General features: G+C 61.4%; 201 protein-coding genes, 3 tRNA genes, 1 pseudogene and 1 riboswitch (2 of these 206 only partly in view). Of the genes and pseudogenes, 101 read left to right on the forward strand and 104 right to left on the reverse strand.

Features of this window, described 5'->3' with window-relative positions; translation table 11 throughout:
* Positions 1 to 92, forward strand: the 3' end of a protein-coding gene (locus R1W01_RS07645; protein ID WP_297754669.1) for a heme biosynthesis protein HemY. Its footprint begins 1,444 nt before the window's first position; only the last 92 of its 1,536 coding nucleotides appear in the window; the start codon falls outside the window, past its left edge; the stop codon is at positions 90 to 92.
* A gap of 44 nt (positions 93 to 136) precedes the next feature.
* Positions 137 to 212 (forward strand) — tRNA-Thr (locus R1W01_RS07650).
* Positions 213 to 284: 72 nt separating this feature from the next.
* Here R1W01_RS07650 and R1W01_RS07655 read toward each other — a convergent pair.
* From R1W01_RS07655 to R1W01_RS07675, 5 genes are read right to left on the reverse strand one after another with little or no spacing between them, the layout of a single operon-like run.
* The gene (locus tag R1W01_RS07655; protein WP_297754615.1) at positions 285 to 1,094 is read right to left on the reverse strand and encodes a carbohydrate ABC transporter permease; all 810 of its coding nucleotides are present in this window, start codon (positions 1,092 to 1,094) and stop codon (positions 285 to 287) included.
* Positions 1,091 to 1,963: a carbohydrate ABC transporter permease gene (locus tag R1W01_RS07660; RefSeq protein ID WP_243611647.1), complete on the reverse strand. Its 873-nt coding sequence runs from the start codon at positions 1,961 to 1,963 to the stop codon at positions 1,091 to 1,093. The genes R1W01_RS07655 and R1W01_RS07660 overlap by 4 nt, the downstream gene beginning before the upstream one ends.
* A gap of 50 nt (positions 1,964 to 2,013) precedes the next feature.
* Positions 2,014 to 3,306, reverse strand: coding sequence for an ABC transporter substrate-binding protein (locus R1W01_RS07665; protein ID WP_411028152.1), 1,293 nt, complete (start codon positions 3,304 to 3,306; stop codon positions 2,014 to 2,016).
* Between the two features lie 2 nt (positions 3,307 to 3,308).
* Positions 3,309 to 4,448: an ABC transporter ATP-binding protein gene (locus R1W01_RS07670; protein ID WP_297754611.1), complete on the reverse strand. Its 1,140-nt coding sequence runs from the start codon at positions 4,446 to 4,448 to the stop codon at positions 3,309 to 3,311.
* Positions 4,445 to 5,227, reverse strand: a complete 783-nt coding sequence (locus tag R1W01_RS07675) for a DeoR/GlpR family DNA-binding transcription regulator (protein WP_297754608.1) — start codon at positions 5,225 to 5,227, stop codon at positions 4,445 to 4,447. Before R1W01_RS07675 ends, R1W01_RS07670 begins: the two co-directional genes overlap by 4 nt.
* Positions 5,228 to 5,602: 375 nt before the next feature.
* Here R1W01_RS07675 and R1W01_RS07680 point away from each other — a divergent pair, with 375 nt between their 5' ends.
* The 7 genes from R1W01_RS07680 to R1W01_RS07710 all read left to right on the forward strand — a co-directional run bounded on the left by R1W01_RS07680 (position 5,603) and on the right by R1W01_RS07710 (position 13,072).
* Positions 5,603 to 6,904, forward strand: coding sequence for an extracellular solute-binding protein (locus R1W01_RS07680; RefSeq protein WP_297754606.1), 1,302 nt, complete (start codon positions 5,603 to 5,605; stop codon positions 6,902 to 6,904).
* Positions 6,905 to 6,976: 72 nt separating this feature from the next.
* Positions 6,977 to 7,858 (forward strand): ABC transporter permease subunit, encoded by an 882-nt coding sequence (locus tag R1W01_RS07685; RefSeq protein ID WP_297754603.1) that lies wholly within the window; start codon positions 6,977 to 6,979, stop codon positions 7,856 to 7,858.
* An 8-nt stretch (positions 7,859 to 7,866) separates the two neighbouring features.
* The gene (ugpE, locus tag R1W01_RS07690; protein WP_411028153.1) at positions 7,867 to 8,775 is read left to right on the forward strand and encodes a sn-glycerol-3-phosphate ABC transporter permease UgpE; all 909 of its coding nucleotides are present in this window, start codon (positions 7,867 to 7,869) and stop codon (positions 8,773 to 8,775) included.
* 10 nt (positions 8,776 to 8,785) lie between these two features.
* On the forward strand, positions 8,786 to 9,826 hold the full coding sequence (locus tag R1W01_RS07695) for an ABC transporter ATP-binding protein (protein ID WP_297754600.1): 1,041 nt from the start codon (positions 8,786 to 8,788) through the stop codon (positions 9,824 to 9,826).
* An 85-nt stretch (positions 9,827 to 9,911) separates the two neighbouring features.
* Complete coding sequence (locus R1W01_RS07700) at positions 9,912 to 10,676, forward strand: hypothetical protein (RefSeq protein WP_297754597.1); 765 nt, start codon at positions 9,912 to 9,914, stop codon at positions 10,674 to 10,676.
* 10 nt (positions 10,677 to 10,686) lie between these two features.
* A complete protein-coding gene (locus R1W01_RS07705; RefSeq protein WP_297754594.1) occupies positions 10,687 to 11,634 on the forward strand; it encodes a hypothetical protein in 948 nt (315 codons plus the stop codon).
* Between the two features lie 109 nt (positions 11,635 to 11,743).
* Positions 11,744 to 13,072, forward strand: coding sequence for a DUF2793 domain-containing protein (locus tag R1W01_RS07710; RefSeq protein WP_297754591.1), 1,329 nt, complete (start codon positions 11,744 to 11,746; stop codon positions 13,070 to 13,072).
* Positions 13,073 to 13,079: 7 nt separating this feature from the next.
* Here the strand turns inward: R1W01_RS07710 and R1W01_RS07715 are convergent, their stop codons facing one another.
* The 5 genes from R1W01_RS07715 to R1W01_RS07735 all read right to left on the reverse strand — a co-directional run bounded on the left by R1W01_RS07715 (position 13,080) and on the right by R1W01_RS07735 (position 20,434).
* Positions 13,080 to 14,537 carry a mannose-1-phosphate guanylyltransferase/mannose-6-phosphate isomerase gene (locus R1W01_RS07715; protein ID WP_297754588.1) on the reverse strand — a complete coding sequence of 486 codons (1,458 nt, stop codon included), beginning with the start codon at positions 14,535 to 14,537 and terminating at the stop codon, positions 13,080 to 13,082.
* 21 nt (positions 14,538 to 14,558) lie between these two features.
* Positions 14,559 to 15,704: a UDP-galactopyranose mutase gene (gene glf, locus R1W01_RS07720; protein ID WP_297754585.1), complete on the reverse strand. Its 1,146-nt coding sequence runs from the start codon at positions 15,702 to 15,704 to the stop codon at positions 14,559 to 14,561.
* Between the two features lie 119 nt (positions 15,705 to 15,823).
* A complete protein-coding gene (locus R1W01_RS07725; protein WP_297754582.1) occupies positions 15,824 to 18,304 on the reverse strand; it encodes a calcium-binding protein in 2,481 nt (826 codons plus the stop codon).
* 124 nt (positions 18,305 to 18,428) lie between these two features.
* Positions 18,429 to 19,085, reverse strand: a complete 657-nt coding sequence (locus tag R1W01_RS07730; RefSeq protein ID WP_243611659.1) for an ABC transporter ATP-binding protein — start codon at positions 19,083 to 19,085, stop codon at positions 18,429 to 18,431.
* A gap of 17 nt (positions 19,086 to 19,102) precedes the next feature.
* Positions 19,103 to 20,434, reverse strand: coding sequence for a sugar transporter (locus tag R1W01_RS07735; RefSeq protein ID WP_243611660.1), 1,332 nt, complete (start codon positions 20,432 to 20,434; stop codon positions 19,103 to 19,105).
* 91 nt (positions 20,435 to 20,525) lie between these two features.
* Between R1W01_RS07735 and R1W01_RS07740 the strand changes: the two genes are divergently transcribed.
* Positions 20,526 to 21,329: an ABC transporter permease gene (locus R1W01_RS07740; protein WP_297754577.1), complete on the forward strand. Its 804-nt coding sequence runs from the start codon at positions 20,526 to 20,528 to the stop codon at positions 21,327 to 21,329.
* On the opposite strand, the gene R1W01_RS07745 is transcribed toward R1W01_RS07740, so the two are convergent.
* Positions 21,319 to 22,302, reverse strand: coding sequence for a glycosyltransferase (locus tag R1W01_RS07745; RefSeq protein ID WP_297754575.1), 984 nt, complete (start codon positions 22,300 to 22,302; stop codon positions 21,319 to 21,321). The two genes, R1W01_RS07740 and R1W01_RS07745, sit on opposite strands and share 11 nt — an antisense overlap.
* Before the next feature lie 299 nt (positions 22,303 to 22,601).
* Here R1W01_RS07745 and R1W01_RS07750 point away from each other — a divergent pair, with 299 nt between their 5' ends.
* The 3 genes from R1W01_RS07750 (at position 22,602) to R1W01_RS07760 (ending at position 26,990) form a co-directional block, all read left to right on the forward strand.
* Complete coding sequence (locus R1W01_RS07750; protein ID WP_297754572.1) at positions 22,602 to 23,924, forward strand: UDP-glucose dehydrogenase family protein; 1,323 nt, start codon at positions 22,602 to 22,604, stop codon at positions 23,922 to 23,924.
* Between the two features lie 12 nt (positions 23,925 to 23,936).
* Entirely contained in the window at positions 23,937 to 24,560 is a 624-nt protein-coding gene (locus R1W01_RS07755) for a sugar transferase (protein ID WP_297754569.1), read from the forward strand.
* A gap of 216 nt (positions 24,561 to 24,776) precedes the next feature.
* Complete coding sequence (locus tag R1W01_RS07760) at positions 24,777 to 26,990, forward strand: NADP-dependent isocitrate dehydrogenase (protein ID WP_297755163.1); 2,214 nt, start codon at positions 24,777 to 24,779, stop codon at positions 26,988 to 26,990.
* A 179-nt stretch (positions 26,991 to 27,169) separates the two neighbouring features.
* Here the strand turns inward: R1W01_RS07760 and R1W01_RS07765 are convergent, their stop codons facing one another.
* The 3 genes from R1W01_RS07765 to R1W01_RS07775 form a co-directional block, all read right to left on the reverse strand.
* A complete protein-coding gene (locus R1W01_RS07765) occupies positions 27,170 to 27,706 on the reverse strand; it encodes a hypothetical protein (protein ID WP_297754567.1) in 537 nt (178 codons plus the stop codon).
* A gap of 166 nt (positions 27,707 to 27,872) precedes the next feature.
* Complete coding sequence (locus R1W01_RS07770; RefSeq protein ID WP_297754564.1) at positions 27,873 to 31,283, reverse strand: translocation/assembly module TamB domain-containing protein; 3,411 nt, start codon at positions 31,281 to 31,283, stop codon at positions 27,873 to 27,875.
* Positions 31,283 to 33,082, reverse strand: a complete 1,800-nt coding sequence (locus R1W01_RS07775; protein ID WP_297754560.1) for an autotransporter assembly complex protein TamA — start codon at positions 33,080 to 33,082, stop codon at positions 31,283 to 31,285. The genes R1W01_RS07770 and R1W01_RS07775 overlap by 1 nt, the downstream gene beginning before the upstream one ends.
* Before the next feature lie 194 nt (positions 33,083 to 33,276).
* Between R1W01_RS07775 and R1W01_RS07780 the strand changes: the two genes are divergently transcribed.
* Both R1W01_RS07780 and R1W01_RS07785 read left to right on the forward strand, forming a co-directional pair.
* Positions 33,277 to 34,002, forward strand: a complete 726-nt coding sequence (locus tag R1W01_RS07780) for a lysophospholipid acyltransferase family protein (RefSeq protein WP_297754557.1) — start codon at positions 33,277 to 33,279, stop codon at positions 34,000 to 34,002.
* Between the two features lie 57 nt (positions 34,003 to 34,059).
* Positions 34,060 to 34,158 (forward strand): annotated as a pseudogene (locus R1W01_RS07785) (chemotaxis protein MotB); the annotation flags it as partial.
* 214 nt (positions 34,159 to 34,372) lie between these two features.
* Here R1W01_RS07785 and R1W01_RS07790 read toward each other — a convergent pair.
* Both R1W01_RS07790 and R1W01_RS07795 read right to left on the reverse strand, forming a co-directional pair.
* Complete coding sequence (locus tag R1W01_RS07790) at positions 34,373 to 34,732, reverse strand: flagellar biosynthesis protein FlgN (protein ID WP_297754555.1); 360 nt, start codon at positions 34,730 to 34,732, stop codon at positions 34,373 to 34,375.
* Positions 34,725 to 35,006: a rod-binding protein gene (locus R1W01_RS07795; protein WP_297754552.1), complete on the reverse strand. Its 282-nt coding sequence runs from the start codon at positions 35,004 to 35,006 to the stop codon at positions 34,725 to 34,727. Before R1W01_RS07795 ends, R1W01_RS07790 begins: the two co-directional genes overlap by 8 nt.
* Positions 35,007 to 36,179: 1,173 nt before the next feature.
* On the opposite strand from R1W01_RS07795, the gene R1W01_RS07800 reads away from it, so the two are divergent.
* Both R1W01_RS07800 and R1W01_RS07805 read left to right on the forward strand, forming a co-directional pair.
* Positions 36,180 to 36,620, forward strand: a complete 441-nt coding sequence (locus R1W01_RS07800; protein ID WP_297754549.1) for a flagellar hook-length control protein FliK — start codon at positions 36,180 to 36,182, stop codon at positions 36,618 to 36,620.
* Positions 36,621 to 36,628: 8 nt separating this feature from the next.
* Positions 36,629 to 37,294 (forward strand): flagellar hook capping FlgD N-terminal domain-containing protein, encoded by a 666-nt coding sequence (locus R1W01_RS07805; protein WP_297754546.1) that lies wholly within the window; start codon positions 36,629 to 36,631, stop codon positions 37,292 to 37,294.
* Positions 37,295 to 37,307: 13 nt separating this feature from the next.
* Here the strand turns inward: R1W01_RS07805 and R1W01_RS07810 are convergent, their stop codons facing one another.
* From R1W01_RS07810 to R1W01_RS07830, 5 genes are all read right to left on the reverse strand, one after another.
* Positions 37,308 to 38,633, reverse strand: coding sequence for an NAD(P)/FAD-dependent oxidoreductase (locus R1W01_RS07810; protein ID WP_297754543.1), 1,326 nt, complete (start codon positions 38,631 to 38,633; stop codon positions 37,308 to 37,310).
* Entirely contained in the window at positions 38,630 to 39,454 is an 825-nt protein-coding gene (locus R1W01_RS07815) for an ABC transporter permease (protein ID WP_297754541.1), read from the reverse strand. The genes R1W01_RS07810 and R1W01_RS07815 overlap by 4 nt, the downstream gene beginning before the upstream one ends.
* Positions 39,451 to 40,341 (reverse strand): ABC transporter permease subunit, encoded by an 891-nt coding sequence (locus R1W01_RS07820; protein WP_297754538.1) that lies wholly within the window; start codon positions 40,339 to 40,341, stop codon positions 39,451 to 39,453. The genes R1W01_RS07815 and R1W01_RS07820 overlap by 4 nt, the downstream gene beginning before the upstream one ends.
* A 1-nt stretch (position 40,342) precedes the next feature.
* Positions 40,343 to 41,467 carry an ABC transporter ATP-binding protein gene (locus tag R1W01_RS07825; RefSeq protein ID WP_243611676.1) on the reverse strand — a complete coding sequence of 375 codons (1,125 nt, stop codon included), beginning with the start codon at positions 41,465 to 41,467 and terminating at the stop codon, positions 40,343 to 40,345.
* A 67-nt stretch (positions 41,468 to 41,534) separates the two neighbouring features.
* Positions 41,535 to 42,620: a polyamine ABC transporter substrate-binding protein gene (locus tag R1W01_RS07830; protein ID WP_297754535.1), complete on the reverse strand. Its 1,086-nt coding sequence runs from the start codon at positions 42,618 to 42,620 to the stop codon at positions 41,535 to 41,537.
* 150 nt (positions 42,621 to 42,770) lie between these two features.
* Between R1W01_RS07830 and R1W01_RS07835 the strand changes: the two genes are divergently transcribed.
* The 6 genes from R1W01_RS07835 (at position 42,771) to R1W01_RS07860 (ending at position 50,197) form a co-directional block, all read left to right on the forward strand.
* Entirely contained in the window at positions 42,771 to 43,490 is a 720-nt protein-coding gene (locus R1W01_RS07835; RefSeq protein ID WP_243611678.1) for a GntR family transcriptional regulator, read from the forward strand.
* Between the two features lie 74 nt (positions 43,491 to 43,564).
* On the forward strand, positions 43,565 to 44,953 hold the full coding sequence (locus tag R1W01_RS07840) for an aspartate aminotransferase family protein (protein ID WP_243611679.1): 1,389 nt from the start codon (positions 43,565 to 43,567) through the stop codon (positions 44,951 to 44,953).
* Between the two features lie 384 nt (positions 44,954 to 45,337).
* Positions 45,338 to 46,441, forward strand: a complete 1,104-nt coding sequence (locus R1W01_RS07845) for an ABC transporter ATP-binding protein (protein WP_243611680.1) — start codon at positions 45,338 to 45,340, stop codon at positions 46,439 to 46,441.
* Positions 46,442 to 46,518: 77 nt separating this feature from the next.
* Positions 46,519 to 47,622 carry an extracellular solute-binding protein gene (locus tag R1W01_RS07850; protein WP_297754530.1) on the forward strand — a complete coding sequence of 368 codons (1,104 nt, stop codon included), beginning with the start codon at positions 46,519 to 46,521 and terminating at the stop codon, positions 47,620 to 47,622.
* Between the two features lie 122 nt (positions 47,623 to 47,744).
* The gene (locus tag R1W01_RS07855; RefSeq protein ID WP_297754527.1) at positions 47,745 to 49,016 is read left to right on the forward strand and encodes an ABC transporter permease; all 1,272 of its coding nucleotides are present in this window, start codon (positions 47,745 to 47,747) and stop codon (positions 49,014 to 49,016) included.
* 5 nt (positions 49,017 to 49,021) lie between these two features.
* The gene (locus R1W01_RS07860) at positions 49,022 to 50,197 is read left to right on the forward strand and encodes an ABC transporter permease (protein ID WP_243611683.1); all 1,176 of its coding nucleotides are present in this window, start codon (positions 49,022 to 49,024) and stop codon (positions 50,195 to 50,197) included.
* A gap of 52 nt (positions 50,198 to 50,249) precedes the next feature.
* Here the strand turns inward: R1W01_RS07860 and R1W01_RS07865 are convergent, their stop codons facing one another.
* The 4 genes from R1W01_RS07865 to dapE form a co-directional block, all read right to left on the reverse strand.
* Positions 50,250 to 51,629, reverse strand: a complete 1,380-nt coding sequence (locus R1W01_RS07865) for a lytic murein transglycosylase (protein WP_297754523.1) — start codon at positions 51,627 to 51,629, stop codon at positions 50,250 to 50,252.
* A gap of 247 nt (positions 51,630 to 51,876) precedes the next feature.
* Positions 51,877 to 54,129, reverse strand: coding sequence for a ribonuclease R (gene rnr, locus R1W01_RS07870; RefSeq protein ID WP_317275182.1), 2,253 nt, complete (start codon positions 54,127 to 54,129; stop codon positions 51,877 to 51,879).
* A 98-nt stretch (positions 54,130 to 54,227) separates the two neighbouring features.
* A complete protein-coding gene (locus tag R1W01_RS07875; RefSeq protein WP_297754517.1) occupies positions 54,228 to 54,812 on the reverse strand; it encodes a TIGR04282 family arsenosugar biosynthesis glycosyltransferase in 585 nt (194 codons plus the stop codon).
* A 2-nt stretch (positions 54,813 to 54,814) separates the two neighbouring features.
* Positions 54,815 to 55,960, reverse strand: coding sequence for a succinyl-diaminopimelate desuccinylase (dapE, locus tag R1W01_RS07880; protein WP_297754514.1), 1,146 nt, complete (start codon positions 55,958 to 55,960; stop codon positions 54,815 to 54,817).
* A gap of 274 nt (positions 55,961 to 56,234) precedes the next feature.
* On the opposite strand from dapE, the gene R1W01_RS07885 reads away from it, so the two are divergent.
* Together R1W01_RS07885 and R1W01_RS07890 are read left to right on the forward strand one after the other, a co-directional pair.
* Positions 56,235 to 57,842: a Hint domain-containing protein gene (locus R1W01_RS07885; protein ID WP_297754511.1), complete on the forward strand. Its 1,608-nt coding sequence runs from the start codon at positions 56,235 to 56,237 to the stop codon at positions 57,840 to 57,842.
* A gap of 10 nt (positions 57,843 to 57,852) precedes the next feature.
* Positions 57,853 to 58,956 carry a Hint domain-containing protein gene (locus R1W01_RS07890; protein WP_243611689.1) on the forward strand — a complete coding sequence of 368 codons (1,104 nt, stop codon included), beginning with the start codon at positions 57,853 to 57,855 and terminating at the stop codon, positions 58,954 to 58,956.
* A 17-nt stretch (positions 58,957 to 58,973) separates the two neighbouring features.
* On the opposite strand, the gene R1W01_RS07895 is transcribed toward R1W01_RS07890, so the two are convergent.
* Together R1W01_RS07895 and R1W01_RS07900 are read right to left on the reverse strand one after the other, a co-directional pair.
* Positions 58,974 to 59,342: a hypothetical protein gene (locus tag R1W01_RS07895; protein WP_243611690.1), complete on the reverse strand. Its 369-nt coding sequence runs from the start codon at positions 59,340 to 59,342 to the stop codon at positions 58,974 to 58,976.
* A gap of 39 nt (positions 59,343 to 59,381) precedes the next feature.
* Positions 59,382 to 60,971 carry a calcium-binding protein gene (locus R1W01_RS07900; RefSeq protein WP_317275183.1) on the reverse strand — a complete coding sequence of 530 codons (1,590 nt, stop codon included), beginning with the start codon at positions 60,969 to 60,971 and terminating at the stop codon, positions 59,382 to 59,384.
* A 534-nt stretch (positions 60,972 to 61,505) separates the two neighbouring features.
* On the opposite strand from R1W01_RS07900, the gene R1W01_RS07905 reads away from it, so the two are divergent.
* Both R1W01_RS07905 and R1W01_RS07910 read left to right on the forward strand, forming a co-directional pair.
* Complete coding sequence (locus R1W01_RS07905) at positions 61,506 to 63,080, forward strand: choice-of-anchor L domain-containing protein (protein WP_243611692.1); 1,575 nt, start codon at positions 61,506 to 61,508, stop codon at positions 63,078 to 63,080.
* Between the two features lie 116 nt (positions 63,081 to 63,196).
* Positions 63,197 to 64,291: a transporter substrate-binding domain-containing protein gene (locus R1W01_RS07910; RefSeq protein ID WP_317275184.1), complete on the forward strand. Its 1,095-nt coding sequence runs from the start codon at positions 63,197 to 63,199 to the stop codon at positions 64,289 to 64,291.
* Between the two features lie 63 nt (positions 64,292 to 64,354).
* On the opposite strand, the gene dapD is transcribed toward R1W01_RS07910, so the two are convergent.
* Positions 64,355 to 65,182: a 2,3,4,5-tetrahydropyridine-2,6-dicarboxylate N-succinyltransferase gene (gene dapD, locus R1W01_RS07915; protein ID WP_297754501.1), complete on the reverse strand. Its 828-nt coding sequence runs from the start codon at positions 65,180 to 65,182 to the stop codon at positions 64,355 to 64,357.
* 171 nt (positions 65,183 to 65,353) lie between these two features.
* Between dapD and R1W01_RS07920 the strand changes: the two genes are divergently transcribed.
* The gene (locus R1W01_RS07920; protein ID WP_243611695.1) at positions 65,354 to 66,196 is read left to right on the forward strand and encodes a TIGR00730 family Rossman fold protein; all 843 of its coding nucleotides are present in this window, start codon (positions 65,354 to 65,356) and stop codon (positions 66,194 to 66,196) included.
* A 44-nt stretch (positions 66,197 to 66,240) separates the two neighbouring features.
* Here R1W01_RS07920 and R1W01_RS07925 read toward each other — a convergent pair whose 3' ends face one another.
* The 4 genes from R1W01_RS07925 to R1W01_RS07940 form a co-directional block, all read right to left on the reverse strand.
* A complete protein-coding gene (locus R1W01_RS07925) occupies positions 66,241 to 66,450 on the reverse strand; it encodes a hypothetical protein (RefSeq protein ID WP_243611696.1) in 210 nt (69 codons plus the stop codon).
* A 304-nt stretch (positions 66,451 to 66,754) separates the two neighbouring features.
* Positions 66,755 to 67,942: a 23S rRNA (adenine(2503)-C(2))-methyltransferase RlmN gene (gene rlmN / locus R1W01_RS07930; RefSeq protein ID WP_297754496.1), complete on the reverse strand. Its 1,188-nt coding sequence runs from the start codon at positions 67,940 to 67,942 to the stop codon at positions 66,755 to 66,757.
* A gap of 85 nt (positions 67,943 to 68,027) precedes the next feature.
* Positions 68,028 to 68,675, reverse strand: a complete 648-nt coding sequence (locus R1W01_RS07935; protein ID WP_297754493.1) for a Hint domain-containing protein — start codon at positions 68,673 to 68,675, stop codon at positions 68,028 to 68,030.
* Positions 68,676 to 68,778: 103 nt separating this feature from the next.
* Positions 68,779 to 69,318: an invasion associated locus B family protein gene (locus R1W01_RS07940; RefSeq protein ID WP_243611699.1), complete on the reverse strand. Its 540-nt coding sequence runs from the start codon at positions 69,316 to 69,318 to the stop codon at positions 68,779 to 68,781.
* A gap of 166 nt (positions 69,319 to 69,484) precedes the next feature.
* On the opposite strand from R1W01_RS07940, the gene R1W01_RS07945 reads away from it, so the two are divergent.
* Positions 69,485 to 70,489, forward strand: coding sequence for an asparaginase (locus tag R1W01_RS07945; RefSeq protein WP_297754490.1), 1,005 nt, complete (start codon positions 69,485 to 69,487; stop codon positions 70,487 to 70,489).
* Positions 70,490 to 70,639: 150 nt separating this feature from the next.
* Here the strand turns inward: R1W01_RS07945 and serB are convergent, their stop codons facing one another.
* Positions 70,640 to 71,515, reverse strand: a complete 876-nt coding sequence (serB, locus tag R1W01_RS07950; protein WP_297754487.1) for a phosphoserine phosphatase SerB — start codon at positions 71,513 to 71,515, stop codon at positions 70,640 to 70,642.
* A gap of 234 nt (positions 71,516 to 71,749) precedes the next feature.
* On the opposite strand from serB, the gene R1W01_RS07955 reads away from it, so the two are divergent.
* The 4 genes from R1W01_RS07955 to R1W01_RS07970 all read left to right on the forward strand — a co-directional run bounded on the left by R1W01_RS07955 (position 71,750) and on the right by R1W01_RS07970 (position 76,700).
* A complete protein-coding gene (locus tag R1W01_RS07955; protein ID WP_243611702.1) occupies positions 71,750 to 72,895 on the forward strand; it encodes a phosphoserine transaminase in 1,146 nt (381 codons plus the stop codon).
* 96 nt (positions 72,896 to 72,991) lie between these two features.
* Entirely contained in the window at positions 72,992 to 74,587 is a 1,596-nt protein-coding gene (gene serA / locus R1W01_RS07960; RefSeq protein ID WP_297754484.1) for a phosphoglycerate dehydrogenase, read from the forward strand.
* A gap of 91 nt (positions 74,588 to 74,678) precedes the next feature.
* Positions 74,679 to 75,407 carry a metallophosphoesterase family protein gene (locus tag R1W01_RS07965; protein ID WP_243611704.1) on the forward strand — a complete coding sequence of 243 codons (729 nt, stop codon included), beginning with the start codon at positions 74,679 to 74,681 and terminating at the stop codon, positions 75,405 to 75,407.
* 117 nt (positions 75,408 to 75,524) lie between these two features.
* Positions 75,525 to 76,700 carry an acetyl-CoA C-acyltransferase family protein gene (locus tag R1W01_RS07970; RefSeq protein WP_243611705.1) on the forward strand — a complete coding sequence of 392 codons (1,176 nt, stop codon included), beginning with the start codon at positions 75,525 to 75,527 and terminating at the stop codon, positions 76,698 to 76,700.
* A 100-nt stretch (positions 76,701 to 76,800) separates the two neighbouring features.
* On the opposite strand, the gene pbpC is transcribed toward R1W01_RS07970, so the two are convergent.
* Both pbpC and R1W01_RS07980 read right to left on the reverse strand, forming a co-directional pair.
* Positions 76,801 to 78,840, reverse strand: coding sequence for a penicillin-binding protein 1C (pbpC, locus tag R1W01_RS07975; RefSeq protein WP_317275185.1), 2,040 nt, complete (start codon positions 78,838 to 78,840; stop codon positions 76,801 to 76,803).
* Positions 78,837 to 84,266, reverse strand: coding sequence for an alpha-2-macroglobulin family protein (locus R1W01_RS07980; protein WP_297754477.1), 5,430 nt, complete (start codon positions 84,264 to 84,266; stop codon positions 78,837 to 78,839). Before R1W01_RS07980 ends, pbpC begins: the two co-directional genes overlap by 4 nt.
* A 140-nt stretch (positions 84,267 to 84,406) precedes the next feature.
* Here R1W01_RS07980 and R1W01_RS07985 point away from each other — a divergent pair, with 140 nt between their 5' ends.
* Complete coding sequence (locus tag R1W01_RS07985) at positions 84,407 to 86,593, forward strand: response regulator (protein ID WP_297754474.1); 2,187 nt, start codon at positions 84,407 to 84,409, stop codon at positions 86,591 to 86,593.
* On the opposite strand, the gene yaaA is transcribed toward R1W01_RS07985, so the two are convergent.
* From yaaA to R1W01_RS08000, 3 genes are all read right to left on the reverse strand, one after another.
* Positions 86,590 to 87,363: a peroxide stress protein YaaA gene (gene yaaA / locus R1W01_RS07990; RefSeq protein WP_297754471.1), complete on the reverse strand. Its 774-nt coding sequence runs from the start codon at positions 87,361 to 87,363 to the stop codon at positions 86,590 to 86,592. The genes R1W01_RS07985 and yaaA overlap by 4 nt on opposite strands.
* A 31-nt stretch (positions 87,364 to 87,394) precedes the next feature.
* On the reverse strand, positions 87,395 to 89,431 hold the full coding sequence (gene recQ / locus R1W01_RS07995) for a DNA helicase RecQ (RefSeq protein WP_297754468.1): 2,037 nt from the start codon (positions 89,429 to 89,431) through the stop codon (positions 87,395 to 87,397).
* Between the two features lie 85 nt (positions 89,432 to 89,516).
* Positions 89,517 to 89,798: a YggT family protein gene (locus R1W01_RS08000; protein ID WP_317275186.1), complete on the reverse strand. Its 282-nt coding sequence runs from the start codon at positions 89,796 to 89,798 to the stop codon at positions 89,517 to 89,519.
* Between the two features lie 126 nt (positions 89,799 to 89,924).
* Between R1W01_RS08000 and R1W01_RS08005 the strand changes: the two genes are divergently transcribed.
* From R1W01_RS08005 to R1W01_RS08040, 8 genes are all read left to right on the forward strand, one after another.
* Entirely contained in the window at positions 89,925 to 90,461 is a 537-nt protein-coding gene (locus tag R1W01_RS08005; RefSeq protein WP_297754464.1) for an acyl-CoA thioesterase, read from the forward strand.
* A 56-nt stretch (positions 90,462 to 90,517) separates the two neighbouring features.
* On the forward strand, positions 90,518 to 91,909 hold the full coding sequence (locus R1W01_RS08010) for an MFS transporter (RefSeq protein ID WP_243611713.1): 1,392 nt from the start codon (positions 90,518 to 90,520) through the stop codon (positions 91,907 to 91,909).
* Positions 91,885 to 92,799 (forward strand): penicillin-insensitive murein endopeptidase, encoded by a 915-nt coding sequence (gene mepA / locus R1W01_RS08015; RefSeq protein ID WP_297754461.1) that lies wholly within the window; start codon positions 91,885 to 91,887, stop codon positions 92,797 to 92,799. The genes R1W01_RS08010 and mepA overlap by 25 nt, the downstream gene beginning before the upstream one ends.
* A complete protein-coding gene (locus R1W01_RS08020) occupies positions 92,772 to 93,671 on the forward strand; it encodes an esterase-like activity of phytase family protein (RefSeq protein WP_297754458.1) in 900 nt (299 codons plus the stop codon). Before mepA ends, R1W01_RS08020 begins: the two co-directional genes overlap by 28 nt.
* Before the next feature lie 88 nt (positions 93,672 to 93,759).
* Positions 93,760 to 94,395, forward strand: coding sequence for a queuosine precursor transporter (locus R1W01_RS08025; protein ID WP_243611716.1), 636 nt, complete (start codon positions 93,760 to 93,762; stop codon positions 94,393 to 94,395).
* Between the two features lie 322 nt (positions 94,396 to 94,717).
* Positions 94,718 to 95,140 (forward strand): alternative ribosome rescue aminoacyl-tRNA hydrolase ArfB, encoded by a 423-nt coding sequence (gene arfB, locus R1W01_RS08030; protein ID WP_243611717.1) that lies wholly within the window; start codon positions 94,718 to 94,720, stop codon positions 95,138 to 95,140.
* 85 nt (positions 95,141 to 95,225) lie between these two features.
* Positions 95,226 to 96,494: an aspartate aminotransferase family protein gene (locus R1W01_RS08035; protein WP_297754453.1), complete on the forward strand. Its 1,269-nt coding sequence runs from the start codon at positions 95,226 to 95,228 to the stop codon at positions 96,492 to 96,494.
* Positions 96,491 to 97,453: a phosphotransferase enzyme family protein gene (locus tag R1W01_RS08040; RefSeq protein ID WP_297754451.1), complete on the forward strand. Its 963-nt coding sequence runs from the start codon at positions 96,491 to 96,493 to the stop codon at positions 97,451 to 97,453. Before R1W01_RS08035 ends, R1W01_RS08040 begins: the two co-directional genes overlap by 4 nt.
* On the opposite strand, the gene pncB is transcribed toward R1W01_RS08040, so the two are convergent.
* The 7 genes from pncB to R1W01_RS08075 all read right to left on the reverse strand — a co-directional run bounded on the left by pncB (position 97,443) and on the right by R1W01_RS08075 (position 103,739).
* Positions 97,443 to 98,735 (reverse strand): nicotinate phosphoribosyltransferase, encoded by a 1,293-nt coding sequence (pncB, locus tag R1W01_RS08045; RefSeq protein ID WP_297754449.1) that lies wholly within the window; start codon positions 98,733 to 98,735, stop codon positions 97,443 to 97,445. The genes R1W01_RS08040 and pncB overlap by 11 nt on opposite strands.
* Before the next feature lie 87 nt (positions 98,736 to 98,822).
* Positions 98,823 to 99,419 (reverse strand): bifunctional nicotinamidase/pyrazinamidase, encoded by a 597-nt coding sequence (pncA, locus tag R1W01_RS08050; RefSeq protein ID WP_297754446.1) that lies wholly within the window; start codon positions 99,417 to 99,419, stop codon positions 98,823 to 98,825.
* Between the two features lie 140 nt (positions 99,420 to 99,559).
* Positions 99,560 to 100,354: a cytochrome c1 gene (locus tag R1W01_RS08055; RefSeq protein ID WP_243611722.1), complete on the reverse strand. Its 795-nt coding sequence runs from the start codon at positions 100,352 to 100,354 to the stop codon at positions 99,560 to 99,562.
* A gap of 15 nt (positions 100,355 to 100,369) precedes the next feature.
* Positions 100,370 to 101,683, reverse strand: a complete 1,314-nt coding sequence (gene petB / locus R1W01_RS08060) for a cytochrome b (protein WP_243611723.1) — start codon at positions 101,681 to 101,683, stop codon at positions 100,370 to 100,372.
* A 12-nt stretch (positions 101,684 to 101,695) separates the two neighbouring features.
* Positions 101,696 to 102,256, reverse strand: a complete 561-nt coding sequence (gene petA, locus R1W01_RS08065; RefSeq protein WP_243611724.1) for a ubiquinol-cytochrome c reductase iron-sulfur subunit — start codon at positions 102,254 to 102,256, stop codon at positions 101,696 to 101,698.
* Positions 102,257 to 102,504: 248 nt separating this feature from the next.
* The gene (locus R1W01_RS08070) at positions 102,505 to 103,110 is read right to left on the reverse strand and encodes a glutathione S-transferase N-terminal domain-containing protein (protein WP_317275187.1); all 606 of its coding nucleotides are present in this window, start codon (positions 103,108 to 103,110) and stop codon (positions 102,505 to 102,507) included.
* Positions 103,107 to 103,739, reverse strand: coding sequence for an FMN-binding negative transcriptional regulator (locus R1W01_RS08075; protein ID WP_243611726.1), 633 nt, complete (start codon positions 103,737 to 103,739; stop codon positions 103,107 to 103,109). Before R1W01_RS08075 ends, R1W01_RS08070 begins: the two co-directional genes overlap by 4 nt.
* Positions 103,740 to 103,799: 60 nt before the next feature.
* Positions 103,800 to 103,949: riboswitch (FMN riboswitch) on the forward strand.
* 72 nt (positions 103,950 to 104,021) lie between these two features.
* On the opposite strand from R1W01_RS08075, the gene R1W01_RS08080 reads away from it, so the two are divergent.
* Positions 104,022 to 104,474: a 6,7-dimethyl-8-ribityllumazine synthase gene (locus R1W01_RS08080; protein ID WP_297755160.1), complete on the forward strand. Its 453-nt coding sequence runs from the start codon at positions 104,022 to 104,024 to the stop codon at positions 104,472 to 104,474.
* 86 nt (positions 104,475 to 104,560) lie between these two features.
* On the opposite strand, the gene R1W01_RS08085 is transcribed toward R1W01_RS08080, so the two are convergent.
* The 3 genes from R1W01_RS08085 to dapF are packed head-to-tail and all read right to left on the reverse strand — an operon-like array spanning position 104,561 to position 107,291.
* Entirely contained in the window at positions 104,561 to 105,193 is a 633-nt protein-coding gene (locus tag R1W01_RS08085; protein ID WP_297754437.1) for a glutathione S-transferase, read from the reverse strand.
* On the reverse strand, positions 105,190 to 106,449 hold the full coding sequence (gene mtaB, locus R1W01_RS08090; protein WP_317275188.1) for a tRNA (N(6)-L-threonylcarbamoyladenosine(37)-C(2))-methylthiotransferase MtaB: 1,260 nt from the start codon (positions 106,447 to 106,449) through the stop codon (positions 105,190 to 105,192). The genes R1W01_RS08085 and mtaB overlap by 4 nt, the downstream gene beginning before the upstream one ends.
* Positions 106,446 to 107,291: a diaminopimelate epimerase gene (dapF, locus tag R1W01_RS08095; RefSeq protein ID WP_297754433.1), complete on the reverse strand. Its 846-nt coding sequence runs from the start codon at positions 107,289 to 107,291 to the stop codon at positions 106,446 to 106,448. The genes mtaB and dapF overlap by 4 nt, the downstream gene beginning before the upstream one ends.
* 98 nt (positions 107,292 to 107,389) lie before the next feature.
* Between dapF and R1W01_RS08100 the strand changes: the two genes are divergently transcribed.
* From R1W01_RS08100 to R1W01_RS08110, 3 genes are all read left to right on the forward strand, one after another.
* A tRNA-Lys gene (locus R1W01_RS08100) sits at positions 107,390 to 107,465 on the forward strand.
* 159 nt (positions 107,466 to 107,624) lie between these two features.
* The gene (locus tag R1W01_RS08105; protein WP_297754431.1) at positions 107,625 to 109,133 is read left to right on the forward strand and encodes a class I adenylate-forming enzyme family protein; all 1,509 of its coding nucleotides are present in this window, start codon (positions 107,625 to 107,627) and stop codon (positions 109,131 to 109,133) included.
* 116 nt (positions 109,134 to 109,249) lie between these two features.
* Positions 109,250 to 110,491 (forward strand): serine hydrolase domain-containing protein, encoded by a 1,242-nt coding sequence (locus R1W01_RS08110; protein WP_243611732.1) that lies wholly within the window; start codon positions 109,250 to 109,252, stop codon positions 110,489 to 110,491.
* A gap of 154 nt (positions 110,492 to 110,645) precedes the next feature.
* Here R1W01_RS08110 and R1W01_RS08115 read toward each other — a convergent pair whose 3' ends face one another.
* Genes R1W01_RS08115 through R1W01_RS08125 form a run of 3 tightly spaced genes read right to left on the reverse strand, consistent with a single transcriptional unit; the run spans position 110,646 to position 112,659 of the window.
* Positions 110,646 to 111,437: an iron chelate uptake ABC transporter family permease subunit gene (locus tag R1W01_RS08115; protein ID WP_243611733.1), complete on the reverse strand. Its 792-nt coding sequence runs from the start codon at positions 111,435 to 111,437 to the stop codon at positions 110,646 to 110,648.
* Complete coding sequence (locus R1W01_RS08120) at positions 111,430 to 112,185, reverse strand: metal ABC transporter ATP-binding protein (RefSeq protein WP_243611734.1); 756 nt, start codon at positions 112,183 to 112,185, stop codon at positions 111,430 to 111,432. Before R1W01_RS08120 ends, R1W01_RS08115 begins: the two co-directional genes overlap by 8 nt.
* A 3-nt stretch (positions 112,186 to 112,188) precedes the next feature.
* Positions 112,189 to 112,659, reverse strand: coding sequence for a transcriptional repressor (locus R1W01_RS08125; protein WP_243611735.1), 471 nt, complete (start codon positions 112,657 to 112,659; stop codon positions 112,189 to 112,191).
* 101 nt (positions 112,660 to 112,760) lie between these two features.
* On the opposite strand from R1W01_RS08125, the gene R1W01_RS08130 reads away from it, so the two are divergent.
* Both R1W01_RS08130 and R1W01_RS08135 read left to right on the forward strand, forming a co-directional pair.
* Positions 112,761 to 113,861 carry a zinc ABC transporter substrate-binding protein gene (locus R1W01_RS08130; RefSeq protein WP_297754426.1) on the forward strand — a complete coding sequence of 367 codons (1,101 nt, stop codon included), beginning with the start codon at positions 112,761 to 112,763 and terminating at the stop codon, positions 113,859 to 113,861.
* A 224-nt stretch (positions 113,862 to 114,085) separates the two neighbouring features.
* On the forward strand, positions 114,086 to 114,667 hold the full coding sequence (locus R1W01_RS08135) for a hypothetical protein (protein ID WP_297754424.1): 582 nt from the start codon (positions 114,086 to 114,088) through the stop codon (positions 114,665 to 114,667).
* A gap of 26 nt (positions 114,668 to 114,693) precedes the next feature.
* Here R1W01_RS08135 and R1W01_RS08140 read toward each other — a convergent pair whose 3' ends face one another.
* The 6 genes from R1W01_RS08140 to R1W01_RS08165 form a co-directional block, all read right to left on the reverse strand.
* Positions 114,694 to 115,176 carry a DUF2165 family protein gene (locus R1W01_RS08140; RefSeq protein WP_243611738.1) on the reverse strand — a complete coding sequence of 161 codons (483 nt, stop codon included), beginning with the start codon at positions 115,174 to 115,176 and terminating at the stop codon, positions 114,694 to 114,696.
* A gap of 82 nt (positions 115,177 to 115,258) precedes the next feature.
* A complete protein-coding gene (locus R1W01_RS08145; protein WP_243611739.1) occupies positions 115,259 to 116,917 on the reverse strand; it encodes an ABC transporter substrate-binding protein in 1,659 nt (552 codons plus the stop codon).
* Positions 116,918 to 117,407: 490 nt separating this feature from the next.
* Positions 117,408 to 118,283: a TauD/TfdA dioxygenase family protein gene (locus R1W01_RS08150; RefSeq protein WP_297754416.1), complete on the reverse strand. Its 876-nt coding sequence runs from the start codon at positions 118,281 to 118,283 to the stop codon at positions 117,408 to 117,410.
* Position 118,284: 1 nt separating this feature from the next.
* Positions 118,285 to 119,703, reverse strand: coding sequence for an FAD-binding oxidoreductase (locus R1W01_RS08155; RefSeq protein ID WP_297754413.1), 1,419 nt, complete (start codon positions 119,701 to 119,703; stop codon positions 118,285 to 118,287).
* 32 nt (positions 119,704 to 119,735) lie between these two features.
* Positions 119,736 to 120,932 (reverse strand): amidohydrolase family protein, encoded by a 1,197-nt coding sequence (locus R1W01_RS08160; RefSeq protein WP_297754410.1) that lies wholly within the window; start codon positions 120,930 to 120,932, stop codon positions 119,736 to 119,738.
* A gap of 2 nt (positions 120,933 to 120,934) precedes the next feature.
* Positions 120,935 to 121,720 carry a creatininase family protein gene (locus R1W01_RS08165; protein ID WP_297754407.1) on the reverse strand — a complete coding sequence of 262 codons (786 nt, stop codon included), beginning with the start codon at positions 121,718 to 121,720 and terminating at the stop codon, positions 120,935 to 120,937.
* A gap of 240 nt (positions 121,721 to 121,960) precedes the next feature.
* On the opposite strand from R1W01_RS08165, the gene R1W01_RS08170 reads away from it, so the two are divergent.
* The 5 genes from R1W01_RS08170 to R1W01_RS08190 all read left to right on the forward strand — a co-directional run bounded on the left by R1W01_RS08170 (position 121,961) and on the right by R1W01_RS08190 (position 128,073).
* Positions 121,961 to 123,007 carry a glycosyltransferase family 2 protein gene (locus R1W01_RS08170; RefSeq protein WP_317275189.1) on the forward strand — a complete coding sequence of 349 codons (1,047 nt, stop codon included), beginning with the start codon at positions 121,961 to 121,963 and terminating at the stop codon, positions 123,005 to 123,007.
* A 41-nt stretch (positions 123,008 to 123,048) separates the two neighbouring features.
* On the forward strand, positions 123,049 to 125,292 hold the full coding sequence (locus R1W01_RS08175; protein ID WP_297754403.1) for a glycosyltransferase family 2 protein: 2,244 nt from the start codon (positions 123,049 to 123,051) through the stop codon (positions 125,290 to 125,292).
* A gap of 88 nt (positions 125,293 to 125,380) precedes the next feature.
* A complete protein-coding gene (locus R1W01_RS08180; RefSeq protein WP_297754401.1) occupies positions 125,381 to 126,385 on the forward strand; it encodes a hypothetical protein in 1,005 nt (334 codons plus the stop codon).
* A gap of 3 nt (positions 126,386 to 126,388) precedes the next feature.
* Positions 126,389 to 127,150 (forward strand): sulfotransferase family 2 domain-containing protein, encoded by a 762-nt coding sequence (locus R1W01_RS08185; protein ID WP_297754399.1) that lies wholly within the window; start codon positions 126,389 to 126,391, stop codon positions 127,148 to 127,150.
* Positions 127,150 to 128,073 (forward strand): phosphoadenosine phosphosulfate reductase, encoded by a 924-nt coding sequence (locus R1W01_RS08190; RefSeq protein ID WP_297754396.1) that lies wholly within the window; start codon positions 127,150 to 127,152, stop codon positions 128,071 to 128,073. The genes R1W01_RS08185 and R1W01_RS08190 overlap by 1 nt, the downstream gene beginning before the upstream one ends.
* 6 nt (positions 128,074 to 128,079) lie before the next feature.
* Here R1W01_RS08190 and R1W01_RS08195 read toward each other — a convergent pair whose 3' ends face one another.
* Positions 128,080 to 129,099 (reverse strand): LacI family DNA-binding transcriptional regulator, encoded by a 1,020-nt coding sequence (locus R1W01_RS08195; protein ID WP_297754394.1) that lies wholly within the window; start codon positions 129,097 to 129,099, stop codon positions 128,080 to 128,082.
* Positions 129,100 to 129,221: 122 nt separating this feature from the next.
* On the opposite strand from R1W01_RS08195, the gene R1W01_RS08200 reads away from it, so the two are divergent.
* Positions 129,222 to 129,298: transfer RNA gene (locus tag R1W01_RS08200), tRNA-Arg, on the forward strand.
* A 133-nt stretch (positions 129,299 to 129,431) separates the two neighbouring features.
* Positions 129,432 to 130,328, forward strand: coding sequence for an SDR family oxidoreductase (locus tag R1W01_RS08205; protein ID WP_317275190.1), 897 nt, complete (start codon positions 129,432 to 129,434; stop codon positions 130,326 to 130,328).
* 7 nt (positions 130,329 to 130,335) lie between these two features.
* Here R1W01_RS08205 and R1W01_RS08210 read toward each other — a convergent pair whose 3' ends face one another.
* The 5 genes from R1W01_RS08210 to R1W01_RS08230 form a co-directional block, all read right to left on the reverse strand.
* Positions 130,336 to 130,941 (reverse strand): cytochrome b/b6 domain-containing protein, encoded by a 606-nt coding sequence (locus tag R1W01_RS08210; protein WP_243611773.1) that lies wholly within the window; start codon positions 130,939 to 130,941, stop codon positions 130,336 to 130,338.
* A 9-nt stretch (positions 130,942 to 130,950) separates the two neighbouring features.
* Positions 130,951 to 131,397: a c-type cytochrome gene (locus R1W01_RS08215; RefSeq protein ID WP_297754388.1), complete on the reverse strand. Its 447-nt coding sequence runs from the start codon at positions 131,395 to 131,397 to the stop codon at positions 130,951 to 130,953.
* 164 nt (positions 131,398 to 131,561) lie between these two features.
* On the reverse strand, positions 131,562 to 132,776 hold the full coding sequence (locus R1W01_RS08220; RefSeq protein WP_297754386.1) for a threonine ammonia-lyase: 1,215 nt from the start codon (positions 132,774 to 132,776) through the stop codon (positions 131,562 to 131,564).
* Positions 132,777 to 132,922: 146 nt separating this feature from the next.
* Complete coding sequence (locus R1W01_RS08225; RefSeq protein ID WP_243611776.1) at positions 132,923 to 133,627, reverse strand: transcriptional regulator; 705 nt, start codon at positions 133,625 to 133,627, stop codon at positions 132,923 to 132,925.
* Between the two features lie 23 nt (positions 133,628 to 133,650).
* Positions 133,651 to 133,890, reverse strand: coding sequence for a hypothetical protein (locus tag R1W01_RS08230; protein WP_243611777.1), 240 nt, complete (start codon positions 133,888 to 133,890; stop codon positions 133,651 to 133,653).
* 175 nt (positions 133,891 to 134,065) lie between these two features.
* Between R1W01_RS08230 and R1W01_RS08235 the strand changes: the two genes are divergently transcribed.
* The 3 genes from R1W01_RS08235 (at position 134,066) to R1W01_RS08245 (ending at position 136,486) form a co-directional block, all read left to right on the forward strand.
* Positions 134,066 to 134,524 carry a hypothetical protein gene (locus tag R1W01_RS08235; protein ID WP_297754382.1) on the forward strand — a complete coding sequence of 153 codons (459 nt, stop codon included), beginning with the start codon at positions 134,066 to 134,068 and terminating at the stop codon, positions 134,522 to 134,524.
* Positions 134,525 to 134,647: 123 nt separating this feature from the next.
* Positions 134,648 to 135,265 (forward strand): ribonuclease HII, encoded by a 618-nt coding sequence (locus tag R1W01_RS08240; protein ID WP_297754380.1) that lies wholly within the window; start codon positions 134,648 to 134,650, stop codon positions 135,263 to 135,265.
* A 105-nt stretch (positions 135,266 to 135,370) separates the two neighbouring features.
* Entirely contained in the window at positions 135,371 to 136,486 is a 1,116-nt protein-coding gene (locus R1W01_RS08245; protein ID WP_243611780.1) for a site-specific DNA-methyltransferase, read from the forward strand.
* Positions 136,487 to 136,638: 152 nt separating this feature from the next.
* On the opposite strand, the gene R1W01_RS08250 is transcribed toward R1W01_RS08245, so the two are convergent.
* Together R1W01_RS08250 and mutY are read right to left on the reverse strand one after the other, a co-directional pair.
* On the reverse strand, positions 136,639 to 137,772 hold the full coding sequence (locus R1W01_RS08250; RefSeq protein ID WP_297754375.1) for an alkane 1-monooxygenase: 1,134 nt from the start codon (positions 137,770 to 137,772) through the stop codon (positions 136,639 to 136,641).
* A 66-nt stretch (positions 137,773 to 137,838) separates the two neighbouring features.
* A complete protein-coding gene (mutY, locus tag R1W01_RS08255; protein ID WP_297754373.1) occupies positions 137,839 to 138,891 on the reverse strand; it encodes an A/G-specific adenine glycosylase in 1,053 nt (350 codons plus the stop codon).
* 86 nt (positions 138,892 to 138,977) lie between these two features.
* On the opposite strand from mutY, the gene R1W01_RS08260 reads away from it, so the two are divergent.
* Together R1W01_RS08260 and R1W01_RS08265 are read left to right on the forward strand one after the other, a co-directional pair.
* Positions 138,978 to 139,478, forward strand: a complete 501-nt coding sequence (locus tag R1W01_RS08260; RefSeq protein WP_243611784.1) for a DUF721 domain-containing protein — start codon at positions 138,978 to 138,980, stop codon at positions 139,476 to 139,478.
* Between the two features lie 13 nt (positions 139,479 to 139,491).
* Positions 139,492 to 140,178: a DsbA family protein gene (locus R1W01_RS08265; RefSeq protein WP_243611785.1), complete on the forward strand. Its 687-nt coding sequence runs from the start codon at positions 139,492 to 139,494 to the stop codon at positions 140,176 to 140,178.
* On the opposite strand, the gene lpxK is transcribed toward R1W01_RS08265, so the two are convergent.
* Together lpxK and R1W01_RS08275 are read right to left on the reverse strand one after the other, a co-directional pair.
* Positions 140,175 to 141,185, reverse strand: a complete 1,011-nt coding sequence (gene lpxK / locus R1W01_RS08270) for a tetraacyldisaccharide 4'-kinase (protein ID WP_297754369.1) — start codon at positions 141,183 to 141,185, stop codon at positions 140,175 to 140,177. The two genes, R1W01_RS08265 and lpxK, sit on opposite strands and share 4 nt — an antisense overlap.
* Positions 141,182 to 142,402 carry a 3-deoxy-D-manno-octulosonic acid transferase gene (locus tag R1W01_RS08275; RefSeq protein ID WP_297754365.1) on the reverse strand — a complete coding sequence of 407 codons (1,221 nt, stop codon included), beginning with the start codon at positions 142,400 to 142,402 and terminating at the stop codon, positions 141,182 to 141,184. Before R1W01_RS08275 ends, lpxK begins: the two co-directional genes overlap by 4 nt.
* 227 nt (positions 142,403 to 142,629) lie before the next feature.
* Here R1W01_RS08275 and R1W01_RS08280 point away from each other — a divergent pair, with 227 nt between their 5' ends.
* Positions 142,630 to 143,370 (forward strand): glutamine amidotransferase, encoded by a 741-nt coding sequence (locus R1W01_RS08280; protein ID WP_297754362.1) that lies wholly within the window; start codon positions 142,630 to 142,632, stop codon positions 143,368 to 143,370.
* 41 nt (positions 143,371 to 143,411) lie between these two features.
* Here R1W01_RS08280 and R1W01_RS08285 read toward each other — a convergent pair whose 3' ends face one another.
* Positions 143,412 to 144,209 (reverse strand): 3'(2'),5'-bisphosphate nucleotidase CysQ, encoded by a 798-nt coding sequence (locus R1W01_RS08285; protein ID WP_297754360.1) that lies wholly within the window; start codon positions 144,207 to 144,209, stop codon positions 143,412 to 143,414.
* Positions 144,196 to 145,542, reverse strand: a complete 1,347-nt coding sequence (locus R1W01_RS08290) for a TldD/PmbA family protein (protein ID WP_297754358.1) — start codon at positions 145,540 to 145,542, stop codon at positions 144,196 to 144,198. Before R1W01_RS08290 ends, R1W01_RS08285 begins: the two co-directional genes overlap by 14 nt.
* A 154-nt stretch (positions 145,543 to 145,696) precedes the next feature.
* On the opposite strand from R1W01_RS08290, the gene R1W01_RS08295 reads away from it, so the two are divergent.
* Both R1W01_RS08295 and R1W01_RS08300 read left to right on the forward strand, forming a co-directional pair.
* Entirely contained in the window at positions 145,697 to 146,446 is a 750-nt protein-coding gene (locus R1W01_RS08295; RefSeq protein WP_243611791.1) for an SDR family oxidoreductase, read from the forward strand.
* Complete coding sequence (locus R1W01_RS08300) at positions 146,443 to 147,054, forward strand: enoyl-CoA hydratase/isomerase family protein (RefSeq protein WP_297754356.1); 612 nt, start codon at positions 146,443 to 146,445, stop codon at positions 147,052 to 147,054. Before R1W01_RS08295 ends, R1W01_RS08300 begins: the two co-directional genes overlap by 4 nt.
* Positions 147,055 to 147,132: 78 nt before the next feature.
* Here R1W01_RS08300 and R1W01_RS08305 read toward each other — a convergent pair whose 3' ends face one another.
* The gene (locus tag R1W01_RS08305) at positions 147,133 to 147,426 is read right to left on the reverse strand and encodes an HNH endonuclease (RefSeq protein WP_297754354.1); all 294 of its coding nucleotides are present in this window, start codon (positions 147,424 to 147,426) and stop codon (positions 147,133 to 147,135) included.
* A 76-nt stretch (positions 147,427 to 147,502) separates the two neighbouring features.
* On the opposite strand from R1W01_RS08305, the gene R1W01_RS08310 reads away from it, so the two are divergent.
* Together R1W01_RS08310 and R1W01_RS08315 are read left to right on the forward strand one after the other, a co-directional pair.
* Entirely contained in the window at positions 147,503 to 148,831 is a 1,329-nt protein-coding gene (locus R1W01_RS08310; RefSeq protein WP_297754352.1) for a mechanosensitive ion channel family protein, read from the forward strand.
* Positions 148,828 to 150,018 carry a TIGR03862 family flavoprotein gene (locus R1W01_RS08315; protein ID WP_297754349.1) on the forward strand — a complete coding sequence of 397 codons (1,191 nt, stop codon included), beginning with the start codon at positions 148,828 to 148,830 and terminating at the stop codon, positions 150,016 to 150,018. The genes R1W01_RS08310 and R1W01_RS08315 overlap by 4 nt, the downstream gene beginning before the upstream one ends.
* 12 nt (positions 150,019 to 150,030) lie before the next feature.
* On the opposite strand, the gene R1W01_RS08320 is transcribed toward R1W01_RS08315, so the two are convergent.
* From R1W01_RS08320 to leuS, 4 genes are all read right to left on the reverse strand, one after another.
* On the reverse strand, positions 150,031 to 150,615 hold the full coding sequence (locus R1W01_RS08320) for a glutathione S-transferase family protein (RefSeq protein ID WP_297754347.1): 585 nt from the start codon (positions 150,613 to 150,615) through the stop codon (positions 150,031 to 150,033).
* Between the two features lie 114 nt (positions 150,616 to 150,729).
* Positions 150,730 to 151,755 (reverse strand): DNA polymerase III subunit delta, encoded by a 1,026-nt coding sequence (gene holA, locus R1W01_RS08325; RefSeq protein WP_243611797.1) that lies wholly within the window; start codon positions 151,753 to 151,755, stop codon positions 150,730 to 150,732.
* Positions 151,752 to 152,255, reverse strand: a complete 504-nt coding sequence (gene lptE, locus R1W01_RS08330) for an LPS assembly lipoprotein LptE (protein WP_297754343.1) — start codon at positions 152,253 to 152,255, stop codon at positions 151,752 to 151,754. Before lptE ends, holA begins: the two co-directional genes overlap by 4 nt.
* The gene (gene leuS, locus R1W01_RS08335; RefSeq protein ID WP_297754340.1) at positions 152,242 to 154,815 is read right to left on the reverse strand and encodes a leucine--tRNA ligase; all 2,574 of its coding nucleotides are present in this window, start codon (positions 154,813 to 154,815) and stop codon (positions 152,242 to 152,244) included. The genes lptE and leuS overlap by 14 nt, the downstream gene beginning before the upstream one ends.
* A gap of 337 nt (positions 154,816 to 155,152) precedes the next feature.
* On the opposite strand from leuS, the gene R1W01_RS08340 reads away from it, so the two are divergent.
* Positions 155,153 to 156,412: a glycosyltransferase family 4 protein gene (locus R1W01_RS08340; protein ID WP_297754337.1), complete on the forward strand. Its 1,260-nt coding sequence runs from the start codon at positions 155,153 to 155,155 to the stop codon at positions 156,410 to 156,412.
* Positions 156,413 to 156,433: 21 nt separating this feature from the next.
* On the opposite strand, the gene R1W01_RS08345 is transcribed toward R1W01_RS08340, so the two are convergent.
* Positions 156,434 to 156,943 (reverse strand): DUF3576 domain-containing protein, encoded by a 510-nt coding sequence (locus tag R1W01_RS08345; RefSeq protein ID WP_243611801.1) that lies wholly within the window; start codon positions 156,941 to 156,943, stop codon positions 156,434 to 156,436.
* Positions 156,944 to 157,204: 261 nt separating this feature from the next.
* Here R1W01_RS08345 and R1W01_RS08350 point away from each other — a divergent pair, with 261 nt between their 5' ends.
* Both R1W01_RS08350 and R1W01_RS08355 read left to right on the forward strand, forming a co-directional pair.
* Positions 157,205 to 158,197, forward strand: coding sequence for a porin (locus R1W01_RS08350; protein WP_243611802.1), 993 nt, complete (start codon positions 157,205 to 157,207; stop codon positions 158,195 to 158,197).
* Positions 158,198 to 158,307: 110 nt separating this feature from the next.
* A complete protein-coding gene (locus R1W01_RS08355; protein WP_297754333.1) occupies positions 158,308 to 158,961 on the forward strand; it encodes a YggS family pyridoxal phosphate-dependent enzyme in 654 nt (217 codons plus the stop codon).
* Positions 158,962 to 158,989: 28 nt separating this feature from the next.
* Here the strand turns inward: R1W01_RS08355 and R1W01_RS08360 are convergent, their stop codons facing one another.
* Both R1W01_RS08360 and ribA read right to left on the reverse strand, forming a co-directional pair.
* The gene (locus tag R1W01_RS08360) at positions 158,990 to 159,484 is read right to left on the reverse strand and encodes a L,D-transpeptidase (protein ID WP_297754330.1); all 495 of its coding nucleotides are present in this window, start codon (positions 159,482 to 159,484) and stop codon (positions 158,990 to 158,992) included.
* A complete protein-coding gene (gene ribA, locus R1W01_RS08365; protein WP_297754327.1) occupies positions 159,481 to 160,572 on the reverse strand; it encodes a GTP cyclohydrolase II in 1,092 nt (363 codons plus the stop codon). Before ribA ends, R1W01_RS08360 begins: the two co-directional genes overlap by 4 nt.
* A 175-nt stretch (positions 160,573 to 160,747) precedes the next feature.
* Here ribA and R1W01_RS08370 point away from each other — a divergent pair, with 175 nt between their 5' ends.
* Positions 160,748 to 161,434 (forward strand): response regulator transcription factor, encoded by a 687-nt coding sequence (locus R1W01_RS08370; RefSeq protein WP_243611806.1) that lies wholly within the window; start codon positions 160,748 to 160,750, stop codon positions 161,432 to 161,434.
* 195 nt (positions 161,435 to 161,629) lie between these two features.
* Here R1W01_RS08370 and R1W01_RS08375 read toward each other — a convergent pair whose 3' ends face one another.
* Positions 161,630 to 162,259, reverse strand: coding sequence for a glutathione S-transferase family protein (locus R1W01_RS08375; protein ID WP_297754325.1), 630 nt, complete (start codon positions 162,257 to 162,259; stop codon positions 161,630 to 161,632).
* Positions 162,260 to 162,436: 177 nt separating this feature from the next.
* Here R1W01_RS08375 and R1W01_RS08380 point away from each other — a divergent pair, with 177 nt between their 5' ends.
* The 5 genes from R1W01_RS08380 (at position 162,437) to R1W01_RS08400 (ending at position 165,512) form a co-directional block, all read left to right on the forward strand.
* Positions 162,437 to 163,225, forward strand: coding sequence for an exodeoxyribonuclease III (locus R1W01_RS08380; RefSeq protein ID WP_297754323.1), 789 nt, complete (start codon positions 162,437 to 162,439; stop codon positions 163,223 to 163,225).
* Positions 163,226 to 163,357: 132 nt separating this feature from the next.
* Positions 163,358 to 164,272 carry a thioredoxin family protein gene (locus R1W01_RS08385; RefSeq protein ID WP_297754320.1) on the forward strand — a complete coding sequence of 305 codons (915 nt, stop codon included), beginning with the start codon at positions 163,358 to 163,360 and terminating at the stop codon, positions 164,270 to 164,272.
* A gap of 27 nt (positions 164,273 to 164,299) precedes the next feature.
* On the forward strand, positions 164,300 to 164,944 hold the full coding sequence (locus R1W01_RS08390; RefSeq protein ID WP_243611810.1) for an LON peptidase substrate-binding domain-containing protein: 645 nt from the start codon (positions 164,300 to 164,302) through the stop codon (positions 164,942 to 164,944).
* Positions 164,941 to 165,126, forward strand: coding sequence for a Trm112 family protein (locus R1W01_RS08395; RefSeq protein ID WP_243611811.1), 186 nt, complete (start codon positions 164,941 to 164,943; stop codon positions 165,124 to 165,126). Before R1W01_RS08390 ends, R1W01_RS08395 begins: the two co-directional genes overlap by 4 nt.
* An 89-nt stretch (positions 165,127 to 165,215) precedes the next feature.
* Entirely contained in the window at positions 165,216 to 165,512 is a 297-nt protein-coding gene (locus tag R1W01_RS08400; RefSeq protein WP_243611812.1) for a hypothetical protein, read from the forward strand.
* Here the strand turns inward: R1W01_RS08400 and R1W01_RS08405 are convergent.
* Positions 165,502 to 166,716, reverse strand: coding sequence for a UbiH/UbiF/VisC/COQ6 family ubiquinone biosynthesis hydroxylase (locus R1W01_RS08405; RefSeq protein WP_297754315.1), 1,215 nt, complete (start codon positions 166,714 to 166,716; stop codon positions 165,502 to 165,504). The genes R1W01_RS08400 and R1W01_RS08405 overlap by 11 nt on opposite strands.
* Before the next feature lie 87 nt (positions 166,717 to 166,803).
* Between R1W01_RS08405 and R1W01_RS08410 the strand changes: the two genes are divergently transcribed.
* From R1W01_RS08410 to R1W01_RS08425, 4 genes are all read left to right on the forward strand, one after another.
* Positions 166,804 to 168,138 (forward strand): amidase, encoded by a 1,335-nt coding sequence (locus R1W01_RS08410; protein WP_297754312.1) that lies wholly within the window; start codon positions 166,804 to 166,806, stop codon positions 168,136 to 168,138.
* Positions 168,139 to 168,267: 129 nt separating this feature from the next.
* A complete protein-coding gene (locus R1W01_RS08415; RefSeq protein WP_317275191.1) occupies positions 168,268 to 169,443 on the forward strand; it encodes an aminotransferase class I/II-fold pyridoxal phosphate-dependent enzyme in 1,176 nt (391 codons plus the stop codon).
* Between the two features lie 19 nt (positions 169,444 to 169,462).
* The gene (locus R1W01_RS08420) at positions 169,463 to 172,336 is read left to right on the forward strand and encodes a DNA translocase FtsK (RefSeq protein ID WP_297754306.1); all 2,874 of its coding nucleotides are present in this window, start codon (positions 169,463 to 169,465) and stop codon (positions 172,334 to 172,336) included.
* A gap of 87 nt (positions 172,337 to 172,423) precedes the next feature.
* On the forward strand, positions 172,424 to 173,023 hold the full coding sequence (locus R1W01_RS08425) for a LolA family protein (RefSeq protein WP_243611817.1): 600 nt from the start codon (positions 172,424 to 172,426) through the stop codon (positions 173,021 to 173,023).
* A gap of 4 nt (positions 173,024 to 173,027) precedes the next feature.
* Here R1W01_RS08425 and R1W01_RS08430 read toward each other — a convergent pair whose 3' ends face one another.
* Positions 173,028 to 173,612, reverse strand: coding sequence for a transglycosylase SLT domain-containing protein (locus tag R1W01_RS08430; RefSeq protein WP_243611818.1), 585 nt, complete (start codon positions 173,610 to 173,612; stop codon positions 173,028 to 173,030).
* Positions 173,613 to 173,714: 102 nt separating this feature from the next.
* Entirely contained in the window at positions 173,715 to 174,596 is an 882-nt protein-coding gene (locus R1W01_RS08435; protein ID WP_317275192.1) for an AEC family transporter, read from the reverse strand.
* Positions 174,597 to 174,680: 84 nt separating this feature from the next.
* Between R1W01_RS08435 and hspQ the strand changes: the two genes are divergently transcribed.
* Positions 174,681 to 175,007: a heat shock protein HspQ gene (hspQ, locus tag R1W01_RS08440; protein ID WP_243611820.1), complete on the forward strand. Its 327-nt coding sequence runs from the start codon at positions 174,681 to 174,683 to the stop codon at positions 175,005 to 175,007.
* A 17-nt stretch (positions 175,008 to 175,024) separates the two neighbouring features.
* Here the strand turns inward: hspQ and R1W01_RS08445 are convergent, their stop codons facing one another.
* The 4 genes from R1W01_RS08445 to R1W01_RS08460 all read right to left on the reverse strand — a co-directional run bounded on the left by R1W01_RS08445 (position 175,025) and on the right by R1W01_RS08460 (position 177,865).
* Complete coding sequence (locus R1W01_RS08445) at positions 175,025 to 175,411, reverse strand: rhodanese-like domain-containing protein (RefSeq protein WP_297754300.1); 387 nt, start codon at positions 175,409 to 175,411, stop codon at positions 175,025 to 175,027.
* 4 nt (positions 175,412 to 175,415) lie between these two features.
* Positions 175,416 to 176,993 carry a gamma-glutamyltransferase family protein gene (locus R1W01_RS08450; protein WP_297754297.1) on the reverse strand — a complete coding sequence of 526 codons (1,578 nt, stop codon included), beginning with the start codon at positions 176,991 to 176,993 and terminating at the stop codon, positions 175,416 to 175,418.
* Positions 176,994 to 177,057: 64 nt separating this feature from the next.
* Entirely contained in the window at positions 177,058 to 177,486 is a 429-nt protein-coding gene (locus R1W01_RS08455) for an ATP-binding protein (RefSeq protein WP_317275193.1), read from the reverse strand.
* A 46-nt stretch (positions 177,487 to 177,532) separates the two neighbouring features.
* Positions 177,533 to 177,865 carry an STAS domain-containing protein gene (locus R1W01_RS08460; RefSeq protein WP_243611824.1) on the reverse strand — a complete coding sequence of 111 codons (333 nt, stop codon included), beginning with the start codon at positions 177,863 to 177,865 and terminating at the stop codon, positions 177,533 to 177,535.
* 188 nt (positions 177,866 to 178,053) lie between these two features.
* Between R1W01_RS08460 and R1W01_RS08465 the strand changes: the two genes are divergently transcribed.
* From R1W01_RS08465 to rarD, 9 genes are all read left to right on the forward strand, one after another.
* A complete protein-coding gene (locus R1W01_RS08465; RefSeq protein ID WP_297754290.1) occupies positions 178,054 to 179,226 on the forward strand; it encodes a thiolase family protein in 1,173 nt (390 codons plus the stop codon).
* 66 nt (positions 179,227 to 179,292) lie between these two features.
* Positions 179,293 to 180,327, forward strand: coding sequence for an alpha/beta hydrolase (locus tag R1W01_RS08470; RefSeq protein ID WP_297754287.1), 1,035 nt, complete (start codon positions 179,293 to 179,295; stop codon positions 180,325 to 180,327).
* A gap of 11 nt (positions 180,328 to 180,338) precedes the next feature.
* Positions 180,339 to 180,797 (forward strand): GAF domain-containing protein, encoded by a 459-nt coding sequence (locus R1W01_RS08475; RefSeq protein ID WP_297754285.1) that lies wholly within the window; start codon positions 180,339 to 180,341, stop codon positions 180,795 to 180,797.
* 86 nt (positions 180,798 to 180,883) lie between these two features.
* Complete coding sequence (locus tag R1W01_RS08480) at positions 180,884 to 181,456, forward strand: helix-turn-helix domain-containing protein (protein WP_243611828.1); 573 nt, start codon at positions 180,884 to 180,886, stop codon at positions 181,454 to 181,456.
* Between the two features lie 10 nt (positions 181,457 to 181,466).
* The gene (locus tag R1W01_RS08485) at positions 181,467 to 181,838 is read left to right on the forward strand and encodes a GFA family protein (RefSeq protein WP_297754282.1); all 372 of its coding nucleotides are present in this window, start codon (positions 181,467 to 181,469) and stop codon (positions 181,836 to 181,838) included.
* A gap of 11 nt (positions 181,839 to 181,849) precedes the next feature.
* Positions 181,850 to 184,294 carry an FAD-dependent oxidoreductase gene (locus R1W01_RS08490; RefSeq protein WP_297754279.1) on the forward strand — a complete coding sequence of 815 codons (2,445 nt, stop codon included), beginning with the start codon at positions 181,850 to 181,852 and terminating at the stop codon, positions 184,292 to 184,294.
* The gene (locus R1W01_RS08495) at positions 184,291 to 185,196 is read left to right on the forward strand and encodes a homocysteine S-methyltransferase family protein (protein ID WP_243611831.1); all 906 of its coding nucleotides are present in this window, start codon (positions 184,291 to 184,293) and stop codon (positions 185,194 to 185,196) included. The genes R1W01_RS08490 and R1W01_RS08495 overlap by 4 nt, the downstream gene beginning before the upstream one ends.
* A gap of 12 nt (positions 185,197 to 185,208) precedes the next feature.
* Positions 185,209 to 187,656: an FAD-dependent oxidoreductase gene (locus R1W01_RS08500; protein WP_297754275.1), complete on the forward strand. Its 2,448-nt coding sequence runs from the start codon at positions 185,209 to 185,211 to the stop codon at positions 187,654 to 187,656.
* A gap of 101 nt (positions 187,657 to 187,757) precedes the next feature.
* The gene (gene rarD, locus R1W01_RS08505; protein ID WP_297754272.1) at positions 187,758 to 188,654 is read left to right on the forward strand and encodes an EamA family transporter RarD; all 897 of its coding nucleotides are present in this window, start codon (positions 187,758 to 187,760) and stop codon (positions 188,652 to 188,654) included.
* Here rarD and R1W01_RS08510 read toward each other — a convergent pair.
* The 3 genes from R1W01_RS08510 to R1W01_RS08520 all read right to left on the reverse strand — a co-directional run bounded on the left by R1W01_RS08510 (position 188,605) and on the right by R1W01_RS08520 (position 191,403).
* Entirely contained in the window at positions 188,605 to 189,351 is a 747-nt protein-coding gene (locus R1W01_RS08510; protein WP_297754269.1) for an SGNH/GDSL hydrolase family protein, read from the reverse strand. The genes rarD and R1W01_RS08510 overlap by 50 nt on opposite strands.
* A 3-nt stretch (positions 189,352 to 189,354) precedes the next feature.
* Positions 189,355 to 190,902, reverse strand: coding sequence for a DUF2125 domain-containing protein (locus tag R1W01_RS08515; RefSeq protein WP_297754265.1), 1,548 nt, complete (start codon positions 190,900 to 190,902; stop codon positions 189,355 to 189,357).
* A gap of 90 nt (positions 190,903 to 190,992) precedes the next feature.
* A complete protein-coding gene (locus R1W01_RS08520) occupies positions 190,993 to 191,403 on the reverse strand; it encodes a nuclear transport factor 2 family protein (protein ID WP_297754262.1) in 411 nt (136 codons plus the stop codon).
* Between the two features lie 96 nt (positions 191,404 to 191,499).
* Between R1W01_RS08520 and R1W01_RS08525 the strand changes: the two genes are divergently transcribed.
* Positions 191,500 to 192,156 carry an RluA family pseudouridine synthase gene (locus R1W01_RS08525; RefSeq protein ID WP_297754259.1) on the forward strand — a complete coding sequence of 219 codons (657 nt, stop codon included), beginning with the start codon at positions 191,500 to 191,502 and terminating at the stop codon, positions 192,154 to 192,156.
* Positions 192,157 to 192,231: 75 nt separating this feature from the next.
* On the opposite strand, the gene R1W01_RS08530 is transcribed toward R1W01_RS08525, so the two are convergent.
* The gene (locus R1W01_RS08530; RefSeq protein WP_297754255.1) at positions 192,232 to 193,083 is read right to left on the reverse strand and encodes an alpha-1,2-fucosyltransferase; all 852 of its coding nucleotides are present in this window, start codon (positions 193,081 to 193,083) and stop codon (positions 192,232 to 192,234) included.
* A 133-nt stretch (positions 193,084 to 193,216) separates the two neighbouring features.
* On the opposite strand from R1W01_RS08530, the gene R1W01_RS08535 reads away from it, so the two are divergent.
* A complete protein-coding gene (locus tag R1W01_RS08535; protein ID WP_317275194.1) occupies positions 193,217 to 193,888 on the forward strand; it encodes an FkbM family methyltransferase in 672 nt (223 codons plus the stop codon).
* Between the two features lie 55 nt (positions 193,889 to 193,943).
* Here R1W01_RS08535 and R1W01_RS08540 read toward each other — a convergent pair whose 3' ends face one another.
* Positions 193,944 to 195,374 (reverse strand): aldehyde dehydrogenase family protein, encoded by a 1,431-nt coding sequence (locus R1W01_RS08540; RefSeq protein ID WP_297754249.1) that lies wholly within the window; start codon positions 195,372 to 195,374, stop codon positions 193,944 to 193,946.
* A 231-nt stretch (positions 195,375 to 195,605) separates the two neighbouring features.
* Here R1W01_RS08540 and R1W01_RS08545 point away from each other — a divergent pair, with 231 nt between their 5' ends.
* Positions 195,606 to 196,259 (forward strand): peroxiredoxin, encoded by a 654-nt coding sequence (locus R1W01_RS08545; protein ID WP_243611841.1) that lies wholly within the window; start codon positions 195,606 to 195,608, stop codon positions 196,257 to 196,259.
* 59 nt (positions 196,260 to 196,318) lie between these two features.
* Here the strand turns inward: R1W01_RS08545 and R1W01_RS08550 are convergent, their stop codons facing one another.
* On the reverse strand, positions 196,319 to 197,038 hold the full coding sequence (locus R1W01_RS08550; protein ID WP_297754244.1) for a glycosyltransferase family 25 protein: 720 nt from the start codon (positions 197,036 to 197,038) through the stop codon (positions 196,319 to 196,321).
* Positions 197,039 to 197,121: 83 nt separating this feature from the next.
* Positions 197,122 to 199,263 carry a polyribonucleotide nucleotidyltransferase gene (pnp, locus tag R1W01_RS08555; RefSeq protein WP_297754241.1) on the reverse strand — a complete coding sequence of 714 codons (2,142 nt, stop codon included), beginning with the start codon at positions 199,261 to 199,263 and terminating at the stop codon, positions 197,122 to 197,124.
* A 323-nt stretch (positions 199,264 to 199,586) separates the two neighbouring features.
* Here pnp and R1W01_RS08560 point away from each other — a divergent pair, with 323 nt between their 5' ends.
* The gene (locus R1W01_RS08560; protein WP_243611844.1) at positions 199,587 to 200,312 is read left to right on the forward strand and encodes an SGNH/GDSL hydrolase family protein; all 726 of its coding nucleotides are present in this window, start codon (positions 199,587 to 199,589) and stop codon (positions 200,310 to 200,312) included.
* Positions 200,313 to 200,388: 76 nt separating this feature from the next.
* Here the strand turns inward: R1W01_RS08560 and rpsO are convergent, their stop codons facing one another.
* From rpsO to rbfA, 5 genes are all read right to left on the reverse strand, one after another.
* Positions 200,389 to 200,658 (reverse strand): 30S ribosomal protein S15, encoded by a 270-nt coding sequence (gene rpsO / locus R1W01_RS08565; protein ID WP_297754235.1) that lies wholly within the window; start codon positions 200,656 to 200,658, stop codon positions 200,389 to 200,391.
* A 169-nt stretch (positions 200,659 to 200,827) separates the two neighbouring features.
* Complete coding sequence (locus R1W01_RS08570) at positions 200,828 to 201,841, reverse strand: calcium-binding protein (RefSeq protein ID WP_297754232.1); 1,014 nt, start codon at positions 201,839 to 201,841, stop codon at positions 200,828 to 200,830.
* A gap of 100 nt (positions 201,842 to 201,941) precedes the next feature.
* Positions 201,942 to 202,454, reverse strand: a complete 513-nt coding sequence (locus R1W01_RS08575) for a DUF1643 domain-containing protein (protein ID WP_297754230.1) — start codon at positions 202,452 to 202,454, stop codon at positions 201,942 to 201,944.
* On the reverse strand, positions 202,451 to 203,356 hold the full coding sequence (gene truB / locus R1W01_RS08580) for a tRNA pseudouridine(55) synthase TruB (protein ID WP_297754227.1): 906 nt from the start codon (positions 203,354 to 203,356) through the stop codon (positions 202,451 to 202,453). Before truB ends, R1W01_RS08575 begins: the two co-directional genes overlap by 4 nt.
* A gap of 113 nt (positions 203,357 to 203,469) precedes the next feature.
* Positions 203,470 to 203,880 (reverse strand): 30S ribosome-binding factor RbfA, encoded by a 411-nt coding sequence (gene rbfA / locus R1W01_RS08585; RefSeq protein WP_243611849.1) that lies wholly within the window; start codon positions 203,878 to 203,880, stop codon positions 203,470 to 203,472.
* A gap of 134 nt (positions 203,881 to 204,014) precedes the next feature.
* Here rbfA and dapB point away from each other — a divergent pair, with 134 nt between their 5' ends.
* Complete coding sequence (gene dapB, locus R1W01_RS08590; RefSeq protein WP_243611850.1) at positions 204,015 to 204,824, forward strand: 4-hydroxy-tetrahydrodipicolinate reductase; 810 nt, start codon at positions 204,015 to 204,017, stop codon at positions 204,822 to 204,824.
* A gap of 7 nt (positions 204,825 to 204,831) precedes the next feature.
* On the opposite strand, the gene R1W01_RS08595 is transcribed toward dapB, so the two are convergent.
* Entirely contained in the window at positions 204,832 to 205,041 is a 210-nt protein-coding gene (locus R1W01_RS08595; RefSeq protein ID WP_297754223.1) for a DUF1674 domain-containing protein, read from the reverse strand.
* A 74-nt stretch (positions 205,042 to 205,115) separates the two neighbouring features.
* Here R1W01_RS08595 and R1W01_RS08600 point away from each other — a divergent pair, with 74 nt between their 5' ends.
* The 7 genes from R1W01_RS08600 to R1W01_RS08630 all read left to right on the forward strand — a co-directional run bounded on the left by R1W01_RS08600 (position 205,116) and on the right by R1W01_RS08630 (position 213,726).
* Positions 205,116 to 206,384, forward strand: a complete 1,269-nt coding sequence (locus tag R1W01_RS08600) for an RsmB/NOP family class I SAM-dependent RNA methyltransferase (RefSeq protein WP_297754220.1) — start codon at positions 205,116 to 205,118, stop codon at positions 206,382 to 206,384.
* Positions 206,385 to 206,484: 100 nt separating this feature from the next.
* Entirely contained in the window at positions 206,485 to 208,230 is a 1,746-nt protein-coding gene (locus R1W01_RS08605; RefSeq protein ID WP_243611853.1) for a heparinase II/III family protein, read from the forward strand.
* 22 nt (positions 208,231 to 208,252) lie between these two features.
* Complete coding sequence (gene purH, locus R1W01_RS08610) at positions 208,253 to 209,842, forward strand: bifunctional phosphoribosylaminoimidazolecarboxamide formyltransferase/IMP cyclohydrolase (RefSeq protein ID WP_297754215.1); 1,590 nt, start codon at positions 208,253 to 208,255, stop codon at positions 209,840 to 209,842.
* A gap of 112 nt (positions 209,843 to 209,954) precedes the next feature.
* Positions 209,955 to 210,425 (forward strand): signal peptidase II, encoded by a 471-nt coding sequence (gene lspA / locus R1W01_RS08615; RefSeq protein ID WP_297754211.1) that lies wholly within the window; start codon positions 209,955 to 209,957, stop codon positions 210,423 to 210,425.
* 51 nt (positions 210,426 to 210,476) lie between these two features.
* Positions 210,477 to 210,989 carry a DUF3035 domain-containing protein gene (locus R1W01_RS08620; RefSeq protein WP_243611856.1) on the forward strand — a complete coding sequence of 171 codons (513 nt, stop codon included), beginning with the start codon at positions 210,477 to 210,479 and terminating at the stop codon, positions 210,987 to 210,989.
* 98 nt (positions 210,990 to 211,087) lie between these two features.
* Positions 211,088 to 212,431 (forward strand): M16 family metallopeptidase, encoded by a 1,344-nt coding sequence (locus tag R1W01_RS08625; protein ID WP_297754208.1) that lies wholly within the window; start codon positions 211,088 to 211,090, stop codon positions 212,429 to 212,431.
* Positions 212,428 to 213,726 (forward strand): M16 family metallopeptidase, encoded by a 1,299-nt coding sequence (locus R1W01_RS08630; protein ID WP_297754204.1) that lies wholly within the window; start codon positions 212,428 to 212,430, stop codon positions 213,724 to 213,726. The genes R1W01_RS08625 and R1W01_RS08630 overlap by 4 nt, the downstream gene beginning before the upstream one ends.
* Positions 213,727 to 213,732: 6 nt before the next feature.
* Here R1W01_RS08630 and R1W01_RS08635 read toward each other — a convergent pair whose 3' ends face one another.
* The 5 genes from R1W01_RS08635 to R1W01_RS08655 all read right to left on the reverse strand — a co-directional run bounded on the left by R1W01_RS08635 (position 213,733) and on the right by R1W01_RS08655 (position 221,158).
* The gene (locus R1W01_RS08635) at positions 213,733 to 216,075 is read right to left on the reverse strand and encodes an aldehyde dehydrogenase family protein (protein ID WP_297754201.1); all 2,343 of its coding nucleotides are present in this window, start codon (positions 216,073 to 216,075) and stop codon (positions 213,733 to 213,735) included.
* Positions 216,076 to 216,095: 20 nt separating this feature from the next.
* On the reverse strand, positions 216,096 to 217,076 hold the full coding sequence (gene deoC, locus R1W01_RS08640; protein ID WP_297754199.1) for a deoxyribose-phosphate aldolase: 981 nt from the start codon (positions 217,074 to 217,076) through the stop codon (positions 216,096 to 216,098).
* Between the two features lie 93 nt (positions 217,077 to 217,169).
* Entirely contained in the window at positions 217,170 to 218,915 is a 1,746-nt protein-coding gene (locus R1W01_RS08645; RefSeq protein ID WP_297754196.1) for a SulP family inorganic anion transporter, read from the reverse strand.
* 327 nt (positions 218,916 to 219,242) lie between these two features.
* A complete protein-coding gene (locus R1W01_RS08650; RefSeq protein WP_297754193.1) occupies positions 219,243 to 220,916 on the reverse strand; it encodes a bifunctional protein tyrosine phosphatase family protein/NAD(P)/FAD-dependent oxidoreductase in 1,674 nt (557 codons plus the stop codon).
* Positions 220,917 to 220,945: 29 nt separating this feature from the next.
* Positions 220,946 to 221,158 carry a DUF2892 domain-containing protein gene (locus R1W01_RS08655; protein WP_243611863.1) on the reverse strand — a complete coding sequence of 71 codons (213 nt, stop codon included), beginning with the start codon at positions 221,156 to 221,158 and terminating at the stop codon, positions 220,946 to 220,948.
* A 171-nt stretch (positions 221,159 to 221,329) separates the two neighbouring features.
* Here R1W01_RS08655 and R1W01_RS08660 point away from each other — a divergent pair, with 171 nt between their 5' ends.
* Entirely contained in the window at positions 221,330 to 224,902 is a 3,573-nt protein-coding gene (locus R1W01_RS08660) for a hydantoinase B/oxoprolinase family protein (RefSeq protein WP_317275195.1), read from the forward strand.
* A gap of 216 nt (positions 224,903 to 225,118) precedes the next feature.
* Here R1W01_RS08660 and R1W01_RS08665 read toward each other — a convergent pair whose 3' ends face one another.
* Positions 225,119 to 225,136: the 3' portion of an aminotransferase class III-fold pyridoxal phosphate-dependent enzyme gene (locus R1W01_RS08665; RefSeq protein WP_297754185.1), read on the reverse strand. 1,335 nt of this gene lie beyond the right edge of the window; the window shows 18 of its 1,353 coding nt (coding positions 1,336-1,353); its start codon lies off the right edge, out of view — the gene reads right to left on this strand; its stop codon occupies positions 225,119 to 225,121.

A 225,136-nucleotide genomic window follows, 5' to 3' on the forward strand; every position in this document is an offset into this window, starting at 1 on the left:
ACGATTTCGCGCCGCGAGAGCCCGACGAGGAAGAGGAAAACTATGCGCCCGAGGCGACGCCCGCGGTGCAGCCGGGCTTTGTCGAAAAATAACGCTTTTCCAGCGCGCGTCGGGGTGCTATGAGCGCCCCGCGTGTGCCGCTGTAGCTCAGCTGGTAGAGCAACGCATTCGTAATGCGTGGGTCGGGGGTTCGAGTCCCTTCAGCGGCACCATTTTCCGAGACACTTCGGAAGCACCTTCTTTCATATGACGTTTTGATCGTGATGCGCCCCAGACGCGGGGCGCTATTTAATTCCTGCGCGCATGAAGCTTTGGACGAATTGGCGCTGGAACAGGAGGAAGGCGATCAACAGCGGCGCGGAGGTCATCAGGGTCGCGGCGTTGATGACAGACCATTCGATGCCAGAGTCTGAGGTTGAGAAGATGCTTAATCCGACAGTGACGGGCCGGGTTTCCTCAGAGTTTGTGACGATCAGCGGCCAGAGGAAATTATTCCAGTGGTGGCTTACCGAGACGAGACCGTAGGCGAGGTAGATCGGCTTGGCGAGGGGCACGTAGACACGCCAGAGGATCGAGAGCGCCCCGGCTCCTTCGATGCGCGCGGCATCGTCAAGTTCGCGGGGCACGGTCATGAAGCTTTGGCGGATCAGGAAGACACCAAAGCCTGAGGCGATATAGGGCAAGGCGATGGCGGAAATCGTATCAACGAGGCCGAGGGACCGGATCATCCTGTAGTTCTCGACGATCAGGATATCGGGCATAACCAGCAATTGTAGCAGGACCAGTGTAAAGAGGATGTCGCGGCCCGGAAAGCGATAGCGGGCAAAGGCGTAGGCCGCGAGGGTGCAGAGGATGAACTGACCGATGAGGATCGTCGTGACGAGGATAAAGGTATTGAGGAAGTAGCGCGCGAAGGGCGCGGCATCCCAAGCTTTCACAAAGTTCTCAAGGCTCAGGGGCGCGGTCAGAACAAAGCGCGCCTCGTAGGCGGCGGGGTGAATCGCGGTCCAGATCGCATAGATCAGGGGAAGCACCCAAAGCAGAGCAAGTAGGATGGCGGCGGCATTGCTTAGCCACCGATCGAGGGAGGTCATTTGTAGTGCACCTTTCGATCGAAGAAAAAGAACTGCCCAATGGCGAGGAGGCAGAGCAGTGCAAGCATGACCACCGTCAGCGTCGCGCCGTAGGCGGTATCCCAGAAACGGAACGAGGTTTCGTAGATGTAGAACAGGAGGAGGGATGAGGCGTTATCCGGTCCGCCGCCTGTCAGGATGAAGATGTGATCGACGAGGCGGAAGGAGTTGATGACCGCGTTGACCGAAACAAAGAGCGTTGTCGGCATCAAGAGCGGGAAAGTGATGCGGCGGAAGATGGTCCAGCCATTTGCGCCCTCGATCCGGGCCGCTTCGGTGAGTTGCGGCGGGATGGTTTGTAGTGCGGCGAGGTAGAAGATCATGAAGAAGCCCGCCTCTTTCCAGATTGTCACAACCATGATCGCGGCAAGGGCGGTGTCCGGTTCGCCAAGGAGATTGGTCTGACCATAGCCGAAGAGGCCGATGACCTGATCTATGAGCCCAAAGCCGGGCGTGTAGAAGAAGAGCCAGATATTAGCGACTGCGATGAGCGGAAGGACAGTCGGCGTGAAATACGCCATGCGGACGAAGCCTCGGCCCATGAATCGACGATTGACGAAGAGCGCCATGGCAATGGCGAGGGCGATTGAGGTTGGGATGGTGCCAAGCGCGAACCAGAGGTTGTTGGTCAGAACCTTCCAGAAGATCGGGTCATTCAGGAGGCGTTCGTAATTGTCGAGGCCGACGAACATGGCTGGGCGACGACCCCGTGGGGTCGAGAAGAAGCTGTTCCAGATCGTGGTTATGGCAGGCAAGTGCGTGAAAAGCACAAGAAACGCCATTGCTGGCAGGACGAGAAGCCAGCCATGTATCCAGTCGCGTCGCGTCATCGAGGCCTCCGGGAGGGGTGGCGGGCCCGCGAACAGGCCCGCCCATGGGGTTATTGGCCCACGCGGTAGGGTTTCAGGATGGCGTCGGCCTGCGCCTGGGCTTCCTGAAGGGCGGTGGCGGGGTCTTTCTGACCGGTGATCGCAGCAGCAAGAGCATCGTTGAAGATGCGGGTGATGCGCTGGTTCTGGTAGGTCGACAGTTCAGCCACAGCGAACTCGAGCTGGTCACGGGCGACGAGGACCGGCGGGAAGTCCTTGGCATAGGCCTTCATGGTGTCAGTGTCCCAAGTTGCCGGACGCGGAGCGACATAGCCGGTTGCCATGGTCCATTTGGCGGATTGTTCCGGCTCGGTGATCCACTTGATGAAGTCGACCGATGCGGAAAGCTGTTCGTCCGACGTGCCTTTGAAGAGGTAGAAGTTGCCGCCGCCGGTCGGGGCGCCACGGCGCTTGTTGGCGGGCAACATGGCGACGCCGAAATCGAACGGAGCGTTCTTGCGCACGTTGGTAAGGTTGCCAGTGGTGGTCCACATCATCGCGGTTTGACCTTCGAAGAAGGCTTTGGGTGTTGCGCCCCATTCAACGATGCCCGGCTCCATGACGCCGTGCTCTTCGCTCAGGGAGACGAGATACTCGAGCGCCTCAACGACTTTGGGGTCGTCGAAGTTGGTCTGGTTGCCGTCCGAATTGGCAAGGATCACGTCATTCTGTGTCGTGAGGCCTTGGAAGAGCCAGTAAGGGAAACCGGAGGTCGGGATGCGCACGCCCCATTGCGAGACGTTGCCGTTCGCGTCGCGCTTGGTCAGGGCTTTGCCCATCTCGACCATCTCGGTCCAGTTGGCGGGGGGCGTGTTCGGATCGAGGCCTGCCGCGGCGAAGGCTTCTTTGTTCCAGTAGAGAACCGGAGTCGAACGCTGGAACGGGATACCGTAGGTCTTGCCGCCCGTCTGACTGTTTTCCATGAAGGCAGGATAGAAGCTATCGAGCCAGGCTTGGTCTTCTTCGGTCTTGATGAAGTCGTCAAAGGGCAGGATCAGGTCTTCGTCGATCAGCGTGAACATATCGACCGACAGAGCCACGGACAGCTGCGGGGCGTTGCCGCCGCGCGAGGCGGTGATCACTTTGGTGATGGTGTCCTGATAAGAACCTGCATAGACGGCGTCGATGTTCACGCCGGGGTTCAGTTCCATGTATTCCTTGGTCAGGCTTTCGATGGTTTCGGCAGCACCGCCGCCTACGGCGACAGGGAAGTAGAATTGCAGGTCGGTGGCTTTGGCGGGGAGAGTCCCGGCAATGGCCATGGCCGCAGTCATTGCGGCGCCTTGGAAGAACTTCGCAAACATGATTAGTGATCCTCGGTCTGAAGGGAAGGCGCCGGGGCGCCGGTTGACCCGGCCGGAAGCCCGACGCGGGAGAGCGAAGACGCCACATCAGGCAGCGCCACGCGCTTGCCTGTCGAGGCGTCAAACAGGTGCAGATCCTGTGCGGCAAAGGCGAGAGGGATCTTGCTACCGACTGTGGGTGGATGCTGGCCGGGGACGCGCAGGATCAGCGGTGCAAGGCCAAGCCGCCCATGGACGAGCGCATCGGCACCGAGATATTCGATCCCCGTGACAGCGAGATGCAGGGGGCTATCTTCGGCGATGTGCAGCGCTTCGGGGCGCAGACCAGCGGTCAGTTCTCGATCCGCGCTGCGTTCAAGCGCAACGCCCGCCTCGCGGAGCTCTTCGGCAGGGAAGAGGTTCATCGGCGGTGTGCCGATAAAGCGCGCGGCAAAGGTCGTGGCGGGCTTTTCATAAAGATCATGCGGGGTCGCGACCTGTTCGACACGGCCCTCGTTCATCAGCACGACCTGATCGGCCATCGTGATTGCCTCGACCTGATCGTGGGTCACGTAGAGCATGGTGAACCCAAGTTCTTTCTGTAGGGCGCGCAGTTCGGTGCGCATGGTTTGGCGAAGCTTGGCGTCGAGATTGGAAAGCGGTTCGTCCATGAGGCAGACAGAGCGTTCCGCAATCACAGCGCGGCCAAGGGCGACGCGCTGTTGTTGGCCACCTGACAGCTGGGCAGGTTTGCGGCTCAGGTAGTCTTCGAGGCCAAGAAGCGCGGTCACGCGGGCCAGCCGATCTTGTCGTTCCCTGCGGGGGACGCGACGTGTCTTGAGGCCGAAGATGATATTCTCGGCCACGTCCAGATGCGGAAAGAGCGCGTAGGATTGGAACACCATCGAGAGATCGCGCTGGTCGGCGGGGGCGATGGTGACGTCTTTGCCACCGATGAGAACCTGTCCGCTGCTCGCGGTCTCAAGCCCGGCGACGATACGCAGCAGGGTCGATTTCCCACAGCCGGACGGCCCGAGAAGGGCGGTGAAACTCCCGGCGGGGATGGTGATATTGATGTCCGAGAGCGCCGTCGTCTTGTCCCAGCGCTTGGAGACCTTGGCGAGATGGATATCGCGTCCGGTTTCTGTTCCATGATGTGTCATTGCGTGGCCTCCGCGATCAGCACGTCGCGCCCCTTGGCGGTTAGGGCGTCAAGGATCGGGGCGGGCGGAGGCGCGTCGCAGATGACCGTATCCACGTCCGCGATATGGCCGCCGCGCACGTGGGCGGGGCGCCCAAATTTGCTCTGGTCGAGAAGGAGAACGGAGCGGCGGGCATTGCGTTTGATGGCAAGGCGGCTGGCGACTTCGCTCTCTGTGAAATCGAGGAGCGTTCCGTCCTCGGCAACGCCGGCGACGCCGAACAGGCCAAAATCAACCTGATACCGGTCGAAGAAAGATTCGGCCTCGGGGCCAAGGATATCGTGATCGCCAGGTCGCACTTGCCCGCTTGGGACCGAGACGGACCAGCCTTCGCGGTCGCAGACGCTCGTCGCGGTGTGCAGGTTGTTGGTCAGGAGCGTGATGTCGGAAAGGTCGGACAACTCGCGCACCGTGATCTCTGGCGTCGTGCCGATGGAGACGGCGAGGCTCTGTCCGCTTGAGATCAGGGCCCCAAAGCGGCGCGCGATGAGGAGTTTGGCGTTCAGGTTGAGAACCCGCCGGGACGTATAGACGAGATTGCCACCGCGGAGCGGTTCGACGCCGCCATGCACGCGGCGGAGTTTGCCCAGCTCGCATAGGAGATTGACGTCCCGCCGGATGGTCTGGGCTGAGACGTTGAAGTGTTTCGACAGGGTTTCAATCGAGCGATGTCCACGCGCTTGGACCTGCGCGAGGATGTCGCCTTGTCGTTCAGTCAGGAGAATGGCCGCTTCGTTCATACCGGTCGCCTCTGGAGTCTTGGCGAAGCTGTGCCGGGTATGTTGCGTTCATTTGAACCTTTGATGGCGTTCAGATGAAACCCGCAGGAGTCCTGACCTTGTTCAGGTGAAATCGAAAGGTGACGTCGAGGCGGCGCGATGCTGTGCTGTCGGGTTTCGTGTTTCTGTCATGAATCTTTTGCCAATCAGTCAAAAAGCACACCTAGAGCGGAGAGAGGTGTTCATTTGAAAGGCTCGTCGGACAATCCGCGATCCTTGGTTTCAAACGCACCAACCTTATTGGGGCAACGACCCCGTCCATCACCCGGCTTTGCGCGACGATTGCAGGGCCATGATCCTTTTCCCCGACAGGGGCCAACGTGAGCGGAGATCACGATGAAACGCGTAACACTTGCGGCGGCTGCCGCATCGCTGCTGTCCGGCGCAGCCTATGCCGAAACCGAAATCACCCTTTGGCACGCCATGGGCGGCGCGCTTGGGGACACCGTCAATGCGATTGCAGAGGATTTCAACGCATCGCAAGACGCCTATACCATCACCCCGGTCTTTAAGGGCACCTACGAAGAGACCCTGACCGCCGGCATCGCAGCCTTCCGCGCTGGCGAACAGCCGAACATTCTTCAGGTGTTCGACGCGGGCGCAGCGACCGTGATCGGCGCCAAGGGCGCGACCGTCCCGGTTCAGGATCTGCTTAGCGACAATGGCGCGGGCTTCGATATCGAGGACTACATCTCGGGCGTGCGTTATTTCTATGCCGATACTGAAGGCAAGATGATCGGTATGCCGTTCAATTCGTCCTCGCCGGTCATGTATTACAACGTCGACGCGCTTGAAGCGGCTGGTGTTACGCCGCCGAAGACCTGGGAAGAGTTCCAGTCGGTCACCGCACCGGCGCTGAAAGAAGCGGGTTATGTGGGCCTGTCGCAGTCGCACCTCCCGTGGATCTTCACCGAGAATTTCATGTCGCGTCACAACCTGCCGTTCGCCACGAACGACAATGGGTATGCAGGTGTCGAAGGCACCAAGATCCTCGTCAACAACGACGCGATCAAGGCGCATTGGACCGCTGTCACCGAATGGCAAGACCAAGGTTATTTTGAGTGGTTTGGCACCGGCTGGGGCGACAACCAGACTCCGTTCGAAGAAGGCAAAGTCGCAATCTGGCTCGGGTCTTCGGGCTCGTTTGGCGGGCTGTCCAAGAAAGACCTGCCGTTCGAGTTCTCCGCGACTTACCTCCCCTACTGGGAAGCCGTAACCAAAGAGCCGAAGCAGACCTTCATCGGCGGGGCATCGCTTTTCGCCATGGCGGGTAAATCGGCCGAGGAAAACAAGGCGACCGCCGCCTTCTTCGAATTCCTGACCAAGCCGGAGACTCAGTTCTTCTGGCACAAGGAAACCGGCTATGTCCCGATCACCGAAGCTGCTTATGAGCTTGCCAAGAAAGAAGGCCACTACGAAGCGATGCCTGCGGCCGAGATTGGCATCAAACAGCTTTCGCTTCCGGCTGGTGAGAACACCAAGGGCTACCGCATGGGCTTTTACGTGCAGATCCGCGACGTGATGAACCGTGAATACGGCCGCATCCTGACAGGTGAGACGGATGTCGAGACAGCATTCGCCAATATCGAGAAAGAGGCCAACGGTCTTCTCGAGCGCTTCGCCAAGACCCAGAAATAAAGATTAACTCCAAGAGCATTGGGGCGGCTGCGGGCAACCGTGGCCGTTCCTGACTTCAAGACAGGGGACGACATGAAACGCGCAGGTTTTGCTACGAGATGGCTGCCGATACTGCTTTTGCTGCCGCAGCTTATCATTATTGCGGTGTTTTTCTATTGGCCTGCGGCGCATGCGGTGCAGTCGTCATTCTACCTTCAGGATCCGTTTGGGTTCGGGTCGAGCTTTGTCGGGTTCGACAACTACACAGACCTTCTCGACAATAGCGAATACCGGCGGATTGCGTGGTTCACCGTCGTGTTCACCGTGCTTGTCACGTTCTTCTCGCTCGCGCTCGCACTGCTTCTTGCGGTGAAGGCGGACAAGGTGATCCGTGGAGCGAAGACCTATCGCACACTGCTCATGTGGGTCTATGCCGTGGCGCCGCCGGTGGCGGGGTTCATTGGTCTCATTATGTTCAACCAGAGTTGGGGGCCGCTTACGCGCCTGTTCGCCGAGATCGGCCACGATTTCACCCTTGGTGTGAACTATAACGACACGGCCTTTGCGATGGTGCTTGTCTCTGTCTGGAAACAGGTGCCGGTCAACTTCATCTTTTTCCTGTCGGGCCTGCAATCTATCCCGAAATCCGTGCGCGAAGCCGCGTTGATCGACAATCGGTCGGCATCGGGGCGGTTCTGGGACGTGACCTTTCCTCTCCTCGCGCCGACGGGGTTCTTTCTTCTTATCATCAATATCACCTACGCCCTTTTCGAAACCTTCGGCGTCATCGACACGCTTGTGAAAGGCGAGCCGGGGAACAATCCGATGACCCTTGTCTACAAGGTCTATGTCGATGGGTTCCGGGGCAATGACCTTGGCGGGTCGTCGGCCCAGTCAGTGATCCTGATGATCCTTGTCCTTGCCTTGACCGTGTTCCAGTTCCGCATGGTCGAGCGGCGCATCCACTATACCTGAGGTCTGACATGTCCGACGCAAATTCAGCGGCGATGGCAGCCGCGACACTCACCCAACCGGCCAAGCGGCGCCGGATCAAGGCCGCGACGCTTTTCGATCACGCGGTGCTCATCCTTGGGGCGCTCTTCATGATCGTACCGCTTGTCATGGTGTTTCAGATGACGACGGTTCCGGATGTCGAAATCATCAAGACGGGGCCGAGTTTCGTCATCGGGGATCAGCTTGACGAGAACTTTCGCAAGGCGATGTTCGAGGCGTCCGGGTTCTCGGGAGAGAACAGCGGCACGAATATGCTCGTCAATTCGTTCATCCTCGGGATCGGGTTTGCCGTTGGCAAGATAGTCATCGGCATGATGGCCGCCTATGCCATCGTCTATTTCCGCCTACGTTTTGCGACCTTGGCGTTTTGGATGATCTTCACCACGCTGCTCCTGCCGCTCGAGGTGCGTATCCTACCCTCCTATGAGGTCGTCCAGAGGCTCGGGATGCTCAACACCTACCAAGGGCTCATCATTCCGCTCATCGCGTCGGCAACGGCGACGTTCTTTTTCCGGCAATATTTCCGGTCAGTTCCGGAAGAGCTTGTCGAGGCGGCGCGGATCGACGGGGCGGGGCCGGTCAAGTTTTTCGTAGATATCCTCGTGCCGCTTTCCAAAACCATGATCGCGGCGATGTTCATCATCATGTTTGTGTATGGCTGGAACCAATATCTCTGGCCCACAATGATCACGACCGAGGAAGACATGTTCACCCTCGTGCGCGGGATCAAGCAGATCACGCAGGTCATGGAGGGTAATCGTATCCCCGAGTATGGCCGCGCCAACCTTCTGGCGATCATCGCGATCATCCCGCCGGTCTTTGTCGTCATTTTCTTCCAGAGTTGGTTCGTCAAGGGCCTGACGGAATCCGATAAGTAAGGAGAGTCTCATGGCTCAAGTGCATCTCAATGGCCTGAACAAGGTCTATCCCAACGGGTTCGAGGCGCTCAAACCCTCAAGCTTTCACATCGAGGACGGAGAGTTCGTTGTCCTCGTGGGGCCATCTGGCTGTGGCAAGTCGACGTTGCTTCGGATGGTGGCCGGTCTTGAGGAGATCACGGCGGGCGAATTGAAGATCGACGACCGCCTTGTGAACGATACGGACCCGGCGGACCGCGATATCGCCATGGTGTTTCAGAATTACGCGCTCTATCCGCATATGAGCGTGCGCAAGAACATCGCCTATGGGTTACAGAACCGAAAGGTGGGCAAGGCCGAGATCGCGCAGAAAGTCGCGGAGGCGGCAGCGATGCTCAACCTCGGGGATTACCTCGACCGCAAACCGTCGCAGCTCTCGGGCGGTCAGCGTCAGCGTGTTGCGATGGGGCGGGCGATCGTGCGTGACCCGGCGCTGTTCCTGTTTGATGAACCACTTTCGAACCTTGATGCCAAGCTGCGCAACCAGATGCGGATCGAGATCAAGGCATTGCAGCGCCGCCTTGGTGTCACGTCGATCTATGTCACCCACGACCAGGTTGAGGCGATGACCATGGCGGATCGGATCATCGTCATGAACGCCGGCCGGATCGAACAGATTGGCACCCCGGAAGACGTCTATCATCGTCCGGCCTCGACCTTTGTTGCGTCGTTCATGGGGGCGCCGCCGATGAATCTTTTGCCAGCCATGGCCAATAAAGGCGTTGTAGAGTTTGCCGGCACGGAGGTGCATCGCCATGAGGCCGTCGAGGGGCCTCTTGTGTTCGGTGTTCGACCCGAAGACATCATACCCGATGCGCTGGGCGAGATGCTTTTGCATGTCGATATTGTCGAGGAACTTGGTGCGCACCGCCTCTTGCATGGCAAGATCGGGGCGGAACAGGTGACGATGCATGTCGGCAAGGACACGGAGATCGCCAGCGGCCCCCTTCCTGTTTCCCTAAAGCCGGACGCAGTTTCGCTTTTTGACAGGGCGACCGGCACGAGACTTTAGCCCGTAGATTGGGTGTGGTCCCTTTACCCGCTGCGCCGCATTGCCCATAGTGCGCGGACCAAGGGACTGAAAAGGTGATAGGGTGATGCCTTCGGATGCGTCTTCTGACCTCGTGAGCGAGCAAGGCGCGGGAGGCGTTGTCCTAGGGCGATGGATCCTCGGCATCGCGATGCTATGCAATGCAGCGGCGATTGCCATCGTGAATTTCTGGATTTACCGGGCGCTCGCCGTCTATGCCCGGAATTTCCCGGAACGTATGGCGGTGCATCCGATCACCGTAAGTCGCGCGATCACGGATCCCGAAGTCTCAGACCCCTTTGCCGCCTGGATCACCTTCTCTGCGCTTATTCTTCCAATTGGCGTCGCGGTTGTCGCCTTGCTTCAGGCGCGCGTCAGCCAAACAGCAATTGGGCGCGGGCTTGCGTGGTCCATGGTGGTGTTTCAGCTCGGTTCTTCGGTTGGCATGGTGCTCTTGTCGCACTACCGGTTTCCCGATCACGACGAAATCCACATGGCGGGCAGCTTTCTCTTCTTCATCAGCCAGACAGCGATGATCCTGGCCTGCGGGCTAAGTGCGCGCCATGTTCTGCGTCACGGCGCAGGTCTTTCCGAGAGCCTTTTGCGCGGAAATCGGCTGCGCGTTCTTGGGGCGATCTGGGTCGCGTGCCTTGCGGCGGCCTACCTCTGTTTGTTCGTTGGGAAGGGCTATGTGTCAGGAAAGGTCTATACTGTGGTCTACAAGGTCTATACCTTGACCGAGCCGGCTCTGATCTCGTCCTTCCTTGCGGTGTTTGCGTTCTATTTCTTCGACCTGATCTATTACTTCCGGCGTGTGAATTCGAACGTCTGAAGGAATAGGAATGGACGATAGCGTCGATGTGGTCCTCACTTGGGTGGATGACAGCTGGCCGGGGTATATGGATGAGCTGATCCGGTTCCATGACGATCCCCGCGACCTCAATCCGAACCGCACCCGCGACAATCTTGGTCTTCTGCGCTATGGGCTGCGGTCGCTCGATATGTACCTCCCGAACCTGCGTCGGGTGTATCTACTTACGAAAAGACCGCAGGTGCCGTCTTGGCTCGATACGGATCGCGACGATGTCCGGGTCGTGCATCACGATGAGATCATCGCGCCAGAGTTCCTGCCCACGTTCAACTCATTCACGATTGTGAGCCATTTGCACTTGTTGCCGGGGCTTGGCGAGCGCGTCATCTATCTTGAAGACGACATGATGCTCGCATCGCCATTGGCCGGTGGATCCTGCTTTGATGCAGCGGGGCAACCATATTCATTTGTCGAGGCAGGCACGCTTCCGCGGCAGGCGGATGTCGACCCGGCGAAGGAAAGCCCGTGGAACCTTGCGCTTGCGCATACGGCAGAGGTTCTTGATCAACGGCATGGCGTACAAGCATGGCAAAGACTGCACCATGGACCGTTGCCGTTCTTTCGGGAGCAGTATGGTGAGGTGATGGAGCGCTATGCCGAGGAAATCGCGGCAACGCGCGCGGAAAGGTTCCGGTCGGGGGCCTGTGTCGCGCCGGAGGTTCTATTCACTCTCGACATGATGGCGCGCGGTCTGCAAGCCCCTGCCCCAGAGATGACGCCGCGCATGAAGGGCTATGCGTCACTCGAGAATATCTGGCTCGTGACGGCGGCGCAGTTGGCGTGGCTTCGGTGGCGCGGATCGCAGACACTTTGCCTCAACGACAGTTTTGGAGATGCGCCAAACCCGCGGGTAGAGCGGCTCGTGCTTGGATGGCTAGAGCGGTGTTTTCCAAAGAAATCCCGGTTTGAGCTTGCTTAGAGACTGAATTCTTTTTGGGTTCGACGCGGCGCACGGTGCGTTAGGAGGGTGTTTTTCTCGCTCGGTCATGGTCCACGGAACTTGACCATTTGCCGGAGGAAGCCCGCTGATGTCCGAAATGTCCCCGATCCTCGGATTGCCCTATCTGCAGCCGTCTCAGGCGCAAAAGCATGTGACCCATAATGAAGCACTGCAACTGCTTGACGTGGTGACGCAGCTTGTCGTGGAGGCCTTTCAGGCCGAAGTGCCGCCGAGTGTTGCCGAGCAAGGCGCGATCTATGCGCTGGGTGGATTGCCGACCGGCGCATGGGCCGGTCATCCCGGAACGCTGGCCATTTGGCGCGCTTCGGCATGGAGTTTCGTGATACCTGCCCCCGGCTGGCGCGCGTGGGGGAAGGCCGAGAGCGATCTGCGGGTCTGGGATGGCTCAGATTGGGCTGTTGTCGAGGCGGCGACGCAGGGTCTCGCCGGACTTGGGGTAAACACCCAGTCAGATGCGCAGAACCGTCTTGCGGTGCGCGCGGACGCAACGCTTTTGACCCATGAAGGGGCCGGGCATCAGGTCAAAGTCAACAAGGCGAGCGCGGGCGATACCGCGTCGCTCTTGTTTCAATCAAACTGGACCGGCTTTGCGGAGATGGGACTTGCGGGGTCTGAGGCGTTCTCGGTCAAGGTTTCACCAGATGGCCAGAGTTGGACCGAGGCGCTTACCTTTGACGGGGCGACGGGACACGTAGGCGGCACGGCAGTGCAAGCGAATTTGCTGGATGAGACGGACGGGCGCTTGATGCCTGTCGGGGCCTTTGGTTTGGGGGCTCAGACACCACCCGAGGCCGCCGATGTTGACGATCCCTCATTGCCGACGGGCCTCTATCGCACCGGTGTCGGAACCGCGCAAATGGGCGCCCTCCCGTCCGCGGAAGGCGTGCTGCTAGTGCAATCCTGGGATGCCACGGCGGTTCACCAGACCTGGACAAGCAATGCCTCAGGCGAGGTCTATAAGCGCGCACATGATGGAAGCGCCTGGACGGGATGGGATCGTCTCTTGGCGGGGGCGGATATTCTCGGGACCGTGGCGTATGCCGGAGGTGTTCCGACAGGGGCAATCCTCGAGCGCGGCTCGAACGGCAATGGAGAGTATGTGCGATTTGCCGACGGATCGCAGATTTGCCATGCGACTGTGGCGGTTGATGTGACGAGCACGGCTGCGCAGATGTTTGGCTTTGCAGCCGATTTCGTAGCAACGCCGTCGGTCTCGTTTGGACATAAGGCGGCTGACCCGAATGCGGCGCTTTTCTTTGCCAACATACAGTCTCTCAGCGGTCAGGCAGGTACGGATCAGCACTGGACCGTGCGACTTGCGGCGGCGGGGGTGTCCGCCGATCCAACGGACGATGCCGAGAAGCTTTGTCTGACGGCGATTGGGCGTTGGTTCTAGGGGTGGTTTAGCCCTTGGCGCCCTGCCCCCGTTTGTAAAGATCTTCGTAGCGAATGATGTCGTCTTCGCCGAGATATGTCCCTGTTTGCACTTCGATCAGGACCATCGGAACCTTGCCGGGGTTCTCCATGCGATGCACGGCGCCGAGCGGGATATAGACAGATTCGTTCTCGCTCACGAGTTGGGTGGTGTCGTCGATGGTGACGCGGGCGGTGCCTTCGACGACGATCCAATGCTCAGAGCGATGCATGTGGCTTTGTAGAGAAAGAGCAGCGCCCGGTTTGACGACGATACGTTTGACCTGAAAACGATCAGAGAGCGCGAGTGTCTCGAAATGTCCCCACGGGCGATGATCGCGAGCAAAGCTCTCTGCTTGTTTTGCGCCTTTGGCTTTGAGTGCGGCCACGGCCTTTTTGACGTCTTGCGCGCGCGACATGTCCGCGACGAGAACGGCGTCAGGCATTGCGACAACTAGTGTGTTCTCAAGGCCAATTCCCACGAGTTCGAGACTGTTGTCTTCTGATCGCAAGAGAGAGTCGTGACAATCGATTGCCGTGGCGGGGCCGGATGTGACCATCCCCTGCCCGTCTGGCTCAGTCTCTCGCATGACGGCTTCCCAGCTGCCAAGATCGGACCATCCACCCGCGAAAGGCACAACGGAAAGCGCGTCGGTCTTCTCCATAACCGCATAGTCGATAGAGATGTCTTCGACCCCGGACCAGCCTTCTGGATCGAGCCGCAAGAAGCCGAGGTCTGCTTCGGCAGCGTCTACCGCGGCCTTGACCGGTGCGATCAAGTCTGGCGCGTGGGCTTCAAAGGCACGCAAGATGTCGGTGACCGCGAACAGGAAAATCCCGGCGTTCCAAAGGTAGTTCCCCTTGGCGAGCATGTCTTGCGCAGTGCTTGCGTCTGGTTTCTCGACAAAGCGTGTCAGGGGAATGGCCACGCCGGATCCATCCGGCGTTTCGGAAAGGTCGAGATAGCCATACCCGGTTTCCGGGCGATCTGGCGTGATGCCGAAGGTGACGAGATGCCCCTTGTCGGCAACGACACGCAGGCCTTCGCGCACGGCCTCGTGGAAGCCAGCGACATCCGGAACCACGTGGTCGGAGGGTGCGACCAGCATGATTGCGTCAGGGTCGTGGCGCTGCAGGTAAAGCGCCGCAGCAAGGATCGCCGGAGCCGTGTTGCGCCCCTCGGGTTCTATAAGCACGGGGCCGGGATCAATTCCGACCTTGAGAAGCTGCTCGGTGACCACGAAACGAAAATCGGGGTTCGTCAGGACCAATGGCGCGGCAAAGAGCTCGCCACTCAGCCGTTCTGCACAGGATTGGAACAGGCTATGTTCACCGGTCAGCTTAGAGAACTGTTTGGGGAAACTCTTGCGGGAAAGCGGCCAGAGGCGGGTGCCAGAGCCCCCGCAGAGAATGACGGGTGTGATGCGGCGGTTCTGATCTGTCGACATGTATTAGTCCTGCCTCAAATACTACGGGCGTTCCTGCACGAAAGCGGGCATAGTTTCGCCCTTTCGCGTAGTTTCAAGGAAAGTCTCTGCTGTGTCCATCGCTTCGCGGATCGTGACGTCCATATCGAGATAGCGGTAGGTTCCAAGACGCCCGACAAATGTCACGCCTTCGCAGGCTTTCGCACGCTCGACATAGGTCTTGAGCGTGGTTTCCTTATCGACGAAGCGGATTGGGTAGTAGGGAATGTCGTCTGGCATGCAGGCACGGGAGAACTCGCGGTAGCAGACCGTTTTTTCGTGTTGCTCCCACGGGGCAAAATGTTTGTGCTCTGTGATCCGGGTATAGGGAACGGAGCGATCGCCGTAGTTCATCACTGCGCATCCCTGATAGTCATCTTCTGCGGTGAACCTCTCGAAGTCGAGGGTTCTGTAGCCAAGGCGACCATGTGCATAGCCGAAGTATCCATCAAGCGGCCCGGACCAGAAGACATGGTCATAGGACTCGGCCATATCGGGAAAGAACCATGTCTCGAGGGTCACATCGATCTTCTCGTGATCGAGAATGCGTTCAATCATCGCGGTGTAGCCCTCTTCCGGGATGCCTTGGAAGGCGTGGAAGAAGTAGTTGTCGTCGTAGTTGAAGCGAACAGGCAAGCGCTTCAGGATCGACGCGGGAAGTTCAGTCGGCGAGCAGCCCCACTGTTTCTCGGTGTAGCCCTTGAGAAATGCTTCGTAGAGATCTGGCCCGACGAACTTTAGGGCTTGCTCCTCGAAGGAGTGCGGCTCGTCGATGGAGTCATCACCAAGAGACGCGATAAATGCGCGTGCCTCATCAGGGCGCATGGTCTTGCCATAGAATTGGTTGATGGTGTGGAGATTGATCGGAAGCGAAAAGACCTGACCCTGCGAGGTTGTCTTGACCCGGTTCTTGTAGGGCATGAACTTGGCGAAGCGGTTGACGTAGTCCCAAACACCTTTGTCATCGGTGTGAAAGATGTGAGGGCCGTACACATGCACCATGACCCCCGTTTCGTCGTCCCGTTCGGTATGGCAGTTGCCGCCGATATGGTCGCGTCCATCGATGATGGTGATGTCGTGTCCGGCCTCTGCGAGGTGGCGGCCAATCACCGCCCCAGACAGGCCAGCGCCCACAAGCAATATTCTCACCGTGAACAACTCCCGAGTATAGAATCCGCGGTGTTGTATCTATAGGTGGCCCATCTCACAACCAACAATCCTTTGCGCCGTGCCAATGACCGGTCGCAGAGGCGCTGATGTTGGTCGCCCTACCCGAGATCGAAGAGGACATCGGATAGGGCGAAATCGTCCTCGCTCAACCCGGTCAGGGTCACGCGTCCACCGGTCCAGCTCAGCAGAAGCCCCTCCGGAGTTTCGCTGAGGACGAAATCACTCATGGGGCGGTCGGAAATCTCGATCCGCAGCAGGTCTTCGGATGGATCGAAGTCCGTGATCTCCCGGCGGCCGGACTCTCCGAGAAATACGAACTCGTCCGCGCCGCTTCCGCCGCTAAGGACATCTCCACCACCGCGGGATTCGATGGTGTCGTTGCCATCTCCGCCATCGACGGTATCACTGCCCTTGAAACCGGTTTGGATGTCATCAATCCAAAGATCGTCACCGTCCCCGAGTTTGGCGGTGTCACGACCGATCCCTCCCTCGACAGTATCGTTGCCGGATGCGCCGAAGAGACGATCCTTGCCTTGATCTCCGCGCAGCATGTCGTCTCCGTTTCCGCCAAAGATCTTGTCGCCGCCCTTGTTGCCAAACAGAAGATCGTTGTCGTCTCCGCCGTAGAGATGGTCTCGTCCCTTGGCACCCCTCAGGACGTCCATGCCGGATCCGCCGTAGATTGTATCGCCACCACCGCCACCCTTGAGTAGGTCGTTTCCGGCATCTCCGAAAAAGGTGTCCTTGCCGCCGCCACCTTCAATCGTGTCGTCTCCGGCTCCTGCTTCAACATAGTCCTGACCGTGAATCTTCGCTTGGGTAGAGTCTATGAAAAGGTCGTCACCGTCGCCCATGAACGCTCTGTCCTGCCCGTTGCCGCCGATCAACGTATCATTGCCTGCGCCGCCAATCAGTGTATCCGCGCCTGCGCCGCCAGAGAGGTGATCGTTGCCGACATCGCCCATCAGATGGTCGCGTCCGTCCAGCCCGTCGAGCGTATCATTGCCCCAAAGGCCGCTCAGGATATCGTTGGCGCCCGTGCCGATCCATTCGCGATCGACAACCATCGGGGGACGATCAGGGCCGGTGATGATCGTCTGGATGATTTCGGACCGCGATAGGCTACCACTTCCTTTGCGTATGATCTCTGTGGTCTCGCCGCGCCAATGGATCAGGGCGCCCGTTGCTGTGCTCTCGATATCGAGCGCATAGGGATCGTAGAGCATGGAGAAGGCGGAAAGGTCGATCCGGTCTTTGGATTTGTCGAAATCTACGATGACATCGACCGCGCCATCCTCGTCCAGAACGAAGATGTCATAACCGCCGCCGCCGTTTAGCGTGTCTTGTCCTGCGCCATCCACAAGCGTGTCGTGCCCGTCGTAGCCGAAGATAGCGTCATTGCCACTGCCTCCGCTGATGAGGTCATCATCCCCGCTTCCCGCAAGTTCGGCATCGAGCGTTCCTCCTTGCAGAGTCAGGCCCTGATCCACCACGGAAAAGGAAAATTGGGTCAAGCCGGGCGTCGTGGAGGTCGCGGCGAGCACTTGCACCTCGTCGCCGACCTGAGTCGCCACAAGCGCAGATAGGTTTTCAAGCGGTGCATCTTCGCTATGGGCAAAGCTATCGAGATGTAGAAGCCGTCCGTTCGGTAGAAGCATGAAAAGCGTCAGACCATCATCTCCGCCGCCAGCAAGGATATAGGTTCGATCCCCGGCGTTGACCGTTGTCAGGGACTGAACCTGGCCAAAGCGCGTCGAAAGCGTATCCAGTAGGTGGTCCGTTGCGATCAGTGAGCCATCCGCACCAATACGCATAACGCTAATGGCGCCTGCGCCGAACTCGGGCGCGGAAGACGCCGTGATGGCGAATGTGTTTCCATAGGCCGACAGCGTCTCAAGCCCAACAATTTCGGGTAGGAGCCCAAGCCCATCCTCGACACCGAGGCTATCGAGAAGTTTGACTTCCCCCGTTTCGGTGTCGAGGCAATAGCTCGTGATACCGCCTTCGCCACGGCTTGCGGCGAGAACAATACGCCCGGCCGCCGTGGTTTCCCCGGCAAGGCACACCACATCGGTCAGGTGGCTGTCATCTGTGTCTTGTAGCGTAGCCGTCTTGGCAAACTGTCCGGGACCCGTCTGGCTATAGACGCCGATTCCGTCGCTGCCATGCTCTGCCATGAAGACAAAACCTGTGGTGCTGTCGTGGAGGGCAGACACCTCGCCATTGGACCCAAGGCCCGGGATCTCGATCAGATCCCCGAAAGTCCCGTCCGAGTTCATGACGTAGCCAAAGGAACCCTCCGCGTTGCTACCGATGACGAGGATGTCCTGACCATCCTGCGAGAGGATTGAGATCTCTCCAGTAAGATTGAGCGCGCCGTCTGGGAGAAAAGCCGTTGTCTCGAGCGTCTGGGCCCCCTGCCCGGTCTCGAGAGAATAGCTCACAAGGCCACCATTGATGCCGGTGGTCGAGATGACCATGGGCCCGTTCTCGGTCTGCACCACATGCAAATCACGAATATCCGCCGACAGCGATTCATCCGGCGTATCGACGCCTTGTACGATTTGGAGTTTCGTCATCACCTACACCCTCACTACCCCCGAAAGGATGCGTCGTGCACCGGTAGGTTTTGCGGGTCAGGATTGCGGCGAAATCGGGGAGGTTCCCTCGGATAAGAGCCGAATTTTCAGAAAATGAACCGTGTTAGCGCGCCATGTGTTCTTCGTGCACGGCGATGGCGCGTTCCAGATCATGAAAGAACTCAATCTTACCATTCTCAAGCACGATCCCAGCATCACAGAACTGGCGCACTTGGCTCATGTCATGCGAGACCATGATGGCACTGCTGGTCTTCATGCGTTCGCGAAAGACGGCGCGGCTCTTGCGTTTGAATTGTGCGTCGCCAACGGCAGTGACCTCATCGACGAGATAGGTATCAAAATGGATCCCCATCGAAGCACCGAAGGCAAGTCGCGAGCGCATTCCGGACGAATAGCTGCGGACAGGCATATGGAAATGCTGACCAAGGTCGGCAAAGTCTTCGACGAAAGCAATCAGGCTATCGGTATCAACGCCATAGATGCGCGCGATGAAACGTACATTCTGGGCGCCGGTGAGTTCGCGGTGAAACGATCCACCAAAGCCGACGGGCCAAGAGAGTGTGCCGGCGCTGATCACCCGTCCGGAATCCGGCGGCATCAATCCCCCGATCATTTGCAAGAGCGTCGATTTCCCCGCTCCATTGCGCCCGAGAAGCGCTAGCGACATGCCACTTGGAAGCTCGGCGGAAAGATCGTCAATCACGACCTTTCGAGTTCCGTCGACCCAGTAGCTCTTGCTGAGGTTCTCGAAGCGGATCATTCCGACGGTCCCCGTGCCTATCTGCGGTCGCGCAGACTGTAGTAGACAAGCGCGCCCATGCCCCAGAGCATTGTGAGCAGAACGGCGGCGAGACCAGAGATGACAAAGCGGCGCGGATACTCCGATGATTGCGACCGCGTCGGTGTGACGTATGTCGCGAGATAGCGGCTTTGGCGGAGGGCGTTCGATTTAGCCACGTCGAAAGCAGTTAGCGCAGCGCGATAGGCTTGTTCGGCGAACTCGAGGTCAACCGTCAGGCTTTCATACTCGGCGATGAGTGTCGGATAGTCTTCTCCAAGCGAGCCGATCTCGTTCTCAGCGGTGGCAAAGGTCTTGCGTTCATGGGCAATCCGCGACCGGATCACTTCTATCTTCTGACGGGTTTGGACGAGACGGGGATCGTTCTCTGTCGTCGTCTGTTGCAGGATATCGGCCTCGACAAGGGCCTCGGCGAGCTGCTGTTGCAGGTTCTGTAGAACACCAAGGCGCGTTTCGATATCCGTCTGCGGGTCAACGATCTGAGTTCGGGTGCGATACCGGGTGAGCGTCTCGCGTGCGTCCTTGATCCGCTGCACTGCCTGTTTGAGATCGGTCTCGGCATAGCGCATCGCGTCTTCGCGGGCCGTCTCATTCAGGGTGTTGATCATCGCCTGGCTCTCGTTGACGATCTCTTGCGCAACACTCTGAGCTTCGATCGGATCAAACCCGAGGACTTCAAGATTGATCAGCCCGCTCGACCCGTCATAGGAGATGCGCACAACGCGTTCCCAATAAGCATGCAGGTCTTCGATGGTGGCATTCGGTCCCAGCGCGAAGATAGGATCGCTTCCCCAATGAGCGGCATACATAGTGCGTAGGTCGAGCTTGTCGTCAATCCTTTGAACAATGTCCTGGCTTTGGATGTATTCGTATAGAATGTCGGCATCTGTCTGCGTCGAGACCTTTGCAAAGCTTGCCAGCCCGCCAAGCAAGTCGGTTGCGCCGCTTGTTTCCTCGGAGCGCACGGTGAAGCCGGTATGAGAACTATATTGATCGTCGGCGATGACCCAAAGGTAGAACATCGTCACCAAGACCGGGAACACGACGCAGGCGGCAAAGCTTGCAGCGATCCCCCAATGGCGTTTGCGCATGGAGGCCACCACGGCGATCGGGCGCACTTCGACCTTCACAGCCTGACGTAGCCGCTTGCGTGCACCGCCTTTTCGTTTCTTGGCGGGGCTGGGCGCGCTGACACTGGTCCTGACTCTGCCAGATTTGAAGGCGGCAGTCTGGTCTGGGCCCCGCGAGGCTCTCTCGCGGCCATCGCGCGGTGCGTTGGAGCGGGTGCCGTTTGTGTTCTTGTCTGGCAAGGGGGTGTCCCGTTGTGAACTGGTTTGCCTCGGTCTGAGACTTTCTACATACTCTGGCACAGAAACACTAGCACGGGATAAATGCGCCCGAATGATCTCTCCTGCGTTGCAACCGAAGAAACCGACGCAAAAGCGCTTCACGGCCGTCAGGGTGATTGCGGCCTTGATCCTGCGCGAAATGGCGACACGCTATGGGCGGTCTCCCGGAGGATATGTCTGGGCCTTCCTCGAGCCGCTCGGTGGGATCATCATCCTTAGCTATGCCTTCTCGCTGCTGCTTCGCACGCCTTCGCTCGGGACGAGTTTTCTCTTGTTCTTTGCAGCGGCTTATCTCCCGCTTCAGGCCTATTCGAATGTCGCGGGGGCAACTCAGCACGCCCTGTCCTACTCCAAGGCGCTCCTCCGGTATCCTGTTGTCTCATGGATCGACGCCATCCTTGCGCGGTTCTTGCTCAACGGTTTGACAAGTTCCCTTGTGACTTATGTCCTTCTGACGGGGATCCTCGCGTTCTCAGAGACACGGAGCGTTCTTGATTTTGTGCCGCTGTTTCAGGCGGTGGGGCTCGCTCTGTTGGTTGGGCTTGGGGTCGGTACGTTCAATAGTGTGATTGAGGGGTTTTTTCCGATCTACCAAAGGATTTGGCAGATCATCAGTCGACCGTTGTTCCTCGCCTCAGGCCTGTTCTACATCTACGAAGAGCTGCCGAAGCTCGCGCAGGATATCCTCTGGTTCAATCCGCTCATGCATATCAGTGGACTGATGCGGACCGGCGTGTTCACGACTTACCACCCCGAGTATATAAGCAAGATCTATGTCCTTGTATTTGGATTATTTTTTGCGTTCTTCGGGTTCTTGCTTTTGCGCCGTTTCCACAGGGATATACTTACGCGGTAAAGCGGCCCTCGGATCGGGCGACCACTTCCGAATGCGGCCGGTTTAGATCGGATGCAAGGCCGTCGCGGATCGCACAGCGCAACAATCCGAGGAATTCGCGCCGGTTGCCCGGATAGTGGAGGGTCTTCGCGATCCAGCGAGGCAGTATGATCATCAGCACGGGCCAGAACCAAACACCGGCAGCGGCGCGATAGACCACGAGTAGATTGCGGTGGTAGTAGTATGTTTTCCACAAGGGGCGCAGTCGTTTCTCGCCGACGCCCTTGGTGCGGTGATCGTGCTCGAACCGGAGCGCAGGATCAAAAAGGATCGTCCCACCCGCCATGCGAAGGGTCAATGTATAGAGGATATCGTCTCCGTAGATGAAGAGATCTCCGCGAGGGTATCCCGCCATCTCAACGGCGCGCCGGGAGACAAAAAGGCCGACGAATGAGGCGCCATCGACCTCTTGCGGAGAGCGGGATTGATAGTCCGACGCATTCAGGTGAAACCCTTCGCGCCCACCACCCAACAGAGTCCTGAAGAAATTCCCCATGTGCCAGAACGGGTTACGCGAGGGGCGATTGATGTCGCAGATGGTGCCGTCAGGGAAATAGACGGCGGTGGCGACGGATTGGTGTGGGGGGGGGGATTGGTGGAAGGCTTTGAGCGTGTCGGGATAGGGGCGGCCATCGTCGTCGGTCAGCAAGAGCCAATCGGGGCTGAACGTCTCCATGGCGAAGCGCATTCCGGCCTCAAAACCGCCCGCGCCACCGATGTTATTCGCGATACGCAGATTGCACAGACGCGGATCGGCGTGATCTGAAAGCCAGGCTTGGGTGCCATCCTCGCTCGCGTTGTCGACGACCAGAACCTTATAAATAAGGTGTTCCGGGCTTTCCAGGAGGCGTTCGACACATGCCTTGAGATGGGAGAGGCGGTTGTGGGTTACGACGACGGCAACCAGACGGCCTGCGTTCTTCTTTTGCTCCAAGCGGTCCTCTTGCCTGTGTCGTAGGTTTCGCCTGACTGCGCATAAAACGATGTGCAAGTCAAATGTGGAACCCGGTTTGTGCGTCCCGAAAGGGTCGAAAACCAACGTCGGTATCACGTCGGTATTGCGTCTGTATTGCGGTGGTGTGGAATTTGGGAGTCGCGTTTCGCGGTATTACGGCGAAATGTCTCAGGCGTGCGCGGACACATATGCTAAGACAGGGCGGGCGCATCCGTTGACAGGCGCGAATGTGCGGCGCATTGACGAGCGAAGAGCAGACTGAGCAGGAGTGGGTTCAGATGAAGATTGCGATGATCGGGACGGGCTATGTAGGTCTTGTCTCGGGTGTGTGTTTCTCGGATTTCGGTCACGAGGTTGTCTGTGTCGACAAGAACCCGGCCAAGATCGAGTCCTTGAACCGCGGCGAGGTGCCGATCTACGAACCCGGCCTTGATACGCTCATGGAGAAGAACGTCAGCGCGGGGCGTCTCAGCTTTACGCTTGATCTCAAGGAGGCGCTTGACGGGGCCGAGGCCGTTTTCATCGCAGTCGGTACTCCGACGCGGCGTGGCGATGGCCATGCAGACCTCAGCTATGTGATGGCGGCAGCGGCAGAGATCGCGGAACACGCAAAGGACTATGTTGTCATCGTCACCAAATCGACCGTGCCCGTCGGGACCAACCGGCAGGTCAAGCAGGCGGTGAAGAAGGCCAATCCCAAGCTAGATTTCGACGTGGCCTCGAACCCCGAGTTCCTTCGGGAAGGCGCGGCCATTGAGGATTTCATGAAGCCGGATCGCGTTGTCGTCGGCGTTCAGAACGAGCGTGCGGCCGACGTCATGGCCGAGATCTATCGCCCGCTCTTCCTCCGGGAGTTCCCGATCGTCACCACCGACCTCGAGAGCGCGGAGATGATCAAATACGCGGCCAACGCGTTTCTGGCGACCAAGATCACCTTCATCAACGAGATTGCGGCGCTTTGTGAACGGGTCGGTGGGGATATCAAGGAAGTGTCCAAGGGGATCGGCCTTGATAACCGCATCGGCAACAAGTTCCTGCATGCCGGGCCGGGCTATGGCGGTTCTTGCTTTCCCAAGGACACCAAGGCGCTTGCCCGGATCGGGCAGGAACATGCGGTGCCAATGCAGATCACCGAGACGGTGATCAAGGTCAACGAAGAGACCAAGCGCCGGATGATTGACAAGCTTATGGACCTTTGCGGCGGGAGCGTGAACGACAAGACCATCGCCGTTCTCGGTGTGACCTTCAAACCGAACACGGACGATATGCGGGATGCGCCGTCGCTGACCATTGTGCCAGCGCTTGTTGGCGGGGGCGCGAAGGTGCGCGTCTGTGATCCGCAAGGAGAACACGAGGGTGCCGCGCTCTTGCATGGGGTGCATTGGATCGAAGACCCCTACAAGGCGGCGCATAATGCTGATCTTGTCGTGATCCTTACAGAATGGAACGAGTTCCGTGCGTTGGATCTCAAGCGGATCGCCAAGAAAATGGCGGTGCCGCACATGGCGGACCTACGCAATATCTATTCGCCGAAAGACGCGAAGCGGGCCGGTTTCACGGCCTATGCCTCGATCGGGAGAGGGCAGTATTTCGAAGACTGAGCGAAATATCACATGAGCCGTAGTGCGGAATTCCTCCTCGCTGGCCTAATGGCGATCATCCTCGTACCGGTGATGGCAATCCTGTCGGTGGTCGTCTTGCTTGTCGACGGGCGCCCTGTGTTCTTTACGCAATCGCGGATGAAATCCCCGACGGAGTCCTTTACGCTCGTCAAGTTCCGCACACTGACCGTTGTCGAGGATGAAGACGGCGTTCTTGGTGGGGATAAGCTCGCCCGGATCACACCGCTTGGGCGTATCCTGCGCAAGAGCCGAATGGACGAGTTGCCGCAGCTCTGGAACATCCTTCGGGGCGATATTGGGTTCGTCGGCCCGAGACCGCCCCTGCGCCGCTATGTTGAACGGTTCCCCGAGATTTATGGCGAGGTTCTGAAAGGGCGGCCCGGTGTGACCGGGCTGGCGACCCTTCTCTATCACGGCAAGGAAGAAGTTCTTATGGCGCAATGCCGGACGGGAGAAGAGGCGGAAGCGGTCTATGAACGGGTCTGTGTCCCGGCCAAGGCGCGGCTCGATCTGCTCTATGCAAAGCACAAGTCCCCCTGTCTTGATCTGCGGATGATTGTCGCCACGCTCTGGCGCCGCCTGCCGCCCGTGCCGCGCCCGCGCCGCAAGTTGTGAATATTTTGTATACAATGGCATACTTTTTGCGAATGTTGCCGATCTGTTCCGTTTGGCGCGATTGAATTCTCTGTGCAGCTGTTCTAAAGCAGCGCCATACGACCCAACGTCATGGGGATGCTAAAGATGATCCCCAAGATGTGACATCGCAAAGGAATGGCGCACTATTCGGTGCCGCCAATTTGGCTTCCAGTCATGCTGAAAGGTACAGAAACCATGGCCGATACCTCGAACCCCGATATCATTTACACGATTGTTGACGAAGCACCGGAACTCGCGAGCGCATCGTTCCTCCCGATTATCCGCAAGTTCGCGGATGCCGCCGATATTACCGTTGGCACCAAGGACATTTCGCTTGCCGGACGTATCCTTGCGACCTTCCCGGAAAACCTCACCGATGCACAGCGTCAAAGCGACGACCTTGCCGCGCTTGGCGAGCTTGTGAAAACGGCGGACGCCAATGTCATCAAGCTTCCGAACATCTCGGCCTCGGTGCCGCAGCTTGTCGCAGCGGTCGAAGAGCTTCAGGCGCAGGGCTATGACATTCCGACCTACCCGGAAGAGCCGAAGACCGACGAAGAGAAAGCTGTGCGCGCGCGCTATGACTCGATCAAAGGGTCGGCTGTGAACCCGGTTCTGCGGGAAGGCAACTCGGACCGTCGTTCGGCCAAGGCCGTGAAGAACTACGCCCAGAACAATCCGCATTCGATGGGCAAGTGGGAAAAGGACAGCAAGACCAAGGTCTCGTCCATGCCGGGCAATGATTTCTACGCCAACGAGAAGGCCGCGACCATCACTGCAGATCAGGCCGGTGCCGCGAAGATCGAATTCGTCGGCAAGGATGGGTCGGTGACGGTTCTCAAGGACGGCTGGCAGCTTGATGAGGGCACCGTGGCAGACGCGACCTTCATGAGCGCCAAGGCGCTTGGTGCGTTCCTCGCCGATGCGATTGAGGACACCAAGAAGGACGGCACCATGTTCTCGCTTCACATGAAAGCGACGATGATGAAAGTGTCGGACCCGATCATCTTTGGCCACGCGGTCAAGGCATGGCTCGCGCCGGTGTTTGAGAAGTATGGCGACAAGCTCGAGGCGCTTGGCGTGAACCCGAATTCGGGCATGGGCGATCTTCTTGAGCGCGTGAAGGACGATGCAGAGATCGTTGCCGCGATCGAAGCCGTGCGCGCAGAGCGCCCCGAGATGTACATGGTTGATAGCGACAAGGGCATCACCAACCTGCACGTGCCGTCGGACGTCATCATCGACGCGTCCATGCCGGCGGTGATCCGCGCGGGCGGCAAGGGCTGGGACTCGCAGGGCAACAAGGGCGACACGAATTGTGTCATCCCGGACAACTGCTATGCGACGGTCTATGATGAGACGATCAACTTCTTCAAAGAGAACGGCGCGCTTGACGTGACCACCGCCGGCTCGGTCGCCAACGTCGGTCTGATGGCGCAGAAGGCCGAGGAATACGGCTCGCACCCGACCACGTTCGAAGCGCCTGCAGACGGCACGATCCGCGTTGTGCTTGCCAATGGCGAGACGCTGCATAGCCACGAGGTTGAGGGCGGCGATATCTGGCGCGCCTGCACGGCGAAGAAAGCACCGATCGAGAACTGGATCGAGCTTGCCATGGATCGTCAGCGCCTGACCGGTTCGGAAGCGATCTTCTGGCTCGACGCGAACCGCGCGCATGATGCGGAGCTTATCAAGTTCGTCACGCCGGTGCTTGAAGCGGCGGGCGTGGCCGACAAGTTCAAGATCATGGCGCCGCGTGAGGCGACCCGCGCCTCGCTCGAGACGATCACCAAGGGCGAGGACAGCATCGCAATCACCGGCAACGTGCTGCGCGACTACCTGACCGACCTGTTCCCGATCCTCGAGCTTGGCACCTCGGCCAAGATGCTTTCGATCGTGAAGCTCATGAACGGTGGCGGCCTCTTCGAGACGGGCGCGGGCGGCTCGGCCCCGAAACACGTGCAACAGCTCGTGGAGCAGAACCACCTGCGTTGGGACTCGATGGGCGAGTTCTGTGCGCTGGGCGAGAGCCTCAAGTTCCTTGCCGACACTCAGGGCAACGCCAAGGCGGGTGTTCTTGGCGAGGCGGCGGAAGTCGCGACGCAAGGCATCCTCGACAACAACCGCAGCCCGAGCCGCAAGGTCGGTGAGCCGGACAACCGCGACAGCCACTACTGGTTCGCGCGCTACTGGGCCGAGGCGCTTGCCGCACAGAGCGACGATGCGGAGCTTGCTGCAGAGTTCGCCCCGGTTGCCAAGGCGCTTGCCGAAGGCGAAGCAGCCATCGTGGCAGAGATTGCCGCGGCACAGGGCGATGCGGCGGATATCGGCGGCTACTATCACCCGTCGGTCGAGAAGAAAGCCGCAGTGATGCGCCCCTCGGCCACGCTCAACGCGATTATCGGCTGATTTCGCCTAGATAGAGACTGAAAGGGCGTCCCTCGGGGCGCCCTTTTGCGTTGGTGGTGTGGGCAAACGGTAAATGGGCGCGGAGCGGACCTTGGTGGAATTTGCAGTGGAGGGTGGGTTTGAGGCCCAAACTGACTGATGCTGCGCAGTGCATGAACGATGGCTGTTGGGTGCTACGCTCAAAGCTCTTCCGGTAAGGTTATATCGTGGACCGACGCTGTGATGGGATGTGAGAAATCCCCTCTGGTCTCTGACACAATTTTCTTGAACCAAGGGAAGACAATTCTAGGAACGTTTAGCTTGTCGAGCGGTTGCTCCAGGGCCACTTGACGCCCCCATTTTGGGTCGTCTTCCCAGATCGTGTATTGATCCAGTTCGTCCTCTGTCACGATAGGCCAAATACGATTTATGGTATCGTTAAACTTCTCAACTGCTTCTGGATCATCTGACCAAACATCGTTTTTTCCTTTGCTAAAGAGCCGAAAAGAAAAAGCGGGATCATCTAGAAATACCTCAATGTGAAGCCCTTTGATGCTATCGGGAAGATCAGCGTCCAGCAGGGTTGCGAACGCATCTCTGACCTCGGGATAAAACTCGTCCATCCGATTGGCGAGAACAACCTTAAACTGCTTTAGCAGCTCATCGTCTTCCACCGTGTCTGTTGAAGAAATTTCCGTCTTTCGCTTTCCAAAAAGAGATTTGACCCAATCGACCATTGCTCACTCCCTCCTTGTTCAAACGGCCACTGTGAGCACCAATAAACAACTTCCATCTGGGTTACGAAAGTAGACATTGATAAGCCTGCTATGAATGCCTGCTCCGTCCCGCATAGCGGACCTCCATCCTGCAGGGCTGCCTAAGATCTTTTCGCGCGCTTTCGCGTTAATAATCCTTTTGGAAGAACAGGCCGAGGCCGCTATTGGCCTCTGAGTCGGCGGTGCCTTTGACGGTCAGGTTGGGGGAGACATCGAGGTTGAGGCTGATCGCGCTTTCGCCGGTGTCGCCGACCTCGACCTCGGTATAGACGTTGTCGGAGATGTATTTCCCGGCTGTGACGCTCGTGTTGCCCTCGGCATCGGTGCGCAGGTCGAGATCGTCGATCCCGGCACCTTCACGGAGAGAGCCAAGGGGATTGAAGGTCGAGCGCCCGGACAGCGTTGCCACGGCACCTGCGAGGCGGGCGGCCTGTAGTGGGGAGATATCGGCCATGGATTCGCCAAAGAGGAGCTGGGCCAGGGCCTCGTCCTCGGGCATGTCAGGCGATGAATTGATCGAGAAGGTGGGCGCGTCGGCAGAGCCTTCGAGGGTCAGGTCAAAGCGTGCGGCGCTTGTTTCGGTTGTCGCGACGAGGCGCAAATCAGGCACGAAATCCCCGCGCAACCGAATGGCCCCCTCGGAGAGATCAAAACGTTTGGTGAGGAACTCCATGCGCCCGCGCACAAGATCGAACCCGCCCGCGGTAACGATATTCGTCGTGTCGCCGCGCAACCGCAGTGCGCCGTTGAATTCGGCATCAAGGCCACGCCCGCGCACGAAAACGCGGTTCGGCGCGGAAATCCCGAGATTGAGACGGTAGGCAGGGCCGGATTGTCCATTGCCTGTTTTGACGGCGCCGGCATTGACGCGCGTTCTAGTCACATTGGAAGGTGCGTTCAGATGCGTGATTTCGGGAAGTGGGGCCGAGGAAGAGGCGACGGAATCGACACGAATTTCAGTTTCATCGAGCAACACGTCGCCGCTGATCGTTGCGCCGCCGGTCAGCGGGCCATTGATGCGGATATCGCCCTGAAGGACTGTCTCGACAAGGCGTTCATAGCGCAGGCGCGCGCTTTTGAGGCGGGTGGTCAGGTCGGCGGAATAGGGCGCGGATAGGGACATGCGCCCCTCGAGATCGAAATCGCCGCCAAGGACAAAGCCTCCATTGCCCGAGATCGCGGCCGAGCCGCTGGAAATACGAACATTCGCGCCAATGTTGTTCAAGGCGACCTGCGGATCGGCAACGGAAAGGCGCGCACCAGAGATATCCACGGTGCCGCTCAGAGAGGAAAGTGCAAGCGGGCCGCGAAGGCCAAGGTTGAAGCGGGTTTGGCCCGTCAGGCGGGCCGCATCGGTCAGGCCGTTGACGAGGGCGAGCGGTGCGCTGCCTTCTGTGCTCAGGTCGGCTCTGGAAAAGTCCTTGGCGACCGTGCCTTGGGCGGACAAGACCGCGCCCGAGAGCCCCGCAGCGTCGAGATCGATCTGCCAGGTCTCGCCTGTGCGCTCCGCGGTCGCGTCGAGGCGCAGGGGGCCGGTCAGGCTCGAGATCCAAGGGGATATCTGGGCAATGTTGAGGTCAATCTCGGCGTTGAGCGGGTCAATGCCTTGGCTCTGGCCGCTCAAGGAGAGCCGCGCATTGCCAGGGCCGGTGCCGTCGAGGGTAAGCTCCCAGAGGCCGTTGACCCCTTTGGCGACGGCGGTGAGGGTCGCCGGGCCAGAGACCGATGGCAGGTAGCGTGACAGCGTATCAAGCGATGCATCAAGAGAGATCGTGCCACCGCCCGTGCGCAGCGCGCCTGCGGTTGTCGCAGACAGGGCCGGCGTTTCAAGCAGACCGTCGCGCCATGTCAGGCCCTCTCCATCGCGTTTGACCTTGATGGCGACCTGCGACAGGCCCGTCTCGGTCAGGGTATCGACCTCGGCCATTCCGGTGCGGAGCCCATCGCTTTCACCCGTCATGGAGAGGTCAAAGGCCCCTGCAAGCGGTTGAATCGTGCCTTGGATCGAGGCGTCGAGCGTGCCGCGCAGGGGGCGCCCGGCCAAAGGGGCGAGTGCGGCGAGATCGCCAAGGTTTGCCGTGGCGCGGGTTGTCACCGTGGGATCGAGCGGCGGGCCGTCGATCTGCGCCGTGGCGTCGAGCGTGCCAGAGGCCGTTGTCAGGGTCAGGCGGTTGATCTGCACGGGGCTCTGGTCCTGCCATGCGAGGCCAAGGTCGAGGTTGGCCTTCTCGCCGAGCGCGCGGGCCACCTCGGGGCGGGCGGCGTCGGTCGGGCGCAGGCCGTTTGCCACAAGGCGCATCTCCGCCGTCAGAAGGCGCGGCGCCTCAGGGCGGATGCGTCCGCCACCACTCAGGGCGATGGTTGCGGTGGTGACGTCCGGGTGGATGAAATCGCGGATTGTGCCCGAGAGGGTCCAGGCGTCGCTCTGCGTCGCGTCATAGCGCGCCTTGAGCGTCGCGGATTGCAGGCTCAGGTCCAGGGAGGCGGGCAAGAGGAGCGCAACTGCGCCTTGCTTGGAGAGGTCGATATCAAGGGCAAAACTCTCGGGAAGATTGCTTGGTGCGATGACGGCCTCGCCCGCGATCCGCATGGCGGCGGTGGAGAGCAGGAGATGGTCTAGGGTCACGCGCCCATCGTCGGATTGGCGGGCCTTGGCGGTCAGGTTGGCCTCGGTGCCGAAGAAGGGGCGAAACTGTGCTTTGACAAGCGGGGAAATATCGCCGTTGATGTCGAGAAAAAAGCTCTGTTGGGCCGGAACAGTCTCTGTTTTTGCTTGGTTTGCGGTTTCAAGAGAGCCGCTTACACGCTGAACGCCATCGGTGGCCAAGGAAAGCTCGGCGCGGAACTCGGAGAGCGGAGCATCGCCTTTGAGGGTGAGGGCGAGGGCAGGGCGGTCCGGAACGTTGAGCAGCGTTGCGACCGCGCCTGCACGGGCTTCCTCGGCGGCGAGGTCAATCAGGAGCCGTCGGGTGGTGTTGTCAAAGGCGGCCTTGAGCGCGAAGGCCCCCTTGATGTCGTCCGTGCGGGTCAGGGTCAGATCGGCATCGCCCGCGCCACCGATGAGAGAGAGCTTGCCGGCGAGTTTCGCGGTGAGAGCTTGGCCAAGGACCGGCGCACCGAGCGCGATTTTATCGGCTTTGATATCGCCGATCTGAACGCTGACGGGCAGGTCGGGTAGGGAGAACGGTGTGGCTTCGGGTGTCGGCGCCGCAGGATCGCTTTCGGGGAGGCGCGAAAGCGTGATCGTCTTGGCGGCCAGGCTGTTGACCGAGAGCGCACCGCTAAAGAGCGCGCTACGGTTCCAATCGAGCGTGACATTCTCGAGGCGGAGCCAGATACCCTTGACGTCGGCAATCGTGAGCGTCTCGACGCTGGCTTTGCTGCTAAGTGCACCGGTGAAGCCGTCCACCGTCACCGTGCGGCCGGCGCCGGAGAGCGAATCTTCGAGGAACCGCGTCAGGCGCCCCTTGTCCTCTTCGGTGTCCGCAAGGGCAGACAAGGGGACGCAGAGGCAAAGCAAGAGAAGCAGGTGTCGCATCAGAAGGCCTGTCCAATCCCGATATAGAGCTGCACACCGTCGGAATTGCTTCCGGAAACCGGACCAGCGAGATCGACCCGGATCGGGCCGATGCCGGTATGATAGCGCAGACCGATCCCGGCCCCGGAATGCCAAGAGCCATTGCCGCCAAAGCTACTTGTTTCGCCAATATAGCCTGCGTCGTAGAACACCACGGTCGAGATACTTTCCCATGCGCGCAGGCGGAGTTCGCCAGAAATGCCAAGGAAAGAGAGGCCGCCGCTTTGCGCGCCGCCGGTGGTGATGAAGTTCGACTGGAACGGTTGGCCCCGCACTGTGCCGCCGCCGCCGGAGAGGAAGAGCATGTCGGGAGGTGTGGTTGCCAGAGAGGGGCCTAGGACGGTCCCGACCTGAAGCCGTGCCGCGGCGGTCAGGCTTTCGCCGAGGGGACGATAGAGGCGCGCGTCGGCGGTCATAGACATGCCCGTTTCCGCAGTGCCACCGCCAAGATAGGGCATCACGGTTGCGTCGATGTAGTACCCGTCGCGGGCATCAAGCGGATCATCCCGGCGGTCGATCGTGTATCCGAACGGCAGGCCGAGAATGTGGAAATCTCGCGTGCCAAAGGAATCACGCACGAAATTGGTTTGGTAATGCAGGCCGAAAGACGCCTTGCGGGTCTGTGACAGGAAGCGGGTAAAGCCTATGTCGAAGGACAGTTTTTCCTGAAAGAATAGCGGATCGTTCTGTCGTTCAGCGGTCAGCGCAAGCCGTAAGTCGGTATCCGCGCCAAGCGTTGCCGGGCGGGTGAACTCGGTCGAGAAGCGATAATCGGTGCCGCCTGACTGGGCCTGAATGCCGGAGACCTCGCCCTCGATCCGAAGCCGTTCTGCGCCACCAAGAAGGTTGCGATGCATCCAGAAAGCCGACGCGGAGATCCCGTCGCGGGACTGCAATTCGGCACCAAAGCCGATGCGGCGGGGTTTGGCGTCTTTCACGTCGACCGCGATATCAAGGCTTTGATCCGGATTGATCGCCTCGGCCTCTCGGATGTTGACCGAGCGAAACACGCCTGTGCGCCGCAAGCGGATCGCGATGGTCTCGAGCGCCTCGGGATCAAAACGTTCACCGGTTGGCAGTGCGATGATCTTGCGCAGGCGGCGCTCTGTAACGGCGCTTTCTCCCGGAAGAGTCAGGTCACCAAAGCGCAACTCGGGGCCGGGGGCGATCTTGAGGTCGGCATCAAGCGTTGCATTGGCATGATTGGCGACAAGAGATTGATCCGCGATGCGGGCCTTGGCGTGCCCGATGGCGCGCCAGCCCGTGATCCCTTCGCGGGCGGCAGCGCGGATGGTTTCCGCCTCTGCCGGTTGGCCCGGTGCAAAGCCCGCGGGCACTTCGGTTTGCGGTGCAAGCGGGGCAATGCGCGCCTTGGCGAATTGAAAGCGCGGCCCGGTCACGACTTCGATCTGTGCTGAGGTGACCGTGTCGATGCGCGCAAAGGGCGGCAGCGATGCGGCCTCGCGTCCGTTGACACGAATACGAATTTCGGGGCCGTAGTAGCCCGCGTTGTAGAGCAGACCGAGCAGGCGCCGATAGTCAGCACGCGCCGCCGCGACGATATCGAGCGGGTTGCGCACGCCGTCTTCTGCGGCATCGATCAAGAGCGAACTTGATTGCAGGGTCTCGATCAAGTCCTCAGAGGCGCCCGGCGCACTCAGGCGCGCGTCGAAGGCTTGCCCGGCATTGGCCCAAAGCAGACCAGCGCAGACTACTGTGCCTGCGAGCCATCTGCTGAATTGTCGGGTCGAAACTGGCATGGTGCCTGTCTCCTGATGCGCGCTGTTCTTCCTAGTGACTTAGCTCACGGGGTAGGCATTGAACATAGCCCGGCCTTGGATTCACCCTTGGAAGGACTGGGATCGGTGGACCTTTGCCGAGACATCCGGTTTTTCGGGCTTTACGGTATGCGCAAACGGCTATCCCATTGGCAGAAACGGGATCAGGAGGCGATATGGGCGCAACGACACGAAATATGCTTTGGATCCGGCTACGCAGTGCGTTGTTCTATGTTCTGTCTGGTCTAGCGTTTGTGCCTTTCCTTCTATTCTGGCCGGTTTTCTTTCTGCCCGAACGGTATCTTCTGGGCGTCGGAGCGGCCTATCTCAGGGTTCAGCTCGTCCTTCTGCGGCTTATCTGTGGCATTCATTATCGCGTCGAGGGGGCGGAGAATCTGCCCGAGGGGCCATGCCTCATTGCGTCTTGGCATGAATCGTCCTGGGAGACGCTTTTCTTTCATCTCTTCCTTGATCAGCCTGTCATGTTCGCAAAGCAGGAGGTGTTCTCGTATCCGGTCGTCGGGCTTGTTGCGCAGAAGGCAGGGCATGTACCGATCGACCGCAAGGGCACGCCGGATCAGATGCGCGACGGGTTCCGGGCCGGTGTTGCGGCGATCAAGCGGGGGCGCAAGCTATTGATCTTTCCGAGCGGAACACGGCAACGCGGCGCGCCGAAACGTATTCAGCGCGGTGTTGGGGTGCTCTATGACCTTGCCAAGGTCGACGCGGTGCCCGTGCAGGTAAAGTCCGGCCATTGCTGGCCTGCGGGGAGTCTCTTGAAATACCCCGGCACGATCACCGTGCGTATTCTGCCACCGATCCCGGCGGGCCTTGAGCGGCGTGCCTTCCTTCAGCAGCTTGCACTTGCGTTCGGCGAAAATCAGGACGATTTGAAACGTTAAGGTGGCGGTAACGCACGGCCTGTTACACCCGGGATTGGGTGAGTAATAGGTGGTGAGATGAGCGCGCAGAAAAATGCGTCTCCGGTCATCATCAAGAGAAAGAAAGTCGTTGCTGGCGACGGGCATCACGGTGGTGCTTGGAAGGTTGCCATGGCATTTTCCTTGTATGCATAGGCGCTTTGCGCCCGTTGGATGTAACCGCGAAGGCGGTCTTGAATGTCGTTCTGACAGGTGCCGAACCGTTCGTCGGCCGGCGCCATCCGGTTGGATGCGGTGTGACTGTGTGGTGGAAAACGCTAATGGAGTGCTAATCCGGCCAATCCAGATACGAGGCTTTTGATGCAAATCTGGCTGTTGTACTGCGGGCAGGTCAGGCGCGTTTCTCAAGACGCCCGGGGCTTGCGAGATAGACGTCGGATTTCTGACCTTTCGCATCGTAGGTCTGTAGGGAATCGCGCACCCGGCGCAGCAAGGACATGCGCTCAGCGACATCCTGAATCCCAGCGAGCGCGCTCTCCATCAAGACCTGATTGCGCCCTGCGGCCACCTGCAGCGCCTGAAGCGGTACGCGATCCTCGGGAGCCAGATCTTCGAGAGCATCGAGCAAACGCGCTTTCTCTGCCCCGATCTCCGCGAGAGAGCCAATATCTCCCTCCAGCAACGCGCGCTTCTCTGCGCTAAGCAAGGCATCGAGAGATGCAAAAAGTGCACTGTGGTTCTGTTTAGGCATCGGCCTTGTCCTTCAAGCTTTGGAAGATCGACTCGGCAAGGCCGATCCCGCCCGCATCGACAATCGCGCGTGCTTGGGTTTCGATCAGAAGGGATGCGAATTGGTCCTCGCCAGCCCCTCCGCCAAAGCTCTCTCGTGGTTTTCCGAGGCCGGCGTGTTTGAGCATTTCTGCAAGAAAGCTCGCCTCAAGATCCTGCGCGACCTCCTTAAGGCGCGATGTGGTTTGCGTTTGGGAGGTTGGCGGTGGCGTGATCGGCAAGACCGGGTCCGTCATATCAATATCTCCAAGTTGAAGCGGTTTTCTTGATTTTGACGATCAGCGGTAAAGAAGTGGTAACCCTGTTGGCGTTCTTATCGGCGTACTGCACCTGTCGCCGGAGGCCCCATGCTGCCTGAACTCTCTCAAGAAACCATACTCCACCATTCCATCGCGCTGCCGCCCAGGACAGGGGCGATGAGGCATGAGGGGAGGATAGATTTCGTCTCTATTCTTGCGGAACTCGACTTGAAAGTGAGTGATGTGGCAGAGGATGGCACGCAGGAGAATACAATTGCCGCCGTGCCGAAAGAGGAGCCAACCAGCGCTGTTGAAGACGTCGAAGGCGAAGAATGGCTTCTCGATGACCTCGAAGCGATGACCAAGGCCGAAGAGGCAGAGGAGTCTCATTCTAAGTCACCAGAGGTCGTCCGATCGCTTCAAGATAAGGACGCTCCTAGTTGGACGGAGGCGGCGAAAGAGGGCTTGGATCCACCCCAAACCGCGGCAGAGCCTGAGTTCGTTCCGTTGCAAAGGGGTTCAGATGCGCAAGCAGAAGGACGCGTCGATCGGCCAGAGACATCTACGTCGAGTTTGCCAGAGCAGCGCGCGTTGGGATCGAACCAGATCTCTGTCCCGCTGAGTGTCGAGACGTCGAAGAGCGCGGCTGTGTCGAAAGAGAGTCTCGTCGCAGCCCAAAGCGCGGATCACTCCAACCGATCCGTAGCAGTCAGACCCGCCTCAATCGAAGGGGGTCTCCTTCAAGCGGCACCAGCTGCGTCAGGAGACCCTTCGAATCCGACCGCAAGGGATTTTCAAACGAACACCACCCCTCTCCGCGATCCACCTGCGCCAGAGAGGCTGGCGGAGAGCCAAGCCCGAGAGGGGCATCCGACCCGAAAGATCCCCATTGCGCCCGAGACAAGAGAAGGCACGCCGCAGGAGTCACGCCGTTCGCCCCACGCCGAACCAAATCGTGCTGATCCGCCCCTGTTTCTTAGTGCGCGACGCGAGGTGGCCCCAACAACCACCTCTCAGGGGACCACGCCCATCCAATCGACGCCTGCTGCGATCGCGCCCGGACCTCTGGCAAAGGCAGAATCGCGCCTGACCTTGCGAGATGGAGGATCTGAATTCTTCGTAGAAGAAGCGGCGCCTATCGCGGACCGGTCTGCAGTGACAGGACGAGATATGTTTCAGTCCGTTCGGGGCGCCGCTCTCGGGCCCCATGCAGAACACCCACAGGCTCTGAGCGTGGTTCGGCAGGTCTCGGAAGCAATTCGGCTCACACCCGGAAACGGCATTGATATCGCACTTCGTCCTGAAGAGCTTGGTTCTGTTCGGCTAAGCCTTTCTGGGCAGGAGGGTCAGATGAGTGTCGTTGTTCAGGCGGAACGGCCAGAGACGCTTGACCTCATGCGGCGCCATATCGACAGCCTGTCTCAGGAATTTCGTGCGATTGGCTACGGGGATGTCTCGTTCTCGTTCCAGTCTGGCGGAGACTCGGCGCGTGATGAGCAAGATGGAGAGCCCGGGACAGTCGCGGTGATCGAAGAAATGCCGTCTGACGACACACGGGGAGAGGCGTCGGGCAGCATTGCGAAGCGCTCGGGCCTCGATATGCGCATCTAGGAGGGATCATGGAAGCAGTTACGACACAGGCTCAGGCGACATTGGGCACGCGCGGCGAGCGAACCTCGTCCGCAATGGCCGAGGGCTCTTCGGATTATGAGACCTTTCTCAAGATGTTGACGGTCCAGATGCAGAACCAAGACCCCCTAAACCCGGTCGAAGCCTCGGACTTCGCGGCGCAGCTCGCGGCGTTCTCGAGCGTAGAGCAACAGGTCTTGACCAATGATCTATTGGCTTCGATCGAAACCCGCTTGGCGACGTCGGACTTCGCGGCGCTGGCGGATTGGGTCGGCATGGATGTGCGCAGCTTGGGCGCTGCGTATTTTGACGGAACCTCAATCGAGACAAGTGGGCAGATAGACACGACGGCGGAGAAAACCGATCTGGTGGTGCGCGATGTAAATGGTCTCGAGATCTATCGCGCGCCCGTTGCGGATTCGGATGGCGGTATCTCATGGATGGGCGAGACGACGGCGGGCCAACGCGCGCCCAATGGCCTTTATTCTCTCTCGCTTGAAGGGTTTTCCTCCGGCGAGAGCCTTGGAGAAATCCCGCTTGAGACCTATGGGCGGGTACGCGAGGCGCGGATGGGGAGCGATGGGCTGAACCTTGTCCTTGAAGGCGGGCAAACTGTTGCCGCCGACGATGTGACGGCGCTGCGAGCGCCTGTCTGAACTTTGGTTGTGACTACAGGTCGCTCAAACCATAGGCGAGATAGGCCGGCCAGAGTGCGAGCCGTCGAAAGCGCCCACCGGGAAACCGGCCTGGCGGGGCCGTAAGAGCCTTTGGACGGCGCAATTGTCTCTGTTCGAGTATCTGTTCGGCCAGAAGCGCACCGCAATAGCTTGCCATTGCGACGCCGTTGCCATGATAGGCGAAGCTGGCAAACAACCCCTCATGCCCGGGCACGGGTCCGGCGAAGGGCGTCAGATTGCGCGCGAAACACACGAACCCGGACCAGTAGTATGGCGTTTCAACGTGACTCCAAGCCGGAAACATCTGCTCAAAATCACGTCTGATCAAACGTCGCACGGCCTGATCCGCGCGATGCGTCGTTCGCAAACCGCCTCGCATGCCGAAAAGGAAACGTCCATCTGGCATAAGACGGAAATAGTGCAGGAGGGCGCGGGTGTCATAGGCCATCTGCGCCGAGGTCCATCCCTGGGCTTCTTGCTCTTCTGAGGAAAGCGGCCGGGTCACAATCACGCTCGACTGTGCGGGCATGTAGCGATTGGCAAGCCAATTTGGAACGGTTTCGCGGCCATACCCGTTGGTGGCGATGATAACCTGCTTTGCGGAGACCGTTCCCTGCGCGGTCTTGAGCCGGAATGCCCCTGATTGACCTGAGATTCGTGTCACCGAAGTCTGACCATGGATCCTCGCGCCTGCTCTTTGCGCCGCACGTGCGAGGCCAAGCGCGTATTTCTTTGGGTTGAGGGCAAACCCAATCGGGATCGTGAGACCACCGTGAAAATCGCCGTTCATGCCTTGGCGCACAAGGTCGTCGCGTGAGAGAAGTTCGGGCGTGACTCCATACAGATCAGAGGTCTCCTTGGCCTTCTTCTCAAGCGAAAGCAGGTCGCGCTTGCGGTGGGCAAGAAGGGTTTCACCCTGAGAGTGGGTATCAGCGTCGATCTCGTGCGTTCCCAAGATATTTTCGACACACGAAACCGCATCACGTTCGGCGAGGAAATAGTCCTGTGCCGCTTTCTGACCTATCCGCTTTGCAAGGGTGGCGGGTTCTATATGGCTCCCACCAAGACAGCAGAACCCTCCATTGCGCCCCGATGCGCCCCAGCTTGGCTGTTGTTCGTCCAGAAGAACGACATCGCGCCCGGCCTCGGCAAGGTGCAGGGCTGCAGACAAACCCGTATAGCCGCCGCCGATGATCGCCACATCCGCCGATACATCGCTGGTCAGCATAGGATAGGACACGGCATCGACCGTTTCATTCCAGAAACATGTCTCAACCGGTCCATCACCATAGACAAAGGGGTCGCAGATCCGTGTCATCCGGCCGAAAGTCGCTCTGCCGCGCGTTCCTCACGTTGTTGCCGCGCAACCTTGCTCTTTGAGATGAGCGAGGCCGAGATGACGCCGATGGTCACAATACCGATCATGATCGTGGACAGGGCGTTGATCTCGGGGCTGACACCAAGGCGGACAGAAGACCAGATCTTCATTGGCAATGTCGTGGCCGATGGCCCGGATGTGAACGATGCGATGACGAGATCGTCGAGCGACAGTGTAAAGGCAAGCAGCCAACCGGAGATCACAGCGGGTGCGATGATCGGCAGTGTGACGAGATGAAAGGCCTGAAACGGCGAACAACCAAGGTCGAGCGCCGCTTCTTCGAGGGAATTGTCAAAGCTCACGAGGCGCGACGATACAACGACCGAGACATAGCACATCGAGAACGTCGTATGCGCGAGAACGATGGTCAGTACCCCTCGATCAAGGCCGATCCCGATGAAAAGCAGGAGCAGAGAGAGGCCTGTGATGACTTCGGGCATGACGAGCGGTGCATAGACCATCCCCGAAAACAGGGTGCGCCCAAAGAACCGCCCGGCGCGGACCATGACAATCGCCGCCATCGTGCCGAGTGCCATGGCGATGGTTGAGCTCAGGACCGCGACCTTGATCGTGACCCAAGCGGCATCAAGGAACGCTTCGTTCTGAAGCAGTTCACCATACCATTTGGTCGAGAACCCGGCCCAGACCGTCACAAGTTTCGACGCGTTGAAGCTATAGATGATGAGGATCACCATCGGCAGGTAGAGGAAGGCAAAGCCAAGCGTAAGCGAGGTTGCGTTGAACCAGCTGAAACGTCTCATCCTTCGGCCTCCCTCTGTTTCTGTTCGTTGCGTTGGAACAAGATGATCGGGATCACGAGGATCAAAAGCAGGATCACCGCCACCGCCGAGGCCACTGGCCAATCGCGATTAGAGAAGAACTCTTCCCAGAGCACCTTGCCGATCATCAGGGTTTGCGACCCGCCGAGAAGCGAGGGGATGACGAATTCGCCGATCGTCGGGATGAAGACGAGGAAACAGCCCGCAATTATCCCTTGTTTCGAAAGCGGTATCGTCACCAACCAGAAGGCGGAAAAGCGCGAACAACCAAGGTCTTCAGCGGCTTCGAGAAGGCTCGCGTCGAGCTTTTCAAGGGCCGAGTAGATCGGCAGGATCATGAACGGCAGATAGGTATAGACGATGCCGATATAGACCGCTGCGTTGGTGTTCAGGATGATGAGCGGCTCGGAAATGAGACCAAGGGACATCAGAAGCTGATTGAGATAGCCCTCCTGGCTGAGGATGCCCATCCATGAATAGACGCGGATCAGGAACGAGGTCCAGAACGGCAGGATCACGAGCATGAGCAGCGTCGGACGCCATTCATCCGGCGCTTTCGCCATGCCATAGGCAATCGGGTAGCCGACGAGCAATGTCAGAAAGGTAGAGATAGCCGCGATCTTGAGGCTCGAGAGGTAGGCTTTCCAGTAGAGATCATCTTCGGTTAGGAAGATGAAGTTCTCAAAATCAAGCCCGGAGAGGAACTCCTTGAACCCTGCCCAGCCTGCCGAGATATCAAGGGTTGGCACATAGGGGGGGATCGCAAGCCACGCATCCGAAAGCGCGATCTTCAGCACAATAATGAAGGGCACGAGGAAAAGCGCCAGCAACCAGAGATAAGGCACCGCGATCAGGAAGAGACGGCGCATATCAGTTCTCCAACAAGACACCGGCGGTGTCCGTCCAGCTTACCCAGACCTTGTCTTCCCAAGTAAAGCCCCGGCGCGAGATGCGTCGGTTGTTGGCGGTTTGGGCCTTGATAATTTGTCCATTGGGAAGCTCGACATGGTAGGTCGAGAGGTTCCCGAGATAGGCGATATCAAGCACCTTGCCCCGGAACGCGGTCGGATTCGTGGGCTTATCATGCGTGATTGCCACCTTCTCAGGACGAATGGCGAAATGCACGGTTTGGCCCTTGTCGAAGCTCGTCTGCGGCGTGCCGATGATATCCGGCAGACCTTCGCCCCATGTGATGGCAAGCTTGTCACCATCCTTCGCGCCAGCCTTGCCTTCGATCAGGTTCACATCGCCGATGAAGTCCGCGACGTAGGTCGAATTCGGGGTCTCATAAATTTCGGCGGGTGTGGCCACCTGCACGATCTTACCATGATCCATGACCGCGACACGGCTCGCGACGGTCATCGCTTCTTCCTGATCGTGGGTCACAATGACAAAGGTCGTGCCGGTCTTTTCCTGAATATCCATCAACTCGAACTGCGTTTCCTGACGTAGTTTCTTGTCGAGAGCGCCAAGCGGTTCATCAAGCAGCAGGAGCTTGGGTGCTTTGGCGAGCGAGCGGGCGAGGGCGACGCGCTGACGCTGACCCCCGGAAATTTGGTGCGGTTTGCGCCGTGCGAATTTCTCGAGCCGCGTCAGGCGGAGCATTTCGCTCACGCGGGCGCCCAGTTCGTCCTTGGGCATCCCATCACGACGCAGGCCAAAGGCGATATTGTCCCAGACGGAAAGATGCGGAAAGAGCGCGTAGGATTGGAACATCATGTTCACGGCGCGTTTGTTGGGCGGTACGGGGGCCATGTCCTGACCCGAGAGGAGAATATGACCCTCGGTCGGTGTTTCGAACCCGGCGAGCATCCGCATCATCGTCGTCTTGCCGCAGCCCGAGGGACCGAGAAGAGCAAAAAACTCGCGTTCGTATATATCAATCGTGAGATCGTCGATGGCTATGAAATCGCCAAAGCGTTTGGTGACGTTCTTAAACTGGATGATTGGTTTCTCATCCGGATCAAGCCAAGGGGCGAAGACGTCCTGAGGCATATGGCCCACTCCCGTAAGAAATGACCCGCACGTCAAGCGAACGCGCGGGCCTGGTTGTTGAGAAAGATCAGGTGCCGGACTTGATCTTGGTCCACATACGGGTCGCTTTACGCTGAACCTTCGGCGGGTAGCCGTCCTTGGTGTAGAGGTTCTCGACGGTTTCCTCGCTCGGATAAATCGACGGATCGCCGATCACGTCTTCCTCGAGGAACTCCTGAGAGGCGAGGTTGCCGTTCGCGTAATAGACATAGTTCGACGCGGCGGCCATGTTCTCGGCATCCATGATGAAGTTCAGGAACTTGTGCGCGCCTTCCGGGTTCGGAGCGTCAACCGGGATCGCCATTTGGTCAAACCACATCAGAGCGCCTTCCTTAGGCGCATAGTATGCGATCTCGACGCCGTTATCCGCCTCGTCTGCGCGGTCACGCGCCTGAAGGATATCGCCGGACCACCCAAAGGCCACACAGATATCACCGTTTGCCAGAGCGTTGATGTATTCCGAGCTGTGGAACTTCTGCACGTAAGGGCGCACACCCATCAGGACCGGTTCGGCCTTGGCGACCACATCCGCGTCCATCGTGTTCGGGTTCTCACCGATATACTTGAGCGCGGCGGGGATCATCTCGTCCGGAGCGTCGAGGAAATGCACGCCGCATTCGCCAAGCTTCTCCATGTTGGCCGGATCGAAGATCAGTGCGAGCGAGTCCATCGGAGCGTCTTCGCCAAGGATCTCTTTGACCTTGCCGACGTTCACGCCAATGCCGGTCGTGCCCCACATGTAGTTGATGGAGTACTCGTTGCCGGGATCGTAGTTCGCGGTGCGGGCTTTGATTTTGTCCCACATGTTCGCTTCGTTGGGCAGCATCGAGAAGTCGAGCTTCTGGAAGGCTCCCGCAGAGATCTGGCGCGCAAGGAACGAACCGGTCGGCACCACGACGTCATAACCGGACCCGCCGGCGAGCATCTTGGTTTCGAGAACTTCGTTGGAGTCGAACACGTCATAGATCAGGTCGATGCCGGTCTCTTCTTCGAACTTGGTCAGAAGTTCTTCGTCGATGTAATCGGACCAGTTGTAGACGCGCACTTCCTCGGCGTTGGCAGCCATCGCGCCGAGAGCTACGGTGGCAGTCAATGTCAGAAGGGTGTGTTTCATTTTTGTCTCCCGTTGGATTGTCGGACATGTGCCCGACCGAAAATCACGAGAAAATTTTTGATCAAGTTTGGGGCATATGGCAACATCGGATTATTCGAGAGCCGCGGAAATCTGCAAGAAACGACGGCGTGATAAGGGAGATTTGCACAAATGGCAGGCGTTGGCACCCCAAGGCAGTTGGATGCCTATCCTGATGAAATTCCACAACGTATTCCCGTTCATCAGCAGGTGTATGAAGATCTGCGGACCCGCATTCTTTTTGGAGAACTCGCACCGGGACAACCGGTCACAATCCAAGGGCTTGTTGAGATTCTCGGCGCTGGAATGACCCCAGTCCGCGAGGCGATTCGCCGTCTCACGTCAGAAGGAGCCTTGGAATTTCAGGGGAATCGGCGTGTTACCGTGCCGACGCCAGACACCGCCTGCATTGAAGAATTGATCTTTGCACGCAAAGCGCTTGAGCCGGAACTCGCGAGAAGAGCGACGAAAAAAGCCACCCCCGCCGAGATCAATGCACTCGAAGAGATCGATACGGCGCTCGACGTCGCGATTTCTCTGGGCGATGTCGGAGCATATCTGCACCTGAATTTTGAATTTCATTCAAAGCTCTACCGGATCGCCGATGCGCCAATCCTGACCTCTATCGTCGAGAGCCTCTGGCTTCGTTTCGGCCCGTCGCTGCGTGTTGTCTGTGGTCGCATGGGAACTCAGAACCTACCGGACAAGCACAAGGAAACGCTCGCAGCGTTGCGGGCAAACGATGGCGAGGCCGCGGCGATCGCCATTCGAGATGACGTTGTGCAGGGCATGGAGCAAGTCCGGGAGGTGCTCATGGAGAACGCTCAGTCAGGCGAGATGATTGACACGTAAAAATTTGATCATATTCTGCGTGTAGCTTTGCCGATGCCGCTGATCGGCTCCTTCCTATCTCAAGAGGCACGCTTATGAGTATGATCACCAATCACATGCCGACGACCGAGCTGCAGGCTCTGGATGCGGCACATCACGTTCATCCCTTCACTGCGCAAGGAGAGCTTGCCGAGAAAGGCGCCCGTGTCATCACCCGCGCCAAGGGCGTGACGCTTGTCGATTCCGAAGGCGAAGAAATCCTGGATGCGATGGCAGGCCTCTGGTGCGTAAATATTGGCTATGGCCGCGAGGAGTTGGCCGAGGTTGCCGCGCGCCAGATGCGTGAACTGCCCTACTACAACACGTTTTTCCAGACGACCCATGTACCCGTGATCGCCCTATCGGCCAAGCTAGCCGAGTTGGCGCCGGGGGATCTCAACCATGTCTTCTATGGCGGCTCTGGCTCCGAGGCGAACGACACCAATCTGCGTCTCGTGCGGACCTATTGGGCAGAGAAGGGCAAACCCGAGAAGAAAGTCGTCATCAGCCGCAAGAACGCCTACCACGGGTCGACCGTCGCAGCGGCAAGCCTTGGCGGCATGAGCGGCATGCATGCCCAAGGTGGTCTCCCGATCCCGGATATCCATCACCTGAACCAACCTGACTGGTATGCCGAAGGTGGCGACATGTCCCCGGAAGAGTTCGGCCTCGCGCGCGCGCGCGAATTGGAAGAAGCTATTATCGAGCTTGGCGAGGATCGGGTCGCGGCCTTTATCGCAGAACCGGTGCAGGGAGCGGGCGGTGTGATCGTGGCACCCGACAGCTATTGGCCCGAGATACAGCGTATCTGCGACAAGTATGAAATCCTTCTGATCGCGGATGAGGTCATTTGTGGCTTTGGTCGAACCGGGCAGTGGTTTGGCTCGCAAACTCTCGGTATCCGTCCCGATATTATGACCATCGCCAAGGGTTTGAGTTCGGGCTACGTGCCGATTGCGGCCTCGATCCTGTCCGACGAGGTGGCGAAAGTCATCGGTGGAACCGAGTTCAATCACGGCTACACTTATTCCGGGCACCCGGTCGCCGCCGCAGTCGCGCTCGAAAACCTGCGGATTCTCGAAGAAGAGCATATTATCGACACGGTGCGTGAAGAGACTGCGCCGTATCTGAAGGAAAAATGGGAAGCTCTCGCGGATCACCCGCTTGTCGGCGAGGCGAAGATCGTTGGCATGATGGGCTCGATTGCCCTGACCCCGAACAAAGCGACCCGCGCAGCTTTCAAGGCGCCTGCCGGCACCGTGGGGTTCAAATGCCGCGAGCATTGCTTTGCCAACAATCTGATCATGCGTCATGTGGGCGATCGCATGGTCATTTCGCCGCCGCTCATCATCTCGAAAGCAGAGATCGACACCCTGATTGAGCGGGCGACTCGGGCACTAGACCTGACCTATTCCCAGCTTCAGAAAGAAGATCTGCTCGCCTAAGTCAGGCCGAAGATGAAATGATTGCGCCCGACATTCACGTGTCGGGCGCTCAATTTTTCCCCACAATCCCTTTTGGATGCTCGCTGTCTGTGCAGCGTCTTGGATAGTCTCAAGAGGGGGCCGCAACCATTGGTTGATGGCCCCTGTTGTAAAGGCGTTTAGCCACGATTTTTTCGAGCATGGTTCCCAGCCTCCGACGGCCCAAACAGGAGGCATATGTCGGAAAAATTGTATGAACCGTCGCAAAACATGCACTGAAACGGGTGACCTCGGCCCTACGGTCGTGTTTTGTATCTGGTGTTGCACTTACCCGATTGGGTGTGCTTACATTTCAAGCAATAGGGCAGAAACAATCTGCCAGATAAACAACACAGGGAGCCAGTTTTGGCCGATTCTGCATCGAACGACGCTTTCGTTGAATTCGAACGCGTCCAGAAAAGCTATGATGGCGAAACGCTCGTCGTAAAAGATCTCAACCTCCAAATGCCGAAAGGCGAGTTTCTCACGATGCTCGGGCCGTCCGGTTCCGGCAAAACAACTTGCCTCATGATGCTTGCTGGTTTTGAAACCGCAACGCATGGTGACATCCGCCTCGACGGCGTCTCCATCAACAACATCCCGCCGCACAAGCGCGGCATCGGCATGGTCTTTCAGAACTACGCCCTTTTCCCCCACATGACGATTGCCGAGAACCTGAGCTTCCCGCTCGAGGTACGCAAGCTTGGCAAATCCGAGCGCGAGGAAAAGATCAAGCGTGCCCTCGACATGGTCGAGATGGGCAGCTTTGGCGGCCGCCGCCCGGCGCAGCTTTCGGGCGGCCAGCAGCAGCGTGTCGCCCTGGCGCGTGCTCTGGTGTTCGAACCTGAGCTTGTTCTGATGGACGAACCGCTCGGCGCGCTGGACAAGCAGCTGCGTGAGAAGATGCAGTTCGAGATCACGCACCTCGCCCACAGCCTCGGTATTACGACGGTCTACGTGACGCACGACCAGACCGAAGCGCTGACCATGTCGGACCGTGTTGCCGTGTTTGACGATGGTCGCATTCAGCAGCTCGCGCCGCCCGATCAGCTTTATGAAGCACCGATCAACAGCTTCGTCGCGCAATTCATTGGCGAGAACAACACGCTTGAGGGCACCGTCAAAGAGATCAAGAACGGCCGCGCGCTGGTTCAGCTCGATGACGGCGAACTGATCGACTGCAACCCCGTGCACGACTCGGTGCAGCCGGGTGCACGCACACGGGTTTCGATCCGCCCCGAGCGCGTCGAATACAATAAAGAGCGCCTCCAAGAAGGGGCGCACACGCTCAAGGCCGAAGTGCTTGAGTTTATCTATATGGGGGACATCTTCCGGACCCGTCTCCGGGTCGCCGGGAATGATGAGTTCATTATCAAGACCCGGAATGCTCCGGACCAGGTTCGCCTGAAGCCGGGCGAGCAGATCGAGATCGGCTGGTTGCCGGAGGATTGCCGCGCACTGGACGCCTAAGTCCAATGCGCCATCGCGTCTCCCGGGCGACCGGGGGAGCAAAACAAAACATTAAAGTTCAACAAGGAGAGAAAACTATGAAGTTTACGAAACTGACCGCACTGGCACTTTCGACCGCTATTTGCGCGCCGATGGCCTTCGCGGCTGACATGGCCGACGAAATGACCATCGTGTCCTGGGGCGGCGCATACTCCAACTCGCAGCAAAAGGCTTATCACGAGCCCTACATGGAAAAGACCGGCGTCTCGATCATCAACGACGAGAGCTCGGCTGAAGCCGTGGCCAAGCTGCGCGCGATGAACGAAGCGGGCAACGTGACCTGGGACGTTGTGGACGTTGTGGCAGCTGACGCAATGCGTCTCTGCGACGAAGGTCTCGCAATGGAGATCGATCCGGACACCCAACTCGCACCGGCGCCCGATGGCACCTCGGCGGCTGATGACTTTGGTGACCTGCTCGTCTCCGAGTGCTTCATCCCGCAGATCGTTTACTCGACCACCTTCGGTTACCGCACCGACCTCGTGGGCGACACCCCGCCGACCAGCGTCTGCGACGTGTTCGATCTCGAAGCCTACCCGGGCAAGCGCGCGCTCGAGAAGCGCCCGATCAACAACATGGAATGGGCTCTGCTTTGTGACGGCGTTCCGAAAGCAGAAGTGTATGACGTTCTCGAGACCGCAGAAGGTCAAGAGCGCGCCCTCGCCAAGCTCGACACCATCAAAGACAGCGTTGTCTGGTGGTCGGCCGGTGCTGACACCCCGCAGCTTCTCGCCGATGGCGAAGTCGTGATGGGTTCGACCTATAACGGTCGTCTGTTCTCGGTCATCGAAGAGCAGGATCAGCCGGTCGCAATGCTCTGGGACGCACAGGTGTTCGACCTTGACGGTTGGATCATTCCGGCAGGCCTGAGCGAAGAGCGCAAGGCACGTGCACTGGACTACATCTACTTCGCGACCGACACTCAGCGTCTCGCGGACCAGGCCAAATACATCTCGTACGGCCCGGCACGTCAGTCCTCGGCACCGCTCGTTGGTAAGCACGAAGAGCTCGGCATCGACATGGCGCCGCACATGCCGACCGACCCGGAAAACGCCAAGAACACGTTCCTCTACAACTACGAGTTCTGGGCTGACTATCGCGACGACATCGACGCGAAATTCCAGGCTTGGCTCGCGAAATAATCGCGTGACCTGAACGACGCGGAGGGGCGATGCACGCCCCTCCGCATCCGATGCAAACCCGCATCAATATGTCCGCACGGACCAAATGAGCGCCGAAAACAGGCGACACAACGGGGAGCCACATGAGCGACACCACCGATACCGGCCCGGTTCTTGCGGCCGACGGCACACCGCTTAAACGTAGCCTTGCGCGCGCGCTGCGGATGCAAAAGCTCCGCGCGCTGATGCTGATCGCGCCTCTGCTTCTATTCGTACTTTTGACATTCATCCTCCCGATCGTGGACATGCTGTTCCGTTCGGTCGAGAACCAGATCGTCTCGGACACGCTGCCAAAGACGGTTGCGGAATTGCAGGAATGGGACGCCAATTCCGGCGAACTGCCGAGCGAAGCGGTCTTTGCCGCGCTGGCTGCAGACATGAAAATCGCGGTCGAGGAGAAGACGCACACGCGCCTTGGCTCTCGACTGAACTATGAAAAGACGGGCCTTTCGTCGCTGTTCCGCAAATCTGGCCGTAAGGTCAAACGTTGGGATCTTGCCGAAGACGCGCCGTTCAAAGAGAAATTCATCGATATCGACAAGGATTGGGGCGATATCGAGGTCTGGCGCACGCTTCAGACCTATAGCCCGAAGCTGACCAATGGCTACTTCCTGAACTCGGTAGACATGCAAAAAGGCGTCGATGGCCCGGAAGCGCGGCCTGAGAACCAGCAGATCTATATGACGCTGTTTGGGCGAACGCTCTTCATGTCGCTCGTCATCACGACAAGCTGTATCCTGCTTGGCTATCCCGTCGCCTGGATCCTCGCGAACCTGCCGTCTCGAACGGCGAACCTGCTGATGATTCTCGTGCTTCTACCCTTCTGGACATCCCTCCTTGTGCGGACTTCCGCATGGAAAGTGATGCTGCAACAGCAGGGGGTGATCAACGATGTGTTGGTCTGGCTGGGCTTGGTTGGCGATGACGCGCGATTGGTCATGATCAACAACCAGTTCGGCACGATTGTCGCCATGACGCACATCCTTCTGCCCTTTATGATCCTGCCGATGTATTCGGTGATGCAGACGATTGCGCCAACCTATCTGCGTGCGGCGAAATCGCTTGGCGCAACGAACTGGACGGCGTTCTGGCGGGTCTATTTCCCGCAGTCGGTGCCGGGCATCGGCGCAGGCTCGATCCTCGTGTTCATCCTCGCCATCGGCTACTACATCACGCCGGAAATCGTAGGCGGCACCAAGGGCGTCTTCATCTCGAACCGGATTGCGTACCACATCTCGAGCTCGCTCAACTGGGGCCTCGCGGCCGCGCTTGGGACGATCCTGCTCGCCGTGGTCCTCATCCTGTACTGGGCCTATGACAAGATCGTCGGCATCGACAACGTGAAACTGGGATAAGAGACATGGCACTAACACCCGTTACTCCACAAACCCCCGGTTTCACCGCAGCGGCCTCTGCCGCGGTTGGTGCCTTCTTCGGGCTTTTCATCGGCACGGCTCAGGGCTCGGGTCTTCTCGGAATCCTGATTGGCGCCGGGCTTCTTGCAGTCCTCGCTTTCGTGTTCAAAACCATCGTGAAGCAGGAGAAACCTGCTCGCCTTGCAATGCTCCTGGGCTTTGGCGCGGTTGGCTTTGCGCTGGGCGGCGTGCCCGGTCTTGTGGTCGGCGCGCTCTTGGGCTGGTTCTTTGGTTGGTATATTTTCTTCGTCGGAGAAAGCCGTTACCGCCAGACGCTTGCGCCCTACCTGACCCCCGGCCAGGTTCTTTGGCACTACACGTTCCGTGTGATCTGTGGGGCGATATTCGTCTTCCTGATCACGCCGATCCTCGTGGTTCTACCGCTCTCGTTCAACGCGGAAGACTTCTTCACCTTCACGCCGGAGATGCTTCAGTTCAAAGCCGAAGGCTATTCGCTCAAGCACTACCGTGACTTCCTGACCAGCAGCGACTGGCAGAACAGCCTGAAGAACTCGGTTCTGATCGCGCCGATGGCGACGATTCTATCGGTGAGCTTCGGGACGCTGGCGGCCATTGGTCTTAGCTCTGAGCATGTGCCGTTCCGGCGCGCGATCATGGCGATCCTGATTTCCCCGATGATCGTTCCGCTTATCATTTCGGCGGCTGGTATGTACTTCTTCTATAGCCGGATCGGCCTTCAAGGCACCTATCTCGGCGTGGTACTGGCGCATGCGGCCCTCGGCATTCCCTTTGTCATCATCACCGTGACGGCAACGCTTGTCGGTTTCGACCGCTCGCTCACGCGTGCGGCGGCGAACATGGGGGCGGACCCGGTCACCACCTTCTTCAAGGTGCAGATGCCGCTCATCCTGCCGGGCGTGATTTCGGGCGGTCTCTTCGCCTTCATCACCTCGTTCGATGAGGTTGTCGTGGTGCTCTTCGTTGGTTCCGCCGGTCAGAAAACCCTGCCATGGCAGATGTTTACAGGCCTGCGCGAACAGATCAGCCCGACCATCCTCGCCGTGGCGACGATCCTCGTCGTGATCTCGATCATGCTACTGACGACCGTTGAAATGCTGCGTCGTCGTTCGGAACGTCTCCGGGGAATGTCGCCGCAGTAAGCGGGTCAAAGGTTAAAGAATTGAAAAGGGGGCGTTCGCGCCCCCTTTTTTGTTACCGCAGAACCTTTGGGGTTTTGCCCCCGCCGCCGCCAGAGCGCCGGAGCTGCTGCAACAAGGTCAGCGAGGCATAGCCATCCGGGGTCAGACCCTTTGCCTCTTGAAAGGCGCGCACGGCGTTGATTGTCAGCGGGCCGATCTTGCCGTCGATCTTCTGTGTGTCAAATCCGGCGCGGGTCAGGCGGCGCTGAAGCTCTTTCCGTTCGCTGAACGTTAGCGCACGGTCGCCATGCGGCCATTTTCCGCGAATGGGCGGCCCGCCCTTGATGCGATCGCTCAGGTGTCCGACGCCGATCACGTAGGCATCCGCAGTGTTGTATTTCTCAATCGCAGAAAAGTTCGAAAAAATCATGAACGCTGCGCCATTGCCGCCAGCCGGAAGCAGGATCGACCCTTGCCCGTTGCTATTCGGCACGGCTCGACCGTTCATGTCTGTGACGCCAAGAGCGGCCCATTGTGCAGGCGATTTCAGGATCTTGCGATTGGCGAGCGTGTAGTTGAACCCAGCCGGCAGGCGCACTTCGACGCCCCAAGGCTTGCCCCGTTGCCAGCCGGACTTGGCAAGGTATGCCGCCGTCGATGCAAGCGCGTCAGTCGGATCATCGGACCAAATATCACGACGGCCATCGCCGGTGAAATCGACGGCAAAGCTCTCGTAGGAGGTTGGAATGAATTGGGTATGGCCCATCGCCCCAGCCCAACTACCGGTCATGCGATGCGCGGGAATGTCGCCGTTCTGGATGATCTTGAGCGCCGCAAGTAGCTGAGCTTCAAAGAACTTTCCGCGCCGCCCGTCATAGGCGAGCGTCGCCAGCGCCTCGATGGTGGGAATGTCACCACGGAAGGTTCCGTAGGCGCTCTCAAGGCCCCAGACGGCGGTCACGACCTCCTTGTCGACGCCATAGCGGCGCTCGATGGCCTCGAGCGTGCGGTTGTGGCGGCGCAGGGCGTCCTTGCCGTTGCGAATCCGAGTGTCGGATGCAGCAGAAGCAAGGTAATCCCAGATGGTCTTGGTGAACTCGGACTGGTTCCGGTCCTTCTTGATGATGCTGCTATTGTAGCGCACACCGCGAAAGGCCTGATCGAATACAGAAGCCCGCACACCAGAGGCCAATGCCCGCGAGCGGAACGACTTGATCCACCGATCAAACCCGGCATCTCCAGCCGTTTCAGTCACTTGCGGGGTGGTTGTCGCGAGGTCTAGGTCGCGCAACTGCGGCCGCAGAGAACGCGCGGGGGCGGCTGCGGCGAGGGTTATTTCAGGCGTTTCGGCAACGCGCGTCATCGGGCGCGGGGATTGCGCCGGGGCGTTGGCGAGTGCCGGGGTGCCAAGGGCGGTGGCACCAAGAAGAAGGCCCAGAATCGGGGATCGCATCGTTTTGCCTCGGTTTGTTTTTTCGCCATTCTAGCGCGATTGTTGCGATCCGAGAAGCAATCCCGAAAAGATCGCGCGGGGATTTGCCGACAAAGGTTAACGCGAAAACCCACGTCGGTATTACGTCGGTATCGCGTCTGTATTGCGTCTGCGAGGGTCTCGGCGTGCCCAGAAACCTTACCCGAACGCGCGGGTTAACGAAGTCTTTCAAAGACTTCGCCCCGATTTCTTCGAAATAAACCGCGCCCTAGCGCCTCTGGCGATTGACCTTGCGTTTGGTCTTGGCGGCCTTCTTCTTGGCCTTGGTCTCTTTTCGCCGAACCGGTTTGCCGCGCCCGCGTTTGGGGCCTTGCCGCACTTTCTTGTCATCGATGGAAAGCAGTTCGAGCGCGATACCGCCCGTCACCGGCGCCGCCTCGGTCAGGCGCACGGTCACGCGCTGGCCAAGGCCGATCGTCAGACCGGTCTCGGAGCCGCGCAGGGTTTCGCTCTCGTGGTCATACTTAAAGTACTCCCGTCCGAGATTGCGCATCGGGATCAACCCGTCCGCACCGGTCTCGTCAAGCTTCACGAAGACACCGAACCGCGCAATGCCGCTAATGCGACCAGTGAACTCGTTGCCGACCCGTTCAGAAAGATAGGACGCGAGATAGCGGTCATTGGTGTCGCGCTCGGCCAGCATGGAGCGGCGCTCGGTGTCGGAGATATGCCCGGCGGTCGTCTCGAGGTTCTCGATCCCTTCCGGCGACAGCCCATCCTCGCCCCAACCATGCGCCGAGATCAGCGCACGGTGCACGATCAGGTCGGCGTAGCGGCGGATCGGCGAGGTGAAATGCGCGTAGGATTGCAGCGCGAGGCCGAAATGGCCGAAATTCGACGGGCTATAGTAGGCCTGGGTCATGGAGCGCAGGGTCGAGAGGTTGATGAGCTCGGCATCCTCCGTCCCGGCGGCCGCATTCAAAAGCGCATTGAGGTGCTGTGTCTTGAGCACCTGCCCTTTGGCGAGGCTGAACCCAGCGGCCTGGGCCGTTTCGCGCAAGGAGTCGAGCTTTTCGGGGTTCGGCTCTTCGTGGACCCGGAACAGGAGAGGCGATTTCTTGGCGATGAGTGTCTCGGCGGCAGCGACATTGGCGAGGATCATGAATTCCTCAATGAGCTTATGCGCGTCGAACCGATCGCGGAACATGACCGAGGCGACCTTGCCCTCGGGCGTCAATTCGACTTTGCGCTCTGGCAGGTCGAGATCGAGCGGCTGGCGCGCGGCACGGGCCTTGGTCAGGGCGGTGTAGGCGGCGTAGAGCGGGTCGATGACCTCTTTCATCAGGGGAGCGCAGCGCGCGTTCGGTGTGCCGTCGCGGGCCTCTTGCACTTCGGCGTAGTTGAGCGAGGCGACAGAGCGCATCATGCCGCGCACGAAACGATGGCTCAGTTTGTGACCCTTGGCGTCGATCTGCATCCGCACGGCGATACAAGCGCGCGGGACGCCTTCGTGAAGCGAGCAGAGATCGCCGGACAGGCGGTCCGGCAGCATCGGCACCACACGGTCAGGGAAATAAGATGAGTTGCCGCGTTTGCGCGCCTCGCGGTCAAGCTCGGAACCGGGGGTAACGTAATGGGCCACATCGGCAATAGCGACCCAGATGACATGGCCGCCCTCGTTCTTGGGGTCGTCGTCTGCATGGGCCCAGCAAGCATCGTCATGGTCGCGCGCATCCGCCGGGTCGATTGTCACGAGGGGCATATCGCGCATGTCCTCGCGTTCCCCGAGGGGGGCGGGCTTGGCGGCGTCGGCCTCGGCGATGACCCCATCGGGAAAGGCATCGGGGATGCCGTGTTGGTGGATCGCGATGAGCGAGACGGCCTTGGGCGCAGAGGGATCCCCGAGGCGTTCCACGACCTTCGCGCGGGGCAGGCCAAGGCGGCCCTTGGGGCCGGTTTGTTGTGCCTCGACCAACTCGCCGTCCTTGGCGCCGTTGATGCCCTCGTTCAGCACCTGCCATTCCTTACCGTCGCCCTTGTCGATGGGGACGATGCGGCCGCTTTCGGCAGTCAGGCGGAAGACGCCGAGCACACGTTTGGGATTGGTGCCGATGCGACGGATGAGGCGGCCCTCATAGCGCCAGGCTTCGCCCTCGATTTCGGTCAGCCGGGCAAGGATGCGATCGCCTTGGCCAAGGGCGGGATCAGAGGCGCGGGGGATCACTAGGATCAGGGGTTCTTCGCTGTCGCCCTCCCATTCAAGCGGGCGGGCGTAGAGATCGCCATCGGAATCCGGGCCGCTGATCTGCAGGACAGAGACGGGCGGCAGGCTGTCGGGGTCGCGGTAGGTTTTCTTGCGTTTCGACAGGTGGCCTTCTTCCTCAAGCTCCTTCAGCAGGCGCTTGAGGTCGATCCGCGCGGCGCCCTTGATCCCGAAGGCTTTGGCGATGTCGCGCTTGGAGGTCAGGGTCGGGTTCTCGGAGATCCAGTCGAGGATCTCGGCTTTGGTCGGTATACGCATGGATTGGGCCTAGCACGGGCCGCGCGGCGCGTCATTGGGAAAAAGGCGGAGGGGCGCTGCCCCTCTTGAGCCTGCGGCTCAATTCACCCCGGGATATTTTAGGCAAGAGGAAGATCGGCGGCGGTGTCGACATCATGGAGCGTCGTCGTCAGGGCGATACGGTGGTGGGGCAGCGTTGCCATCGAGTCGGCGAGGGCGTGCTGTGTGGACCAGCGGACGCCTTGCAGGAATCCGGGGGGCGGCGCGGCGGTGCGTTTGAGGCCGACGAGCCAATAGCCGCCATCCGTTGCGGGGCCGAACACGGCGTCGTTTGATCCAAGCGCGGCAAAGGTCTCGGCAATGTGGTGCCGTCGGATGCCGGGAATGTCAGCACCGATGATACAGGCCGGGCCGGGCGGTTGCGTGCGCAGAAGGCGGGCCATGCGGTCCCCGAGGTCACCGGGGCCTTGCGGCAGGCGCGGCAGATCGGCGGGCCAGACACGAGAGGCGAGCCCTGCGCGATCAGGGGCAACCGCCAATAGCGTGTCCCAGCGCGGGTCAGTGATCCGGCGCAGGAGTGCAGCGCTTTGGTGACGAAACCACCACGCGGCCCGCGTCATTCCGATATCGCGCCCGAGCCGTGTCTTGACCCGACCGGGCCGCGGCTCTTTGACCATGACGATGAGACGTGCGCGATGGGCCATATTCAGGCGAAATAGTCTCGAAGTATGCGGCTATAGATGGTCTTGAGCTGGTGGATTTGTGCGACTGGGACGTTTTCATCCACTTGGTGCATGCTCTTGCCGACGAGGCCGAACTCAACCACCGGGCAATGGTGTTGCACAAAGCGGGCGTCCGAGGTGCCGCCGGTGGTCGACAGGTCGGGCGTGCGGCCGGTTTCGGCCTCGACCGCGGCGGCGACGAGATCGGAGAGCGGGCCGGGGGGCGTGATAAAGCTCTCGCCGGAGATCTTCACCTCCATCCCGATCTCGATCCCGGACTCGGCGGCGACCGCATCGGCAAGGCTCTGCATCCAGTCGGTGAGCGAGGCACCGGAGTGGAGATCGTTGAAGCGGATGTTGACCGTGGCGCGGCACTCGGCGGGGATCACGTTGGTCGCGGGGTTGCCGGTATCCATGGTGACAATGGCCAGCGTCGAGGCGTCAAAATGCTCGGAGCCGTCGTCGAGCGTATGGGAGGCGAAGCGGTCCATCAGGCGCGCCATCGCCGGGAGTGGGTTCTTGGCGCGGTGGGGATAGGCGGAGTGGCCTTGTTTGCCAGTAAAGGTAAACCACGCTGTAAGAGAGCCACGGCGACCGATCTTCATCATCTCGCCCATCTCATTGGGGCAGGTGGGTTCGCCGACAAGGCAGACGGACATCTTCTCGTCCTCGGCGTCCATGTAGTCGAGAAGCGCCGTTGTGCCATCCACGGCGTCGCCTTCTTCATCGCCTGTGATGGTTAGGACGATGGCGCCCTCGGGGGGCGTCTCACGCACGAAATCCACGGCGGCGGCGGCGAAAGCGGCAACCCCTGATTTCATGTCGGTCGCACCGCGGCCATACATGATCCCGTCGCGGAGTTCCGCACCGAAGGGATCGACGGTCCAGGCGGCCTCGTCCCCGACCGGGACCACATCGGTATGACCGTTAAAGCCGAAGGTGCGCGCATGGCCCTTGTCGCCCCAGCGGGCGAAGAGGTTCGACACCCCACCGCGATCCACGCGGGTGCAGGCAAAACCGGCCCCGGAGAGCAGCTCTTCGAGCAGCACGAGCGCACCGCCTTCTTCGGGTGTGACAGAGGGGCAACGGATCAGGGCAGCGGTCAGGTCGGCGGGGTCAATGGCGGGCATCCGGGGCTCCTTTGGAAGGGTTTGGCCCAGAGATACAGCGCCGCCGCGATGGCTTCAATGCAACAGCCGTGCCGGCGCAGTGCCGCGTCTGGCGTGTTTTCTCTTCAAAGGCTTAACAAGGCGGAACAAATCTGGCATGATCGGGCCAATAATAAACCCGAGGCAGGGTATTCGAGCGGGCATTTAGACCCATTATAATTTCGCCCTCGCGACACCGAGTCATAACGGTGAGCGAGACCAAGGCGCTGCCTCGCATAATTTGAGGGCAGGCAGTATGCCTATTGCGCAGGAACTCACCTACGATACAGGTGCGAGCGCCACGGAAATGGCGCAGGAAATCTTTGGCGACGGCGTGACCGTGGTCAATGCGAGCTACAGTGGCTCGAACGGATCATCGGCGATTTACTCCAACGGCGATACCATTTCACCCGAAGCGACCCCCGGCGACACAGGGGTGATCCTGTCGACCGGGAACGTTCGGGATTTTACCAACAGCGGCGGCGGTGGCTGGTGGGGTGGCAGTTCCACCAACACCAACCAATCGAGCAGCACCTCGACCAATACGAGCGGCGAGAACAACAACCCGTTGTTCAACAATATCGTCGGCTCCAATACCTATGATGCGGCCTATCTCGAGGTCCAATTCATCCCGACAGGCGACACGATGACCATGCAGTTCGTGTTCTCGTCGGAGGAATATCCGGAGTATATCAACTCGATCTACAACGACGCCGTGATTGTTATGGTCAACGGCGAGGAGGTCGAGGTTGCGGTCGGGTCGGGCAATGCGAGCATCTCGACGGTGAACACAACCAACAACTCGAACCTCTATCTCGACAACACGGGCGATGCTTATAACACCGAGATGGACGGGTTCACCGTCACCATGACGCTCACCATGGATGTCGATCCGGGTGAGCTCAACGAAATCCTGATCGGTATCGTTGATGTCGGGGACAGCAGTTATGACTCCAACGTGCTGATCGCGGGGGATTCCGTTCAGACGGCGGTCATCGCCAATGCCGATTGGCAGACCATGGGCCTCAACGCGACCAAGACGGTCGATGTGCTCGACAATGACGAAGCTGGCAGCACGCTGACCATCACCCATATCAACGGTCAGCCGGTCGAGCCAGGCGATACCATTGTCCTTTCGACTGGTCAGGTTATCACGCTCAACGCCGATGGCACCTTGGAGGTGACCTCGGACGGGGACGAGGAAGAGGTCAACTTTACCTATACGATCGAGGATGAGAGCGGCACGAGCGATGTCGGCTTTGTCACGATCAATTCGACCGCGGTGCCTTGTTTCGTGAAGGGGACGCTCATCCGCACGCCAGAGGGAGATGTCCCGGTTGAGGATATCGACGTTGGCGATCTTGTCGAAACTTATGAGAACGGCGCGCAGGAAGTGCGCTGGATCGGGTCGCGGACGGTTCCGGCGGAGGGCGCCCTTGCACCGATCCGGATCGAGGCAGAGAGCTTTGGCGATCACGGCACACTTCTCGTATCCCCGCAGCATCGGGTGCTATTACGCGACAGCCGGGCCGAGCTTTTGTTCGATAGTCCAGAGGTTCTGGTGAAGGCGAAAGACCTGATCGACGATCAGCGCGTCACGCGAGAGACCGGCGGAGATGTCACCTATTTCCATATGCTGTTCGATAGCCACCAGATCGTGTTCTCGCAGGGGCTTGAGACCGAGAGTTTCCTACCGGGGCCGGAGATCAGCAACATCTTCGAAGAGGAGATTGTGGAAGAGATCTTTACCCTGTTCCCTGAACTCGATCGCGAGACGGGTGAGGGATATGGCCCGGCGGCGCGGCGGTTGCTCAAGACCTACGAGGCGGCGGTGTTGACCAAGTCCGGCAAGCGGGTGGCGTGAGGGGCGCGCGATGACCTGGATCGCCCTTCGGGACCGCAATGATGCGCTTTTCGCGCCGCAAGGACTCGCCCGCATAAGGCGGGGTGATGCGCCGGAGGCGTTGCAGGATCTCGACCGTCCAATGGCACGGGGGAGCCTTCTTCTCGAGACGCGCTTGTCGCCCTATGAGGCACCGCAGCTTCTTCTTGGGTTCAAACGCGATTTCGATGCAGAGATGAGCCTGATGCTGCGCGCGGTGCCGGGCGGGGGGATATCCCTCGTGCATACGCGCCAGGGCGACATGTGCCACGCGGCGCTCACCCACGATGCAGAGGCACGGCGCACCGATATCTTGCGCATCACCTATAGCTGGGACGTGGCGCATGGTTGGGCGCGGCTTGCGGTCGAGCGACCGGACGTGGCGCATTGCTTTCAGACCGTCGTCGCGACGCCGGTGGCGCTCACGCTGGCGGATGTGCGTGACATGATCCACAATCCCGCGGCCTCGGTGATGGATGAGGATGTCTCTTTCCTTGCCGTATCCGACCGGATCGAACCGATTGGGCCGATGCCGGGGCTGACGGCCTCTCTTCCTGTGGCGACGCCCTATGGAATACGCCCGCTCGGCGATTTGCAACGCGGCGATCTTGTCGAAACGCTTGGGGGCAAGGTTGTGCCGGTGCTTGATGTGCTCCGCCGCACGGTGCCGGCGCGCGGCCTGTTCGAGCCGGTGCGCCTACGTCATCCCTATTTCGGGCTCGAGCGTGATATCGTGGTCAAGCCGGGGCAGCGGGTTCTCGTCGGCGGGTCGCGGGTCGAATATCTTTTCGGACGCGAGCATGTGCTTGTGCCTGCGGGGCATCTGACCGGTGGTGCCGCCGGGGTGCGCGAGCAGGGCCATGCGCTTGTGACCTATACCCAGCTTCTCTTGCCGCAGGCCGAGGCGATCTATGCGGCGGGCACCTATCTTGCGAGTCTCGATATCGGGCGGCTTCGGCGCAAACGCGATCTTCTCGCCGCGAGCCTTCTTGCGGGGCTGCCGCGCAACCACCTGCCAGAGCATATCGCGCGGCCCTATCCGGTGCTTGGTGCGTTTGAGGCCAATACACTCGCGACCCAGCTGAGCGCGGCCTGATCCTCTCCTGAAACGCCTTAGTGCGCGCTCGACTCGTCGGCGGGCAGGGTTTCTTCCCCGTTGTAGAAGGCGGTCATCTGGGCGACGACGACCGAGTTCTCGTCAAGCGCGCGCTGCATCAGCTCTTGCTCATCCTCGGCGATCTCGTGGCCCTGTGCCTCGCGTTCTTCGCGGGTGCCATAGCCGGTCACGTCAAGCGGGGCGAGATCGGCCTGCTTGAGGATCGCCACGGTCTCGCGCACGGCTTCGGCCTCGTCGATGCCGCTCGCATAGATCATGAGGGCGGCGCCGGTGGCGTCATCGGGAAGCCCGTCGCCATCCTTGCGGCCAACCTGAACAAGCAGGGTATAGACCTGCTGGCGCGATGTCTTTTTCGTCTTTTCCATGGCGCGGCCATATCCCGCGTGCAGGAGTGGCGTCAAGCGTCAGAAGATGAAGTTGTCCGCGTCGAGCATGTCGAGGGACACATTCCGCAACTCGATCGAGACATCGGCGACTTCCCATGTGCCGCTATCCCAATAGATCGTCGCGTCGCCGTCTTCGTCCTCGCCCAGCGTCAGGGAAGAGAGCCCAGCGAGTTTCATTTCGGAGAAGTCGAGCGTGTCGAGCAATGGGTCGAAATCGAGAACGATATCATGCGATATGCCGCCGCCGTAGGCACCGAAAGAGCCACCGTCGTTCTCTTTATAGATGAGCGTATCCGCCCCGGCCCCGGTCCAGATGAAGTTGTGCCCGGCATCGCCATAGATGAGGTCGTCGGCATCCGTTCCGACGAGCACTTCGTTCACCGCCCCCGTATAGAGCCCGTTATCATGATCGCGGTCGTCTCCGATATTGCTTACGGCGCCATCAACGAACCAAAAGCGGATCGAACTCCAGTAGCCCGCCCCGAGTTCGAGGTACTCGACAAACCAGCGGTTGGCGTCCTCATGGAACATGTTCTCTACGGTGATCGTGCTGTCGGCGTTGGTGCCGATTTCGATCAGGAGGTCATTGCCGATGCGAGCGAAGTCGAGCATCGCAAAGGCGCCGTCCAAGCCGACCGGAGACGACGGGCCGTAGATGCCGTTGATTTCGATGATGTCGGCATTGAGGTAGGTCGCCTTGTTGCCTGCATCGCGGATACGGTCATGGCCGCTCGCGGCGCCGTCTGTGCCGACGTAGAAGGTATAGAGGTCACCGCCTTTGCCGCCGATGAGCAGGTCGTCGTCTGCGCCGCCGTCGAGATTGTCCTTGCCGTTCTGGCCACGCAGCGTGTCGTTGCCGTCATGGCCGCGCACGAAATCCGCGCCCGCCCCGGCCCAGACCTTGTCGCGCCCGTTTTCGCCATAGATGAAATCGCCGTCCGCACCGCCGCGGATCTTGTCGTTGCCATTGCCGCCAAACATGCGGTCTGTGCCGCTGCCACCGAGCAGGACATCGGCGCGATTGCCCCCAAAGAGCACATCGTCGCCATCGCCCCCGTCGAGGCGATCGCGCCCGCCATTGCCATAGAGGTAGTCGTCGCCCGCATCGCCGTTGAGGCGGCTGCGCTTGTCTCCGCCGGTCAGGATGTCGGCCTCTGTGGTGCCATCGCGGCCAGTGATGAGGTTGTAGAGCGTGCCGCCCGCCGTCATCGTCGTGATGGTTCCGTCGCCCCATTGGTCAGAGATCACGATGTCATAGGATGGCGCGCCGGGATGGCGGAAGTAATAAGGGCGGTGTGGCAGGTGAATGACGAGGTCGCCCCCGACGCGTTCGAAGGTTGCCCAGCCCTGATAGCCAAGATTGGCGGATTGGTAGAGCGCGCCCACGCCGACGATCGTATCAATCGCACCGTCTGTGCCGCTATCGTTGATCAGGAAGTTGTAAATCCCTGCATCGGCCGAGCGCGACAGGTCATAGACATCCGCTCCGTCGCCGCCGTCCAGTTCCTCGAGACCTTGAGGTTCGGTTGTGCCGAGGGGTTTGAGAAGGTCGTCGCCCGCCGTACCGGTCAGCGTGTCGCTGTCCGTCGTACCGATAAAATCCGCCATGTTTTGGACTCTCCGCTGTCCAGAATGAAACGCGCGCTCGGGAAACGTGGCACATATGCTGGACAACCGTCCATAAACCCAAGTCGTATTGCGCAGTTTTGCCCCCGTTCTTTTGGTTTTTTAGGGTCGCGCCTTGGTTGGCGGGGCTTTGTCTCTCGCACCGTGCGAGCGGGGAAGAAGGCGCCTGCGCGCGTGGCACCCTATCCATTCGGATGGGATACGCTTCAAATGCCCCGTGTTTTCCACACTTGCGACAATAAAAAGGCATCGAGAATCGGTTAGATACAGCATCGAGACGTGCCGCGATGATGTGTGTGGGGGGAAGCGACCCTCGTGTTTCCCCGAAGCCACCACCGTCCGTGCAGTTTAAGGCTCTTTGCGACGACCCTGTGCGACAGTGTTTCGTGATGTGCCGCAGACATACGAACGTTTCGTGCGTTTCGCCTTGGCCCTCATCCGGGGCGAGGTCGGGCGCATGAGTGGCGAAGGGCCTTCTCCCGGGCTTTTTGAGTGTTTTTTCTTTGGGGTGATGAAATGGTAACGGCTGCTGAACTTCCGATTGATACGAGTGCCTCCGATATGGAGATGGCCGAGGCGATCTTTGGCTCGGGTGTTTCGATCACGTCGGCGACATACACCGGTGCAAGCCAAGCGTCCGGTATCTATTCGAATGGCGATAGCGTCTCTGACGCGCTGACGCCGTCGGACACAGGCGTGATCCTGTCGACGGGCAAGGCGACCGACATCACCCGCGACAGTGGCGATCCCAACCGCCAGTCTGATGAATCGACCAACTGGTATCGCTCGGGGGATAGTGACCTCGAAGAGATCGCCAACGCAAAGACCTTTGACGCCGCCGTGTTCGAAGCGACCTTTGTGCCCGATGGCAGCGTGTTGACCATGCAGGTCACCTTCTCCTCTGAAGAGTATCTCGAATACGTCAACTCCGGCTTCAACGACGCGGTGGGCGTCTGGGTCAATGGCGTCAAAGCAGAGCTGACGGTGGGTGATGGCGATATCACCATCAACAACATCAACAATACGTCGAACGAGAACCTCTATGTCGACAACCCGCAGAACGCAGAGGTTGCCAACACCGAGATGGACGGGTTCACGCTCACGATGACGCTCAAGGCACCGGTCAATCCCGGGGAAGAGAACGAGATCAAGATCGCCATCGCGGATGGCGGCGACGGAATTTACGATTCCAACCTCTTGATCGCGGGCGATTCTGTGCAATGCGCGCTTGTGGCCGGCGATGATGCCTATGAAATCGGCGTCAACGGATCCTACACGTTCGACCTCACCGAAAACGATGTGAGCTATACCGGCGCCACGCTCAACATCACCCATATCAACGGTCAGGAAGTCACGCCGGGCGAGACCATCACCCTGCCGAGCGGCGAGATGATCACCTTCAACGTCGATGGCACCGTGACGATCGAATCTGACGGCGACATTGGCGAGAACGTCTTTTCCTACACGATCGAGGATTCTGACGGGAACTCGGACGTGGGTTTTGTCACGGTCACCACGGCGCCCTGTTTCGTGGCGGGCACCCGGATCATCACCAACAAGGGCGAGGTGCTGATCGAGGCGCTTGAACCCGGTGACATGGTGCTGACGCGGGACAATGGGTTTCAGCCGCTGCGCTGGATCGGGCAGACGACGCGCCGCGCCGAGGGCAAGGATGCGCCGATCCGCTTTGAGGCCGGGGCACTTGGCGCGCATGAGACGGTCGAGGTTTCACCGAACCATCGCGTGCTTGTCACATCGACGCGGGCGATCCTTCTGTTTGGCGAACCCGAGGTGCTCGTGAAGGCCAAGGATCTCGTCAATGACAGCACGATCCGCCCCCGCGAAGATGGCGCACCGGTGACCTATGTGCACCTGCTCTTTGATCGGCACGAGATCGTGCGCGGCAACGGCCTTGATAGCGAGAGCTATCACCCAGGCCATGAAACGATCGAGAGCTTTGATGCAGAGACCCGCGAAGAGATTCTGCGCCTGTTGCCCAACTGCGATGCGATGATGGGATATGGCTATGGCCCGGCGGCCCGGATTTCTCTTCGCGCCTTTGAGGCCCGCGCCCTGTTCCGGCAAGGCTAAAGCCCTGCCCAATACGTGCGGCTTTTCCGCGATTTGCAACGCCCTTCCGCCGTTGACCGTCCCTTTGGGGCGGGGCATGGTGGTGTCGGGGTTTTGCACGAAAAGGGCATTGGGCTTTGCACGAATTCTTGAATCGCGTCCGCGCATGGGCGTTTGTGTTTCTGGCCCTTCTGGGCGGGACGTGGATCCTGCCGACACCTCTTACAGCGCAGGATACGCTCGTCTTTGCGACGGTGGACCGCCCGCCATTTGCATCCCTCGAGGGGGCGACGCCGCAAGGGTTTAGCATCGACCTCATGCAGGGAATCGCCCTCCGGCTTGATCGCAAGCTACGCTTCGTGCCGAAGGACAAGTTTGCCGATATGCTTGACGCAGTACGGCAGGGCGATGTCGACGGCGCGATTGCCAATATCTCGATCACCGCCGACCGCGAACGCGAGATGGATTTCAGCCAGCCGATCTTTGAAAGCGGGCTGCAAATCCTGCTGCCAAAAGAGGACAGCATGTTCATGCGTCTTCGCGGTGTTCTGAGCGGTGACATCCTGATGATGGGTCTGGCGGCGCTGGGCCTCTTGTTCGGAGGCGGGATGCTCATGTGGGTGTTCGAGCGTGGCCGACAGCCCTATTTCGACCGCCCGCTTGGGGATGCGATGTTCCCGTCTTTCTGGTGGGCGCTGAACCTTGTCGTCAACGGCGGCTTTGAAGAGCGCATGCCGATGTCGCGTGTCGGTCGGGTCTTTGCGGTGATGCTCGTGATTGCGAGCCTGTTTATCGTTTCGATCTTCGTCGCGACGATCACCGCCGCCGTCACCGTCGAAGCGCTTCAGGAGAACGTCGATTCCATCAATGATCTCGATGCGCGTAGCGTGGCGACCGTCGCGGGATCGACGAGCGCGGATTACCTTGCCAAGCGCGATATCGCCTTTGCGGGCTACGCGAGCCCGGATGAAATGCTTGCGGCCTTTGAAAGCGGTGCGGCGGATGCGGCGGTGTTCGATGGGCCGATCCTTGCCTTCCATCTGAACGAGAAACTTGCCGGACAAGCGCGCCTCATCGACCGTGTGTATCGCCCCGAGAACTACGGTATCGCCCTGCCATCGGGCAGCCCGTTGCGCGAAGACATTGACCGCGCCCTACTCGCCATGCGCGAGGACGGCACCTATGGCGCCCTTGTCGACAAGTGGTTCGGCGAAAGCTTTCGATCGGAATGATCCCAAAGAAAAAGGCGCCATCCCCGGAGGGCGGCGCCTTTCATGTGTCTCGTATCGCGCAGATTAGTCGCGCAGAAGCTCGTTAATAGAGGTCTTGGAGCGGGTCTTGGCGTCGACGCGCTTGACGATCACGGCACAGTAGAGGTTCACACCGTTCTTCGACGGCATCGAGCCCGCAACGACAACCGATCCTGCCGGAACTTCGCCATACATGACTTCGCCGGTCTCGCGGTCGACGATCTTGGTCGACTGGCCGATGAAGACACCCATGCCAAGGACCGAGCCTTCGCGCACGATACAGCCTTCGACCACCTCGGAGCGCGCCCCGATAAAGCAGTTGTCTTCGATGATCGTCGGACCGGCCTGCATCGGCTCGAGCACGCCGCCAATCCCAACGCCGCCAGAAAGGTGCACGTTCTTGCCGATCTGGGCACAGGAGCCCACGGTCGCCCAGGTGTCGACCATCGTGCCTTCATCGACATAGGCGCCGAGGTTCACGAAAGACGGCATTAGCACAACGCCCGGTGCGATATAGGCCGATTTGCGCACGATGCAGTTCGGCACGGCGCGAAAGCCCGCGTCTTTCCATTCGCCGTCACCCCAGCCTTTGAATTTGGAATCAACCTTGTCCCACCAGTGGCCGCCCTGCGGCCCGCCGTCTTGCTGTTCCATGTCTTTGAGACGGAAACCAAGGAGCACGGCCTTCTTGGCCCATTGGTTCACGTGCCAATCGCCGCTCTCGAGCTTCTCCGCCACCCGCAGTTTGCCCGAATCGAGCGCGTTCAACGTTGCCTCGATCGCTTCGCGTGTCTCGCCGCCGGTCGACGGCGTGATGGTATCGCGCACGTCCCATGCGGATTCGATGGCTTGTTCCAGTTGGGCATTCGACATGTTCTTTTCGCTCCACTGTTAAGGATTCGAGACTTCATAACGGCAAGCGCCCCTGCCGTCACCCTGCCAAAACGACCTATCAGCGCTGCAAAAGACGTAACAGCCCTGTCACTGGCGTTGTTGCGCCGGACGCGGTAGGGCTTGGGGGAATGTGAACGTAAGGGTTTCCCAATGTCCAAGGACCGCAAGCATCCCCTCTCCGATGCCCATCACGACCGCAGCCGCGCGAGCCACGTCCCCGAGACGCCGCAATCGCGCTCACCTTCCTATCGGCTGGCCTATGACGATTTCGATTTCCTCTGCCGGGACGAATTGCGTCCGGTGCGGCTGCAGCTTGAGCTGCTGAAGCCTGAATTGCTCATGCAGGAATACGGCATCGAATCGACCATCGTCCTCTTCGGTGGCGCCCGTATCCCCGAGCCGTCCAAGAAAGATGAGGCCCGGACCAAGACGCTGGCCGGGTTGTCGCGCTACTACGACGAAGCCCGCGAGTTCGCCCGCCTGATGACCCTCAATGGCGGCGAGAACAGCGCGCGGGAACATGTGATCGTGACGGGCGGTGGGCCCGGTGTGATGGAGGCGGGAAACCGCGGGGCGGCAGATGCTGGCGGTGTCTCGATCGGCCTCAACATCGTTCTGCCGCATGAACAGGCGCCCAACCCCTACGTGACGCCCGACCTCTGCTTTAACTTCCACTATTTCGCCATTCGCAAGATGCACTTCCTCATGCGCGCCGAGGCGCTGGCGATCTTTCCGGGCGGGTTCGGGACGATGGACGAACTCTTCGAGAGCCTCACCCTGATCCAGACCGGGCGCATGAAACAAGTGCCGATCCTGCTTTTCGGGCGGGAATTCTGGAAGTCGATCATCAACTTCGAAGCGCTCGCCGATGCCGGCACCATCAGCGAGGAAGACCTTAGCTTGTTCCGCTATGTCGATACGGCACAGGAAGCGGTCGACATCATCCTCAACTGGGGTGAGGCAACGCGGCGCGGGGATATCCCGGGGCGCTAAAGCGTCACGCCGAAACCTGTGTCTCAGATTCTTGGCGGACCGCTTTAATGGATGTGCGCAGGCAGAACGCCAAGCTCAACGCCTTGCGGAAGTTTGGTGACAACCTGCGCACCCTTCACGTCCTTGATCGCATAGCCATAGCCTGCAAGGCGGAATTTCCATTCCCGCGGTGAAAGCGCCTTGGCGCGTTCGCGGGTAATCAGGTCAAGAATGGGCGTCTCGATCATTGCGCCACCGATATCTGCTCGTGCCATCGTTCAATCCTCCTCGGGATCTTTATTGTTCACGATGAGGAAACTGATTGTTCATCGGGGCGGAAATTCACCGGAAATGGGGAAAGTTTGAGGCAGGCAACGCCCCCTTAACTTTTTTGCAGCGCAATGGGCAGGCGGTACAGGCTGAGGAGCCGATGACCGCCCAAGGAGAAGCCGCCCTGAGGTCCATTTGGGGCCCAGGGCGCATTCGTCTTCTTCTTGGTGGAAATACCTCGGAGCGCGAGGCAGAGCCTCGCATCCGCGCGCCCTTCAGGGCGCGCAATCCCTGTGCGCCTTAGGCGCTCTATTTAAGACCGGCTTCTGCCTCGATCTGCTTGCGTGATTTGCGCGCGCGCTCGGTCGCGGATTTGAGCTGGCCACAGGCTGCCATGATGTCATCGCCGCGCGTCTTGCGGATCGGCGAGGCATAGCCCGCTTGGTACACGATATTGGCGAACGCGCGGATACGGTTGTTCGAGGATCGCTTGTAGGGCGACCCGGGCCATTCGTTGAACGGGATCAGATTGATCTTGGCCGGGATATTGTGCCGCTTGATATGGTCGATGAGGCGATGCGCGTCCTCGTCCGTATCATTCACCCCGTCGAGCATCACGTATTCAAAGGTGATCCGCTCCGAGTTCGATGCCTTGGGATAGGCCGCGAGCGCCTCGAGAAGCGTCTCGATGTTCCAACGCTTGTTGATCGGCACAAGCACATCGCGCACATCGTCGGTTGTCGCATGGAAAGAAATCGCGAGGAGACAGCCGATCTCCTCCGCCGTGCGCGCGATCTCCGGCACGACGCCCGAGGTCGACAGCGTGATCCGGCGGCGCGAAAGCGAAATCCCCTCGGGGTCCATCGCGATCTTCATCGCGTCGCGCACGTTCTCAAAGTTATAAAGCGGCTCGCCCATGCCCATGAGCACGATATTGGACAGAAGCCGCGTCTCATCTTTCGGCGCGCCGCGCTCGGGCCATTCGCCAAGATCGTCTCGGGCCATCATGATCTGGCCGACAATCTCGCCCGCTGTCAGGTTCCGGACGAGTTTCTGCGTGCCAGTGTGGCAGAAGGAACAGGTCAGGGTGCAGCCGACCTGTGAGGAAATGCAGAGCGTGCCGCGATCCTCTTCGGGGATATAGACCACCTCGACCTCGTGTCCGCCCGCAATTCGCACAAGATATTTGCGGGTGCCATCGGTCGAGACCTGTTTGCTCACCACCTCGGGGATCTCGATCGAGAACTTCTCTTCGAGCATGGCGCGATAGGGTTTGGCGAGGTTGGTCATCTCGGCAAAGTCGCGCACGCCCCATTGGTAAATCCATTGCCAGATTTGCCCGGTACGCATCTTGGCCTGCTTCTCGGGCGTGCCTGCCTCGATAAGCGCGTCGCGCATTTGGTCGCGGGTGAGCCCGACAAGGTTTACCTTATCGCTCTCCGGCAGTTTGCGCGGAATGGTCATTACGTCCTGCGTGACGGGGGCGCGGGTGGTCATAGGGTCTCTCGGGTCTCAGGAAATCAGGCGCGGTGCATACACCATTAACAGGCAAATGCAAAGATTCCTAATCTTGCCGCCAGTGTCAGGCGCGCTTTTGCCGGGAAAGCGCCGTGCCTGTCTCGCTTTCACTTAGGGCGCGCCGGGCCGGTGCGCCGCGCCCCGCAAGGCGTTCGAGATCGGGAAAGAGCGAAAACATCGCGTCTCGGCCGGTGCAGGTCAGACCGGAAATCGCGCTCTCTGGGCGGCGGCTTTCGATCTGAAGCCCATCGGCGATGATGATCTCGGGTTGATCGAAAAGGAGCACGGTATAGCTCGGCTCCGGCAGGTAGGTCACTTGCGTGATGCCGCTCCACCCGGCAAGCGCGCGCGCCGGAACAAGCACCTCGTGGCTCGCAAAGAGATCACGGAACTCAGTGCCACGGAGCCAAATGCGCTGATCCGGGGCGAGATAGAGATCGCGCACCGGCAGATTCCGCCCAAGCGCGTGGCGCGGGATGAGGGTCGGGGTATCTTCAGGCGACAGGCGGGTCTCTGCGGTGACTTCCCCACGCCAGCGCAGCGGCACAAGGCCACGATCCCGCGACACAACCTTGTCGCCGGGGCGCAGGGCTTCAACGGCGATTTCGCCGCGTTGGGTTGCGATAAGGGTGCCATTCAATACGGCCTGAAGCCCCGTCAAAGAAACGGAGTCCGAGTCCTGTCTGGCGGCGAGGGTCGCCGGGTCCTGCACTGCTCTGCCTCCCGTTGGCGGTTCGCCCGGCCTTTGGTGGCCGATGTCCCCCGCGGTGGCATATAGGGTGCGCGCCCGTGTTTCCGGGCGTCGCGGTGGTCTCTTACTTGCAGCGTTTCTCGGCGTCTTCGACCGATGCGGTGAAGCCGAGAAGCGAGAAGGTATCGACGGTCTTGGTGCCGCGCGACGAGCGGGCGGTCAGAACGGCCTTGGCGCCGCGTTTCATCGCGGTCACGATCTTGGCGTCCTCGGCGGTCGAGGCGGGCCAGGCCCATTCGCCTTCGGTAAAGAGTTCGAAATCGGTGCCATCGACGTCAAGGTTCACGGTCGAGCCCTTGGCGAAGGGATAGCCCCCGGTAAACCCGACCTGCCCGGAGACATTCACGCTCGGGCGAAAGACGACCATCATCAGGATGTCCGAACGGCGCACCGCGACGACACGACCTTCCTTGGTGTTGACGGTTTCCTTGGCGGTTGAGACGGCCCAGCATTCTTTGGGCTCGTTCTCAACGAAAACGCTCCAGTCGGTGACGGCGTTGACCTGATTGTCGCTGCTTTGTTGCGCCGATGCGATGCCTGCGGTCAGCGCGAATGCGGCAGTGATGCCAGCCTTCATACACGCGTTCACGATACGTGATCCCATAATTCACAGCCTCCAAGCTGTTCTTGCCTCTGTCGTCCCACGGTCCGAATTTGTTTTCGGTATGTGCTGCGGGATATTTTCTTCTCGATCAAGTCACATTAGCCTGATTTGGGCGGCAGGGAAAAGACCTGTCGGCACAAATTTGCCTGAAACAGAGGGGTTTGGCATGGCGGGAGCGGTTCCCTTGGTCGAAATCTGGCGCGGTCCGTTCCTCGAGAGCGTTCATGCCGGTCATGCGGTGGTCTGTAATGCGGGCGGGGAGATCGTCGAGGCCTGGGGCGATCCTGAGGCAGTGGTCCTGCCTCGGTCGTCCTCGAAGATGCTTCAGGCCCTACCGCTGATCGAGAGCGGCGCGGCGGATGCAGTGGGTCTCACACGAGAGCAACTCGCGCTCGCCTGTGCCTCGCATAACGGCGCGGCGATTCATTCCGAACGTGTCACCGCATGGCTTGCCGACCTCGGGTTCAGCGACGCGGATTTCTGCTGTGGCCCGCAAGAGCCGCGCGACCTCGAAGCGCGCGATGAGTTGATCCGTGAGGGCAAACCGGTCTGCCGCTATCACAACAACTGCTCGGGCAAGCACTCCGGGTTTCTGACGCTCACAAAGCATCTCAAGGCGGGGCCCGAGTATGTCGCGCTCGACCATCCGGTGCAGAAAGCGGTCAAGGCGGCCTTCGAGGAGGTCACAGAGGAAGATAGCCCCGGCTATGGCGTCGATGGATGTTCCGCGCCGAACTTTGCCGCGACGATGCATGGCATGGCGCGGGCGATGGCCTTCTTTGCCGCCGCCAACCCAGATGGCGACAGGCGGCAAGCGGCGGCGGTGCGCCTGCGCGAAGCAATGGCGGCCTATCCCGAGCTTGTCGCGGGCGAGGGCCGGGCCTGTACCGAATTGATGCGCGCGATGGATCACAAGGTGGCGGTCAAGACCGGGGCCGAGGGGTATTTCGTCGCCATCATCCCGGAAAAGAAGCTCGGCATCGCGGTCAAGATCGCCGATGGCGCGTCGCGCGGGGCGGAATGTATCACGGCGGCGCTTTTGGTGCGGCACGGGGCGCTCGACCCGGCGCATCCGGTGGCACGGAAATACATCGACGGCACGATCAAGAACTGGGACGGGCTGGTGACCGGGCGGATGCGCCCTGTGGAGGGGGTGCTCCCGCCTCTTTGAGACGCGGCAAAGCCGCATCGCAAAGCGTTGGGCATAGCTGGGGGCGCGGCCCCCAGACCCCCATCTCAATTGGGGGCCAGCCCCCAAACCCAACTTTCGATTGGGGGCCAGCCCCCAAACCCCCGGGATATTTCCGGCAAGAGGAAGAGATCAGGCAGCGAAATCGGGTTTCGCGTAGCCTTGGATATAGAGGAGTGCGGTAAGGTCACCGTGGTTGATGCGGATATCGCATTCGGCAGCGACGGAGGGTTTCGCATGAAGCGCAACGCCCGCGCCCGCGAGGCCGAGCATGCCGAGATCGTTCGCTCCATCGCCGACCGCCATCACATCGGCGTGGGCAAGGCCGAGGCGCGCGGTGATGTCCTTGAGGGCCTGCACCTTGGCTTCGCGTCCTAAGATCGGGCGTCCGACATCGCCGGAGAGTTTGCCATCCGCGGTCAAAAGCGTATTGGCGCGGTTCTCGTCAAAGCCAAGGGTGTCTGCGACCCGCGCGGTAAAGGCGGTGAAGCCGCCAGAGACCAGCGCGGCGTAGGCACCATTGGCTTTCATCGTCGCCAAAAGCGCCTTGCCGCCGGGCATGAAGGTAATGCGGGTGTCGAGCACCTTGCCAATGACTGCTTCGTCCAGACCTTTGAGCAGGCCGACCCGTTCGATCAGCGCGCCTTCGAAGTCCAGTTCCCCATTCATGGCGCGGGCGGTGATGTCCTTGACGAAATCGCCCACGCCGACCTCATCGGCCAGCTCGTCGATGCATTCCTGTTGGATCATCGTGGAATCCATATCCGCGAGGAGCATCTTCTTGCGGCGTCCCTCGGCGGGCAGAACGATGAGGTCGACACCCATGCCCTGAAGTTCAGCCCAAACCTCCCATTGGTTCGCGGGCAAGGTCTCGAGCGGGAATTCGGCGGCTTCGTCCGGGGCGAGCCATGTCGCCTCGCCGCCGCCCCAGGCATTGCGCAGCGAGTCGACCAAGGCCGGGTCGAGCGACGGGGTGGAGGGGGCGGTCAGAAGCGTGGCGATGAACATGGGGGTCTCCCGTGAATGAGTCGCCTTGGGCCTTAGCAAAGGGTTGCGAGCAAGGCCAGCCGTTCACGTGTCGCGGCGGCGAAGTTTCCGATAGGCGTCAGGGCGCGTCGCTTTTTGAGCGCGAACAGTCGCCTTGCGTGCATTTTCCTGTTGTGCGGGCGCAGCATTGGCCCTAAGTCGGTCCGTGGGACACCCCTCCCCAACGAGGGGCGCTTATCTGGAAGGGTAGCACTTATGGCTATGCATCAACCGGCAACGCGGCCGGCAAATCCGCGTTTTTCCTCTGGCCCCTGCGCCAAACCCCCCACATTCACGCTCGATAAACTCGCCGATGCCGCTCTTGGTCGCTCGCACCGTGCCGCTGTTGGCAAGGACAAGCTCAAGGCCGCGATTGAAGGCACACGCGAGATTCTCGGCATTCCTGCGGATTACAAGATCGGCATCGTGCCGGCGTCGGATACTGGCGCTGTCGAGATGGCGATGTGGAGCCTCCTCGGCGCGCGTGGCGTCGAGATGCTGGCCTGGGAATCCTTTGGCTCGGGCTGGGTCACCGATGTGAACAAACAGCTCAAGCTCGACGCCGTGGTGAAAACCGCCGATTACGGCGAGATCGTTGATCTTGCCTCGGTCGATTTCGCCAATGACGTTGTCTTTACTTGGAACGGCACGACCTCGGGCGTGCGGGTGCCGAACGGCGATTGGATTCCGGCGGACCGCGAAGGCCTGACCATCTGTGACGCGACCTCGGCGGCGTTTGCCATGGACCTGCCCTGGGACAAGCTCGATGTGACGACCTTCTCCTGGCAGAAAGTGCTTGGCGGCGAAGCGGCGCACGGGATGCTTATCCTGAGCCCCCGGGCGGTTGAACGCCTTGAGAGCTACACGCCTGCATGGCCGCTTCCGAAGATTTTCCGCCTGACTAAGGGCGGCAAGCTCATCGACGGGATCTTTACCGGCGCGACGATCAACACGCCTTCGATGCTCGCGGTTGAGGATTACCTCTTCGCGCTTGATTGGGCGCGTTCCGAGGGCGGCCTTGAAGGGCTGATCGCGCGGGCCAATGCCAATACCAAGGCCGTGGCCGACTTCGTCGAGATGCATGATTGGGTCGATTTCCTTGCCCATGATCCGGCAACGATGTCGAACACCTCGGTCTGCCTCAAGTTCACCGACGCGCGCATCAAGGACGGTGCCGCCTTTGCCAAGGCCGTGGCCAAGCGCCTCGAGGCGGAAGATATCGCGCTTGATATCGGCGCGTATCGCGATGCGCCTCCGGGTCTACGGATCTGGTGTGGCGGCACGGTCGAGACCTCCGACGTGGCGGCGATGCTGCCCTGGCTCGAATGGGCCTTTGAGGCCGAAATCGAAGCGCAAGCGTAAGCGAGTGCCGGGCCAAAGCCCGGCCTCCGTCATCTATTCCAACATCGTAGTCCGGGCATTTGCCCGGCACCCCGACCCAATCAAAGGACCAAACACATGGCTCCCAAAGTTCTCGTATCCGACAAACTCAGCGAAACCGCCGTGCAGATCTTCCGCGATCGCGGCATCGACGTCGATTTCATGCCCGACCTTGGCAAGGACAAGGACAAGCTCGCCGAGGTGATCGGCCAGTATGACGGTCTTGCGATCCGCTCCGCGACCAAGGTCACGCCGACGATCCTCGAAGCTGCCACGAACCTCAAGGTCGTCGGTCGCGCCGGGATCGGCACCGACAACGTTGATAAGGAAGCGGCGTCGAAAAAGGGTGTGATCGTCATGAACACCCCCTTCGGCAACATGATTACCACCGCCGAGCACGCCATCGCGATGATGTTCGCCGTGGCCCGCCAGATCCCCGAAGCCTCCGCCTCGACCCATGCGGGCAAGTGGGAGAAGTCGAAATTTATGGGTGTTGAGCTTACCAACAAGACCCTTGGCGTCATCGGTGCGGGCAATATCGGCGGTATCGTCTGCGACCGTGCACGCGGTCTCAAGATGAAGGTCATCGCGTATGACCCCTTCCTGGGTCAGGAGAAGGCCGACAAGATGGGCGTCGAGAAGGTCGAGCTTGACGAGCTTCTGAGCCGTGCGGATTTCATCACGCTGCACGTGCCGCTGACCGATACGACCCGCAATATCCTCTCGAAAGAGAACCTCGAGAAAACCAAGAAAGGCGTGCGGATCATCAACTGTGCGCGCGGCGGTCTCGTGGACGAAGCGGCGCTGGCAGAGATGCTTAAGTCGGGTCATGTCGCGGGCGCAGCCTTTGACGTGTTCTCGGAAGAACCGGCCAAGGAGAACCCGCTCTTCAACCTGCCCAACGTGGTCTGCACTCCGCACCTCGGCGCGGCGACCACCGAGGCACAGGAGAACGTGGCGCTTCAGGTCGCGGATCAGATGGCGAACTACCTCCTGACCGGCGCCGTGGAAAACGCGCTCAACATGCCGAGCGTGACCGCGGAAGAAGCCAAGATCATGGGCCCGTGGATCAAGCTTGCCGATCACCTTGGCGCCTTCTCGGGCCAGATGACCGACGAGCCGATCAAGGCGATCAACATCCTCTATGACGGTGTGGTCTCCGAGATGAACCTCGAGGCGCTGAACTGCTCGGTCGTGGCGGGGATCATGAAAAAGGCCAACCCGGACGTGAACATGGTGTCGGCCCCGGTTGTCGCCAAAGAGCGTGGCATCAAGATTTCGACCACGAACCAGGACAAGTCGGGCGCGTTTGATGGCTATATCAAGGTCACTGTTGTGACCGACAAACGCGAGCGTTCCATCGCGGGCACCGTGTTCTCGGATGGCAAGCCGCGCTTTATCCAGATCAAGGGCATCAACATCGACGCCGAGATCGGCGCCAACATGGTCTATACCACCAACGAAGACGTGCCAGGCATTATCGGCACCCTTGGTCAGACCCTTGGCGAGAACGGCGTCAACATCGCGAACTTTACCCTTGGTCGTGCCGATGTCGGCGGCGAAGCCATCGCGCTTCTCTACGTGGACGCGCCGGTGGCGTCTGCGACCCTCGACAAGCTCTGCCAGACCGGCATGTTCGGTCAGGTGAAAGCGCTTCAGTTCGACGTCGAGTAATCACGCGACAACTTCGTGAAATTCTGCGCCGCCCCTGTCCGGGGCGGCGTTTTGCGTTTAGGCAGGAGAGAACAGGACAAGGACCGTTTGCATGACCGCGCCCCTCTACGCCATTGGCGATATTCACGGACAGAAAACCATGCTCGAAGATGCGCTTGCGCGGATCGAGGCGGACGGCGGGCGCGATGCCGAGATCGTCTTTCTTGGCGACCTCGTGGATCGCGGGCCGGAGAGCGCCGGGGTGATTGACCTATTGCAGACGGGCGTGGCCGAGGGGCGCAACTGGACCGTGCTACGCGGCAACCACGACCGGATGTATTCCTGTTTCATGGAGGAATTACCCCGGCCCGATCCCTTTGTCCTGCTTGGGATGGATTGGTTCAGCGAGAGGATCGGTGGGCGCAGCACGCTGGCCTCTTACGGGATCGAGACGGACGACTCGTCACGCTATTTTCAGGTCCACGCCGAGGCGCGGGAGGTGATCCCGCAGGCGCATGTGGATTTCATGGCCGCACTTCCGGCCTATCGTCTCGTCGGGAATCTTCTTTTCGTCCACGCGGGCATTCGCCCCGAGGTCGCCCTTGAGGATCAGAGCGAAGATGATCTCTGCTGGATCCGGCAGGAATTCCTCGACTATCGCGCGCCGCATCCGTGGCTTGTCGTGCATGGACACACGCCGCAGAAGGCTCCGGTGCATGAAGGCAACCGGGTGAACCTCGATTCCGGCGCAGGATATGGACGGCCGATCACGGCGGCGGTTTTCGAAGGCGATCAGGTGCATGTTCTGGAAGAGACCGGACGGCGCGCCCTTCGGCCCTGATCGCGCGGGATTCCGTTACGTCCAACGCGGCTTTGCGAGACTTTCCCGTGTTTCTGCGGGTTTGCCGGAGGCGATGCCGGGCGTAGTGTGTCGCCAACCGAGGAATAGGAGGTTTCCATGACGGATATTGTGATTCTCGACGGTGCACGCACCGCAATCGGCACCTTTGGCGGTTCGCTCGCCGGTACCGCCCCGATCGATCTTGGCGCGACGGCGGCCAAGGCGGCGATGGAGCGGTCTGGCGTCGAAGGCGGCCAGATCGGCCACGTTGTCTTTGGCCATGTCATCAACACCGAGCCGCGCGACATGTATCTCAGCCGCGTGGCTGCGATGAACGCGGGCATTCCCGACACCACGCCGGCGATGAATGTGAACCGCCTTTGCGGCTCCGGCGCACAGGCCATCGTGTCGGCGGCACAGTCGCTCATGCTTGGCGATGCGGATTTTGCGCTTGCAGGCGGTGCAGAGAGCATGAGCCGCGCGCCCTATATCGTCCCGTCCCAGCGTTGGGGCCAGAAGATGGGCGACGTGCAGACCCTCGACATGATGCTCGGCGCGCTCAACTGCCCGTTCGGCACCGGCCATATGGGTGTCACCGCAGAGAACGTCGCGGATGAACATGACGTGAGCCGCGATGACATGGACGCTTTCGCGCTCGAGAGCCAGCAGCGTGCGGCGGCGGCCATCGAAGCCGGTCATTTCAAGAGCCAGATCGTTCCGGTCGAGGTCAAGGTCAAGCGCGACATGGTCGCCTTTGACACGGACGAGCATCCGACGCCCTCGACGACGGAGAGCCTTGGCAAACTGCGCCCTGTGTTCAAGAAAGACGGTCGCGTCACGGCGGGCAACGCCTCGGGGATCAACGATGGTGGCGCGGCGCTCGTGCTGGCGCGGGCCGATGCGGCAGAGAAGGCGGGCCTCAAGCCCAAGGCGCGCATTCTTGGCTATGCCCATGCCGGTGTCCGCCCCGAGGTCATGGGGATTGGTCCGGTGCCGGCGGTCGAGAACCTGCTCGCCAAGACCGGGATGTCGATCACCGATTTTGACGTGATCGAATCCAACGAAGCCTTCGCCGCTCAGGCGATTGCGGTCAACAAAGGGCTTGGTCTCGATACTTCCAAGGTCAACCCGAACGGTGGCGCGATTGCGCTTGGCCATCCGGTTGGCGCGACGGGCTGCATCATCACCGTGAAGGCGCTTTACGAGCTCGAGCGGATCGGCGGCAAACGCGCGCTCATCACCATGTGCATCGGCGGCGGTCAGGGCATCGCCATCGCCATCGAGCGTCTCTGATCAACATGTTTCGGCGCGGGGGAAGACCCTCGCGCCGGATCTTTCGCACCACCGCGATACAGACGCGATACCGACGGAATACCGACGTTGGATTTGGTCCCTATTCCACCCAAATCTCTGCCCGATCCGCGCGCCCCTTGGCGTCGATGATTGTCACCGTTGAGGCCCCCTTTTCGTCGAACGGCAGGGTGATCTCGCGCCGCCGAATGTCGCTGGCCAATGGGCGACCATTGGCAAGGATCGTATAGGGCAAAGCGCCTGCCCGGACTTTCACCGTAAGCCCCCCTTCAAGCCCCACAAGCCTTGCGCCATTGGGCGGAAAGGTCATGCGCGGGGCGTCTGGGCTACGCTCAAAAACGGCATTGCGTCCTTGGAACCGGCGTAGCGGCTCGGGCAGGTCCGCAGAGCCGAGAAGCAGGGTTTCCGGCGGTGGCGGCCCCAGTGGGTCGAGCGCGGGCTTCAGGCGCTGGAAGGCCTCGAACAGCACCGGCGCCGCGACCTCTCCGCCAAATGCGCCCGGCACCGGCGTCCCATCCGGCCGCCCAATCCAAACAGCCCCCACATGCCGCCCGTCATAGCCCACGGCCCAAGCGTCGCGGTGGCCATAGCTTGTCCCGGTCTTGTAGGCGAGGCCGCTTTGCGGCGCGCCGGGTGGCGGGGTGAGGGCAGAGAGGATATGCCCGATTTGCCAAGCGGCAGAGTGGCTTACGACCTGTGAAACAGGCTCTGAAACAAGGGTTTTCGACCAATGTAGCGGCACGGCTTTACCGCCGTTCCCAAGCATCGCATAGAGGCGCAAGAGGTCTTCCATCGTGACGCCGACACCGCCCAACGCCATGGCGAGGCCGGGTTTTCCCGTCGGCAGGCGCGGCGTGCCGCCGGTCTTGCGCAGCGCCGACATCAGCCGAGCAGGGCCGATTTGATCGGTGATGAGGATGACGGGGATATTTAGCGACAGGCGCAGCGCCTCGGCCACCCGCAACTCGCCGCGAAAGGCCCCATCGAAGTTCTGCGGCGCGTAAGAGCCAAAGCGCACGGGCGCATCGTTGATGAGCGTTTCGGGATGAATGAGGCCCTGATCGAAGCCCATCGCGTAGACTAACGGTTTGAGCGTCGAGCCAGGCGAGCGGAGCGCACGGGTCATATCGACAAACCCTTCGCGGCGCGTATCGTCATAGGCGGCAGAACCGACAGAGGCGAGGATTTCTCCGCTTTGGTGGTCAGCGATCATCAGCGCGATAGAGAGCCGATCTCCCGCCTTTTCCATAGTGTCGGCAGCGAGGGATTCCAGCGATGCCTGAAGCGTCGCATCAAGGGTCAGGTCATGGCGTAGGGCGTCCGGAGAGTCGGCAAGCGCCCGGTCAGCCAAATGTGGCGCGAGCGCGGGGAAAGCTCTACGCCTGTTGGGCATGGCATCACGGATGGCGGCCTTGGCGGTCTCGGGATCGAGGGTGCCACCCGTCAGGCGGGTGAGAACCCGATTTCGGGCCGCGCGCGCGGCCAAGGGTGCACGATCTGGACGCCGCGTTTCGGGGCTTTGCGGCAGGGCGATAAGAAAGGCGGCCTCGGCGGGTGTGAGGCGGGTCGGCTCCTTGCCGAACCAAGCCAGCGTTGCCGCCCGGATGCCTTCGAGATTGCCACCGAAGGGCGCGTGGGTCAGGTAGAGCGTCAGGATATCGTCTTTGCTGAGGCGACGCTCTATCGCCATTGCGAGGCGCATTTGACGCAATTTTCCGCGCCAACGCCGGGTTGACCCATCTTCGAGCAGCCGTGCGACCTGCATCGTCAGGGTCGAGCCGCCAGAGATAACGTTTCCGCTTAAGAGGGCCTGCCATGCGGCGCGCGCGAGGGCGATGGGATCAACACCAACGTGCCGGTAGAAGCGTTTGTCCTCGTAGGCAATCAGCATGTCCAGATAACGGCGATCCACACGCCCCGGCGTCGCGCCAAGGCGCCATAGCCCGTCCTCTACAGTATAGGCGCGCAGCAGAGCACCATCGCGGTCGCGGACCTCGGCAGAGGTTGCGCTCAGGAGAGGGGGCATCTCGGTCGCGTCGATCCAGTCGTCAATCGCATCCCGCCCGGCCGCGCCAAAAAGCAGCGCGGCGACAAGTGCAAAGGGGGCGAAGCGGCGGATCATTCGGCCACCGTCACCTCGCCGCTGGCGGTATTGGCGCGGTATTGCGGGCGATACATATCCTCGACCGAAGCGGCTGGATGATGGAACGTCCCCGGCGACACGGCGCGCAGCATGTAGGCGAGGCGGAAGCTCTTGTCCGAGCGCCAATCCACTGCGGCAAGGAAGCGATCCGAGCGGAACTCGGCGTTCTGTGTCGCGGCGGGTTTGAGCCAGTCGAGTTCGCGGATATCGCCGCTTGCCAGAAGGTTGGGATTGTCGATCTCGAACCCGGCGGGAAGCGGGTCGTTGACCATGAGACGCGCGCCGCCTTTCTCGAACGGTGTCACGGTGAGGACAGCGACGAGGCGATCCCCGGATCGGGCGCCGTCGAGCGTTGCCGGTTGGCCATCGGTGGTGAAATAACTGCGCTCGATCGAATAGCCATAGCCCCCCGCCGTGAGCGGGTAGTTCGGCACACCAAGTGACGTCACGGTCAGGTAGGTATCGCGCTCGCCTTGATTGCTGATGAGGAGAGGATCAAAGGCCAGCTCGTTCTCGAAGCTTCGGATGAGCGGGCCGTCCTGTGCCGTGCCGTTGACTGTCAGGGAACCGCTTGCGCTATCTTCGATGAGGGCGTTTGCCGCCATCAGGGACCAAACGGATTCCTGAGTCGAAAGCGACCGATCCGCGTTGCCGATGCGGGCCGAAAGGCGATCGCGGTCGATACGGGCGCTTCCCGCTTCGACGGCGAGGGTCAGGAGGCCCGCTGTGTCGCGCAGGTTGGTGCCATAGTCGACGCGCCAGAGCGGCTTTGACGCATCCTGCATCCGCCCGTCCATCAGGCGCGATGCGATATCGAACATGCGGTCCGCGCGGGTTTGGTCGCCGTAGAAGGCAAGCGCTGCGCCGATCTGAGCGGCGGCGAGCGGCGTGGCGAAGGCCTCGGCCTTGACGTCTGCGTAATAGCGCAGATCGCCCATATTGGCCGCGCCTTCACGCGCCAAGACCATCAGCGCATAGGCAATGTCTTCGCCGCCCTTGTCGAAGTCGGGCGCATAGTTCACCCGGTTGCGCAGGTTGTCGAGCGCGGTGCGAAAGGCGCGATCCGGCACGTCATAGCCTTTGCCGCGTGCACGGCTCAGGAAATCGGACACATAGGCATCGAGCCAGAAATCGCCCGATCCCGCGCGCCAGAGACCGAAGGCGCCGTTGCTTGCTTGCCGGGTGAGAATGACGGAGATGGCGTCGTCGATGCGGGATTGCATCTTCTCTTCTGCGCCCATGCCGAGGGCGTTGCTCACTGATTCAAAATAGAGCAGCGGAAGGGCCTTGGAGGTGATCTGCTCGGTGCAGCCATATGGATAGCGATCCAGCGTGCGCAAGAGGCCCGGCGCATCGAAGCGGGCGATTGGGCCAGCGGAGATCACGGCGGACCCTGTGCCGGGGCGCAGATTGGCAAAGAGGTTCGCGTCGAGCATGAAGCTGTCGCCCGCCGCGAGAGAGAGGCGCTGTGTCGTGCTGATTTCGGGATCATTGGCGCGCACAGGTAGCGTCAGGGACTTCACCAGTTGCTTGCCATCAGGCGTTGTCAGGGCGATGCGTAGAATATGGTCTCCGACTTCCGAGGCCCGAACCGGGATCGAAAGCTGTTCCGTCGCGCCTTTGTCGAGGCTAAGGCCAGAAGGCACGGAGCCTGCGAGCGTCACACCCTCGCCAGAGACATCAAGGCCCATGCGACCGGTTGCGCCTTCGACATGGGTCAGTTCGAGAAGCAGGCGGCTTTCATCACCTGGGGCAAGGAAGCGCGGTAGGCTCGCGGTCACGACGACCGGATCGCGGACGATGGTCTCGGTATCGGCTTGTCCAACGGCGGACGGCGTCCAAGCGATGGCCATGAGGCGGACAGAGCCGTTGAATTCGGGCATGTCGAAGGAAATTGTCGCCGTACCTCCCGAGCCGATTTCGACCGGCCCTTCAAAATAGGCGACGAGTTCTTCGGTCGGGGGCGGGGATTGGAACGAAGCCCCTGCCGCCGCATCACCGCCAGAGCGCAGCGCGCCCATCTCGCCAGAAAGTCCGTCGATCAGGCGGCCATAGATATCGCGGATCTCCATGCCAAGGCGGCGCTGGCCGAAATAGTGATCGGACGGGTCGGGCGATTTGAAACCGGTCATGTTGAGGATACCGACATCCACCGCCGCGAGCGTCACGTAGGCCGTTTCGCCCTCAGCGATACCATCGACACTGACCACGACGTCAAGCGGGCCGCGCGGGGCGGCGATCTCGGGGGCGTCAATCGACACAGCGAGCTTCTTGTCGCCGGGATCAATCGAGGCATGGGCAAGACCAAGGGCGCGGGATGGTGTTTGTTCGGCCTCTGCATCCGCCGGACGCAGCACCGAGGCCGTCACGTAGGCGCCGGTGCCCCAATCGTCGGTGACGGGCACGGGGATGAGGTTCTCGCCCTCATCGACATCCACCGCCTGCTTGGCGATGAGGCGGTTGGACATGACCGAGACGAGCGCCGTCCCGGCAAAGCGCGGCACAACCCGGAGCATCGCGGTCTCACCGGGTTTATAGGCCGGTTTGTCGAGCGATAGTTCAAGCATATCGGGAGTCTTGCTCGTATCGGCGGGGACATACCAACCGGCGTAGAAATCGGTCGAGCTTGCGACATATGGGCCGGAGGTGGTTTCGACGACGAGCTCATATTCGCCCCAGTCTACCCCGGCAGTAACCTCGACGGGGGCATCCCCGAGTGTGATATCACCTCCAGCGATCCGGGTCCGGCGCGTAAGCGGCTCCCAGTCCCAATTTCCATAGCGATGATACCATTGGTAGGTCGTGCGCACGCGGTTGAGTGTCCATTTTACCTGCATCGGTGCTGTGTGGCCGTCGGGGTGCACGGCGGCGAGTTCGAAGCCTGCATCGCTACCTTCGCGCACGACACCCTCGTCAAAGAGCGGTTTGATCCCGATCAGGGGGGTATCAAGGGCGATTGGCGCTGTTTCACGACGTTCGACCGGCCGGCCCGAGCCTTCGAACACACGCGTTGTGATCTGAAGTTCGAGGGGGCGTCCGCTTTGCTCTGTGTCCGGGATCGGCAGGTCCAGGAGGGATTGACCGTTGGCGTCGGTCTCCTTGGCCGAGAAATACTCGGTCCTTGCGTTGAAGCGTTCGTCGTGACGGCCAAAATGGTAACCCTTGTAGCCCTCAAGCGTGTCGCGGGCGCGCAGGGTGGCCTGTCCCTCGACGCGCAAACCAGCTCCCGGCGCGCCGAAGAGATAGCGCGCGTCGAGTGTCGCCGTGGCGGGCTTGGCGCGGGAAAGGGGCGTTTCGGACAGGGTAAGATCAAAGTCGATCCGCTCGGGCAGGAAGTCCTCGACCAGCAGTTTTTCAACCGCCAGCGGCGCCGCTTCGGGGTCGCTCAGGATCGCGAGCTTCCACGTGCCACGCGGCACGGTAGCACCCAATGGGAAGGAAAAGACATGCCCGCCTGCGGCCTCGGCAGAGGAAAGGCGGCGCGCATATTCAACACCATCGGGGCGGGTCAATGTCGCGGTGAGGGGCAGGTCCGTGAGCGCTTTGGCAACTGCATCGCGGGCCAGTGCGGTCGCGTGGATTGTTTCTCCTGCGCGATAGGCGCCGCGATCCGTGGCAAGGAACACATCGACAGGCGGGGCAGGCGGATTACCCTCGACGCCCCGGTCCGAAAGATCAAAGGCCGGATCAGTAAGCGACAGGAAGGAGAAATCCTCGCCGCTCTCCATCAAGAGCATTGCGGGAGCTTGGCTTCCTTTGCCGCGGATCAGACCTGCCTCAAATAGGGCATAGCCGTTGGCATCCGCTTGTGTCGTACCTAGAACGCGATTGCTTCGCGACAGAAGGGTCAGCTTGGTCTCTGACAAGGCAGAGGCGTTCGACAGGGCGCGCAGCATGACGTGAAGCCCGTCCGTCCCCGAAAGCGTGGTTGCACCGATATCGGAGAGGATGAACCATTGCGTCGTCGCGGTTTCGTCATAGCGGTCCGCACCGGGAAGATCCGCCGTCAGGGCATAGAGGCCGGTCGGCAGATCCTTGATGATATCGCCCATGGGAAGGCGGGTCGTCATGTCGATGTTGAGCGTGTTCTCAACCATGCCTTCGCCGGTCCAGACGTCCTCGGCGATGTCGCTGCTGAAGCTGTCCATCTGCCAATGGCGCAGGGGTTGGCCAAAATAGTCGTCTTGCAAGGTCCGCAGAATATTGCGGTCGCTCACGCGTTGAAGACGTAGCGTGATGATGTCGAGGTTGACGGTTTCGATGGGAAGACCTGCTTCTTCTGTGCGCGGTAGAACGTAGGCGCGACCGGGGAAGCGCACCGCCGGAGAGCGATCGCGAACATAGAGCGTCAGTTCGGTATCGCGGGCCAGAGTTTCGCCGCTTTCCGCCGGAAGCCCTTTGCGGAAGGTCAGGCGATAGCGCTCGCCGTGCGACACGCCAGTGACACAGATGCGGCGTTCTTCGGCCTCGACGGCAAGGCGCTGGTCGGGCAGGCGCAGGTAGGTGGCATAGTCGACGCCCGCTTTGACCAGAGGTTCGTTGAACTCGGCACAGATGCGCGGTTCGGCGAGGTCGCTTTCGACGCTATGTTCGCTAATCCGGAAGCCGTATTTGGCGATGGCCTTGTCGAGCGCGGAAATCACATCATCTCGGGGCTGGATCGCTTCGGCGAGGCGCAGAACGTTCAGGCTCTGCCGGCCTTTGCCGGTTTCCTCGAACATCTCGGCCATGACCATGAGAGAGGAGACGCGCGCCGGATCGTTCGGGGCTCGAAGATAGGCGTTGATGCTTCCATAGAGGGCGCGGCGCAGGTAACGGTTCTTGTCTTTCTGGCCGGGCGCGACTTCGCGATTTAGCCGCGCATATTCGAGCCAAAGATCGCTCTTGTCGGTCTTGGCAACCGCCGCTCCGGTCCAGCGCATGGCATTGAGCGTATCGCCATCGGCGCGTCGCTTCTGGGCGGCGTCGAGCAGGGCTTCGACAGTCCACGGGCCACCGGCATGGATGCGACCGATCTGTTCGGCCTGTGACCGGGCCTCGCGCCAATCATATGCGGACAGAAAGGCAAGATCGGGAGCGCGGTTCTGGCCAAGGGCGAGTGTCCGTTGATCTGTTTCGAAGATCTCAGCAGAGATGGCGCCTTCGTAGGGTTGGCGGTCAGAGATATTCTTCTTGGGAAAGCAAGATCCGGCGCGGGAATTGAAGGTAAACGCCTTGCACTCGGAGTTGGCGATGCAGGCTTTGCTACAGGCTTCGAAGGTTGTGTCGAATATATTGGTCAAATCCCCGCCGTAGAAATCCACATCCCGGCTCACAATGGCCCGCCGTTCGGGGATCATATCCTCTTGGGCAAAGGCGAACTGAGCCGTGAGAAGCCCAAGGACGGTCGCGAGAAAAAGGCGCATATCACTCTCCATGAAACAATGCGCGCATGGTGGCATGTGTGCCGCCACCGTGGCAACGATTCCTCCGGTCGGGTTTAAGCCAGTCTTTACCCGTTCACGCCAAATATGAGTCGGCGAAGCGGGGAAGATCGGTGGCGTAGATGACGTTGACGCATAAACTGGCGGAAGAAAGGCGGGCGCGGCTTGCGGCTGAGCGGTTGCTCGACCTCAAGCAGGCAGAGCTATTCGCCGCCAACCGGAAGCTCGGGCTTCATGCCGAGGCGCTTTCGAACGAGATCGTCGAGACACGCGCCGAGGTCGAGACCGTGCGAGACGAAAATCAGCGCGTCAAAACCGATCTTCTTGCGGCGAATGAAAAGATAGAGATCGCGGAGCGGCGGCTCTGGCTCTCGATTGAGACGATACAGGACGGGTTTGCCTTTTTTGATGCGCGCGATCGGATGATCGGGGCGAACCACGCCTACCTCAAAGTGTTCGATGGCGTCGACGAGATCAAACCCGGTGTGTCTTACACTCGGATTCTCGAGGTCATCACCGAAGAAGGGGTCTTTAACATCGGGGATGAACGCCCCGCGGATTGGCGTGCCAAGATGCTGGCGCGGTGGCATCAGCCTGCACCGCCGCCGATGACACTCCGCCTCTGGAATGGGGAGTATATCAAGCTTATCGACCAACGCGGACACGGCGGCGACATCGTGAGCCTTGCGCTCAACATCACGGAAACAGTCGCCTATGAGGCGAAACTCAAGGCGGAACAGGCCCGTGCTGAGGCGGCGAGCCGCGCGAAATCGGCGTTTCTGGCCAATATGAGCCACGAAATTCGGACACCGATGAATGGGATCGTGGGGATGGCGGACCTGTTGAAAGACAGCGCGCTCAGCGACGAACAGGATTTGTTCGTGCAAACCATCAAGAATTCTGCCGAGGCGCTTCTCGTCATCATCAACGATGTGCTCGACTATTCCAAGATCGAGGCCGAGAAGCTTGTTCTGCATGCCGAGAGCTTTGATCTCGAGCGTTGTATCCATGAGGTGATGACGCTCTTGCAGCCAACGGCGCGAGAGAAGGGGCTATCTCTGGTCGTGGACTACGATCTGTTTCTGCCGACCATGTTCGTTGGGGATCCGGGGCGTTTGCGGCAGGTGATGACCAACCTTTTGGGCAACGCGGTCAAGTTCACAGGGGCGGGCCATGTCCTTGTGCGGGTCGTCGGGACAACGGACACAAGCACGGGACATTGCGAATTGCACATCACCGTGGAAGATACCGGGATCGGCATTCCCGAAGACAAGATCGAGCACATCTTTGGCGAATTCAATCAGGTAGATGATGAGCGCAACCGCCAGTTCGAGGGGACCGGGCTTGGTCTGTCGATCACCAAGCGCCTGATCACTCTCATGGGGGGCGAAATCTGGGTCGACTCGGTCGCCGGGGAAGGGGCGAGTTTCGGTATGCGCGTGACCTTGCCCGTGGACGAAGACATGTCCCTCGCCCCGCCGGAGCTGCCACCGGATATCCGCAAGGTGCTTATTGTGGATGATAAGGCGATCAATCGCACCCTGCTTCAGAAACAGATGGAGCAGATGGGGGCGCGGGTCAGCCTGTGCAGCAATGCCGCAGAGGCAGGCGATCTCGTGTCCGGGGCGGATCTTGTCCTTGCCGAGGAGGCAATGCCACGGGTCGGTGGCGCAGCATTGGTCGAAGACTTGCGAACGCAGGGGTGGGGCGGGCCGATTATCCTTCTAAGCGATAATCCGGCTCGGTTCGGTAGCGGCGGCGGCGATGCAAAGGTCGTGCTTCTCAAGACGCCAAGCGTGCGGCGGGCCTTGTTCCAGAAGATACATGATCTATGCCAAGGCGGCCCTTTCACAGACGCAGCGACGGAGGGTGCCGAGGTCGTCTTGGCGCCCGAAGGGCGGCGCATGCGTATTCTGGCGGCGGAGGATAACAAGACGAACCGGCTTGTCCTGAGCAAGTTGCTCAAGTCGCTCGAAATCGACCTCAGCTTTGCGGAGAACGGGATTGAGGCGGTAGAGGCGTTTCAGACAGATCGTCCGGATCTCATCTTTATGGATATCTCAATGCCGAAGATGGACGGCAAGGAGGCAACCCAGCGCATTCGCGAGATCGAAGGCAACAGCCGAGTGCCGATTATTGCGCTCACGGCGCATGCGGTAGAGGGCGACGAGGAAGGTATCCTCGCCGCCGGGCTCGATCACTATTTGACCAAACCGCTGCGTAAGGATCAGATATTCAACGCAATCGCGCTCAATTGTCCGCCGGGGGCGTGCGATCCCTTCCCGGATGTGGCGCGGCCGACGGGTTAGGCTTCGGGCGTGTTGCGCAGAAAGACCCAGCGGTCGCCTTCAGACATGTCGGGCTGATAGGCATAGCCGCCAAGGTCAAAGTCCTTGAGGCCTTCGGGGTCGGTCAGGCGGCGCTGGATGATGAAACGCGCCATAGAGCCGCGGGCTTTCTTGGCGTAGAAGCTCACGATTTTTGGGAGGCCGCCCTTGTCCTCCATAAAGACCGGCGTGATGACACGCAGTTTCAGCGCGTCGAGGTCAACCGCGCCGAAGTACTCTTGGCTGGCGCAGTTGACGAGGACGTGGCTGCCGGTGTCTTTCGCCTGTGCATTGAGTGCGCTGGAGATCTGGCTCCCCCAGAATTCATAGAGGTTCTTGCCGCGCGGGTTCTTGAGGCGGCTGCCCATCTCGAGGCGATAGGGCTGGATCGCGTCAAGCGGACGCAACACGCCGTAAAGCCCTGAGAGAATGCGCAGGTGGTCCTGCGCCCAGGCCATTTCCTCCGCATCAAGCGACGCGGCCTCGAGGCCGGTATAGGTATCGCCTGCAAAGGCACGCACAGCGGGGCGGGTCGCGAAGGCGTCCGGTTCGGCTTCGAAGGCCTTAAACCGATCATAGTTCAACGTTGCGAGATTGGCGCTAAGCGACATGAGCTTTTGCAATTGCTCGACGGAGAGGCCGCGCGCGACCTCTGTCAAGGCGAGGGCCTCGTCCTGAAAATCCGGCGCGGTGGTGCGGGCCTCGACCGGGTTCCAATCGAGCTTTTTGGCGGGCGACACGACGACGAGCATTGACAGAGACTCCTTAGATTTCGAGCGAGACTTAGCTCGCCTCCCGCACGGCGTCCAGAAACGCCGCGCCAAATCGCTGCGCCCGTTTGTCGCCGAGAAGGCGCGTCATGCTGCCTTCGTCTTGGGGACGAGTATTGGCGACCTTCGCAAGAAGCGCGGCGGAACAGGACATGGGCTTGTCGATGCCGTCGGGACCGCGTGCTAGATCGGATTGGACCTCAAGGAGGCGATCGTAAAGCGTCCCGGCATCGCGCCCGGCAAGCTTGCGGCGCGAGGGGTGCAGTGCCTCGGCCTCACCAACGATCACTTCGAGGAAAGCACCGCCATAGGAGGCGAGTTTTTTTGCACCGACGCCGCCGATCCCAGCCATCTCGTCGAGGCTCTGGGGCCGCTTCTCAGCCATTTCAATCAAGGTGCGGTCGTTGAAGATGATATAGGCAGGGACTTTCGCCGCCTCTGCGAGAGCCCGGCGTTTGGCTTTTAGCGCAGACAGGAGCGGCGCATCCTCATCACTGACCAGGGCCTTGGCGGCGGGGCGCGACGGCGCTTTGCGGATCGTATCGCGGCGCAATTCGATCGTGGCCTCGCCCTTGAGGATCGGAAGCGCAGCATCGGTCATGCGGAGGCCGCCGTGACGCTCGGGATCAGGGCGCATGAGGTCATGTCCCATCATCTGTCGAAAGATTGCCTGCCACTGACGCTTGTCATACTCTGTGCCGACACCAAAGGTTGGCAGGCCGTCATGGCCTCGGTCGCGCACCTTGTCGGTTTCGTTGCCGAGGAGCACGTCGATCAGATGGCCCGAGCCAAACCATTCCCCGGTCCGCAGGGCGGCCGAAAGCGCTTTGCGCACGGCGGTGGTGCCGTCAAAGACATCAGCGGGCGTATCGCAGAGATCGCAATTGCCACAGGAGACATCGGTTTCGCCGAAATAGCCAAGAAGCGTTTCACGGCGGCAATGGAGGGCCTCGGCGAGACCAAGGAGGGCGTTGAGGCGGGCATGATCGGCGGCGCGGCGTTCTGGCGGGGCAAGGCCCTCGTCGATTTGCGATCGGCGCAGGCGGATATCGTCTGGACCGTAGAGAGTCAGGGTCTCCGCAGGCGCGCCATCACGCCCGGCGCGGCCGATCTCCTGATAGTAGGCCTCGATGGATTTCGGCAGGTCCGCATGCGCGACCCAGCGGATATCGGGTTTGTCCACGCCCATGCCGAAGGCGACGGTTGCGACGACGATCAATCCGTCCTCGCGTTGAAACCGGGCTTCGGTTTCGCGGCGGGCATCTGGGTCCATGCCGCCATGGTAGTGGAGCGACAGATGACCCGCCTCGCGCAGTGCAGCGGCGAGGCTTTCGGTTTTGGCGCGGGTGCCGCAATAGACGATGCCCGACTGCCCTTTGCGTGCGTCGGCAAAGTCGAGGATCTGGCGACGGGGGCTGTTCTTGGCCTCGAAGGCGAGGTGGATATTGGGCCGGTCAAAGCCGCGTAGGAAGGTTTCCGGCGGCGTGCCGTCAAAGAGTCGGGCGACGATTTCGTCGCGGGTCTCGGCGTCGGCGGTGGCAGTGAACGCGGCAATCGGCACATTCAGGGCGCGGCGTAATTCGCCGATCCGAAGATAGTCTGGGCGGAAGTCATGACCCCATTGGCTTACACAGTGGGCCTCGTCCACGGCGATTAGAGAGACACCGATACGGCGCAACATGCCCATCGCGGCACCGGAGGCGAGCCGTTCCGGGGCGATGTAGAGTAGTTTGAGGCGCCCCGCCTCGAGCGCGTCCCAAACAGCGGCGGTCTCTTCCTCAGTGTTGCCAGAGGTGAGCGCGCCGGCCTCAACGCCCGCTTCGCGCAGAGCGCGAACCTGATCGCGCATGAGGGCGATCAGGGGCGAGATCACGACGGTCACACCATCGCGCACCAATGCCGGAAGTTGAAAGCAAAGAGATTTACCGCCACCCGTGGGCATGATCGCGAGAACATTCTCGCCCCGCACCACGGCATCGACGATGTCCTCCTGGCCGGGACGGAATGACTCGAATCCGAATACGTCACGCAGCAAAGTGGCGGCGGCCATGGAAGTCCTGCTCTTGTTGATCGACTGCTCTTGGGCGGCAGTTTTTCATATTGCCGCGGGCCTCACAACCCGCGGGTCGCGATCCCTAGAGCAAGATCGCCGGAAGGATGTAGTCTCGCAGCGAGATAATGATGATAAAGGCCACGAGCGGCGCAAGGTCGAGCGGGCGCGTGTCGGGCAGGATGTTGCGGATCGGGGTGTAGATCGGCTCGAGCAGGCGGTTGAGGCCATACCAGATCTGGGCCGCGAATTGCTGACCGAGGTTCAGAACCTGAAAGCTGATGAGCCAGCTCATGATGATATGGATGAGCATGATGAAGAAAGCCACATCCAGAATGAGCCGCAGCGGTCCGTAGATAGCCATCATGGCAAGTATCTCCTGTTTTCCTGCCCAAGAGGTAAGCGCGCGGGCGACAAAGGGCAAGCCTCCTGCAGGGTCATGATTGACGTAGCAGGCAGGGGCGTAGAGAACGCGATGCGAAAGGAGCCGCCCATGTACCCTGTCATCCGCATGATCAAAGAGTTGGTCGTGGCCCGTAAGGCGAGCCCGCTGCCGCTTACGGGAACGCATGTCTCACAGCATATCTGCTGGCCGCAGGATATCGACATCTGGATGGAGTTGAACAACGGGCGCACCCTGACGCTCTTGGATCTCGGGCGTATTCCGCTTGCGCATCGCATCGGCCTTATTGGGGTGCTGCGCAAGAAACGCTGGGCGTTGACGATGGCGGGGGGTTCCGTGCGCTATCGCCGTCGCATCCGTACCTTTGAACGGTTCGAGATCAGGAGCCGGGCGGTCTGTTGGGACGACAAATTCGTCTATATCGAGCAATCCATGTGGAAGCGCGACGGCGAATGCGCCAATCATGCGCTCTACCGTGCGGCTGTGACCGATGCGAATGGGATCGTTTCTCCAGACCGCATTCTGGAGGCGCTTGGCTTTGACGAGGCAAGCCCCGAAACCCCGGAATGGATCGCAAATTGGATCGAAGCAGAGGCGACGCGACCTTGGCCGCCAATGCAAGATTAGCTTGCTTGAATGTCATACTCCCTGTCTAAGATTGAAAAAAACGAGGGGAGGACGCGATGGCCGAGGTTTCCAAGCGTAGACGAATCTGGGGCTGGTGGTTTTTCGATTGGGCGAGCCAACCGTATAACACGCTCGTTCTGACTTTTATTTTCGGCCCGTATTTCGCGAAGGTTGTCAGCGAGATCCTTGTCGAAAGCGGCATGGGTGTCCCCGAGGCCAAGGCACAGGCGCAAGCCTACTGGGGCTATGGTCTGACCGTCTCTGGCGTCCTGATCGCGGTTCTCGCACCGATCCTCGGGGCGGTTGCCGACAGCACCGGCAAACGGATGCCTTGGGTCTGGACCTTCTCTGCCATGTATGTGGTTGGCGCCTATGCGCTCTGGTACACGGCGCCGGCGGACTTCGACGTGACCCGCACGCTGATCTTCTTTGGGATTGGTCTGATCGGCATGGAGTTTGCGACGATCTTCACCAATGCCATGCTGCCCTCTCTCGGCGGCAAGGAAGAGATTGGCCGGATTTCCGGCACCGGCTGGGCCTTTGGCTATGTTGGCGGGGTAATCGCCCTCGCGATCATGTTGCTTTTCTTCCAAGCCGGCGAGAGCGGCACGACCATGGCCGGGCTGGCTCCGGTGTTCGGTCTTGATACATCGACCTATGCGGACACGCGGGCCGTTGGGCCACTGACCTCGATCTGGTACGCGGTATTCATGATCCCGTTCTTTCTTTGGGTGAAGGAACAGCCCGATCCGAACCATGAACCCTACAAGGTTGGTAAGGCGCTGAGCGACCTCGGGCGCACATTGCGCGGGCTGCCCATGCATCGCAGCCTTCTGGCCTATCTCACCTCCTCGATGTTTTATCGCGATGCGCTCAACGGCATGTATACGTTCGGCGGCATTTACGCCTTTGGTGTTCTTGAGTGGGGCATCATGCAGGTCGGCATTTTCGGTATTGTCGCAGCCATGACGGGGGCGCTCTTTGCTTGGATCGGGGGCAAGGCGGATACGGCCTTTGGCCCGAAGCCTGTAATCGTGGTCTGCATTACGGCGCTTCTATTCACGGCGGTGTTCATCATCGGTCTGTCGCGCGATGCGGTGTTTGGGATGCCGGTTGCCGAAGGGTCGGCCCTGCCGGATATCCTGTTCTTCGTGGCAGGGGGCATGATTGGGGCCGCAGGTGGCGCGCTTCAATCGGCGAGCCGGACGATGGTCGTGCGCCAGTCGAACCCGGAACGGATGACCGAAGCCTTTGGTCTTTATGCGCTTTCGGGAAAGGCGACGACCTTCCTCGCCCCGGCCTTGATCGCCATCGTGTCGGACATAAGCGGAAGTCAGCGTCTTGGCATCACGCCGATTGCGGCGCTCTTTCTTCTCGGAATGATCCTGCTAGTCTGGGTGAAACCGGAAGGAGATCACACCAAATGGTCCGACGCCTCCTCATCCTGATCGCGCTTGGCGGATTGGCAGCCTGCCAGACGCAAACAGCCGAACGGGCAACCGTCTCGACGCAGGCCGAGATCCCCGTCGCCATGCGCGGGGTCGAGGCGCGGCAGTTGTTTGGGGCGCATGCACATGGCTCGCGTCAAGATCCGGCGCCGCATGGATCCTATTCCAAGGGGTGTCTTGCAGGGGGTGTCGAGCTTGCTGAGACCGGGCCGACATGGCAGGCCATGCGCCTGTCGCGCAACAGGAACTGGGCCTATCCCGAAACCGTCTCCTTCATCCGAGACCTTTCTGCCAAGGCTGCGGCGCAGCCGGGGTGGGCAGGGCTATATGTCGGCGACATGAGCCAGCCGCGTGGCGGGCCGATGCTCACCGGGCACCGTAGTCACCAAAGCGGGCTCGATGTCGATATCTGGATGTTGCCGCCCAAGCGGCTTGATCTGAGCGCGGTGGAGCGGGAGAACCTATCGTCGATCTCGACACGGCGTGCCAAGGGGGCCTACGTCAACGACAACTGGACCCGCGGGCATCACGAGATTCTCAAGGCCGCCGCACAGGATCCGCGCGTGGCGCGTATTTTCGTCTTTCCCGGCGCCAAAGTCAGGATGTGCAATGACGAGACCGGCGACAGGAGCTGGCTTCGCAAGATCCGCCCATGGTGGGGGCATCACTATCATTTCCATGTGCGTCTAAACTGTCCCAAAGGGGCGCGCGGCTGCATCGATCAAGACGCGCCGCCGCCCGGAGACGGGTGCAAGGATGCGGAGAAATGGGTGCAGGATATCCTGAATCCGCCGCCGCCAGATCCGGACGCCCCGAAACCCAAACCACGCCGTCAGCTTCAGATGGCAGATCTCCCCCGGCAATGCGTTTCCGTTCTTCAATCGCAATAGGCGCGTTTTGTCTGCTCGCTGCGGCTTGTGGATGGGCCGAGGGAGGGGATAGCGCCCGTCTGGCCTCTGTTCTTGCATGGGACAGGGACGAGGACTGGTTCGGTGGGTTCTCCGGCATGGAGGTTGCCCCGGACGGCAATACCTTCCTCATGGTGACGGACAGGGGGCGCTTTGTTGAAGGGCGTTTCATGCGTGATGACGATGGCGGCCTAGTCGGGGTCGAAGAGGTGCGGATGGAGCGCGTGAAGACCCGAACCGGAGAGGTGCCGCGCCCGTTCGAACGCAATAGCGAAGGGCTCGCTCAAAGCGCACAGGGCGGGCCGATCTATGTTTGTTTTGAAGGACAGCATAAGGTTGAGGCTTTCGAGTATCCCGGTGCTTCGGCTCAAAGCCTGCCTGCCTTGCCGGGAACCGAGCAGCTTTCGCGCAATGAGGGGCTTGAGGCGCTGGCCGTGGATCAGGTTGGTCGGCTGGTCGTGGTATCAGAGGGGGCACCGGAGGCCGAGGAAGGGTTTCCCATATGGCGGCTTGCCGAAGGCGAATGGCACATCCTCGACAACATCTCGCGTGAGGGCGGGTTTCGACCTGTTGGCGCGGACTTTGGGCCGGATGGGCGTTTCTATCTTCTGGAGCGGAGTTTTAACGTTGTCGGGTTTAGCAACCGCGTGCGCCGCTTCGATGTCGAGAATGACAAACTCGTCAACGGGCAAGAGCTTTTTCGGGCCGCGACGGGCGTTCATGACAATCTCGAAGCCCTGTCGGTCTGGCGCGATACGACGGGAGCGATCCGTCTCACGATGGTGTCGGATGACAATTTCTTTTCGTTTCAGCGCACCGAAGTCGTCGAGTATGTGGTCCAACAAGCCCCTTGATTTCAAGGCGCGGCCTCTATAGACCCCGCCCGTCCCGCATGGGTGCGGGACCAAGTCGCCGCCACCTTGTAAAAACGGATTCAGAGTTATGAAAACGATCCATCTTCCCGGCATTCTTGCCATGGCCGCCATTGTCGTGGCCTCCAACATCCTTGTGCAGTTCCTGTTCGGCCAATGGTTGACCTGGGGTGCCTTTACCTATCCGCTCGCCTTTCTCGTGACCGACGTGATGAATCGCGTCTATGGCGTTGCCGCCGCGCGCCGCGTTGTGGTCGCCGGCTTTGTCGTCGGCGTGATCTGCTCCGCGATCGGCACGCAGATCATGCTCGAGGGCGACGGCTATACCTATCCGGCCGTGACTCTGCGCATCGCGCTTGGCTCGGGCCTCGCGTTCTTGACGGCGCAGCTTCTTGATGTGGCTGTGTTCAACCGGCTGCGTGAAGGGGCGTGGTGGCGGGCGCCTTTGGCGTCGACGTTGATTGGCTCTTCGGTAGATACCGCGATTTTCTTTACGATCGCTTTCTCCGGGGCGCTGACATTCCTCGAGCCGGGCAACGATGTCTCTTGGGCGGGCGAGATGCTTCCGCTTCTGGGCGCCGGGCCTGTCCTGCCGCTTTGGGTTAGCCTTGGACTTGCCGACTGGATGGTCAAACTGTCGCTCGCTTTGCTTGCTCTTGTGCCATTCCGCATCATCGTGGGGGTATTGGTACCGCGCACCACATGATTTTGTTTGACATATCCACAGCCTGTGGCAGGCTGAGGGTACGCGAAACAATCTGAAAGGAGGTGCCCATTGTCTAGAGAAGCTATGGAGAGCAGTGTTGGAACAGTTCGGAGGGAGTATCTCTGAGGCAGCCCTTGGCTGATACAGAACCCGAATTGGTGCTCACCTAACCGACGCACCTCCTACCATCTCGAAGGGCCGCTCTATCGCGAAAGAGCGGCCCTTTTCGTTGGAAAATCGCATATATGTATCACGTCGGTATTACGTCGGTATCGCGGTGGTGCGAGAATGAACCGGGTCAGACAGAGTATGAGGGGCAGCAATGCTCGTGATTGACGAGAACGTCAGCTTGCAGGACTGGGAATTGACGGAGCAGTTCGTCCGTGCCAGCGGGCCAGGCGGACAGAACGTCAACAAGGTCGCGACGGCGGTCGAGTTGCGCTTTGAGGCAGAAAGGTCGCCCTCTCTTGAAGGGCCGGTCAAGGCGCGGCTCAAGCGGTTGGCGGGGCGGCGCTGGACCAAGGATGGTGCGGTTATCATTCAGTGCGACGAGACCCGCAGTCAGGGACGCAACCGCGAGATCGCGCGCGAGCGCCTCGCCGAGTTGATCCGCAAGGCGCTTGTCAAACCGAAGCGCAGGATCAAAACCAAACCGACCTACGGATCGAAGCAACGCCGTCTCAAGGCCAAGAAAGAACGCGGCGAGGTCAAAGCGCTTCGCGGTCAGGTGCGGCGCGAGGACTAGCTCCGACGAGTTTTCGCCGCGTTTGCCATTGCGGTTCTCGCTCAGGTGGTTTGAATGCCCTCGTGTGACGAGGGGAAGCAAGACTATGACAGAAACCATGCTGGAACGCCGCGCGCGCCTTTTGGGGCCGCAGATGACGACCTTTTACCGCGAGCCGGTGCATGTTGTGCGCGGGGAAGGCGCCTATCTTTGGGACAAGGACGGGCGGCGGTATCTCGATTGCTACAACAATGTTCCGCATGTCGGGCATTGCCACCCCCGCGTTGTCGAAGCGATTGCAACGCAGGCGGCGACGCTCAACACCCATACGCGCTATGTGCATGACGCAATCCTTGACTATGGCGAGGCGCTTACGGCCAAGTTCGGGCATAGGCTCGAGAGTCTGGTTATGGTGTGTTCGGGATCCGAGGCCAATGATGTGGCGCTTCGCATGGCCGAAGCCGTGACCGGCAAGACCGGGATTATTGGCACGGACAACACCTATCACGGCAATACAGCGGCGGTTTCACAGCTCAATTCGAAGAAAATACCGGTTGGGGGCTATCGGGATCATGTGCGGCAGGTTCCGGCACCGGACAATATGGCCCCGATTGGCGGATCGCAGGAAGGGCAGGCCGAGGCCTTTGCGCGTGGTGTCGAGGCGGCGATTGCCGAATTGGAAGAGAGCGGCCATGGCGTCGCGGCGATGATCCTTTGCCCCTATTTCGCCAATGAGGGGTTTCCGACGCTTGAGCGCGGTTTCCTTGATCGCGCGATTGAGGCTGTGCGAAAGGCGGGCGGGATCATCATCGCGGATGAGGTGCAGCCCGGTTTCGGGCGCATCGGGAGCCATTGGTGGGGGCATGATCGGCTTGGCTTTGCGCCCGATATCGTGACGCTTGGCAAGCCGATGGCGAACGGGCATCCCGTCGCCGCCGTTGTCACGCGGCCCGAGATCCTCGGCGCGTTTCAGGAGGCGTTCAAATACTTCAATACCTTCGGCGGCAATCCGGTCAGCGCGGCGGCGGCGATGGCGGTCTTGCAGGTCATTGAGGACGAGGCGCTTGTCGAGAACGCGCGCGATGTCGGGGCCTATACGCTGTCGCTCTTGCAGGAGGTACAGGCGCGCCATGATGTGATCGCGGATGTGCGCGGTGCGGGGCTTTTCCTTGGGGCAGAGCTCTGGCGCGATGGAGCACCGGCAACTGCGCTTTGCGCCGAAGTGGTCGAGGACATGCGGGGGCGTGGTGTGTTGCTTCATTCCGTCGGGCGGCGTGACAACACGCTCAAGGTTCGGCCGCCTTGCGTCTTTGGGCGCGCGGAGGCCGAGACACTCGCCGAGGTTATGGACGCGGCATTGGAGGCGGTGACATGAAGGATGCAGAGGCCCGCGCCTATGCAGAGGCGGCCCTGATGCATTGGGGGATTGAGGCGACGCCGCGCCTTATCAAGAACCGTGAGAACGCCGTATTCGAGACTGTTTCGCCTGAATTCGGGCGGGTGGCGTTGCGGCTCCATCGTCCCGGATACCAGAGCGATGCCGCGATCCGATCAGAGCTATGGTGGGCCGAGGCCTTGGTCGCGGCTGGTGTGCAGGTGCCTTTGCCGGTGCGAACCAAGGCCGGGGATGTGATCGCCGATGTGCCCGAGGCGGGGCGGAGGGCGTCGATTGTGACATGGATGGACGGCGCGCCATTGGGCGAGGGGGATGTGCCTCTTGACGGCAGCCCGGCGCGGCAGGCGGCGCTACATCATGCGCTTGGCGCAGAGTTGGCGCGGCTTCATGCGGCGAGCGACGAGGCGACCCTGCCGGAGGCCTTTGAAAGGGGTGTGCTCGATCGCTCGGCCCTCTTGGGGGATGATCCCGCGTGGGGGCGGTTTTGGGAAAATCCGGCGCTATCGGGGGAGGAGCGCGCGGCTCTTCTAGAGGCGCGAGAGCGGCTTTGCGAGGTGATCGGAAGCCACGAAGCGGAGGGCGATTTCGGCCTGATCCACGCGGATGCGCTGCGCGAGAACGTGATGGTGCAGGGCGATGCGGTGCGCCTGATCGACTTTGACGACGGAGTGTTTGGGTTCCGCATGTACGAGCTTGGCGTGGCGATGTCGCAGAACTGGGATCAGCCGAACCGCGCGGATTTGGGTGCTGCGCTTCTCGAGGGGTATGGCACGGTGAGGCCGCTGCCGGGCGATGCGGCGCTCCTTGAGGCGTTCACGGTCATGCGGGGGCTTGCGAGCTGTGGTTGGGTGATCGGGCGTTATGCGCCGGGCGCACCCGAGACCGCCGACTATGCGGCGCGGGCGGTGACGATGGCGCGGGAATGGCTTAGACGATAACCTCGAGCTTTTCCTGCGCGCCGACGCCAAAGACGCGTTTGTAGCGCTCGATCTCATCCGCCGGGCCCATCGCCTTGTTGGGGTTATCGGAGAGCTTGACCGTCGGACTTCCATTGGCCGAGACCGCTTTGCAGACGAGCGAGAAGGGCGCGAGGCCATCGTCAGGGGTCAGGCCGCGGAAATCGTTGGTCAAGAGCGTGCCCCAGCCGAAAGACACCTTGGCGCGGCCTTCGAATTGCGTCGCAAGCTCGACGATCTTGGCCTCGTCGAGACCGTCGGAGAAGATGATGAGCTTCTTGGTCGGATCCTCTCCGCGTTCTTTCCACCAGCGAATGGCCACCTCGGCGGCGGTGGCGGGATCGCCGGAGTCGATGCGAATCCCGGTCCATCCTGCGAGCCAGTCGGGCGCACGTTTGAGGAAGCCCTCAGTGCCGTAGGTGTCGGGCAAGATGATGCGCAGATTCCCGTCATGTTCTTCGTGCCAGTCGGCCAAGACCTGATAGGGGGCTTGCGCGAGTTCTTCGTCGCTCTTGGCGAGGGCGGAATAGACCATCGGAAGTTCATGCGCGTTGGTGCCGATGGCTTCGAGGTCGCGTTTCATGGCGATGTGGCAATTGGAGGTGCCGATGAACTTGTCGCCAAGTCCTTCGCCCATCGCCTGCACGCACCAATCCTGCCAGAGATAGGAATGGCGGCGGCGGGTGCCGAAGTCAGCGATCTTGAGGCCCGGCACATCGCGCATGTGCTGAATCTTTTCCCAGAGCTTGGTCATGGCGCGGGCATAAAGAACCTGAAGCTCGAATTTGCGCATGTCGTTGAGAACGGCGCGACCGCGCAGTTCCATCAGGACAGCGAGCGCAGGGATTTCCCAGAGCATGACCTCGTGCCATTTCCCTTCGAAGGTCAGCTCATACTGACCGTCGCGCTTTTCGAGGTGGTAATCGGGAAGCGACATGTTCTCAAACCACTGCATGAAGTCGGGGCGGAACATCTGGCGTTTGCCGTAGAATGTATTGCCGCGCAGGAAGGTGCTTTCGCCGCGGGTCAGGGAAAGGGAACGGATGTGGTCAAGCTGTTCGCGCAACTCGCCCTCGTCGACCAGTTCGGCAAGACGCACGGAATCGGTACGGTTGATGAGTGAGAAGGTGACATGGGCGTCCGGCTGATTGCGGAACACCGATTGGCACATCAGGAGCTTGTAGAAGTCATTGTCAATCAGCGACCGGACGATCGGATCGATTTTCCATTGCTGGTTCCAGACTCGTGTCGCGATATCGACCATGTTTCAGGCTTTCCTTGCCAGTGTTTCCAAGGTGATAGCGAAAAGAACGCAGGGGGTCCAATCCGATTTGTGCGCCGCTCTTTCGCCTTAGGCGAGATGCACACCGGCCTGCTTCAGTTCTGCAAGCGCCGCCGCGAGCGAACCGTCGAGATCAATCGCGCGGCAGAGGTCTTGGCGCAGGGTCGCTTTGAATCCAAGCTGCGCGGCATCCAACGCGGAATAGGCGACGCAGAAATCGGTGGCGAGACCGACAAAGGTCAGTTCGGTGATGCCAAGGCTTCGTAGCGCGCCATCAAGCCCCGTGGGGGTTTTTCGGTCGTTTTCGAAGAAGGCGGAGTAGCTATCAATTGCCGGGTTCATGCCTTTGCGCTGAATGATCGCGGCGTGGTCGGTGTCGAGGTCGGTGTGAAAGGCGGCACCATGCGAGCCTTGGACACAATGATCTGGCCAGAGCACTTGGGGGCCATAGGGCATCTCGGTCATCTCGAACGGAGTTTTGCCATCATGCGAGGAGGCGAAAGACGAATGGCCTGCCGGGTGCCAGTCCTGTGTCAGGATCACGTGGTCGAAATCGGGCATGAGGGTGTTGATGCCTGCAACAATCTCGTCCCCGCCGGATACAGCAAGCGCGCCACCGGGGCAGAAATCGTTTTGCATGTCGATGACGATCAGGGCGTGGGTCATGGAAGCCTCCTATGCTTGGGCCAAGGCATAGCAAGGTGTAGAGGGGCGGCGCAAATCAATAGGGATATGTGCTGCGCGCAAAGAAAAAGGCCCCGCCGATGTGGCGAGGCCTTCTGGAGAGAGGTGTGTCTGTCCGCGGCTTAGCCGTGGAACTCCTTACCCTTGACCGGAGCCCAGAGCTTTTTGTTCGTGAGGAACAGAAGCGAGGCCAGGAGGGTCAGCATCAGGACACCGATAAAGCCAGCTTGCTTGCGGGCCATCATCTTGGGTTCTGCTGCCCACATCAGGAAGGCCGCCACGTCTTCGGCTTCGTGATGCAGTTCATTGGAGTGACCGTCGGCAAATTCCACGTCCTCACCGTAGAGCGGCGGGGCCATGGCGATCCAGCCGCCGGGGAAGGCGGTGTTCTCGTAGTAGGTCGTGCCGGCTTCTTCTTTTTCCTCACCGGTGTAGCCGGTCAGGATCGAGACGATGTATTCCGGGCCGCCCATACCTTTGAAGAGCTGGTTCATACCGGTGCCGTAAGGACCGTGGAAACCCGCGCGGGCCTTCGCCATGAGCGACAGGTCCGGTGCGTTGGGATCGCCACCTTCCGGGAAGTGGTCGGTCGGCTTGGCCGGACGGAAATCGTCCAGTTCGGCGTCGAACACTTCAAAGGTCTGTTCCGCGTAGGCGCGGACCTGATCTGCGGGCAGGTGCGGGCCGCCTTCGTCCGCAAGGGTGCGGATCGGGACGTAACGCATGCCGTGGCAGGCCGAGCAGACCTCGGTATAGATCTGGAGACCACGCTGAAGCTGGTTCTGGTCGAACTTGCCGAACGGGCCTTCGAAGGAGAAGTCCACATCGTGGATGTGGCTTTCTCCGCCGGCCGCGAGGGCGCCACCTGCCGAAAGGGACAGGGCAGCGATTGCGGCGATGCTAAGTTTCTTAAGCATTATCCTGTTTCCTTCTTATTCAGCAGGTTTGCCGTAGTGGGCGTCAAAGTCTTCCTCGATCGTGGTCGGCGGGGTCGTCGGTTTCTCGATGACACCGAGGATCGGCAGGATCACGAGGAAGTAGCCGAACCAGTAGGCCGAGCCGATGAGGGAGATGGTCGAATAGGGCGGTTCCGCCGGCATCGCGCCACACCACATCAGGACGATGAAGTCGACGATCAGGAGGTAGAACCACCATTTGAACTGCGGGCGGTAACGGCCCGAGCGCACGCGGCTCGTGTCAAGCCACGGCACGATGACCATCACGGCGATTGCGCCGAACATGGCGATCACGCCGAAGAACTTGGCGTCGATGATGCCGCCGGTGATCCAGCTTGCCGCCATCACGACCCAAACATCCGCCGTGAAGGCACGCAGGATCGCGTAGAACGGAAGGAAATACCATTCCGGAACGATGTGCGCGGGCGTCACGAGCGGGTTGGCTTCGATGTAGTTGTCCGGGTGGCCGAAGTAGTTCGGCATGAAGCCGACCACGGCGAAGAAGACAACGAGCACGATGGCGAGGCCAACGAAGTCCTTGATCACGAAGTAGGGCCAGAAGGGCAGGGTGTCCTTGGCGGCTTCTTCCTTGGAGCCACGACGCACCTCAACACCGGTCGGGTTGTTGTTGCCCGTGGTGTGGAAGGCCCAGATGTGAACGATCACAAGTGCGGCGATCACGAAGGGCAGCAGGTAGTGCAGCGAGAAGAAGCGGTTCAGGGTGTAGTTGTCCACTGCCGGGCCGCCGAGAAGCCAGGTCTGCAGCGCTTCGCCGATGAACGGGATGGCGCCGAACAGGCCGGTGATCACGGTTGCGCCCCAGAAGGACATCTGACCCCAAGGCAGAACGTAGCCCATGAAGCCGGTGCCCATCATCATCAGGAAGATCAGCATACCAACGATCCACGTGATCTCGCGGGGCGCCTTGTAGGAGCCGTAGAACAGGCCGCGGAAAATGTGGATGTAGACGGCGAAGAAGAACAGCGAGGCGCCGTTCATGTGGATATAGCGGAGCATATGGCCGCCATTCACGTCACGCATGATGTGTTCGATCGAGGCGAACGCATAATCGACATGCGGCGTGTAGTGCATCACGAGGACGATACCGGTCACGATTTGCAGCACGAGGCAGAAAGCGAGAACGATACCCCAGATCCACCACCAGTTCAGGTTCTTGGGGGTGGGGATCATGATGGTGTCATAGATCAGGCCGACAACGGGCAGGCGGCTGTGGAGCCATTTCTCTGCGCCGGTCTTCGGCTCGTAATGGTCGTGGGGAATACCAGACATTGCGTGCGCTCCTTAACCGAGTTTGATCGTCGAATCGTCGACGAATTCGGCCACGGGCACCCAGAGGTTTTCCGGTGCAGGGCCTTTGCGGATACGACCAGCGGTGTCGTAGTGCGACCCGTGGCAGGGGCAGAACCAGCCGCCGAAATCGCCAGCGCCGTCGCCGATCGGCACACAGCCGAGGTGCGTACAAACACCGATCATCACGAGCCATTCACCTGCCTCATCGAGGGTCCGGTTTTGGTCGGAGGCGTCGAGCGCCATGTCGTTGCGGTTCTGAGCATTCTTGTCGATGAGAGCGTTCAGGTCGACGGCGCGCCCTGCTTCGATCTCATCCTGGGTCCGGCGGCGGATAAAGACGGGCTTGCCGAGCCATTTCACGGTCAGCTGAGTTCCCGGCTCGATGCCAGAAACATCGACCATGATCGAGGCAAGGGCCTGAACGTCTGCCGAGGGATTCATTTGGTTGACCAGAGGCCAGACGGCGGCTCCGGCGGTCACTGCACCTGCGCCAGCGGTGGCGTAGTAGAGGAAGTCTCTGCGGGTGCCTTCGTGATCTTCTGCGTGGGACACGAGGTTCTCTCCATTCTTTCTTGGCCAAGTAACGAGCCAAAACCGTCGAGGCCGCTTCTTGAGCAGCCACTACAGGGCGCTATTTAGCGAAGCCACGCCACACCGTCCAGCGATGTTTCGCCCAAGTTTCACCTTAGCGTCCCTCTGTCGCGCTTGAAACGCATTCATGAAAACCCATGTCTGGCAGTTGTTTGCGCTATCGAGGGCGATTTTGGCGGTGCTTGGGCGAATCGCCGAATAGATCTGCGTTAGTCGCGTGGGGCCGTCGATTGCATGCTCTCGAGGTTCGACACCGTCTCGAACCAGTCGGCTAGCACCGGGCGCCCGTCGCGCCAGTTGCGCGCTGCGTGGCGGAAATCAAGATAGCCAAGCGCACAGTCGAGCGCGAATTGCCCCATGTTGCGCGGTGCGTTCAGGTCGTCGCGCCAATCTTTTTCGATCGCGTCGAGCGCCTGAGTGACCTTGGCCCACTGCGCATCTAGCCAAGTGCTGTCCTGTTGTTCAGGCGCGCGCAGGCGCCCCTCGTAGGTGATCAGGACAGCCGCATCCATGATCCCGTCGGCCATCGCTTCGAGGGTGAGCACGTCCCAGAGGCGGTCCTCGGGATAGAGCCCACCCTTGGCCCGCGCATCGAGGTAGCGGCAAATCACGCGGCTATCGAAAATCGGGCGGCCATCCTCACGGATCAAGGCGGGGATCTTTCCAAGCGGGTTGGCATCGCGCGCATCCGGCGCAGTGGCGACGGGCGAGGTTTTGACCGCGACCATTTCGACATCGTCAGTCTGGCCGGTTTCGTGCAACAGGACGCAGACCTTGCGGACAAAGGGAGAGGCCGAGGCAGAGACGAGTTTCATTTTGGAGCCTTTTCAATGGGGGCCTGCATCAGGCCGGAGAGAAGCGCGAGATCCGAGCCGATGCTTGACCCGGCCACATGAGACGCCGCGCCAAGGCGGGCTGCGTCAGGTTTGTTCTGTGAGAATTTCCAAGTGCCCTGCACGTCGTCGATCTCAAACCGGAAAGGCCGGATCATCCGCAGCAGTCGAGAGAGCGCCTCGGCATCCATCTTGCTGCTTTGCCAGACCGGTTTTGGCAGCAGACGGGTTTCGAAAGCTTCGCTCAATCGGTCAAGTTGATCGCGCAGGGCGGTGTCGGGCAGGGGCACGAGGCGACCGGAAAGATGCACGGCAACGTAGTTCCATGTCGGCACCTGGTCGGGCATGTCATACCAATCCGGCGAAATATACCCGTCCGGCCCGGTCACGGCGAGCGTCGCGGGGCGGGTCTCTTTCGCGGCGCGGGCAGTGGCGCTCGAGCGGGCGAGGTGCAATTCGGCGGCGGTCCCGTCCTCGGAGATGATAAATGGCACATGCGACAGGTGCGGCGCGCCGTCAGAGGACAAGGCCAGCATACCGAAGCCACGTTCGCGGGCAAAGGCGAGGTTCTCGTCGCGGGTTGCGATGTGAAAGGTCGGGTTGGGATGCATGGTCGGTCCTGCTGACGTTTGGGCGGATGTTGCATTGTGGCCCGAGTCTTGGCAAGTTGCCGTTGTTCTCAGGGCGGGGTGCAATTCCCCACCGGCGGTATGCGGGCGATGATCCGTAAGCCCGCGAGCGCCCCTGCCAGCGGCGGGGGGTCAGCAGATCCGGTGAGAGGCCGGAGCCGACGGTGATAGTCCGGATGGAAGAGAACGTGCGCTCAGGCGGACCCTTTGGGGCCGGTCTGTCGTTCGTGATCGCCTTGGGTGACGTGTCTGTTACGAAAGGAGATCACTCAGATGACACACACCCGATATGCATTCATCAAAGCGGCGTGGCACGCCGATATCGTGGACCGCGCCTATGAAGGGTTCTGCGAGCTTATCCCGGAGGCGCAGGTCGATGTCTTCGACGTGCCCGGCGCGTTCGAGATGCCGCTCTTGGCGCGCGATCTTGCGATGACGGGGCGCTACGGCGCCGTGGCCTGTGCGGCTTTTGTCGTCGATGGCGGGATTTACCGGCATGATTTCGTAGCGCAGGCCGTGGTTGACGGGTTGATGCGGGCGGGGATGGACAGCGGGGTGCCGGTCTTGTCGGTCTCGCTCACGCCGCATCAGTATCAGGAAACCGACCATCACAACGCGATTTACCGTGCGCATTTCGTCGAGAAGGGACGCGAGGCCGCGCGGGCGGCACTTGGCGTTCTGAACGTGCGGTCGGCAGCATTGGCCCCGGCGGCCTAGTCAAACGGTGCGCCGCAAGGCGGCGCGCTTGTTTGAGCTCCCGTGCCCCAAGGGGCCCGGGAGCGATTCGCCTCCGGCGGGAGTGTTTACCCAGAGAAGAAGATGGGGGCGTCGCCCTCGTGCCATTGCGGGTATTTCGTCATGATTGCGGCAAAGCGGGGCGAGGCGAGGAAGGTTTCGAGCCAGCGATGCAGATCTGGCCAATCCTGCGCGTCGAACCATGTTTTGTCGGTCATGGCGAATTGCCGGATGAATGGCAGGATCGCGAGATCGGCGAGGCGCGGTGTCGGGCCGAAGAGCCAGTCTTGCCCGGTCAGTTGGGTGTTCAGCGTCTCGAGGTGCGCAGACGCTTTGGCGCGCTCCGCCTCGCGGTCGGCATCGTCATAGCGTGTGTGGTACTTGTAGCGGTCAAGCGCGGTTTTGAACGGGCCGTCGGTCGCGGCGATGAGGGCATGGCCGTCCTGGGGCATGTCGAGCAGGCCTTCAGGGTCGTTCTGCGCCAGTGCCCAGCACATGATGTCGAGGCTTTCGTCGATCACCGAGTCGCCCGCTTTCAGGCAAGGCACCGTCGCACTTGGTGAGGCCGCGAGGAAGGCGGCGGGCTTGTCGCGCAGGACCACTTCGCGCAGTTCGACCCTGAGGTCCGCGCTCGCGAGTCCAAGCCGGGCGCGCATCGCGTAGGGGCAACGACGGAAGCTATAGAGGATCGGCAAGGTCATGCGACGAGTTGGCTATCGCGTGTGCCCTTGATCTCGGTGGTGACAATGCTGCCTTCGGTTTGGGCCGTGTCAAAGTGCACCTCGGTGAATTGTTCGGTGCGGCCCATATGTGGGTTCTCCATCAGGATATGATGCGTCTTGCCGATCTGCGCGGCGAGATGCTTGGCGACCTGCGCCTCTCCGGCGGCGCGCAGGCGGGCGGCGCGCGCCTTGATGGTGTTGCCGTTGACCTGGGACGGGATCTTGGCGGCGGGGGTGCCTTCGCGCTTTGAGTAGGGGAAGACGTGCAGCCAAGTCAGGTCGCAATCCGTCACGAGGCGGAGCGAGTTCTCGAAATGCGCCTCGGTTTCGGTCGGGAAGCCTGCGATGATGTCGGCGCCGAAGGTCATGTCGGGGCGCAGGCGGCGAGCCTCTTTGCAAAAGGCGATGGCGTCGTCGCGCAGGTGGCGCCGGGCCATGCGCTTGAGGATCAGGTCATCGCCATGTTGAAGCGAGAGATGCAGGTGCGGCATGAGACGCGGCTCGGTCGCGATGGCCTGCATGAGCGCGTCATCGGCCTCGATCGAGTCGATGGAGGAAATGCGCAGGCGTGGCAGGTCTGGCACCAGCTTGAGGATACGCATGACAAGATCGCCAAGGCGTGGCGTCATCGGCAGGTCGGCGCCCCAGCTCGTCAGGTCAACCCCGGTCAGCACGACCTCGTTGAAACCCTTGTCGACGAGGCGCTTGATCTGATCCACCACGACGCCAGCCGGCACCGAGCGGGAATTGCCGCGGCCGTAGGGGATGATGCAGAAGGTGCAGCGATGATCGCAGCCGTTCTGAACCTGCACATAGGCGCGGGAGCGGGTGCCGAAGCCGTCAATCAGGTGCCCGGCGGTTTCCGTCACTGACATGATGTCATCAACCATGACCTTCTCGGTCTCGCCGACGAAATCGGCGGCCATGGCTTTCCATGTCTCGGGTTGCATCTTTTCGGTATTGCCGATGACCGTATCGACCTCGTCCATCTTGGCGAAGGTCTCGGGCTCGGTCTGGGCGGCGCAGCCGGTGACGATGATGCGCGCCTCGGGGTTTTCGCGGCGCAGCTTGCGGATTTCCTGCCGCGCCTTGCGGACGGCCTCGGCGGTCACAGCGCAGGTGTTGACGATCACGGCATCGCCCAAGCCCGCCTCTGCCGAAAGCGCTTTCATCGCTTCGGTCTCATAGGCGTTCAGACGACAGCCAAGAGTCGTGAACTTGGGCGGGGTGCTCATTGCGCGTCCTCGAGGAAAGCCTTGGTGAAGGAGCCGGAGAAGACATGCGCTGTCGGACCGGTCATCCAGACGCCATCTTCGGCCCAGCGGACCTGAAGCGTGCCGCCGTCGAGGTCAATGCGGACGTTGCGACCGGTGAGGCCGCGCCGCGCGGCGGCCACGGCGGTGGCGCATGAGGACGACCCGGAGGCCAGTGTGATACCGACGCCGCGTTCCCAGACGCGCATGCGGATGTGATCGGGGGCGATCAGGCTCGCCACCTGGACATTGGTGCGCTCGGGGTAGAGCGGATGATGTTCATGCGCCGCGCCAAACGCGGCGAGATCGACAGATTCGGCGTCCTCGACAAAGAAGGTACAATGCGGGTTACCCATGCCCGTTGCGACCGGCGCGCCCTCGATCGGAAGCTCGAGCGTATCAAGCGGTTCGGCGAGGGGAATCTCTTGCCAGTCGAGCTGAGGCTGACCCATGTTGACCGAGGTCAGCCCGTCGCCCGCATCCCGGGCCAGGAGCGTGCCGCGATCCGTGGTCAAACGCAGGCTTTTAAGCCCCGTCTCGTCCATGATTTTCCGCGCAATACAACGGGTTGCATTCCCACAGGCGGCCGAGGTCGACCCGTCGCTATTGTAGAAGGTCAGGTGCGCATCATGGGCGCCCTTGGAGATCACTGCGAGCTGATCAAAGCCAACGCCGCGATGGCGATCAGCAATGGCCCGCACGAGCGAGTCCGTCAGCGCCAGATCGCGCCCACGCGCATCCAGCACGACAAAGTCATTGCCGAGCCCATGCATCTTTTCAAAGGGCATTTGCCCCGGTTTTTCACGCGTAGTCATGGGCGGCATATACGCCCCTTGGAAAAAGGTTTCCAGTCATCTGCATTTTTCTCACAGATTCGGCTTGACCACCTGCGATAGCCGTCATAGTAAGCGCGCCACAGTGTGGGCCGTTAGCTCAGTTGGTAGAGCAACTGACTTTTAATCAGTGGGTCGTAGGTTCGAATCCTACACGGCTCACCACTGAAATCCTTTTCCTTCAAATCGTTAGAGTCTTGATCGACGCTTTGGCGTGTGACGCCCCGTCATTCGTGGCTTTTTCATTCTCCTACGCTGGATGGCCGTATTAGGCTGTGCATCAGCGCAGCGGGAGGAGACCTTGCGCCTTGGGGAGGAGACAGGATGCAGCGGGTGCATGAGTTGGTCGCGCAGGCGGCGCAGGACAAGCCGGAGGGGCTTGCCTTTATCAACGGGGATGACAGGCGGATAAGCTGGGGCGCATTCCAGAGCGCGGTTGAGGATGCGCGGGACGATCTCGTGCGATTCGGGGTTGGGCCAGGAGATCGGGTTGTCATCGTGCTGGAAAACGCGATCGAGGTCGCGGCCTTCTATTTCGCGGCGAGCCATCTTGATGCGGCGGCGGTCATGGTGAATGCCCGCATGTCGCGGCCCGAGCTTGATCGGATCGTGGCGCATTCGGACCCTAGCGCGGTCATGTTCGCGACGGATGTCTCTGCGTCGGCGGCGGCCCATGCCGAGGCGTTCGGGGCCACACCCTGCACCGGGCGCTATGGCGCGGTCGCGCTCTGGGCGCGGGAGGGCAGTGTGGCTGAGCCGGTCTTTGAGAGCGGCGAGGAGCAGGTCGCGCTCTTGCTTTATACTTCGGGAACGACGGGGCATCCGAAGGCGGCGATGCTCACCCATGCCAATATGATCGCAGCGGGGCGGGCCTCGGCGGATGTGCGGGGGATGCGCGAGGGGGATATGACCTTTCTCGCCCTACCCATGTCGCACATCTTTGGCCTTGTCACGGTGCATGCGATCAGCCTTGCGCAAGGCTCGGCGCGGCTCGAGTCTGTGTTCGACGTGGCGCGGCTCTACACGGCGTTGCAGGAGGATGTGACCCTTCTTCCGGCGGTGCCGCAGATGCATGCGCATCTGTTTCACTATGCGCGTGCGCATGACATGCCGCGCTATGATCGTGGGCTGTTGCGCTATGTCTCTTCGGGCGGGGCGCCGCTTGACCCGGTTTGGAAGCGCGAGGCGGAAGAATTCTACGGGCAGACGCTTCAGAACGGCTATGGGCTGACCGAAAGCGCGGCAGGGATATGTGCGACGCGCAATGCGATGGGCGATCCCGATACCAGCGTCGGCGAAGCCATGCTTGGTGCGACGATCCACATCGACCTCGACGCGCCGGGCGCGACCCCGGCAGAGGGGATCGGCGAAATCCTTGTCGGCGGCCCGCAGATCATGAAGGGCTATTTCCGCGACCCAGAACAGACCGCCGCCACGCTGACCGAAGAGGGCCTGTTGCGGACCGGTGATCTTGGTCGGTTCGACGATCAGGGGCGGCTCCACATCGCGGGGCGCACAAAGGAATTGATCATTCGCTCAGGATTCAATGTCTATCCGGTCGAGGTTGAGGCAGTGTTAACGGAGCATCCGGACGTCATTATCGCCGGTGTTGTGGGCCGTCCTGTGGAAGGCAATGAAGAGGTTTTGGCTTTTGTCAAAGCGGTGCCGGGGAGCGGCCTTACGGAGGATGCGCTCAAGGATTTTCTCCGCGCGCGGCTCACACCATACAAACGGCCCGAACGGATCATTGTCGCGGATGATCTTCCAGCGGCGCCAACCGGCAAAATCCTCAAGGCGAAACTAATCGAGACCTTCCAAGATCGGCTCGGGTAGGACGACCTACGTATTTTTGCGTTCTTGCCCCGCCCCTTGTCCGGGCGGCAAGGTGGCGGAGGAGGAGACGCGCCATGCCCGCAGGGGTGGGCCGCAAAAGGACAGGGGAGACACATATGCACAGGGGGAGCGCCGCAAAGCTTGGATTTGATCCCGAACGGCTTGGTCGGATCGGGGATTGGATGGAATCCTATGTGGCAGAGCGGAAATTTCCCGGTAGCAGTATGCTTATCTCGCGCCATGGCGAAGAGGTTTTCTTCCATGCCGCAGGCCTTCGCGATATCGAGAGCGGCGCCGCGTTCGAGCGCGATACGGTGGCGCGTATCTATTCCATGACCAAGCCGGTTACCTCGGTTGCCCTGATGATGCTCTATGAGCGGGGTCTGTTCACACTCGACACGCCGGTGAGCGAATTTATCCCGTCTTTCAAAGACATGAGCGCGCTTATCCCCGGCGCGATGTCGATTGAAGAGACCGAATCCGCGCCCGCGCCGACGCTTCATCAGTTGCTCACCCATACGGCCGGTCTTAGTTATCCGTTCAATCCCGGTGTGCTTGCTGCGGCGATGGAAGAGGGCGATTTGATCTTCCGCGCCAATCAAGGAAACCTGGCCGATATGGTCGATCGGGTGGCGGCTTTGCCGTTGGCGTTTCAGCCGGGGGCTAGGTGGGAGTACTCGGTGGCGATTGACGTGTTGGGGCGGGTTGTCGAGGTGGTGTCGGGACAGACGCTGGAGGCGTTCTTCGAGACGGAAATCCTTGGTCCGCTTGGGATGGGAGAGACGGCGTTTTCTGTGCCGGAACACGCGGTCGATCGCTTCGCTTCGCTTTATACGCCGCTGGCGGGGGATGCGATGGCGCTCAACGCGGCCCGCACGGGGGAGAACCCGCTGCGCCGGGTCGACCACAAGGACGGCTCTCCCTTCCTCAAGGCGGATATGTTCTCGGGTGGTGGCGGGTTGGTCGGGACGATCGACGACTACATGCGCTTTGCCGAGATGCTTCGGCTTGGCGGGGCGCTTGAAGGCGTGCGTTTGTTGTCGCCGCAAACCGTTGATTTCATGATGCAAAACCACCTGCGGGGCGAGATTTCGGAGATGGGGCCGCAGAGCTTTGCCGAGCAGCCGATGGAAGGCATGGGGTTTGGCCTTGGCGGGGCGGTTGTCCTTGATCCGGCGCGCGCAAGGGTGCCCGGATCGGTGGGCGATTTCTCGTGGGGCGGCATGGCGTCAACCTTCTTCTGGGTCGACCGGGAGACGGGCCTCAGCGTGGTGTTTTTCACCCAGCTTTCGCCCTCGAGCAGCTACCCGGCAAGGGCCGAGATGAAGGCGCTCGTGCATGGGGCGATGGTGGGGTAGGGGCGCTGCCCCTCTTGGCCGCCGACTGGCGGCCAATTCACCCCGGAGTATTTGCCACAGAGAAGAAGAGTCTTAACGACAAATCCAACGTCGGTATTCTGTCGGTATCGTGTCTGTATTGCGTCTGTGGGCAGGTCTTAACGCACCGTTCTGGTTAACGCGGGATGAGACGTGCCGAGAGCGTCGAAATCGCGAAGAGGACGGAGGCGGTGCAGACGATGGTCGGCCCCGAGGGCGTGTCCAGAAGGAAGGACATGCGCAGCCCCCCGACAGCGGCCACGGCCCCGATCAGGGCGGCGGAGAGCGCCATATGTTCCGGCGTGCGCGCCAGCGGGCGGGCGGCGGCGGCGGGGATGATGAGAAGGGCGACGATCAGCAGCGCGCCAACGACCTTGATCGCAACGGCGACGACGATGGCAAGACCGAGGGTCAGGACGAGTTGTTCGCGTTTGGGATCGATGCCAGAGGCATGGGCGAGGTCGGGGTTGAGGGTTGCGGTCAGCAAGGGCGCCCAACGCCATGCGGTCAGGAGCATGACCAGCGCTGCGCCGGTCCAGATCACGGCGAGGTCGGATTTGCTCACCGCGAGGATGTCACCGAAGAGGTAGGCATCGAGGTCGAGGCGGATGCCTTGCAGGAAAGAGACCGCGACCAGACCGAAGGCGAGCGCGGAATGGGCCAGCACGCCAAGCAGCGTATCCATGGCAAAACCGCGCCCGGAGAGCGTTGTCACCGTGAGCGCCATGGCGAGGGCCACGGCGAGCGCGCCGGCGAAGATCGAGGTCGAGAGCGCGAGCGACAGGGCCACGCCGAGAATCGCGGCATGGGCGGTTGCGTCGCCAAAATAGGCCATGCGGCGCCAGACCACGAAACAGCCAAGGGGCGCGGCGGCGATGGCGACGCCGATCCCGGCGAGCGTGGCGCGGATCAGGAAATCATCAAGCATGGTCGCAATCCCCGTGTTCGTGGCTATGGGCCGGGTGGCCATGGTGGTGATGGTCATGATCGTGGCGGTACAGCGCCAGCGCGCCTTGGGTGCCTGAGCCGAAGAGGGCGCGGTATTCCGGCGCGTCGGCAACGATTTCGGGGGTGCCGTGGCAGCAGACGTGGCCGTTGAGACAGACCACGCGGTCCGAGGCGCTCATCACGACGTGCAACTCGTGGCTGACCATGAGGACGGCGCTTCCGAGGTCTTGGCGCAGCTGTTCGATCTGGCGGTAGAGCGCGGCGGAGCCGGGTTGGTCGAGGCCGGTTGTGGGTTCGTCGAGGATCAAGAGGTCGGGTTTGTCGAGAATGGCACGGGCGAGGAGGACGCGTTGGAACTGGCCCCCAGAAAGGGCGGTCATCTGACGATCCATGAGGCCATCGGCCCCGGCGTCTTCGAGAGCGGCTTGCAGGGTCGCCTCGGGGTGGCGGCGGGGCAGACAGAGAAAGCGGCGCACGGTCAGCGGCAAGGTATTGTCGATGGCGAGGCGTTGCGGGACGTATCCGATGCGCAGGCCATCGGCGCGTTCAAGGGTGCCGCGCCGGGGTTTGACGGCGCCGATGATCGTCTTGAGCAGGGTCGTCTTGCCCGAGCCGTTGGGGCCGACCACGGTGACGATCTCGCCCTTGTCGATGTGGAAGTCGACATTGGTCAGGGCCGTATGGCCGCCAAGGCGCACGTCGAGGCCAGTCAGAGTTACGAGGCGCATGGATCAGGCGGCCTCGCGGCAGGCGGGGCAGAGACCCTCGATCTCGAGCACAGTGGTTTCGATCAGGAAGCCGGTGCTCTCGGCGGAGCGGCGCAGGTCGGCGAGAGGCATGGAAGATTCCGCCACAGCGCCACAGGCGCGACAGATCATGAACACGGGCGAATGATCCTCGCCGGGATGGGTGCAGGCGAGGTAGGCGTTGAGCTTTTCGATCTTATGGACGAAGCCGTTGGTCACGAGGAAGTCCAGCGCGCGATAGACCACGGGCGGCTGCGAGCCGATGCCTTCGGATGCAAGGATCGCAAGGATGTCATAGGCCCCCATGGCGCGATGTTCCTCGAGCAGGATTTCGAGGACGCGACGGCGCGTCGGGGTCAGTTGCAGCTTCTCCGCAGCGCAGGTTGTCTCGGCCGAAGCAAGGGCCGAGGCCACGCAGGCGGCGTGGTCATGTTGGGCAAAACCGATATCGTGCAAGGCGGCCTCCTTCGGGTCGGGCCAGAAATTTAGGGTTGATATATTATAACATACCTTCTACGTCGAGGCTAAATAGCTTTGTATCTGTGAAGGAGCGAGACGTGAAGGCTTGGGTTTTGGGCGGCGTGGCCGCAATGGGCGTGACGGCGGGTGCAGCGATGGCGGAGGCGCCGCGCGTGGCGGTTGATATTGCGCCGGTGCATTCCTTGGTCGCGCAGGTGATGCAGGGCGTGGGCGCGCCGGATCTTCTCGTGCCGCAGGGGGTTTCGCCGCATGATTACTCCATGCGTCCGAGCGAGGCGCAGGCCTTGCAGGCGGCGGATGTGGTGTTTTGGGTTGGGCCGATGTTGACCCCCGGCCTTGACGAAACAATCGAGACGCTGGCCGGAGATGCGGTTTCGGTGGAACTTGCCGAGGTCGAAGGGCTTGCGCTTTTGGAGTTCCGCGAGAAGGCCGTTTTCGACGCTCATGAGGGGCATGACCACGAAGAGCATGACGACCATGAGCATGACGACCATGAGCATGATGACCATGGCCATGCGGAAGAAGGTCATGACGATCATGATGATCATGACCACACGGACGAGGGCCATGACGATCACGAGGGTCACGACCACGATGGCCATGACGATCATGATGATCACGCCGCGCATGAGGAGGAGGACGATCACGGCCACCACCATCACGAAGGCGGTATGGATCCGCATGTCTGGCTTGATCCTGAGAACGGGCGCGCGATGCTGAGCGCGATTGCCGAAACGCTGGCTGGGGTGGACCCCGAGAATGCCGAGACCTACCGCGCCAATGCCGAGGCGGCACGTGCGGAGCTGGCGACGCTTATCGCGGATGTGGATGCACAGCTTGCACCGGTGCATGACCATGCCTTTGTCGTGTTCCACGACGCCTATCACTATTTCGAGAACCGGTTTGGCCTGACGGGGGCCGGGGCGCTTCTGCGTGGGGATGCCGAGGCACCGAGCGCGGCGCGACTGCGTGAGATCGAGCACATCATGGAAGAGCGCGGTGTGGTCTGTGTCTTCTCGGAACCGCAGTTTAACGCCAAGATCATCCGCACCATCGCAGGCGACGCAAAGGTGGCCGAGCTTGACCCGATCGGCGTTGCGCAGGACGTTGGACCGTCGCTCTACACGGAGGTGATCGCCACGATGGCAGAGACCTTCGTGGGCTGCCTCAAAGACTAAGGAAGATGAGGTTTTGCGAGACTGATAGGGCTGCCTGCGGGCGGCCCTTTTGTTTTTGATGAGGCATTTCGGTTCTGTTGGAGGCCACGTTTTCTGGACTGGATACCCTTGTTCCGCTAGGGAAATTACTGAACGCTGTTTCGTCCCGCAACGGGCAAAGTCTGAAAAGGGGTTCGTTCAAAGCGATCCATTTGACGGTAGGTGATACGAAAATGAATTCGAAGATGGCAAAGATCGCCCTATTCCTAGTCGTTGTGATCATTTTGGGGCAGATGTTTTTTCCGCTTCTTCAAAAGCGCATGCCTGGCAAGAGCGAGGAGGAAGCAACGGGCGTCGAGACCGCAGAGAGCGTCCTTTTTCGCTTTGTACTCGGGTGTTGGGTTCCGGATGGCGACCTTGCAAGGCGTGCAGATGAAACCTTTGAAATCGACCCCGCCACGCAATCGATTTCCGATGGGATTTTCTCAGCAACCTACCGATTGCCCGGTGGCGCGGGGTCGGTGCAAATCACCCATGATAACAATCTCTCCATGTGTTCCGTGTTCACAGAAATACCTTTTGCCGAATTGGCTACGGCCGCCGAGGCATATTTCATTTCTGACAAGCGTTTGCCGCGCGGCACCTTGTTTGATGTCGAAGATATTGAGGTAGAGACATCTGATGAGCGCTTGAGCTGGACGGTGGACCGGGAGTCTGGGGCGCGGCGCGAAGGGGTCATCGTGCATCGACCGACCACAACCACAGGGAGCCCCGTCACCGCTATGACATGGGCCTATGCGGATCTGACCCTACCAGTTTCCGAATAGGGCAGAAGGGCATCAAGCTGATGGCCTCAAAGACTAAGGAAGATGAGGTTTGCCATGCCCCAGAGCGTCAACTGAAAGTGGGTGTTCTGGGCGCCTTCGTGGCAGAACCAATATGAGAAGTGGTTGCCGACCACGGTAAACATGGCCCAGATCGTCGTGAACATGAGAGCGCCGAGCATCGCGACGGGATGGGCCATGTCGAGCGCGACGAGGTCAAAGAGCGCGGCGGCAAGAAGCCCGACACCGATCCACAGCGTGATGGTTGTCACCAATTCTGCGAAAACCACGAGGTAGAAGGCGGCGCGTTGGGGCGCGCGGTGCTTGATGCTGCGGTGGGAGACGCGGGCGTATTCCTCGGGATAGTCGGCGGCCATGCGTTCCATCGTGAAGACCTGCGCGGTGTAGGTCTCGTTGACGGTTGGATGCAGGATATTGTCGCGCACACCAAGCGTCAGCCATGCCGCGGGCAGGGCGAGGGAAACGGTCTGGGCGAGAAGCGTCATGTCCATGTCGGGCCTCCGGGAAAAGCCAGTTCACCAAGAAAAAGGGCCGCCCGAGAGCGGCCCTTTCCAATTACTGTGTGCGACCGGATCAGGTCCAGTGCATTTCCGCCGGGCGGAATTCGAAGGAGATGTGGTGTGCAGCCCCCTCGAGACCCGCTTTGGTGTGGTTGTAGAGCGACCGCCAGTAGGGCTGGATGGTGACAGCATCGTCCTGGAGGATTTTCTCACCTTGCTCCATCAGCGCGCGGCGCTTCTCGAGATCCGCGGTGGCCAGCGCCTGCTCGAGGATGGCGTCGAACTCGGGGTTCGAGTAGCCGAACTCGTTCCAGGCTTCGCCGGTGCGGTAGGCCAGCGCCCAGATCTGCACGCCGAGCGGACGGTGGTTCCAGTTGGTCGACGAGAACGGATACTTGGTCCAGTCGTTCCAGAAGGTCGAACCGGGCAGGATCGTGCGCTTGACGTTGAAGCCGGCGTCCCGCAGCTGGGCTGCGACGGCGTCGGTCGTGTTCTTGCGCCATGCGTCGTCGATCGAGTGGATTTCCATCTCGAAGTCCGCCATGCCCGCTTCTTTGAGCAGCGCGAGCGCGCCTGCCGGATCATGCTTGGGCATGCCGATGTCGGCATATTCCGGGTGTGCCGGGCCAACGTGGTGGTTCGCAGCGGCGATACCGCGACCGTCATAGCCCAGTTCGAGCAGGACGTTGTTGTCGACCGCCATGTTGATCGCCTGACGCACGCGCTTGTCGGCGTAGGGCTTCTTGCCGTCCACCTCTGCAAGCTGGTTCGGGCGGATGACGATGGTCGCCATGGTCACCACTTCGTTCTCGACGAAATCGAGCGACGAGATGATGTCGATGAATTCGCCGTCAACCGAGTAGGTCGCGTCGATTTCTTCGGATTCAGCCGCGGCAACCCATGCGGCCGGGTCGGTGCCGTAGTCGACATATTCGATCCGGTCGAGCCATGCGCCGTTGCCTTCGTTCCACCAGGTGTGGTCCTCGTTGCGCACGAGCACGCCCTTCACGCCGACTTCGAGCGATTCCGGCAGGTAGGGGCCGGTGCCGATCGGGTTGGTCAGCATGTCAGCCGCGTTGTGCGATGCGTGCACGATGGCTGCCGGGTAGTCGGCCATGCCCGGAATGAGCGAGATGTCCGATTTCGGCAGGTTCAGCTGCACAGTGTGGCTATCAACGACGACGATCGAGCCGTCGATGGCCTTGCCGGTGTTCTCGTCGATGAGGGTCGCGAAGCGGCCAGCCATCGAGTTGCCTTCGACTTCCTTGTCGCACCAGCCAGCGATGTTGCGCGCAACGTCTTCGGCGGTGAAGTCGTCACCGTTGTTCCACTTCACGCCTTTGCGGACGTTCAGGGTATAGGTTTTGGCGTCTTCCGAGATGTCCCAGCTTTCGAGCAGCGAGGGTTGGAACGTACCGTCGTTCTCATAGGTGATGAGATACTCGAGCCAGCCGCGCGAGAAGTTGGCGATCTGCGACCAGTCATAGGTGCGCGGATCTTTGAGGGCACGCACTTCCATCTGGATGCGGACGGTGCCGCCTTGCTTGGCCATGGTTTCGGCCTTGGCCGGGGTGGCCATGCCGAGCATGGAATACGCGGTTGCGGCGGTGGCACCAAAGGCGCTTGCCAGGGCCAGGAATTCGCGGCGGTTTACAGGGTCGTCACCGACCTTGGACGCCTGATCGACGATGCTTTGGGGGAGGGGCTCTCCATTGCGTTTGAAAAAAGTCATCTTCTTCCTCTCTGCTATTGATTGGTTATTGATTGTTGCTTGGGTCACGGCACGGCAGGGCATGACAGGGACGAAACAGCGAACTCACAAACGCAAACGCGCGGCGGGGAGTCGGGGCCGTTGCTTCCCTGATCAATTCCAGTGTCCTCCCGCCATGCGATGATGGCAAATCCCGGTATCGGGCGTGTCGTTTTCTTACCCCGGTGGCGGGGGGGTAAACCCGATGCAGTAGCGCAAGCTTCCACGTCCGGGCCTTTCGATGCAACCGGAAACCACTTGTTTCCGTTGACGATCCCCGGATTCCCGGAGTGAAAGGCACCTGTCGGCGGACCTTGGCTCAGAGGATTGTAGGTCGAGAGGGTGTTGTTGCAACTTGTTCATTTGCGACACGGAGAGGGAAAGATTCGACACGGGCGATTTATCTGCCTCGCCCGCGCCTGATTCGGACGCCCTTATGGGACGCCTTTTTGCGTCGGTGCCACGCAGGCCGTTACAGGCGCATCTCTGACAAGCCGTCGTCGTCGGAGAGCGAGACACAGAGACTCGTCAGTTTGCGCGGCTCGTCATAGGGCCAGGGTGTCCCGCGATGCAGCACCGCGCGCTGGTCCCAGATCAGCACATCGTTCTCGTGCCAGTCGTGGCTATAGACATATCGGTCTTGCGTGCAGAAGGTCATCAGGTCGTCGAGCAACGCCGCGCCCTCGGCCTCATCATAGCCGTCCACGGCATAGGCGTGCGAGGCGATATAGAGCGATTCCTTGCCGTTGACCGGGTTGGTCAGAACCGCCTTCCAATGCTGTGCGGGCCATTTGTGGAACATGGGCAGCTTGGCGAGGTCTTCGGAGATCTTGGCGCGCGAGACCGCATAGTGATGCGAGATGCCACGGCCGCGGATCTTCTCGCGCAGGGCTTCGGGCATTTCGGCCCACGCCGCGCGGGTGCTTGCCAGTTCGGTGGCACCACCGGAAGAGGGCGCGATACGCGAGATCAGGATATTGGTCAGGGCAGGGACCGGCAGGAAGGTGCTATCGGAGTGCCAAAGCATGTTGGTCTTGAGGTTGAGGGTGTGGAGGTCCATCTCGCCCGAGACCGAGCCATCGGCCTGAACGTTCGACACTTCGGGCACCTCGAAGGCCTCACCTTTCTTGCGCTCGTCGGCCTTGCGGTCCTCAATGGTGCCGAAGAGCGTCGCGAGGGCCATGTGCTGTTCGTTGCTTAAGTCCTGGCCGCGCAGGAGAAGGGCGGAATGCTCTTCAAAGAGCGCCCGCAACTCCGGGAACAGATGATCCGCCGTCACGTCGGCGAGTTGCAGGTTGTGGACCTCGACGCCGAATTGCGGGGTCAGGGGGGTGGTTTCAAGTGTCATGTTACGCGTCCTCGGGTGGTGTGAAGGTTTCGATGTCTTCGGGCGAGAGATGCTTGACGCTCTCCCAAGCTCTGGATTTGGCGGAGTTCAGGAGGCCCTTTGGGTCCATCCGTTTCTTCCATGCGAGATGCCGGTAGTCGGCGTTCTTGAGTCCGCCCTTCTCGACCATGCAGGTATGGGCATCGAAGACGGGAAAGCCGTTGGCCTCGTAGGTGGCTTCGATCTCGTGCAGGCGCTCTTCTGTCGTGAACCAGACGATAGGCAGGTCGAAGGTCACGATCTGGCCGCCAAGAAGGGCGAATTCGTGGTGTTGCCAGACATCGTCGCCAAGCTTGGGCCGCAGGGCGTCGATGGCGTCGGGGTCGGGCGGTGTCGGGCAGCCGACCTGTAGATAGGTGGCCGAACGGTCGGCCTTGAGCACCTGAAGCGTGGTGTGGTTGTAGGCGAACTCGAACACATGTGGCAGGCCAGCGGATCTAAGCTCGTCCTCGGACATGGCGAGATCGACGTGACCGCCCTGCGCCGCCATGAGCGCGCGGTAGGCGTCGAGGTCTTCGGCAGGCACGAGCGCGGTCAGGAGGTGTTTCTCGGGGCGCAGATACTCGGCAAGACGGGGAAAATAGGCGCAGATGCGGGCATCGACGGTGGAGGCGAGTTTTGGCGCGATATCGTCCGCAGTCGCGAGGGCGTATCCGGCGGCATAGGCGTCGCGGTAGGTCTCGAATGTCGCCATACAGCCGATCCAGTTGCGATGTGGCACGGTGCGCAGTGTCACCTCTGTGATGACGCCATTCATGCCCCATGCGTGATGAATCTGGTTGATCGCGTCGCCTTCGAAGAGCCGTTCTTCGGGGGTGTCGGTCACTGTCATGGCCTTGAGCGAAATGACGTTGCCCGGATCGCGCAGCATCCCGTGGGCAAGCGAGCCGATACCGGAGGAGCCGCCACCGATGAAACCACCGATCGTGGCGATGTCCTGTGTCGAGGGGAAGATGGCGAGTTCCCAACCTTCGGCGTGAAGTGCGGTGTTGATGTCTTCGATGATGGCCCCGGCCTCGACCCGGACAAAGCCCTCGCCGATCTCGAGGATGCGGTTCATGGCGGTGGTCTCAATGATCAACCCGCCCTCGAGCGGCACGGCCTGACCGTAGTTGCCGGTGCCGCCGCCCCGCAGCGTCACAGGGGCGTCATGGGTATAGGCGGTGCGCAGGCAATGGGCGAGGTCGTCGGCATTGGCTGGGCGGGCGACGAGGTCGCCGAAGCTGCGCCGCAGTTGGGCGTTGAGGATTGGCGAATACCAGAAGAAATCCCGGCTGCGTTTCTTGACGAGAACGGGTTCCGTGATGGTCTCGACGGGGGCGAGTTCGGCGGCGAACGCGTCCCAGTCGAGGGTCGTCTTACCGGAGATGGATTGGGTCATGTCGAGGTCTCCATGCGGGTCTATATTAGTCTCTAATAAAGGGATATTGGCGAAAGCGGCGCACCGGCAAGCAGGTCGGTAAAGTCGCGCGCATCGGCGATTTGAAGCGTATCGAGGGGCGCGCCGTTCAGGAGGCCGGGATCGGCCCCGAGCGCGCGGGCGGCATCGGTTGTGATCATGCGGAGCCAGCGGTCGAGCGGCGGGTCGAGATGCGCCGTCAGGATCGCCAGTTCGAGTGAGCGGATGGGATCGTGACGTCCGATGGGACAGAAGGCGTCGCGCACATTGTCGGCCCCTGTCACGAGCCGCACCCCGGCGGTGGAAAGCTCGCGGGCCAGCGTCACACCACGGGCGATAGGCGTGCCATCGCGGCGCCCCTGAAGGTAGAGGTTCGTCGTCGGCAGGAGGCAGACGAAGATGCCCGCGCGGGCGAGCTTGTCGGCGATGCGGGCGACTTCGGTGGGTGCTCGGGTGGCGAGGCTACAGGCATGGCCGCAGAGGATCGGGCCATCAAAGCCGGTTGCGAGCGCCATGTCGGCGATGGCCTCGAGCCCGTTCAGGGCCGGGTCCAGCCCTTCATCGACATGAAAGTCGAGCGGCAACCCGTGGCGCGCGGCGAGGTCGAATACATGGCGCAGCCCGGTTTCGATCCCGTCATGGCCATAGACGAAACAGCCGAGCGCGTGACCCTCCGGGATGGCGCGGGCGACGGTTTGGGCGAAGGCGGGATCGACCATCTGAGGGATGCTCGTCAGGGCGGAGAGGTGCAGGGCGGGGCCAGAGGGGTCGCTCGCGATCTCAAGGAAGAGGGACCAGGCGCGGGGCGGCTCTGGCGTGTCGCCCCAGTCGACATGGCTCCGCACGAGGCGCGTTCCGGCGGCGGCATACTCGGAAAGGCCACGCAGGGCGCGGGTGCGCAGGTCAGCATCGGTCCAGTTCGCCTTGTCGGCGCGCTGGGCCTCGATCGCGGCGCGCAGGTCACCGCCAGTGTGGCCCATGCGGGCGATGGTGTGGCATTTGTCGAGGTGGCAATGCGGCTCGGTGAACTTTGGCAAGAGGAGCGCGCCGCCCGCATTGGTCGCGGGGGCGGGGATCATGCCCGTCACGCGCCCGTCTTCGACGGTCACGTCACCGCGCAGGAACACGGCGTCCTCGGCCCCGTCAAAGCGGGCGAGATCGCCGATCAGGGCCTTGGGCAGGCGCAGGTCTTGGAGGGTCTGGCGGGTCATGGTCAGTGTGCCGGATCGAAACGCGAGAATTCTTCGAGGAAGGCGGCGAAGTTCTTTGCCGCGCTCTCGATCATGGCCGCGCCCTTGTCGGCGCTGGCTACGGAGGCATCGCCGCAGGCCCCGGAGGGGGACAGATCGTCGATGACCCATCCGGGGCGGGCGGCGTGGCCGGTCAGACCGGTCCAGCGGTTGTTGGCCTGCCAATCGTGGGTCTTGGGCGGGAAATCGTCGGCCTTGTCCATATCGACGAGATTCGGCGCGGCGGCGAGCATGGCGGAGGTCTCGATATCGCCGGCGTGGAGGTCATGGGCGGCGGCCTCGGGCGCGATATGCGGCGAGGTCTCGGCAAAGGCGAACCATGAGGCATGGGCCGTGATGAGGCGATGCGCGATGCGCAACTCGCGGCAGGCGATCTCGAGCACGGCGGTATTGCCGCCATGACCGTTGAGCATCACGAGACGGCGGATACCGGCGCGGGCGACCGATGCGCCGATGTCTTCGATGACGGAAAGCAGCGTGCGCGCGGAAAGGGCGAGGCTCCCGGCGTGCTCGGCGTGTTCGTTGCTTTTGGTGATGGTGAGGGTTGGCAGGATGAGCGCGTTGGTCGCCGCGCTCCAGTGTGGCAGGCTCGCCGCGAGCACGGCGTCGGTCAGGGTCGTATCGACAGACAGAGGCAGGTGCGGCCCGTGTTGTTCGGTCGCGCCGAAGGGTAGGATGGCGACGGTATCGTCGGGCAGGGTCTCGAAATCGGGGGCCTTGAGGGCAGCCCAATAGGCATGGATCGGCATGGCGCTCTCCCAATCTGGGAACGGACATGCGGCATCGGCACGCACAGCCCGTTCCGGTGAAACGGTTGCGTGGCCCTCAGTGTGATCTGTGCCAGAGATAGGTCAAAGGTAGGGGAGGGGGGCGGATTCGGCAAGTGTGCCCTTGGAGACTCACCTTGTAGCGGCGCGTCGATTGACGCTGCATCCGTGGGGATCGGCGTGGTAACAAGGGGCAAAGCAGCACCTGTTCGAGGCCCGCATTTGAGAGTTCTGTCCGTCACATCCATGCGCAACGAGGGGCCGTATCTCCTTGAATGGCTGGCCCATCACAGGGCGGCGGGCGTCACGGATTTCCTCGTCTTTTCAAACGATTGCGAAGATGGCACGGCGGAGATGCTTGACCTGCTCGATGCGGCGGGGGTTCTTAGCCATGTGCCGCAGGAGCGGCAGGGCAAGAAATCGGTTCAGTGGCAGGCGCTTCGTGCAGCATGGAAACACCCGCTTCGCAAGGCGGCGGATTGGGTGCTCGTGTCGGATGTGGATGAGTTTCTCAACATTCGGGGCGGGGATCATACGCTGGACGGGCTGATCGACGGGCTTGCTCCTGAGGTCGATGGGGTGGTGATTCCGTGGCGGCTCTACGGCAATAACGGCGTGGTGGAGGTCTTGGACGCGCCGGTCACAGAACAGTTCACCCGAGCGATTGAACCGGGGGTGCGCTATCCTGCGGCGGCGGGGTTTTTCAAGACCCTGTTTCGCACCAAGGGACCGTTTAACCAGCTTGGCGTGCATCGCCCGCAGCAGAAGGCGCCGGAGCGGGCGGGTTTGCCCGTTTTCGTCGATGGCAGCGGGATGCGTTTGCCGGACTCGCTTGTGGCGACCCCTTCGCGGCTTTCGCTTTTTGGGTTCGATGCAGGGCAGAGCCTTGTCGAGATGAATCATTATTCGATCCGCTCGGCGGCGGGGTTTCTTGTCAAACGCGCGCGGGGGCTGCCGAACCGGAGCCACAAGCCCGTGGACCTTGCCTATTGGGTGGAGCGGAATTTCAACACGGTGGAGGATCGTTCGATCGCGGCGATGCGGCCTGCTACAGAGGCAGCGCTGGCCGAGTTGCGGGAAATCGACGGGATCGCGGCGGCGCATGAGCGGGCGGTTGTGTGGCATCAGGCGCGGTTTGCCGAATTGGTGCGACAGCCAGAGGAGCAGGCGCTTCTTGTCGATATACTCACGGCGGGGTCGTCGCAAACCTTGCCGCGGGAATTGCAGCTGCGGCTTGTTCAGTGGTATCAAGACGCCAATAATAAATAGGATTTCGAGGGCGCCCCCAGGGGTGCAGCAGGTTTGGAGCGATGGCAGGGCCGGAACTCATTCAGCGCGTGATTGCGCATCAGGATATTGGTCGCGGCGTTTTGCTCGACGCGGTGCGGATCGCGAATGGCGAGATACGCGCATTTTTCGCGGTCGGAACCAAGGCCGAGGAAATCACGGCCGGGGACGGCACGGAGATCACAGGTATTCGCAGCGTCGGGGACGGGATGATCGTCACGGCCAAGGCCGAGGGCGCGCCGGTGCTTGCCGTCGATGGCGCGGCGGCGGAGGTGCGCCTTGGCGAGATGGAGCAGGAGTTCTTTGACGGGCTTGATGTGATCTTTGCCACGCGTAATGGCGAGAGCGCGCAGGTGACGCTCGACTGGCTCGCCTTTCATGTCGAGAAGCAGGGGCTTCAGGCGGCGCTGATTCTTGATCGGAGCCAGCCGGGACAGGGCAAGCAATATATCAAGGGGCTGAAGAAGGGTCTGAAGAAGATCAAGGGCCTTGAGCGGGTGGTGCATGTCGTGATGGACGTGCCGCTTGGCGATCCGGGCCTGCCGGAAGAGGCGCATCCGTTCAACGCGCCGGGCGCGCCGGGCAAGGATCGGATGGAGGTGCCGCCGCCGTCGCCGTGGGATTCACCACAGCGGGAACTCCAGCTTTTTGAATGGGCACGGCACCGGTTTCTCGACCGGGCAAGCGGCGTCGCGCTTGTCGATCTGTGCGACCTGATTTTGCCGAATCCGGGCGAGTTAGAGACTGTTTTCGAGACTGCAAGGCAGTCCAAGACCGGAGCCATCGTGCTTGGCGGACGCAATTGTTATCCGTGGCGCGTGCGCAAGGGTGAGGACGCGGGGTTTGGCGATCATATCTGTGTGCAGTTTGACGCAAAGAAATTGCGCCGCCGCTGGTGTGTTGCGCCCGAGAAAGCGGGAGAGAACACGGTCTGGCGGCTTGTGCGGATCGTGGGAACCAATCCCGAGCCGCAGGAATGGCGACCCTTCTACCGTTTCATGGCATTGCGGCATCCGGCGGATACGGTTTCAAAGATCGTGCCGAAGACCTCGCTTGTCGAAGATGATAGGCTTCTTGCACTGGCCGAAGATCGTTTCGAGCACAAGCCGGTGCGCATGCCCGAGATCAAGAAGCCGAAGGTTGATGAAGAGCGCAATCGCACCTGCATCATCACCTGTATGAAGAACGAGGGGCCGTTCATCCTTGAGTGGGTCGCGTATCATCGGGCCATCGGGGTGCAGGATTTCATTGTCTACACGAACGACTGTACCGATGGGACAGATGATTTCCTCGACCTGTTGCAGGCGAAGGGCATTCTTCAGCACCGGGATAACCCATTCAAAGGCACTGGCCTCAAACCGCAGCACGCAGCGCTTCAGGCGGGCGAGAAGGAAGAGATCATCAAGGCCGCCGATTGGGTCATCTCGATGGATGTGGACGAGTTCATCAATGTGAAGGTGGGCAAGGGGACGCTCAAAGACCTCTACGCGGCGACGGGGGAGGCGAACATGATCTCCTGCACCTGGCGGCTTTTTGGGAACTCGGACATCCATGACTACGTGGATGAACCTCTCATCGCGCAATATACGCGTTGCGCCCACGAGATGACGCGCAAGCCGCATCAGGCCTGGGGGTTCAAGACGCTTTTCCGCAATATCGGTCTATTCAAGAAGCTCGGGGTGCATCGGCCCAAGGGCCTCAATCCGCAGCTCTGGGACGAGATCAACTGGGTCAATGGATCGGGGCAGGCGCTTCCGCGAGATATGTATCGCAACGCGTGGCGGTCCACGACGGACACGATCGGCTATGACATGGTGCAGCTCAATCACTATGCGGTGCGGTCGGCCGAGAGCTTTCTCGTGAAGCGCGACAGGGGGCGGGTCAATCACGTGGATCGGGATCAGGGTCTCGCCTATTGGTTCCGCATGAACAATAACGCGACCGAGGACCGGTCGATCCAGCGCATGATCCCGGCGCTTGAGGAAGAGATGGCGCGGCTTCTGAAAGACCCGGAGATCGCCGAGGCGCATGCCTATTGCGTGGATCAACACCGGGCCAAGATCGACGCACTCAAGGCGACGGAGAACTATGCGAAGTTCTTTGCCGACCTAACGAGTGAGCGGATGGAGACGCTTGCGCGAATTCACCATGTTTTCGGCGCCAATGTGTTCCTAGCCGGGCCGGATGTGATCCCGGATGAGGTTGTGCAGCGCGATCCTCCGGAAGGGTTTTTCTTTACCGTCGATAAACAGGAAACAGCGCATTAATGCGGGGGCGGTCGCGGCTGAATTGCAAAGACAATGGGTGCATTTGTGGTAAACTGTGGAAAATACACGAACAAAGAGCAGTGTAACGATGGCTAAACTTCCCGAAATTGCGAGTCTGTGGATCGGTGGTCAACTGACGTGGCTTGAACAGCTTTGTCTCAAGTCCTTTGCGGACGCGGGGCATCACACGACGCTCTATAGCTATGAGCCGATCCCGAATATCCCCGAGGGGGTTCATGCGGGGGACGCGGAAGAGATTTTCCCGTCTGATCCAATGTATCGCCACGCCCGCACCGGAAGCCCTGCGATCCATGCGGACCTATGGCGGCTCAACCTGTTGAAGAAGACCGACAAGATCTGGGTCGATGCGGATATGTATTGCTATCGCCCGTTCAATTTCACCCGCAAGACGGTGTTCGGATGGGAGAAGGAGGGCCTTGTCTGTAACGCGGTGCTTGGCCTGCCGAAGACGTCGAAGGCGCTCGATATGATGCTCGCGTTTTTTGAGGACGAGTATGCCATCGGGCCGTGGCTCAAGCCGTGGCAGCAGAAGGAATTGCAGGCCGAGAAAGACGCGGGCCGTCCGGTGCACATGACCGAGCAGAACTGGGGCTTCACGGGGCCGGCGGCGGTAACGTATTTCCTCCAGCAAAGCGGCGAGATCAAATATGCCGAGCCGGTCGAGGCGTTCTATCCGATCTCCTTCAAGCACCGGAATCACATGATCATGAGCAAGTTCAATATCGAAGAACAGCTCAACGAGACGACCAAGGGGGTGCATTTCTGGGCCCGGCGGATGAAGCCGCGGCTTGAGGAAAAGGAAAACAATCGACCGCGGCGCGGATCGTTCATGGACGGGCTTATTGCGAAGCATGGGATCGATGTGGACGCGGCCCTCATCCCGCCGAAGATCAACAAACCCAAAGCGCCAGTTGAAGATCCGGAGTTTATGGCCAAGCTCGCGATTGAGGCGCTCAAGGGCGAGGCCTCGGTCGAGAAGCTTTCGCGCGACCATCTTGTCGAGCCGCGTTTCATCAAGGAGTGCCGTCGACAGCTTGTCGAGGCGGCACCGGGGATTTTCAAGGCGGGGTAAGGCATGGCGGATCGTGAGGGAATCCTCTCCAACTATATCCACGACCGGCATTTCCTCCAGACGGTGAACATGCCGCGCATGGGCAAGCCGTTCATCTATATGAAGAACCACAAGGCGGCCTGCACCACGGTTCTGGCGACGCTGATGGCGCATCTCCTCGATCTTCAGGGGGAGGGCACGGATGGCATCGACATGGAGACGGTTCACACACCGCCCAAGACCCTCCTGCGGACGGGCACGCGTGGCCTTACGGTGCGCCGCGCGATGCGCGCGCTCGACAACCCGGACGTATTCCGGTTTACCATCGTGCGGGAGCCGGTGGCGCGGACGGTTTCGGCCTATGCCGACAAGATCTACAAGGCAGAGAAGCCGAAACGCATGTTGATGCGCTATCTTGGGCGGCCCGTGGATAGCGAGATGAGCCTGTCCGAATTCCTCGACATTCTTGCCCAAGACGAGGGCGCGCGCGAGGTTGACCGTCATTGGTGGTCCCAGCGCAAAGAGACGAGCTATGACTATATCGATTTCGATTTCATCGGTGATACGCGGGATCTCAAGGCGGCGCTCGATCACGCCATGCGGCAGATCTTTGATGTGGAGGCTTCGAAATTTCAGGACACGCGCAAAACGCTTGGCCACAAGAGCCATAGCCGCGAGTTGATGGAAAGCCTGACGACGCAGGACCGGGCCAATATTGAAACGGTCTTTGGGCCGGATCTCGAAATGTATGAAGAGGTGCGCAAGGCCCTCGAGGAGGTGGCGTGATGGCAGAGGTGATGGACGCCGAGGTTGAGGTCACGCAGGATGACTGGCGCGAAAACCTTCATGCGATCGGCAAAAAGGAAGGCTTTTGCGAAGAGCTTGGGGCGCAGCATACGGCGCTCTTCGTGGAGCGCGGCAAGACGCTCATCATCACGTTTGAGAACCTCGACCACGTTTACGACCGGGCGGCGGACCGAATGCCTTGGGGCTATGGGTTCGTGGAGTCGCGCGGTTGGTCGATGCTTGGCATGATGGCGCATGACTGGACGTGGTATCGCGACGAGGCGGTCTGGGATTTCTTCGACAGGCTACGCGATGAGGGGTTCTTCAAGAAGTTCGACAAAGTGGTGTTCTACGGCGCCTCGATGGGGGCCTACGCGGCGAGTGTTTTTTCGGCGGCGGCACCGGGCGCGACTGTCATCCTGATCTCGCCTCAGGCGACGCTCGACCGCGAGGTTGCGCCGTGGGAAACGCGCTATCGCAAGGCCTGGCGGCGTGATTTCCACACGCGATATGGCTATGGGCCAGAGATGGTTGCGGCGGCGGGGGACGTGCATCTTTTCTACGATCCGCGCAACACGATGGATTCCATGCATGCGGCGCTTTTCCGAAGCGGGAACGTGACGAAATACCGGTGCCGTTTCATGGGGCATCGGATCGCGTCTCTGTGGATTCAGCTTGGTCTTCTGAAGCCGATCGTGGAGGCCTGCGTGGACGGGTCGCTCACGCCCGGAAAATTCTATCACTGGATGCGCGCGCGGCGGGAGAACAAGCGCTATCAGAAGGAATTCATGCAGACGCTTGAACGGGAAGATCGGCCGAAGCTCCTCATCCGTTATTGCGAGGCGGTGCTTGCCCGGCGTGGCGCACCGCATTTCCGCAACGCCATGCGCGCGGCGCAAAAGCGCCTCAAGGGGAAGAAATAGCGGGCCCTAGCGGCGTTTGAGCGTATCGCCGAATGAGATTTTCGGGGTCAACTCGGTGATCATGTCGGCGTCTTCGCCCTTGACGCGGGCGGCGATGATTTCGGCCGCCTTGGCGCCGATCTCGCGACGGCAGGCGTCCATGGTGGCGAGCTGTCGCGGGAGGCCTTGCAGAAGCTCAACACCGTTGAACCCGGCGAGGCCGATGTCGCCGGGAATGTCATAGCCCTTCTCGAGCAGGTAGAGCAGGCCGCCTGCACCAATCATGTCATTGGAATAATATAGGAAATCGAGCTCTGGATTGCGGGCCAGAACCGTCTCGGTCATCTCGCGCCCCTTGGCGAGCGCCGAGCCGCCGGAATAAAATTCCTTCTCGGCGATCTCAACGCCTTTCTTGGCCAGCGCGGCGGTGAAGCCTTCGAAGCGTTTGCGGGCGCGGTGATCGAGGGGCATTTTCGTGCCAAGGAACCCGATATTGCGATACCCTGCCTTGAGGATCGCCTCGGCCATCTCGCGGCCTGCGCGGCGATGCGAGATACCGACCATGGAGTCGACCGCCTTGCCATCCACATCCATGATCTCGACCACGGGAATGCCCGATGCGTTCAGCATGGCGCGCGCGGCCTCGGTATGTTCAAGCCCGGCAAGAATGACGCCAGAGGGGCGCCAGGAAAGCATCTCGTAGAGAACTTTTTCCTCCTTCTCGGGGAGGTAATCCGTCACGCCGACCACTGGCTGAAGGTCGGTTTCCTCAAGCACCTGGCTTATGCCACCGAGGACTTCGGGAAAGACCATATTGGAAAGCGAGGGGATAATGACACCGACAAGATTGACCCGCTGGCTTGCCAATGCCCCGGCGATCTTGTTGGGCACATAGCCCAGGTCCTTGGCGGCGCGCAGCACACGCTCGCGCGTGGCGTTGGAGACATCACCCCGATTGCGCAGCACCCGGCTCACGGTCATTTCGGAAACCCCCGACGCTTCGGAAACATCGCGCAGGGTCAGAGAGCGTTTGGAGTCATTGGTCACGGGGAATTCCTGTCTTCGGTGGGAAAATGTTACCGCGAACACCCCGCCTTGTTCAAGCGCCCTGATCGAGGGCAGTTCACGGATGACAGCACCGGGAAGCCGGGGTAGAACCGGACCCACGCGGCCCCGTGGCTCAACTGGATAGAGCAGCCCCCTCCTAAGGGGCAGGTTGCAGGTTCGAATCCTGCCGGGGTCGCCATCTTCCTATACATATGGCGAATAGCGCGGGCTTTCGGAGGATCGGGCAGGTCTTGGGGAGAATGTGGCAGGTATTTTGAGGTCGTGGTGGGTAAGTTCATCGGGACCAACAGAGACCTTATTGGAGAGTAGCCATGACTATTCAGACACAATTTCCGGACTTTAGTGAACATCACGTGCCGTATGATGCCATCGACCCGACGACGGGGCTCAAGGATAGCGCGCGGGGCAAGGTTGTTCTTGTGGCGGGGGCGTCGCGGGGGATTGGGCAGGCGACGGCGGTGGCCTTTGCCAAGGCCGGCGCCAAGGCGGTGTTCCTGCTGGCGCGCTCGGAGGCGGCGCTTGAGGAGACGAAAGCCCTCGTGACGGAAGCCAACCCGGAGACGGAATGCGCCTATGCGGTTTGTGACGTGACGCAGGCCGGGGAGGTTTCGGCGGCGGTTGAAGCTTGCAAGGCGCGTTTTGGCGCGATTGATGTGGCGGACGCGAATGCCGGTTATCTCGGCCCGTGGGTCAAGATCGGCGAGAGCGACCCGGACGGGTGGTGGCGGAACTGGGAGGTGAATATGCGCGGGGCCTATCATGTGGCGCGCTATTGCCTTGCGCCACTGGCCGAGTCGGCGGCGCGCTGGGCGTCGGAAGGCAAGAGCGGCGGGCACTTGATCTTGCTGTCGTCGATTGGGGCACAATTCGTGATGCCCGGGGCCTCGGACTACCAAACCGCCAAGCACGCCATCAATCGCCTCTGCGAGTTCGTGCAGAACGATCACGAGGCGGACGGGATCAAATGTTTTGCGATCCACCCCGGCGGTGTGGCGACAGAGCTTGGTCACAACATGCCGGAGGGGATGCATCAGTATCTCGTCGATGCGCCGGAGCTTGCGGCGGGGTTTGTGGTCTGGCTCTCGTCTGGTCAGGCGGACTGGGCGCGGGGCCGTTACCTTAGCGCGACCTGGGATGTCGGCGAGATTGAGGCGCGGAAGGAAGACATCCTCGAGAACGACCTGTTCGTGAACAGGATGAGGGCCTGAGGTCGCGTCAGTCGCGGCTTTCGTCGCGGCGCACGGGTTTCCAGCCTGTGATCATCGGAGTCACGAGGTTCTCGCCCTTGAACCGCTTGTAATAGGCGATGGCCGCGATGTGCAGCACGACAAGGGCGAGGATCACCCAGAGCATCCGGTTGTGGATAAAGGTTGCGGTGCGGTTGGCTTCGGAGCTGACATACCCTGCGAGCGGGCCGACATTGATGAAGTCGTCGGGATCGGAAAAGAGACCGGTCCCGACCTGCGCGATCAACGCCGCGAGGATGGCGAATACGGAAAGCGCGCCCATCGGGTTATGACCGGGCCAATAGGAGGGCTTCGGCGTGCCAAGGGTCCGCAAATAGCGCAGCGTGGTGCGCGGGCCGTAAAGAAAAGAGGCAAAGCGCACTGGGGCTGGGCCCACCAGCCCCCAAATCACGCGGAACACCAGAAGCGCGATCACCGCGTAGCCGAAATAGAAATGGAGCGTCATGATGTTGGGGCCGAACTTGCCGAGCCCCCATGCCGCGGCGACGCAGATCACCAAGGCCCAATGGAACAGGCGTGTGCCAATGTCCCAGATTTTCTCTTGGGAGACGTCTTCGGTGATCTGCTTGTTCATGGGGCGGCCTTAGTCTGCGCGGTAGTCGTCGTGGCAGGATTTGCAGGCACCGCCGAGCGTCCCGAGCGCGCCGGCCATCTCGGCCTTGCCGTTGCCAGCAACCGCTTGCATGGCGAGCGCGGCTTTGTTGAGGTTGTCGAACTTGGCCTCTACCCCGGCCATGTCGTCCCAGATGTCGGGCAGGGCGCGGGTATTGTCGAGGTCGAGCGACGACGTGCCTTCCATGAAGAGGTGACCGGTATTGTAGCTCGAAAGAAGCACGACGTTATCCGCGGCGTTTTGTGCGGCCTCGGCGTCATAGTCGATCTGGCCTTTTGCCATGCCCGCAAAGACGCCCATGTTGGCACCGAGAAGAGAGAAGTAGCCCTGCCGGGTTTCGACGGCTTTTTCTTCGGGTGTTTCGGCAATGGTAAGAGTCGGGGCGACGAGGAGAGCTGCGATTAATACGTGGCGCATAGGTCGTGTCCTTGATGATGATTACAACGCAGGGAAGTCTATCAAGGAAATTGTAACTGGATAGCGTCAGCAGCCTCGTGCCTGCGGGTAATCACCTGAATGTGATTGTCCCGCGCCATGGGCGCGCGGCGGATTGCCCGGCAAATGAGCGCTCCTGACCCGGTCTAAACCGGGTCCGCGTCGAGGCGCACGGCAAAGCCTGCGTCGGACAGTTTTGCGAGGATCGCCTGCACATGTTCCTTGTCACGGGCCTCGATCACCACGTCGAGCTCGGCGCGTTTGAGAGAGACGCTCTGCATCATGCGTTGGTGAATGACCTCAATGACGTTGGCGCCAGCATCGCCGATAATGCGCGAGATATTGGAGAGCTGGCCCGGCGTGTCGTCGATCTCGAAGGTGAGGCGCGCGATGCGCCCGTCGCGCATGAGACCGCGCAAGATCAGCGTCGAAAGAAGGCGCGAGTCGATATTGCCACCGCAGATCACGAGGCCGACCTTCTTGCCCTTGAAGCGGTCGCGGTGCTTCTTGATGACGGCAAGGCCCGCCCCGGCCGCGCCTTCGCAGACGAGTTTCTCATCCGAGAGGATGTCAAAGATGGCGTCCTCGATCTCGGCCTCGGACGCACTGTCCACGCGATCCACATAGCGCGAGATGATCGCGAGGTTGGCCTCGGCGGGTTCCTTGACGGCGATGCCCTCGGCAAGGGTCATGGCGCCAAACTCGGTCGGGACTTGGTAGAAGCGCGCGCGCACGGCGTCGAAATTCTCGGCTTGGGCGCCGACGATCTCGATCTCGGGTTTGACGGATTTGGCCGCCATGGCCATGCCCGCGATGAGGCCACCGCCACCAATGGGCACGACGATGGTATCGAGGTCGGGTTCCTGTTCGAGCATCTCGAGGGCGACGGAGCCTTGACCGGCAGCGACCACGGGATCGTCGAAGGGGTGAATGAAGGTCATGCCCTTGTCGCGGGCCATGTCGAGGGTGAACTGCACGCTTTCGTCGAAGCCGCGCCCATGGAGGACGACCTCGGCGCCGAATTCCTCGGTGCGCTTGACCTTGTTGAAGGGGGTGCCCTCGGGCATGACGATGGTCGAGGGGATGCCGAGCCGCGTCGCATGATAGGCGACGCCCTGCGCGTGGTTCCCGGCGGAACAGGCGATCACGCCGGCGGCGCGTTCGGCCTCGGAGAGCGTCAGGAGTTTGGCCAACGCACCGCGGGCCTTGAAGGCGTTGGTGTGCTGGAGGTTCTCGAGCTTGAGGTAAAGGTCGATCCCGAGATGCAGCGAAAGCCGCGCCGCTTTGACAACGGGCGTCCGCGTTGTCGCGGGTTTGATGGCGTCATAGGTCGAGCGGATCAGGTCGGGGGTCAATTCCACGGGAGCACCTTTGGATGGTCTGGGACGTGCAAGATGCACGAGGTGCAAGGCTTTGCCGGAACCGCCGGGATTGTCAAATGTTCGGGAAGAAAGCGATCTGGGAATTGCTTGGGCAAGGCTTTGGGAAAGCCTTGCTTGCGCCGCGCCTAGAGCATGCGGATCACGTCCTTGTCGATCGAGAGCATATAACCCTTGCGGGCGATGTTCTTGACCAGAAGTTCGCTCACCAACTGGTTGCCGAGACTGTCGCGCAGGCGTTTGATACGGGTCGCGCCTGCAGCCTCTTCGCAATCTGCGGCGGGTTTGCCGGAGATCATCGCTTCGATCTCTGCCCCGGTCAGCACATCGTCATCAAGCCGCGCTTCGGCCAGCACCGAGAGGGTTTCCATCGCGGCGTCGGTGAGTTTGAAATCCATGTTGTTGAGATAGACGGCCTTCTCTTCGCGGCTGATGAGGAGGGAATTGACCTGAATGCCCGAGCGTTCGATGGCGGCAAGGCGGCGGTTCATCACCACGAGCATGACAAGGAACACCAGTGCCGCGATGAGCATCGCCGTGGCAAAGGTCAGGAGCACGAAGATCACCATCCGGTAAGAGGAGAGCACTTCGGAGAAGGCGGTGCCCGAGCGGGCGAGGATCTCAAGAAGTTTGATCTCAGCCTCAGAGGTCAGGGTGTCGTTCTCGATGAATATCCGTTCGACGCGCGCATTAAAGGCGTTGGCATCAGGCAAGTTCGAGAACAACAGGATAGCCGCGACGAGCAAGATACCGACAATGGCAATCAGCCCGCCGATCACGATGCGGTTGCCAGAGCGGCGGGACTCGGAAGCGAGAATGGTGTCTTCGGGCAAGGCCCCTCTCCCTGTTCCAGGTATCAGCGTTTGGTGACGGAAATCACCTTGAGAAGGACCAGCCCCTGCGATTTGAGCTGCCGGGCCAGCCTGGCCTTGGCGTCCTGGCGGGTGCAGGGACCGCCCACTGTCGCCACATCATAGATCAAGGCATAGGGCGTGTCGCGCTTGGCTTTGTACTCCACGTAACAGGCCGCCGATGCGGCGGCAGGTGCGAGGCCCAAAGCGGCGATAAGGGAGAGTATGGCAAGTTTCTGTGTCATGCAGGCAATCTGACCGAGGGGCGCATGTTTTTCAATAACAACAGGGTTTTGTGCGGCTGTTATCGGATAACAGGGGGGTGATATTGCCTGTCTTTCGGGGTCTGGGGGAGGGTGGATCATCAACTTCCGGCGCGACGTGTCGGAGACATGCATATCGCAACGAAAGGAAGACCCCATGTTCCGCAACCTGACCAACCGAACCCTTGCTGCCGTTCTTGCGGCAACGATTGCCATGACCGGCTTTGCTGCTGCCCCGGCGCGGGCCGCAGATAGCGGCGACGCGGCGAAGATCGCGGCAGGCCTCGCGGCGCTGTTCATCATTGGCAAAGCGCTTGAAGACAATGACAGGGATTATGTGCACCGTCGTCACGGCGGCTACAATCCGAACCACAACCGCTATCGCAACCCGCATCACGCGCGCAAGAACCTCCCGGCGAAATGCCGCTTTGTGTTCAACACGCGCCACGGTCGCGTGCCGATGATGGGGCAGAATTGTCTCGTGAAGAACTACGGCAAGATCAACCACCTGCCGAACCATTGCCGGATCAACGTGAAAACCAAGAAGGGTCTGATGCGCTATGGTTACAAGCCGCACTGCCTGCGTAACAACGGCTACCGCCTTGTGAACTACTAAGTCGAGCAGGAGGGCGGCTGTCCCTGTCCCTAGAACACGCTGCCCCCATGAGGCCCGGAGGATCCCCAGTTCTCCGGGCCTTTTTCATGTTGCGCCTTCGGGGTGGATCGGGTTTCTGGCGGTATGATGACACCTGATCTTAGTTTTGAAGAAGCCGCCTTTGCGCGTGGACTGGCGCGCGTGGCGGGTGTGGATGAAGTCGGCCGGGGGCCATTGGCCGGGCCTGTGACGGCGGCGGCGGTGGTGCTTGATCCGGGGCGCATTCCGGAGGGGCTCAATGATTCCAAGGCGCTTACGGCGAAACGGCGCGAGGCGCTCTATGATGTGATCCACGAGATGGCCGAGGTCTCTATCGCCCATGCCAGCGTCGAAGAGATCGACGAATTGAACATCCTGCGCGCGAGCCATCTTGCGATGGAGCGGGCGGTTGCGGGATTGCGTGCGCCTGTCGATCACCTTTTGATCGACGGCAATATGATCCCGCGCGGTTTGACCGGATCAAGCGAAGCGGTGGTCAAAGGGGACGCCCGATCCCTGTCGATTTCGGCGGCCTCCATCGTGGCGAAAATCGAACGCGACAGGATCATGTGGGATTTGGCGCAACAGTTTCCCGGCTACGGGTGGGAGACCAATGCCGGATATCCATCAAAAAGCCACAAAGCGGCGCTGCAAAATCTTGGTGTGACCCCACACCATAGACGTTCCTTCAAGCCGGTGCACAATATCTTGTATCAAGGGTAAAATGTAACCCCTTGATTCAAAAAAGAAATTGACGGCGAATCGGGTTTGAATCATCTTTGTCTTAACCAAAGAGCGCGAAAAATCGTGCCGGGTAATGAGGCAGACATGATGACGAAGACCAAAGCAAAGGGCGCGCAAGCGCTCCCTCTAAACACGATTCTGGACGGCGACTGCATCGAAATGATGAACAGTCTGCCGGCAAATTCGATCGACCTGATCTTTGCCGATCCGCCCTACAACCTTCAGCTTCGCGGCGATCTGCATCGCCCGGACAACTCGAAGGTGGACGCGGTCGATGACGAATGGGACCAGTTCGCGAGCTTTGCCGCCTATGACAAGTTCACCCGCGAATGGCTCGCGGCGGCACGCCGCCTTTTGAAGCCGAACGGGGCGATCTGGGTCATTGGCTCCTATCACAACATCTTCCGTCTCGGCGCAGAGTTGCAGAACCAGGGTTTCTGGATCCTCAACGACGTGGTGTGGCGCAAGGCGAACCCGATGCCGAACTTCCGCGGCAAGCGGTTCACCAACGCGCATGAGACGATGATCTGGGCCTCGAAAGAGGAAGGCGCGAAATATACGTTCAACTATGAGGCGCTGAAGTCGCTCAACGAGGGTATTCAGATGCGCTCGGACTGGGTTCTGCCGATCTGCAACGGGCATGAACGCCTGAAGGACGAGAACGGCGACAAGGCGCATCCGACGCAAAAACCCGAGAGCCTGCTGCATCGCGTGCTGGTCGGGTCGACCAATCCCGGCGATGTGGTGCTTGACCCGTTCTTTGGCACCGGCACGACCGGCGCGGTGGCGAAGATGCTTGGCCGCGAATTTATCGGGATCGAGCGCGAGGAAGCCTATCGCAAGGTCGCCGAGAAACGCCTCAAGAAGGTGCGCAAGTTCGACCGCGAGGCGCTTCAGGTGTCGGCGAGCAAACGCGCCGAACCGCGCGTCCCGTTCGGACAGCTCGTGGAGCGCGGCATGCTGCGCCCCGGTGAACAGCTTTACTCGATGAATGGCCGCCACAAGGCCAAGGTGCGCGCCGATGGCACGCTTATCGGCGATGATGTGAAGGGGTCGATCCATCAGGTCGGTGCCCATCTCGAAGGCGCGCCGAGCTGCAACGGCTGGACCTATTGGGGGATCAAGAAGGACGGCAAACAAGTCCCGATCGACATCTTCCGCCAACAGATCCGCGCCGAGATGGCCGAGCGCCCGAACTGATCCTTTCAGAAGAATACCGCCAGTGCCATGTGGTCTGACTTTCACATGGCACGCATACCTATGCCCCGCCCTTGTGGCGGGGTCTTTTTGTTTTGGTTGTATTGGGGGGCTGGCGCTGGCACGGCGCCTACGGCTTGATTCCGTGCCACACCTCACCGCGGCATCGGGGTCTTGGCTTTGTTGTAGGGGTGCCAGTCGGTGATCTCGGGATAATACATCGCGCGCCATTTGCGGACGCGGGGGTTCATCACTTTTTTCCAGAGCGGCGGGATCATCGCGGCGACGCCCATGAGCGGGTAGCCGTAGGGCAGTTGCGGGGCGTCTTCCTCGGTATAGTTCTGAAGCAGTGGAAAGCGGCGGTCGGGTTTGTAATGGTGGTCCGAGTGGCGCTGGAGGTTGATGAGGAGCCAGTTCGTCGCCCGGTGCGCCGCGTTCCAGCTATGGTGCGGTTTGACGTGTTCGTATTTGCCCTCGCCAAGGTGTTTGCGGGTCAGGCCGTAATGTTCGACGTAGTTTACCAGCTCGAGCTGCCAGATGGCGATGTAGGCCTGCCAGAGGAAGAGAAAGAGCCCGGTCCAGCCGCCGATGATCAGCGCGAGGAGGAGCATCGCGGCCTGAAGCGCCCAGTAGCGGAAGAAGGGGTTGGAGAGGTCGGTCCAAGGCAGATCCTTGCGGGCGAGGCGGGCTTTTTCGAGCCGAAAAGCCGAGAGCGGCACCTGCCAGAGGACGCGGGGGAAGTAGCGGTGAAACCCCTCATTATAGCGCGCGGTGACGGGGTCGCGCGGGGTGCCGACATAGACATGGTGACCGTGTAGGTGCTCGGTCCGGAAATGCGAGTAGAGCACCATGGAGAGGAGGATATCGCCAAGCCAACGCTCGCGATTGTTCTTTTGGTGCATCAACTCGTGCGAGTAGTTGATGCCGATCGTGCCGGTGACGATGCCGACGCCGAAGAACAGGCCGATGGTCGCCCCGGTGGAGAGGTGATCGGTATGTGTCACGTAGTAGATCAGCCCGTAGAGCGTCAGGAATTGCAGCGCGGGCCAGATCATCGTGATGGCGCGATACCAAAGGAGATCGTCCTCGGTCGTGTCGAGGTCAGCATTGTCGAGATTGAGGCCGGTGACCGCATCGAGCAGCGCAAAGAGATACCATGTCGTGAGAGGGATCAGCAGGACCCACCACGAGCCAAGGCCCGCGACGATCCAGATCAAAGGGATCAGCAGCAGCGAGAGCCAGAACGGCAGGGCGCTTTGGAATTTGGCGACTTGGGCGGACGGGATCATGGTCTTCTCCGGTGTCTTGCGCGCGCCTGTATTCTGAGCCTCCGAGCGGCGCGGTGCAATGCGATATTATGCGCGTTGGAGAAGGTCGAAGGCCTTGCGCATCACGGTCGGCAGGTCGGAGGGGCGGAAGGCCTCTTTCTCGATGAACTCGCCTGTGCGCGGGGTGCGGTCGAGGGGCACGAGGGCCGTCTTCACCGTCAGGCGTAGATGGAAATGTGTGAACGTATGGCGTGCTTCGGCGGGCAGGGTCTTCCACTCGGCGCGGATCGGGGCGGTATGGGCGGGTGTGTCGCCCTCGATCCAGTCAGAACCGGGCCAACCGAGCATGCCACCGAGAAGCCCCTTGTCTGGGCGGCGTTCGAGAAGGAACGCACCGTCGATGCGCCGCGCGATGTAGACTGTGCCGTGGCGGATCGGCTTGGGCTTGCGCGGGGTCTTTTTCGGCAGGTCCGCCGCCGTGCCATTGAGCCGTCCACGACAGCCATCGCGCCACGGGCAGAGGCCACAGGCAGGGTTGCGCGGGGTGCAGATCGTGGCACCAAGGTCCATCACAGCCTGTGCGTGATCGCCGGGCCGGGTTTCGGGGGTCAGGGCGGCGGCGCGTTCGGTCAGTTCGGCCTTGGCAGTGGGAAGTGGCGTGTGGATATCGAAGAGGCGGGCCATCACGCGCTCGACATTGCCATCCACCACCACGGCGGGGCGGTCAAAGGCGATGGCGGCAATGGCTCCGGCGGTATAGGGGCCGATTCCGGGGAGTTGTTGCAGGGCTTCGACGGTATCGGGAAACACGCCGTCGTGCTCTTGCGCGATCACACGGGCGCATTTGAGCAGATTGCGGGCGCGCGCGTAATAGCCAAGCCCCGCCCATTCGCCCATCACTGTCCCGTCCTCGGCCCCGGCAAGCGCCTCAACTGTGGGCCAAAGCGTTGTAAAGCGGGCAAAATAGTCCTTTACGGCGGCCACGGTGGTCTGTTGCAGCATGATCTCGGAGAGCCAGATACGATAGGGATCGGGGCGCATGCCTGCACAGTGATCCGCCGGGGTGATGCGCCATGGCAGCACGCGAGCATGGCGGTCATACCATTCGAGCAGGGCCTCGGATCGTGGCTCTTCACGCAAGATTTATTCTCCTGACGGTTGGTTTCGCTGGTGCCGCGCGGTGTGGACACTAAAATAGCGCGCACGAAGAACATGCAAGGGATCTCATGCGCCGCGCGACCACCAAAGGCTTTGCCCGCACATCGACGCTATTGCGGGAACGTATCCGCAAGGCGGGCGAGAGCCGGGGATTCGCCGTGACGCGGGTCTTGACGCATTGGCAAGAGATCGTGGGCGAAGACATCGCGGCGATCTGCAGGCCGGTGGATGTCAAGTATGGCCGGCAGGGCCTTGGCGCGACGCTTACCGTTCTGACAACGGGTGCGCAGGCCCCAATGCTTGAGATGCAGAAGGATCGCATTCGGGCCAAGGTCAATGGGATCTACGGCTATAACGCGATCGAACGCCTTCGGATCACGCAGACCGCGGCGACGGGCTTTGCCGAGGGGCAGGCCACCTTCACGCCCAAACCGAAACAGACCGAGACCGCATTGCCCGATGATATCCGTGCCGCAGCGCATGATGTCGCTGCGCCGGTTTCGGATGACGGCCTCCGGGAGGCGCTTGAACGTCTGGCCGGAAACGTATTGAACAAGACAAAACGCTAGGAAAGGTTTCCTGATGAACCGTATCGTCCCCATTCTCCTTGTTGCGCTCGCCGTTGTGGCCGGGGCGGCCTATTGGGTCACCCAAGGCAACACAGAAGACGTCGCCACCACCAACTCCACAACGTTGATCGCGTCGAACGAGACCAGCACTGATGCCGCCCCGGCAGAGGACCGCGGGATTGTCGAGATGGTTCTTGGTCAGGCGGATGCACCCATCGAGTTGATAGAATACGCCTCGTTCACCTGTCCGCATTGCGCGACGTTCCATGAACAAATCCTGAAGCCTCTCAAGGCCGACTATGTCGATACCGGCAAGGTCAAGGTTGTCTTCCGCGATGTGTATTTTGATCAGCTTGGCCTTTGGGCGTCGATGATCGCGCGCTGCGGCGGGGAAGAAAAATTCTTTGGCATCACTGAGCTTCTCATGAAAGGGCAGCGGGATTGGGCGCGGTCTGGTGATCCTGTCGCGATTGTGGACGAGCTCAAGAAGATCGGCCGCATTGCCGGGGTCGATCAAGAGAAGCTTGATGCCTGTATGCGTGACGAAGACAAGGCGCGCGCGCTTGTGGAATGGTCCGAGGCCAATGTGTCGGGTCATGATATCGAAGGCACCCCGACGATGATCATCAACGGCGAGAAGCACTCGAACATGAGCTATGCCGATCTGAAGAAAATCCTCGACGCGAAGCTCGAGGGTTAAGAGCCTTTCGCCAGGACGCGATCCAAGAGCGTGTCTACGGCGGTCCAGTCGGCAATCTCAAGCCGGACGGGCAAGGTCAGAACCTTGGAACGGAAGGACGCCGGCAGTCGCACGGCGTCCTTTTCCGTTGTGACAAGCTGGGCACCGTGGAGAAGCGCGTCGCGTTCGAGCCGCGCCATCAGGGCGGCGGTCAGGGGTTGGTGATCCTCGAGCGCTTCACCATGCACGAGATGCGCGCCGAGGCTACGAAGTGTGGCAAAGAACTTCTCCGGGTGGCCGATGCCCGCGAAGGCGAGATAGGGCGTTTCGCTCCAGTCCATGCCCATTTGCAGCGGTGCCAGCGCGCCGGTGACATGCGGCAGGCTGGAGAGAGAGGCGCCCCAGACGTCGGCGAAACGGGATTGCGCCTCGGAGGGGCCGATAGAAAGGACGAGATCGGCGCGTGAAAGACCTGTGGCGACCGGTTCGCGCAGGGGGCCGGCGGGGATACAGAGGCCGTTGCCAAAGCCCTTTTGTGCGTCGACCACGATCACGGAGGCGTCCTTGGCCAGACTCGGGTTCTGAAACCCGTCATCCATCAGGATCACATCTGCCCCGGCCGTTTCGGCCGCGCGTGCGCCCGCGGCGCGGTCCTTGGCGACCCACGTGGGCGCAAAGGCGGCCAGGAGGAGCGGTTCGTCACCTGTCTCGTCGGCGCGGTGGTTGCGCTCGTCGACCTGCACCGGGCCTTCGAACGTACCGCCATAGCCGCGCGAGACGACATGCGGGGTCAGGCCGCGCGCCTGAAGCCTTTGCAGGAGAGCGATGGTTGTCGGTGTCTTGCCCGTGCCGCCTGCGTTTAGGTTGCCGACACAGATCACCGGAACACCTGTGCGATGGGCGGTGTCCTCCCCGGCGGCGAGGCGTTTGGCGGTTTGATGCGCGTAGAGGCGCCCAAGCGGCGCGAGACAGCGGGCGCGCCAGTCGAGCGCTTCGGGATCGGTATGCCAGAACGCGGGCGCCCTCATGCGTTGACCTCTGAAAGATCAAGCGCCTCTTGCAAGAGCGTGATGATCTGATCCGACACTTCCGCGCCCTCCGATACGATTTCCCAACCTGCATGGGCCATGCGCGCGGTGATGTCCGGAGCGAGGACTTGGCCGAGCGCGCTCACGAGGCTGTCGACATCGCGCACGATACGGGCCGCCCCGGCATCGGCCAAGCGCGAATAGGCCTCGAGATGATTGCGGATGCTGGGGCCATAAAGAACAGCCGAGCCAAGCGCCGCAGGTTCAAGCGGGTTTTGGCCGCCCTGTTTCGGAACGAGGGACGAGCCGAGAAAAGTGACCGGGGCGACGCGATACCAGAGGCCAAGCTCTCGCGGGTCGCCGGACAGGATCACGCGGGTCTTGTCCTCGGGAACGTCGCCGTCGTCCCAATGCGCCACGCGCCAACCGCTTTCGCGACATGCCGTGTAGAACTGATCGGCTTCGGCCGGGTTGGCGGGCACGACGATCAGAAGCAAGCGATGCGACAGGCGTAGCATAGCGCGATGTGCGGCAAGCACAGGAGACAGTTCGGACAGATGAAGCCGCGCCGCGAGCCATGTCGGACGCCCCCCAAGTGCCTGCGAGATATCCTCGAGATCCGTCTCATTGCACGGCAACGCCGGGCATTCCTCAAGCAGTGGCCCACTTTCGAGGAGGCGATCTGTGTCCGGGGCCAGCTTGCGCAGACGCTGCATCGCCTCTCCGTCAGGCACGAGAATGGCCTTGAACAGCGCCAATGTCGGGCGGATCGGGTCAGGGCCGAGGCGCCAGAGGCGGTTTTCGAGCAGCAACTCGCCGGTATCGACAAAGTAGAGGGGCAGGCTGCGGCGCACGGCGGCGTCGATCAGGGCGGGCCGCAGGTATGGGCCGAGCCAAAGACCGGCATCCGGGTGCCAATGGTCAAGAAAACGGCGCACGTCGTCGGGATTTTCGGAGGGGCAGGCCTGCCAGATCACGCTTTCGGGGAGGCCGTTTGGGCGGCGTGTGCCGGGCGATGTCGTAAGCAGGAGCGAAAGGCCGGGGCGTTGTGCCGCGAGGCGCTGGCCAAGGCGTGCGACCGTGCGGGCGTTCTCGGCGCTTGGGCAATGAAGCCAGAGCAGTTCACCTTCGGGACGCGCCGAAGATGGCGGGGCGGACGTCGCCGGAAGGCGGCGGGCAAAGGTCAGGTATGCGGAGAGGCCAAGGGAGCGCGCCATGTGATATCAGCCCTTCAGGACCAGCGGCGCGGCGGCCGTTGGCAAGGCGATAAAGGCGAAGAAGGCAGGCGCATTCGTGGTCCTCGGTGTCATGCGACGCGACCCTAGGCCTTTGCCGAATGGGCTGCAAGATCAGCGCTTGCGTCAATTTTCGACAGGGTGGCGCGCTTGACCTGCTGGCAGGGATGCGGCAGGTGCCAAGCGGACCTTCTTTTGCCGGATTTGCCATGAAGCCCTTTCTCATTCTGCAATTGCGCCCCGAGACCGAAGCCTCGGACGACGAGTTCGCCGCCATCCTGCGCAAGGGGGGGCTCGAGGCCGGGGAGGTTGTGCGTATCCGCCTTGATCAGGCTCCGTTGCCGGATGGGCTCGACCTTGAAGACTATAGCGCGGTCATCGTCGGGGGCGGTCCGGGATGTGTCAGCGATCCGGTGGAAAAGAAATCTCCGGTCGAGAAACAGATCGAGGACGCGGTGATGAGCCTCATGCCCGAGATCACGGCGCGGGATTTTCCCTTTATGGGCTGTTGCTACGGAATCGGCATCCTTGGCCATCACCTCGCTAAGGCTGTGTCGAAGGAGAACTTCTCCGAGGCGGTCGGCACGTCGGATTGCCGACTGACGGAGACCGGGCGGAGCGATCCGCTTCTTCAGGGGATGCCCGAGCGGTTCGAGGCGTTCGTCGGTCACAAGGAGGCCATGCAGAGGCTGCCCGAGGGGTGTGTGCATCTCGTGGAGTCGCCGACCTGCCCCTATCAGATGATCCGCTATGGTGAGAACGTTTATGCGACACAGTTCCACCCAGAGGCTGATAGCGACGGGTTTGAGGTGCGTATCGGGATTTACAAGCACCGGGGCTATTTCCCGCCAGAGGATGCAGAGCGCCTTGTCGCCATGTGCCGAGCGGCGGATGTGCATGCGCCGGAGCGTATCCTGCGCAAGTTCGTCGAGCGGTATCGCCGGGGCTAGGCGCGTGACCAAGGCCTTCCGAAAGGCCTTGATCCCCTGTATCAGAAGCGCGGCACAGCGCCTTTGGGGGCGAGCGCGCCGGTCAGGTTCTCGTGCAGGGCGCGCGGCGCGGCAACCATACCCATCTGGCGCGGATCGGCGTTGTTGAAGCGCAGTCGCGCGCCGTAGCGATCGGAGGTGGCCGCACCTGCCTCGCGCAGGATGAGGTCACCAGCGGCGATATCCCATTCCCACGTTGGCCGTAGTGTCAGCATCGCATCGTAGCGCCCTTCGGCAACGAGCGCGGTGCGGTAGGCGAGAGAGGGGCGATGGCTGCGCTTGATGTCCGGCACGCGGCGCCAGTGTTCTGGCGCAAGGGCGGGACGTGCGGCGAGGATCGACGCGCCGAGAAGGCTATCACGGGAGGATGGTGCGATCGGTTCGCCATTGAGGAACGCACCTGTGCCCTTGGCCGCGCTATAGAGCTTGTCCATCATCGGAAGGTAGATCACGGCGGCCTGCACCTCGCCATGTGCAACGGTGGCAAGGGCATGCGCCCAAGTGCGCGCGCCTTCCATGAAGCTTCGGGTGCCGTCGAGTGGATCAACGATGAAGACCTGCTCGCGCCCGAGACGGTCGGCGTTGTCTTCGGTTTCTTCGCTCAGCCAGCCATAGGAGGGCCGCGCCGCCTGCAGCTCGCGTTCGAGCATGGCGTTGACGGCGAGGTCGGCCTCAGTCACCGGGCCAGCGCCGCCCGGCTTGTCCCAGACACGCGCCTCGGGGCCGGTGTAGCGCAGGGCGATCTTGCCGGCCTCTCGCGCGGCTTCGGTCAGGAGGGTGAGATCATCACTTGCCGGCAAGGGTCATCCCTTCGACAAGCAGCGAGGGCACGACGCGCGACAGGTAGGTCCGGGCGTCATTGGCGGGCACGAGGGCGCGCAGCATGTCATGCAGATTGCCCGCGATGGTGCATTCGTTGACCGGGTAGGCGATCTCGCCATTTTCGACCCAGAAGCCCGACGCCCCACGCGAATAGTCGCCCGTGTTGGGGTTGATCGTTGAGCCAATCAGCGAGGTCACGAGGAGGCCTGTTCCCATGTCGCGCATCAGGTCGTCGCGGGTTCGGTCCGACTGCGTCATCGCGACGTTCCATGTCGAGGGCGAGGGGGGCGAGGAAATCCCCCGCGCGGCGTTGGCTGTCGTCTCGAGGCCGAGTTTGCGCGCGGTGGCGAGATCTAGGGTCCACCCCGTCAGAACACCATTGTCCACGATCTTGCGCGTGCGGGTCGCGAGGCCCTCGGCGTCGAACAGCCGCGAGCCGGGGACGCGCGGACGGTGCGGATCCTCAAAGAGGTCGATCCCGGCAGGCAGAACCTGTTCGCCAAGTCGGTCGCGCAGGAAGGACTGGCCGCGTGCTACGGAGGCGCCGTTGGCGGCGCCAAGAAGATGGCCGATCAGCGTCGAGGAGATGCGCTCATCGAAGAGGACCGGGTAGGCGCCTGTGGGGGGCTGCACCGCACCAAGGCGGGCCACGGTGCGTTCTCCGGCCACGCGGCCAATGTCCTCGGGGCTACGCAGGTCGGCCTGAAAGATGCGGCCCTCGCCGTCATAGTCCCGCTCCATCCCGTCGCCGGTTCCGGCGATGGCGAGGCAGGAGAGGTTGCGGCTTGTGCGGCCGTAGCCACCGGAAAAGCCGTTGGTCGCGGCGAGGAAGACCTCGCTCGCGCTATAGCCGGCGCTCGCGGATTGGACCTGTGTCACGCCGGAGATGGCGAAGGCTGCGGCCTCGGCGGCTTCGGCATCGGCTTGAAGGGTGGCGGGATCGGGCTCGGGTGTCGGATCGGCAAGCTCGAGCGCCGTGGCGTCGGTCTCGTGGGTGATCTCGGACGGGTCGGCGAGGCCGATATAGGGATCTTCCGGTGCTTCCTTCGCCATCGCGACAGCACGTTCGGCGAGCATGGTGAGCGTTGCGGGGGAGGTGTCAGAGGCCGACACATTTGCCTGCCGCTGGCCGATCAACACGCGCAATCCGATATCGACCCCTTCGGAACGTTCGGCCTGTTCCAGGGTGCCGTTGCGCACGTCGATAGAGACGGAGGTGCCGCGCGATGCGATGGCATCGGCGTTTTCGGCCCCGGCGGCGCGGGCCGCAGAGAGCAGCGCTTCGGTCAGCGATTGTAGGTCTTTGCTCATGGGCCCCCCGGAAAGCGTTTCTCTTGAGGTAGACCGGGATAGGTCAAGGCGCAAGTGCGTGGGCGGATCGCAGGGAACAAGAGCGCGGTGACTGGACCTGCGGGGCGGGGCGGTCTACCAAAAGGAGAACCAGCGCGAGAGGGGAAAGACCAAGATGACGATGCAGGGAAAAACAGTGCTCATCACGGGTGCAAGTCGGGGTATCGGCGAGTCGGCGGCGCATATTTTTGCCGAGGCCGGCGCGAATGTCGTGCTCGTGGCGCGCGGCGCGAAAGAAATCGAACGCATCGCGGCAGAGATCGGCGAGAAGGCCATCGCCGTGTCCTGCGACGTGGCCGACTATGCCTCGGTGCAGGCCGCGGTCGATAAAGCCGTCGAGACGTTTGGCGGGCTCGACGTTCTCATCAACAACGCAGGCGTGATCGAGCCGATTTCGCATCTAGACGCCTCGGACCCGGACGGTTGGGGGCAGGTGATCGATATCAACCTCAAGGGCGTTTATCACGGGATGCGCGCGGCGATGCCGGTCATGGAGGCCAATGGCGGCGGGTCGATCCTGACGATTTCCTCGGGCGCGGCGCATGGCCCGGTCGAAGCGTGGAGCCATTACTGCGCCTCCAAGGCGGCGGTGAACATGCTCACGCGCTGTATCGACAAGGAAGCGCGCGACAAGGGCATCCGCGCCATCGGCCTTTCGCCGGGCACCGTGGCGACAGAGATGCAGCGCGAGATCAAGGCAAGCGGTATCAACCCGGTGAGCCAGCTTGACTGGTCCGACCATATCCCGCCGGATTGGCCCGCGAAATGCCTCCTGTGGATGTGCGGACCGGGCGGTGATGACTGGCTCGGGGACGAGATTTCGCTACGCGATGAAAGCATCAGAAAGGCGGTGGGGCTGATATGATCGAGCTTCAGAAAGAAGAAAACGGGCTTTGGATCGCGACGATCAATCGCCCGGATAAGGCCAATTCGCTCACCAGTGCGATGCTCGAGGAGCTGGCCGATATCGCCGAGGCTGCGGTTGAGGCGAAGGTGTTGATCCTGACCGGCAAGGGCAAGGTGTTCTCAGCCGGGGCGGATCTTGATGAGGCGCGTGCGGGGCTTGCGACCTCGCCTGTCTGGGAGCGGCTTTCTGGCAATATCGCGAAGCTTCCCGGCCTCACCATCGCAGCGCTGAACGGGACGCTGGCGGGTGGCGCGATGGGCATGGCGCTTGCCTGTGACCTGCGGCTTGCGGTGCCAGGGGCCAAGTTCTTTTACCCGGTGATGAAGCTCGGGTACTTGCCGCAACCCTCGGATCCGGCGCGCATGGCCGCGCTCGTCGGGCCGAGCCGTGCCAAGCTCATCCTCATGGGCGGGCAGAAGATCATGGTGGATGAGGCGCTTTCCTTCGGTCTCGTGGACCGGATTGTCGCGCCGGATGCCCTCCTCGACGCGGCCCGCGAGATCGCGACGGATACGCTCGCCGCGAATCCGGAGATCGCGCGTGGAATCAAGGGGATGTGTGCCTAACGTGGGGAGGGGCCAGCCCCTCTTGGCCGCAAGCGGCCAATTCACCCCGGGATATTTCCGGCAAGAGGAAGCGCAGGCTTAGCGCTTGCGGCGGGGACCGGGGGTTTCCGAATGAAACCCCGGCGGGCGTTTGGCGATCCAGCGGATGAATTTCGCAAGGCGCGGATGGGCGCGCAGGGCCTCAACCGTGGCATAGTCGCGGGCGAGCTCGGCCTCGCTTAGCGTCGCGTGGATCTCGTTGTGGCAAATCTGGTGCAAGAGCACGGTTGGCCCATGTTTGCCGCCCTTGAGGCGGGGGATCAGATGATGGTGGCTCTGGCGGGCGTCCGGCGGGATCGGGCGGTCGCAGAGCGGGCAAACAGGGTCTGACACAGGGTTTTCCTTGAGTCGATTGAGGCGTCGTGCAAGAGGATGGCGCGCGTATCAGTAGTCTCAAGGGGTTCGCAGAGTGGATCAATCACAACTTTTGGAAACCATCCGTAGCTATGCGCTTCAGGGGGTGGATCTTGCCAAGGGGTGGCTCCTGAGCCCCGCCGCATGGACGCAGTTCGCGCTCCTCCTCGTGGCCTATGTGGCGGCGCTCTACCTGACCAAGCGGTTCCGGCCCCTGATCGAGAAATACCTGTCCCCACCCGAGGGGCAGGAGAGCGCCTTCGCCAAGGCACGGCGGTTCCTTCTGATGTTCGCGCCGCTTCTGCTACCGCTTGTGGCTTATGGGCTGACCGGGATCGGCGAGAGCGTCACGCGGTCGCTTTTTGGATCGGGTGAGGTCATCGCCTTTGGCAAGCGAGTTTTCATGCTTCTTGCTGCGCGGATCCTCGTGCGCGAGATCATCGAGGATCCGCTTCTGCGGGTGCTGGGGCGGTATTTCCTCCTTCCGGTCGCCGCGCTGTATGCGGTGGGGCTTTTGGATGATGTGATGGCGTGGCTTGATGCGACGGTTCTGCCACTTGGCAACCTGTCCTTCTCGCTTTTATTCCTGATCCGCTTTGTCATCGTGGGCGGCGCGATTTTCTGGCTTGGGCGGTGGTCGAATGATCAATCCTCGGCCTTCATCAAGTCGCAGCAAGAGATGCGCCCGGCCATGCGCGAGCTTGCCGCAAAGGCGACGGAGATCGCGATCTTCGGTGTCGCCTTCCTGCTTGTGATGAACATCATGGGGATCTCGCTCACCTCGCTTGCGGTTCTTACGGGGGCGATCGGTGTTGGCCTCGGCTTTGGCCTGCAGAAGATCGCGTCGAACTTTATCTCCGGCATTATCCTCTTGCTCGAAGGGCAGGCGACGGTCGGCGATTATGTCGAGCTTGATGGCGGCGAGGCGGGCACCATCGTCAAGATGACTGCGCGGGCCGCGATTCTTGAGACCTATGACGGCAAATGGATCGTCGTACCGAACGAAGATTTCATCACCACGCGGGTGGTCAACTATTCCGATAGCGGCTCTGCCAACCGCTATGAGGCGCCGTTCTCTGTCAGTTATGACACTGATATCAACCGGGTGCCGGGGATCATCGAAGAGGCGGTTGGCAAGCTCGATTTCGTGCTTTCGGGGGGCGAGGGCGGCGCGCTTGACCCGGATTGCGAATTGCGCGGCTTTGGAGATAGCGGGGTGGATTTTGCAGTCGAGTTCTGGGTCAACGGGATCGACGACGGCAAGAACAAGTTCACGCCCCGGGTTCTCTTCGCGATCTGGAACGCGCTCAAGGCCCATGACATCGAGATTCCCTATCCGCACCGCGTCGTCGAGCTGCGCGACCAGCGCGCGCCGGAGGCATGAGTTTCGCGCTCGTCATAGGGGGTGGTCCGGCGGGGCTCATGGCGGCGGAGGCGCTGTCTGAGGCGGGCGTTCCGGTGGTCGTTGCCGAGGCGAAACCCTCAGTGGCGCGCAAGTTATTGATGGCGGGGAAATCCGGCCTGAACCTGACAAAAGATGAGCCGTTTCAGAAGTTTATCGAGGCCTACGGCACGGCGGCACCGGAGCTTCATCCGATGCTCGAGGCGTTTGGGCCGGCTGAAGCGACGGCTTGGGCCGAGGGGCTTGGGCAGGAGATGTTCACAGGGTCGAGCGGGCGAGTATTCCCCAAGAGCATGAAGGCCTCACCACTCTTGCGGGCGTGGCTTGCGCGGCTTGGGGCGCGGGGCGTGGCGCTTCGCACGCGGTGGCGATGGGTTGGGGTTGAGGACGGTTTCGTGTTCGATACGCCAGAGGGGCGGCAGGTCTTGCGACCGGGGGTCACGGTCTTGGCCTGTGGTGGGGCGAGTTGGGCGCGGCTTGGGTCAGACGGGGCATGGGCCGGGTTTCTCGAGGTAGACACCGCCCCATTCCAGCCCGCCAATATGGGCTTTGTCGTCGATTGGTCGCCGCATATGGAAAAGCACTTTGGCGCGCCGGTGAAATCGGTGCGCCTCAGTGCCGGGGAGACCTCGGTGCGTGGAGAATTTATTGTGTCTTCACAAGGGATTGAGGGCGGCGGAATCTATGCGGTGTCGCGTGAGGTGCGCGACGGCGCAGCCTTGTCGGTCGATCTCTTGCCCGATCTGAGCGAGGCCGAAATCCGCAGCCGTCTTGCCCGGCCACGCGGCAAGGCGAGCCTTGGCAATCACCTGCGCAAGACACTGAAGCTCGACCCGGTGAAGCAAGCGCTCCTGATGGAGTTCGCGCGGCCCTTGCCGGAGGATTTGGCGCCTGTTCTCAAAGAGTTACACATTCCCCATGATGGCCCGCGCCCGATGGACGAAGCGATTTCGACGGCGGGCGGCATCCGGTTTGACGCGCTCGATTCCGCGCTCATGCTACGTCACATGCCAGGGGTGTTTGCCGCCGGAGAGATGCTCGATTGGGAGGCGCCAACGGGTGGATACCTCCTGACGGCGTGCCTTGCGACGGGGCTTTGGGCCGGGCGGGAGGCCGCCCGGTTTGCCGCGAAAACCAACGTCGGTATTACGTCGGTATCGCGTCTGTAACGCGGTGGTGCGCTATTTGCCGGTGAGCTTTTGAAATGCCGGGCGGGCGCGGCAGGCTTTGACATATTCGGCAAAGCGCGCGTTGTCCGATGGGAAGCCGGCGGAGCGCGCCCAAGTCCCACAATGGGCGAGTAGGATGTCGGCGATCGTGAAAGTCTCGCCCATGAGATACGGCCCCTCGAGGCTTTCCATCAGGCGATTGATCGTGCGCTCATATTCCCATTTGAGCGAGTCCTTGATCGCAGGCAGGCGTTTCTCCTCGGGCAGGACAAAGGTATGGCGCGCGGCGGTCCAGAGCACGGCGTCGATCTCGTCGAGGATGCAGTGGGTGAGCGCATCCTGACGCGCACGGTCAAGCGTTCCGGCGGGAAAGGTCAGCGCGCCGTGCTTGTCGGCGAGATAGGTCATGATCGCGGTCGAGTCGGTGATGACATCATTGCCATCCTTGAAGACGGGGATTTTGCCCGACGGGTTGAGCGCCTTTACGGCCTCGGAGCGGGGCTGCTCCTTTTGCACCTTATAGGGCTCGCCCAATTCCTCGAGCATCCACATAACGCGAAAGGCGCGGCTGGTGGGGCTTCCGATGATTTCATACATGTCCTGTCCTCCCTGAAAATCCTCGAGAAGGAAAGTGCCGCCCCAAGAGCGCGACGACAAGTCAGGACGTAGGGTCGCGGGGGCGTTTCTTCTTGGGGGGGATGCGTCGGCAGGTTAGCGGCGCGCCAGCATCGAGAGGCGCAGAAGGGTGCGTTCGACAAGCGCCATAGCGGGTGCGCGTTGCCCGGCAGACCGCAGTTGCAGATCGGTATCCGTCAGGATGGTGAGTGCCTGTTCGAGCTTTGCCGCGCCCCAGCCCTGCGCCTGGCGTAGCATGCGGTCGCGGCGCGGGCCGAAGATTGGCGGACGCATGCGGGCGATGCCTGCGGATGCGCCGCCGGGATCGGAGGCCGCGGTGTAGAGCGCGCGGAAATGGCGAGTCGCCCCGATACAGAGCGTCACCGGGTTCACGCCTTGCGCCTGAAGCTTGCGCAAGACCGGGCCAAGATCGGGCGCGCGGCCTTCGGCGGTGATGTTGAGAACATCATCAAGAACCGCCTCGGTTGAGACGGGGGCCGAGGCCTCGACATCCTCGCTCGACACTGGGGTGGTATCGCCAAGCTTGTAGAGCGCGAGTTTCTCGAGCGTCTGGCGGAAATCGCCGGGTTCGAGTTCGCGCGCGAGGTTGGAGAGGTCTGTCATCGCGTCGGGGGTGATCTCGCGCAGGCCAGAGCGGGCGAGGTCGGCTTCGATTTCTTCGCGGGTGGGGGGATCGTTGTAGAGGCCCACGGCATAGGCGTTTGGATGACCCTCGAAGGCCTTGCGGATTTTCGAGGTGGCCTTGAGTTGGCCTGCGGTCACGATGATCTGGGCATCGCCCGGCGCCCAGTCTTCGAGCGCGGCGAGGATCGACGGCGCGGCAGTGTCGTTGGCGTCCTCGACAAAGGCGACACGGGGGCCGGGGAAGAAGCTCACTTCCTTGATTGCATCGCCAAGGCGTGCCGGGTCTTTGCGCAGATCACCCGCCGGGATGCGCGACAGGCGCATTTCCTCTTCGCCCGCGGGGCCGATCAGCGCGGCGACAAGTTCCTGCCGCTTGAGCGCGATGCGCATTGTATCGGGGCCGTAGATCAGGATTCCGGTACGGTCGGCATCGGGTTTGGAGAAATACCGGCCTGCGTCGCGCGCCGAAAGTTTCATTGCGCGTTTTGGGCCGCGTAGGCGAGAAGGTTGGCGACGATCTGATCCGTGAGGATCACCATCAGGCGTTCTGTGGCGTCTTCGCGGGAGGCAACGGTGGCCACGGTTGAACCGGTCGCGGAATACCCGACATAGTTCTTCGTCTTGCCGGAGGTCAGCACTTCGCCGGTTGCGAGATCCCGTAGTGCAAAGGTCGCCTCGCCGATCATGTTATAGCGCGAGGTGGCGCCAGTGATCGTGCGTCCGGCGCTGTCCTCGAAGGTGCTGAGCGAGATCGAGAGGCCATAGCCACCGTTCAGGTTCCGTCCGAGGCGGTCCTCAAGCTCGCGTGTCAGCAGGTAGCTTCGGTTGTCGGTCGGCGCATCCACCGTGATCTGGTTGAGGAACCGCGAGGCGCTTCCTCCGCTGCCATAGACAGGTTCGAAGCCGCAGCCCGCGAGCGTGAGCCCGCTGGCGGCGGTCAGGGACAGAAGAACAGTGCGACGGTTAAATGACGACATTCACGATCCGGCCGGGGACGACGATGAGTTTCTTGGGCTGGGCCCCATCCAGCGCACGAGTGACAGCTTCGTGTGCGAGCGCAAGTTTTTCAACCTCTTCCTTCGCCATATCCTTGGGAACGCTGATTTCACCGCGGCGTTTGCCGTTGATCTGGATCGGGAGGGTGACGTTCTCCTCGACCAGCATCGATTCGTCAGCTTCGGGCCAAGCCGCGTCGACGATCATGCCGTCTCCGCCGAGCATGCCCCAGATTTCCTCGGAGAGGTGCGGGGTCATGGGCGACATGAGCTGTGCCAGCGCGAGGGCGGCTTTGCGTTTCGCGGACGCGCCGGCCTTGGATTTGGCGAGCGTGTTGGTGAAGGCGTAGAGCTTGGCGATGGAGGCGTTGAAGCCGAAGCTTTCGATGCCGAGGGTCACATCGCGGATCGCTTTGTGCATTTCGCGCAGCAGGTCTTCATCCGCGCCGTTGTCCGCAGCGTCAGAGGCTGCGATCTCGGAGGCGATGCGGTGGACGCGGGCCAAATGCTTGGCCGCGGCTTCGGCGCCGGAGGCTGTCCATTCCACGTCACGCTCGGGCGGCGAATCGGAGAGCACGAACCAACGCGCGGTGTCGGCGCCGTAAGAGGAGATGATGTTGAGCGGGTCCACCACGTTGTTTTTGGACTTCGACATCTTGGCGGAGGGGATGACCTCGACCGCCTCGCCGGTGTCCTTGACGAACACGCCGCCGTCACGCTCCTCGACTTCGGCCGGGTAGTGATAGATCGCGCGGCCGTTCTCGTCGGTGCGCTCGGCGTTCTTATAGATCGCGTGGGTCACCATGCCCTGGGTAAAGAGCGCGTCGAACGGCTCTTTGGACTTCTCCGGCAGGTGGCCGCAGATATGCATGGCGCGGGCGAAGAAGCGCGAGTAGAGCAGGTGCAGAATCGCGTGTTCGATGCCGCCAATATACTGGTCGACGTTCATCCAATACTCGGCCTCGGCCATATCCGTCGGCGTTGTGGCGCGCGGGGCGGTGAAGCGGGCGAAATACCACGAGCTATCGACGAAGGTATCCATGGTGTCGGTCTCGCGCTGTGCCGGGGCGCCGCAGCACGGGCAGGCACAGTCGCGCCATGTCGGGTGCCGGTCGAGCGGGTTGCCGGGCACAGAGAAGTCGATCGGTTTGCCGCCCTCGTCGTAGGGCAGCTCAATCGGCAGGTTTTCTTTCTTCTCGGGCACCACGCCACATTTCTCGCAATGCACGACAGGAATCGGGCAGCCCCAGTAGCGCTGACGCGACAGGCCCCAGTCGCGCAGGCGATATTTGGTGACGCCTTCGCCCCAGCCTTCGGCCTCGGCCTTGTCGATGGTGGCGGCGATGGCCTCTTCGCCGGTGGCCTCGTCGAGACCAGCAAAATGGTCGAGCCATTTCACCTTTTCGGTTTTCGGCGGCACGAAGGCCTCTTTCTCGACGGGTTTGGGATCGTCGAGCGCGAGGAAGGTGTCGATCACCGGCAGGTCATACTTGCGGCAGAAATCGAGGTCGCGCTGGTCGTGGGCGGGGCAGGCGAAGATCGCGCCGGTGCCGTAATCCATCAGGATGAAGTTCGCGATCCAGACCGGGAGTTCCCAGTCGGGGTTCAGCGGGTGACGCACGCGGATACCCGTGTCGTAGCCGAGCTTCTCGCCCGTCTCGATGGCTTCTTCGGTGGTGCCGCCCTTGCGACATTCCGCGACAAAGGCTGCGATCTCGGGGTTTTGGGCCTCGAGATCTTTGGCAATCGGGTGGTCGGGCGAGATGCCGACGAAGGATGCGCCCATGAGCGTGTCGGGGCGGGTCGTATAGACGGTGATCGGGTCGGCATCGTCGGTGCGTTCAAAGGAGAATTGCAGGCCGCGGGATTTGCCGATCCAGTTCTCCTGCATCAGACGGACCTTGGCGGGCCAGTTTTCGAGCCCGTCCAGCGCCGAGAGCAGTTCCTCGGACATGTCGGAGATCTTGAAGAACCATTGCGTCAACTCGCGCCGTTCGACCAGAGCACCAGAGCGCCAGCCGCGGCCGTTTTCGACCTGTTCGTTGGCGAGCACGGTCATGTCGACCGGATCCCAGTTCACCACGGCGTTCTTGCGGTAAACGAGGCCTTCATCGAGGAAATCGAGGAAGAGGGCCTGTTGCTGACCGTAATATTCGGGGTCACAGGTGGCGAACATGCGCGACCAGTCGAGCGAGAGGCCCAAGGGCTTCATCTGATCGACCATCGTGTCGATGTTGGAATAGGTCCAGTCCTTGGGGTGGCCCCCGGACGCCATGGCGGCGTTTTCGGCGGGCATGCCGAAGGCGTCAAACCCCATCGGGTGCAGCACGTTATGGCCGGTCGATATCTTATAGCGCGCGATCACGTCGCCCATCGTGTAGTTGCGCACGTGCCCCATGTGCAATTTTCCCGAGGGGTAGGGGAACATCTCGAGGACGTAGTATTTCGGCTTGGTCTCGTCCCGGACGGCCTTGAAGCTCTCGGCCCCGGCCCAGGCATCCTGCCACTTGGCTTCGATATCGGCGGCGATATAGCGCGACATGGGTGCACCTTTCGTCAGTAATCAGGCGTTTCAGCGTTGCAGAGCGTGATAGGCGCAGGCAGGGCCGGGGTCTAGGCCCAGTGGCGCGAATTTCGCGCGATTTCGCCCGCGAGCGTGGCTTTGGGGCGGTTTTTCAAAGGAGCGCGCCACGGCGCGCGCATTGGGTGCCTGTCCCTGTCCTGCGATGCAGGCCAGGGACAGGCGGGTGCGAGGCGCTGCCTCGCGCTCCGAGGTATTTTCCCCAAGCAGAAGTCAAATGCACGAGATGCGGTGCTGGTCGTGTCGGGGCCGGCGCGTTAGAAGAAGGAGAACTGGCAAGTCGTGAAAGTGCGCCCGTATGAATATCCTTTTCATTCACCAGAATTTTCCCGGTCAATATAAGCATTTGGCGCCTGCGCTGGCGCGGGCGGGGCACAAATGCGTGGCTTTGACCCTGAGGGTTGAGACGCCAACCGATTGGCGCGGTGTCCAACTTGTCCCCTACCGTATTCGGCGCAAACCGGGCGAGGGGCTGCATCCGTGGCTTGTTGATTTTGAATCCAAGCTGCTGCGCGGGGAATCCTGCTATCTCGCGGCGCGGGAAATGAAGGCGCAGGGATTTGAGCCGGACCTGATCGTGGCGCATCCGGGTTGGGGCGAATCGATGTTCCTGCGCGATCTTTGGCCCAATGCACGGATCGGCCTTTATTATGAGCTCTACTATACCACCCACGATGGCGACATGGGGTTCGATCCGGAATTCCCGCAGAAGATGCCGGAGTTGGAGGCGATGCGGCTTCGGGTCAAGAACCTCAACAATATGATGCATCTCGAGGTCGGCGACCTTGGGATCAGCCCGACCGAGTTTCAGGCCAACACCTATCCAGAGGCGTTCCGTGACCGGATCACCGTGATTCATGACGGGATCGACACGGAGATCGTGCGGCCGAACGCGGAGGCGGTTCTTGATCTTGGTGATGGGGTTTCGGTCACGGCGCAGGCTGAGGTCATTACCTTCGTCAACCGCAACCTCGAACCCTATCGCGGCTACCATATCTTTATGCGCGCCTTACCGCAGCTTCTTAAGGAACGCCCCAAGGCGCGGGTTGTTCTTGTTGGGGGCGATGAGGTCTCCTACGGGGCGAAGCCGCCAAAGGGGCGGACATGGAAGCAGATCTACATCGACGAGGTGCGCGGGCGGATCGCGACGCCGGATTGGCAGCGGGTGCATTTCCTGGGCCGGGTGCCCTACGATCAGTTCCTGAGCCTGTTGCAGGTTTCAAGTGCGCATGTCTACCTCACCTATCCGTTCGTCCTGAGCTGGTCGCTCATCGAGGCGATGAGTGCGGGCGTGCCGATTGTGGCAAGCGATACGGCGCCGCTACACGAGGCGATCCATCACGGTGAAACCGGGCGGCTCTTTCCGTTCTTCGCGCCGGATCGGCTTGTCGAGGAGGTGTGTGGGGTTCTTGAGGATCGCGACATGGCGCAGGGCCTGGGGCGGGCTGCGCGAAAAGTTGCGCAGGAAAAATACGATCTACAGACAGTTTGCCTGCCGCAGCAGATGAAATGGATCGACCGGCTCGCGTCGATGGAGCCGGGTCGGATCACGATGTAAGGGCCGAAAGCGGCGTTTGGATCAGAGGCGGCCGTCGGCGATCCGCAATTCGCGGGCGCGTGTCAGGATCGCGTCTTCGACGGCGCGTACCGTGCCAGCCGCGACCGGGCGACCGCCACGGGTCTGCATGGCCACGTGCAGCGAGCGCGCATCCAAGGCGGGGTCGCGGATGTATACGGTCGCGCGGTAGGAACGGCCACCGCCCGGGGGCGTGCCAAAGCCGGTCACGATCACGCCCGAGAACGGGTCAACCGATTGAACCGGCAGGAAATCCAGCACTTCAAGCGAGGCATTCCAGATATACTTGTTCACCCGCACGGTGACGTCGGAGTTGTCGTCCTTAAAGATATCCCAGATGGAAGACCCGTCGGTCGAGCGGTCCGTCGGATTGCCGACATCATCGCGGTTGAGATAGTCACCGGCCGCGGCCTGTTCCTGTGCGTAGGGATCTTGTTTGCGGCCGCCGCAGGCTGCCACGAGAAGAACCAGTGCGGAAACTGTCAGGAATTTAAATGCGCGATTGCGTGTCATGGCCAACGTTGCCCCGTCCAATGCTTTGATACCGTCCTAGCCAAGAGGCGCGCGCGGGGCAAGGAGAGAGTCGCCTTCTTGGTTCGGGAGAGATTGGTCGGCGGGGAACAGACTGTGGCATGTCTGCACCATTTTCGGCGACATTGCATTTCGGCGTGCAGGTTTTCTTGCAAGAGAGGCCGGAAAAGAGTGAAACACCCTTGCAACCCTCGTCGGATTCCCCGGCTTGGGCGCATGAATTGGAAAACCGAGGGAAAAATCATGAAAAAGATTCTCTTCGCAACGACCGCTCTCGTCGCCACCGCTGGCGTCGCAGCAGCAGACGTTTCGTTCGGCGGCTATGCCCGCTTTGGTGTGGACTACAACGACTCGCGCGCAACTGAAGAAGTTCGCATCACGAGCCGTTTCCGTCTCGTCGTGACCGCATCCGCTGAGTCGGACAACGGTCTGTCGTTCGGCGCTCAGATCCGCTACCAGGCCGACGCCAACGAAGACACCTACAAAATCACCTCGCTGACCCCGGTCACCAACGGCACCGGTTCGACCGTTGCTGTGGGTCTCGGCAAAGCCGGCTTCAACACCCCGCGCTTCTGGGTTTCGACCGGTGGTCTGACCGTTTCGGTTGGTCACATCATGGGTGCCTTTGAAAACATGCCGGGTATCTACGCTGGTTCCGTTGGCCTCACCGGCCTCGGCTATGCCAACGTTGTCACCAACTACGGCGTTGACTTCTACACCTCCGGCGCAGCTGGCCGCTTCGGCTTCGACGTTGTGTACTCGGCTGGCGCCTTCGGCGTTCACCTGACCCACACCTTCGACGACGCGTACCTCGCAGCTTCGAACTCCGGCGTTTCGCGCACCGGCATCGTCGCATCCTACTCGATGGGTGACTACACCTTCGCTCTGGGTGTTCAGGACTCCGACGTTGTGACCGACACCGACTGGGCGTTCACCGCTGGCGGTTCGTTCGGCGCATTCGACCTGACCCTTCAGGTTGCTGACAACGGCACCAACGACACCAAATACGGTATCGCAGGTAACTACAACCTCTCCGCAGCAACCTCGCTGCAAGGTTATGTCAACGTCGACACCCGCGCTGCATTTGACGTGCCGGGCGGCGAAGACATGAACATCGGTCTGGGCTTCGTGCACAACATGGGCGGCGGCACCTCGCTCCGCGGTGGTGTTGCATCGCTCGCAGGCGCAGCTGGCAACACTGTCCGCGCCGACCTCGGTCTGCTCTTCTCCTTCTAATCTTAGAAGAAGAATACAGCCTAAGAGAGGGCAGGTCTTCGGACCTGCCCTTTTCTTTTGGCCGGGGATAATGTTTTAAAGCGGTGAGTGTTGAAGACAGGAACCCGCGCATGTCCCTTGCCGATATCAAAGCCCGCATTCACAAGGCCGAAGAGGCCGCCGGTCGCCCGGTTGGCGCGACGAAGCTCATCGCGGTGAGCAAGGTGCAGCCCAATGACCGGGTCGAAGCCGTTCTGGAGGAGGGGCATCGTCTCTTTGGGGAAAACAAAGTGCAGGAAGCAGCGGGCAAATGGCCCGATTTCCGCGCACGCTTTGAGGGTGTCGAGGTGCATCTCCTCGGGCCGCTTCAGACCAACAAGGCACGGCAGGCGATCGAGCTATTCGAGGCGATTCACTCGGTAGACCGGCCCAAACTTGCCAAGACGCTGGCGCGGTTGGCGCAGGAGATGGGGCAGTGTCCCGAATTGTTCATTCAGGTGAACACCGGGGAAGAGCCGCAGAAGGCGGGGGTTTTGCCCGCAGAGGCGGATGCATTCGTCGCGGAGTGCCGGGCGCTTGATCTGCCGGTGAAGGGGCTGATGTGCATTCCGCCGGTGGACGAAGAGCCGAGCCTGCATTTCGCGTTGCTTGGCAAGATCGCAGCGCGCAACGGGCTCGACGGGCTTTCCATGGGGATGAGCGGTGATTTTGAGCGCGCGGTGGCGCTTGGGGCGACGCATGTGCGGGTCGGGTCGGCCATTTTCGGGGCGCGTGACTACGGATAAGGGGCAAAAGCCGTTTCGAAAGCCCTTTTTAGCGGACGATCACGCGCGTGCCCGGCGCGGCATGGGCGGCAATCCAGAGCAGATGATCGCGGCGAAAGGCGATGCAGCCTTCGGTCGGATAGCCCTTGCGGCGATATTGATGCAGGAAAATCGCCGAGCCACCGCCCGGCGTTGCGTCGGGCCAGTTCCAATCCGTCAGCAGAATCACATCATAGAGCGGATCAGCGCGGCGCAGGTGCTCGTGGCTTGGGGTATAAGGCGCGCGCACGAGGGTATTATACGCCGGATCGTCGGGGGCATCTGACCAGAGATCATCTTTGCCGATCGCCATCGCCCAAGGCGCGGGCGCAAGCAGGCGGTCAGCGCGGTAGAGGAGGCCGGTGATCCGGTGGACGCCGCGCGGTGTCGCGCCGTCCCCTTCCCGTTTCTCTGACGTCAGGCCGCCCTTGCCGATGGAGCAGGGAATATAGCGGCCCATGAAGCGCACGCCGCGCGGTGTCAGGACGAGATCAGCAGGTGTCATAGCAAGTGCCCGGATTTCGCCGCCTTGGTGGCGAGATAGGCGCGGTTGTGGGCATTCTCGCCGACCTTGAGCGGTACGCGTTCGGCTACGGAAATCCCATGATCTTCCATCATCGAGACCTTGCGCGGGTTGTTGGTCAGCAGGCGCACCGAGGAAAAACCGAGTTCGCGAAGAATTTTCGCGCCGATGCGGAAATCGCGCTCGTCATCTTCAAAGCCGAGGCGGTGATTGGCCTCGACCGTGTCAAAGCCCTGATCTTGAAGGCTATAGGCGCGCATCTTGTTGGCTAGGCCGATGCCGCGCCCCTCCTGATTGAGGTAGAGGAGGACGCCCGCGCCTTCCTGGCCCATCTGTGTCAAGGCACCGCGCAGTTGCGGGCCACAATCGCATTTGAGACTTCCAAGGACATCGCCGGTAAAGCAGGCAGAATGCAGGCGGGCGAGAACGGGTTCGTCGCGTGGCGGGCGGCCGATCTCGATCGCGTAATGCTCTTCGCCGCCATCCTCGGGGCGGAAGATATGCAGCCGCCCGGCCTCGGCCGCTTCCATGGGCAGGCGGGCATGAACAACCGGGTGCAGGGGGCTTGTCGCTTCGAGATGCGGCGCGGCGAGGTCGGCGGGAATCACCGTCAGGCCATTGGCAAGGGCAAACCCGGCGGGATCCTTTAGGTCGGTCACGACGGCAGCGGGCAAAAGCTGGGCCGATTTCGCCAGCTTGATCGCGGCCCGGTGCAGGCCCGCGTCGCCGCCGCGCTCGGCCAAGAGCGGCCCCTTCATCGGAGAGGCGAGATCATCCGCCGGATCGGCAATATCCCGGACCCACGCAAGGCTCGCGTCCGAGGGCAGGTTGATACGCGCAAGATCGCCGTCATAGGCATGGGCCTTCAGGGTCGTGGCGCGACGGGCCGTAATCGCAAGCACCGGATGCCCCCCGAGGGCGCGCAGATCATCCAAACGCTCTGCCTTGAGTGTTTCCGCAGCGAGGACAAGCACCGCCGCGCCGTTGCCAGTCAGCAAGATCGGCACCCCCATGCGCAGGTCAGCGCGGGCGCGGGCAAGGCGTTCGATAATGTCGGGTGCGAAGCTCATGGGTGGGGCTTGTTATAGTGTTACGGTTTTGAGGGACAGGTGTATCCCCGATTGTCGCATTATGAAACATATCACGGGTGAATTACACGAGGCCGTGAGAGGATTGCAGCAATTCTTGTCGAACGCGTGAGGGCGCGCCACATGTCATGCGACGAAGAGAGAAAGGGAGGTCGAGATGGCCCAGCTCAAGAAGATCCTGCTTGTCGATGATGACGAGGACCTGCGCGAGGCGCTGGCCGAGCAACTCGACATGACCGAGGATTTCGATGTGTTCGAGGCCGGCAACGGCAGCGAAGCCATGGTGAAGGCCAAGGAAGGCCTGTATGACCTGATGATCCTTGACGTGGGCCTGCCGGACACCGACGGGCGCGAGCTTTGCAAGCTGATGCGCAAACAGGGCGTCAAATGCCCGATCCTCATGCTCACGGGGCATGACAGCGACGCCGACACCATCCTTGGCCTTGATGCCGGGGCGAATGACTATGTGCCGAAACCCTTCAAGTTCCCTGTGCTCCTTGCCCGTATCCGCGCGCAGCTGCGCCAGCATGAACAATCGGAAGACGCCGTGTTCCAGCTTGGGCCGTATACGTTCAAACCGGCGATGAAGATGCTCGTGACCGAGGACGATCGGAAAATTCGCCTGACGGAGAAAGAGGCCAATATCCTCAAGTTCCTCTACCGATCGAGCGAGGGCGTGGTGCCGCGCGACGTGCTTTTGCACGAGGTCTGGGGCTATAACGCGGGGGTCACGACCCATACGCTCGAGACCCATATCTACCGCCTGCGTCAGAAGATCGAGCCCGATCCGTCCAACGCACGGTTGCTCATTACGGAGTCTGGTGGGTATCGCCTTGTTGCGTGATGGGGTGCTGCAGCGATGCAATATGCCGTGACGGAATTTTCCGATTTGCGAAAATTTCGTTGATCTGGGTCAAAGTCACGGATTCAATGAATCTTTAGAACATACCCACTATTACGTATCCCTTGCATGTCTGGGTTATGACATGCACCTCCCTGTTGGACTGGGCCCGGATTTGTTCCGGGCCTCTTTTTTTGTTTAGAGAGAGGCGCTTGGGCGCGCAGCGATCCGGTCGTACCAGCGTTTCAGATTGGGGCGGGTGTCATCGACACGCAGTTTGATGACACGGGCGAAATCGACAAAGACAAAGCCCGTGATATCAGCGAAGGAGAACCCGTCAGCGGCGATATAGTCGCGATCTGCGAGGTGCGCGTCGAGCCGGTCAAAAAACAGGGTTGCGCGTTCGAGGCCGCGTTTGGCCAAGGCGGGAATCTGTTCGAAATTGTCCGGGCCGGGCAGGGCGCGACCCTTCATATGTGGGTTGCCGTTGCGCAGGGCTTCGGCGATGGCGAGGCCGAGCTGATGCTCGATCCGGGCGTTCCACATCTGAATCAGGGCCTTTTCTTCGACGGAGGTGCCTAGGAGAGGCGGTTCGGGGTGCGTCTCCTCGAGATAGGTTGCGATGGCGATATTCTCGCTCAGGATCAGGCCGCTTTCGGTCGCCAGCACGGGGACCGTAGCGCCGGGGTGGATCGCTAGGAATTCAGGCGAGAGCTGTTCCCCCTTGGCGAGCGAGACCTCGCGGGTCTCGACCGAAAGCCCTTTCTCGGCGATGAACATGCGGGCGCGGCGGGGGCTTGGCGCGGTGGCGCAATCGTAAAAGATCATGGTGTTTCCTCCTCGGGGCCATGTTGAAGGGCTGCGCCAGAATGTCGAGCGTATCGTGGCGGCGCGGCGGGGATTGAGTATTTAGACAGAGAAGAAGACAGAGGCGGTTTTCGCCGTGGCGGGCCTTGGGGCGAGCGGTTAAGGTGGCGCGACAACGGATAGGAAACGGAGCGGATCATGGCCTTTACCCTTGCCACATGGAACATCAACTCGGTGCGCCTTCGAGAGCCTATCGTCTTGAAATTGCTTGAGGAAGAGGCGCCGGACGTGCTCTGCTTGCAGGAGTGCAAAAGCCCGGTCGAGAAGATTCCGCTCGAGGGGTTCAGGGCGCTTGGATACAACTACATCGTGGCGCGGGGACAGAAGGGATATAACGGCGTTGCAATACTGTCGAAGATCCCGATGGAAGATGCAGGCGACAAGGATTTCGCCGCACTTGGCCATGCGCGCCACGTTGCGGGCCGGCTTGAGAACGGGGTCACGATCCAGAATTTCTATGTCCCTGCGGGCGGCGACAAACCGGACCGTGAGATCAACGAAAAGTTCGGTCAGAAACTCGACTACCTTACCGAGATGCGCGATTGGTTCCACGGGGAGAGACCGGAAAAATCCATTCTTGTCGGGGACTTGAACATCGCCCCGCGAGAGGACGATGTGTGGAATCACAAGCAGCTATTGAAGATCGTCAGCCATACGCCCATCGAGGTCGAGCACCTTGCCGAGACTCAGGATGCGGGCAAATGGGTCGACATCACGCGGCAGGATATTCCCGAAGGTTTGCTCTATAGCTGGTGGTCCTATCGCGCGAAGGATTGGGATGCGGCCGACAAGGGGCGGCGGCTCGACCATGTCTGGGCAACGCCGGATATTTCCAACGCGGGGCATGGCAGCCGGGTCCTGCGCGCGGCGCGCGGATGGGAGAAACCGAGCGACCACGCACCGGTCTTTGCGACCTTCGATCTCTGAGAAACGCAGGTCGGTATTACGTCGGTATTGCGTCTGTAACGCGGTGGTGCCGATTTCGCAGATGTGACGGGTTGGCAGGCTTGGCCACAAGGGCCATATAGGGGCCAACACGACAGATGAGGGGGAAGACCCATGCTCGAACTTGGACAAGGCAACGCGGCACCGGCCGGCGATCTTATCAAGGATGTGACCGAGGCCACTTTCATGGCCGACGTGGTCGAGGCCTCGCAGGAGGTTCCGGTCATCGTCGATTTCTGGGCGCCCTGGTGCGGCCCCTGTAAGCAGCTTGGCCCGGCGCTTGAGGCGGCGGTGACGGCGGCGAAGGGCGCGGTCAAGATGGCCAAGGTCAATGTCGACGAGAACCAGATGATCGCGGGCCAGATGCGGGTGCAATCGATCCCGACCGTCTATGCCTTTTATCAGGGCCAGCCGGTGGACGGGTTCCAAGGGGCGCTTCCGCCGAGCGAGATTGACGCCTTTGTGCAGCGTGTCATCGAGGCGGGCGGCGGTGAAGCCGACAATGGCCTTGCCGATGCCGTCGAGGCCGCCGAGGCGATGCTGGCCGAAGGCGATGCGCAGGGCGCGGGCGAGACATTCGCCGCGATCCTCGAACAGGAGCAGGACAACGCGCCGGCCTTTGGCGGGTTGATCCGGGCCAATATCGCGCTTGGTGCGCTTGATCAGGCCGAGGCGGTTCTGGCGCAATGCCCCGAGGCGATGGCGACAACGCCGGAAGTTGAGGCCGCGAAGGCGCAGCTTGAGCTTGCCCGGCAGGCCGAAAACGCGGGTCCGGTGGCTGAATTGCGTGCGGCGGTCGATGCAGATCCGGACAACCACCAGGCCCGGTACGACCTTGCTCAGGCGCTTCATGCGGCGGGTGAGGCCGAGGCCGCGGTCGAGGAACTTCTCGAGCTTTTCCGGCGCGACCGGGAATGGAATGATGGGGCGGCCAAGGCGCAGCTCTTTACCATTTTCGAGGCGCTCAAACCCAACGATCCGGTGGTGCTTAACGGGCGGCGCAAGCTCAGCTCGATGATATTTGCCTGACGCGCAAAGCGCGCTAAGCTTTCCTGCATGTTCAAAGTTTCCGATCTTCCCGGTACGATCCCGATCTTTCCATTGCCGGGGGCGCTGCTCCTGCCGCGTTCGCGCCTGCCGCTCCATATCTTTGAGCCGCGTTATCTCGCGATGCTCGACGATGCGCTCAAGACGCCGGAGCGGTTGATCGGCATGGTGCAACCCAACGAGGTTCCGGGCCGTGAAGGGCCGGGGCTGCAATCTATCGGCTGTGTCGGGCGCGTGACGCAATTCTCGGAGACCGAGGATGGGCGCTATCTCATCACGCTGTCGGGGGGCTCGCGGTTCCGGGTGCTGCGCGAGGTCGAGGGGTTCACGCCTTATCGGCGCTGTGAGGTAAGTTGGGACGGGTTTGCACAAGATCTTGGTGGGCAGGAACACGACGTCGATTTTGATCGTGCGGCGTTCATGTCGGTCCTCGAGCGGTATTTCGATACCATGGACCTTTCGACCGATTGGGAGACATTGCGCGAGGCAGAGGACGAGTTGCTCATCAATTCGCTCTCCATGCTTCTTGACTTTGCCCCCGAGGACAAGCAGGCGCTTCTTGAGGCGCCGTCGCTGGCCACGCGGCGGGAGACCCTCGTGACGTTGATCGAATTCGCGCTCAGAGGCGGCGCGGGAGAGGATGTGATGCAATGACTGAGAAAGCACCGCTTTTTGACCGTCGGATGCTCGAGGCGCTGATCTGTCCGCAGACGCGCGGCACGCTCGAATATGATGCCGAGGCGCAGGAGCTGATTTCCAAGAGCGCGAACCTTGCCTTTCCGATCCGCAATGGCATTCCCGTGATGCTTGTCGATGAGGCGCGGGTGCTTGACTAGGCCACGGGGTCTTTCGAAAAGACGATTGGCGTTCAGAGGGTATTAACCCCCGACGTGTTTGCATGGGCCGTCACCAGAAGGAGGCGGCCATGTCACGTGTGAGTCCGGCGGATGCGCTTGGGTATATTCGGGAAGAGATAGCAGCCCTGAAACAGAGGGAGGCAGAGCTCAAGGCGCGGTTGATTGCCGAGGGCGAGGTCGAAGGCGATGCCTATGACGTCGAGTTTTGCGAGGTGCGGCGCAAGGTGTTTCGCTATGACCGCCTGCCGCGCGCGATGCTTTGTGATCCGCGATATTGGGATGAACGGGTGTCGGTCGAGCTTCGGGTCCGGGATCGGACTGTCGACTTTGGCGTTGGCAGTGGCGAGGCGCGGCTTAGCGCATGAGCGCGGGCAGCTCTCCGGTCAGGCCGGCCGCCTCGCGGATCATGCCACGGCGCAGCGGCGGGATCGCGTTGACGAGGCCAAGGCCAAGGTCGCGCCCGAGCCGCAGAAGCGGGTTGTCATTCGAAAACAGCTTGTTCGTGAGGTCCGTCGCGGCGATGAGCGCCTGCGTGTCGAAGCGGCGCCATTCTTGGTAGCGTTCGAGAACGGCTTCGGTGCCGATATCTTCGCCGCGCCGGCGGGCCTCGTCGAGCACCTGCACAAGCGCACCGACATCGCGCAACCCGGCATTGAGCCCTTGGCCCGCAATCGGGTGCATCCCATGCGCCGCATCTCCGACAAGCGCCACGCGATCGGCGATGAAAGCGTCGGCGACGGTCAGGTTCAGCGGATAGGTAAAGCGTTTGCCAGCAAGGGAAATCTCGCCCAGAAAGTCGCCGAACCGCGGGCGCAGGGCAGCAAGGTAATCTTCGTCGGAAAGCGATTGGAACCGGGCGGCGGTCTCGTCGGTTTCGCTCCAGACGATGGAAGAGATATTGCCCGGCAAAGGCAGGATCGCGAGGGGGCCGGGGGGCATAAAGAACTGATGCGCGACGCCGTCATGGGGCTTTTCATGGGCGATGGCGCAGACAAGCGCGGTCTGCCCATAGCCCCAGCCGGTGCGGGTAATCCCGGCGCGGCGCTGCACGCCGGATTGCCGACCGTCGCAGCCAACAAGGAGGCGGGCGCGGATCGTCTGGCCGGAAGCAAGCGTCGCGGTGACACCGGCGGTATCGACCTCTTGCTCGACGACCGAATCCTCGGTGATGAGGGTGATGCGGTCATCTTCGTCCATCGCGGCAAGGAAGGCGCGATAAAGAAACCGATCCTCGAGCATATGGCCCATCGGCCCCTCTTCGAGCGCGCCGCGTTCGAAATGCAAAAAGAAGGGCGAGGGGCCTTCGCCCGCGCGTCCGTCCGTAACCTTGATTTCGTTCATCACCTGCGCGTCCGATTTGACGCGCGACCAGACGCCGATCGCATCGAGAAGCCGCGTCGAGGCCAGCGCCAGCGCATAGCCGCGCCCGTCGAAATTGTCCTCGGCCCGCGCAGAGCGGGGGCGAGGATCGACCACGGTCACGGTAAAGCCCGCCTGCGCCAGCCCAAGCGCAAGGGCCGGGCCATTCAGGCCACCACCGGCGATAACGATGTCTCTGTCATAGCTCATAGGCCAAATATGCGCTTGTAATCGGGATTGTCCATGCCGCGCCGGGCGGCTACCGTCGCTTTCGCAGGATTTAGCAAGGGGACAGGCATGTTGGATTGGCTCTCGAAAAGCGCGGCGGAGCTTGGGCGCGGAATTGGTGACGGGGCGATTGATCCTGTGGCGCTCACGCAGGCGTTTCTTGGCGCGATCGACAGCCATGATGCCCGCGACCGGATTTATAGCGTCGTGACCCATGAGCGCGCCTTGGCCGAAGCCGAGGCCGCAGCGGAACGTGCCCGCGCCGGGCTGCGGCTTTCGCTGCTCGACGGGGTGCCGATCAGTTGGAAAGACCTGTTCGATACGGCGGGCGTCGAGACCGAGGCGGGGTCGAAGCTTCTTGAGGGGCGGGTGCCGGGGCGCGATGCGGAGGTGCTTCGCAATGCGACGGCGCTTGGCCTTGTGTGCCTTGGAAAGACACATATGTCCGAGCTTGCTTTTTCCGGGCTTGGTCTCAACCCGATGACGGCGACGCCGCCCTGTATCAATGATCCGGGCGCAGTGCCGGGGGGATCGTCCTCGGGCGCGGCGGCCTCGGTCGCCTTTGGCCTTGCGGCGGCGGGGATCGGTTCGGACACGGGCGGATCGGTGCGAATCCCGTCGGCCTGGAACGATCTCGTCGGTCTCAAGACCACGGCGGGCCGGGTGTCTAGCGAGGGCACGGTGCCGCTTGCGGCAAAATTCGACACGGTGGGGCCGCTTTGCCGCACGGTCGAAGATACGGCGCACTTGCTTGCGGTGCTCGAAGGGCGGCAGCCGATGGACCTGCGCGGCACGTCGCTTCAGGGCAAGCGGTTCGCGCTTTTGCAGACCTCGGCGCTTGACGATGTGCGCGAAACGCCGATGGCGGCCTATGTGCAGACGGTCAACCGGCTTCGTGATCTTGGTGCAGAGCTTGTCCCGCTTGAAGCGCCAGAAGTGGCGGAGGCGCTTGCACTTTCTGCGCCTCTCTTCACGGCAGAGGCCTATGGCACATGGCGTGACGTGATCGAAGCCGCGCCAGAGAAGATGTTCGACCAAATTCTCGAACGTTTCCGGGCCGGAGCACAGTTCGACGGCCCGACCTATGTCGCGGCGTGGCACAAGCTCGACGCCTTGCGCGCGCGCTGGCATGCGCGGGTTGCGGGGTTCGATGCGGTGCTTCTGCCAACCTCGCCGATCTTGCCGCCGAATGTCGCCCGGTTGATGACGGACCAGGACTATTACGTGACCGAGAATCTGCTCGCGTTGCGCAATACGCGGATCGGCAACCTGATGGGGGTGTCGGCAATGTCGCTTCCGACCGGGGTTCCGAGTTGCGGGTTGATGATGCTTGGCGCGCCGATGGGCGAAGAACGCCTGTTGCGGGTTGCGGCGGCAGTCGAGGCGGCGCTTCGCGCCGAGTGACCCGCCCGCCTTGGGCGCAAAAGCCACAACGCGCGGCTTTCAGGGCATTTTTCTGGACGTAGGCAGCCACCTTTTGTAGTCTGGGGGAAACGGGGCGCTAACGATCCCGAACCTTGAGGCAGTCCGAATATGTTTCCCGAGCGGTTTTCGAACCTTCCGGCCTATGCGTTTCCGCGCCTGCGCGCGCTGTTGGACCACCATCAGCCCGGCGGCGATGTCGTGCACATGACCATTGGCGAGCCGAAACATGCGTTTCCGGCCTGGGTCACGGATGTGATTGCCGAACATGCGGAGGGGTTCAATCGCTATCCGCCCAATGATGGCACGCCTGAATTGCTCGACGCGATCTCGGGTTGGATCGGGCGGCGCTATGGCGTCGAGGTTGGCGCGGAACAGATCATGGCGCTCAACGGGACGCGCGAGGGGCTTTACAACGCGCTGATGGCGCTTTGCCCGGAAACCAAGAACGGCCAGACGCCTTTGGTTCTCGTGCCGAACCCGTTTTATCAGGTCTATGCCGTGGCGGCGATCTCGGTCGGGGCAGAGCCTGTCTTTGTCAATGCTGAGGCCGAGACAGGGTTTATGCCGGACTATGCGGGGCTTCAGCCGGAGGTGCTTGACCGGGTGGCGGTCGCCTATATCTGCTCGCCTGCGAATCCGCAGGGCGCGGTGGCGGATCGGGCTTATTGGCGAGAGCTTATTGCGCTGGCAGAGAAGCACGATTTCCGCATCTTCGCGGATGAATGCTACTCCGAGATTTATCGCAACGAGGCCCCGGTCGGGGCGCTTGAGGTGGCGAAAGAGATGGGGGCGGACCCAGAGCGGGTCGTGATCTTCCATTCGCTTTCCAAGCGGTCGAACTTGCCGGGGCTGCGCTCTGGCTTTGTGGCGGGTGGACCGGAGTGCATTCGTCGCATCCGCCAGTTGCGGGCCTATTCGGGCGCGCCGCTGCCGTTGCCGTTGCAGAAGGCGGCAGAGAAGGTCTGGGCCGACGAGGCGCATGTGGTCGAGAACCGCAGGCTCTATGCCGAGAAATTCGCGCTTGCCGACGAGATTTTCGCGGGCGTGCCGGGCTACCAGAGCCCGGAGGCGGGATTCTTCCTTTGGCTTCCGGTTGAGGACGGGGAAGAGGCGGCGCTGAAACTCTGGAAAGAGACGGGGGTGCGGGTTCTGCCGGGCGCCTATCTTAGCCGCGAGACGGCCGCCGGAAACCCCGGCAAAGGATATATTCGGGTCGCCTTGGTGGGCCCAAAATCGCAGGTGCAGGACGCGCTCATCACGTTGCGCGACTGCCTCTACGGATAAAAGAGACGAGGGAACGAGCATGGCATATCAGGCACGCGGGCGCGACCCGCTCCTTGACAGCACCACGCAAGCCGCGATCGAGAAACGCGGCAAGGAATTGATCGGTATCGCGCTACTTGTGCTGGCGGCGATGGCGGCGGCGATGATCGTGTCCTACACGCCGGACGACCCGAGCTGGATCTCGGCGACGGATGCGCCTGTCGAGAACTGGATGGGCCGGATGGGTGCGTCGATTGCGGCGCCGCTTTTCACCATCATCGGTTGGGGCAGTTGGGGTATTGCGCTTGTTCTAGGGGCCTGGGGTGTGCGTTTCGCGCTGCACCGGGGCGAAGAACGCGCGGTCGGTCGGGTGATCTTTGCGCCGATCATGCTCGCGCTTGGGTCGATGTATGCCTCGACCCTCGTGCCGGGTGCCAACTGGACCCATAGTTTCGGGCTTGGGGGGCTTTTCGGAGATACCTTCCTTGGCGCGATCCTCAATATTCTGCCGATTGGCGCGGTCACGGGGATCAAGATCCTGTCGGCGCTTGTCGGGATGGGGTTCCTTGCGTTGTCGCTTTTCGTGCTTGGCTTTACCCGTGTGGAACTGCGTCAGGTGGGGCGGTTCATGCTGGTCGGGATCATCCTTAGCTATGCCTCGCTCATGAGCCTTCTTGGCAAGGGTATGGGTGCCACGGCGCAGGCCGCGCAAAAGGCGCAGGTGCGTCGACAGGAGCGTAAGGCCGAGGCTGACGCCCGTGTCGCCAGCGCCGCGTCGCAAGGCTGGGCGAGTGCGGTTGAGGCCATGCCAGAGCCGAGCGTTACAGCGTCGTTCAAGGCTGAGGAGCCCACCAAGACCGGGCTGCTTGCGAAGATGCCCAGCCTGATCAAACGGCCCGAGCCGATGCCAGAGCCGGAGCTTGTCGAGCAGGAATGCCTTGCCGATGCGGCGAATGCCCCAGAGCCGGACCGTATTCAGGCGCGGATCGCAGAGGCCATCCGCCTGCGCAAAGCGCAAGGTCAACCCGTTTCGCCGCCGGAATTCCCGGAGGATAAGCCGCTGACCAAGGGGCGCGGTCGCCAACCGGATCCGTTGATCGTCGAGCCATATTATCAGGGCGGCCTGCCGCCTGAACCGCCGCTCACGGCGTCGGGTTTTGGCGCCGCAGAGGCACCAATGGCCGAAGTCGGTGAGGAAGACCCCTTCGCGGATGAGGTTCTGATCGAAGGGTTTGACCAGCCGTTGCCGCTCCGGGCGACGCCGGAGCCAAACGCCGCGCCGGTCATCCCGACCGCAGAACCCAAGAAGGTTGTGCAGCCGCGCAGCCAGAAAACCGTGCAGCCCTCGAGCCGCGCGCAGGCCGAAGCACAGCCATCCTTGGCTTTTGACGAGGCCGCGGTCGAGTACGAACTGCCGCCGCTCGGGCTTTTGGCGAACCCGATGGAGATTCAGCGCCATCACCTCAGCGACGAGGCGCTCGAGGAGAACGCCCGGATGCTTGAGGCGGTGCTTGATGACTATGGCGTCAAGGGCGAGATCGTGTCGGTGCGTCCCGGCCCGGTGGTCACGATGTACGAACTCGAACCCGCGCCGGGCCTCAAGGCGAGCCGGGTGATCGGGCTTGCCGATGATATCGCGCGCTCGATGAGCGCCCTTTCCGCGCGTGTTTCGACCGTGCCGGGGCGGAGCGTGATCGGTATCGAACTTCCCAACGAGAACCGCGAGAAGGTCGTCCTTCGGGAAATCCTGTCGGCGCGGGACTTTGGGGATTCGAACATGAAACTGCCGCTGGCGCTCGGCAAGGATATCGGCGGTGATCCGATCGTGGCGAACCTTGCCAAGATGCCTCACCTCTTGATCGCAGGGACCACGGGGTCGGGTAAATCGGTGGCGATCAACACCATGATCCTGTCGCTGCTGTATCGCCTGACCCCGGAAGAGTGCCGCCTCATCATGATCGACCCGAAAATGCTCGAACTGTCGGTCTATGACGGGATTCCGCATCTGCTTAGCCCGGTTGTCACCGATCCGAAAAAGGCGGTTGTCGCCCTCAAATGGGTCGTGGGCGAGATGGAAGAGCGCTATCGCAAGATGTCCAAGATGGGCGTGCGCAACATCGACGGCTATAACAGCCGCGTCGCGGATGCGCTTGGCAAGGGCGAGATGTTCAGCCGCACGGTGCAGACGGGGTTTGACGACGAGACAGGCGAGCCGATCTTCGAGACAGAAGAGTTCGCGCCCGAGAAGATGCCCTATATCGTGGTCGTCGTGGACGAGATGGCGGACCTGATGATGGTTGCGGGCAAAGAAATCGAAGCCTGTATCCAGCGCCTCGCCCAGATGGCGCGGGCCTCTGGCATCCACATCATCATGGCGACGCAGCGCCCGTCGGTCGATGTTATCACCGGCACGATCAAGGCCAACTTCCCAACGCGGATTTCCTTCCAGGTGACCTCGAAGGTCGATAGCCGCACGATCCTTGGCGAGATGGGCGCGGAACAGCTCCTCGGGATGGGCGATATGCTCTATATGGCGGGCGGTGCGAAGATCACCCGCTGTCATGGCCCCTTCGTGAGCGACGAAGAGGTCGAGGAGATCGTGAACCACCTCAAGAGCTTTGGCCCGCCTTCGTATGTCGGCGGCGTGGTCGAGGGGCCGGCTGACGAAAAGGCGGACGGTATCGACGCGGTGCTTGGCCTTGGCGGCAACACGGATTCCGAGGATGCGCTTTATGACACGGCTGTGGCCATCGTTATCAAGGATCGCAAATGCTCGACCTCCTATATCCAGCGCAAGCTCTCCATCGGCTATAACAAGGCGGCACGTCTCGTGGAGCAGATGGAGGAAGAGGGGCTTGTCAGCCCGGCAAACCATGTCGGCAAGCGCGAAATCCTCGTGCCGGAACAGCAATAAGCCGCGCATCGAGCACCTGTGCGCGACAATGTGAGCGCCGCCGGGGGTGCATTCCGGGCGGCGCGCGCTTATTTCTTGGATATGCGTATGAAACGACCCTTGATGGCCCTTGCCTTAACGATCGCCTCGGCGTTGCCGCTTCGGGCGGATATCCTGCCTCTGGCGGATGTCTCGGCCTATCTCAACAACCTGAAGACGGTTGAGGCGGCCTTTACCCAGATCAATGATGATGGCTCGATCTCGACCGGGCGGCTCTTTCTCAAGCGTCCGGGGCGGATCCGGTTTGAATACGATCCGCCGGAAAAGGCGATGGTTCTGGCGAGCGGCAACACGGTCGCGATCTTTGACGGGCGGTCAAACCAGCCGCCCGAGACCTATCCGCTTCAGCGCACACCGCTATCGGTGATCCTTGAGGATCAGGTTGATCTTGGCCGGGCTGATATGGTCACGGCGCATGAGTATGACGGCACGATCACCCGCGTTCGGGCGCAAGACCCGGCGCATCCGGAATATGGCAGCATCGACATGATGTTCACCGGTGATCCGGTCGAGTTGCGCCAGTGGGTCATCAATGATGGCAATGGCGGGCGCACGACCGTGATCCTTGGCGAAATGGAAACAGGCCGCGACTTTGGCAGCAGCCTGTTCAACATTCAGCTTCACACCAAGCAAGAGGGCCTGAAATAGGCCCTTAGCGGACCCGGCAGCTTGCCAGTTGCGCGCGATACATGCGGGCGCGATCGGCAACTTCCTGTGATACTCGCATCAGCCATGCCTTGTTGCGGTAGTTGCCGCGGGCATAGCCGGTGTGGCCTTCGTGATAGGCGAGGTATTGATGCCGCGCATTGGCCAGCGAGACGCCGTTTCTTTCGCGGGTTTCGTTCATGTACCAGCCCATGAAGTCCGATGCGTCGCGGATGTCGTCGCGCTTGGCGCGGCGATTGCCGGTCTCGCGGCGGTATTGGTCCCATGTCGCATCGAGCGCTTGGGCATAGCCGAAGGCGCTACTCTGGCGGCCCATTGGCAGCACGCCGAGGACATAGCGATAGGGCGTGCGCGCATCGCTGTCGAACTTGCTTTCCTGATAGATGATCGCCATCTGCACATCGACGGGAACGCCCCATCGACGTTCCGTGCGGCGGAACGCTTTGTGATAACTCGGACGCTGTTTCAGGATCGAACACGCGTCGTTCAGGTTGCGGGGCGGAGAATCATATCCACCGCCGCAAGCCGCTAGCAGCACCAAAAGGGTCAGGGTGCGAAAGTATCTGCTCATCTGCCTCTCGCTATGTGATTTTTTATATTTCCTGCACAATAACCCAAACCGGCCCTACCGCGCAAATCACAATACGCGCGGGCGGGCGAAAGTTCACAGGCCTCAGAGCACGAGTGCGAGGAGAAGCGGCAGACCGGCGACTGAGATCAGGGTCGAGACCACGACAAACCCCGCGACAGAGTCGCTATCGGCGCCGTATTTCTCGGCGATGAGGTAGGCGGTGACGGCGACGGGGGTCGAGATTTGCAGGACGAGCACACCGAAAGAGATATCGTCGAGGCCAAAGGCCCGCGCCATGCCCCACGCGATCACGGCGCAAATCACCAGTTTCACGAGCGAGAGCCATATCGCCGTGGTGATGCGCGCCGGGGTCAGGCGGGCGACTGCGACGCCGAGCGTCAGCAGCATCAGCGGGATTGCCATCTGGCCGATGAGATCGAGCGTGTTGGTGAGAAAGCGCGGCGTTTCCCATCCCTGCCAGAGGAAGAGCGCGCCAAGGAATGTCGCACCGATCATCGGCTCTTTGAGGATCTTGAGGAAGGACCCGCGCCCGGCGACGAGCCAGATGCCGAGGGTGAAGGAGAGAACCGCGCTCACAGCCAAGAGCACCACCGCGCGTTCAAGGCCCGGTTGGCCAAAGGCGAAAAGTGCCAGAGGGATGCCAAGATTGCCGGTGTTGCCAAAGATGAACGGGGCGAGAAAGGTCTGTTGGTTCAGCCGCAAGAGCAGGAGCAACACCGCGCCAACAACGCCCACCGCAGCATATGAGGCGATGGCGGCCAATGTCAGGTTTGCCAGTGCGGCGAGATCGACCTCTGTTTTCATCAGGGCGGTGAAGATCAGGCATGGCACGGCGAGCGTCATGGCGAGGCGGGTAACGAACTCGATTCGGTATTCAAACCCGGCCCGAACCCACAGGAAACCGATCCCCGCCAGAAGGAACACGGGCGCGACGATCTCCAGAACTGTCAAAGCAAGGTTCACAAACTGTTTCCCTGAATTTTATGCCCGATGGTTGGACAAACACCCCTTGAAAGGCTTAACTTTGGTCGGTAGGGGCTGCAAGTTATGAACACGACACGCGCAAAATACCATCTCGGCCAAGTTGTCCGTCACCGCAAACATCCGTTTCGCGGTGTGGTGTTTGACGTGGACCCGGAATTTGCCAACACAGACGAATGGTATGCGGCGATCCCCGAGGAAAGCCGCCCCGATAAGGAGCAACCGTTCTATCACCTTCTGGCGGAGAACGATCAGTCCTATTACGTCGCCTATGTGTCCGAGCAGAACCTGATTGCCGACTATTCGGGCGAGCCGGTCGACCACCCGGATATCCCCGACATGTTCGGGCCGTTCGAAGACGGGCAATACCCGCTTCATTTTCAGCTCAACTAATCACGCCGCTGGCGCGACTAGGCCTTTTCGATGGCCGCGCCTCGGGCTTTCCACTGGCTGAATCCGCCTTCCATTTCGGCGACGTTCTCAAACCCCATGTTCTGAAGGTCGCGCGTTGCCAGAGCCGAGCGCCATGCGGAGGCGCAGAACAGGATGAGTGTCTTGTCGGTCTCAAAAACCGGCTTGAAATAGGGGCTTTCTGGGTCGACCCAGAACTCGAGCATACCGCGCGGCGCGTGGATCGCGCCGGGGATACGCCCTTCGCGGTCCAGCTCGCGAATGTCACGAATATCGACGAAGAGGGCCTCGCCCGCCTCGACCATCGCCTCGGCACGGTCTTGGGGCAGGGTTACGATTACGTCGCGGGCCTTGGCGACGAGGGTTTTGACAGGTGTGATGGGCATTTCTTCAGTATCCTAGAGCGCAGCCGTCCTTGCGGGCGTCGGATGCCCCTTCAAGGATGCCTTCGGGGTGAATCTGGATGGCTTGTGCACCGCCGATCGGGGTCTCTGGGCGGACGACGGTGTGCCCCTTGTCGGCAAGCGCTCGGGCCACATCCTCGTCATAGCCCTTCTCGAGCTTCAATTCGCCCGCGTCGGAAAACGCGCGGGGGGCGTCGATGGCGGTCTGCGGGTCCATGCCAAAATCGACAAGGTTTGAGACGAAACGTGCGTGACCGTTGGGTTGGTAGGCGCCGCCCATGACGCCGAAGGGCATGGTCACGCGGCCCTCTTTGCGCAGCATGGCGGGGATGATCGTGTGCATGGGCCGCTTGCCGCCCTGCATCTCGTTGGCGTGCCCCGCTTCGAGGGTAAAGCCTGCGCCCCGGTTCTGGAGCAGGATGCCGAATCTCTCCGATGCGATGCCCGAACCAAAGCCGTGGAAAATCGAGTAGATGAGCGAGACCGACATGCGGTCCTTGTCCACGACGGTGATATAGATTGTGTCCTTGTGGACGGCCTCGGAAAGGGGCGCCGCGGCCTCCATCGCGCGGTCCGGATCGATCAGAGCGGCAAGGCGCTGGGCGGTCTCGGGCGAGAGCATGTGATCGAGGCGCGAGACATGATCGGGGTCGGCGAGGAAGCGGTTGCGCGCATCATAGGCGAGCTTGGCGGCCTCGGCCTCGATATGGACGCGTTCAGCGCCAAACGGGTCCATTGCGGCGATGCCAAACTGGTCGAGAATGTTGAGCATCAAGAGCGCTGTTACGCCCTGGCCATTCGGCGGATGTTCGACAAGGTTGGCACCCTTATAGGGGCCGTCAATCGGCGTTGTTGGCATGCCTTGAGCGGCGGCGAAATCCTCGGTGGTGTGGACGCCGCCGAGGGCGGTCAGGGCGGCAACCATGTCCTCGGCGATCTCGCCTTCGTAGAAAGCGGCGCGTCCATCTTTGGCGATACGACGCAAGACTTCGGCCTGACCGGGGGCGCGGAACATCTGGCCGACCTTGGGCACCGCACCATTGACGAGGTAGTGCGTGCGTGCCGCACCTTGCAGGATCTCGGCACCAGCGCCCCAATCGAAGGCGACGCGCGGCGCGACGGGCACACCCGCATCGGCATAGTGGATCGCGGGCTGAAGAAGTGCGTCGAGGCCGAGCTTGCCATGGCTCTCGGAAAGACGACAGAAGGCGTCGATCGCGCCGGGGATCGTCACGGCCTCGGGGCCGTAGGTTGGCACGGTCGAGAGGCCGCGCGCGCGCAGATCGGCGGCGGAGGCCGCGGCGGGCGCGCGACCCGAGCCGTTATAGGCCTCGACCTCATCGCTGTCGGGATGCGAGATCAGGACAAAGCAATCACCGCCGATCCCCGTCATCTGTGGTTCGCAAATGCCAAGCAGGACCGCGCCTGCGATGGCAGCGTCCAGGGCGTTGCCGCCTTGTTTCAGAATGTCGATCGCGGTTGCCGCGGCCAGCGGGTGCGATGTCGCGCAGATGCCGTTCTCGGCATAAACCGCGCTGCGTCCCGGCAAATGAAAATCTCTCATGTGTGTCTCCCCTCGCGCTTTGGGCTGACCCTAGGACGAGACGCGCGCTTTGCCAATCCGGTCGTCAGCTCTCGGGGATCGAGAAGGAGAGATGATTGCACCCGTCCACGCGCACATAAGAGAGTTCGCGGGCGAGCATGTTGACGATGGCCCAGCCGAAACCGCCTTCGGGCAGGTCGCGCAGTGGGCAATCCGGGCTTGGCAGGTCGGGCCGCGGCACGAGACCGCCGGGAATCGGAACACCGGTGTCGCGGATGTCAAAGTGCCAACCTTGCGCGGTATGCGTGGCGCGCAGATGAATTTCGCCCTCTTCCTCGTGCCGGAGCGCGTGTTCGACGACGTTGTTGAGCACCTCGGCCAAGACGATCTCGATCTGGCCGACCGTGTCCGGCCCGCTTCCGCCCTCTTTGGCGCGCCCGCGAATATCGGTCAGCACGTGACGCACCGCCTTGGGGCTTCCGGGGAACTCGAGGGTAAATTGCATGTCGGCCATTGAGGGGCGATCCGGGCTGGTGTGAGAGGGGTCGCGGCGGGCCAGGTTACTGTGCAAGCGCGGCCTCCGGCGTCTCGAAAATGTGGAACACGCTATCCATCCGTGTCAGGCGAAAAACCTTATCGACATTGGGATTGAGCGCGGCGAGATCGAGGCGGCGATCGGGTCCAAGCTGTTTCATGGCTGCGACGATCGCGCCAAGCCCGCTCGAGTCGATGAAATCGACCTGTCCCAGATCGAGCACAATACGGGCGAAGGCCTCGTCGCTCAGATCCCGCATGCGATCCTTGAACTGGATCGCGACGGCGGCGTCGATCCGGGTTTCGTTGACCGAGACGACACAGGCATCCGCCGTCGCCTCATGGCGCGAGAGGTTCATTGTCGGGTTCTCCTTTGGTTTGCCCTGACGCTAGGGGCAAATGCTTATCAAAGGGTTTCTCGCCACCCGTAATAGCACGGGGTGGACTTGCCCCGGGGAGGGGCAGAAGATGCGCGCTGAAATAACCGTGCAAGATTTGTCCGCCAAAGAACCGGGCAAAGGACACCAGTCTCGGGAGGAAATCGAGAATGAAGAACGTAGTGATCGCGGGCGCGGCCCGCACGCCGATGGGCGGGTTTCAGGGCATGTTCGACGGCGTCGAAGCGGCACAGCTTGGCGGGACGGCGATCAAGGCGGCGCTGGCGGATGCAGGCGCCAAGACGGTCGATGAGGTTCTCATGGGCTGTGTCCTGCCTGCCGGTCAGGGCCAAGCCCCGGCGCGCCAGGCGGGTTTCGCGGGTGGTCTTGGCGAAGAGGTTCCGGCGACCACGCTCAACAAGATGTGCGGCTCGGGCATGAAGGCGGCGATGGTGGCGTTTGACCAGATCGCGCTTGGCCATGCCAACACGATGATCGCGGGCGGCATGGAGAGCATGACCAACGCGCCCTATGTCCTTCCCAAGATGCGCAATGGCGCGCGGATTGGCCATCAGGAGGTCAAAGACCACATGTTCCTCGACGGGCTTGAAGATGCCTATGACAAGGGCCGCCTCATGGGTACCTTTGCCGAGGATTGCGCAGAGGCGTTTCAGTTCACCCGCGAAGATCAGGATCAATACGCGATTGCCTCGCTCGACAATGCGCTCGAGGCAGAGCGTTCTGGTGCCTTCGAGGGGGAGATCTGTGCCGTGACGCTTCATACGCGTACTGGCGAAGAGATCATCACCCGCGATGAACAGCCCGCCAAGGCACGCCCCGAGAAGATTCCGATGCTCAAGCCCGCCTTCCGCAAGGATGGCACGGTGACGGCGGCGAACTCCTCGTCGATTTCGGACGGGGCTGCGGCGCTTGTCATGGCGTCAGAAGAGGCGGCAGAGGCGCAGGGCCTCAAGATCCGCGCGCGCGTCCTTGGCCATGCGAGCCACGCACAGGCGCCGTCGTTGTTCCCGACCGCCCCGGTGCCTGCGGCGCGCAAGCTGCTTGAGCGGTTGGGTTGGTCCGTGGGGGATGTGGACCTTTGGGAGGTCAACGAGGCCTTCGCGGTCGTGCCAATGGCCTTCATGAAAGAGATGGGGATTGCCCGCGATATCATCAACGTCAATGGCGGGGCCTGTGCCCTCGGTCATCCGATTGGCGCCTCTGGTACGCGGATCATGGTGACGCTTCTCAACGCGCTCGAAAAGCGCGGATTGAAACGCGGCGTTGCGGCGATCTGTATCGGTGGCGGCGAAGGCACTGCGATCGCGATCGAGCGCGTCTGACGCCCACTTGCACGTCATGGCATTTCGGCCCACCCTTGCGCCACGCGCGAAAGGGAGGGCCACGCCATGTCGAAACTTGCGATTCTTTGGGGATTCCTGCGGCTGAATTTGCCAGAGCCGGTCGTTGCCGCGCTCTACGGCGGGCGACGCGAGGTGGTTGCGGGGCGCAGGATTGACCCCAAGGCCAAGGCGGCGTCAGACCTCGTCGCGCGGCTGCGCGATGGACAGGCGATGCCGAGCGTCGAGGAAAGCCGTCGGCAGCTTGCCGTGATGGCGGCGAAGTTCGAGAAACCCTGCCCGGCGAGCGTGCGGGCCCGCGACATCACTTTGCCCGGCGCAGCGGGCGAGCGGCGGGCGCGGGTCTACCTGCCCGAAGGTATGTCGGAAGAGGGGGCGCCGACCCTTCTCTACCTGCATGGTGGGGGATGGATTCAGGGCGGAATAGAGACACATGACGGTCTCTGTGGCAGGCTTGCCGAGATGGCGGGCATTCGGGTCATTTCCTATGACTACCGCCTTGCACCGGAAGACCCGTTTCCGGCGGCGGTCGATGATGTTCTGGCCTGCTACACGGCGCTTGTCGATGGCACGGCGGAGGTCCAGGCCGATGCAGACCGCCTTGTGGTGGGCGGTGATAGCGCGGGCGGGAACCTGACGGCGTGCCTTATGCATGACATTTGTCGCGGGGGGCTGCCGAAACCGGCGGCACAGGTTTTGCTTTATCCCGGCGTCGATGCGCGGTTGAAAACGGATTCGATGAATGATCTGCGCGACCAACCGCTCCTGCCGGCGTCGCGGATCGACTGGTATCTCGGGATGTATCTTCCCGAGGGACAGGACCGCCATGATCCGCGCGTTTCTCCGATTTTCTCCGACACGCTGGGCGATCAGCCTCCGGCGCTTGTCGTAGCGGGCGGGCATGATCCGCTTTGGGACGACGCACATGCCTATGCCGAGGCGCTACGCGCGGCGGGGGCTGAGGCCGATCTCATCGCCTATCCGGGGCAGATTCATGCCTTCATGTCCTTGACGAAGGTGATCCCGCAGGGTGATGAGGCGCTTCAGGACACGGCGCGCTGGCTACGGGCGCGGTTGGGATAGGAGCGGAAGCCATGCGGGTCGACTACGACGAGTTGGAACAGCGGATCACGGCGGTGGCCGAGGGCGAAACGGATGCGGTCGCTCTTATGGCGACGATGGCCTGCGAGGTGCATCATAGCGATGACCGGTTCGACTGGACCGGGTTCTACCGTGTGGTGGCGCCGGACCTGCTCAAGATCGGGCCGTATCAGGGCGGCCATGGATGCCTTGTCATTCCTTTCTCGCGCGGCGTTTGCGGCGCGGCGGCGCGCACTGGTGAGGTGCAGCTTGTGCCGGATGTTGAAGCGTTCCCCGGCCATATCGCCTGTGCGTCCTCAACGCGTTCGGAGCTTGTCCTCCCGGTCTGGAATGGCGCGGGAGAGGTGATCGCGGTATTCGACCTCGACAGCGATCAACCCGATGCCTTCACCGAAGAAGACGCAGACCGCCTTGCCGTGATCCTTGCCAAGGTGTTCAAGAACGCGATCTGAGTGAGGTCGTGAAATTTTGCTTGGAGATTTCATGATTCTGATGCAGCGTGAAATTTAGGGAAAGAATTTCACGAGACACCCAGGCCATGAAACACGTTCATCCGACCTCTTCCGAGACGCTTGGCGCCGATCTGCGCGCCTTGCGCAAGGCGCGGGGCCTGACGCTTGTCGATATGGCGGAACAGCTTGGCCGGTCGGTCGGATGGCTCAGCCAGGTGGAGCGGGACAAGTCCGAGCCGACGATTTCCGACCTGCGCGAGATCGCTGAGGTTTTGGATGTGTCGATGTCGATGCTGTTCGGTCAGTCCCATGCGCCGATCGAAGAACAGGGTTATGTGGTGCGCGCCGGATCGCGCCGCCGCATGGGCGCGAGCGAGGAAGGCCTGATCGAGGAGCTTCTGTCGCCAGACCTCACCGACGATTTCGAGGTTCTTCATTCGACCTTTGCGCCCAATTCGCAAATGCAAAGCCCAACGCGCCGCGCCACGCAGGAGCTTGGCTATATGGTGTCTGGCCGGATCGAGCTTCGGATCGGCGACAAAACGTTCTCCCTTGGCCCCGGCGACAGTTTCCGGGTGCGTGACGAGGAATACCACTGGACCAACCCCTATGACGAAGCCGCCGTCGCGATCTGGGTGATCGCGCCGCCGGTCTATTGAGGAGACACCAATGATCGAAGGTAGCTGCAATTGTGGGGCCATACGGTTTCGCACGGAAGCCGAGCCGCAAGGGCCGTCGATGTGCCATTGCGGGCAATGCCGCAAGCAATCGGGCGGTGTCTGGTCGTCGGCCTATGTCCCGGTCGAGGCGCTTCGGATCGAGGGCGAGGTGCGTTGGTATGACTCCAGCCCGAACGCGCATCGCGGTTTTTGTCAGACCTGTGGCTGTTTCCTGTTCTGGAAAGCGCATGACGAAGACACGATAAGCTTTGCCCTCGGTGCGGTCGATGGGCCGACGGGGCTCCGACTTGAGAAGCATATCTTCGTGGCGGGCAAGGGGGACTATTACGACATCGTGGACGGTGTCCCGCAAAAGGACTGAGGGAGGATAGGATGGCGGATTTTCCAAACAAGGCCCGCGTGGTCATCATCGGCGGTGGTGTGGTCGGCACGTCGGCGCTCTATCACCTTGCCAAGAAGGGCTGGAGCGATTGCGTCCTGCTTGAGAAGAACGAACTGACCGCAGGCAGCACATGGCATGCGGCGGGCAATGTGCCGACATTCTCGACGTCGTGGTCGATCATGAACATGCAGCGCTATTCTACCGAGCTTTATGCGCGCCTCGGCGACGAGGTGGACTATCCGATGAACTATCACCAGACGGGATCGCTTCGCCTCGCCCATACCAAGGAGAGGGTGCAGGAGTTTGAGCGCGCCTGTTCGATGGGGCGGTATCAGGGGATCGAGATGGAGATGCTTTCGCCCGAGGAGGCGAAAGAGCGCTATCCGTTCCTTGAGACCCATGACCTCAAGGGCGTGCTCTGGGATCCATCGGACGGTGATATTGATCCGGCGCAGGTCACGCAGGCGATGGCCAAGGGCGCGCGGGACATGGGGGCGAAGATCATTCGTTTCTGTCCGGCGACGGGCGTGACTCAGGATGGCGAGGGCTGGATCGTGCACACGGATCAGGGCGATATCGCCTGTGACTACGTGGTGAACGCCGCCGGGTATTACGCGCAGCGCGTGGGCGAATGGTTCAAACCCTATGGCGGACGCACCGTGCCGATGATGGTGATGAGCCACCAATATGTCCTTACCGACGAAATCCCCGAGATCGAGGCCTATTCCAAGGACACGGGCAAGAAGCTCCCTCTCCTGCGCGATGTCGATGTGTCCTATTACTTCCGGCAGGAGAAGCACGGCTTCAACATCGGCCCCTATGAGCCAAATTGCCGGGCGCATTGGGACACGCCCGAGGACGAGATGCCGGAGGATTTCTCGTTTCAGCTCTGGTCGGATGATCTTGAGCGGATCGAGGATATCGTCGCCGACTCCATGGAACGCGTGCCGCTCGCCGCGAGTGCGGGGATTAGCCGGATCATCAACGGCCCCATTCCATACGCCCCTGATGGGTTGCCTCTTATCGGGCCGATGCCGGGCGTGAAGAACGCGTTCGAGGCCTGTGTCTTTACCTTTGGCATCGCGCAGGGCGGCGGCGCGGGCAAAGTCCTTGCGGAGTGGATCGTCGATGGACAGACCGAATGGGACATGTGGTCCTGCGATCCGCGCCGCTACACCGATTACACCGATCACGCCTATTGCGTCGCCAAGGGCATGGAAGTCTATGGCAACGAATACGCCATGCATTTCCCGCATCACGAATGGCCCGCTGGGCGCGACAAGAAGCTCTCGCCTGTGCACGAGAGGGTCAAGGCGTTGGGCGGTCAGATGGGGGCCTATAACGGTTGGGAGCGGGCCAATTGGTTCGCCAAGGAGGGCGACGACACCTCGGAAGCCGCCACCCATACATGGGAGCGCAACGGGCCTTGGGCCGCGCGCGTCAAGGAAGAGTGCGAGGCGGTGCGCGACCATTGCGGGGTACTCGACCTGCCGGGGTTCTCGCGGTTCGTTGTCAAAGGCGCGGGCGCGGCAGAGGCGTTGCGCGGGCTCGTGACCGGCGGTTTGCCCAGGGTGGGGCGGATGAACCTCGTCTATGTCGCGAATGACAAGGGCCGCATCCTGACCGAGATGTCCTGTATGCGTCATGGCGAGGATGAGTTCGTGATGATCACGGCGGCCGCGGCGCAGTGGCACGACCGCGATATCCTTCTTGCGGCGATGCCCGAAGGGGTCACGGTCGAGGACAAGACACGCGACTATGACACGCTGATTGTCACCGGGCCGAAATCGCGGGAGATTCTCGCGGGGCTTACGGATGCGGACCTGTCGCTTGGCTGGCTCAGCCATCAGGCGGCAAGCGTGGCGGGCAAGGCGGCGCATCTGGCGCGGGTGTCCTTCGCGGGTGAGCTTGGTTGGGAAATCCATGCGCTCAATGGCGATATGCCGACGATCTATGACGCGATCCTTGCCGCCGGGGCGAAACCCTTTGGCATGTATGCGCTCAACAGCCTGCGAGTCGAGAAAGGCTATCGCGCGTGGAAGGGCGATCTTTCGACGGATTATAGTCTTCTCGAAGGCGGGTTGGAGCGGTTTGTGAAGCTCGACAAGCCGCAGGATTTCCCGGGCAAGGCGGCGCTTCTCGCCGAGACAGAGGCCGGGGTATCGAAGCGGTTTGTGGCGCTGATCGTTGAGGCGGGCGACGCGGATGCGCCCTATATGTCCTGCATCTGGCATGGCGACGAGATCGTCGGCGAAACCACGAGCGGCGCGTGGGGCTACCGGGTCAACGCCTCGATCGCGCTTGGCATGGTGCGGGCCGATCTGGCCGCGCCGGGCACGGAGCTTGAGGTCGAGATTTACGGCACACGCTACCGCGCAGTGGTGCAGGAAGACCGCCCGCTTTGGGATCCCGAGAACGAAAGGCTACGTGCATGACGCAGATCATCCTCAAGGATGGCGGATCGGGTCAGGAACTCATCCGGCGTTCCTCTATGCCGCCGCATCCCTTGTGGTCCGCGAAGGTCATGATGGAGGAACCGCATCATGTGCAGGCCGTGCATGAGGCGTTCATCCGTGCCGGCGCAAAGCTCATCACGCTCAACACCTATACCGTCACGCCAGAGCGCCTTGAGCGCGAAGGGGTGGCCGAGATGTTCGCCCCGCTTCAGGCGCAGGCGGGCGATCTTGTGCGCCGCGCGATGGATGCGGTGGGGGTTGAGGGCGTGTGCGTCGCGGGATGCCTGCCGCCGTTGCATGGATCCTACCGACCGGACATGACGCGGAGCCACGATGACCTTCTCCCCGCCTATCGCGTGGTGGCAGAGGCGCAGGCGGCGCACGCCGATGTGATGCTTTGCGAAACGCTGTCTTCGATCTCGGAGGCGACGGCGGCGACGCAGGCCGGGGTTGAAACGGGCCTGCCGACCTACGTCGCGATGACGCTCAACGATGATCTGAGCGGCACGTTGCGCTCGGGCGAGCCGCTCGAGGATGCCTTGGATGCGCTTGAGGGGATGGGACAGGCGGGGGTCTTGCTCAACTGTTCCAAGCCCGAAGTCGTAAGCCGGAACATCCATACGCTCTTGGCGCGCGGAGGTGTCGTTGGGGCCTATGCGAACGGGTTTACCGGAATCGAGGCGCTCGAAATCGGCGGCACGGTGTCGGGCCTCAAGGCGCGCACGGATGTGACGCCGGAAATCTATGCCGACTATGCCATGGGCTGGGTCGAGGAAGGCGCGCGTTTCGTGGGCGGCTGTTGCGAGGTCGGCCCGGCGCATATTGCGAAACTGGCGCGGTGTCTGCTGGACGCTGGGCATGAGACTGTTGGAAACCTCTAAGGAGCCTTTGCCATGACACTTCCTGAAAAGGCCCGTGTGGTCATCATTGGCGGCGGCGTGGTGGGCTGTTCCGTGGCCTATCACCTGACGAAACTTGGCTGGAGCGATGTGGTGCTTTTGGAGCGCAAGCAACTCACCAGCGGCACGACATGGCACGCGGCGGGGCTTATTGCTCAGCTTCGCGCGACAGCGAACATGACCAAGCTCGCCAAGTATAGCCAAGAGCTCTATGGCGCGCTGGAAGAGGAAACCGGGGTGGCGACGGGGTTCAAGCGGGTCGGGTCGATCTCGGTCGCGCTCAACGAAGAACGCAAGGAAGAGCTTTTCCGCTCGGCAGCGATGGCGCGGGCCTTTGGCGTCGAGGTTGAAGAGATCAGCCCCGAGGAGGTCAAGGGGCGCTATGAACACCTCAATATCGAGGGGGTGACGGGCGGCGTTTACCTTCCCAAGGACGGGCAGGGCGATCCTGCGAATATCGCGCTCGCGCTTGCCAAGGGGGCGCGGCAACGCGGGGCGGTCGTCAGAGAGCGGATCTGTGTCACAGGTATCGCACGGGACGGTCGCAGGACCACGGGGGTTGATTGGGCCTCGGACGATGGCAAGGTTCAGGGGCATATCGCCTGCGAGCATATCGTGAACTGCGCGGGTATGTGGGGCCGTGAGGTTGGCGAGATGGCGGGGGTGAATGTCCCGCTCCATGCCTGCGAACATTTCTATATCGTCTCGGAGCCGATCAAGGGGCTGACGCAGATGCCGGTCCTGCGGGTGCCGGACGAATGCGCCTATTACAAGGAAGACGCGGGCAAGATCATGCTTGGTGCGTTTGAGCCGAACGCGAAACCTTGGGCTATGGACGGTATCCCGAAGGACTTCGAGTTCGACCAACTGCCTGAGGATTTCGACCATTTCGAACCGATCCTCGAAGCAGCGGTCAAGCGGATGCCGATGCTTGCCGAGGCGGGGATTCATACGTTCTTTAACGGGCCAGAGAGCTTTACGCCGGACGACGCCTATCACCTTGGCCTCGCGCCGGAGATGGACAATGTCTGGGTCGCGGCCGGGTTCAATTCCATCGGTATTCAATCGGCGGGCGGTGCGGGTATGGCGCTTGCGCAGTGGATGGAGGACGGGGCGAAACCGTTCGACCTTGGCGATGTGGACATCTCTCGGATGCAGCCCTTCCAAGGCAACAAGACCTATCTCTATGAACGCTCGAAGGAGACACTCGGTCTGCTTTACGCCGATCACTTCCCCTATCGTCAGAAAGCCACGGCGCGCGGGGTGCGGCGGACGCCGTTCCATCATCACCTCGCCGAGAATGGCGCGGTGTTTGGCGAGTTGGCGGGCTGGGAGCGGGCGAACTGGTTTGCCGAGGACGGGCAAGAGCGGGAGTATCGCTATAGCTGGAAGCGGCAGAACTGGTTCGAGAATGCGGCGCGCGAACACAGGGCGGTGCGCGAGAATGTGGGCATGTATGACATGTCGTCCTTTGGCAAAATCCGGGTCGAAGGGCCGGATGCCGAGGCGTTCCTGAACTACATCGGTGGCGGAGACTATTCGGTGCCGATTGGTAAGATCGTCTATACGCAATTCCTCAACCCGCGTGGCGGGATCGAGGCGGATGTGACCGTGACACGCCTGTCAGAGACGGCCTATCTTGTCGTGACCCCGGCGGCGACGCGGCTTGCGGATCAGACATGGATGGCGCGCCATAAGGGCGATTTCAATGTCGTCCTCACGGACGTCACGGCGGGCGAAGGGGTCTTGGCTGTGATGGGGCCAAACGCGCGGGCCTTGATGCAGCGCGTGTCGCCCAATGATTTCTCAAACGTCGCCAACCCCTTTGGCACGGCGCAGGAGATCGAGCTTGGCATGGGCCTCGCCCGCGCGCATCGGGTCTCATATGTGGGCGAGCTTGGGTGGGAGATTTACGTCTCGTCCGACATGGCGGGCCATGCCTTCGAGACGCTTTGGGACGCGGGGAAGGACATGGGGCTCAGGCTCTGCGGGATGCACATGATGGATAGCTGTCGTATCGAAAAGGGCTTTCGCCATTTCGGCCATGACATCACCTGCGAGGATCATGTGGTGGATGCGGGGCTTGGCTTTGCCGTGAAGACCGACAAGGCCGATTTCATCGGCAAACCGGCGGTTCTTGAGCGGAAGGAAAGCGGGCCGAAAGCGCGGATGGTGCAGTTCCTCCTCGAGGATGGCGAGCCGCTTCTCTATCACAACGAGCCGATCCTGCGCGACGGCGAGATCGTGGGACACCTTTCTTCGGGGAACTACGGCCATACGCTCGGCGCGGCGGTGGGGCTTGGCTATGTGCCTTGTGCCGGAGAAAGCGCGGCGGAGGTTCTGGCCTCGCGCTATGAGATCGACGTGATGGGCGCGCGGGTGCCAGCGAAGGCCTCGCTGCGCCCGATGTATGATCCCAAGTCGGAGCGGGTCAAAGTCTAACACCGTAGGCGATCAAGCCGCGTGATGATGCGGCTCACAGAAAAGCATGGTGTGGTTCGCGAAAAGGCTGGCATAAAGCGCGGACGTAACGAGGACCACCCATGTCACAGCCCACCAACAGCGATACGCCACAAGGCCTTGTCTATGCCATTACGGCCTATGTGCTTTGGGGGTTCCTGCCGCTCTACATGAAGGGCGTGGCGCATGTGCCGTCGGTCGAGATCGTGGCGCACCGGGTGATCTGGTCCGTGCCGGTGGCGGGGGCGCTCTTGATCGCGCTCGGACGGACGCGGGATTTGCGCGAGGCGCTCCAGAGCCCGCGGATGCTTGCCATGGCGTGCCTCACTGCGGCGCTCGTGTCGATGAACTGGGCGATCTATGTCTGGGCGATTGCCTCGGGCCATGCGATCGACGCGGCGCTTGGGTATTACATCAACCCGCTCTTTAGCATCCTTCTTGGCGCAGTGCTTCTTGGCGAGCGCCCCTCACGCGCGCAGATCGTCGCCATTGCGCTTGCTGCGCTGGGCGTGATCGTTCTCATTGTAGAGGCGGGCGAAGTGCCCATCGTGGCGCTTGGATTGATGCTCACATGGGGGTTCTACGCGCTGTTCAAGAAGTCCCTGCCGATTGGCCCGAACCAAGGCTTTCTCCTCGAGGTGCTTATCCTGACGCCCGTGGCACTCGCCTATCTCGGCTGGCTCGGCGCGACGGGGCAGAGCGCCTTTGGCGGCACAACCTATGACACGCTGATGCTCATGGGGGCGGGGATCGTCACGGCGGTGCCGCTTCTGTTTTATGCCAATGGGGCCAAGCAGGTGCGCCTTTCGACCATCGGTATCCTTCAGTATATCGCGCCGACGATGATCTTCCTGACGGCGGTGTTCGTCTTTGGGGAAGAGATCGACCAAGGCCGCGCGATGGCCTTCCCACTGATCTGGGCGGCGCTTGTCATCTATTCCTGGTCGATGTTGCGCCAGATGCGGCGCAGCCGTCTTTGAGGATCTCCGTGGCGAGCATCTCGGACCAGAGCGCGTAGGCCGCCTCTGAAGGATGAAACCCGTCGCGCGCCACGAGATGGGGTTCGAAAGGCAAGGCAAGGGGCAAGTGCGAAACTTCTTCGCGCTCTGAGGCCAGTCGGGCCAGTTCCGCATCAAGCCGCGCCGCCTGTTGACCAAGCACCCAGCGCAGGGGCTGGGGCAGGAGCGGGAAATGCTGCATCGGCGGCACGCCGGAAAGGACAAAGCGCCCGACGCCGTGACGCGCGCGCAAGGCGTCCATGAGGGCGATCTGGCGGGCGCGGAATGTCCTGGGCGCAGTCAGGCGGGTGGTGTCGTTCACGCCATGGATCAGAAGGGCCAGATCAAAAGGCCGGTCGGGCAGCTTCGGACGTTTGGCCAGTGAGGTCTTGGTGGTGGCGCTGGTTTCCCCCTCGAGATGCCAGTCGAGTGTGACATGGGCCGACAGTGCGCGGGCGAGGCAGCCAGAGAGCGCGGTGTCTTGTGTCTCGGCCCCAACACCGGCGGCAGAGCTATCCCCAAGGATCAACAGGCGCAGGGGAGGGCCGGTGCCACGCGTTCCAGAGCGGGGACCGGGTGGCTCGGGAAGACGTTCAGCCCGCAGGCCGACCCAAAGCGCCTGCGCCGCCAGGAGCGGCGCAAGCGGGTATCTCAGGAGGCGGTCAGCCTCAACCGCCATGGATCAGCGCAGCCGCATACCGTTGTTGAGCACCTGACCGTCCGGCGTCACCTCAAGCACCGTGATGCGCGCGTCTTCGCCGCCTTCCGGGTCGCTGGCGCTAAACATGCCGAGCATCATCAGGCCGCCGTTGATCTGATCCTCGGGCATGCCGAGTTTCACAAGCTTCTGCGCCAGAGCGTTGAGTCCCTTGGCGCGCAGGGTTAGCTTGCCTTCGGGGCGCGGCAGGCCGTCAAAGCTCTGAAGGTCGGTAAGGTCAAAGGTAAACGCTCCTTCGCCCGTCACCTCGGCCCCGGCGGCGGAAATGCGCAGTTTGTTAAGCTGGGCGCTTTCGGGTTCGACGGGTAGGCCGGAGAGTGCATCAACCGCCGACTCGACATTGGCGAAGTCGAGCCATTCGACACGGTGACGGATATCTGCGGTGAGCTCGAGGCTCAGATCAGCAGGATCACGCGGCAGGATGCCGGTCGGATCGAACATGCCCCAGAGTGTCTCATCCGGTGAAAGGCCCACGAGGTCGAGCTTGACCTCGGCGGGGGCGAAAGCGTCGTCCATGAGAAGCGGCGCGCGCATGGTGCCGGACACCGAGTCGATGTTGGCGCCAAACATCATGCCGCCCATCGTCGGCATTTCGATCTCGAGGCGCAGATCTTCGGAGGGGCCTTCGATCAGGACGCCCGTGTCATCAAGCGAGAAGGTGGTCGCGTAGGAGGCGGCCGTGACACGCTGGCGGGCGATCACCGCGCCGTCCTTGGCCGAGACCTGATCGGTGCGATACCCGGTCACGTCGGCGGTGCCAATCGCGGACAAACCGGAACGCAGCGCAGAGGCGAGGTTCACGAGGTCGATGCCGCCTGCGGGGATCACCGTCTTGCCTTCGGCGGTCAGGCTATCGCCGCCCGAGCTGCTCTTAACTTCGACGCGACCATCCTCGTCCTCGAGAGACATGGACTGGCTGGCGGTGAACTCATGCGCGCCGATCGAGATACGCGAGTCGGCCTTGAGGCCGGACGCAAGGGTTTGCGCCGAGCTTCCCGTCACATCAGCCAGAAAACCGCTTGCGCTATAGCTCTCGAGGCCTTCGGGCAGGTTCGGCACATCGAGTTCCACGCCGATCCGGTCGGCGGCATAGTCGAACGTGATCTCGCCGGGTTGGCCAGAGGCCGTGCTGACGAAGTCTTCGAGCGTCAGATTGATGTCGCCACCAAAGGTCTCACCCTCTTTCGAGGTGTAGGTTACCTTCACCATCATCTCGGACGGATAGAGGAGTGTCACAGTGCCTCCGGATCCTTCGCGAAACTGCACGGCGCCAAGATCAAGATCAAGCTTGCCCGCGTCAAAGGGCAGGTCGAGGGCGAAATTCATGTCGCTGACGCTCAGGGTATCGCCTTGCTCGGAAGTCGCGCCCTCGAGCGTGCCGCCGTAGAGCGTGGAGACATCCTTGAAATGCTGCCAGACATCCGCCGGGGCGAGATCGGCAAGGGCGGCACCGGGGAGGAGGGTCGCTCCGAGAAGAACGGCGCGCGGCAAAGAGGCGGAGAGGACGGTCATCGGCAGAAATCCTGTAAATCACGAGGGAAACGAATACCCTCAACCTAAGATCAGGCCGGGGCATATGCAACTCTGCGGGGCGGTGCGAAATCAGCCCAGGGCGTCTCGATAGGCGAGGAAACGCGGATCGGTCGAGATGCGCGCCATCATCGCTTCGCGTAGGGCACCGATGGATTTGTAGGGACGCATGACGACCTCGAATATCTCGATCAGCCCGTCCTCGTTCAGGGTGATGAGATCGACGCCAACCGCGTCAAGATCGCCAATGCGGCATTGAAACTCGAGCGCCCAATCGTTGCCCTCGCCCATGACGCGGCGATAGGAGAAATCCTCGAAAATCTGGCCCACATGGCCGAGGATGGCGGCGGTCGGTTCTGCGCCGGTCCATGTCTTGTAATAGGTCGGCGGCATGAAGCGGCAATCGGGTGCGAGAATCTCGATGATCTTGGCGTCATCGCCCGAGGCGACAATCTCTTTCATTCGTTCGATGGTCGGGTGCATGGGGTCTCCTCCTGCCTGTAGTCTGCCCGAGCACCGCGTCTAGGCAAGCCTGACGTCGGGTTGCCGCGCGTCGGTGTAGTCTCTATTGCAGGCGGCATGACGCTTTCTTCGGACTATACCCCGCCACAAGACCCGCTCGACGTGCTCCACGAGGATCACGAGTTGCTCGTGGTGAACAAGCCATCCGGCCTCTTGTCCGTGCCGGGCAAGGGAGAGCATCTTGCCGACTGCCTTCTTGCGCGGGTGCAGGTGGCCTTTCCGACGGCGCTTCTTGTGCATCGGCTTGATCGCGATACGTCAGGTGTCATGGTCTTTGGCCTGACCCCCCATGCGCAGCGTCACCTTGGGCTTCAGTTCGAGAAGCGCATGACCAAGAAAACCTATGTCGCGCGCGTCGATGGGCGGCTCGAGCCGAAGCAAGGCACGGTGGACCTGCCGCTGATCGTCGATTGGGAGCGCCGCCCACGCCAGAGGGTCGATCACGAGAACGGCAAACAGGCGGTCACGGATTGGCGCGTGGTGAAATACGGCGAAGACGAGACCCGCGTGCGACTCATGCCGAAGACCGGGCGCAGCCACCAGCTTCGGGTGCATATGCTTGCAATGGGGCATGTGATCCTCGGCGATCCGCTCTATGCCGAAGGCGAGGCGTTGAGCCGGGTGGACCGTTTGATGTTGCATTCCGAGGAATTGCGCTTGCGCCATCCCGATGGCGGAAATGGCATGCGGTTTCGGGCCAAGGCGCCGTTCTAAGCGGGGCCAGGGGCTTTGCCCCTCTTGGCCGCGGGGCGGCCAATTCACCCCAGGATATTTGCGGCAAGAGGAAGATCACGCCTCGGCGTGGATCGTTTTCCAGGTGGCGGGCAGAATATCGGGATTCTTCATCGACGCGACCGCGAACCACGGCGAGGGCGCGGTGACGATCTTGGCCGGGTTGCCGTTGAGCCACGCGCCCCACCAGCTAAAGGAGCTGTTGGCGATGATGTTGTGGTCGCAAAGGCTCATCAGGCGCAGGTCTTCGTAGTCCGTCGCCGGGCCATTGAGATCGACTACGATCTTTTCGCAAGGCAAAGGCAGGTTCGCCTTGGCCCAGTCGGGATCGTCGGAGAAGACAAACACTGTTGGGGCGTCCTTGAGCCCTGCCGTGATGTGGGCCAATGCGGCGTTGTAATAGGCCTCGGAACAGACCCCATGCGCCCCAAGCGCGAGGTAGTCGCCGCGTCGCACATGCAGCGAAACAGCCGTGGCCGCCGCGATCTTGTCGGCAATGGCGGCGTTTTCCGGTGAAGGCGCGGGCACCGGGCGGAACACGGTGCGGATATGATCCGCGATGGGGGCGAAATAGCGCTCGGACTGCCAATAGCCGTGCAGGTAGGTGCCATCGCCCCATGTCGCGAAACCGGGGTTGTAGCCAAGTCCGTCCTCGCGCTGAAACCGGGGATTGCGCCCGAGCGCCCGCCAGAGGCCATAGCGCAGGGCGCTTTCGTGTTTCGCGGGGGGCAGCGCCTTGGGGGGGGCGAGATCAAGGTCGAACACTTCGGTCAGGCGGCGGGTGCCGCGATGGTCGATCACCCGGAAATCCATCGCCAGATCGGTGCCAAGCCGCGCTGCGAGCGCCTTGCCTGCGGCATATTGGAACATCTGGTTGCCGAGGCCCCCGAAAGCGCGTGCGAAGATCATTGTCAGCCTGCCTTCCTATGGCGTAATACAAGGGCTTGTCGGCGCGTGTCGCGAAAAGCCCGGAGGAACGGGTTTGCACGATCCGCTTTAGCAAAACCCGCCTTGAACAGCGAGGTGGAAAACGGGGGCAGGGATGAGTATTGGCAGCGAGTTGCGGAAAGCCTGGCGGATCCTGACCGATCCGGCCTATCGCGTGTTCCGAGCGGATTACAAAGCGTTCCGGGCGGCGCATGGGCGTGGCACACCGGAGAGCTACACCGGCCTTTTGCCGGGCGATGTCGTGCTCGACGTTGGCGGCTATCATGGCGACTGGGCCGAGGCGATGGCGGCGCGCTATGCCGTCAAGGTCCATGTGTTCGAGCCGCACCCCCGGTTTGCCGAGATGATCGCGGATCGTTTTGCCGGACGTGAGGACGTGGTCGCGCATGGTTTTGCCATTGGCAGCAGCAATTGCGAATTGACCCTGTCGGACGATGAGAACGCCTCTTCCGCTTTTGTCACGGACGGGCCAACTGCCAAGGGCGTCGTGCGCGATGTACGCGAGGTGTTTGACGAGCTTGGGATAGAGCGCGTGGCGGTGGCGAAGATCAACATCGAGGGCGGGGAATACGATCTTCTTCCTGCGCTGATCGACGCCGGTCTGATTGACCGCTTCGACCGTCTCACCGTGCAGTTCCACAAGTTCAGCGAAGGCGACAGGGCGCGGCGCGATGCGATCCGCGAAGATCTCGCCAAGACCCATGATTGCGTTTGGTGCTACCCGTTCATCTGGGAAGAATGGCACCGGCAGGGGCTTGGCGTCTGAGCAAAGAAAAACGCCGGGGAAAGCCCCGGCGTTCTTGTTTTCCTGAAGGGTGGGATCATTCCCACGGACAGCCCGAGATCGCCTTGACCTCGCAGAATTCCTCGATCCCCCAGAGACCGCCTTCGCGCCCATTGCCGGACTGTTTGTAGCCCCCAAAGGGCGAGCCATTCTGACGGCCGACACCGTTGGTCTCGACCATGCCGGAGCGCACGGCGCGGGCCACGCGCAGGCGTTTGGCGTCATCGCCGCTCTGGATGTAGTTGGTCAGGCCATAGACCGTATCATTGGCCATGCTGATCGCCTCTTCCTCGCTGTCGAAGGGCGACATGGCGAGAACCGGGCCAAAGATTTCTTCGCGGTAGATCGTCATGTCCGGGGTCACGTCGGCAAAGACGGTCGGGCGCACGTAATAGCCCTTGTTGACGCCCTCGGGACGGCCAAGGCCTCCTGCAAGAAGGGTCGCGCCTTCCTTGATGCCAACCTCGATCAGGCCTTGGATCTTGTTGAACTGGGCCTCCGAGACGACCGGGCCGATATGGCGGCCGCTTTCGCTTGTCGGGCCGACCTGCGTCGCCTCGGCGGTGGCTTTGGCTTCTTCGACGGCTTGGGCATAGCGGTCCCGTTCGACAAGCATCCGGGTCGGCGCGTTGCAGGACTGGCCCGTGTTGTTCATGCAGTGTTGTACGCCGCGCTTGACCGCCTTCTCGTCGGCATCGGCAAAGACGATATTGGCGCCCTTGCCGCCAAGTTCGAGGCTGACACGCTTGAGCGTATCGGCAGCGGCCTTGGAAATCGCGATCCCGGCGCGGGTCGAGCCGGTGAAGGACACCATATCGACATCCGGGTGCGCGGAGAGCTGTGAGCCGACGCCGACGCCATCGCCGTTGACGAGGTTGAAGACGCCTGCCGGAATGCCCGCGTCATGCACCATCTCGGCAAAAAGAAGCGACGAAAGCGGCGCGATCTCGGACGGCTTGAGAACCACGGTGCAGCCCACGGCCAATGCCGGGAACACCTTGAGCACGACTTGGTTCATCGGCCAGTTCCATGGCGTGATGAGCGCGCAGACGCCGATCGGCTCAAGACGGGTGCGGTCGACCTCTTTATAGGGGGTTTCGGCCTCGAAATCGGCCAGTGCCTCGAGGAAGCCGGCCATGTGCCATGCCCCTGCGCCCCATTGACCATTGGTCGCGAGATCAACCGGCGCGCCCATCTCAAGGCGCATTGCCTCGGCCATGTCGTCGCGGCGCTCTTTGTAGATCTTCGACAGGTTCTTCAGAAGTGCGATCCGTTCGCTCATCTCGAGCGCGGCCCAACCGGGGAAGGCCGTTTTCGCGGCGGCGACGGCGGCGTCGGTATCGGCTTGGTCCCCGAGGGAAATCACCGCGCAGGTGTCTTCGGTTGCGGGGTCAATCACGTCCATATCGCGCGGGGCTGCCGGGTCTACCCAGGCACCATTGATATAGAATTGGCGTTTCTCGATCATCGGGGTCTCTCCATCCATTTGCGCACAGTTTGACAGCGCCCCAAATCGCTCGCAAGGCTTGGTCACGCCGCGTCACAAATATTTTGATCAAATCATTGTGGTGATGCCTTGTTCGCGACATTGTGTCCCGATAAGCGGGAAATAGAACAGGGCGCCTATACATTGCCTGTTTAGAATGTATCTAAACAGGCAAAGGCCACCACGAACTTAACAACTTCAGGAGATCTCCACATGGGTCTGCGCATCAACGACATCGTCCCGAACTTCACCGCGGAAACCGATCACGGGACGATCACGTTCCATGACTGGATCGGCGACAGCTGGGCCATTCTCTTCTCGCACCCGAAAGACTTTACCCCGGTCTGCACGACCGAGTTCGGCGCTGTTGCACAGCTTGCCGACGAATGGGAACAGCGCGGCGCCAAGGTCATTGGTCTCTCGGTCGATAGCGCCGATGAGCACGTGAAATGGAAAGCCGACATTGAAGGCTATGCCGACGCAAAAGCGGGCTTCCCGATCATCGCCGATGAATCGCTCGAAGTGTCCAAAGCGTTCGACATGCTTCCGGCCGAAGCCTACCTTCCCGATGGCCGCACCGCTGCCGACTCTGCCTCGGTGCGTTCGGTGTTCATCATCTCGCCGGATAAGAAAGTTCAGCTCATCATGACCTACCCGATGTCGGTTGGTCGTAACTTTGCCGAAGTGCTGCGCGCCCTTGATGGCCTTCAGCGCACTTGGCAGCAGCCGCTCGCGACCCCGGCGAACTGGACCACTGGTCAGGACGTGATCGTGGCGCTTGGCCTCAACGATGAGGAAGCCAAAGCGAAATACGGTGAATTCGACGCAAAACTGCCGTACCTGCGCTTTGCCAAGAACCCCTCGTAAGTCCGGGTTTCAGGCTTGAATTGAAAGGCGGGGGCTGCGGTCCTCGCCTTTTTCTTTTGTCAGGTGGTTTGTGGACGCTTGGCGATGGCGCGACGATAGCGTGCACGCAGAACCTCAGCGCGAAGTTTTTGACCAAGACTGCGGGATTTGCTCTGCACGGTTGAGCCGGTGCTGGGGAAAACCTTCTCGGAGCAGCCATTGGGCAAGATGGTTTCGATGGTCTGTCCCGACACCCAATGCATTTGCAGGAAGCTATCCACGGGGCGGTCGAGCCGCTCGGTGCAAGACAGCAGCCGTTTCGCCGCTGCGCGCCCGACAAGCTGTGCGGTGGTCTGAAGCCCGATGCGGCGCGGGGTAAAGAGCGTGAGAGAGTCTTCGCGATCCGTCACCTGTGTGACCGGCTCGCGGTCTTTCGGGGGGATGCGGATGAACCGTTCGGGATCGGCGTGCCGCTCAAGTAGGCGCAAGAGGGCGTCGCGCCTCGCAGGGTCGATTTCGAGATCATCCTCTACAATCAAGGCCGCGTCCCAGCCTGCGTCCACAATCCGCTGCCACGCTTTGCGATGGCTCAGGAAACAGCCGATCTCGCCCCCGGCAATCGGAAACGGGTAGCGCGGCTTGAAAAGCGTGCCGGGTCGCACATCGACCGTTGCCTGCACCTCTGGCAGGCGCCCATCCACCGCCTCGAGCACTTCTGCCCCCGGCAGATCGGTCAGCAAACGCTCCACGGTCTCGCGGCGTGCGGTGCTTTCGGACATATGGATGATGAGGCTATGCATGTCTGCGTCTTACTCTTGCCCCGGCCAAAGAAAAAGCCCCGACCGCGTGGGCCGGGGCTTTCCTATCGCTTGGAAGGAGAGGATTAATCCTCTTTCTTCTCGCGTTTTTCCTGAGCGATCTCTTCGCCGGTTTCCTGATCGACGACTTTCATCGACAGGCGGACCTTGCCGCGATCATCAAAGCCAAGCAGCTTCACTTTGACTTCCTGACCTTCCTTGAGAACGTCCGACGGATGGTTCAGGCGGCGGTTCTCGATCTGGCTCACGTGGACGAGGCCGTCCCGCTTGCCGAAGAAGTTCACGAAGGCGCCGAAGTCGACGATCTTCACGACCGTGCCGGTGTAGATCTCACCAACTTCCGGCTCAGCCACGATCGCGTGGATCATGTCATAGGCTTTCTGAATGGCTTCACCGTTCGGCGAGGCGATCTTGATGATGCCTTCGTCGTTGATGTCGACCTTGGCGCCGGACACTTCCACGATCTCGCGGATGACCTTACCGCCCGAGCCGATCACTTCGCGGATCTTGTCGGTCGGGATCTGCATCGTTTCGATACGCGGTGCGTGGACAGAGAAGTCCGCAGCGCCCGAAAGCGCCTTGTTCATCTCGCCAAGGATATGCATCCGGCCGTCTTTCGCCTGGGCGAGGGCCTTCTCCATGATCTCGGGTGTGATGCCTGCGACCTTGATGTCCATCTGCAGCGAGGTGATGCCGTTCTCGGTCCCTGCGACCTTGAAGTCCATGTCGCCGAGGTGATCCTCGTCGCCAAGGATGTCGGTCAGGATCGCGTAGTCGCCGCTCTCCTCGAGGATCAGGCCCATCGCCACACCGGCCACGGCCGATTTGAGCGGCACACCCGCATCCATCATCGACAGCGAGCCGCCACAGACCGACGCCATCGACGACGAGCCGTTGGATTCGGTGATCTCCGACACGATACGGATCGTGTAGGGGAAATCCGTCGCCGCAGGCAGAACCGCCTGAAGCGCGCGCCATGCGAGTTTCCCGTGACCGATCTCACGGCGACCCGGAGGGCCCACGCGACCCGCTTCACCGACCGAGTAGGGCGGGAAGTTGTAGTGCAGCAGGAAGTTCGATTTGAAGTTGCCGTGCAGCGCGTCGATGAACTGTTCGTCGTCGCCGGTGCCGAGCGTGGTCACCACGAGACCCTGGGTCTCGCCACGGGTGAACAGCGCCGAACCGTGGGTCCGCGGCAGCAGGCCGGTTTCGCAGACGATGTCACGCACCTTGTCGAGCGGGCGCCCGTCGATGCGCTTGCCGTCGTTGACGACAGAGCCGCGCAGGATCGAGGACTCGAGCTTTTTCAGCGCGGAGCCAAGGTTGGCATCCTCTTGCTGTTCTTCGCTCAGAGCTTCGATGATGGCTTGCTTGGCAGCAGCAACAGCGGCGGTGCGCTCCTGCTTGTCAAGGATCGCATAGGCGGCCTTCATCTGCTCTTCGCCCGCGGCTTTCACGGCCTCGAACAGATCGGCGTAATCCGGCGGTTGGAAGTCGAACGGCTCTTTCGCGGCTTCTTCGGCGAGCGAGATGATCAGGTCGATGACCGGCTGAATCTGCTCATGTGCGAAGGTCACGGCGCCAAGCATCTCGGCTTCGGTAAGCTCGTAAGCTTCCGATTCAACCATCATGACGGCGTCCTTGGTGCCGGCGACGACGAGGTCGAGACGCTGGTCAGGGTTGTTGCGCAGATCCTGCATGTCGTCCACGGTCGGGTTCAGGACGTACTCGCCATCCTCGAAACCAACGCGGGCACCGGCGATCGGGCCCATGAACGGTGCGCCAGAGATGGTCAGCGCGGCCGAAGCGGCAATCATGGCAACGATGTCAGGATCGTTGACGAGATCGTGGCTCAGCACGGTGCACATCACGAGGACTTCGTTCTTGAAGCCGGGCACGAACAGCGGGCGGATCGGACGGTCGATCAGGCGCGCGGTCAGGGTTTCTTTCTCCGTGGGGCGGGCCTCACGTTTGAAGAAGCCGCCGGGCACCTTGCCGGCAGCATAATATTTTTCCTGGTAGTGGACGGTCAGGGGGAAGAAATCCTGACCCGGTTTCGGCGACTTGGCAAAAGTCACGTTGGCCATGACCGAGGTCTCGCCAAGGGTGGCGATGACCGAGCCATCGGCCTGACGGGCAACCTTGCCCGTTTCCAGCGTGAGCGTTTCTTCGCCCCACTGCATGGTCTTCTTCGTTACGTCAAACATCTAGCGTATCCTAATTGGGAGCACTCCCGGGCGTTCCCGGGTCTCCCGATTTGCATGGCGGCCCCATTGCCGCCGACCCCTTCTATCATTTCCTTCACGGTGCCGGGGTCCGGGCACCACGTCTCAGATAGCGGGGCCATATAGGAAAAAGGCCCCTTTGGAAACAGGTTTTTCCTTGTTGCCATAGTGCGCTTGCCTGTGTGGACACGCGGAAAATGGGGCGAAATTCGTGAACACTGTGTTTGCGCGAAACGGGTGGATTTTCCGCCGGGTTCTGCGGATGATGCGCGCATCGGGCAACGCTCAAGGACCAGAAGACCGCCATGAAACCCATCTATTTCGCCCTCGCTCTCGTGACGTTCGTTCTTGCGGGATGCGCCGAAACGGCCCGCGCGCCCGAGACAAGCGATACTGTGTCGCGCAACGCAAGCCCGCGCATCCTTGCCATGGGGGATAGCCTGATGGCGTGGCACGGGCTTACGGGGCAATCCATCGCCCATTCCGTCGCGCGCGAGCTTGGAGAGCCGGTGCGGAACAATGCGGTGCGTGGCGCGCATGTGCTCTATAACTTGCCGATCTCTGGCGCGATGGGCATGAAAATCGCGCGCCAGTTTGACGAAGGCGATTGGGATTGGGTCGTGTTGACCGGGGGCGGTAATGATCTCTGGCTCGGCTGTGGTTGTCGCAAATGCGAACGCAAGCTCGACAAGCTGATTTCGCGCGATGGGCGCAAGGGTGCTATTCCGGGGATGCTCGCCAAGATCCGACAGAGCGGCGCTCGCATCATCTATGTGGGCTATCTGCGCAGTCCGGGGATTGATTCCGGCGTCGATGAATGTCGCTCGGAGGGGGATGTGCTTGAGGGCCGTATCGCGCGGCTCGCCGACTATGCCGACGGTCTTTATTTCCTATCGCTTCAGGATCTCGTGCCGCATGGCGACCGGAGCTATCACGGCATCGACATGATCCACCCTTCGGTCAAGGCATCGCGCGAGATTGGCCAGCGCGTGGCCGAGTTGATCCGGCAAGAGGACGCGGCGCGCGACTGACACATCGTTGAAAGTGGCGAAACGAAAAACGCCCGCCGGAGGGGCGGGCGTTTGAAAGCTCTGTAAGCCTTGGGGCTTAGCGGCGCAGGCCAAGACGCTTGATGAGGTCTTGGTAGCGGGCTTCTTCCTTGCCCTTGAGATAGTCGAGCAGCTTACGGCGCTGAGCAACCATCTTGAGGAGGCCACGGCGACCGTGGTTGTCCTTCTTGTGGGTCTTGAAGTGCTCGGTCAGGGTCGAGATGCGCGAGGACAGGATGGCAATCTGGACCTCGGGGGAACCGGTGTCGCCCTCCTTGGTCGCGAATTCCTTCATCACGCGGGCTTTTTCATCAGCAGTAATCGACATCGGGGTCTCCTTTAAGATTAAGGGTTAGGGGCACGAGCCGGGATGTCGTCCAGCAAGGTCCATGGAGAAATCCGCCCCGGATTCGGGACAGATGCGGGCGTATAGGCGGAATCGCTGCGAAAGAAAAGGGAAAACACGCCCGCGCCTTTGCCACATGGGGGCGGGAAGATCAGAAACGTAGGAACTCTGCCGCGCCGGGGCTCCCCTGTGGCAAGAGCGTGATATCTGCCGGAACGAGATCGCCGCCGCCATGCACCGTCGCCACAAGCGCGCCGTTGACATAGACCGCGCCAGTGCCGGGGGTGTCTGTGCCGGTGCGGATTTCGACCTCTGGGTCCGTGCCGCCGATATCTTCGTAGAGAAGGACAAGGCTATCTTCCGCGTGGTTATAATCCATGATCGTGGTTTCGGCACTGCCTTCTTCCCATTGCGAGAGTAGGAAGTTGTCCATTCCGTCGCCGCCATCGGCATAGTCGCCAGCACCGGCAAGGATGACATCGTCGCCATCGCCGCCGTTGAGGAAATCGACCGCGCCTTCGTCGCCGGTTCCGTCGACAAGGTCGTTGCCGTCACCGCCAAAGAGCACGTCCGCGCCGGCCCCACCGATGAGCGTGTCGTCCTCTTCGCGCCCATGCAGAACATCATCGCCTGCACCGCCATCAAGCGCGTCTTGGCCGAAACCGCCGATCAGGGAATCCTCTCCCGCGCCGCCATCGAGCAGGTCATCACCGGAATGACCAAAGAGCGTATCCGCGCCATCCTCGCCCTCAAGGTGATCAGTCCCGGCTTCGCCATGAAGGAGGTCGTCGCCGCCGCCGCCCATCAGGCGATCATCGCCCTCGTCGCCATAGAGGTGATCCTCGCCCAACATACCCGCGAGCGTGTCATCACCCTTGTCGCCATTGATCTGATCGTCCCCATCGCCGCCCGTGATCGCCTCGTCGCCCTCCTCTCCGGCGATGATCTGATCCTCGGCAAGCGGATCCTCTTCGGGGAGGTCTGTTTCGATTGGCTCAGACACGGAGTCGAGCAGGCTCGTCTCGTCACCGGGGTCCACCTCGGCGGTGTCCTCTTCGGGGGGCGCGGCCTCATCGGCCTCGTCCCCGCCATCGTCAAAGTCAAATGTCATGATGGCCGCCGTTCCGGCAGCCATGATCCCGATCAGGCCCGCAAGCATAAACATCGCAAAACTCCACACTGCCCCACGCGATTGGGCCAGATTCCGCGCGCTGCGTAAATTACTTTTGAAAACAATGGTTAACGTGCCGTTAACGGGGACACTCTTAGGCGAGATCCCAGGGTGTCGGCTGGGTCGCGTAGGCGATGTAGAGCGGGTGGCGCGGATGTCCTGCCTTGGTCACACCGAGGCAATGGATCGGCCGCCCCGTCGCGCGCAGCACGTCGCGCATTGCTACGCCTTGTCCGAGGTGATCCCCATGCGCCCCCCACCCGGCGACGATCACATCGGCCCAGTCGCAGGCCTCGGCCACCGCGCGGTCGTTCTCTGGGCCTTGCGGCGCAGGATGGGCGCATAGTTTCTTCGGGTCCGTCTCGCGCAGGGCGAAAATATTCACCGCGCGAAAGCCGCCAAAGCCAAGCGCCCGCGCACGGCGCTCGCAGCGTTCGATCGTCGGATCGTTCTGCGCTTCGGTCGCCTTGGAGGGGTTCAGCATGATGAAGGCCACGCGCTTGCCCTCCGGATCCCAGACGCGGGTCAGGTCATAGCGATAGGTCTCGCAGTCCGAATAGCGCGCTTCGGAGGCAGCATCGTCTTTCTGAAAGCGCCGGGTGATCACAGCACGAAAACCCGGCTCGGGTGTAGCTCTCCGGCCTTGAAGATGCCGATGGCGACGGGTGTGCCCTCGAACGAGGCCCAGCATTCTTCGCCATAGTCCACGTCATGCGCGATCACCATGCCGGGGTTGCCGTTGCGCAAACGCACCACGCCTTCCGGGGTGCATTTGACCTCGGGCAGGTCTGTGAGCGCGACCTCAAGCGGGCGGATATAGGGATCGAGGTCGGGCGTCTTGGCCTTGGCGTCGATCTCCTCGATGCTGATCCCGTCGGTGGCCTCAAACGGCCCGGACCAGACCCGGCGCAATTCGCGCACATGGCCGAAACAGCCGAGCGCCGCGCCAAGATCGCGCGCGATGGAGCGCACGTAGCCGCCCTTGCCGCAGGTCAGTTCGAGCGTAACGTGATCGGCATCTTCACGGTCGAGCATCACCAGCGACTCGACCCAGAGCGGGCGGGCGGCGATCTCCACATCCTCGCCATCGCGGGCGAGCTTGTAGGCGCGCTGCCCGTCGATTTTCACCGCGCTGAACTTGGGCGGGACTTGTTCGATATCACCGACGAACTGGCCGAGCGCGGATTTGATCTCGTCATCCGTGGGGCGCGCATCGCTGGTCGCGATCACCTCGCCCTCGGCATCGTCCGTGTTCGTCGCCTGCCCGAGTCGCACGGTGAACTCGTAGCATTTGAGATCGTCAGTGATGTAGGGGACGGTCTTGGTTGCCTCGCCAAGCGCCACGGCCAGAACGCCGGTCGCCTCCGGGTCGAGCGTGCCTGCATGGCCCGCCTTCTTTGCATCGAGCGCCCAGCGCACCTTGTTGACGACAGAGGTCGATGTCATGCCCGCCGGTTTATCGACGACGAGCCAGCCGGAGATATCACGCCCCTTGCGTTTGCGTCCCATGGTCTTTTGTCCCTGAATATGAGGCCGCGGGACTAGCCCAAGCGCTCTACGCTGTCAATTTGTACAGACGCGGCGCTCTGCGAGAGCCCTTATTATTGAACTAAGAGCAGGCGTTACTCTTCCTCGTCCCCATGTTCGACATCGTGGCGCACGCGTGCGTCGTTGAGCATGCGGCGGGTGTCGTCCATCTGGTCGAAGGTCTGGTCGAGTTGGAAGCGCAGGTCCGGCGTGTATTTGAGGCCGGTCTTCTTGCCGATGGCGCGGCGCAGCTCGCCCTTGTTGCGGGCCAGAAGCTTGAGCACCTCGTCTTGCCCCCTACCGCCAAGCGGCAGGACATAGGCCGTCGCGATCTTGAGGTCGGGCGAGGTACGGACCTCGCCGACGGTGATCGACATGCGGTTCAGGTCCGGATCATGCACGTCACCTTGCGCCAGCACCTCTGCAAGGGTGCGGCGGATCAATTCGCCAACGCGAAGCTGACGCTGCGAGGGGCCGGGGCCATCGTGGAACTTGTTCTTTGCCATGCGCCCCACTTATGGGTTTCGCAAGGCTTTGCCAAGCGTCGAACCATTCGCTAAACGGGTCGAAAGAGCGTCAAAAGTCGCACTGATGCGATACAGACGTCATACCGACGCGATACAGACAGAGGAATTTCGCCATGTCAGACCTTCCGGGAATCGTCATCACCGGGGCCTCGGGCCGCATGGGCCAGATGCTTATCCGCACTGTGATCGAGAGCGACAAGGCGCGGCTTGTCGGCGCGGTCGAGCGGGAAGGCCATGAGTGGATCGGTAAAGATATCGGCGAAGCCATGGGCGGCGCAGCGCTTGGCGTGACGGTGACGGATGAGCCGCTCGAGGCCTTTGCCAAGGCGCAGGCGGTGATCGACTTTACCGCGCCTGCGGCGACCCTCGAGTTTGCCAAGCTCGCCGCACAGGCCCGTGCCGTGCATGTCATCGGCACCACCGGCATGACCGACGAAGATATTGCCCAGCTTGCGCCTTGTGCGCGCCACGCGGTGATCGTGCGGGCGGGGAACATGTCTCTTGGGGTCAACCTATTGGTTCAATTGACGAAAAAGGTTGCGGCGGCGCTTGATGAGGATTTCGATATCGAGGTGATCGAGGCGCACCATCACCACAAGGTCGATGCACCTTCGGGCACAGCATTGATGCTTGGCGAGGCAGCGGCGGAGGGGCGTGGTGTCGATCTGGACGAGGTCTCTGACCGGGGTCGCGACGGGATCACCGGCGCGCGCAAGCGGGGTGATATCGGGTTCACGGCTATTCGCGGTGGCGACATCGTGGGCGAGCATGACGTGCTATTCGCGGCGGCGGGCGAGCGGATCACCCTGCGGCACGTGGCGACGGACCGCGCGATCTTTGCCCGTGGCGCGCTCAAGGCGGCGCTTTGGGGGCAGGATCAGAAGCCCGGTGAATACGATATGATGGACGTGCTCGGCCTCTGATCCCCGATCAGAAGTCGATCGCGATTCCCTTTTTCTCCCAGTCGCCATAGCGCACAGGCTCCGGCCCGTCGCGTCCGCCAAGTTCGGTCGGCATGTCCTTGGCCGCGGCATTCTTGCGCCGCTCCTCGGCTTCGGCCAATGCGCGCAGGGCTGCCGGGGGCAGGTCGCGCTTGTCTTCAGTGGGCTCGTCCAGGCGGGTTTCGGGAGACTCGGTCATCGGGGTTCCTTTCGCTCTGCCCCCTTGATATACGCGCCCGTCCCCCATGGACAAGCGACCAAAGGAGCGTCCCCATGTCCCAGACCGGTGTTCAGGCCCGCCGCAGCGCGGTTTACCTTCTCGACAAGGTGATCGGTGAGGGACGACTGATGTCCGAGTTGATTGGCGCGGGCGCGCTCGACAAGCTTGAGCCGGAAGACCGTGCACGGGCACAACGCCTTGCCCTCGAGACACTGCGCGGGATGGAGCGAGCGGACCGTATCCTGCAGAAACACCTGGCGAAATACCCGCCCCTGACCGTGCGCAACGCGCTGCGCCTTGCGACGGTGGAGCTTTGCGCAGGCGGCGCTGCGCATGGCGTCGTGAACGCGGCGGTCGAGATCGTGGGGCGCAACAAACGCACGGCCTCGATGAAGGGGTTGGTGAATGCCGTTCTGCGCAAGGTCGCGGCGGATGGACAGGATATCTGGCCGACGCTGCGTGTGCCGCGGTTGCCGAAATGGCTTCGTGGACCGTTGGTCGAAGCCTACTCGCCCGAGATCGTCGCGGCGATGGAAGCAGCGCATTTCGAAGGCGCGCCGCTTGATCTCACAGCAAAGGGCGATCAGGGCGCGCTGCAACGGTCGCTTGGCGGGGAGCTTTTGCCGACAGGGTCTGTGCGTCTGAGTGAGGCGGGGCAGGTGACGCAACTTCCGGGTTACAAGCGCGGAAGTTGGTGGGTGCAGGATGCGGCGGCGGCCCTTCCGGTGCAGGTTCTTGCGCCGAAAGAGGGCGAGCGCGTGCTCGATCTTTGCGCCGCGCCGGGCGGCAAGACGATGCAGATCGCCGCGAAGGGTGCTGAAGTCACGGCAGTCGATGACTCCGAGGCACGGATGAAACGCCTTCGCGAAAATCTCAAGCGCACGCGCCTCAAGACCGAGACGGTTGTTGGTGATGTGATGGAACAGGAGGGGCAGTGGGACGCTGTGCTTCTTGATGCGCCCTGCTCGGCGACGGGTACGATCCGGCGGCACCCGGACCTTCCCTTTGCCAAGGATGGTAGCGAGATCGGGAGCTTGATCGGGTTGCAGGCCGAGATGCTTGACCATGCGCTTGGGCTTGTGAAGCCGGGTGGGCGGCTTGTCTTCTGCACCTGTTCGCTTTTGCCTGACGAGGGGGAATGCCATATCGACGATATTCTTGCGCAAAGAGACGATGTGACGGTGGACCGGAGCGCGCTTGACCTGCCCGGGATCGACCCGGCTTGGATCACTGAAGAGGGCGGTTTGCGCCTGCGCCCTGACCATTGGGCCGACAAGGGGGGTATGGACGGGTTTTACGTCGCCTGCCTCCGCAAAGGGTAACTGCGCCAAAGCCTGCCCGCGCGGATTCAATCGGTGACTTCCCGCCCCCTTGGCGGTATATTCGCGGAAAACGCCAACAGGCGGGCAGAGGCAGACAAGGATGAGCAATCCCGACGGGTATTCGGCGCGGTGGACGCGTTTCATGCACCGTGTGCATGCGCGAATCAGTGCGCGTGCACGTCCGGCGACCGGCTTTACCTCCATGCCTGAACCGCGCACCATCGGCAGTTTCGCCAAAGGGCGGCAGCTTTCGGCCGGAAATTATCAGTTTGCAGGCCATCTCGCCACGACGCCCGGCACGCCGATCTGGGAAGTCGAGATCAATGATCCGGTGTTTTGGCAGGATGTGCATGGCTGTGCCTGGCTTGACGATCTCGCGGCGGTTGGTGACGCGCCAGCGCGCAAGGCCGCGCAGGAGTGGGTTTGGCTCTGGATCGACCAATATGGGCGTGGCGCTGGACCAGGGTGGACGCCAGACCTGACCGGGCGGCGGCTCATCCGCTGGATCAACCATGCTCTCTTGCTGTTGCGTGGGCAGGAACGGGACGCCTCGGAGTCCTTCTATCGCTCGCTTGGGCAGCAGACGATTTTCCTTTCCCGACGCTGGCATAAGACCCAAGCTGGTCTGCCACGGTTCGAGGCATTGACCGGGATGATCTATGCCGGGTTGGCGCTCGAAGGGATGGAAGAACATGTCGCGCCTGCCTGTCGCGGGCTGGAACGCGAATGCGCGCAGCAGGTCAACGATGAGGGCGGTATTCCAACCCGCAATCCAGAAGAGCTTCTTGAGGTCTTTACGCTTCTGACATGGGCGGCAGCGGCGTTGACCGAGGCGGGGCACACGCCCGGCCCGGCGCATGTTGGTGCCATTGAGCGGATCGCCCCAACACTACGTACCCTGCGCCACACAGATGGCGGTCTGGCGCGGTTTCATGGGGGCGGTCGGGGGCTTGAAGGGCGGCTTGACCATGCTTTGGCCGAGAGCAAGATCCGCACGCGTCAGAATGATGGGCTTGCCATGGGATTTGCCCGCCTGTCCTCGGGTCGCACCAGTATCATCATAGACGCGAGCGTACCGCCGAAGGGCCCGGCATCGGTCAATGCCCATGCCTCGACACTGGCTTTCGAGATGACGAGCGGGCGACGGCCCGTCATTGTCAACTGTGGGTCCGGCGCGAGTTTCGGTGCAGAATGGCGACGGGCCGGCCGGGCCACGCCGTCGCATTCGGCGCTCTCGCTCGATGGGTTCTCAAGCGCGCGGCTTGGTCATGGCGGGCGTGGCGGTTGGCGTGAAGAGCAACTTGTCGACGCGCCGACCGATGTGCCGATCCAGTTGAGTCAGGCACCGGACGGCATTCGGTTTCAAGGTGGGCACAATGGATTCCTTGCCACCCATGGCCTCACTCATGCGCGGACGCTCGAACTTGCCTTTGAGGGGCGCGGCATGGTGGGAGAGGATTTGCTTGTGGCGCTTGAAGATGATGCCAAGCGCGCCTTCGACAACGCGCTCGACGCCCACAGCCTTCAGGGAATCCCCTACCAAATTCGATTTCACCTGCACCCCGAGACGGATTCCACCATCGACATGGGCGGCGCGGCGGTGTCGATCGCTCTCAAGAGTGGCGAGATATGGGTCTTTCGGCACGATGCGGCGGCGAATCTGACCCTCGAACCGAGTGTTTACCTCGAAAAAACACGTCTCAAGCCCCGCGCGACAAAACAAATCGTTCTATCCGGCGTCGCAATGGAGTATGCGACCCGCATCCGGTGGTCGCTGGCCAAGGCGCAGGATTCTGCGGTGGCCATTCGCGATTTGAACCGTGATGAGCTGGATTTGACAAACTGACCCCATAGGGACCCCGAAAAATATGACCGACCTGCACCCCGTCCGCCGTGCCCTCCTTTCTGTTTCCGACAAGACCGGCCTGATCGAGCTTGCCACCGCGCTGGCCGCGCGCGGCGTTGAACTGCTCTCGACCGGCGGCAGCGCCAAGGCGATGCGTGACGCGGGTCTGGTGGTGAAGGATGTGTCAGACGTGACCGGCTTTCCGGAGATGATGGACGGTCGCGTGAAGACGCTGCACCCGAAGGTGCATGGCGGGCTTCTGGCGTTGCGGGACAACGACGCGCACGTGGCGGCCATGGACGCGCACGGTATCGGCGCCATCGACCTTCTTGTGGTGAACCTCTACCCGTTCGAGGAAACCGTCGCCAAAGGCGCGGATTATGACACCTGCATCGAGAACATTGACATTGGCGGCCCGGCTATGATCCGCGCGGCGGCGAAGAACCACGGCTTCGTCAATGTGGTGGTCGATGTTGAGGATTACGACGAACTTCTCTCGGAACTTGAAGCCAATGACGGTCAGACCTCCTATGGGTTCCGTCAGCGCCTGGCACAGATCGCCTATGCGCGCACCGGGGCATATGACGCGGCTGTGTCGACATGGATGGCTGAACAACTCGCGCTTGAAGCACCGCGCCGACGCGCCTTTGCCGGTGAGGTCAAACAGACCCTGCGCTATGGCGAGAACAGCCATCAGAAAGCGGCGTTCTACACGGATGGATCGAACCGTCCGGGGGTGGCCACAGCGGTTCAGCTTCAAGGCAAAGAACTCAGCTACAACAACATCAACGATACCGATGCGGCGTTTGAGCTGGTGGCGGAGTTTGATCCGGCCAATGGTCCTGCCTGTGCGATCATCAAGCACGCGAACCCCTGTGGCGTTGCGGTTGGTGCGACGCTGACCGAAGCCTACCAGAAGGCCTTTGATTGCGACCGCACCTCGGCCTTTGGCGGGATTGTCGCGCTGAACCAACCGCTTGATGCAGAGACCGCGAAGAAGATCGTTGAGATCTTTACCGAGGTCGTCATCGCACCGGGTGCGTCGGAAGACGCCAAAGAGATCTTCTCGGCCAAGAAGAACCTGCGCCTTCTGCTGACCGATGGCCTTCCCGATCCGCGCAAACCGATCACGGCTTATAAACAGGTCGCGGGCGGTCTTCTCGTGCAGGACAAGGATGTTGGCTATGTCGGCATGGACGATCTCAAGGTGGTGACGGAAAAAGCCCCGAGTGAGCAGGAAATGGCCGATCTTCTCTTTGCCTGGAAAGTCGCCAAGCACGTGAAGTCCAACGCCATCGTTTACGTCAAGGACGGTGCGACCGTGGGCGTCGGCGCGGGCCAGATGAGCCGCCTCGACAGTGCCAATGTCGCCGCCGCCAAGGCAGAGCGGATGGCCGCCGAGCTTGGTATGGACGAAAGCCCTGCCAAGGGGTCTGCCGTGGCGTCGGATGCGTTCTTCCCCTTCGCGGATGGACTTCTCGAAGCTGCGGCTGCGGGCGGCAAATGCGTGATTCAGCCGGGTGGCTCGATGCGCGACGATGAGGTCATCAAGGCCGCCAACGAGGCGGGCCTTGCCATGGTGTTCACTGGAATGCGCCACTTCCGCCACTAAGGCGGAGCCATAGAAAGCCCCGCGTTCAGTCTGCGCGATGCGGGGCAGTATCAATCGCCAATGTCTTGAAAGAACAGGACCTTGGCGAAACCGCAGACAAGGAGGGGCAGGGATGCGTCTTGTGTTTTGGGCCGGGTTTTGGGCCTTCATCACGGATCAGGCGAGCAAGTATCTCGTGGTTCACTACCTGAACCTGCGCGACATTCACGTGATCGAAGTCGCGCCTCCTTACCTGCGTTTCGTCATGGGATGGAACGAAGGGGTGAATTTTGGACTGTTTGCAAGTGGTTCGGAGGCGGCACGCTGGCTTCTGATTGCGATCGCGCTCGCAGTGGTGGCCTTTGTGCTTGGCTGGGTGCGACGAGAGCCGCCGGGGCGCGGCGGGCTAGTCGCGGCAGGGTTGCTTGTTGGAGGCGCGTTGGCCAATGTTGTGGACCGTCTGCTCTATGGTGCGGTGGCGGATTTCCTCAACATGTCTTGTTGTGGGATCAACAATCCATTCGCTTTCAATCTCGCCGATGTTTGGATCTTCATGGGGGCTTTCGGTCTCGTGATCCTTGGTGGTACAAAAAAGCCCTCGTGACCTCGCGGCCTGGATGGGCTAAAAGCGGGGCGAAGAAGCAGGAGTAAGACGATGCGCATCATGCGTGTAGCGATGATCGGATGTGTTTTGGCGCTCGCCGCGTGCAGCAGCGACGACGGCGTCCGCGTCCTGAGTTCGAACGGCGATGGCCCTGACGAGTTCCGTATTCTACCTGCCAAACCGCTCAGCGAGCCGAAAAGCTATACTTCGCTCCCCGAGCCAACTCCGGGTGGCAAGAACTTGACGGACGTGGATCCGAAGGGGGATGCGGTGGCTGCGCTTGGCGGACGTCGCAACGCGGTCCATAGCGATACGATCGCGCGCTCGGATTCGGCGCTGGTCAACTACACTGGCCGCAACGGGCGCACCGAAGACATTCGCGGCACGCTTGCCTCTGAGGACGAGGAGTTCCGCAAGCGCCGTGGCCGCTTTGCGAATATCAAGATCGTCAAGCAAGACCGCTACAATGATGTCTATGACCGCTACCAGCTCGACCAATACCAAGAGCAGTATCGCTGGCGTCGTGGTGGTGCGACCACCCCAGCGGCTCCGCCGCGTCAGTAACTTCGCCTGACATCGTGACAAGATCGTGAGCCCCCCTTGAAGCTTTGGAGGGGGAGCGTAACTATCTGCCAGGAATACTCGTTACAGGGAGACATCGAATGATGCGTTTTCTCGCCGGCGTCGCGGCGTGCGCCATGGCTGCATTGCCTCTTCGTGCGGAAGAACAGGTCACCGATTTCCGCCTTGAGAACGGTATGCAGGTTGTCGTGATCGAAGATCACCGCGCGCCGGTTGTGATGCACATGGTCTGGTATCGGGCCGGGGCGGCGGATGAAACGCCGGGCGTATCCGGCGTAGCGCATTTCCTCGAGCACCTTCTCTTCAAAGGAACAGAGACGCTTGAACCAGGCGAGTTTTCGGCCACGGTTGCCGCAAATGGCGGGCGCGACAACGCGTTTACGAGCTATGACTACACTGCCTATTTCCAACGGATCGCCGCTGATCGGCTTGAACTCATGATGAAGATGGAGAGCGACCGGATGGTCAATCTCCAACTGGACGAAGAGGATATCCTGACCGAGCGTGAGGTGATTATCGAAGAGCGCAATCAACGGGTCGAAAATAGCCCTGCCGCCCTCATGAGAGAACAGCTCGACGCGGCGCAGTATCTCAATCACCGCTATGGCGTGCCGATCATCGGCTGGCGTCATGAGATGGAGACCCTCTCGCTCGAGGATGCCCTTGCTTATTACGAGAAGTTCTACGCACCCAATAACGCGATTCTCGTCGTGGCAGGCGATGTTGACCCGGACGAGGTTCATGCGCTGGCCAAGACGTACTATGGCGTCCTGCCACCGAACCCCGACCTCGGAGAGCGGGTGCGCCCCCTTGAACCACCGCAGACCGCCGCCCGGCGGATGGTCTTTGAAGACCCGCGTGTGGCACAAGACTATGTACGCCGCTCTTACCTAGCGCCAGAGCGTGATCCCGGCGCGCAGGAGACGGCCGCGGCGCTGACAATCCTTGCCGAAATCCTTGGCGGCGGCACGACGTCGTTTTTTGCAGAGAAGCTTCAATTTGACGAACAGCTCGCGGTCTATACCGGTGCTTGGTATGGCGGCACGTCACTTGACGATACGACATTCGACCTCATTGTTGTTCCGAAGGATGGTATCGGTCTTGATGAAGCAGAAGAGGCGATGGATCGCACGCTTCGTGACTTCATGGAGACGGGGGTCGACCCCGAACAGCTTGACCGGATCAAGATGCAATTGCGGGCATCGCAGATCTATGCCCGCGATGACGTGGAGAGCATTGCCAACCGCTATGGCCGGGCGCTCACCTCGGGCCTGACGATTGCCGATGTGAAGGCGTGGCCGGAAATTCTTGAAGCGGTGACAGAGGAAGACATCCTGCAAGCCGCGGAAATGGTCTTTGCCCTCGATAACTCGGTGACTGGCTGGTTGCGTGCGCCGCAAGCTGCGATGGAGGTGAACCAATGATTCGTGTGGTTCTGACGTGTGTCCTGTTCTTTGTGGCGCTTCCGTTGCGCGCAGAGGTCGACATCAAGGAAGTGACATCGCCGGGCGGGATCAAGGCTTGGCTTGTCGAGGAACCTTCGATTCCCTTTGTCGCGCTTGAACTGCGCTTTAAGGGCGGGGCGTCATTGGATGCACCCGGCAAGCGCGGTGCGACGAACCTGATGATGGGTCTTCTCGAAGAAGGCGCGGGCGAGCTCGACGCGCGCGGTTTTGCGCGCGCAGCGGAATCTTTGGCCGCGAGCTTTAGCTATACTGCGGGCGATGATGCTGTATCCGTATCCGCGCGGTTCCTCACCGAGAACCGGGACAAGGCGGTTGATCTTCTACGTCTGTCGCTTGTGGACCCCACCTTTCCTGAGCAGGCGGTTGAGCGCGTGCGCGGGCAGGTGCTCTCGGGGCTGCGCAGCGATATGAAAGACCCGAACGCCATTGCAGGCCGGGCCTTCAAGGCGATGGCCTTTGGCGATCATCCTTATGGGACGCCCTATGAAGGCAGTTTGGAGAGCGTGTCTGCCCTGTCGCGCGATGATCTCGTCGCGGCGCACAAGGCGGTTCTTGCACGTGACCGCCTCTATGTCTCTGCGGTGGGTGATATCACCGCTGAAGACCTTGGTATCCTGCTTGATACGTTGCTCGGCGACCTGCCCGAGACGGGCGCGCCCATGCCGGAGCCTGCGGAACTGCGCCTTGAGGGCGGTGTCGAGGTCGTGGAGTTTGATACGCCACAATCTGTCGCCCATTTCGGTCAGAAGGGGCTTGAGCGCGATGATGAAGATTTCTTTGCGGCCTATGTCATGAACGTGATCCTCGGCGGGGGCGGGTTCGAAAGCCGTCTGATGACCGAGGTGCGCGAGAAACGTGGCCTGACCTATGGTGTCTATTCCTACCTCGTCCCGAAAGACCACGCGGCGCTCTATCTCGGGAGCGTAGCCTCGGCCAATGACCGTATCGCCGAGGCGATTTCCGTGATCCGGGCCGAGTGGGAGCGTCTGGTCGAAGAGGGTGTGACGCAGGATGAGCTCGATAAGGCCAAGGCCCTGCTAACCGGGGCTTATCCGCTTCGGTTTGACGGCAATGGTGCGATCGCGCGGATCATGGTGGGCATGCAGCTAGATGATTTGCCCATCGATTACATCAAGACGCGCAACGACAAGGTCAACGCGGTGACGCGTGAGGATGTGAACCGCGTCGCGCGCGAACTGCTCGACCCGGAAGGGCTGCAATTCGTCGTCGCGGGCAAGCCCGAAGGCCTTTGACCCCGCTCATTCGCCGTAGGGGATCCAGATGTTCTTGACCTCGGTCGCGGCCTCGAGGAACGCGCGCGTGTGATCCTCGGACCAGTCCCGCGCTTTGGCATTGTTGACCCATGTGCGCTTGAGGTTGCCCGCGCTTTCGCGCTCGATCTCGGCGGAGAGGTCGCAGGACGAGAAGGACCACACAGCGTCGATATCAAGATGCCCGGCCATCGGCGTGGCAAGGTCTTTGTGCGCGCCAGTGAGGATGTTCACGACACCGCCCGGCACGTCCGAGGTCTCCAGCACCTGATAGAAATCCGTCGCGGCAAGAGGGAACGGCTCGGACGCAGCGAGGATGATACGGTTGCCCATGGCGATGGCGGGGGCCATGACCGAGACGAGGCCGAGAAGCGGCGCCTCGTCAGGGCAGAGCGCGGCGATGACGCCCGTTGGTTCCTTTTGGGCGAGCGCGACACCCCGGATCGGGACGCCATGCACCTGCCCGTCGTATTTGTCGGCCCATGCAGCGGCCGTAAAGAGCCGGCGGATCGCGGTTTCGACCTCTTTGCCTCCAGAACGCCCGCCTGTCATGGCGTTGATACGATGCGCGAATTCGCTTTCCCGGGCCGAGAGGTTTTCGGCGATATAGTAGAGCACCTGCGCGCGCTGATGGCCGGACATGCCGGACCAGGCCTTGGCGCCGCGCGCCGCTTCGACCGCGTTGCGCAGATCCTTGCGGTTGGCAAGCGGTGCTTGGCCCAAGAGATTGCCATTGCGGCCATAGACGGCACGGGAATAGCCGCCATCGGGCCGCGCCTGCTTGCCACCAATGTAGAGCTTCGCCGTGCGGTCGAGCGCATCCTCCGATGCACCCTTGCCCTTGAACCCTTCGACCGGGGCCAAAGGCTTGGTGGTCTTGCCAATGGGTCGTGTATAGGCCGAAAGCCCCTCCCAGCCGCCTTCACGACCATAACCGCTCTCGCGCACACCGCCGAACCCGGCGGCGGCGTCGAACATGTTGCTCCCGTTGATCCAGACCACCCCGGCGGCCAGTTGCGGCGCGACTCCGAGCGCGAGGTTGATATTCTCGCTCCAGACAGACGCGGCAAGGCCATAGCGGGTATTGTTGGCAAGCGCGACAGCCTCAGCAGGCGTTCGGAAGGTTGCGGAGACGAGGACAGGGCCAAAAATCTCTTCCTGCATGAGCGGCGAGGAGGGGGAGAGGCCGGTGATGAGGGTCGGCGGGTAGAAATGCCCCTCGACCGGCATCTCGACCTCGGCGCGGTACGTCTCGCCTTCGCTACACCCCGCGACAAGTTCGGTCACTTTCGCCAGTTGCGTCGCGTCGATCACCGCGCCGACGTCGATGCATTTGTCGAGCGGGTTGCCGAGGCGCAGGCGGTCCATGCGGGCTTTGAGCTTGCGATGAAAGCGGTCCGCGATGCCTTCTTGCACGAGAAGGCGAGACCCGGCGCAGCAGACCTCGCCCTGATTGAACCAGATCGCATCGACAAGCCCCTCGATGGCCGAGTCGATATCAGCGTCGTCAAAGACGATGAAGGGGGATTTGCCGCCAAGCTCGAGCGTGAGCGCCTTGCCGGATCCGGCGGTCGCGGCGCGGATTTTGCGGCCAACCTCGGTCGACCCTGTGAAGGCGATCTTGTCGATCCCGTCATGTGTGACGATCCTTTCGCCCACCACGCCATCGCCGGTGACGATATTGGCAACGCCGGCGGGAAGGCCCGCCTGTTGGCAGATATCGGCAAAGAGAAGCGCGGTCAGGGAGGTTTGCTCGGCTGGTTTCAGGATGACCGTGTTGCCCATTGCGAGAGCCGGGGCGATCTTCCACGCGAGCATCAGGAGCGGGAAGTTCCACGGAATGATCTGACCACAAACGCCAAGCGCTTCGCGCCCGGGCAATTCGCTCTCCATCAGCTCGGCCATGCCCGCGTGATAGTAGAAATGACGTTGGGCAAGCGGCACGTCGATATCGCGGCTCTCGCGGATCGGTTTGCCGTTGTCGAGGGTCTCCAGAACGGCAAAGAGACGGGCATGTTTCTGCAAGAGACGGGCGATGGCATAGAGGTGCCGCGCGCGCCCGTGACCTCCGAGCCCCGCCCATTTGCGCTGTGCCTTACGGGCGGCGGAGACGGCGGCGTCCACATCCTCTGCCGTGGCCTGCGAAAGCCGGGCGAGTGTTTCACCGTTGGCAGGGTTGAGGGAGGGGAAATCGTCTTTTGGTTTGGTCCAGTCGCCATTGATGAAATGGCCGAACCGCGCGCCCTGATCGACGACCCAAGCCAGAGCATCGCCCGCGCTTTCGGGGGCGGGGCCGTAGTCCATGGATTGGAAAATATCTTTGACGGTCATGGTCTTGTCTCCGGTCGCCGTTACCCTATCGGGTGGCGATAGCTGGCCGAGTAGTGGCCGGTGACGTGGTGTTCGAGTTGGCGTTCGATGTCGCCGAGAAGCGAGGACGCGCCGAAGCGGAACAGGTCCGGCTGAAGCCAGCGGTGCCCCAGCTCTTCCTTGATGAGCGACAGGTAGGTGAGTGCGTCCTTAGCCTTGGATATCCCGCCTGCCGGTTTGTAGCCGACACGGTGCCCGGTGTGTTCGTAGTAGTCGCGGATGGCGCGGATCATCACGAGCGAGACGGGCAGCGTCGCGTTGACGCTTTCCTTGCCGGTCGAGGTCTTAATGAAATCCGCCCCGGCCATCATGCAGACCAGCGAGGCGCGCGCGACGTTGCGCAGGGAGCCAAGCTCGCCCGTGGCGAGGATGGCCTTCACATGGGCATCGCCACAGGCCGCGCGGAAGGCGCACATCTCATCATAAAGCGCCTGCCAGTCGCCGGTGAGGACATGGCGGCGAGAGATAACGATGTCGATCTCGGCGGCGCCGGCCTCGACGCTGGCTTCGATCTCTGCAAGGCGGAGGTTGAAGGGCGAAAGCCCGGCGGGAAACCCTGTCGAGACGGCGGCAACGGGGATGCCGGAGCCATGCAGCGCGGCGACGGCCGGGGCGATCATCTCGTGATAGACACAGACCGCGCCGACGGTGAGCCCCTCCATGCCGAGCGCGGCGAGGAGGTCGGGGCGCACGGGTTGGCGGGCCTTGGCAGATAGGCGCGCGACGCGCCCGGGTGTGTCATCCCCGGACAGAGTTGTGAGGTCGATGCAGCTTATCGCCTTGCAGAGCCATGCGGCCTGATACTCTTTCTTGACCGAGCGGCGGCCCGGCAGGGTCGCGACGCGGCGCTCGATGGCGGAGGTATTGGCCTGCGCACGGCGCACCCAGTCGAGATCGAGCGGCATGCCCCCATTGCGCGTCTCGAGCGTTTGGGGGAGCTGATGAATGGTGTCGGAAAGCATGGTGTCCCCTGTTCGGATCGCCGTCAGGGTGTCATGCCATGCGGGGCTTGGCAAGATTGGTCAGGGCTCGTGCAACGCCGGGTAAAGCCCGGATCAGGCGGCGTTTTCGCTCGGGGTCAGGGCCACCATTGCATCATATTGCGAAAGGAAGACCCGGCCCGTCAGGTCATTGATGAAATGGCTGCGCTGGAGGCGATCCATGACCGGGCCTTTGACCTCGGAGAGGTGCAGCGTGATGCCGATTTCGTGCAAGCGGCGGTTGGCTTCTTCGAGGCTTTCAAGAGCGCTCATGTCGATCTCGTTCACGGCGGAGCACATCAGAACCACATGGCGTATGTCGTTGTCTCCGACGACCCGGTCATAGAGATAGTCCTCGAGGTAACGGGCATTGGCGAAATAGAGGCTTTCGTCGATGCGCAGGGTCACAAGCGATGGGTCGGTCTGCACGTCGTGGCGCAGGATATTGCGGAAATGCTGGGTGCCGGGGACGAGGCCGACTTCGGCCACGTGGGGGCGGGAGGTCTTGTAGAGAAAGAGGCCGATGGAGATCAGCACGCCCGCGGAGACCCCGACCTCGACGCCAAAGCCGAGGGTCAGAAGGATCGTGGCGGCGACGGCGGAGAAGTCGACGCGCGAATAGTGCCAGGTGCGTTTGAGGATCGAGAAGTCGACGAGGCTCAGGACGGCGACGATGATCGTGGCGGCGAGGGTGGCCTTGGGCAGGAAGAAGAGAAGCGGCGTCAGCAGAAGCGCGGCAAGCGCGATGCCGACAGCGGTAAAGGCCCCGGCGGCGGGGGTTTCGGCACCTGCGTCGAAGTTCACGACCGAGCGGGCAAAACCGCCTGTCACCGGATAACCTCCTGAAATTGCTGCGGCAATGTTGGCGGTGCCGAGGCCGACGAGTTCCTGATCGGGGATGATGCGCTGGCGCTTCTTGGCGGCGAGCGTTTGGGCGACGGAGACGGATTCGACAAAGCCGATGATCGAGATCAGCAGCGCGGAGACGAAAAGGGAGGACCAGATTTCGCCGGAAAAGCTCGGCAGGGAAAGCGGCGGCAGGCCCATCGGCACCTCGCCAACGATGCGGACGCCGTGGTTTTGGAGGCCAAAGAGCCATGTGACGAGGGTTGTCACGGCGACGGCGCCAACGGGACCTGCCTTGGCGAGGATATCGGCCATGCGGGGCTTGAGGCCAGCGTCGAGCAGGAGCGGCTTGAGCCCCTTGCGCACCCAGAACAGGAAGCCCGTCGCCATGATGCCGATCACCAGCGTGATGAGGTTGGTTTCCGGCAGGTGGGCAAGGATCGAGCCAAGCAGAGTTGGCAGGTTATGGCCATGCGCATCGACACCGAGGAGGTGCTTCAACTGGGACGTGGCGATAAGGACACCAGAGGCCGTGATGAATCCGGCGATCACCGGGTGCGAGAGGAAATTCGCAATAAAACCAAGGCGAAAGACCCCCATGAGTGTGAGCATCAGGCCGGAGATAAAGGCCAGCGTGATGGCGGCGGCGGCGTATTCGGCGGTGCCTTGGAGGGCGAGGTTGCCGACGGCGGCGGCGGTCATCAGGGAGACCACGGCGACCGGCCCGACGGCCAGCGCGCGGGACGTGCCGAAGACGGCGTAGGCGACGAGCGGCAGGATCGAGGCATAGAGGCCCATCTCGGGCGGGAGGCCGGCGAGGAGGGCGTAGGCGAGGGACTGCGGAATGAGCATGATCGTGACGATGACGGCGGCCACGAGATCGGAAGTCAGCGTGTCGCGGTCGTAGCTCTTGCCCCATTGCAGGATCGGCAGGTTGCGCTCGAGCGTGGCACGGGTCGGTCTGGGCAGGCGCATCTCTTGGTCCTTTCGCGTATCCCACTTCATATATTCAAACTGGTGAATAAGTGAAGGGGGTATTACCCCACTGTGCCGGAGGGTTGCCGGAAATCCGCACGAATCGGGCCAAACAAGGTGCAGCGCACTGTGGTTAATGGCGAAAACGCGGGTCGGTATCGCGTCGGTATCACGTCGGTATTGCGTATGTGCCGCGCGCGAAAATCGCAGGTGTGAACGGGGCGCACGATGGTGAATGGAGCGTGCACGGTTAACGAAAGGTGAAGAGCCAAGGGCCTTCGAAAGCCCTTGGAGATGCGGTTTCGAAATCGCGTGGGAAGTGGGCGGTTAGCTTGCCGAGATCTTTTCGGGTTTGGCCATCCATTCCTTGCCGCGCAGCATCGCCTTCCAATAGACGGGCGGCAGGATCTGTTCCTTGAGGATCCAAGCGGCGCGGGTCGGTTTGGTGCCGTCGATCATCCACTTCGGCAGGGTCGGCAGCAGCACGCCACCATAGCCGAATTCCGCCAGAAGGATCTTGCCGCGTTCGACGGTCAGCGGGCAGGAGCCGTAGCCGTTGTAGATCGCGGTGGGCGATTTTCCGTCGATATCATCGACGAGGTTTTCGGCCACGATCGGCGCCTGCATCCTCGCGGCGGCTGCGGTCTTGGCGTTGGGGGCGTTCATCACGTCCCCGAGCGACCAGATATTTTCATACTCTGCATGGCGCAGTGTCGCCTGATCCACATCGACCCAGCCCGCGGCATCGGCCAAGGGCGAGACGCGGATGAAGTCCGGCGCGGTCTGTGGCGGGGTGACGTGCATCATGTCGAATTCGGTCGTGAGGGTTTCCGGCTCGGCATCGGGGCGGTTGATGGTGAAGGTCGCCGTCTTGGCGGACCCGTCCACGGCGGTCAGGTTGTGGAAGTAGTTCACCGTCGCGCCGTAGCGGTCGATGTATTTCTCGAGGGCGGGCACGTAGTCCTTCACCCCGAAGAGGACGCCGCCTGCGTTCATGAATTGCACATCGACAGAGCCGAGGCGGCCCATGCGCTCCCAGTTGTTGGCGGAGAGGTAGAGCGCCTTTTGCGGGGCACCGGCGCATTTGATCGGCATGGGCGGCTGGGTAAAGAGGGCGCGACCACCTTTGAAGCCGCGCACCAGTTCCCAAGTGTAGGGGGCGAGGTCATAGCGGTAGTTCGAGGTCACGCCGTTCTTGCCGAGCGTTTCGACGAGGCCCTCGACGGCGCCCCAGTCGAGCTTCAGCCCCGGGCAGACGACGAGGCGTTTGTACTTCACCACGCGGCAGCCATCGAGGACGACGGCGTTGTCCTTGGGTTCAAACGCGGCGACGGCGGATTTGAGCCAATGCACCCCTTTGGGGATCAGAGAGCCCATGGTCTTGGCTGTGGTCTCGGCGTCGAAGATGCCGCCGCCGACCATGGTCCAGCCGGGTTGGTAGTAATGCGTGCCTGCCGGGTCGATCACGGCGATCTCGAGGCCCGCGCGGCGCGCCTTGAGCGAAGAGGCCACGGCAATGCCCGCCGCGCCGCCGCCAACGATCACCACATCATAGGACGCATCGCCCGTATCGGTCGGGGTCTTGCCGCCATTGACGATGCGGCGCACGACGCCCGCCATGTCATAGCCTGCGGATTTGGTCGCGGCGAGGATGTCGGCGGTCGGTGTGTCGGCGGCCTTGGAGAGCGACCAGAGGGTCGCGCAGCGCGTGCCGGTGCGGCAATAGGCGAGGACAGGACCGGGAAGCTCCATCAGGGCGGTGCCGAAATCGGCGGCATCTGCGTCGGTGACCTTGCCGGAGACGACAGGCAGGTAGCGACAGGTCAGCCCTTCTTCGCGGGCGACGCGCTCGATCTCGTCAAAGGCGGGTTGGTCGGCGCCTTCGCCATCGGGGCGGTTGCAGATGATGGCACGAAAGCCCTTTGCGGCGATGGTGCGCACGTCCTCGGCGGTAATCTGCGGCGCGACCGAGATTTGGTCGGTGATCTTCTTGGCGTCCATGGGGCGGTCCTTCGGTATCGTGAGGGGCGTCAGCGGCGGCAGGTCGAGAGGCCGAGCACCCGGTAGAGCGGGCAGAACTTGAAGGCCGATGTCCCGGCAAGGACGAGGCCGACGAGGGCGAGGCCATATTTTATCATATCGTTTTGCCACAAGGCAGCCTCAAAGGCGAAGGGCAGGATGATGAGCGCCGCGCCGAGGATCAGGCGGATGAGGCGGTCGAGATTGCCGACATTGTGGGTCATGGATGGCTCCGATTCCGGTCTGTGCGTGCCGTGTATTTTGTTCATATATTCAATATCGCGCATTCATGGAAGGATTTACGGGGCGAAGAGACGGAGGCGCGTGGTCGCAGGGCCGTTGACAATCCCTCGTCTCAAGGGTTGGGTCAGGGCCTTGAAGGACAGGAGGGCGCGATGAGTGGGGCTTGGGAATTCTGGATCGACCGGGGCGGCACGTTTACGGATATCGTCGCCCGCAGGCCTGATGGGGGTGTGGCGACGCACAAGCTCTTGTCGGAGAACCCCGAACGCTATCGCGACGCCGCCGTGCAGGGCATCCGCGAGATCATGGGCGTGGACGAGGATTTCCCGGATGGGAGTATCCGCGCGGTGAAGATGGGCACGACCGTGGCGACCAACGCGCTTCTTGAGCGCAAGGGCGAGCGCATTCTTTTGGTCATCACCAAGGGATTCCGCGATCTTCTCGAGATCGGGTATCAGGCGCGGCCAAGGCTCTTTGATCTCGAGATCAAGCGCCCGGACCTCCTTTATGAGCGGGTCGTGGAGATGGATGAGCGGCTCGATGCGGAGGGGGCGGTGTTGCGCTCGCTCGACGAGGCGGCGCTGCGCGCGGAGATGCAGGCCGGGTTTGACGCCGGCATTCGCGCGGTGGCGATTGCCGGGCTGCATGGCTATCTCAACCCGGTGCACGAAGCACGCGCGGCAGAGATCGCCCGCGAGATCGGATTTACGCAGGTCTCGGCCAGTGCCGAGGTCTCGCGGCTGGCGAAGCTCGTGGGGCGCGGCGATACCACGGTGGTTGATGCTTACCTGTCGCCGATCCTGCGCCGCTATGTCGAGCAGGTTGCCGGGGCGCTCGATATGGGGCGGGCCTGTGAGCGGTTGTTGTTCATGCAATCCAACGGCGGGTTGACGGATGCGAGCCTGTTTCACGGGCGCGACGCGATCCTGTCGGGGCCGGCGGGAGGCATTGTCGGCATGGTCAAGACGGCAGAGGCGGCGGGGTTTGACCGCCTTATCGGCTTTGACATGGGCGGCACCTCGACGGATGTCAGCCATTATGCCGGGGAATACGAGCGCAGTTTCGAGACCGAGGTCGCGGGCGTGCGGATGCGCGCACCGATGATGGATATTCACACGGTCGCCGCCGGGGGCGGGTCGATCTGTTCCTTCCGCGATGGGCGCTATCAGGTGGGCCCCGAAAGCGCGGGCGCCGATCCTGGACCGGCTTGCTATCGCCGGGGCGGGCCGCTCACAGTGACCGATTGCAATGTCATGCTTGGCAAGCTCAACCCCGATCACTTCCCGCAGGTCTTTGGCCCCGAGGGGGATCAACCGCTCGACGCAGAGGTCGTGCGGGAGAAGTTCGCAGCCCTTGCGGCAGAGATCGCCGAGGCCACGGGGCAGGAGGCGCAAAGCCCCGAGGCGGTCGCCGAGGGGTTCCTGCGCATTGCGGTCGACAACATGGCCAACGCGATCAAGAAGATTAGCGTGCAGCGCGGCCATGATGTGACGCGCTACACGCTCCAGTGTTTCGGTGGCGCGGGCGGGCAGCATGCTTGTCTCGTGGCGGATGCCTTGGGCATGACACGGGTGTTCGTACATCCGCATGCAGGCGTTCTTTCGGCCTATGGTATGGGGCTTGCCGAAATTCGTGCCATGCGGGAAGTGCAGTTCGAAGCGCCTGTCGCTGACGAGGCGGCGGCCCTGTCGGCCCTTGCGGAGCTTATTGCGGCGGCGGAAGACGAGGTGCGCAGCCAAGGCGTCCGAGAGGTCCGCACCGAGGCCCGGGCGCATCTGCGCTATGAAGGTTCGCACCAAGCGCTTGAAGTGGCGCACGGCAGCGCCGAGGAGATGCGCGCCGCCTTCGAGGCGGCGCACCAACAGCGGTTCGGCTTTGTCTCGCCCGAGCGCGGTTTGATGGTCGAGATGCTCTCGGTCGAAGCGATTGGCGAAACGGGCGAGGCACCGGGCATCGTCGATCATGCGGGCGATGGCCGCGCGATCGCGCATATTCCAGTGCACCTTGAAGAGGCGCGGCGCGATGTGCCGCTCTACGATCGCGCCACGCTTGGCACCGGCGTGAAAGTCGAGGGCCCGGCGGTTATCACCGAGGCCACCGGCACCAACATGATCGAGCCGGGCTGGCGCGCCGAGGTGGACGGTTTTGGCAACCTCATTCTTGAGCGGGTGACGGAGAAGGCGCGCGCAAGGGCGGCGGGGACCGAGGCTGATCCGGTCCTGCTTGAAGTGTTCAACAACCTCTTCATGTCGGTTGCGGACCAGATGGGTGCGACGCTCGCCAATACGTCCTGGTCGGTGAACATCAAGGAACGGCTTGATTTCTCTTGTGCGATTTTCGACACGGCAGGCGATCTTGTCGCCAATGCACCGCATGTGCCGGTGCATCTTGGCTCTATGTCGGATTCCATCCGCACGGTGATGCGCGAGAACCCGGACGTGGCCGAGGGCGACGCCTTCATGCTCAATTCGCCCTATAACGGTGGCACGCATCTGCCGGATGTGACGGTTGTGACGCCGGTGTTCCATGGTGGCGAGGTGGTGTTCTGGCTCGGCTCGCGGGGGCATCATGCGGATATCGGCGGGCGCACGCCGGGATCCGGGCCGCCGGATTCCAAGCATATCGAGGAAGAGGGCGTGTTGATCGACAATGTGCGCCTCGTCGAAGCGGGCCATTTTCAGGAAGCGCGGGCGCGCGAGGTCTTGGCCAGCGGTCGGTATCCGGCGCGCAACCCGGATCAGAACATGGCCGACCTCAAGGCGCAGGTGGCGGCGAACGAGACCGGGCGGCGCGAACTGCTCAAGGTGGTGGGGCAATACGGGCTCGACGTGGTGCAGGCCTATATGGGCCATGTGCAGGACAATGCCGAAGAATCCGTGCGCCGTGTCGTGGACCGGCTTGGTGACGGGGCGTTTTCCTACGAGATGGACAATGGGGCGCAGATCGAGGTGCGGGTGTCCGTGGACCGGGACGCGCGTGAGGCGGTGATCGACTTCACCGGAACCAGCGCACAGCAAGAGGGCAACTATAACGCGCCGCTGTCGATCTGTCGGGCAGTGGTGCTCTATGTGTTCCGCACCATGGTGGGGGCCGAGATTCCGCTCAACGAGGGCTGTCTCAAGCCGCTGCGGATCACCGTGCCGGAAGGGTCGATGCTCAACCCCGGCTATCCGGCGGCGGTCATCGCGGGAAACACGGAGGTCAGCCAGGCGACTTGTAACGCGCTCTATGGGGCGCTTGGGGTGATGGCGTGTAGTCAGGCGACGATGAACAATTTCATCTGGGGCAATGACGACTTTCAGAACTACGAGACCATTGCGGGCGGCACAGGCGCGGGGCCGGGATTCCGGGGCTGCGACGCGGTGCAAAGCCACATGACCAACACGCGGATGACCGACCCGGAAATCCTCGAGAAACGCTTTCCGGTGCGGCTCGAAACCTTCCGAATTCGACCCGAGTCCGGCGGAAAAGGGCAGTGGGATGGCGGCAATGGCGCGCTTCGGACCATGCGCTTCCTCGTGCCGGTGACGGTCACGACGCTGACCTCGCACCGCCGGGTGCCACCGTTTGGCGGCGATGGCGGTGGGGCCGGGGCCGTGGGCGAGAACTGGGCCGAGATGCCGGATGGAACGCGCAAAGATTTGCCGGGCAATGCCGAGATCGACCTGCCCGCGGGCAGCGTCTTTGGCATGGCCACACCGGGCGGCGGCGGTTGGGGGAGGTAAGCGGAGCGCGCCCGAGGGCGCGCGCAGGATGAGCGCCTTGCGGCGCAGATGCGAGGCGCTGCCTCGCGCTCCGGAGTATTTTCACAAAGGTGAAGAAGGGGCGCAGGTCTGTTCTTCCCCTTTGTAGAAATACTCCCGCCGGAGGCACGTCGCTCCCGGGCCCCTATGGGCACGGGAGCATATCATGGGCGCTGCCAAAGGCAGCGCGCCTTTGGATCACGCGGCGGAGAAGCC

The sequence above is a fragment of the Shimia sp. FJ5 genome (assembly GCF_032918335.1).
Classification (GTDB): Bacteria; Pseudomonadota; Alphaproteobacteria; order Rhodobacterales; family Rhodobacteraceae; genus Shimia; species Shimia aestuarii_A.

What these genes read in the sequence shown, in the direction of transcription:
- R1W01_RS07655 (WP_297754615.1), bottom strand. Translation starts at nt 1,094, where the DNA reads ATGACCTCCCTCGATCGGTGGCTAAGCAATGCCGCCGCCATCCTACTT.
- R1W01_RS07660 (WP_243611647.1), bottom strand. Translation starts at nt 1,963, where the DNA reads ATGACGCGACGCGACTGGATACATGGCTGGCTTCTCGTCCTGCCAGCA.
- R1W01_RS07665 (WP_411028152.1), bottom strand. Translation starts at nt 3,306, where the DNA reads ATGTTTGCGAAGTTCTTCCAAGGCGCCGCAATGACTGCGGCCATGGCC.
- R1W01_RS07670 (WP_297754611.1), bottom strand. Translation starts at nt 4,448, where the DNA reads ATGACACATCATGGAACAGAAACCGGACGCGATATCCATCTCGCCAAG.
- R1W01_RS07675 (WP_297754608.1), bottom strand. Translation starts at nt 5,227, where the DNA reads ATGAACGAAGCGGCCATTCTCCTGACTGAACGACAAGGCGACATCCTC.
- R1W01_RS07680 (WP_297754606.1), top strand. Translation starts at nt 5,603, where the DNA reads ATGAAACGCGTAACACTTGCGGCGGCTGCCGCATCGCTGCTGTCCGGC.
- R1W01_RS07685 (WP_297754603.1), top strand. Translation starts at nt 6,977, where the DNA reads ATGAAACGCGCAGGTTTTGCTACGAGATGGCTGCCGATACTGCTTTTG.
- ugpE (WP_411028153.1), top strand. Translation starts at nt 7,867, where the DNA reads ATGTCCGACGCAAATTCAGCGGCGATGGCAGCCGCGACACTCACCCAA.
- R1W01_RS07695 (WP_297754600.1), top strand. Translation starts at nt 8,786, where the DNA reads ATGGCTCAAGTGCATCTCAATGGCCTGAACAAGGTCTATCCCAACGGG.
- R1W01_RS07700 (WP_297754597.1), top strand. Translation starts at nt 9,912, where the DNA reads ATGCCTTCGGATGCGTCTTCTGACCTCGTGAGCGAGCAAGGCGCGGGA.
- R1W01_RS07705 (WP_297754594.1), top strand. Translation starts at nt 10,687, where the DNA reads ATGGACGATAGCGTCGATGTGGTCCTCACTTGGGTGGATGACAGCTGG.
- R1W01_RS07710 (WP_297754591.1), top strand. Translation starts at nt 11,744, where the DNA reads ATGTCCGAAATGTCCCCGATCCTCGGATTGCCCTATCTGCAGCCGTCT.
- R1W01_RS07715 (WP_297754588.1), bottom strand. Translation starts at nt 14,537, where the DNA reads ATGTCGACAGATCAGAACCGCCGCATCACACCCGTCATTCTCTGCGGG.
- R1W01_RS07725 (WP_297754582.1), bottom strand. Translation starts at nt 18,304, where the DNA reads ATGACGAAACTCCAAATCGTACAAGGCGTCGATACGCCGGATGAATCG.
- R1W01_RS07730 (WP_243611659.1), bottom strand. Translation starts at nt 19,085, where the DNA reads ATGATCCGCTTCGAGAACCTCAGCAAGAGCTACTGGGTCGACGGAACT.
- R1W01_RS07740 (WP_297754577.1), top strand. Translation starts at nt 20,526, where the DNA reads ATGATCTCTCCTGCGTTGCAACCGAAGAAACCGACGCAAAAGCGCTTC.
- R1W01_RS07750 (WP_297754572.1), top strand. Translation starts at nt 22,602, where the DNA reads ATGAAGATTGCGATGATCGGGACGGGCTATGTAGGTCTTGTCTCGGGT.
- R1W01_RS07755 (WP_297754569.1), top strand. Translation starts at nt 23,937, where the DNA reads ATGAGCCGTAGTGCGGAATTCCTCCTCGCTGGCCTAATGGCGATCATC.
- R1W01_RS07760 (WP_297755163.1), top strand. Translation starts at nt 24,777, where the DNA reads ATGGCCGATACCTCGAACCCCGATATCATTTACACGATTGTTGACGAA.
- R1W01_RS07765 (WP_297754567.1), bottom strand. Translation starts at nt 27,706, where the DNA reads ATGGTCGATTGGGTCAAATCTCTTTTTGGAAAGCGAAAGACGGAAATT.
- R1W01_RS07770 (WP_297754564.1), bottom strand. Translation starts at nt 31,283, where the DNA reads ATGCGACACCTGCTTCTCTTGCTTTGCCTCTGCGTCCCCTTGTCTGCC.
- R1W01_RS07775 (WP_297754560.1), bottom strand. Translation starts at nt 33,082, where the DNA reads ATGCCAGTTTCGACCCGACAATTCAGCAGATGGCTCGCAGGCACAGTA.
- R1W01_RS07780 (WP_297754557.1), top strand. Translation starts at nt 33,277, where the DNA reads ATGGGCGCAACGACACGAAATATGCTTTGGATCCGGCTACGCAGTGCG.
- R1W01_RS07790 (WP_297754555.1), bottom strand. Translation starts at nt 34,732, where the DNA reads ATGCCTAAACAGAACCACAGTGCACTTTTTGCATCTCTCGATGCCTTG.
- R1W01_RS07795 (WP_297754552.1), bottom strand. Translation starts at nt 35,006, where the DNA reads ATGACGGACCCGGTCTTGCCGATCACGCCACCGCCAACCTCCCAAACG.
- R1W01_RS07800 (WP_297754549.1), top strand. Translation starts at nt 36,180, where the DNA reads ATGTTTCAGTCCGTTCGGGGCGCCGCTCTCGGGCCCCATGCAGAACAC.
- R1W01_RS07805 (WP_297754546.1), top strand. Translation starts at nt 36,629, where the DNA reads ATGGAAGCAGTTACGACACAGGCTCAGGCGACATTGGGCACGCGCGGC.
- R1W01_RS07810 (WP_297754543.1), bottom strand. Translation starts at nt 38,633, where the DNA reads ATGACACGGATCTGCGACCCCTTTGTCTATGGTGATGGACCGGTTGAG.
- R1W01_RS07815 (WP_297754541.1), bottom strand. Translation starts at nt 39,454, where the DNA reads ATGAGACGTTTCAGCTGGTTCAACGCAACCTCGCTTACGCTTGGCTTT.
- R1W01_RS07820 (WP_297754538.1), bottom strand. Translation starts at nt 40,341, where the DNA reads ATGCGCCGTCTCTTCCTGATCGCGGTGCCTTATCTCTGGTTGCTGGCG.
- R1W01_RS07825 (WP_243611676.1), bottom strand. Translation starts at nt 41,467, where the DNA reads ATGCCTCAGGACGTCTTCGCCCCTTGGCTTGATCCGGATGAGAAACCA.
- R1W01_RS07830 (WP_297754535.1), bottom strand. Translation starts at nt 42,620, where the DNA reads ATGAAACACACCCTTCTGACATTGACTGCCACCGTAGCTCTCGGCGCG.
- R1W01_RS07835 (WP_243611678.1), top strand. Translation starts at nt 42,771, where the DNA reads ATGGCAGGCGTTGGCACCCCAAGGCAGTTGGATGCCTATCCTGATGAA.
- R1W01_RS07840 (WP_243611679.1), top strand. Translation starts at nt 43,565, where the DNA reads ATGAGTATGATCACCAATCACATGCCGACGACCGAGCTGCAGGCTCTG.
- R1W01_RS07850 (WP_297754530.1), top strand. Translation starts at nt 46,519, where the DNA reads ATGAAGTTTACGAAACTGACCGCACTGGCACTTTCGACCGCTATTTGC.
- R1W01_RS07855 (WP_297754527.1), top strand. Translation starts at nt 47,745, where the DNA reads ATGAGCGACACCACCGATACCGGCCCGGTTCTTGCGGCCGACGGCACA.
- R1W01_RS07860 (WP_243611683.1), top strand. Translation starts at nt 49,022, where the DNA reads ATGGCACTAACACCCGTTACTCCACAAACCCCCGGTTTCACCGCAGCG.
- R1W01_RS07865 (WP_297754523.1), bottom strand. Translation starts at nt 51,629, where the DNA reads ATGCGATCCCCGATTCTGGGCCTTCTTCTTGGTGCCACCGCCCTTGGC.
- rnr (WP_317275182.1), bottom strand. Translation starts at nt 54,129, where the DNA reads ATGCGTATACCGACCAAAGCCGAGATCCTCGACTGGATCTCCGAGAAC.
- R1W01_RS07875 (WP_297754517.1), bottom strand. Translation starts at nt 54,812, where the DNA reads ATGGCCCATCGCGCACGTCTCATCGTCATGGTCAAAGAGCCGCGGCCC.
- dapE (WP_297754514.1), bottom strand. Translation starts at nt 55,960, where the DNA reads ATGCCCGCCATTGACCCCGCCGACCTGACCGCTGCCCTGATCCGTTGC.
- R1W01_RS07885 (WP_297754511.1), top strand. Translation starts at nt 56,235, where the DNA reads ATGCCTATTGCGCAGGAACTCACCTACGATACAGGTGCGAGCGCCACG.
- R1W01_RS07890 (WP_243611689.1), top strand. Translation starts at nt 57,853, where the DNA reads ATGACCTGGATCGCCCTTCGGGACCGCAATGATGCGCTTTTCGCGCCG.
- R1W01_RS07895 (WP_243611690.1), bottom strand. Translation starts at nt 59,342, where the DNA reads ATGGAAAAGACGAAAAAGACATCGCGCCAGCAGGTCTATACCCTGCTT.
- R1W01_RS07900 (WP_317275183.1), bottom strand. Translation starts at nt 60,971, where the DNA reads ATGGCGGATTTTATCGGTACGACGGACAGCGACACGCTGACCGGTACG.
- R1W01_RS07905 (WP_243611692.1), top strand. Translation starts at nt 61,506, where the DNA reads ATGGTAACGGCTGCTGAACTTCCGATTGATACGAGTGCCTCCGATATG.
- dapD (WP_297754501.1), bottom strand. Translation starts at nt 65,182, where the DNA reads ATGTCGAATGCCCAACTGGAACAAGCCATCGAATCCGCATGGGACGTG.
- R1W01_RS07920 (WP_243611695.1), top strand. Translation starts at nt 65,354, where the DNA reads ATGTCCAAGGACCGCAAGCATCCCCTCTCCGATGCCCATCACGACCGC.
- R1W01_RS07925 (WP_243611696.1), bottom strand. Translation starts at nt 66,450, where the DNA reads ATGGCACGAGCAGATATCGGTGGCGCAATGATCGAGACGCCCATTCTT.
- rlmN (WP_297754496.1), bottom strand. Translation starts at nt 67,942, where the DNA reads ATGACCACCCGCGCCCCCGTCACGCAGGACGTAATGACCATTCCGCGC.
- R1W01_RS07940 (WP_243611699.1), bottom strand. Translation starts at nt 69,318, where the DNA reads ATGGGATCACGTATCGTGAACGCGTGTATGAAGGCTGGCATCACTGCC.
- R1W01_RS07945 (WP_297754490.1), top strand. Translation starts at nt 69,485, where the DNA reads ATGGCGGGAGCGGTTCCCTTGGTCGAAATCTGGCGCGGTCCGTTCCTC.
- serB (WP_297754487.1), bottom strand. Translation starts at nt 71,515, where the DNA reads ATGTTCATCGCCACGCTTCTGACCGCCCCCTCCACCCCGTCGCTCGAC.
- R1W01_RS07955 (WP_243611702.1), top strand. Translation starts at nt 71,750, where the DNA reads ATGGCTATGCATCAACCGGCAACGCGGCCGGCAAATCCGCGTTTTTCC.
- serA (WP_297754484.1), top strand. Translation starts at nt 72,992, where the DNA reads ATGGCTCCCAAAGTTCTCGTATCCGACAAACTCAGCGAAACCGCCGTG.
- R1W01_RS07965 (WP_243611704.1), top strand. Translation starts at nt 74,679, where the DNA reads ATGACCGCGCCCCTCTACGCCATTGGCGATATTCACGGACAGAAAACC.
- R1W01_RS07970 (WP_243611705.1), top strand. Translation starts at nt 75,525, where the DNA reads ATGACGGATATTGTGATTCTCGACGGTGCACGCACCGCAATCGGCACC.
- pbpC (WP_317275185.1), bottom strand. Translation starts at nt 78,840, where the DNA reads ATGATCCGCCGCTTCGCCCCCTTTGCACTTGTCGCCGCGCTGCTTTTT.
- R1W01_RS07980 (WP_297754477.1), bottom strand. Translation starts at nt 84,266, where the DNA reads ATGCGCCTTTTTCTCGCGACCGTCCTTGGGCTTCTCACGGCTCAGTTC.
- R1W01_RS07985 (WP_297754474.1), top strand. Translation starts at nt 84,407, where the DNA reads ATGACGTTGACGCATAAACTGGCGGAAGAAAGGCGGGCGCGGCTTGCG.
- yaaA (WP_297754471.1), bottom strand. Translation starts at nt 87,363, where the DNA reads ATGCTCGTCGTCGTGTCGCCCGCCAAAAAGCTCGATTGGAACCCGGTC.
- recQ (WP_297754468.1), bottom strand. Translation starts at nt 89,431, where the DNA reads ATGGCCGCCGCCACTTTGCTGCGTGACGTATTCGGATTCGAGTCATTC.
- R1W01_RS08000 (WP_317275186.1), bottom strand. Translation starts at nt 89,798, where the DNA reads ATGATGGCTATCTACGGACCGCTGCGGCTCATTCTGGATGTGGCTTTC.
- R1W01_RS08005 (WP_297754464.1), top strand. Translation starts at nt 89,925, where the DNA reads ATGTACCCTGTCATCCGCATGATCAAAGAGTTGGTCGTGGCCCGTAAG.
- R1W01_RS08010 (WP_243611713.1), top strand. Translation starts at nt 90,518, where the DNA reads ATGGCCGAGGTTTCCAAGCGTAGACGAATCTGGGGCTGGTGGTTTTTC.
- mepA (WP_297754461.1), top strand. Translation starts at nt 91,885, where the DNA reads ATGGTCCGACGCCTCCTCATCCTGATCGCGCTTGGCGGATTGGCAGCC.
- R1W01_RS08020 (WP_297754458.1), top strand. Translation starts at nt 92,772, where the DNA reads ATGCGTTTCCGTTCTTCAATCGCAATAGGCGCGTTTTGTCTGCTCGCT.
- R1W01_RS08025 (WP_243611716.1), top strand. Translation starts at nt 93,760, where the DNA reads ATGAAAACGATCCATCTTCCCGGCATTCTTGCCATGGCCGCCATTGTC.
- arfB (WP_243611717.1), top strand. Translation starts at nt 94,718, where the DNA reads ATGCTCGTGATTGACGAGAACGTCAGCTTGCAGGACTGGGAATTGACG.
- R1W01_RS08035 (WP_297754453.1), top strand. Translation starts at nt 95,226, where the DNA reads ATGACAGAAACCATGCTGGAACGCCGCGCGCGCCTTTTGGGGCCGCAG.
- R1W01_RS08040 (WP_297754451.1), top strand. Translation starts at nt 96,491, where the DNA reads ATGAAGGATGCAGAGGCCCGCGCCTATGCAGAGGCGGCCCTGATGCAT.
- pncB (WP_297754449.1), bottom strand. Translation starts at nt 98,735, where the DNA reads ATGGTCGATATCGCGACACGAGTCTGGAACCAGCAATGGAAAATCGAT.
- pncA (WP_297754446.1), bottom strand. Translation starts at nt 99,419, where the DNA reads ATGACCCACGCCCTGATCGTCATCGACATGCAAAACGATTTCTGCCCC.
- R1W01_RS08055 (WP_243611722.1), bottom strand. Translation starts at nt 100,354, where the DNA reads ATGCTTAAGAAACTTAGCATCGCCGCAATCGCTGCCCTGTCCCTTTCG.
- petB (WP_243611723.1), bottom strand. Translation starts at nt 101,683, where the DNA reads ATGTCTGGTATTCCCCACGACCATTACGAGCCGAAGACCGGCGCAGAG.
- R1W01_RS08070 (WP_317275187.1), bottom strand. Translation starts at nt 103,110, where the DNA reads ATGAAACTCGTCTCTGCCTCGGCCTCTCCCTTTGTCCGCAAGGTCTGC.
- R1W01_RS08075 (WP_243611726.1), bottom strand. Translation starts at nt 103,739, where the DNA reads ATGCATCCCAACCCGACCTTTCACATCGCAACCCGCGACGAGAACCTC.
- R1W01_RS08085 (WP_297754437.1), bottom strand. Translation starts at nt 105,193, where the DNA reads ATGACCTTGCCGATCCTCTATAGCTTCCGTCGTTGCCCCTACGCGATG.
- mtaB (WP_317275188.1), bottom strand. Translation starts at nt 106,449, where the DNA reads ATGAGCACCCCGCCCAAGTTCACGACTCTTGGCTGTCGTCTGAACGCC.
- dapF (WP_297754433.1), bottom strand. Translation starts at nt 107,291, where the DNA reads ATGCCGCCCATGACTACGCGTGAAAAACCGGGGCAAATGCCCTTTGAA.
- R1W01_RS08105 (WP_297754431.1), top strand. Translation starts at nt 107,625, where the DNA reads ATGCAGCGGGTGCATGAGTTGGTCGCGCAGGCGGCGCAGGACAAGCCG.
- R1W01_RS08110 (WP_243611732.1), top strand. Translation starts at nt 109,250, where the DNA reads ATGCACAGGGGGAGCGCCGCAAAGCTTGGATTTGATCCCGAACGGCTT.
- R1W01_RS08115 (WP_243611733.1), bottom strand. Translation starts at nt 111,437, where the DNA reads ATGCTTGATGATTTCCTGATCCGCGCCACGCTCGCCGGGATCGGCGTC.
- R1W01_RS08120 (WP_243611734.1), bottom strand. Translation starts at nt 112,185, where the DNA reads ATGCGCCTCGTAACTCTGACTGGCCTCGACGTGCGCCTTGGCGGCCAT.
- R1W01_RS08135 (WP_297754424.1), top strand. Translation starts at nt 114,086, where the DNA reads ATGGCAAAGATCGCCCTATTCCTAGTCGTTGTGATCATTTTGGGGCAG.
- R1W01_RS08140 (WP_243611738.1), bottom strand. Translation starts at nt 115,176, where the DNA reads ATGGACATGACGCTTCTCGCCCAGACCGTTTCCCTCGCCCTGCCCGCG.
- R1W01_RS08145 (WP_243611739.1), bottom strand. Translation starts at nt 116,917, where the DNA reads ATGACTTTTTTCAAACGCAATGGAGAGCCCCTCCCCCAAAGCATCGTC.
- R1W01_RS08150 (WP_297754416.1), bottom strand. Translation starts at nt 118,283, where the DNA reads ATGACACTTGAAACCACCCCCCTGACCCCGCAATTCGGCGTCGAGGTC.
- R1W01_RS08155 (WP_297754413.1), bottom strand. Translation starts at nt 119,703, where the DNA reads ATGACCCAATCCATCTCCGGTAAGACGACCCTCGACTGGGACGCGTTC.
- R1W01_RS08160 (WP_297754410.1), bottom strand. Translation starts at nt 120,932, where the DNA reads ATGACCCGCCAGACCCTCCAAGACCTGCGCCTGCCCAAGGCCCTGATC.
- R1W01_RS08165 (WP_297754407.1), bottom strand. Translation starts at nt 121,720, where the DNA reads ATGCCGATCCATGCCTATTGGGCTGCCCTCAAGGCCCCCGATTTCGAG.
- R1W01_RS08175 (WP_297754403.1), top strand. Translation starts at nt 123,049, where the DNA reads ATGGCAGGGCCGGAACTCATTCAGCGCGTGATTGCGCATCAGGATATT.
- R1W01_RS08180 (WP_297754401.1), top strand. Translation starts at nt 125,381, where the DNA reads ATGGCTAAACTTCCCGAAATTGCGAGTCTGTGGATCGGTGGTCAACTG.
- R1W01_RS08185 (WP_297754399.1), top strand. Translation starts at nt 126,389, where the DNA reads ATGGCGGATCGTGAGGGAATCCTCTCCAACTATATCCACGACCGGCAT.
- R1W01_RS08190 (WP_297754396.1), top strand. Translation starts at nt 127,150, where the DNA reads ATGGCAGAGGTGATGGACGCCGAGGTTGAGGTCACGCAGGATGACTGG.
- R1W01_RS08205 (WP_317275190.1), top strand. Translation starts at nt 129,432, where the DNA reads ATGACTATTCAGACACAATTTCCGGACTTTAGTGAACATCACGTGCCG.
- R1W01_RS08210 (WP_243611773.1), bottom strand. Translation starts at nt 130,941, where the DNA reads ATGAACAAGCAGATCACCGAAGACGTCTCCCAAGAGAAAATCTGGGAC.
- R1W01_RS08215 (WP_297754388.1), bottom strand. Translation starts at nt 131,397, where the DNA reads ATGCGCCACGTATTAATCGCAGCTCTCCTCGTCGCCCCGACTCTTACC.
- R1W01_RS08230 (WP_243611777.1), bottom strand. Translation starts at nt 133,890, where the DNA reads ATGACACAGAAACTTGCCATACTCTCCCTTATCGCCGCTTTGGGCCTC.
- R1W01_RS08235 (WP_297754382.1), top strand. Translation starts at nt 134,066, where the DNA reads ATGTTCCGCAACCTGACCAACCGAACCCTTGCTGCCGTTCTTGCGGCA.
- R1W01_RS08240 (WP_297754380.1), top strand. Translation starts at nt 134,648, where the DNA reads ATGATGACACCTGATCTTAGTTTTGAAGAAGCCGCCTTTGCGCGTGGA.
- R1W01_RS08245 (WP_243611780.1), top strand. Translation starts at nt 135,371, where the DNA reads ATGATGACGAAGACCAAAGCAAAGGGCGCGCAAGCGCTCCCTCTAAAC.
- R1W01_RS08250 (WP_297754375.1), bottom strand. Translation starts at nt 137,772, where the DNA reads ATGATCCCGTCCGCCCAAGTCGCCAAATTCCAAAGCGCCCTGCCGTTC.
- R1W01_RS08260 (WP_243611784.1), top strand. Translation starts at nt 138,978, where the DNA reads ATGCGCCGCGCGACCACCAAAGGCTTTGCCCGCACATCGACGCTATTG.
- R1W01_RS08265 (WP_243611785.1), top strand. Translation starts at nt 139,492, where the DNA reads ATGAACCGTATCGTCCCCATTCTCCTTGTTGCGCTCGCCGTTGTGGCC.
- lpxK (WP_297754369.1), bottom strand. Translation starts at nt 141,185, where the DNA reads ATGAGGGCGCCCGCGTTCTGGCATACCGATCCCGAAGCGCTCGACTGG.
- R1W01_RS08275 (WP_297754365.1), bottom strand. Translation starts at nt 142,402, where the DNA reads ATGGCGCGCTCCCTTGGCCTCTCCGCATACCTGACCTTTGCCCGCCGC.
- R1W01_RS08280 (WP_297754362.1), top strand. Translation starts at nt 142,630, where the DNA reads ATGAAGCCCTTTCTCATTCTGCAATTGCGCCCCGAGACCGAAGCCTCG.
- R1W01_RS08290 (WP_297754358.1), bottom strand. Translation starts at nt 145,542, where the DNA reads ATGAGCAAAGACCTACAATCGCTGACCGAAGCGCTGCTCTCTGCGGCC.
- R1W01_RS08295 (WP_243611791.1), top strand. Translation starts at nt 145,697, where the DNA reads ATGACGATGCAGGGAAAAACAGTGCTCATCACGGGTGCAAGTCGGGGT.
- R1W01_RS08300 (WP_297754356.1), top strand. Translation starts at nt 146,443, where the DNA reads ATGATCGAGCTTCAGAAAGAAGAAAACGGGCTTTGGATCGCGACGATC.
- R1W01_RS08315 (WP_297754349.1), top strand. Translation starts at nt 148,828, where the DNA reads ATGAGTTTCGCGCTCGTCATAGGGGGTGGTCCGGCGGGGCTCATGGCG.
- R1W01_RS08320 (WP_297754347.1), bottom strand. Translation starts at nt 150,615, where the DNA reads ATGTATGAAATCATCGGAAGCCCCACCAGCCGCGCCTTTCGCGTTATG.
- holA (WP_243611797.1), bottom strand. Translation starts at nt 151,755, where the DNA reads ATGAAACTTTCGGCGCGCGACGCAGGCCGGTATTTCTCCAAACCCGAT.
- lptE (WP_297754343.1), bottom strand. Translation starts at nt 152,255, where the DNA reads ATGTCGTCATTTAACCGTCGCACTGTTCTTCTGTCCCTGACCGCCGCC.
- leuS (WP_297754340.1), bottom strand. Translation starts at nt 154,815, where the DNA reads ATGTCGCGCTATATCGCCGCCGATATCGAAGCCAAGTGGCAGGATGCC.
- R1W01_RS08340 (WP_297754337.1), top strand. Translation starts at nt 155,153, where the DNA reads ATGAATATCCTTTTCATTCACCAGAATTTTCCCGGTCAATATAAGCAT.
- R1W01_RS08345 (WP_243611801.1), bottom strand. Translation starts at nt 156,943, where the DNA reads ATGACACGCAATCGCGCATTTAAATTCCTGACAGTTTCCGCACTGGTT.
- R1W01_RS08350 (WP_243611802.1), top strand. Translation starts at nt 157,205, where the DNA reads ATGAAAAAGATTCTCTTCGCAACGACCGCTCTCGTCGCCACCGCTGGC.
- R1W01_RS08355 (WP_297754333.1), top strand. Translation starts at nt 158,308, where the DNA reads ATGTCCCTTGCCGATATCAAAGCCCGCATTCACAAGGCCGAAGAGGCC.
- R1W01_RS08360 (WP_297754330.1), bottom strand. Translation starts at nt 159,484, where the DNA reads ATGACACCTGCTGATCTCGTCCTGACACCGCGCGGCGTGCGCTTCATG.
- ribA (WP_297754327.1), bottom strand. Translation starts at nt 160,572, where the DNA reads ATGAGCTTCGCACCCGACATTATCGAACGCCTTGCCCGCGCCCGCGCT.
- R1W01_RS08370 (WP_243611806.1), top strand. Translation starts at nt 160,748, where the DNA reads ATGGCCCAGCTCAAGAAGATCCTGCTTGTCGATGATGACGAGGACCTG.
- R1W01_RS08375 (WP_297754325.1), bottom strand. Translation starts at nt 162,259, where the DNA reads ATGATCTTTTACGATTGCGCCACCGCGCCAAGCCCCCGCCGCGCCCGC.
- R1W01_RS08380 (WP_297754323.1), top strand. Translation starts at nt 162,437, where the DNA reads ATGGCCTTTACCCTTGCCACATGGAACATCAACTCGGTGCGCCTTCGA.
- R1W01_RS08385 (WP_297754320.1), top strand. Translation starts at nt 163,358, where the DNA reads ATGCTCGAACTTGGACAAGGCAACGCGGCACCGGCCGGCGATCTTATC.
- R1W01_RS08390 (WP_243611810.1), top strand. Translation starts at nt 164,300, where the DNA reads ATGTTCAAAGTTTCCGATCTTCCCGGTACGATCCCGATCTTTCCATTG.
- R1W01_RS08395 (WP_243611811.1), top strand. Translation starts at nt 164,941, where the DNA reads ATGACTGAGAAAGCACCGCTTTTTGACCGTCGGATGCTCGAGGCGCTG.
- R1W01_RS08400 (WP_243611812.1), top strand. Translation starts at nt 165,216, where the DNA reads ATGTCACGTGTGAGTCCGGCGGATGCGCTTGGGTATATTCGGGAAGAG.
- R1W01_RS08405 (WP_297754315.1), bottom strand. Translation starts at nt 166,716, where the DNA reads ATGAGCTATGACAGAGACATCGTTATCGCCGGTGGTGGCCTGAATGGC.
- R1W01_RS08410 (WP_297754312.1), top strand. Translation starts at nt 166,804, where the DNA reads ATGTTGGATTGGCTCTCGAAAAGCGCGGCGGAGCTTGGGCGCGGAATT.
- R1W01_RS08415 (WP_317275191.1), top strand. Translation starts at nt 168,268, where the DNA reads ATGTTTCCCGAGCGGTTTTCGAACCTTCCGGCCTATGCGTTTCCGCGC.
- R1W01_RS08420 (WP_297754306.1), top strand. Translation starts at nt 169,463, where the DNA reads ATGGCATATCAGGCACGCGGGCGCGACCCGCTCCTTGACAGCACCACG.
- R1W01_RS08425 (WP_243611817.1), top strand. Translation starts at nt 172,424, where the DNA reads ATGAAACGACCCTTGATGGCCCTTGCCTTAACGATCGCCTCGGCGTTG.
- R1W01_RS08430 (WP_243611818.1), bottom strand. Translation starts at nt 173,612, where the DNA reads ATGAGCAGATACTTTCGCACCCTGACCCTTTTGGTGCTGCTAGCGGCT.
- hspQ (WP_243611820.1), top strand. Translation starts at nt 174,681, where the DNA reads ATGAACACGACACGCGCAAAATACCATCTCGGCCAAGTTGTCCGTCAC.
- R1W01_RS08445 (WP_297754300.1), bottom strand. Translation starts at nt 175,411, where the DNA reads ATGCCCATCACACCTGTCAAAACCCTCGTCGCCAAGGCCCGCGACGTA.
- R1W01_RS08450 (WP_297754297.1), bottom strand. Translation starts at nt 176,993, where the DNA reads ATGAGAGATTTTCATTTGCCGGGACGCAGCGCGGTTTATGCCGAGAAC.
- R1W01_RS08455 (WP_317275193.1), bottom strand. Translation starts at nt 177,486, where the DNA reads ATGGCCGACATGCAATTTACCCTCGAGTTCCCCGGAAGCCCCAAGGCG.
- R1W01_RS08460 (WP_243611824.1), bottom strand. Translation starts at nt 177,865, where the DNA reads ATGAACCTCTCGCGCCATGAGGCGACGGCGGATGCCTGTGTCGTCTCG.
- R1W01_RS08465 (WP_297754290.1), top strand. Translation starts at nt 178,054, where the DNA reads ATGAAGAACGTAGTGATCGCGGGCGCGGCCCGCACGCCGATGGGCGGG.
- R1W01_RS08470 (WP_297754287.1), top strand. Translation starts at nt 179,293, where the DNA reads ATGTCGAAACTTGCGATTCTTTGGGGATTCCTGCGGCTGAATTTGCCA.
- R1W01_RS08475 (WP_297754285.1), top strand. Translation starts at nt 180,339, where the DNA reads ATGCGGGTCGACTACGACGAGTTGGAACAGCGGATCACGGCGGTGGCC.
- R1W01_RS08480 (WP_243611828.1), top strand. Translation starts at nt 180,884, where the DNA reads ATGAAACACGTTCATCCGACCTCTTCCGAGACGCTTGGCGCCGATCTG.
- R1W01_RS08485 (WP_297754282.1), top strand. Translation starts at nt 181,467, where the DNA reads ATGATCGAAGGTAGCTGCAATTGTGGGGCCATACGGTTTCGCACGGAA.
- R1W01_RS08490 (WP_297754279.1), top strand. Translation starts at nt 181,850, where the DNA reads ATGGCGGATTTTCCAAACAAGGCCCGCGTGGTCATCATCGGCGGTGGT.
- R1W01_RS08495 (WP_243611831.1), top strand. Translation starts at nt 184,291, where the DNA reads ATGACGCAGATCATCCTCAAGGATGGCGGATCGGGTCAGGAACTCATC.
- R1W01_RS08500 (WP_297754275.1), top strand. Translation starts at nt 185,209, where the DNA reads ATGACACTTCCTGAAAAGGCCCGTGTGGTCATCATTGGCGGCGGCGTG.
- rarD (WP_297754272.1), top strand. Translation starts at nt 187,758, where the DNA reads ATGTCACAGCCCACCAACAGCGATACGCCACAAGGCCTTGTCTATGCC.
- R1W01_RS08510 (WP_297754269.1), bottom strand. Translation starts at nt 189,351, where the DNA reads ATGGCGGTTGAGGCTGACCGCCTCCTGAGATACCCGCTTGCGCCGCTC.
- R1W01_RS08515 (WP_297754265.1), bottom strand. Translation starts at nt 190,902, where the DNA reads ATGACCGTCCTCTCCGCCTCTTTGCCGCGCGCCGTTCTTCTCGGAGCG.
- R1W01_RS08520 (WP_297754262.1), bottom strand. Translation starts at nt 191,403, where the DNA reads ATGCACCCGACCATCGAACGAATGAAAGAGATTGTCGCCTCGGGCGAT.
- R1W01_RS08525 (WP_297754259.1), top strand. Translation starts at nt 191,500, where the DNA reads ATGACGCTTTCTTCGGACTATACCCCGCCACAAGACCCGCTCGACGTG.
- R1W01_RS08530 (WP_297754255.1), bottom strand. Translation starts at nt 193,083, where the DNA reads ATGATCTTCGCACGCGCTTTCGGGGGCCTCGGCAACCAGATGTTCCAA.
- R1W01_RS08535 (WP_317275194.1), top strand. Translation starts at nt 193,217, where the DNA reads ATGAGTATTGGCAGCGAGTTGCGGAAAGCCTGGCGGATCCTGACCGAT.
- R1W01_RS08540 (WP_297754249.1), bottom strand. Translation starts at nt 195,374, where the DNA reads ATGATCGAGAAACGCCAATTCTATATCAATGGTGCCTGGGTAGACCCG.
- R1W01_RS08545 (WP_243611841.1), top strand. Translation starts at nt 195,606, where the DNA reads ATGGGTCTGCGCATCAACGACATCGTCCCGAACTTCACCGCGGAAACC.
- R1W01_RS08550 (WP_297754244.1), bottom strand. Translation starts at nt 197,038, where the DNA reads ATGCATAGCCTCATCATCCATATGTCCGAAAGCACCGCACGCCGCGAG.
- pnp (WP_297754241.1), bottom strand. Translation starts at nt 199,263, where the DNA reads ATGTTTGACGTAACGAAGAAGACCATGCAGTGGGGCGAAGAAACGCTC.
- R1W01_RS08560 (WP_243611844.1), top strand. Translation starts at nt 199,587, where the DNA reads ATGAAACCCATCTATTTCGCCCTCGCTCTCGTGACGTTCGTTCTTGCG.
- rpsO (WP_297754235.1), bottom strand. Translation starts at nt 200,658, where the DNA reads ATGTCGATTACTGCTGATGAAAAAGCCCGCGTGATGAAGGAATTCGCG.
- R1W01_RS08570 (WP_297754232.1), bottom strand. Translation starts at nt 201,841, where the DNA reads ATGTTTATGCTTGCGGGCCTGATCGGGATCATGGCTGCCGGAACGGCG.
- truB (WP_297754227.1), bottom strand. Translation starts at nt 203,356, where the DNA reads ATGGGACGCAAACGCAAGGGGCGTGATATCTCCGGCTGGCTCGTCGTC.
- rbfA (WP_243611849.1), bottom strand. Translation starts at nt 203,880, where the DNA reads ATGGCAAAGAACAAGTTCCACGATGGCCCCGGCCCCTCGCAGCGTCAG.
- dapB (WP_243611850.1), top strand. Translation starts at nt 204,015, where the DNA reads ATGTCAGACCTTCCGGGAATCGTCATCACCGGGGCCTCGGGCCGCATG.
- R1W01_RS08595 (WP_297754223.1), bottom strand. Translation starts at nt 205,041, where the DNA reads ATGACCGAGTCTCCCGAAACCCGCCTGGACGAGCCCACTGAAGACAAG.
- R1W01_RS08600 (WP_297754220.1), top strand. Translation starts at nt 205,116, where the DNA reads ATGTCCCAGACCGGTGTTCAGGCCCGCCGCAGCGCGGTTTACCTTCTC.
- R1W01_RS08605 (WP_243611853.1), top strand. Translation starts at nt 206,485, where the DNA reads ATGAGCAATCCCGACGGGTATTCGGCGCGGTGGACGCGTTTCATGCAC.
- purH (WP_297754215.1), top strand. Translation starts at nt 208,253, where the DNA reads ATGACCGACCTGCACCCCGTCCGCCGTGCCCTCCTTTCTGTTTCCGAC.
- lspA (WP_297754211.1), top strand. Translation starts at nt 209,955, where the DNA reads ATGCGTCTTGTGTTTTGGGCCGGGTTTTGGGCCTTCATCACGGATCAG.
- R1W01_RS08620 (WP_243611856.1), top strand. Translation starts at nt 210,477, where the DNA reads ATGCGCATCATGCGTGTAGCGATGATCGGATGTGTTTTGGCGCTCGCC.
- R1W01_RS08625 (WP_297754208.1), top strand. Translation starts at nt 211,088, where the DNA reads ATGATGCGTTTTCTCGCCGGCGTCGCGGCGTGCGCCATGGCTGCATTG.
- R1W01_RS08630 (WP_297754204.1), top strand. Translation starts at nt 212,428, where the DNA reads ATGATTCGTGTGGTTCTGACGTGTGTCCTGTTCTTTGTGGCGCTTCCG.
- R1W01_RS08635 (WP_297754201.1), bottom strand. Translation starts at nt 216,075, where the DNA reads ATGACCGTCAAAGATATTTTCCAATCCATGGACTACGGCCCCGCCCCC.
- deoC (WP_297754199.1), bottom strand. Translation starts at nt 217,076, where the DNA reads ATGCTTTCCGACACCATTCATCAGCTCCCCCAAACGCTCGAGACGCGC.
- R1W01_RS08645 (WP_297754196.1), bottom strand. Translation starts at nt 218,915, where the DNA reads ATGCGCCTGCCCAGACCGACCCGTGCCACGCTCGAGCGCAACCTGCCG.
- R1W01_RS08650 (WP_297754193.1), bottom strand. Translation starts at nt 220,916, where the DNA reads ATGGACGCCAAGAAGATCACCGACCAAATCTCGGTCGCGCCGCAGATT.
- R1W01_RS08655 (WP_243611863.1), bottom strand. Translation starts at nt 221,158, where the DNA reads ATGACCCACAATGTCGGCAATCTCGACCGCCTCATCCGCCTGATCCTC.
- R1W01_RS08660 (WP_317275195.1), top strand. Translation starts at nt 221,330, where the DNA reads ATGAGTGGGGCTTGGGAATTCTGGATCGACCGGGGCGGCACGTTTACG.